Source organism: Frigoribacterium sp. VKM Ac-2859, from assembly GCF_013204925.1.
Taxonomy (GTDB): Bacteria; Actinomycetota; Actinomycetes; order Actinomycetales; family Microbacteriaceae; genus Frigoribacterium.
In genome coordinates this window covers 1-211,047 of record NZ_JABMLC010000002.1, presented here as the reverse complement: position 1 = coordinate 211,047, position 211,047 = coordinate 1, and the positions used below count along the sequence as shown (strand labels likewise).

The following is a 211,047-nucleotide window of genomic DNA, read 5'->3' as shown; positions in this document are numbered from 1 at the left end:
GCTGGCTGCCGGGGGCACCACGCGACACCCCCCCCACACGACGACGCGCCCCCGACCGAGGTCGGGGGCGCGTGGTCGTTCGTTCGCCGGGTCAGTCGTCCGCGCGTTCGGGTGTCGTCCGGCGTCGGACCTGGCTCGCACTGACCGGCTGCTCGAAACGCTCGTCGTCCATCGCATCGTCGCGGGTGTCGTCGTGGCTCGCGTCGCCCGGCGTGACCGCCGGTGCCTCGGGCGCGGACACCGGTGACGGTCCGGCCAGCGGGGCGGGAGCCGTCGGTGCCCGGTAGGCCTCGTCGCCACCGCGGACCGGGGCATCGTCGAGGGCCGCGGGGCGGAGCGCTGCCGAGGGTGCGGCACCCGAGGGCGCGGAGGCCTCGGTACGACGCTGCTCGGTCGCCGCCGCAGCCCGCTGCTCGGCCTCCCAGGCCTTCTGCTTCGCGGCCGTGTCTCGGTCGACGTCGGCTTCTTCGTACTTCCAGCGGGCGAGATCGTCGCGGAAGAGCTTCTTGGCCCGCCCGGGGCGGTTCTGCCACTCGACGAGGCGGTCGCGGAGTTCACCCAGCGTCTGCTCGGACTGGAAGCTGAAGGACGCCGAGTTGCGCTTGATCTCTGCCAGTTCGTGAGCCGCCCAGTCAGCGGCGAGGGTGCTGCCGGTCGCGGGCGACAGCCGCAGTCGGACGTCGGCTTCGTGGCCGAGGTGATCGGCATAGGCACGCTCCTCGACTCCGAGCGAGCTGTAGACGGCACCTTTGCGGGCCGCCGAGACGAGGGCCGCGACCGCCGCCGCTTTCGCCTCGTCCTCGTGCAACGACACGACCCGCCGCGTGCTCGCCCGGCCGATGAGGGCTGCGACGATGCCTGCCACGACGATGGCGACGAAGGGGATCACCGCATCGGTGACGACACGCCACCCGTTGTCCGAAGAGAGCCATTCGACGAGATCGTTCCACCACTGCATGGGGCGAACACTACAGCCGAGGTCGAAGGTTGCACGGCTGCGACATGCTGTCGAGCCCGCCGCCGGAGACGCCGTCACGGTGCTCCGGCGGAGGCGTCGGGATCAGGCGAACCGGAAGCAGTCGGTGGCGTCGTCGCGACTCCAGAACTCGCCGATCTCGACGAACCGACGCTGACGGGGCAGGAACCGCTTGGCGCGGTAGCGATCACCCTGCGGGTCGTCGAAGCGCTCGACGTAGCCCACGATCTCGCCACCGGGACGGGTCACCCGGGCGAGGTCGTCGTGCACCTGGACGAGCTGCAGGCCGCCGCGGGTCGAGCGCAGGGAGGGAAGGGGAACGCGTGCGTGAGCGTGCGGCGCAGGCGGGACGATCGCGTGGTCGAGGGTGCTGCTGGTCATGAGGTGCTCCTGAGGTCATCCGGCCGATGCTGTCGAGAACACCCCTGACGCTAGGGGTGACCACCGACATCGACGTCGGACCCCTCGGACACCTCGGACACGTCGGACGCGTCGGACGCCTGGAGGGCGCGGTGCCCCGTCGGCACCGCGCCGTCCGGTCAGCGGCCGGTGCCGTCGACCGCCAGCGGCTCGATCGCCGCGAGCTCGTCCTCGGTCAGCTCGGCACCGTCGAGTGCGTCGAGGCTGTCGTCCAGCTGGGCCACCGACGAGGCGCCGATGAGGGCGCTGGTCACGGCGGGTTGGCGCAGCACCCAGGTGAGCGAGAGCTGCGCGAGCGACTGGCCCCGCGCCTCCGCGATCTCGTTCAGGCCGCGGACGCGGGAGAGGTAGGTCTCGTCGAGGGCGTCCTCGGAGAACCACCGGCCCTCGGCCGCGCGCGAACCCGCGGGAGCACTGCCCGAGAGGTAGCGGTTCGTCAGGAGCCCCCCGGCCAGGGGCGAGAACACGATCGAACCGACGCCGCGGGTCAGGAGGGTGTCGAAGAGCCCTCGCTCGGGCCGGCGGTCGAACATGTTGTACCGCGGCTGGTGGATCAGCAGGGGCACGCCCTCGGCGGCCAGGGCGTCGATCGCGGCCTCGGTCTGCGCCGGGTCGTAGTTGGAGATGCCGGCGTAGAGCGCCTTGCCCTGCCGGACGGCCGTCGCGAGCGCCCCCATCGTCTCGTCGATCGGGGTCTCGGGGTCGGGGCGGTGCGAGTAGAAGATGTCGACGTGGTCCATGCCGAGCCGCCCGAGGCTGGCCTCGAGCGAGTTGAGCAGGTACTTGCGCGACCCCCCGTCGCCGTACGGCCCGGGGGTCATGTCGTAGCCCGCCTTCGACGAGACCACGATCTCGTCGCGGTAGGGGCGCAGGTTCGCCGCGGCGATGCGACCGAACTGCTCTTCGGCCGAGCCGTAGGGCGGGCCGTAGTTGTTCGCCAGGTCGAAGTGGGTGACCCCCCGGTCGAACGCGCGCAGCACGATGTCGCGCTGCGTCTCGAGGCCCCGGTCCGAGCCGAAGTTGTTCCAGAAGCCGAGGGAGATGCGGGGCAGCCGGAGTCCGCTGCGGCCGGTACGGACGTAGTCGAGTCGTGAGTACCGTGCGTCGTCGGCGACGTAGGGCGTGAAAGGTGATCTCATGCGGTCAGCCTAGGGCGGGCCCTCGGCTCGGGAGTAGGTTCACGGGCATGACGACGTTCGTTCTGGCCGGTGGGTGCTTCTGGTGCCTCGACGCGGTCTACCGCACCCTCGACGGCATCACCGAGGTGGTCTCGGGTTACACCGGCGGAGACACCGAGCGGCCGAGCTACGACGACGTGTGCACGGGCCGCACGGGTCACGCCGAGGCCGTCGCGGTCGGCTTCGACCCCGAGAAGCTCCCCGCCGACGTCGTCCTCGACGTCTTCTTCACCCTGCACGACCCGCGTCAGCTGAACCGGCAGGGCGCGGACGTCGGCACCCAGTACCGCTCGGCGATGTTCGCCGCCGACCACGACCAGGAGGCGCTCTTCAAGGCGGCCCGTGACCGCGCCTCCGACGCCTGGGGCGGCGGTGTCGTCACGACGATCGAGCCGCTGTCCACCTGGTACGACGCCGAGGAGCACCACCAGGACTTCTTCGCCAAGAACCCCGGCCAGGGCTACTGCACCGCCGTCGCGCTGCCGAAGGTCACCAAGATCCGCAAGTCGTACGCGAAGTACGTGCTCGCCTCGTAGACGGGTCACGCCGCCCGGTGTGACCGACCGAGAAAGAGGAAAGGGGCGCTCGACGATGAGTGACCAGAACACCTTGCACCGACAGACCTGGGTGGCCGTGGGCCCGGCAGGCGCGGTCGGGACCATCCTGCGGACAGACGGCGGCTTCACGGTGCGCCTGTCCGCGAAGGGAGCCGACGGCGGCGTCTACCCGAGCCTGGCCGTGGCCAAGAGCGCCCTGTTCGCGGCGCTGGGGCCCGGCGCCGACTACCCGGAGTTCCACGAACACTGAGGCCCGGTCGTCCCCGGACGACCTGTCGTCGTGTCGTCCCCCGGGCGGCCCCCGCGCCTCCTTCTCCACAAGGAGGCGCGGGTGCCGTCCCGGGGGTCCCTCGCCCCCGCGAGACTCCCGTCATGACAGACACCATCACCCTCACAGGGATCATCGCGACCGACCCCCGGGCCCTCGTCACGCAGACCGGCCTCTCCATCACGAGCTTCCGACTCGCCTCGACGCAGCGACGGTACGACCGCGTCAAGGGCGAGTGGGTCGACGGCGAGACCAACTGGTACACCGTGACGTGCTTCCGTCAGCTCGCCGACAACGTGCTGGCCAGCCTCCGCAAGGGGCAGCGGGTCGTGGTCACGGGGCGCGTCCGCATCCGCGCGTGGGAGTCGGGCGAGCGCAGCGGCATGACGGTGGAGGTCGACGCGGACGCGGTCGGTCACGACCTCGTCTGGGGCAGGTCGACCTTCGAACGGCGGGTGGCGTCCGCTTCGTCCGCCACGGCGGGCTCCTCCTCGGCCGCGGGCGGGGGCGATCCGACCGTCGCCTCCGACGAGAGCGGCTCGGCACCCGAGACGGAGGCGGACCACGGAACCGGTCACGGAGGCCCCTCGGACGGTGCGGCGACGGATGCGTCGTCGGACCCCGACCGGGTGGCGATCCCCGACGACGGCGCGGACTGGGGTGCTCCCGCGGCCGTCGGCGCGGACGAGGTGGCGGCCCCGTTCTGACCACCCCGGTGACGCCCGTGTCCCGGGCCCGTGGGTCGGCACGCCGTAGACTCCTCACGGCTCGCCGACCCGCGGCCGCCGCCAGCGACGAAGGGCCCCCGTGACCGGTTCGAGACCTCCACGCGGCCTGGCGCTCGCCGCGATCGTGCTGGCCGTGGCGATCCCCCTCGTGGGGTGCACCTCGTCGCCCGAGCCGTCACCGACGCCGTCGTCCGTCGCCCCGTCGACGGACGCCCCGCCGTTCTCGTCCACGTCCACGACGGCCGAGGCGCTGGCCCACTTCGACGAGGTGAACGCCGCGACCGTCGCGGCGAACGCCCGCCCGGGTGGGCGCGCCGTCGTCGACGCGCTGGTCGCCGCAGGCTTCGACAAGTCGACGATGCAGGTCACCGCCGACACGACCTCGATCGGCCGCGACGCCGACAGCGTGCAGTTCTCGGTGCTCTGGGGTCAGGACTGCCTGATCGGGCAGGTCTCGGGCGCGGGCTACAGCAGCCAGACGGCGCCGGTCCTCGGCACGGGCGCCTGCCTCGTCGGGTCGACCCGAGCCATCGACTGGTGACGTCGGGGGCGGGGCCCCGCCCGATAGACTCGCTGTCATGGCCGAATACATTTACTCGATGGTGCGCGCCCGCAAGGCGGTCGGCGACAAGCTGATCCTCGACGACGTCACCATGTCGTTCATCCCGGGGGCGAAGATCGGTGTCGTGGGGCCGAACGGCGCCGGCAAGTCGACGATCCTCAAGATCATGGCGGGGCTCGACACCCCCAGCAACGGCGAGGCGAAGCTCAGCCCCGGCTACTCGGTCGGCATCCTGATGCAAGAGCCCGAACTCGACGAGACCAAGACCGTCCTCGAGAACGTGCAAGAGGGCGTGGGGCCGATCAAGCAGAAGCTCGACCGCTTCAACGAGGTCTCGGCCGCCATGGCCGAGCCCGACGCCGACTTCGACGCGTTGCTCGCCGAGATGGGCACCCTCCAAGAAGAGATCGACGCCGCCGACGCCTGGGACCTCGACTCCCAGCTCGAGCAGGCCATGTCGGCCCTCCGCACGCCTCCGGGCGATGCCGAGGTCGCGAACCTCTCCGGTGGTGAGAAGCGTCGCGTCGCGCTGTGCAAGCTGCTGCTGCAGAAGCCCGACCTGCTGCTCCTCGACGAGCCCACCAACCACCTCGACGCCGAGAGCGTGCTCTGGCTCGAGCAGCACCTCAGCAAGTACCCCGGCGCCGTGCTCGCCGTGACCCACGACCGTTACTTCCTCGACCACGTCGCCGAGTGGATCGCCGAGGTCGACCGCGGCCGCCTCTACCCCTACGAGGGCAACTACTCGACCTACCTCGAGAAGAAGGGCGAGCGCCTCCAGGTCCAGGGCAAGAAGGACGCCAAGCTCGCCAAGCGCCTCGCGTCCGAGCTCGAGTGGGTCCGGAGCAACGCCAAGGGTCGTCAGGCGAAGTCGAAGGCGCGTCTGGCGCGCTACGAAGAGATGGCGAACGAGGCCGAGCGCACGCGCACCTTGGACTTCGAAGAGATCGTGATCCCCGTGGGCCCGCGTCTCGGCTCACAGGTCATCGACGCCAAGAAGCTCCACAAGTCGTTCGGCGAGCGTGTGCTCATCGACGACCTGTCGTTCACGCTGCCCCGCAACGGCATCGTCGGCGTCATCGGGCCGAACGGCGTCGGCAAGACCACCCTCTTCAAGACGGTCGTCGGGCTCGAGCCGCTCGACGGTGGCGAGCTCAAGGTCGGCGAGACGGTCGACATCTCGTACGTCGACCAGAGCCGTGGCGGCATCGACCCCAACAAGAACCTGTGGGAGGTCGTCTCCGAGGGGCACGACTACATCCAGGTCGGCAAGACCGAGATCCCGTCGCGGGCCTACGTGTCGCAGTTCGGCTTCAAGGGTCCCGACCAGCAGAAGAAGGCCGGCGTGCTGTCAGGTGGTGAGCGCAACCGCCTCAACCTGGCGCTGACGCTCAAGCAGGGCGGCAACCTCCTCCTGCTCGACGAGCCCACCAACGACCTCGACGTCGAGACGCTGGGCAGCCTCGAGAACGCGCTCCTCGAGTTCCCCGGCTGCGCCGTGGTCATCACTCACGACCGGTGGTTCCTCGACCGGATCGCCACGCACATCCTCTCGTGGGAGGGCCTGAACGACGACGGGACGCCCAACTGGTACTGGTTCGAGGGCAACTTCGAGGCGTACGAAGAGAACAAGGTCGAGCGCCTCGGCGCCGACGCGGCGAAGCCGAGTTCGGCCACGTACCGCAAGCTCACGCGCGACTGACCGGCACCGCACCGTCATGACCCGCCTGCACGTGCCGACCCGAGTCCGCTGGAGCGATCTCGACGGGTACCGTCACGTGAACAACGCGTCGATGCTGCGCCTCCTCGAGGAGGCGCGCATCGACGCGTTCTGGTCTGCCGACGGGGCGATCGACGAACGGTCCTCGGCCGCCGTCCTCGACGGCAGTCCGAACGCCGCAACGATGACGCTCATCGCCCGGCAGGAGCTCGAGTACCTCGTCCCCATCCCGTACCTGCGGGCCCCGCTCGACGTGCAGATCTGGGTCGGGCGACTCGGCGGGGCGAGCCTCGAGGTCTGCTACGAGGTCTGGTCGCCCGAGGGCGTCGAGCCCCGGACGCTGTTCACGAAGGCCGCCACCACCATCGTGCTGGTCGACTCGGCGACGAATCAGCCCCGGCGCATCTCCGACGTCGAGCGCGACGCCTGGTCGCCGTTCGTCGAAGAACCCCTGGCCTTCCGCCGGCGCTGACCAGGAACGTGGCGGGTCAGCCTCGCGGCACCCGCACCATGCCCTCTTGTGCGACGCTCGCCACGAGAGTGCCCGCGCGGTCGTAGATGCGCCCGAGCGAGAGGCCACGTCCGCCCACCGCATTGGGGCTCTCTTGCACGTAGAGAAGCCATTCGTCGACGCGGGCGGGACGGTGCCACCACATGGCGTGGTCGAGGCTCGCGGCCTTGAGCCCGGGGGTGACGAACGCGACGCCGTGACGGCGGTAGATCGGTTCGAGGAGGGTGTAGTCGCTCGCGTACAGCAGGGCGGCGCGGTGCAGGTCGGCGTCGTCGGGCAGTGGGCCGGTCGCCTTGAGCCAGACGGCCTGATGCGCGACGTGGTCGCCCTCGACGCTGAAGAAGACCGGCGACGGCACGTGGCGCATGTCGAACGGCCGCCGGGCCCACGACTGGGCGACGGGGTTGTCGACCGCGGACAGCAGCTCGGCGTCGCTCGGGACGTCCTCGGGATCGGGAAGACCGGAGGGCATGTCGACCTGGTGGTCGAGCCCCTCGTCGGGGGTCTGGAAGGACGCGATCATCGAGAAGATCGGCACGCCGTCCTGCGACGCCTGGGTGCGACGGGTCGCGAACGACCGGCCGTCGTGGATGCGGTCGACCGTGAACGTGATGGGGATGGTGAGGTCTCCGGGCCGCAGGAAGTACGAGTGCAGCGAGTGGACGTCGCGTCCGCCCCCGACGGTGCGCTGGGCGGCGACGAGGGCCTGCGCGGCGACCTGGCCGCCGAACACGCGACCGAGCGGCTCGGGCTGTGACCCACCCGTGAAGACGTCCTGACCACCGACGTTGCCCGCCGGCGAGAGGTCGAGGGTGGACAGCAGGCTCTGCAGCGGATCGTCGGTCACGCGATGTAGTTTAGGGGGCCGATGAACGACGCATTCACCCTCCCCGACTCCCTGTCCCTCAGCGATCTCGCGACCTATCTCGGGCGTGCGGGCCGGGTGGAGGACGGCTCGGTCCGGCTCATCGCCGGCTCCGGTGTCCTGGCCGTCTACGTCGCCGTGTTCTACCCGATGGGTCTGCTCGACTCGAGCCCCACCGTGCTGGGGCTCCGCACCTTCCAACTCGACGACCGCCCCGAGTTCGACGCCGTGGTCCCGGTCCGGTCGCTGAAGGAGCGCCTCGTACGCCTGCAGAACGACGTCGTCGACCCGACCGCTGCGGTCACCGTGTCCGTGCCCGCCACGGTCAACACCGTGACGTGGGCAGCGATCTCGCCGCCACGCGGGGGCTGGACGCGACTCGGCCCGATCGAGGCCGACCGCCTCCGATCGACCGCCGAGGCCGGAATCGCCCGCGTCGCCGAGGCGATCCCCACGGGCACCGGTGAGCAGATCGTGCACCGGGTGCGAGCCGACGTGTGGTCGGCCCCCGTCGAGGGTGCCGAGGGGGTTCCCGCCGGAGCCGGCTTCGGTGCCCTCAGCCTGGGATTCCTCGACGGCGAGGACGAGGTCGCGGTGTTCGAGACCGGCACGTGGACCCGCCTCACGACGCCCAAGGGCCACGTGCTCGTTAAGCGGCGCTCGTCCCTGCTCTGACGATCGGCCCGGCGGTGGGCGGTCCGAGGCGGGCGGCCCGGCGGTGGGCGGCCCGGCGGTGGGCGGTCAGCGCTCGAACGTGTTGACCATGGCCTGCGCAGCGCGATCCAGGTAGCCCCAGAGCATCGCGTCGTCGAGCGGGGCGAGTTCGAGTTCGTCGACGGCCACCCGCATGTGCTGCAGCCAGTGGTCACGTGCCTCGGGCGTCACCCGGAACGGCATGTGCCGCATGCGCAGGCGGGGGTGCCCGCGCTCCTGGCTGTAGGTGGTGGGGCCGCCCCAGTACTGCTCGAGGAACCCCGTCAAGCGTTGGATCGCGCCCTCGAGATCCGCTTCCGGGTACATCGGCCAGAGCACCTCGTCTGTCCGGACGCCCTCGTAGAAGCGGCGGACCAACTTCTCGAAGGTCGGCCGCCCACCGATCTGCTGCCAGAAGTTGCCCTGGGCGGCGTCGTCACCGAGGCCGCGCCGGACGGTGACCGGCACGGCCGACGGCGGGGGAGTCACGGGCTGAGCGGTGGACGGGCGCGGCGTCAGCGGGAGGTCGGTCATTTGCGCTTGCTCCGCGGCACGTGGGGCGTCGGCGCCGTGCGGGGCGCCCGGGCGCCCTGGACCGAGGAGGCGCTGTCGAAGCCGGTGAGGACGACGCTCGTCAGCGAGGGCAGCACGATGTCCATGGCGTCCAGGGTCTTCTTGAGACGGGACCGCAGCTCCCGGTCGACGTTGTCACGGTCGGCGGACCGCGTCTTGGCGACGATGCGGATGACCACGTGCTCCTCGGCGATCGACTGGATTCCCCAGACCTCGGGCTGGTCGATGATGGCGCGCCTCCACTTCGGGATCGCGGCGAGCTCGTTCGCGGTGTTCAACATGGCGTCCTGCACCTGGTCGACGTCGGCGGAGTAGGGCACGGCGAGGTCGATGACCACGCGCGTCCAGCCCTGCGACATGTTGCCCACGCGCAGGATCTCGCCGTTGCGGACGAACCACAGCACGCCGTTCACGTCGCGGATCTGCGTGACGCGGATGCCGACGGCCTCGACGACGCCGGCCGCGGGCCCGACGTCGACGACGTCGCCCACCCCCAGCTGGTCTTCGGCGACCATGAAGATGCCGTTGAGCATGTCCTTGACGATGTTCTGGGCGCCGAATGCGAGTCCGGCACCGACCACACCCGCCGCGCTGACGATGGCGACGGCGTTGAAGTTCAGTTCGCCGAGGATCAACACGAGCGCGATGCCCGCGACGACGACCGTCACCACGTTGTTCAGCACGCTGCCGAGCGTGCGGGTGCGCTGGACGACCCGGACGGCCTGCAGCGGCGAGGCCATGAGGGCCTGCGTGTCGTCGACGTTCTGCTTCCGCTTGATTCCGTTCACGACCTGGTCGACGACCCGCCGGATGGTGAAGTGCAGGGCGACGCGCAACAGCACCGCGACGAGCAGGATCGCCACGATGCGGATGGGAACGCGCCACATCGTCCAGAAGGCGTCCCAGTCGAAGGCGATCGGCGCGGCGGGGTCGGTGGCGGCAGCGAGGAGAAGGTCCATATGAGCGACAAGTCAAGCACGCCGCCGCAACCCCACCCGGGAGGTGCCTGGACGCCGGAACGGCGGGCCCTGTGAGAGGGCCCGCCGTCCGGGTCGGTCGTCGGGTCGTCGCGCGACCCGGGGCCCGACTACTGCTGGTCGACCGCCTGCACCCGCAGGGCCCGCTCGACGCCCGCGACGCTCTCGCTCACGATGCGGCGCAGGGCCGGCGTCTCGGGGTTCGCCTCGAGCCACGCGTACGACGCGTCGACGAGGGCCTGGTCGGCGAGGCCGGCCGGGTACAGCCCCGAGACGAGGGTGTCGGCGATGTGGTAGCTGCGCGACTCCCAGATGCCGGTGAGGGACGAGAAGTAGCGCTCGACGAGCGGCTGCAGGATCGCCGGGTCGTTCGTGTGCTGGAACCCGAGGGTCGTCGCCCGGACGATGGCGTTGGGCTGCTCGGCGCTGTCGACGACCGACGCGAAGGCGGCGAGCTTGCCCTCGGTGGTCGCGATCGTCGCGCGGGCCCGCGCGGCGGCCTGGGCGCCGTTCGCCGTGTTGTCCTCGGCGAGGGCGGCGTCGATCTCGGCCTCACCGGCACCGCCGACGAGCACGAGGCCCTCGAGCAGCTGCCAGCGCAGGTCGGTGTCGACGGTGAGGCCCTTGAGAGCGAGCGATCCGTCGAGCAGGCCGGCCAGCGCCTCCCGGTGGGTCTCGGTCGACGCGATCGCGGCGAAGAAGGTGACGAACTGGAACTGGGCGTCCGACCCGGCCTCGGCACCCTGGGCGAGGGCCCAGAGGCCGTCGCCGACCTCGGTGATCGTGGAGGTGCGGCGCGCGGGGGCGACGTAGCTGCGGGCGGTCTGCAGCAGCTGTGAGAGCGTGGTGCGGATCGTCGTCGACTCGGTCTCGGTCGCGATGTTGTCGAGCACGAGACGCACGTAGTCCGAGGCCGAGGTCTCGGCGTCGCGCGTCGCGTCCCAGACCGAGCCCCAGACGAGGGCGCGGGCCAGCGGGTTCGAGATCTTCGAGAGGTGGGCGATGGCCGTGGCGAGCGACACCTCGTCGAGTCGGATCTTCGCGTAGGCGAGGTCGTCGTCGTTGATCAGCACGAGGTCGCCGCGGTTCAGCCCGACCAGCTCGGGGACCTCGGTACGGGTGCCGTCCACGTCGATCTCGACGCGGTCGGTGCGGACCAGGGCGTCGCCCTGCAGGGCGTAGAGGCCGATGGCGAGGCGGTGCGGGCGGATGGTGGGGTGGTCGGCTGCCGCCTCCTGGATCACGGCGAACGAGGTGATCACGCCGTTCTCGTCGACCTCGAGCTCGGGACGCAACGTGTTGACGCCCGCGGTCTCGAGCCAGAGCTTCGACCAGCTGGTCAGCTCGCGGCCCGAGGTGGCCTCGAGTTCGACGAGCAGGTCGCTCAGCTCGGTGTTCGAGTGGTGGTGCTTCTTGAAGTACGCGGCGACGCCGGCGTAGAAGGCGTCGATGCCCACCCAGGCGACGAGCTGCTTGAGCACCGACCCGCCCTTGGCGTAGGTGATGCCGTCGAAGTTGACCTGGACGTCCTCGAGGTCGTTGATCGTGGCGACGACGGGGTGCGTCGACGGCAGCTGGTCCTGGCGGTAGGCCCAGCTCTTCTCCATCGCCTGGAAGGTGGTCCAGGCCTCGGTCCACTCGGTCGCCTCGGCGGTCGAGATGGTCGAGGCCCACTCGGCGAACGACTCGTTCAGCCAGAGGTCGTTCCACCACTTCATCGTGACGAGGTCGCCGAACCACATGTGCGCGAGCTCGTGGAGGATCGTGACGACGCGGCGTTCCTTGATGGCGTCGGTCACCTTGCTGCGGAAGACGTAGGTCTCGACGAAGGTGACGGCACCCGCGTTCTCCATGGCACCGGCGTTGAACTCGGGCACGAAGAGCTGGTCGTACTTGTCGAAGGGGTACGCGTAGTCGAACTTCTCTTCGTAGTAGGCGAAGCCCTGACGGGTCTTCTCGAAGATGTAGTCGGCGTCGAGGTACTCGGTGAGGGATCGGCGCGTGAAGATGCCGAGCGGGATCGTGCGGCCGTCGGAACTGGCGAGGTCGCTGCGGACCACGTCGTACGGGCCGGCGATGATCGCCGTGACGTAGCTCGAGAGCACGGGCGTGGGCGAGAAGGTCCAGGTGCCGGTCTCACCGTCGACGACGGGTTCGGGCGTGGGCTGGTTGCTGACGACCTGCCAGCGTGTGGGTGCGGTGACCGTGAACTGGAACGTCGCCTTGAGGTCGGGCTGCTCGAAGACCGCGAAGACGCGGCGGCTGTCGGGCACCTCGAACTGCGAGTAGAGGTAGACCTCGCCGTCGACCGGGTCGACGAACCGGTGCAGGCCCTCGCCGGTGTTGGTGTACTCGGCATCGGCGACGACCTCGAGCACGTTCTCGGCGGCCAGCTCGGCCAGCTGGATGCGCACGCCGTCGGAGACCGCGTCGACGTCGAGCGCGGTGCCGTTGAGGGTCACCGAGTGCACGGTGCGGGTGAGCGCGTCGATGAAGGTCGACGCTCCGGGGGTGGCGGTGAAGCGCACGGTGGTCGAGCTGCCGAACACCTCGTCGCCGCGGGTCAGGTCGAGGGCGATCTCGTACGACTGCACGTCGACGACGTTCTTGCGCTCTTGCGCCTCGACGCGGGTGAGGTTCTCTCCGGGCACTCTGGCTCCATCCGTCTGGGGGGGGTGAGGGGGGACTCGTGGTCCGCTGAAAGCCTAGACCGGCTGTACGACGCCGGGGTGTTGACTGAGGGCATGACCGACACCCCCGCTCCCGCGTCCCACACCGTCGTCGACTTCTGGTTCGACCCGTCGTGCCCCTGGGCCTGGATGACCAGCCGCTGGGTCGACGAGGTCGCGAAGCACCGTGACCTCGACGTCACCTTCCACGTGATGAGCCTCGCGGTCCTCAACGAGGACGCCGACGTCAGCGACGAGTACAAGGCGAACTTCGCCCGCATGCTGCGCTACACGCGGCTCGTCACGGCCGCAGGTGAACTCCACGGTCAGCAGATCGTCAAGCCGCTCTACGACGCCCTCGGCACCCGCATCCACCACGAGGGCGAGAAGGACGGCGACGTCGTCGTCGCCGGTGCCGTGGCCGAGGTCGGACTGCCCGCCGACTTCGCGCGGTACGCGGACGGCGACGAGTACGACGAGCAGATGCGTGCCAGCCACTTCGACGGCATCGGCCGGGTCGGCCAGGACGTCGGCACGCCCGTCATCGCGGTCGACGGCGTCGCCTTCTTCGGCCCCGTCATCTCTCCGGCCCCGAAGGGTGAGGAGGCGCTGCGGCTGTGGGACGGAGTCGTCGCCGTGGCCTCGTACCCCGGCTTCTTCGAGATCAAGCGCACGCGCACGGTCGGGCCGATCTTCGACTGAGCCGGTCGTAGGATCGTCTCCATGCGCATCCACGTGGCGACCGATCACGCCGGCCTCGACTTCAGCACGACCGTCATCCAGCACCTCACCGACGCGGGCCACGACGTGACCGACCACGGTCCGACGAGCTACGAGCCCCTCGACGACTACCCGTCGTTCTGCATCGCGGCGGCCCGGGCGACCGTGCGCGACCAGCGTGCCGGCCACGAGGCGCTGGGCGTCGTCTTCGGCGGCTCGGGCAACGGCGAGCAGATCGCCGCGAACAAGGTCGAGGGCGTCCGTGCCGCCCTGGTCTGGAACGACTCGACCGCCAAGCTCGCCCGCCAGCACAACGACGCGAACGTCATCGCGATCGGGGCGCGCCAGCACACCGAGGCCGAGGCCCTGGCGTTCATCGACGCCTTCGTCGCCGAGCCGTTCAGCCACGACGAACGCCACGTGCGCCGCATCGCGCAGGTCGGGGAGTACGAGACCACGGGCGCCATCGCCGGTCACCCGGTCGACTGACGACGTAACGTCGAGAGCGGCGGGACCCCGACCGGGGCCTCGCCGCTCCGTCGTCTCCGGCGACACGCCCGAGACCGTTCCATCGACCACCGAGAGAGGTGTCGCCGTGCCCGAGGGCCATTCCGTCCACCGCATCGCCAACCAGTTCGAGCAGAGCTTCGTCGGCCACCGAGTCCGGGTGAGTTCGCCCCAGGGTCGGTTCGCCGACGGGGCGACGAGGCTCGACGGCGCCACGATGGTCGACTCCAAGGCCGTCGGCAAGCAGATGTTCCTCGAGTTCGACAACGGCCTGTGGCTGCACGTGCACCTCGGGCTCTATGGCGCGTGGGACTTCGCGGGCGCCATCGCCACGGGCCATTCGATGGCCGAGTCCCGGACTCGCCGGGCGGCCACCCGCAAGGCCGAGAACGCCCCCGACGACGACGGCGAGGACTCGATGGCCAGCATCGGGGCGCCACGCCGGTCTCGCGTGCGCATGGCCGAGCAGGAGAAGACCGAGGACGACATCGACTCGTTCCCGCCCGAGCCCGTCGGGCAGGTGCGCGTGCGGCTGCTGACCGACACCGCGGTCGGCGACCTCCGTGGCCCGACGAAGTGCGAGGTGCTCGACGCGGCCGGGGTCGACCTGGCGATCGCCAAGCTCGGTCCCGACCCCCTCGTCGACTCGCCGAAGAAGGGCGCCGACCGATTCGTGTCGATCGCGGGCAAGAAGCGCACCCCTATCGGCCTCTTGCTGATGGACCAGAGCGTGGTCAGCGGCATCGGCAACATCTACCGGGCCGAGCTGCTGTTCCGGGCCCGGCTCGACCCGCACACTCCCGGCAACCAGGTCCCCGAAGAGGTGCTGCGAGCCCTCTACAAGGACTGGACGAAGCTGCTCAAGAGCGGCGTGGAGCTCGGCCAGATGATGACCATGGACGGTCTCACCAAGTCCCAGCACGCCAAGGCCCTGCGCAGCCGGGCCGACCGGCACTGGGTCTACCACCGCGAGGGTCTGCCCTGCCGGGTCTGCGGGACGAACGTCGTGATGGAGATGGCCGCGGGTCGCAAGCTGTACTGGTGCCCGACCGACCAGACTTGATCGCATGCGGCACACCCCCACGTTCGTCCTGTCCGACGTCGACGAGGTCAAGAGGCTGATCCACGAGAACCCGTGGGCGACGATCGTGTCGCACACGGCGGCTGGTCTCGTCGCGTCGCATTACCCCGTCGTGCTCGAGCAGGACGACGCGGACCCGGGGGCCATCGTGCTCGTCAGCCACGTCGGTCGTCCGGACGAGCGCTCGCACGAACTGGGCGAGCACGAGGTCATGGTGATCGTCCAGGGCCCGCACGGCTACGTCTCGCCCGGCTGGTACCCGGCCGAGCAGATCATCCCCACCTGGAACCACGTCACGGCGCACCTCTGGGGCACCCCCGAGATCCTCTCGGACGACGAGAACTTCCGCGTGCTGGGCGAGCTCGTCGACCACTTCGAGCGCGTCATGCCCGAGCCCTCGACCCTCACCCTCGACGACGAGGGCTCTCGCCGGGTCGCGAAGGGCACCGTCGGCATCCGGCTGCGCGTGACCCGGTTCGACGCCCGCGCCAAGCTCAGCCAGAACAAGGCACCCGAGGTCGTCGACCGCATCGTGGACGAGCTCGAGCACGGCGAGCACTACGCGCAGCCGGCGCTCGCCGCCGAGATGCGCCGGGTGCGCGACCGATGACGGTCGGCGCAGGAACCCGGGCCGAGGAGGCGCGGCGCACGCTCCTGACGGGCGCCCGCCTGGTCGGCGGCGGACCCGCTCCCGTGGACGTCCTGCTCGACGGCGGCCGGGTCGTCGCCCTCGCGTCCGGTCCCGCTCCCGACGGTGCCGAGGTGGTCGACCTCGACGGCCGCTGGCTCGCCCCGGGCCTCTGGGACTCCCACGTCCACATGGACCAGTGGGCGTTGGTGCGCCGACGACTCGACCTGTCGCGGGCACGGTCCGCCGCCGAGGCGGCCTCGATCGTGGGGGAGCGCCTGCGCGTCCAGCCGGTCGAGGCGGGCGGGACCCTCGTCGGCTACGGCTTCCAGGACGCCCTCTGGCCCGATGCTCCGAGCCGCGCGCTCCTCGACTCGGTGGCCGGTGACGTGGCGGTCGTCCTCGTGAGCAACGACCTGCACTCCGTCTGGCTCGACTCGTCCGCCCTGGCCCGTCACGGTCACGCCGACCACCCGACCGGCCTGCTGCGCGAGCAGCCGGCCTTCGACGTCAGCGCCGCGGTGAGCGTCGTACCGGACGACCAGCTCGACGGGTGGGTCGCCGAGGCCGTCGACGCGGCCGCCGCCCGGGGGGTCGTCGGGGTCGTCGACCTCGAGATGACGCTGTCGCTCGACCGCTGGACACGTCGGGTGGCCGAAGGCACGCGGGGCCTCCGCATCCGTCCCGGGGTCTACCCCCGCGACCTCGACGCCGTCGTCGCCCGCGGGCTGCGCACCGGCGACGTGGTCCCGGGCACCGAGGGCCTCGTCACCATGGGGCCGTTCAAGATAATCACCGACGGCTCCCTCGGCACCCGCACCGCGTACTGCCACGACCCGTACCCCGGGCTCGAGGGCGACCCGGCTGCTCGGGGGGTGCGCATCTACGAGACCGACGAACTCGTCGGGTGGCTGCGCCGCGCCTCCTCGGCGGGACTCGTGCCGGCCGTGCACGCGATCGGCGACGCCGCGAACGCCCAGGCGCTGGACGCCCTCGAGCTGATCGGCTGCGGCGGGAGCATCGAGCACGCCCAACTGCTCGACGCGCACGACGTCGACCGGTTCGCGCGCCTCGGCATCGTGGCCAGCGTGCAGCCCGAACACGCCATGGACGACCGCGACGTCGTCGACCGGCTCTGGGCGGGCCGCTCCGAGCGGGCCTACGTCTTCGAGAGCCTCGTCGCCGCCGGCGTCCGCCTGCAGCTCGGTTCGGATGCGCCGGTCGCCCCGCTCGATCCCTGGGTGGCGATGGCCGCGGCGATCTCGCGCTCGCGCGACGGACGCGAGGCGTGGCACCCCGAACAGCGACTGGTCGCCTCGGCGGCGCTCGCCGCCTCGACGGGCGGTCGAGCCACGGTCGAGGTCGGCTCCGTCGCCGATCTCGTGGTCACCGAGGTCGATCCGCTCGCCGCGTCGGACGACCAGCTGCGCCGGATGCCCGTCGTCGGCACGGTCCTGGCGGGTCGGTGGACGCACCGCACGCTCTGACGAGGCGGTGCCGACCCGACACGGCGAAGGCCGCCACCCCGTGCAGGGTGGCGGCCTTCGTCCGTCTGGCGAGGAGGTCAGCCGGCGACGTGCGCGGCGAGGAACCAGCGGTCCTTCTCGAGGCCCCGCGAGATCTCGATCGCGACGTCCTGGCTCGAGGCGTCGAGCTCGCCGAGCTCGTCGATGGCCTCGCGGACGGCGACCAGCGACGCGTCGATCTGGGCGACCAGCTCGGCGATGGTGACGTCGATCTGGTTGAAGCCGGGGGAGGTCGGGGGGATGACCGTCTTGGCGGCGACGGTCTCGATGCGACCGTCGACCGGCAGGCCGAGGGCGACGACGCGCTCGGCGGCGAGGTCGGCCCACTCGCGGGCGTGGTCGACGACCACGTCGATGAGTTCGTGGACGGCGACGAAGGCGATGCCGCGCACGTGCCAGTGGGCCTGCTTGCCGTTGACCGACAGGGCCGTCATGTCGGTGACGATCTGGCTGAGGAACTGGGCGACGCCGGCGGCGACGTCGGGGTCGACGGAACCCTGGGGGACGGTGCGGGTGATGTCGGTCATGACGTGGTCCTTTCCTAGACGATGGAGGCAACGCTAGACGTCTGGGAGAATTCCGCAAGCAAGCTGAGGCTCGGCTCACCTAGGCCAGCCTCACCTCACCACGGGTCGTGAGGGGGGATAACCCCACCGGCGGTCCGGGCGCTGGCACCATGGGGTGGACGCCCCGTCCGGACCAGGCTCGAAGGCATGATCCAGGAGACCACCATCACCGCCGCCAACCCCTACCTCTCGCCCCCGTCCCGCCCCGGTGGCTACCGACGCCGTTGGCGCGAACTGCCCCGTGAACTCGGCTACGTCGCCCTGTCGGCCGTCCTCGTCGTCATCGTGACGGTGGCCGCCTCGTTGTTCCTGCACACGGTCAGCGGGTCGAGCGACTCGCTGTTCACCCTCGTCTTCCTCGCGATCGTCGTCTTCGGCGCGCTCTGGATCGCCCGGTGGTTCGGCACCTTCGAGGTGCTCCGCCTGCGGTGGGCGAGCGACCGACCCATCCGCCCCGTCGACTGGACGCCGAGCACCGAGTGGGGCCGGTCGACGAACCGCTTCGCGCGGGCCGTCTCGGTCTTCGCCAACCCGCACCACTGGCTGTACCTGCTCTACGGCGTCGTGGTGTTCCCGATCGTGGCGGGCTTCACGTCCTTCGTCCTCGTGGGTCTCCTGGCCGGCCCGGTGCTCGCCGTCCTGGGGGTCGTGCTCGTCTTCCAGGCGTTGCCGCCGTTCGACACCTTCAACTGGGCGTCCGCGATCGGCAACGGCGGAGGCGCGGTGCTCGTCGTCCTCGCCCTCGCGCTCTTCGCGGGCGTCGTGCTCGTCTATCCCTACGTCGTGCACGGGTTCGTGGTCATGCACCAGGCGATCGCCGCCGTCATGCTCGGGGGGTTCCGCAGCGAGCAACTCGAGGTCGAGCTCGCCGACCGCGAGATCTCGCGCACCGCGGCCCTGTCGGCCGAGGGCACGGCCCTCCGCCGGCTCGAGCGCGACATCCACGACGGACCGCAACAGCGTCTGGTGCGTCTGCAGATGGACCTCGCCGCGGCGTCCCGCGCCGTCGACACCGACCCCGAGAAGAGCAAGACCCTCATCGAGGAGGCGCGGGTCCAGTCCCGCGAGGCCCTCGAGGAGCTGCGTGCCCTGTCCCGCGGTTTCGCGCCTCCGTTGTTGATGGACCGGGGCCTCGTGGCGGCGCTCGAGTCGCTCGTCGACCGCTCGGTGGTGCCCACCACGATGCTCGACCGGGTGCCCGCGCACGTCGTGATCCCGAGCGACATCGAGCGCAACGCGTACTTCATCGCGTCCGAACTGGTGACGAACACGGGCAAGCACGCCGGGGCGGCCAGCGCCGACCTCGTGCTGCGCACGAGGCAGGCTCCCGACGGCATCGGCACCCTGCTCGAGCTCGTCGTGACCGACGACGGGCGCGGCGGCGCCGGCCTGCGCGACGGCCACGGTCTCGCCGGGGTGCAGGAGCGCCTGGTGGGCCTCGGCGGCTTCCTCGACATCAGCAGCCCGCAGGGCGGGCCGACCATCGTCACGGTGAGCATCCCGATGACGATCGAGGTGCCGAGCAACCCGACGCTGCCGCTGCCGACCGAGCCGCTGCCGCCGTTCTCGTCGACGGCCGTGACCGAGCCGCTGCCCGACGCCGCGCTGCCCGACGGGCCGCTCGACCCGCCGGCGGGGCCGCCCGCGCGACCGTCGTCCGTGGGCCGCGCCCGTAGTCTGGACGCGTGAGTCTCGAGAGCCCCTCCCGTCAGCCCCTCCGCGTCGTCGTCGCCGACGACTCGGTGCTGCTGCGGGAGGGGCTCGTCCGACTCCTCGACGAGATCGGGGTCGACGTCGTGGGGGCGTACGGCGACGCCGACGCCTTGCTGGCCGACCTCGACGAGGTCCGTCCCGACATCGCCGTCCTCGACGTCCGCATGCCGCCCACGCACACCGACGAGGGCGTCCGGGCCGCGATCGAGGCGCGACGCCGTCGGCCCGACCTCGGCATCCTGCTGCTGTCGCAGTACGTCGAGGTGGCCTACGCCCGCGACCTGCTCGAAGCGGGCTCGGGCGGGGTCGGCTACCTGCTCAAGGACCGCATCGCCTCGTTCGACGAGTTCCGTGACGCGCTCGGGCGGGTGTCCGACGGCGGCACGGTCCTCGACCCGCAGGTCGTCTCGCAGTTGCTGGGCCGTCGCAGCGATCCGCTCGCCGCGCTCACGCCGCGGGAGCGGGAGGTCCTGACGCTGATGGCCGAGGGGCGCACGAACGCCGCCATCGCGGCCGAACTGGTCATCGGAACGGGTGCGGTGGAGAAGAACGTCACCTCGATCTTCCAGAAGCTCCTGCTGGAAGACAGCGGCACCGACCACCGCCGGGTGCTCGCCGTGCTGGCCTTCCTGCAGCACTGAGTCGACGCGTCCCCCGCGTCGGCATCGCGCCCCTGACCGGGCGGCCGAGGTCGAGGACGGGCGTCGTCAGCTGGTCGTGCCCGGAGGGGTGTCGGCCGGGTCGGCGGGGGAGTCCGCCTGGGGGGCGACGACCCGGGCGCCGGCGACGTCGAGGACGACGTCGCGCAAGGCGTGGCCGACGGCTTCGTACCCGGCCGTCGTGGGGTGGATGCCGTCGACGGTCGTGCCGGCGGCGAAGACGTCGCCCGCCCGCGCGAACCCCCAGGGGTCGGTGAAGGTCCAGCCCTTGTCGGCGACGTAGCGTTCGAGCTGTGCCTCGTACCGGGCCGCGGCCCGGGGTGCACGGTCGTAGGGCGGGATCGCGGCCACGACGACGTGCTCCGGCCGGATCGTGTCGACGATGGCGTCGTACGACGAGGCGGACTCGGCGAAGCTCGTGCCGAGGCGCACGTCGTTGGTGCCCGACATCAGCACCAGGACGTCGACGTCGGCGACGGGGCGCACCGCGGCGGCCTGTTCCTGCACGGTCGAGCCGCCCTTCGCGTAGCCGCCGACGTAGTCGACGCCGTCGCCCTGGGCGTAGGTCATCCAGGTGTCGGCGGTGAGCCCCTCGCTCAGCAGGCGACCTCCGCCGGCCGTGAGCGAGTCGCCGACGATCGCGACCCGCACCCCGCCCGAGGTGGGTGCCACGGCCACGCCGGGCCCGGCCGCGGCCTGCGCGATCGCGCCGGACCCGGACCCGGACCCGGACCCGGACCCGGAGGCGCTGGTCGCCTCGGTCGGTGGGGCGGCGCACCCGGCCGCCAGGGTGGCCACGACCGCACCGACCAGCGCGACCCGTGCGAACGTCGCGCGTCTCATGTGGCCATCTTGGGTCACGTCGCGCCGGGAAAAATCATCCGCCAGCACGACTTCCCCCCGAGCTGGCCGAGAGACCCCTGAAGAGCGCCGACGCCTGCGTGCAAGGCCCGGAGAACATTTCATCGAAGGCGCCTGCCGGCGTCGACCTGCGTGCAAGGCGCGGAGAAGATTTCATTCGAGGTGCCCCTGCGCCGGACGCCGGAGGCGTCGAACAAACACAGAGGGGATGACGGGAATCGAACCCGCGTGATCAGTTTGGAAGACTGAGGCTCTACCATTGAGCTACATCCCCGTGAGCGGCCGGGCCGCACGGGTGAGACCAGCATAAGGCATCCGACGAGGTCGCTCAGTCACGGCCCCTCGGTGTCGGCTAGACTCGACGCGGCCTTCACGTACCCGACCTCAACGGGGCTCACGCGTGCCGGCCGGTTCCAGGCTGATACACGGGGCGTAGCGTAGTGGCTAGCGCGTCCGTTTTGGGGGCGGAAGATCGCAGGTTCGAGTCCTGTCGCCCCGACGATCGTCTACCTGCTGTCTCGGATGTGAGTTCAGCGCCACCAACACAGGAGAAGCCCCACATTGGTCCAGACCACGGTTGAGAAGCTCAGCCCCACGCGCGTCAAGCTCAACATCGTCGTCACCCCCGACGAGCTCAAGCCCAGCGTCACGCACGCCTACGGTCACATCGCCGAGTCGGTCAACATCCCCGGGTTCCGCAAGGGCAAGGTGCCGCCGCCCATCATCGACCAGCGCGTCGGTCGTGAAGAGGTGTTGAACCACGCCGTCAGCGAGAGCCTCGACAAGTTCTACCGCGAGGCCGTGACCGAGACCGAGATCCGCGTCCTCGGCCGTCCCGAGGCCGACGTGGTCGAGTGGCCGAACGTCAAGGACTTCTCTGGCGACCTGAAGATCGCCGTCGAGGTCGACGTGCGTCCCGACTTCGACCTGCCCGAATACGACGGCCTCGAGCTGACGGTCGACACGGTCGACATCACCGACGACGAGATCGCCGAAGAGCTGACGAACCTGCGTACCCGTTTCGGTACGCTGGTCACCGTCGACCGCCCCGCGACCACGGGTGACTTCGCGCAGATCGACCTGACGGCCACCATCGGCGACGACGTCGTCGACACCGCCAAGGGCATCTCGTACGAGCTCGGCTCGGGCGAGCTGATCGAGGGCATCGACGAGGCCCTCGAGTCCCTCACCGCCGGTGAGAGCACCACCTTCGAGTCGAAGCTGCTCGGCGGGGACCGCGAGGGCGAGACCGCCCTCATCGCCGTCGACGTCACGGCCGTCAAGGAGCGCGAGCTGCCCGAGGCCGACGACGACTTCGCCCAGATCGCCAGCCAGTTCGACACGATCGACGAGCTCAAGGGCGACCTGAAAGAGCAGCTCGCCAAGTCGAAGACCTTCGGTCAGGGTGCCCAGGCACGCGACCAGGTCGTCGAGAAGCTGCTCGAGGCCGTCGAGATCCCCGTCCCCGAGAAGCTCGTCGAGGACGAGGTGCACCGTCACCTCGAGCAGGAGAACCGCCTCGAGGACGACGAGCACCGCGCCGAGGTGAAGGAGAGCAGCGAGAAGGCCTTCCGCAACCAGATCCTCCTCGACGCCATCGCCGAGAAAGAGGCGGTCAAGGTCGAGCAGGACGAACTGACGCAGTACCTCATCCAGGGTGCGGCGCAGTACGGCATGGAGCCCGGCGAGTTCATCAAGGTCCTCGACCAGAACGGCCAGATCCCCGCCATGGTCGGCGAGGTCGCCCGCAGCAAGGCCCTCGCGGTCGTGCTCAGCAAGGCCAAGGTCGTCGACGGCAAGGGCGACTCGGTCGACCTGTCCGCCTTCACGGCGACCGCCGGCGTCGGCGGCGACGACGACGACCACGCGGGTCACGACCACGCGTAAGCGAGAGCGGCGGGTCGGCTGACCCGTCACGTCCGAGAGGGCCGGGTGCGAGTGCGCACCCGGCCCTCCGTCGTTCCCGGCACCGCGCCTCCCGGGCTCGTGGACGGGCCCCCGACGGGGCCGGGGAGGCGCGGTATCTGCCGTGGGCGAACAGCCCGGAACCCGTGCGTTGGCTCCGATAGATTCGACGACAAGCGACAACGAATGGGAGCTCCACCATGGCCGACGTGACACTGCCCAACAGTGTTTTTGACCGACTGCTCAAAGACCGGATCATCTGGCTCGGCTCTGAGGTCCGCGACGAGAACGCCAACGAGATCGCCGCGAAACTGCTGCTGCTCGCTGCGGAAGACAGCGAGAAGGACATCTACCTCTACATCAACTCGCCCGGCGGGTCGATCACGGCGGGCATGGCGATCTACGACGCCATGGAGTTCGTGCCGAACGACATCGTCACCGTCGGCATCGGCATGGCCGCGTCGATGGGCCAGCTGCTCCTGACGGCGGGCACCAAGGGCAAGCGCTACATCACGCCGAACGCGCGCGTCCTGCTGCACCAGCCGCACGGCGGGTTCGGCGGCACCTCGTCGGACATCCAGACGCAGGCGCAGCTCATCCTCTCGATGAAGCGTCGACTGGCCGAGATCACGGCCGCACAGACGGGCAAGACCGTCGAGCAGATCAACGAAGACGGCGACCGCGACCGCTGGTTCACCGCCGAGGAGGCCCTCGAGTACGGCTTCGTCGACCACATCCGCGGCTCGGCCACCGACGTCGTCGGCGGCGCCGGCACCGACCAGGCCTAGGCCCTCCGCCCCTTCGTCAGAACGAGAAAGAGAAGAACTCATGGAACTCCCGATGATGGGTGGCGCGGGTCGAGTGCAGACCCCCAGCTCCCGGTACATTCTGCCCAGCTTCGAAGAGCGGACGGCCTACGGCTACAAGCGTCAGGACCCGTACGCGAAGCTGTTCGAAGACCGCATCGTCTTCCTCGGCGTGCAGGTCGACGACGCCTCGGCCGACGACATCATGGCCCAGCTGCTCGTGCTCGAGAGCATGGACCCCGACCGCGACATCACGCTGTACATCAACTCGCCCGGTGGCTCGTTCACGGCCATGACGGCCATCTACGACACGATGCAGTACATCCGTCCCGAGATCCAGACGGTCTGCCTCGGTCAGGCCGCCTCGGCCGCGGCCGTCCTGCTCGCCGCGGGTCAGCCCGGCAAGCGACTCGCCCTGCCCAACGCCCGCGTGCTGATCCACCAGCCCGCGACCGGTGGTAGTAGCGGCGGCCAGGCCTCGGACATCGAGATCCAGGCCGCCGAGGTGCTCCGCATGCGCACCTGGCTCGAAGAGACCCTGTCGAAGCACTCGAACAAGACGCCCGAGCAGGTGAACCGCGACATCGAGCGCGACAACATCCTCGGTGCGCAGGAGGCCCTCGACTACGGTCTCGTCGACCAGGTCCTCGGTTCGCGCAAGAACCAGCCGGCGGCGCTCACGCGCTGATCACGGCACGACGACGACGGCCCCGGGCACCCGCCCGGGGCCGTCGTCGTGTCGACGGGCGGACGGATGCCCCGGCGTCCGTCCGCCACCACCGCGGATGTGCTCGAACCCCCCGGGTCGGTCCGTGAGTGTCGGCGGATCGGGTTAGGCTCGTCCCACACGACGACCGGTCCCGGTCGATGACCTCAGCCAATCAGGGAGGCCGAGCATGGCGCGCATAGGTGAGAGTGCCGATCTGCTCAAATGCTCGTTCTGCGGCAAGAGCCAGAAGCAGGTCCAGCAGCTGATCGCCGGTCCCGGCGTCTACATCTGCGACGAATGCGTCGAGCTCTGCAACGAGATCATCGAAGAGCGCCTCGCCGAGGCCGGCGACGAACCCGCGAGCGAGTTCGACCTGCCCAAGCCCCGCGAGATCTACTCGTTCCTCGAAGAGTACGTGATCGGTCAGGACGCCGCGAAGCGTGCGCTGTCCGTGGCCGTCTACAACCACTACAAGCGGATCCGTGCCGCCTCCACCCTCACGGCCGCCGAGTCGCTGGCCGACGAGGTCGAGATCTCGAAGTCGAACATCCTCTTGATCGGCCCGACCGGCTGCGGCAAGACCTACCTGGCCCAGACCCTCGCCAAGCGACTCAACGTGCCGTTCGCCGTCGCCGACGCCACGGCCCTGACCGAGGCGGGTTACGTCGGCGAAGACGTCGAGAACATCCTGCTCAAGCTGATCCAGGCTGCCGACTACGACGTCAAGCGGGCCGAGACCGGCATCATCTACATCGACGAGATCGACAAGATCGCCCGCAAGGCCGAGAACCCGTCCATCACGCGAGACGTCTCGGGCGAGGGCGTGCAACAGGCACTGCTCAAGATTCTCGAGGGCACCGTGGCCTCGGTGCCGCCGCAGGGTGGCCGCAAGCACCCCCACCAAGAATTCATCCAGGTCGACACGACCAACGTGCTGTTCATCGTCGCCGGGGCGTTCGCCGGACTCGAGGACATCATCTCGAACCGCGCCGGCAAGCGCGGCATCGGCTTCGGCGCCCCGCTGCACAGCAAAGAGGACGAGGCGGCCCTCTTCAGCGAGGTCCTGCCCGAAGACCTGCACAAGTTCGGTCTGATCCCCGAGTTCATCGGCCGTCTGCCCGTGGTGACCACGGTGACGCAGCTCGACCAGCCGGCCTTGATGCAGATCCTCACCGAGCCCAAGAACGCCCTCGTGCGGCAGTACCAGCGCATGTTCGAGATCGACGGGGTCGAGCTCGAGTTCGATCGCGGCGCCCTCGAGGCGATCGCCGACCTGGCCGTCCTGCGCCAGACCGGTGCCCGTGGTCTCCGCGCCATCCTCGAAGAGGTCCTCGGGCCGATCATGTTCGACGTCCCGTCCGACGACACCGTCGGGCGCGTCGTCATCACGCGGGCGTCGGTGCTCGAGAACGCCGCGCCCACGATCGTGCCGCGCCTCGTCGAGCAGCGCACCGAGAAGTCCGCCTAGCAGCGACGTCAGAACGCCCCGGCCGGTTCGGCCGGGGCGTTCTCGTGTCAGGCGAGGCCGCGCCGCGCGAGCAGCGGCTCGACGCGGGCGTCCCGCCCACGGAAGTCGCGGTAGGCCTCGAGGGGGTCCTTCGCGCCGCCGACGCCCAGCAGGCGTGCGCGGAACCGGTCGCCGTTGTCGCGGGTCAGCCCGCCGTTCTGCTCGAACCACTCGACCGTGTCGGCGTCGAGCACCTCGCTCCAGATGTACGAGTAGTAGCCGGCGTCGTAGCCCCCCGAGAAGGTGTGCGCGAAGTACGTGCTCGAGTAGCGGGTGGGGACCGACGCGAGGTCGAGGCCGACCGCGGCCAGCGCCTCCTGCTCGAACGCCTCGACGTCGGTGACCGCCGCGGCCTCGGCCGACGAGAGGGCGTGCCAGGCCTGGTCGAGCAGGGCCGCCGCGAGGTACTCGCTCGTCTCGAAACCCTGGTTGAAGCCCTGGGAGGCGAGGAGGGCGTCCACCAGTCGTTGCGGCAGCCGGTCGCCGGTCTCGTGGTGAACGGCGTAGTTCGCGAGCACCTCCGGCCAGAGCATCCACATCTCGTTCACCTGGCTGGGGAACTCGACGAAGTCGCGGAAGACGTTGGTGCCCGAGAAGCTCGGGTAGGTCACCCGGGCGACGAGACCGTGCAGGGCATGCCCGAACTCGTGGAAGAACGTGGTCACCTCGTCGAGCGTGAGGAGGGTCGGCTGGTCGGCCGGCGGCTTCGGGACGTTGAGGTTGTTCACCACGACGGTGGGCAGCCCGGTGAGCGACGACTGCGAGACGAGCGGGTTCATCCAGGCGCCGCCGCGCTTGCTGTCGCGCGTGTAGAGGTCGAGGACGTAGAGGCCGACGTCGCCGCCGTCGGCGTCGGTCACCTCGAAGACCCGCGCGTCGGGGTGGTAGCCCGTCAGGTCGGCGCGTTCGGCGAACCGCAGGCCGTAGAGCAGCCCCGCGGCGAAGAAGACGCCGTCCTGCAGCACGCGCTCGGCCTCGAAGTACGGGCGCATCGCGGCCGTGTCGACGTCGTGCTCCTCGGCGCGCACCCGTTCGGTGTAGAAGGCCCAGTCCGAGGCCCGGATCGTCCGGCCGGCGACGCGCTCGAGTTCGGCCTGCTCGGCGCGGGCGTTCCGGGCGGCAGGAGGCGCCAGTCGCCCGAGCAGGTCGGCCACCGCCCCGGGGGTGCCCGCGGTCTCGCCCGCCGTGACGTAGGCGGCGTGCGACGCGAAGCCGAGCAGTTCGGCCCGCTCGGCGCGCAGCCGGGCGATCTCGAGGACGAGTTCGCGGTTGTCGTGGTCGCCTCCGCGCCGTCCACGCGAGAGCGACGCCTGCATGATCCGATCGCGGAGTCCCTCGTCGGTCAGGCTCGCCAGGTAGGGGTGCCCGCTGAAGAGGACGAGCGTGATGACGTAGCGGCCCTCGAGCCCTCGCTCTCGGGCCGCCTCGGCGGCGGCCGCGATCGCCCCGGCGTCGAGTCCGTCGAGTTCGGCGACGTCGTCGACCACGACGGCGAGGTCGTTCGTGTCGGCCAGCAGGTTCTTCTCGAACCTCGTGGACAGGGTGGAGAGCCGGCCGTTGAGGTCGCGGAGGCGGACCTTGTCGTCGTCGGCGAGGGCGGCTCCCGAGCGGGTGGCCTCGGCGACGAGCCGCTCGACGAGGTAGCGCTGCTCGGCGGTCAGGTCGAGGGCGTCGCGGCGCTCGTGCACGCTGCGGAGACGGGCGAAGAGCCGCGGGTCGAGTCGGATCGCGTCGGCGTGCGCCGCGAGCCGCGGGGCGAGTTCGAGTTCGAGGGCGTCGGTGGCCTCGGTCGAGTCCGACGAGGTCTTGTTGAAGAAGACGTGCTGGACACGGGCGAGGATGGCGCCGCTGCGTTCGAGGGCGGCGACCGTGTTCTCGAAGGTCGGCTCGGCCGGGTCGGTCGCGATCGCCTCGACCTCGGCCAGCTGTTCGGCGAACCCGGCGTCGAACGCGGGGCCGTAGTCGTCGTCGGTGATGCTCGCGAACGGCGGCAGGGAGTACGGCAGCGTGCTGGGGGAGAGGAACGGGTTCGTCATCAGCCCACACTAGGAGGCGCGCTAGGGTCGCCGCATGAGCGAACGCCCCGAGACGCCCGCCCGGTACACCCACGGCCACCACGAGAGCGTGCTACGGAGCCACGCGTGGCGGACGGTCGAGAACTCGGCCGCGTACCTCGAGCCGCACCTCGTGCCCGGGGTCAGCGTCCTCGACGTCGGGTCGGGGCCGGGGACCATCACCGTCGACATCGCCGGCCGCGTCGCGCCCGGTCGCGTGATCGGCATCGACGCCGCCGCCGGCATCGTCGAGCAGGCGACGTCGCTCGCGGTCGGGGCGGGGCTCCACAACGTCCACTTCGAGACCGCCGACCTGTTCGCCCTGCCGTTCGACGACGACGCCTTCGACGTGGTGCACGCGCACCAGGTCCTGCAGCACGTCGGCGACCCGGTCGCCGCCCTGCGCGAGATGCGCCGGGTGGCGCGGCCCGGGGGAGTCGTCGCCGTCCGCGACGTCGACTACCACGGCTGCGTCTGGGCACCCGAGAACCCGGGTCTCGACCGGTGGATGGACGTCTACCAGACCGTGCACCGGGGCAACGGCGGTGAACCCGACGCCGGGAGGCGCCTCAAGGGGTGGGCGCTCGAGGCGGGCTTCGTCGACGTGGCGAGCAGCGCCTCCGTGTGGTGCTTCGCGTCCGACGAGGACCGCACGTGGTGGGGCGACAGCTGGGCGGCCCGCGCGACGGAGTCGGCGTTCTACGCCGACGCGATCGAGAAGGACGCCGCCACGCACGACGAACTGCACGCGATCGCCGACGCCTGGCGCTCCTGGCGCGACGCCCCCGACGGCTGGTTGATCATGCCGCACGGCGAGCTGCTCGCCCGCGCCTGACGGCTCACGACGTCCCCGGTGGACACGACGTGGCGCGCACCACGAGAGGTGGGCGGCCCGTCGTGGCTCCGAGGACGGGCCGGTTCAGTCGTCGTCGCCCTCGGCGTCGACGGGCTCGTGGATGCGGGCCTCGCCGGTGACGGCGTCGACCCGGATGACCGTGCCGTCGTCGAGCTCGACGACGGGGCGACGCTCGAGCCAGGTCAGCGTCCAGCGCCACGACGTGGCGTCGACGCCCTGGTCGGACAGTTCCCGCTCGACCTGGGCGACCGCCCCGAGGACCGCGGCGGGCAGCTCGGCCGGAGCCGCGCCTCCGACGCTCCACCGCGTACCGAGCTGCATCAGGCACCCGCCGTCGGGGCCGGAGCGGCCGTAGTGCCGGCACCGGAGGCGGACGCGCCGGCGTCGGCCGGCACCTCGGCGAACACGATGTCGCCGACCGCCAACTCGTCACCCTCGGCGAAGGACAGCTCGGCGATCTTGCCGACCGCGGCGAGGTCGCCCGCCGCGAGCTTCACGAGGTCGAGCTGGGCCGAGGGGCCCGTGATGACGGCCGAGGCCACCGGGGTCTTCTGCGAGGCCTTGGCGTCCGACTTCGCCCGCCGGACGAAGATCAGTGCCTGCCCGACGAGCCCGACGAGGCCGGACGAGGTCTCGCCCTCGGAGAGTCCGAGCTCGTCGACCGTCGGCCACGCGGCCCGGTGCACCGAGTCGTCGTGCGTCCAGGACCAGACCTCTTCGGTCGCGAACGGCAGGTAGGGCGCGAGCAGACGCAGCAGGCCCTCGAGCACCGTGCGCAGCGCGAGCACGGCCGAGGCCTGCTCGGCCGGCGTGGTGGCGCCGTAGGCGCGCTCCTTCACGAGTTCGAGGTAGTCGTCGCAGAACGTCCAGAAGAACTTCTCGGTCGTCTCGAGCGCTCGGGCGTGGTCGTAGCCCTCGAGCGCCTCGGTCGCGGTCTCGATCACGGCGGCGAAGGACGCGAGGAGGTCGCGGTCGAGCGGCTGGGTGATCTCGAACTCACCCGACGGCAGCTCGAACGAGTACACGAACTTGGCGGCGTTGAGCACCTTGATCGCCAGACGGCGACCGATCTTGATCTGCTTGGGGTTCTGGGGGTCGAACGCCGCGTCGGTGCCCAGGCGGCTCGACGCCGCCCAGTAGCGCACCGAGTCCGAGCCGTGGTCGTCGAGCATGGCGGCCGGGGTCACCACGTTGCCCTTCGACTTCGACATCTTCTTGCGGTCGGGGTCGACGATGAAGCCCGAGATCGACGCGTTCTTCCACGGCACGGTGCCCGACTCGAGCTGCGACCGCAGCATCGTCGAGAAGAGCCAGGTGCGGATGATGTCCTGCCCCTGGGGGCGCACGTCGTACGGGAACACGAGGTCGAACAGCTCGGGGTCGCGCTCCCACCCGCCGGCCAGCTGCGGGGTGAGCGACGAGGTCGCCCAGGTGTCCATGACGTCGACCTCGCCGACGAATCCGCCGGGCACGCCCCGCTGCGACTCGTCGTATCCGGGGGCGGCCTGGGACGCCGGGTCGATGGGGAGCTGCGCCTCGGTGGGAACGATCACCTGGTCGAAGACGGGGTTGCCGTCGCCGTCGAGCGGGTACCAGACCGGGATGGGCACGCCGAAGAAGCGCTGGCGCGAGATCAGCCAGTCGCCGTTGAGGCCGTTGACCCAGTTGTCGTAGCGGACGCGCATGAAGTCGGGGTGGAAGGCCACCTCACCGCCGCGCTCGAGGAGCGAACCCTTCAGCTGCTCGTCTCGGGCGCCGTTGACGATGTACCACTGACGCGTCGACACGATCTCGAGCGGCTTGTCACCCTTCTCGAAGAACTTGACCGGGTGCGAGATCTTGCGGATCTCGCCCACGAGCTCACCCGACGCGGTCAACTGCTCGACCACGGACTGCTTGGCGCTGAAGACCGTCTTGCCGGCCAGCTGCGCATAGGAGGCGCGCCCCGCCTCGGACGTGATCGCCTCGGGGGCCTCGCTGACGAAGCGGCCGTCGAAGCCGATCACGGCACGGTTCGGCAGCTGCAGCTCGCGCCACCAGACCACGTCGTTGGTGTCGCCGAAGGTGCAGACCATGGCGATGCCCGATCCCTTGTCGGGCTGTGCGAGGTGGTGGGCCACCACCGGCACCTCGACGTCGAACAACGGCGACCGGACGGTCGTGCCGAACAGCGCCTGGTAGCGCTCGTCGTCGGGGTGCGCGACGAGGGCCACGCAGGCCGGCAGCAGCTCGGGCCGCGTGGTGTCGATCAGCACGTCGCCCTGACCGTCGGTGCGGTGGAACGCCAGCTTGTGGTAGGCCCCGGGCATCTCTTTGTCCTCGAGCTCGGCCTGCGCCACGGCCGTGCGGAACGTGACGTCCCAGAGCGTGGGGGCGTCGGCCTGGTAGGCCTCGCCGCGGGCCAGGTTGCGGAGGAACGCCTTCTGGGCGATGGCCTGCGAGTCGTCGTCGATGGTGCGGTAGCTCTGGGTCCAGTCGACCGAGAGGCCGAGCTTCCGCCAGACGTCCTCGAACTGCTTCTCGTCCTCGACGGTGAGTCGCTCGCACAGCTCGATGAAGTTGCGGCGCGAGATCGGCACCTGGTCGGCAGCCTTCGACGACTTGTTGTCGCCCCCCTCGAAGGGCGGGGTGAAGTCGGCGTCGTAGGGAAGCGACGGGTCGCAGCGCACACCGTAGAAGTTCTGCACGCGACGCTCGGTGGGCAGTCCGTTGTCGTCCCATCCCATCGGGTAGAACACGCGCTTGCCGCGCATGCGCTCGAACCGGGCCTTGACGTCGGTGTGCGTGTAGCTGAACACGTGACCGATGTGCAGGCTGCCCGAGGCGGTCGGCGGCGGGGTGTCGACCGAGAACACGGAGGCGCGGGTCGCGTCGGTGCGGTCGAAGCGGTAGGTGCCGTCGGCCTCCCAGACCTGACCCCAACGGGCCTCGAGTCCTTCGAGGGCGGGCTTCTCGGGCATCGCTGACGGCATGGTCTTCTCCGGTTCTGTGGACGGCACCGTGTCGGTGGGGAGGTGCCTGGTTGTGGGACTCCGACCAGTGTACGCACCCCCGCGAGGGCTCCTCGTGGACCGCCACCGCGCCTCCTGCGCGCTGCGGTGGCTGCACGCCTGCACGCCCTGCACTGGTACTGACATGGCGGTTCTGTTAGGCTCGACGGGTTTTTTGCCGACGCTGGGGTCGACTGCCACCGCCCGACGACCTGGAGGCCTCACCCGATGTCAGCCAAGAAGAACGACAGCAAGAAGCCCGCCCGCCGCAGCCTGACCACCGACGACGTCACCGTCGTCGAAGAGGGTCTGCTCAAGCGCGCGGTCAGCGCCGCAGCCCTCGGAAACGCCATGGAGTGGTTCGACTTCGGCGTCTACGCCTACATCACGACGACCATCGCCCAGGTGTTCTTCCCGCCGGGCAACGACGCGCTCAACATCCTGTTCACCTTCGGCACGTTCACCGCCGCGTTCATCGTGCGGCCGATCGGCGGCGCGTTCTTCGGCCCGCTCGGCGACCGCATCGGACGCCAGAAGGTGCTCGCCCTCACGATGATCCTGATGGCCGCGGGGACGCTCGCCATCGGCCTGATCCCGTCGTACGCGACCATCGGCCTCTGGGCGCCCGTCCTGCTGCTGTTGGCGCGCCTCCTGCAGGGCTTCTCGACCGGCGGCGAGTACGGAGGCGCGGCCACGTTCATCGCCGAGTACTCGCCCGACAAGCGCCGCGGCTTCATGGGCTCGTGGCTCGAGTTCGGCACGCTCGCCGGCTACGTGCTCGGCGCCTCGCTGGTCACCGGCCTCCAGCTCGGCATGAGCGAGGAGGCGCTGCTCGCCTGGGGCTGGCGCATCCCGTTCCTGATCGCCGGACCGCTCGGCCTGATCGGGCTCTACCTGCGCCTCAAGCTCGAAGAGACGCCGGCCTTCCAGAAGCAGCAGGAAGAAGCCGCCGGTCGCGAACACGTGAAGGTGCCGCTCGTGAAGCTCTTCGCCGAGAACTGGCGGGCGTTGATTGTCTGCATCGGTCTGGTGCTCGTCTTCAACGTGACCGACTACATGCTGCTGTCGTACATGCCGACCTACCTCACCAACACGCTGGGCCGCAGTGCGACCTCGGGGCTGTTGCTCGTCATCGTCGTGATGGTGCTGATGATGATCGTCATCACGTTCAGCGGACGCCTGAGCGACCGGTTCGGCCGTCGACCGGTGCTGTTCGCCGGCTGCATCGGATTCTTGGTGCTGTCGTGGCCGGCGCTCAAGCTCGTGCAGTCCGAGAGCACGCCGCTCGTCTTCGTCGGCCTGCTGGTGCTCGGCCTGGTGCTCGTCACGTTCACGTCGACCATGCCGTCGACGCTGCCCGCGCTGTTCCCGACGATCATCCGCTACGGCGCACTGGCCATCGCGTTCAACGTGTCCGTCTCGCTCTTCGGCGGCACCACGCCCTTGGCCACCGAGGCGCTGGTCGTCTGGGCCGAGGGCGAGGGCTTCTCCTGGGCCCACGACATCCCCGCCTTCTACCTCATGGCCGCGGCCGTGATCGGCCTCGTCGCCGTGTGGTTCACGAAGGAGACCGCCAACGAGCCGCTGCTCGGCTCGGGCCCCTCGGTCGCGACCGACGACGAGGCGCGCGAGCTGGTCGAGGCCTACGCCGACGAGTCGAGCGAGGTCGCGAAGTCGGACTGGGCGCTCGAGTGGGCGCAGTCCGGCCTCATCGACGTGGTCGACCCGAAGGCCGCCGAGGCCGACGCCGCCCGCCGCGGCTGAGGCGGCCGCTGGCCCCGGCGGGCGGGGCCGGGTCCGTCCCGGGGTAGGGCCCGGCTAGGGGTCGGGCCCGGCTAGGGGCGGGCGGCGAGCAGGGCGCGGGTGTGGGCGTGCTGCGGGGCGGAGAACACGTCGGCCGTGCGGCCCTGCTCGACGACCCGGCCCTCGTGCATCACGGCCACGCGATCGGACATGTGCTCGACGACGTCCAGGTCGTGCGAGATGAAGACGTAGGCGAGCCCGTCCTGTCGCTGCAACTCGTCGAGGAGGTCGAGCACCTGGGCCTGGACCGAGACGTCGAGGGCCGAGACCGGCTCGTCGCAGACGATCACGCGGGGCCGCGGGGCCAGGGCGCGGGCGATCGCCACCCGCTGCCGCTGTCCGCCCGACAGGGTGTCGGGCCGACGCGTCACCGTGTCGGCGTCGAGTCCGACCCGTGCCAGCAGGGCGACGACCTCGGGCTCGACGGGACCGAGGCGCGTGTTGCGGCCCGACGTCAGCGCGTCGGCCAGCAGACGGCCGACCGTGAACCGGGGGTCGAACGAGCTCGTGGGGTCCTGGTAGACGGCGCCGAGGTCGCCACGGCGGGGACGACGGTCGCGCTCGCGGGCCGGGGCCCAGGACGTGCCGAGCAGGTCGACCGTCCCGGCGTCGGGGTCGTCGAGGCCGAGCAGCAGGCGGGCCGTCGTCGTCTTGCCCGAACCCGACGCACCGACGAGGCCGAGCGTCTCGCCGGCCCCGAGCGAGAGCGAGACGTCGTCCACGGCGACCCGGTCGGGCCCCCGGCGCCCCGGGAAGACCCGGCGCAGGCCCGTCGCCACGAGGACGGGGCCGGACGGGGGAGTCGTCGCCGCGACCGGCGTCGACGGGCCGGGAGCGCCTCCTGGGCCGGGCGCGTCGGAGGCGACCGGCGTCGTCGACGCGGGCGCGCCTCCTGCGTCCGGGCCGTCGGAGGTCGTGGGGGCGGAGAGGCGGCGACCCCGCGGGGCCCCTCCCGGCAGGGCGGCGATGAGCATGCGCGTGTAGTCGGCCTGCGGCGAGTCGAGCACGGTCGCCGTGTCACCCTGCTCGACGACGTGCCCGTCGCGCATCACGACCACGCGGTCGGCCAGGCGCCGGACGACCCCGAGGTCGTGACTGATCGCGAGGACGGCCGTGCCCGTGTCGCGCAGGGCGGCGAGTCGGTCGACGACGAGACGCTGCACCTCGGCGTCGAGGGCGGTGGTGGGCTCGTCGGCGACGATCACGCCGGGTCGCAGGGCGAGGGCCGCGGCGATGAGCGCCCGCTGCCGCAGTCCGCCCGACAGCTCGCCCGACCGCAGCCCCCGGCGCACCTCGGGGTCGGGCATGCCGACCTCGGTGAGGGCCTCCCGCACGCGGGCTCGGCGGGCGGCCGGCGAGAGTCGCGTGTGCAGTCGTAGCGCGTCGTCGATCTCGCGGCCGACCGGGCGCAGGGGGTCGAGCGAGACCAGGGCGTCCTGCAGCACGAGTCCGATGCGCGGTCCCCGCAGCCGACGCCAGCCCCGTTCGGACAGGGTGAGCAGGTCGTCGTCACCGAGCCGCAGGGCGTCGGCCGTCACGGTGCCACCGGTCAGCCCGAGCAGGGCCCGCGCGGTCACGCTCTTGCCCGAGCCGGACTCGCCGACCAGGGCCACGCATTCGCCGCGACCCATCGAGAACGACACGTCGTCGACGGCCGTCGCCCCGCCGAAGGTGACGTGCAGGCTGTCGACGACGAGGTCGTCCGAGGAGGCGCGGTGCCGGTCGCGGGGAGCGGCACCGGTCGCCAGCGGGTCCGTGGTCATCGCCGTCCTCCTCGTCCGCGTCGTGCGAGACCTCGCCCCAGCACCGTGGCCGAGGCAGCGGTCACCACGACGGCGAGCCCCGGGAAGACGGTCATCCACCAGGCGACCGCGAGGTACGTGCGCCCGGCCGAGAGCATCGCGCCCCACTCGGGTGCCGGGGGCGGTGACCCCAGCCCGAGGTAGCTCAGCGACGAGGCCCAGACCACGGCCTGACCGAGACCCAAGGTGGCGAGCACGACCACGGGGGCGAGGGCGTTCGGCAGCACGTGACGCACGAGGACGAGCCCGGGGCGACGGCCGAGCACGGTCGCGGCCTCGACCATTGGCGACCGGCGGACGGCCGCCACCTGGCTGCGGACGATCCGCGCGTACCCCGGCGCGGTCGCGAGGCCGACGGCGATCGTCGCCGGCACGGCCCCCGGCCCGGTGAAGGCGATGACGACGAGCGCCAGCAGGAGGCCGGGCAGGGCGAAGAGCACCTCGAGGACGCGGCTCACGCCGGCGTCGGTCGCGCGGCCGACGAGGCCGCGACCGCCGAGGCCCGCCAGGACGCCGAGGACCACGCCGAGTCCCGTCCCGATCATCGTGGCGACCAGGCCGATCGTCAGCGAGGCACCGGCTCCGTGGACGACGCGGGTCCACACGCCTCGCCCCGACTCGTCGGTGCCGAACGGGTGCGTGAGCGACGGACCGGCGAACGCGTCGGTCGGCGACACGGCGAGCGGGTCGGCGGGGGCCAACAGGCCCGGTGCGACCGCCATCACGACCAGCAGCGAGAGCAGTGCGGCCGCCACGAGTTCGGTCGGGCCGAGCGGCAGGCGCCGCCGGGCGGTGCGGGACGAGGAGGCGCGGGCCGGGTCGGCACCCCGGGGCAGGTCGGGCAGCGCCGTCATGCCGCGCGTCCTCTCGGGTCGACCGCGCGTTCGGCCAGGTCGCCGAGCGCGACCACGACGACGTAGGCGAGCGCGGAGACCAGGGCGACGCCGGTCACGAGCGGGATGTCGCGCAGCGTGACCGCGCCGAGCAGGGTGCGACCGAGACCCGGGCGGGCGAAGACCGACTCGACCACGACCGCGCCGCTGAGCAACGAGCCGAAGGCCCAGCCCGACAGGGCGAGCCCGGGCAGCGCCGCGTGTCGGAGCAGGTGGCGGACGAAGAGTCCCGACGGGCCCTCGCCCCGGGCACGTGCCGAGAGGGCGAACGGGGTGGCCGCCGCGTCGAGCAGCGAGTCGCGGGTGACCTGCCCGAGGAACCCGGCGACGGGGATCGCCAGGGTGACGACCGGGAGGACGAGTCCCGCGGGGGTTCCCGTGCTCACCGGGGGCAGCAGCCCGAGCCGGGTGCTGAAGACGAGGATGAGCAGACTCGCCAGCCAGAAGTGCGGCACGGCCGAGGCGACGACCTCGAGACCCGACGACACCGCGGAGGCGATCCGGCCGCCGAGGGTCGCCCACCAGGCCGTCGCGATCGCGATCGACCAGGCCACCACCAGGGCGAGCAGCGCGAGACCGATCGTGCCCGGCAACTGGTCGAGCAGCAACCGGCCGACGTCGGTCCGCAGCGAGTACGACGTCCCGAGGTCGCCCGTGGCGAGCCGTCCGAGCTGCGCGAGGTACTGCACGAACAACGGCTGGTCCAGGCCGTACTGTCGACGGACGGAGTCGAGGGCCTCGGCCGAGGCCTGCGACCCCGGACCCCCGAGGATCGCCTCGGCCGGGTCGCCCGGGACGAGCCGGATGGCGAAGAAGATCAGCGTCGCGACGGCCCAGAGCACGAAGACCGCGCCGAGCAGGCGGCCGACGAGCCACCGACCCGCCCGTCGCCACCGCCCCGGACGCACTCGATCAGCTCGTCTTGTAGGCGTCGTACATCGTCGGTGCCTGGACCGTCGGCAGGGCCCGGACGCCCTGGACGGCCGAGCGCACCAGGTAGTGGTTCTGCTGGTCGTACAGCGGCAGGACGTGCCATCCCTCGAGGATGGTCTGCTGGGCCTGCTGGTAGAGGTCGGCGCGCTCGTCGGCGTCGCTCGTCCGGGAGGCGCGGGTCAACAGGTCGTCGAGGGCCGGGTCGCTCGTCTGCGAGAGGTTGGCGAAGTAGCCGCTCGGGGCGGGGGTGATGCCGTCGCTGTCGTAGAGGATGCGCAGCACGTCGGGGCCGACCTTCGTGTAGGGCGCGCTCACCAGGTCGTACTCGTTCGCCGCGAGGGCGCCGTACCAGCTCGAGAGGTCGAGGGGTTCGAGGGTGACGTCGAAGCCCAGGTCCTTCGCGCCGGCCTGGACCTGCTCGAACAGCGACTGCTCGGCGGGGATCGACTGGTTCGTGCTCACGGGGAAGGTCGCGGCGAGTCGCACGCCGTCCTTCGTGCGGTACCCGTCCGCGTCGCGGGTGCTCCACCCGGCCTCGTCGAGCAGGTCGTTCGCCGCGTCGGTGTCGACGTCGAAGAGCGACTCGTCGGAGAACGCCAGCGGCTCGACGCTCGACAGCGGACTGTACGACCGCTTCGCCGTGCCGAAGAACAGCGAGTCGATGCCCGAGTCGACGTCGACACCGCGGATGAACGCCTCGCGGACGCTCGCGTCGTCGAAGGGTGCCTTGCCGGCGTTGAGCTCGATGCGGTTGGAGGCGCCGGGGCGCGGGGCGTCGATCTCGTCGAGCGAGTCGTCCTTCGCCGCGGCGACGAGGGTGTCGGGCTGCGCGTTGTCGATCACGTCGACCTGGCCGGCCTGCAGCGCGGCGTAGCGGGACGCCGAGTCGGGGATGAAGCGCCAGACGATCTCGTCGAGGTGGGCGGGCCCCTGGTGCCCGGCATCGGCCGGCGGCGAGCTGTAGTCGTCGTTGCGGGTGAGCACGACCTGTTGCTGCTTGGTCCACGACTCGACCGCGAACGGGCCGGTGCCGACCGGTGATTCGCAGTTGACCTCCTGGCTCCGGGTCAGGGCCTCGGGTGACTCCATCGCGAGCCAGGGCTGTGAGAGGGACTCGAGCAGGGCGCTGTCGGGCTCGCTCAGGTCGAAGCGTGCCGTGCGCGCGTCGACCGCCTCGACGCCGGTGACCTTCCCGAGGGCGAGGTACCCGGTCGACGACAGCGTCGCGGGGTCCTGCAGATGGGCGACGTTGGCCGCCACGGCGGTGGCGTCGAAGGGGGTGCCGTCGGTGAACGAGACGCCGTCCTTGAGCGTGAAGGTCCAGCTGAGGCCGTCGGAGCCCTCCTGCCACGAGTCGGCCAGCCACGGGACGATGTCGCCGTTGGCGTCCTTCGAGACGAGCGACTCGAGGTACTGCGTCGACACGAGTGCCTGCGGGTAGTTGCCGCCGACGTGGGGGTCGAGGCAGGTCGGCTCGGCGTCGCCCGAGGCGTAGGTCAGCGTCCCCCCGGCGACCGGGGTGGACGAGGTGTCGGGGTCGCCCCCGCTCGTGCAGCCGGCGAGCACGAGGCTCGCGACGGCGGTGGCGGCGATCAGGACGGGCAGGCGGCTGCGCATGGGGCTCCGGGGGAGTGACGGGACGTCGGGTGGGATCCGACGACGCCGAGACGAGGCGGCATTCGTGGACCGGGTGCAACAAGTGCGCCGTCGAGTCTAGCGGCATGATGGTGGCCATGTCAGATGGACCAGACGCCACCCGCCCTCGGCGGCCGGTCGGTCGACCGCGCCGCTCGTCCGCCGAGATGCTGGCGGACGCCGCGGCCGAGTTGTTCCTCGAGAACGGCTACGCCGGGACGACCGTCGACGACATCGCCCGTCGGGCCGGCGTCAGCCGTGGCACGTTCTTCAACTACTTCGAGGCCAAGTCCGACCTCTTCTGGCTCGACCTCGACCAGAGCCTCGCCGATCTCGGCGACCTGCTGCGCGCCTCCTCCGAGCTGTCGCCGGTCCGCGCGGTCGAGGCCGCACTGGTCGCGCTCGCCGAGGCCCACGACCCCGAGCGCGTGCCCTGGGCCCTGACCCAGTCCGAGGCGATGGCCCTCGGCGACGACCTCGTCGCCTCGGCCGCGGTCCGGTTCGTGCGTCAGCAGGGGGCGGTCGCATCGTACGTGGCCGAGCGGTCGGGGCGGGATCGGTCGGATCTCGCGGCACAGGTGATCGGTTCGACGTTGATCGCGGCGGCGGCGGCCGCCATCGCGAACTGGGCGCGTGCCGGGGTGTCGCGCGGCCCCCTCGGGCCGGTGGTCGCGGCGGCCGTGGGCCCCGTCGCGGACGGACTCGACGCCCGGGAGGCGCGCTCGGCCTAGACCGTCGGCGTCGGTGACGTCGACGGGGACGTGGGCGAGAGGACGTCCACGAGCTCGGCGCGCTTCGGGAAGACCCACTTGTTCATCGCCCAGTACCGGAACACCATGGCGAGCATGGTGCCGATGATCGGCCCGCTGACGAAGTCGGCGATCTCTTGCGTGGTGCGCGAGACGTTCGGCACCTCGAGGCCGAATCCGTAGCGCGAGAGGTAGAGCGGCGCGGAGTTGAGGCCGACCCCGATGACGCTGACGATGACGAAGAGCAACATCTCGTGGGCGGTGTGACGCTCGCCCCGGTCGTCGAACGACCACTTCTTGTTCATCCAGTACGAGAAGACCGTCGCGACGATGATGCCCAGCGCGAGGGCGGTGACGGGGTGCTGAGGGATGACGAACAGCTTGAGCCCGTAGTTGATCACCATGGTGATCACGAAGCCGATGCCCCCGACGACGAGGAACCTCGCCGCGGAAGGGTGCTCTCTGATGAGCTTGATGACTGCTTGCACTGCATCACGGTAGCCGAGGGCGCGATGAAGCGGCTGAAAGCGACCACGGGATGCGTCACAAATCACCCCCCGAACGAGAGGGTGAGCCCGAGCAGCGCCGAAGGGTTGAGGGCGGCTCACTCTTGCGGATGACTTCTCGTCACGGCCTGGTCACGGCGTGAGGATCCGTCGCCCCCAGTGGCTAACGTCGTGCTCGTCGGACCGGATCACCGGGACGGCGACCGGTCGCCCCGGGGTGGGTCAGGGCGACCGGTCCACCCTGACTCACTGAAGAGGACACCACTCATGAAGAAGACCGTGTCGACCGCCACCGCGCTGTCGACGGCCATCGTCATCGCCCTGGGGGGCATCGCGCTGAGCGGACAGGCGGCGTCTGCGGCGTCGGTTCCCGGGAGCGTCGAGGCGCAAGTCGCGACCGCCTCGCCCCGATCGGTGGGGCAGCCCCAGGACGGACAGGGAAGCACGGAGCAGCCCGTTGCCACGGCCGGGCCATCGGCCGAGCCGGTCGACCAGGCCGCTCCGGTAGAGGGAGCCGCTCCGGTGGACGAGGTCGCTCCGGTGGACGAGGTCGCTCCGGTGGACGAGGTCGCTCCGGTGGACGAGGTCGCTCCGGTGGACGAGGCCGCTCCGGTGGATGACGGGGCGCCCCTTGCTGCGCAGGCCGAGGCGTTTTCGCTCGTGAGCCCGGTCGAAGGCGCGGTGTACCCGACGCTCGGCTACGAACTGGTCATCGACACGACGGAGGACTCGATCGCCGTCGTCGTGTACGACGGGGCCGGACAGCCGATCGTCAACGAGCCCACGGTCGCGGGACCGCGTATGACGCAGACGATCTACCTGCCCGACGAGGCGCCGGCCGATCAGGCGATCACGGTCGTGGTGTCGGACGCGCGAGGGGCCCTGCTCGGATACGAGACACGGAACTTCCGGATCGACGTCCCGACGTCCCCGGCCGTGACGGTGAGCACGCCCCGAACCGGTGCGATCGTGACGGCAGACTCCGAGTACCCGGGTCTGGGTGTGTTCGCGATCGCCGGAACGGGCGTCCCCGGATCGGCCATCGCCTTCACGGTCGAAGCCTTGAGCGGTCAAGAGGGGTGGGGTCACGACTACGACCCACCCCGCGTCGGCGCCGACGGTACCTACCGCTTCTTGGAGGTCCTGCCTCACGGGTCGTGGCGGCTGCTCGTGAGTCAGTACGTGCCTCGCGGTGACGGCCTGGCCGGTCTCGAGGGTCCGCCGTTCAGCCGCATGTCCGTACCCGTCGTGGTGGAATTCGCACTGGTCGCTCCGGCTGCGACGGCTCCGGAGGTGCCACCGGTCGCTCCCGCCGTCATCCCGGTCGTCTCGCGGCCCGTGAACCCGGTCGGCGTGGATGTCGTCCCCGTGGCGCACCGCTCCGACCTCGCCTACACGGGCTCCTCCGAGACGACTCCGTGGGCGGGTCTCGCCGGCATGGTCCTCGTGGGTCTGGGGGCGGCGACCGTCCTCGTCACGCGGCGCCGCGCCTCCCGGGGCTGAACCGCCGCGCGGCCGTCAGCGACGAGCCGGGTCGGACGCCCTCCGTGGCGTCAGGCTCGGCTCGTCCGGCGTCGAGAGTGTGAGCACGGCCTCCTCGACGGCGTCGTGGTCCTCGAGCTGCCGCTCGACGCGGCGCAGGGCGACGGCGACGTGCTCTTCGCGGTCGTCGCCCGTCATGTCGACGGCGGCGACCAGGTAGAGCCGACCCGGACCGACGAACTCGGTGTGCAGGTAGGTGACCCGCTCGATCTCGGGGCGCGCGAGCAGACGTTCGAGCACGGTCGACTCGAGCTCGTCCGAGGGGCTCTCGCCGACGAGGAACCGCCGGTTGCGGTCGATCAGCACCAACGCGACCACCCCCAGGAGCACGCCGACGGCGATGGACCCGATCGCGTCGAACACCGCCGAGCCGGTGACCTGGTGCAGGAAGATTCCGAGGAAGGCGATCAGCAGGCCGATCAGGGCCGCCGCGTCCTCGGCGAACACCGCCCGCAGGGTCGAGTTCGAACTGCGCAGCACGTGCCGCAGCGTCGGCACCTGCCGTTCGGCCGCCGATCCGCGGGCCTGACGGAAGGCCTGCAGGAAGGACGTGCCCTCGAGCACGAAGGCGATGGCCAGCACGACGTAGTTGATCAGGTAGTTCTCGGCCTCCTCGTCGGCGGTCAGCTGGGAGATGCCGTGCTGGATGGACACGACGGCGCCGACGGTGAACAGGCCGAACGCGGCGAACATCGACCAGACGTAGGTCTCCTTCCCGTAGCCGAGGGGGTGCGCGTCGTCCCGTCGCTTGACGCCCCGTTTGTCGGCGACGAAGAGGAAGATCTCGTTGCCCGTGTCCGCCCACGAGTGCGCGGACTCCGCCACCATCGACGCGGAACCGGTGAGGAAGGCGGCGACCGTCTTGGCGACGGCGATCAGCAGGTTGGCGACGAACGCCACGATCACGGTGACCGTGCTCTCGGGCTTGACCGGGGGGTCGGACGGGGTGGAGGACATGGCCTCGATCCTGCTCCTCGGGACGGCCTCGCGCCTCCTCGGCTCTGACGGTAGGATCGAGCACGCATCGATCCGGCCATCACCGGGGAGCACCCGGAAGAAAGCGAGCGGCGGGCCCAGGCCCGGTGGTCGCCGGTAGAACCGGGCGGGGCAGGCCCGTCACAGCCGCAGCAGAGCGGTCGCGGTCGCCGTCCGAGAGGACGACGACGGCGGCAAGCGGGGTGGTACCGCGCCACCCGGGTCAGGCACCCGGACGGCGTCCTCGTGGTCAGAAGGTCCCTCGGCCAGCGCAGCGGGGGCGACCCACCGCACGACCTGGAGAACCGATGACCTACCCCAAGGGTTCCGACGCCACCGGCGTCCCCGCCTCCCCGCGATTCCCCGAGATCGAGACCGGCGTCCTCGCCTTCTGGAAGCGCGACGACACCTTCGCCGAGTCGATCCGTGCACGCGAGGGTTGCGACGAGTGGGTCTTCTACGACGGGCCGCCGTTCGCCAACGGCCTGCCGCACTACGGACACCTCCTGACGGGTTACGCCAAGGACGTCTTCCCGCGGTACCAGACCATGCGCGGCAAGCAGGTGCACCGCCGCTTCGGCTGGGACACCCACGGCCTGCCCGCCGAGCTCGAGGCGATGCGTCAGCTCGGGCTGACCGAGAAGCACGAGATCGACGACATGGGCATCGACGTGTTCAACGCCGCCGCCCGCCGATCGGTGCTGCAGTACACCGACGAATGGCAGCGGTACGTCACCCGCCAGGCGCGCTGGGTCGACTTCGACCACGACTACAAGACCCTCGACGTCGACTACATGGAGAGCGTCGTCTGGGCCTTCAAGCAGCTGCACGACAAGGGACTCGCCTACGAGGGCTTCCGTGTGCTGCCCTATTGCTGGCACGACCAGACCCCCTTGTCCAACCACGAACTGCGCATGGACGACGACGTCTACAAGAACCGTCAGGACCAGACGGTCACCGTCGCCTTCCCCCTCGTCGGCGCCAAGGCCGAGGCGCTCGGCCTGACCGGCGTCGAGGCGCTGGCCTGGACGACCACCCCGTGGACCCTCCCGACCAACATGGCGCTGGCCGTGGGACCGGCCATCGACTACGTCACCGTGCCCCACGCCCTCCTGCCGGGCGAGCGCACCGGCGACCAAGAGCTGTTGACCGGCAGCGTGTTCCTCCTCGCGGCCGACACGCTCGGCGCCTACGCGCGCGACCTGGGCTACGAGTCCGCCGAGTCCGCCCAGGCCGCCGTCACCGCAACCTTCACCGGCGCCGAGCTCGAGGGCGTCGAGTACGACCGCATCTGGGACGTCTACGCCGACACCGAGGCCTGGGGCACCGAGAACGCCTGGCGCGTGCTGGTCGCCGACTACGTCGCCACCGGCGAGGGCACCGGCATCGTGCACCAGGCCCCGGCCTACGGCGAGGACGACCAGCTGGTCTGCGCCGCCGCCGGCATCCCCGTGATCGTCTCGGTCGACGACGGCGGGCGCTTCCTGCCGATGTTCGACGAGCTGGGCGTCGCCGGCCTCCAGGTCTTCGAGGCCAACAAGCCGTTGGTGCAGCGCCTCCGCGCCGACGGACGCCTGGTGCGCCTCGCCAGCTACGAGCACAGCTACCCGCACTGCTGGCGCTGCCGCAACCCCCTGATCTACAAGGCGGTGTCGAGCTGGTTCGTGCGCGTCACCGAGTTCCGCGACCGCATGGGCGAGCTGAACCAGCAGATCACCTGGGTGCCCGACAACGTCAAGGACGGCCAGTTCGGCAAGTGGGTCGGCAACGCCCGCGACTGGTCGATCTCGCGCAACCGCTACTGGGGTTCACCGATCCCGGTGTGGAAGAGCGACGACCCCGCCTACCCGCGCGTCGACGTCTACGGCTCGCTGGCCGAGATGGAGGCCGACTTCGGCCGCCTGCCGCTCAACGCCGACGGCGAGCCCGACCTGCACCGCCCCTACATCGACGAGCTCACCCGACCGAACCCCGACGATCCGACCGGGCAGAGCACGATGCGCCGCATCGAGGACGTCCTCGACGTCTGGTTCGACAGCGGCTCGATGCCGTTCGCACAGGTGCACTACCCGTTCGAGAACCAGCAGTGGTTCGACGAGCACAGCCCTGCCGACTTCATCGTCGAGTACATCGGCCAGACCCGTGGCTGGTTCTACACGCTGCACACGCTCTCCACCGCGTTGTTCGACCGCCCGGCCTTCTCGAACGTGGTCAGCCACGGCATCGTGCTCGGCTCCGACGGTCAGAAGATGTCGAAGAGCCTGCGCAACTACCCCGACGTCAGCGAGGTCTTCGACCGCGACGGGGCCGACGCCATGCGCTGGTTCCTCATGTCGAGTTCGGTGATCCGCGGCGGCAACCTCGTCGTCACCGAAGAGGGCATCCGCGAGGGCGTCCGGCAGTTCCTGCTGCCGCTCTGGAGCACCTGGTACTTCTTCTCGCTCTACGCCAACGCGGCGTCCGGAGGCGCGGGTCGTCACGCCGCCCCCGGTTACGACGCGCAGTGGCGAACCGACTCGAGCGACGTCCTCGACCGCTACCTGCTGGCGAAGACGCGCCTCCTGGTCACGGACGTCGAGGCGGCCCTCGACGCCCTCGACACGCCGCGGGCCACCGCGACGCTGCGCGACTTCGCCGACGTCCTGACCAACTGGTACGTCCGACGCTCGCGTGACCGGTTCTGGTCGGGCGACGACGTCGACGCCTTCGACACCCTCTTCACGGTGCTCGAGACCCTCACCCGGGTCGCGGCCCCGCTCGCGCCCCTCGTCGCGGACGAGATCTACAAGGGACTCACCGGGGGTCGCTCGGTGCACCTGACCGACTGGCCCGACGCCTCGGCGTTCCCGGCCGACGACGCCCTCGTGGCCGCGATGGACGCCGTTCGCGCGGTCGCGTCGAGCGGCCTGGCGCTGCGCAAGGCCCAGGGGCTGCGCGTCCGCCTGCCGTTGGCCCGTCTGACCGTCGTCACGCCCGACCCCGCGGGCCTCGAGGCGTTCGCCGACATCGTGCGCGACGAGCTCAACGTCAAGCAGGTCGTCGTGACCCGCCTGACCGAGGAGAGCCTCGGAGAATACGGCGTCACCCGCAAGCTCACCGTCAACGCCCGGGCGGCCGGTCCGCGCATCGGCAAGCAGGTGCAACAGGTCATCCCGGCGGCGAAGAGGGGCGACTGGCAGCCCGCGGGCGAGAACGTCGTCGTCGGCGGCGTCGAGTTGCTGCCCGGCGAGTTCACGCTCGAGCTGGCCGTCGCCGACGCGTCGAGCGCTCTCGCCTTCGTCGGCGACGGCGGCTTCGTGCTGCTCGACACCGCGACCACGCCCGAGCTCGAGGCCGAGGGCCTGGCCCGCGACGTCGTGCGTGCCGTGCAGCAGGCCCGGAAGACCGCCGACCTCGACGTGTCCGACCGCATCGTGACGACGCTCACGACCGACGCCGTCGCGGCGGCCGCCGTCGAGGCCCACCGTGAGCTGATCTCCCGCGAGACCCTGACCACCGAGCTGATCGTCGACGTCCAGGAGGGCGTCGGCGAGCGGCCCGAGAAGACCGTCGTCGGATCGGGCTCCGGCTCGGCCGTCGTCGTGGAGGTACGACGCGCATGACCCCGAAGAAGAACGACCGCCAGGGCGATCCCGCCGACGAGCAGGGAGGCGAGTTCGCGGCCGGCGCGCAGCGCGTCCACGACGAGCTGCTGGCACGCATCGGCGAGCAGGCCCCGCAGCCGCGGCTCGAGCCGACCCGGCGGGCCGTCGAGCTGTTGGGCGACCCGCAGCGGGCCTACCCGGTGATCCACCTCACCGGCACGAACGGCAAGACGTCGACCAGCCGGATGATCGAGAGCATCCTGCGGGCGCACGGCCTGCGCACCGGGCTCATGACGAGCCCGCACCTCGTGCACCTCAACGAGCGCATCGTGGTCGACGGCGAGCCGATCAGCGACGAGCGCCTGGTCGCCAACTGGGACGACATCCAGCCCTACCTGACCATGGTCGACACCGATCTCGAAGCGTCGGGGGAGCCCACCCTGACCTTCTTCGAGGCCCTGACGGTGCTCGCCTTCGCCTGCTTCGCCGACGCTCCCGCCGACGTGGTCGTGCTGGAGGTCGGCATGGGGGGCGAATGGGACAGCACGAACGTGGCCGACGGCCAGGTCGCCGTCTTCACCCCCATCGCCCTCGACCACCAGAACCGTCTCGGCTCGACCGTGGCCGAGATCGCCCGCACGAAGGCCGGGATCGTCAAGCCCACGGCCGCCGTGGTCTCGGCGTCGCAGACCTCCGAGGCCCTGGTCGAACTCGAACGCGCCGTCGAGTTGAGCGAGGGGTCGCTCGCGGTCGAGGGCACCGCCTTCGGCGTCGAGTCCACCACCGTCGCCGTCGGCGGCCAGGTCGTCACGATCCGCGGGCTCGCGGGCCGGTACGACGACCTGCTCCTGCCGCAGTTCGGTGACCACCAGGCCCAGAACGCCGCCGTCGCGGTCGCGGCCGTCGAGTCCTTCCTCGGCGGTGGGTCGCAGCCGCTCGACCACGAGGTGCTCGCCGAGGGACTCGCGAGTGCGACGTCGCCCGGCCGCCTGCAGATCGTCGCCAACGAGCCGACGATCCTGGTCGACGCGGCGCACAACCCGCACGGCGCCCGCGCCCTGGCCAAGGCCCTCGACGACTACTTCCAGTTCGGCGGCGTCGTCGCGGTGCTCAGCGTGTTGGCCGACAAGGACGCCGCGGGCATCGTCCGCGCCCTGGCGCCCACGGTCACCCAGTTCGTCGTGACGAGCTCAAAGTCCGACCGGGCGATCGACGCCGACGAGCTCGCCGCCATCGCGGTGGGCGTCGTGGGTGCCGACCGCGTCGTCGTCGAGACCGACCTCGTGGCGGCCCTGCGCACGGCGCGCGACCTGGCCGACGAGGTCGAGGGCGACGAGCCCGGCGGCGTCGTCGTGACGGGGTCGATCACGCTGGTCGGCGACGTCATCGCCCTCTCGCAGCAGCCCGAGGGGCTCTCGTGACGACGCCACCGCCTCCCGCCGGAGCCGGAGCCGGAGCCGGCGGGCGCGCGCCGCGCCCCCGTCGACGTCGTGGGGCGGCCGAGAGCCTGCTCTCGATCGTCCTCGTGCTCGAGGCCATGACGCTGTTCTTCGTCACCCTCGTGGTCTTCGGGCGGCAGTTGCTGCCGGCCGGCGTCGCCTGGGGCGGAGGCCTCGCCGCGATCGTCCTGACGCTGCTGATCTCGCAGACCCTGCGCTGGCGGTGGGGCGTCGCCCTCGGCTGGCTCGTCCAGCTGGGTCTCGTGGCCTGTGGGTTCCTCGATCCGGTCATGTTCGTCGTGGCCGCCCTGTTCGTGGCCATCTGGACCTACTGCCTCGTCAAGGGCACACAGCTCGACCGCATGAACGCCGCCCGGCTGCGCGACGCGCCCGGTGACGTGGCCTGAGCCGACACCCACCGACCCGTCCTCCGGGCGCCCGCCCGCGAGCCATCCGCCACCCACCGAGCCATCCGCCACCCACCGAAAGAGGAGCAATGTCCGATCTCGAAGAAACCCTCGTCCTCGTCAAGCCCGACGGCGTCGCCCGCGGCCTGACCGGCGAGATCCTGCGCCGCATCGAGGCCAAGGGGTACTCGCTCGTCGACGTCCGCCTCGTGCAGGCCGACCGCGACCTGCTCGCGAAGCACTACGAGGAGCACGTGGGCAAGCCGTTCTACGAGCCCCTCGTCGAGTTCATGCAGAGCGGCCCGACCGTCGCGCTGCGCATCGCGGGCGACGCCGTCATCGCGGGCTTCCGCTCGCTGGCCGGCACGACCGACCCGACGACCGCGGCCCCCGGAACGATCCGTGGCGACCTCGGCCGCGACTGGGGCCTGAAGGTCCAGCAGAACCTGGTGCACGGCAGCGACAGCCCCGAGAGCGCCACGCGCGAGCTGGCCCTCTGGTTCTGAGCCGCCGACCGGCGTGACGCCGGAGACCACCGAGCCCGCGCCTCCTGAGTCCATCAGGAGGCGCGGGCTCGGTCGTGTCGACGGGTCGCGTCGTCAGGGGGTCGGCGTCGCCGTCGAGCCCTCGGTGTCGCCCGTGCTCGTGTCACCGGTCGGGGCGCCGTTCTGCACCTCGGCGACGAACTGCGCGAAGGTGCTCGCGTCGGTCAACGAGCCCTGGTACTGCTGGCCGTTCACCAGGACGAGCGGGGTGCTCGCGAGCTTGTCGAGCGACGAGTTCGGGATCGGGTCGTTCAACGCCCGCTGGGTGGCCGAGGCGACCCAGTCCTCGAAGTCGCCTCCCGTGATGCACGACGGGATCTGGTCGTCGGTCGCCCCGGCACCCTGCACCAGGGTGACGAGCTCGTCGTTCGTCAGGCCCCGGGTGTTCTCCTCGGGTTGCTGCGCGAACAGGGCGGTGTTGACGTCGAGCGCCTTGTCGGGCTCGTGGTTCGCGACGCAGGCGAAGGCGTTGGCGGCCCGCGTCGAGTACCGGCTGCCCTGCGAGGCGTTGTCGAGGAACCCGATCGGGTGGATCGCCAGGGTCGCGGCACCGCTCGAGACGGCTTCCTCGAGCTGCTGGGCGTTCGTCGTGTCGAACTGGCCGCAGAACGGGCACATGTAGTCGAGGTAGACCACGATCGACGGCACGTCGCCCGAGGCGCTCGGGGCCGGGGTCGGGGTCGCGTCGGCGGCGAGGGCGCCGCTCGGCACGGCGGTGACCGCCCCGTTCGAGCCCTCGAGCACCAGACCGTCGCTCGCCATGTTCGCAGGGCCGGGACCGGCCGGCTTGATCGACTGCGTGATGACGAGCGCGACGATCGCGAGCACCGCCACGACGCCCACGACCAGGCCGCCCTGCAGGAGCCACTTGTTGCGTCGTCGACGTCGGGCCTCGGCCTCGCGCGTGACGCGGGCCTTCTCGCGGGCTGCTTCTCGGCGTTCTTTCTTGCTGGCGGGGGAGTCGGTGGGTGGCGTCATCAGTCCTCGTCGTGGCTCGGGGGTCGTCGGTCAAGACTGGCGAGGCCGACCCTGATTCGGCTGGGAGCGACCTGAGTGCGACTGACGGGGCGTGTGGGCCCGAGCCGGGGACGCGAGGAGGCGCGGCTCACCCGAACAGCGTCGGCAGCAGCAACGGGAACACGACGACGATGGTCGTGGCGACGACGATGTAGTTGAGCACCGGCAGCACCCACGAGTAGGGGAGGAAGCGTGCCGCCGCACGTCGGAGCGGCCCGTCGGGGACGGTGACGCCGCGAGCCGCGCCCCACACCGTGAAGACCCAGAACAGCGGGATGGTGAAGAGCCAGACGAGCATGCACCACGGGCAGAGCGCGCCGATGACGAACACGGTCTGGGTGAAGAGCCAGGTGATGAAGATCCAGGCGAGCAGCAGTCCGAGGTTGAAGGCCAGCCAGAACCACCGGGCGAAGCGCGCACCGGCGAGCAGGCCCAGGCCCACCGCCACGGGGGCCGCGAAGCCGATCAGGCCGAGGATCGGGTTGGGGAAGCCGAAGAGCGAGGCCTGCCAGCTGTTGATGACGGGTGAGCAGCCCACGAACGGGTTGACGTCGCAGCCGAGCGCCGCGCCCGGGTTCTCGAGCAGCCGGAACTTGTCGAGGGTCAGGGCGAAGGCCCCCACGAGTCCGCCGAGACCGGCGACGACGAGCAGCACGGCCGCGACGAACGGGGTGCGGCCGGTGGGCAGGGTCACGGCCCGAGGCGTCTCGACGGTCACGTCCAGCAGTATCGCACGGGCCGTCGGGGCGTCCGCTTTGACCCCGGACCGACGTGGGCGTGCGATAATCGAGCCAGTCGTGGGGCCCAGGCCCCGAGATCCAGGCTTACCGGGCAGTGCCGGCCGTCGTCGTCACGCGAGAGATCGCGTGGTCGACCAGGTCGAGCGGAATCCGGGCCAGAGCGCAGGCGCTCATCGTCGGATGGCCAGTTCCGAACCAGCAAGGCGACACGAAGAACAGCACGTCGACGAACGACATCGAGGGCGACGACCGCAGGTCGGTCGACACCCCCGGGTGACCGAACGTGACGTGTCCGACAAGGCGCGCCGTGAGAGGGCGCGGTGGTCAGGGGCAGGTGCCACGTCACCGCCCGGCCACGACACGAGAATTCCTGCCGACGGCATGGCCTCGGCGGGGCGAGGAGCGCACCGCAAGTGGTGAACGACAACACAGACAACGACGGACGTCCGAAGAAGAGAAGGGGATTGTTCGCAGGCCTCAGGGCTCGCCAGGCAGCGGTCGACGCCGCCCCGGCGACGGCCCCCGCCAGGCAGCAGGCAGCACTCCCTTCACCCGTCCGGACGACAGACGACGCCCAGGAGGCATCACCCGTGACCCACGAGACCGAGACCACCGACGAGCAGGTCGCGGCCCAGGCCCCGACCTCCCAGCAGGGCGAGACCGACGCCGTCGCCGAGGCGTTCGTCGCCGCGGCGACCCAGCCGTCACGGGCCGCCGACGCGACGGCCGACGACGAGACGACCGACGGGGCGTCGCCGATCCCGGCGAACCTCACGACGACGTCGTTGATCTTCCACGCACCCGAGATCACCGTCCTGCCGGCCCGCCCCGGTCGACGACAGCGCGACGACCGTGACGACCGGTACGACCGCGACGACTCGTGGGACGACGACCGTGAGGGCGACGACGACGACCGCGACGACCGTGACGAGCGCGACGACCGCGAGCAGCAGCCCGCCTCGCGTCGCCGCCAGCGCGGCCGCTCGCAGGACCGCGAGGAGCGCGACTCCGAGCCCCGTGGTCGCGACCGCGACCGTGCCCCGCGTCAGGCCGAGCTCATCACCGAGCCGCAGCGCATCAAGGGCTCCACGCGTCTCGAGGCGAAGAAGCAGCGTCGTCGCGACGGCCGGGACGCGGGACGCCGTCGCACCGTCATCACCGAGGCCGAGTTCCTCGCCCGTCGCGAGAGCGTCGACCGCAAGATGATCGTCCGCTCGTCGGGCGACCGCATCGAGATCGGCGTCATGGAGGACGGCACCCTGGCCGAGCACTACGTCGCCAAGGCGCAGAACGTGTCGTTGATCGGCAACGTCTACCTCGGTCGCGTCCAGAACGTGCTGCCCAGCATGGAGGCCGCCTTCGTCGACATCGGACGCGGTCGGAACGCCGTGCTCTACTCGGGCGAGGTCGACTGGGACTCCCTGTCGACGGGCAACCAGCCCCGTCGCATCGAGCTGGCCCTCAAGCCCGGTGACCGCGTGCTCGTCCAGGTCACAAAGGACCCCGTCGGCCACAAGGGCGCCCGTCTCACGAGCCAGATCTCACTGCCGGGCCGCTACCTCGTCTACGTGCCCAACGGCTCGATGAACGGCATCAGCCGGAAGCTGCCCGACACCGAGCGCGCGCGTCTGAAGAAGATCCTCAAAGAGGCCCTCCCGGAGAACACCGGCGTCATCGTGCGCACGGCGGCCGAGGGCGCGACCGAAGAGCAGCTGACCCTCGACGTCAAGCGCCTCACCAACCAGTGGGCCGACATCGAGAAGAAGGTCGCGGCGGGCAACGCCCCGAACCAGCTGCACTCCGAGCCCGACCTGCTGATCAAAATCGTGCGCGACGTCTTCAACGAGGACTTCCACGAGATGGTCATCGACGGCGACGAGGCGTTCGAGACGCTGCAGTCGTACCTCTCGGCGGTGGCGCCCGACCTCATGGACCGCGTCAAGCGCTACGAGGGTGACAAGGACGCGTTCGACGAGTACCGCCTCAACGAGCAGATCGAGAAGGCGCTCGACCGCAAGGTCTGGCTGCCCTCGGGCGGTTCCCTCGTCATCGACCGCACCGAGGCGATGACCGTCGTCGACGTCAACACCGGCAAGTTCGTCGGTTCCGGCGGAAACCTCGAAGAGACGGTCACGAAGAACAACCTCGAGGCCGCCGAGGAGATCGTCCGTCAGCTGCGCCTCCGCGACATCGGCGGCATCATCGTCGTCGACTTCATCGACATGGTGCTCGAGTCCAACCGTGACCTCGTGCTGCGTCGTCTGGTCGAGTGCCTCAGCCGCGACCGCACCAAGCACCAGGTGGCCGAGGTCACGTCGCTCGGGCTCGTCCAGATGACGCGCAAGAAGTTGGGCCTCGGCCTGGCCGAGTCGTTCTCCGAGGCCGGCAGCGCCGCGCGCGTCCAAGAACAGCAGCCCCGCAAGGGCGGCCAGCAGGGCGACCGCCGACGTGGCGGCCAGGCCGGCGGGTCCGGCAAGTCGGGCGGCAACGGCCACAACACGGGCGCCGGTGCCGGCACCGCGCCGCAGTCCGGTCGCGGCGGCCCCTCGGCGCCGACCGGTGGGGCTCACCCCACGACGGGTACGCACGCCATCACCGACGACGTGAAGAACGCTCTCTCGCGCATCGCGGCGAGCACCATCGCCCATGCCGAAGAAGGCGGCGCCAAGGACGACGACGCGGCCAGCCAGGCCGCCGCGGCGGTCGAGGCCGCCATCGACGCCGCCGCCGCGAGTGCCACGAAGGCCGAGCCGGCCGCCGAGGCAGCCGGTGACCAGGCCGACGAAGGCCGTCGCGGGCGTTCGGGCCGCAAAGGTCGCCGTGGATCGTCACGTGCCGCGCGCGAGACCGGCGAGGACGCCGCCGAGTCGGCTCCTGCCGTGTCGTCGCCCGCCGAGTCCGCTCCTGCCGACTCGAGCGCCGGTGTGATCGAGGTCCCCGCGGCCGCCCCGGCCGAGCGGTCGGCTCCGGCCGCCGCCGTGGCCGCACCCGTCGACGAGCCCACGGAGGCTCCGGTCGCCAAGGCCACGGAGCGTCGCCGGTCGTCGGCCACGGTCTCGACCCCGGACGCCACGGTCGCGATCCTCGACATCCCCGTCGCGACCACGCGTCGCGAGCCGCGTCGCATCAGCAGCCAGGACGCCGAGCAGCTGCTCGACTCGGTGCTGGGTGCGCTGCCCGAGCCGAAGCAGCCCGGGCAGGGGCGTTCGCGTTCGCGCCGCGCCTCCAGCCAGGGCACGACCGCAGCGGCTCCGGTCGAGCCGACGACGACCGGCGAGTCCGGTCCGTTCATCCTCGGCGTGGGGGTCAGCTCCGACGATCTGTAGGTCGTCTAGGGTGACTGCGTGCCTCTGACCCAGCCCGGAACCCCGACCGTCAGGTCGAGGCTCCGGGCTGCGTCCGTCTCGGCCTCCGGGCCGGAGGGACGCGAGCGCCTGCTCGTGGCGGCCACGGCCCTGGTCGTCGTGCTGGTGGCGCGTTTCGCCCTCGGCCTCGTCGCACTCGTCGGTTCGGCGGTCGGCTTCTCGGTGACGGCGTTCCCCAGCGGGTTCGTCGCGACGCCGGTCGGGCAGTTCCTCGGCAGCTTCGTGCTCTACCCGTTCCCGTTCTACGTCGCCTCGTTCGTCGTGCTCGCCACGATCAGGCCGCTGACGCCGCGGTCCGACCTCCGGACGGTCGTCCGCCACGCCGTGGTCGCGGGCGGCGCGGGAACCCTCGCGCTGGCCGTCGTCGGGATCGTGCCGGGCATCGTGCTCTCGATCGACGGCGGCACATGGGTGAACCTCGCGCTCTACCTGACGACCATCCCGCTGTCGGCGGGCATCGTCGACACCGCCCTGCTCGTGGCCGGGGCCGTGCTCGCCCGGCTGTGGCTGGGCGGCGGCCACGGCGACGAGGTCTGGGCGGTCGAGCCCGCGCCCCGGGTCGCCGAGGCCGGGGAGGGTGACGACGCGGGCGACGTCGAGGACGACGTCGCGCCTCCTGCCGTCCGGGGCGATCGCTCCACCCGCCTCCCGACGACCGTCGCCGCGGCGCCGTCGGCCCCCGTCGTCCCGCCCGAGCGCCCCGTCGTGCCGTCGCACCCGGCCCCCGCACCGGACGACTGGTCGCGCTTCGCGCCCCCGGCCGGTCCGAACGAGGACGACCGGTGAGCGCTCCCGTCCGGGAGCGCATCGACCACGCCGGGCACGGCGCCGGACGGCGTGCTCGTCGGGCACCGTCGCGCGTCCCGCTGCTCGTGGCCGGTGGGCTCGTGCTCGCCGTGCTCGTGGCGGTCCGCCTCGCCTCGCCCCTCCTCGGCCCGGGCCTGCTGCCGAACGCGCTGCAGGACTTCGTCACGCTGACCATCAGCGTCATCGTCGAGTCGATGCCGTTCGTCCTGCTCGGCATCGTCCTGTCGATCATCGTGCAGGAGTGGCTGCCGCAGGCGTTCTTCTCGTCGTGGCTGCCGAAGCGGGGGCTGCCCCGTCGCGCGGTCATCTCGTTCCTCGGCATGTTCCTGCCCGTCTGCGAGTGCGGCAACGTGCCCTTGGCGCGGGGGCTCGTGCTCAAGGGCTTCACGGTGTCCGAGTCGATGACCTTCCTGCTCGCGGCGCCGATCCTCAACCCGATCACCATCATCACCACGCACCAGGCGTTCGGGTGGGACGACGGCATCCTCGTGGCCCGGTTGATCGGTGGGTTCGTCATCGCGAACCTGATCGGCTGGCTGTTCAGCAAGCACCCGAACCAGCAGAGCCTGCTGACCTCCTCGTTCGCGGCCGAGTGCCGGGTCGACGACGGCCATGCGCACGGCCGGGGTCGCACGGCGAAGAGCGTCGACCTGTTCCGCCGCGAGATGTCGACCATGATGCCCGCGCTGTTCATCGGCGCGGCCATCGCGGGCGCGATCCAGACGATCGTTCCGCGGTCGGTGCTCGTCACGCTCGGCAGCAACCCGGTCTGGTCGGTGCTGGCGATGATGGTGCTGGCCTTCGTCATCTCGATCTGCTCGAACGTCGACGCGTTCTTCGTGCTGCCGTTCGCCTCGACGTTCATGCCCGGCGGCATCGCCGCCTTCCTCGTCTTCGGCCCCATCATCGACGTCAAGATGCTGGCCCTGCTGCGGACGACCTACACACCCAAGGTGCTCGGGCAGGTCACCCTCGTGGTGGCCCTGACCAGTGCCGCGATCGGACTGGTGGTCAACTATGTCGCCTAGCCCTGCTCCTCGCCCCTGGCGCCGACTGCTCGACCGGTGGCAAGGGGTGCTGCTGACGCTCGTCGTCGGCGTCGCCACCCTCTGGCTCGCCGCGACCGGGCAGCTCGTGCTGTACATCCACCCCCGGTACGACGTCTTCACGGTCGTGATGATCCTCATCGGCATGACGCTGTCGTTGGCCACGCTGGCGTTCTCACCGGTCCGGGGCGACGACGCGCACGACGGCCACGACCACGATCCCGGGACCGAGCACGGCCACGACGGCCGCCTCGACGCGGCCGAGGTGCCCGCGGTCGAGGACGGCCTCCGGCCGCGCCGGCGTCGGCCGGTCGCCACCGGCGCCCGACGTCTCGCCTTCTCGGCGGGCGTCGCCGTCACCGCCGCCATCGCGATCGCCGTCGTCGCCCTGCCCCCGGCCACCCTCACCAGCGCCACGGCCGGCCAGCGCGACGTCAACTCGTCCACCGCGGCGCTCGACCGCACGACCGTGGCCGACGCGACCAGCGCCTCCTCGGACGCCTACCGGTCGTTCAGCGTCCTCGACTGGGCCGGCCTGCTGCGGCAGACGACCGACCTCGCGTTCTACGAGGGCAAGACCGCCGACGTCGTCGGGTTCGTCACGCCGTCCGACACCGACCCCGACGACGTGTTCTACGTGTCGCGCTTCGTGATCACGTGCTGCGCGGTCGACGCCCAGCCCGTCGGCGTGCCCGTCTACCTGCCGGGGTGGCAGGACCAGGTCGCCGCCGACGACTGGGTCGAGGTCACGGGCGGCTTCGACACCAACCGCAGCAGCTCGAGCCAGGACCCCGTCGCCCTCGTGCCCGACGACGTCACCACCGTGGGACAGCCCAGTGACCCGTACCTCTACTGAGGGCGGACGGGGCCGGGGCACGACGGGAGGCGCGGCCACGCCCGATCCGTTCGCGTCCGACCCCGTGTTCCTCACCGAGCAGGACGCCCGTGAGGCCGGTGCCCGCTGGCGCACGCGATGGATCGCCGTCGTCACCGTCCTCGCGGTGGTCTGTGCCGCCTTCGTGGGGCTGACCTACTTCCAGGGTCCCAAGGCCGGCGAGACGCAGGTCGACACGACGGCCGTGGTCGAGCGTCCCGGCCAGCAGCTGCGGGTGTTCGCCAACCAGGCGCTCGCGCACGTCGACGCCTCGCAGGTGGTCGTGACGCCCGCGGCGGCCTTCACGGTGCAGACGTCGGGTGACGTGGTCGCCGTGACCTTCACGGGCCGGCTCGCGTACGACACCGACTACCACGTCCGCGTCGACGGGGTCTCGAGCGTCTACCAGCGACAGACCTCGTCCCTGGAGGCGCGATTCAGCACGCCCCCGGCGACGGCGTACCGGCTCGTGCGCGGCACGTCCGGGGCCGACGACCGCATCGAACGGGCCGGGCTCCGGGGCTCGGACAGGACGACCGTCTGGTCCGCGCCGCGCATCCAGGCCTACGAGGTGTTCGACTCGGCCGTCGCGGTCGTGACGGACGACGGGACGCAGAGCAGCCTCAGCCTCGTGTCGCTCGACGGGGCCGCCGTCGAGACCCTGCCCGTGCCCGAGGCCCCTGGCCTGATCACCCGCTTCGCGGCCGACCGTGCCACGACGACGCTGGCGTTCTCGTTCCGTCCGACCGGTTCGGACGTCGACACGTTGTACACGCTGCCACTGCAGGGGGAGCGGGCGGTGGCCCCGGTCCTCGGCCTGTCCGGGCAGCCCGTCGAACCCACCGACTGGGCCTTCGTGCCGGGTGAGGACGACGTCGTCGTCCAGGCCGTCGACGACTCGGTGAGCGTCATCGACCTCTCGGGAGTGGACCCCGTGCGGCCCGTGGGGACGTACTCGCTCTTGCAGGGGGTGTCGCTCGACGGCACCACGCTGATCGCCGCGTCGGCGATCGCCTCCATGGTCGTCGACCTCGCCACGGGGGACGAGCGCCCCCGTGCCCCCGCCCCGGTCGACGGCGTCCTCCCGTTCGCCGGGCCGCTGGTGGCCCTCGACTCCCGCCACGTCGTGCAGCAGGTGTCGGTCCCGTCCGACGACGGGCTCACGTACCGGACGCTCGTCGTCGCCGACGACGGTGCCACGTCACGGACGCTCTGGCAGCCCCCGAGCGCATCCGGTGTGATCGAGGGCTTCGACGTCTCCCCGAACGGGCAGTACCTGGCGGTCCAGTCGGTCGGGGACGCGACGACGCCGACCGACTACTCGTACACGATCGACCCCGTGGCCGACGGGGTCACGACCACCATCGTCGAGATCGCCTCGGGCGCGGTCGTGGCCAGCTACGAGGGCTTCGACACGAGTTGGTGACCGCGCCTGCGGGCCGGGGCGGACGGAACCGGTCAGGCCGTGAGGCCGCGTTTGACCCGCTGGGACACCCGCAGCCCGCTGCGTTCGAGACGGCGGGCGAGGTCGAGGCCGGTCACGGCGACGGCCCCACCGGCGATCAACTCGGCCCGTCGGGACTCGGGCACGTCGTAGTGATCGTGGTCGAACCCGCGGCGGGGGATGCCGTGACGGGCGGCGAAGGCGTGCAACTCGTCGTACGAGTCGTCGCTCACCAGGTGTGCCCACAGCGTGTCGTGGGCCGGCCACACGGCCTCGTCGATCAGGATCACGCCCTGGATGTTAGTCGTCGGTCCGCCTGCCGGTGCGGGGGTCGTGGACGGAGGAGGCGCGGCGCTCGTCGGAGGACGCGTTGACGGCCCCAGCGGCCCCCTGTACGATGGGCGGTTGGTGCGCGCTGGCTCGAGGCCGCGTCGTGCCGGACACCCCAACTCTTAAGGAACAGACATGGTCTACGCAGTCGTGCGCGCCGGTGGTCGGCAGGAGAAGGTCGAGGTCGGCACGATCTTCACCCTCGACCGCCTCAAGGCCGCCGAAGGCGACTCCATCACCCTCCCCGCCGTGCTGCACGTCGACGGTGACACCGTCACCTCCGCCGCCGACGCCCTGGCAGGGATCACCGTGACCGCCGAGGTGCTGAACGACCTGCGCGGCCCGAAGATCGTCATCCAGAACTACAAGAACAAGACCGGTTACAAGCGTCGCATGGGCTTCCGTGCCGACTTGACCCGCGTCAAGATCACCTCGATCAACTGAACCAGGGGCTGAGAACACATGGCACACAAAAAGGGCGCATCGTCCACCCGCAACGGTCGTGACTCGAACGCACAGCGCCTCGGCGTGAAGCGCTTCGGCGGCCAGGTCGTCCTCGCCGGCGAGATCATCGTCCGCCAGCGCGGCACCCACTTCCACCCCGGCGTCAACGTCGGCCGCGGCGGCGACGACACCCTCTTCGCCCTCGCCCCCGGTTCGGTCGAGTTCGGCGCCAAGGGCGGCCGCAAGGTCGTCAACATCGTCGCCTCCGCGACGGCGACGGTCTAGCACCACCACGCGGCGTCGGCACACGACCCGCATCGGCGGCCCTTCGCGGGTCGCACCGTCTGGGGCGAGCATCCTGCTCGCCCCAGACGTGTTTGACCCGGGCAGCTCGCACCGGCACGCACAGACAAAGAGATCAAGCACCTCATGGCCACATTCGTCGACCAAGTGACCCTCCACCTCCGCGCCGGCAACGGCGGCAACGGCTGCGTGTCCGTCAAGCGCGAGAAGTTCAAGCCGCTGGCCGGCCCCGACGGCGGCAACGGCGGTCACGGCGGCGACGTCGTCATCGTCAGCGACAGCGGCGTCACGACGCTGCTCGGGTTCCACCGTGCACCGCACCGCTCGAGCGACAACGGCGGCTTCGGCATGGGCGACCACCGGGCCGGCACCAACGGCGAGACCCTCGAGCTCGTCGTGCCGGTCGGCACCGTCGTCAAGTCCGCCGACGGCGTCGAATTGATCGACATGGTCGAACCGGGAATGCGCTACGTCGCCGCCGAGGGCGGCATCGGGGGCCTCGGCAACGCGGCCCTCTCGTCGACCAAGCGCAAGGCGCCCGGTTTCGCCCTGCTGGGCACCCCCGGCTGGGCCGGAGACGTCCTGCTCGAACTCAAGGTCGTCGCCGACATCGCGCTCGTGGGCTACCCGTCCGCCGGCAAGTCGAGCCTCGTCGCCGCGCTCTCGGCCGCCAAGCCGAAGATCGCCGACTACCCCTTCACGACGCTGCACCCCAACCTCGGCGTCGTCGAGTCGGGTGACACGCGCTACACGGTCGCCGACGTCCCCGGGCTGATCGAGGGGGCCAGCGAGGGCAAGGGCCTCGGGCTCGAGTTCCTCCGCCACGTCGAGCGCTGCTCGGCCCTGCTGCACGTGCTCGACTGCGCGACGCTCGACCCGGGCCGCGACCCGTTGACCGACCTCGACGTCATCCTCCGCGAGCTCGAGGCGTACCCCGTCCCCGACGGCCAGAAGCCGCTGCTCGACCGCCCGCAGCTGATCGCGCTCAACAAGGTCGACGTGCCCGACGGTCGCGAGCTGGCCGACTTCGTCACGCCCGAGCTCGAGGCCCGCGGCTACCGCGTCTTCGAGATCTCCGCCGTGAGCCACGAGGGCCTGCGCAACCTGTCCTTCGCCCTGGCCGAGGTCGTCGAGGCCAGCCGCGCCGAGATCGCGGCGCGACCCGCGCCTCCTCGCATCGTCATGCGCCCCCGCGCCGTCAACGAGAAGCCCTTCGTCATCAGGGTCGAGGGCGGCACCTACGGCAACGTCTACCGCATCCTGGGCCAGAAGCCCGAGCGGTGGGTCGTGCAGACCGACTTCAACAACGAGGAGGCCGTGGGCTACCTCGCCGACCGGCTCAACGCCATCGGCGTCGAGGACGCCCTGTTCAAGGCCGGTGCGCAGGCCGGTTCGACGGTCGTCATCGGCCCCGAGGGCGGCATCGTCTTCGACTGGGAGCCCACCCTCACCTCGACGGCCGAGCTGATGACCAGCGCCCGCGGCACCGACCCGCGCCTGATCCAGAACGACCGCCCGACCCGCAACCAGCGCCGCGAGGAGTACTTCGAGCGCATGGACGCCAAGGCCGAGGCCCGCGCCGAACTGCAGCGCGAACGCGCCGCCGGCCTGTGGACCGACGACGAAGGGTTCCTCGTGAAAGAGGGCGACGACGTCGAAGGCGACGAGCGGGCGTGACCGGGGGCGTCGTCGACCGCGCCGGCCTCGGCACGGCCCGCCGCATCGTGGTCAAGGTCGGCTCGTCGTCGATCAGCGGTGAGAACGCCGGACAGATCGAGCCGCTGGTCGACGCCCTCGCCGCGACCTACGGGCGGGGTGCCCAGGTCGTGCTCGTCTCGTCCGGGGCCATCGCCACGGGCCTGCCGCACCTGCGCGTCGACTCCCGCCCGACCGACCTCGCGACCCAGCAGGCGGCCGCCGCCGTCGGGCAGAACGTCCTGATCTACCGGTACCAGCAGAGCCTGCGCCGCTACGGCATCGTGGCGGGGCAGGTGTTGCTGACCGCCGGGGACATGCAGAACCCAACGCACCGCAGCAACGCCCAGCGCGCCATGGAGCGCCTGCTCGAGCTGCGCATCCTGCCGATCGTCAACGAGAACGACACGGTCGCCACCCACGAGATCCGCTTCGGCGACAACGACCGGCTCGCGGCGCTGGTGTCGCAGCTGGTCGGTGCCGACGCCCTCGTCCTGCTCAGCGACGTCGACGCCCTGTACACCCGCCCGCCGCACGAACCCGGCGCCGTCGCCCTCGTCGACGTGCCCTTCGGCGACGACCTCGCCGGGGTCACCTTCGGCGCGGCCGGTGCGGCCGGCGTCGGCACCGGAGGCGCGGGCACGAAGGTCGCGGCCGCCCGGTTCGCGGCCGAGGCCGGCACCCCCGTCCTCGTGACGAGCGCCGCCAACGTCGCCCGGGCCCTCGCGGGCGAGCAGGTCGGCACCTTCTTCGAGGCGGCGGGAGTCGCGGGGTCGGGACCTGCGGCGGGGGAGCCAGGGACCGCGGGCGGGCGACCCGACTGACCCGCGCCTCCCCGGGGGCGTCCGCGCCGCCGCGGTGACCGCCGGAGCGGTCTCGCGGGACGGGGGAGCGGCGCATAGGCTTCGTGCATGTCGCTCATCGATGCCCCGGCCCCGTCGCTCACCGACAAGCTGACCGCCGCGAAGGCCGCCTCCCGCGTGCTCGCCACCGCGACGGCCGACCGCAAGGACGCGGGTCTGCGCGCCGTCGCCGCCGCCCTGCTGGCCAACGTCGACCGGATCGTCGCGGCGAACGAGCTCGACCTGGCGAATGCGCGCGAGAACGGCGTCGGCGCATCGCTCCAGGACCGCCTGAGGCTCGACTCCGGACGACTGGCCGGGCTCGCGGCCGCCACCGAGCTGGTGGCCTCGCTGGTCGACCCGGTCGGCGAGTCGGTGCGGGGCAAGGTGCTGCCGAACGGGCTGCGCCTCGACCAGGTCCGCGTGCCGTTCGGCGTGGTGGGAGCCATCTACGAGGCCCGGCCCAACGTGACGGTCGACATCGCCGCGCTCGCCCTGAAGAGCGGCAACGCGGCCGTCCTGCGCGGCGGCAGCGCGGCGCAGCAGTCCAACCGCGTGCTGGTCGAGGTGATGCGCGAGGCCCTCGCCGAGGTGGGGCTGCCGGCCGACGCCGTCGTCACCATCGACGAGTTCGGCCGCGACGGGGCCGCCGACCTCATGCGGGCCCGCGGGCTGGTCGACGTCCTGATCCCCCGGGGCAGCGCCGAGCTGATCGACACCGTGGTCCGCGAGTCGACGGTCCCCGTCATCGAGACCGGTGCCGGGGTCGTGCACGTCTTCCTCGACGCGAGCGCCGACGAGGGCTGGGCCGTCGACATCGTCCAGAACGCCAAGGTGCAGCGTCCGAGCGTGTGCAACGCCCTCGAGACGTTGCTCGTCCACCGCGAGGCGGCGGAACGCCTGCTGCCGCCGGTGTTGGGTGCCCTGCGCGCCTCCGGGGTGACGATCCACGGCGACGAACGGACGCTCGAGGTCTTCCCCGACGGGGTCCCGGCGACCGAGGACGACTGGGCGACCGAGTACATGGGTCTCGACCTCGCCGTCCGGGTGGTGGCCGACGTCGACGAGGCCATGGCGCACATCGCCCGCTGGTCGACGCACCACACCGAGTCGATCGTGACCAACGACCTGGTGACCGCCGAGCGGTTCCTGGCCGAGGTGGACAGCGCCGTCGTCATGGTCAACGCCTCGACCCGCTTCACCGACGGCGGCGAGTTCGGCTTCGGGGCCGAGGTCGGCATCTCGACCCAGAAGCTCCACGCCCGCGGACCGATGGGGCTCGCCGAACTCACGAGCACCAAATGGGTCGTGCGGGGTCAGGGCCAGGTCCGCGGGTAGACTGGCCGACGATCGTCACCGCCTGAACGGGAGAACCCATGCTCGACGCCTCGCTGCTGCTCGCCGAAGCCCACGAAGAACTCGCACCGCTGATCGCGCCGGCACCCGTCATCGCCGGTGTCTTCGCCGTCGCGTTCCTCGTCCTCGGCTACGTGGTGTTCAGCTACCGCGACGTCGCCAACCGTTCGCTGCGCAAGGCGAACAAGCTCGACCACCACGACGGTCCGATCGACGAGTTCGGTCACCCCGAGAACCACTGACCGCCGAGGTCGGCGAGATGGTCGTGGCGGGCGCCACCGTGCCCGACGGCGAGGGCGTCAGGCGACCCCGCGTCGGCATCATGGGCGGCACGTTCGACCCGATCCACCACGGGCACCTGGTCGCGGCCAGCGAGGTCGCGCAGTCGTTCCACCTCGACGAGGTCGTCTTCGTGCCGACCGGTCAACCGTGGATGAAACCCGAGGTCAGCGAGGCGGAGCACCGCTACCTCATGACGGTCATCGCCACGGCGTCGAACCCGACCTTCACGGTCAGCCGCGTCGACGTCGACCGCGAGGGGCCGACCTACACGATCGACACCCTGCGCGACATCCGACGCCTCCGTCCGACGGCCGAGCTCTTCTTCATCACCGGCGCCGACGCCGTCGCCCAGATCCTAGACTGGAAAGACGTCCAAGAGCTCTGGGACCTCGCCCACTTCGTCGCCGTGTCCCGGCCGGGCCACGACCTCAGCGTTAGCGGTTTGCCCGAGAGCGACGTAAGCTTGCTCGAAGTCCCCGCACTGGCCATCTCGTCGACCGATTGCCGCGCCCGGGTGGGTCGAGACTTTCCGGTGTGGTACTTGGTCCCCGACGGCGTCGTCCAGTACATCTCCAAGCACCATCTGTATCGGAGCGTTTCATGAGCACGTCCGACGGTCAGCCGCCCCTCACCCGGCGACAGATCCGCGACCTCGAGCGAGCCCGCGAGGCCGGTCAGGCCATCACCGGTGCCGTGCCCGTGGTGCCGGCCTCGACGTCCGCTCCCGCCCCGCGGCCCGCGACCACCCCCACGGGTGACGTGCCGATGCCGACTCCCGTGCCGTCGGCTGCCGCCCTGCGCGACGTGCCGCCCCCCGCACCCGGCTCGGTCGTCGACCCCGGCACCGGCCTGACCCGCCGCCAGATGCGCGCCCTGCGCGACGCGAGCCAGAGCCGCGACGCCTCCCCGGTGCCTCTGCAGGCACCGGCTCCCGAACCCCGTCGTCCGTTGGCCGACGCGCTCAACACCGTCGACGAGATCGCCCCGGCCGCCGACCGACCGGCCTCTGCGCCCGGTGCGTCCGCGCCGGCCTCTGCGGCGCTCCGTCCCGCCTCGGCCCCCGTGCCGTCCGCCGTGTCGGACGTCGACCCGTCGGACGACGACGACTCGTCGGACGACGTCCCCGGGCCCCGACGCACGGGTGCGACCGGCGCGGCGACCCCGGTGTCCTCGACCCCCACCCCGACGTCGACGCCGACGGTGTTCCCGTTCGCCCTGTCCGACGAGCAGGACCGCAGCGGACAGGACTCGCCGAGTGCGCCTCCTGCCCCGTCCCGTCCCGTGTCGTCGGCGCCGCGACCGTCCGGCGTCGGTCCGTCACGCGACCAGCGCGACGACTCGTCCGACGCCGCGCCCGTCGTCCCGTCCGGCCACTGGTCCACCCAGTCCGACGAGCCCGACGCCGAGTCCGTCCCGGGCCGCCAGCTCGGCACCAGCACCGGTCAGCAGAACGCCTTGATCCTCACCGACGCGCAGGTCGCCGACGTGACCGGTGCGCTGAACGCGACCGGCGAGATCATCATCACGGGCTCGATCGACCTGCCGCGCAGCCTGGCGTCGACCGGCTCGCAGGCACGCATCGACAACTCCGACATGGACCGCATCCTCGAGCAGGGCGACGCCGAGCAGGCGTCGAGCGACGCCGAGCCCGTGCGCGCCAGCCGGGCCATCAGCACGCACACGTCCACCCGCGCCGTCGTGCTGGCCGCGTCGCAGCCCAAGGGCAACCACCTGCCGCTGATCCTCGGCATCTCGGGCGGCGTCGTGGGCCTCGGTATCATCGGCTTGATCATCGGTGGCTTCGCCACCGGGGTGCTGGGCTGAGGCCCGACCCACCCGAACCGACCCCGGTCGGCCCGCATCACCACCTACCCCCTAAGGAACACGTGACAGCCACCCCTCGTGCCATCGAGCTGCTGCAGATCGCCGCACGCGCGGCCGACGACAAGCAGGCCGACGACCTCGTCGCCCTCGACGTGTCCGGCCCCCTGCCCCTGACCGACGTGTTCCTGCTGGCCACCGGCCGCAGCGAACGCAACGTGGTCGCCATCGCCGGCGAGATCGAGGACAAGATGCTCGAGGCCGGCGTCAAGACCCTCCGCCGTGAGGGCCGTGCCGAGGGTCGCTGGGTCCTGCTCGACTTCGGTGACGTCGTCGCCCACGTCTTCCACGACGAGGACCGTCAGTACTACGCGCTCGAGCGCCTCTGGAGCGACTGCCCGACGATCCCGCTCGACGTGCTGGCCGAGTCGGCCACCTCACCGGCCGAGGCCACGGCCGACGCGCCGGCCGAGGCCTGACCGCCCCGCGCCTCCTCTGTTTCGCCGCATCGGCGGGACGTCGCGACATGCCGCTCACCCCCAAGGTGAGCGGCATGTCGCGTCTTCTCGGGGCTCGTGGCCGAGAGCCGCGCGCCGAGTGAGTCGGTGTCGGTGCTGGCTGGTGTCGGTGTTGGATGACAGGCTGAGGGTGTGATCGTCGAGCGCGTTCGAGTCCCCGAGGCACTCGTCCCCGACCGCGACCAGTGGCCCTTCACGGTGCCCGTCGTGCGGTCGCTGATCGGCGAGGGGCTCGCTCTCGATCGCGCGGTGACGTTCGTCGTGGGTGAGAACGGCAGCGGCAAGTCGACCGTCGTCGAGGCGCTGGCCGAGGCCTGGGGCGTCGACCTGCGGGGCGGTCGCAGCGATTCGCGGTGGTCGTCGCCGCTAGATAAATCCGCGCTCGGGCGCGTGATGAAGCTCGACCGGACGCCGATGGGTGCGCGGCTGACGGGCACGGCGGCCCGGGGGTACTTCCTGCGATCCGAAACGGCTCTCGACATGTTCCGGCGGTTCGAGCCCGGTGATCCGGCGTTCCGTGACGTCAGTCACGGCGAGAGCTTTCTCCAGGCCTTCGACAGCCACGTCGACGGTCGGGGGCTGTACCTTCTCGACGAGCCCGAAGCCGCGTTGTCCTTCAGCTCGTGCCTGCGCCTGATGGGCACGCTGGCCGACGTCGTCGAGACGGGCGGGCAGGTCGTCTGCGCCACTCACTCACCCGTCCTGACGGCCCTGCCCGGGGCTCGCATCCTCGAGGTGGGCGACCACGGGGTGCGGGCGGTCGAGTGGGCCGATCTCGACCTCGTGCGCCACTGGCGGGCGTTCCTTGAAGGACCCGAGGGGTACCTGCGTCACCTCTGACGTCGGGGTGAACTTGCGGCCGGAAAAAATGTAGTAATGTAGACGAGTTGCTTCCGGCGGGGTGAAAACCTCCGAAGGGCAACAGTTCTGGGTCTGTGGCGCAGCTGGTAGCGCACCTGCATGGCATGCAGGGGGTCAGGGGTTCGAGTCCCCTCAGATCCACCAGAACCACCGAAAGCCCCTCCTCGCGAGGGGCTTTCGTCGTTGTCGGGCCGTCTGTTCGAAGGCGTCGGCCGCTACGCCGCTACGAAGTAAACACTCCGCCACGAGATGTCGTGGCGGAGTGTTTACTTCGTGGCGGGTCGCGCGGGTCGGGCGGGTCGTGCCCTCACGCCGACGGGCGCGAGAGGCGCATGAGGCGCAAGAGGCGCAGGAGGCGCGGGTCGCGTCAGACGCGGGCGCGCAGCTCCGCCGACGCCCGGGCCGCGCCCTCGGCGAGCAGACCCTGGTCCGCGTGGACGAGCTCGCCGTCCGCCACGACCGCGTCGCCGCCGACCCAGAGCCGGGCCAGCGGCGGCATCGAGGCGAGCCCCAGGGCGGCCACCGGGTCGGCGATGCCCGCGAACTCGACCCCGTCGACGCGCCAGAGGGCGAGGTCGGCGAGCTTCCCGACCTCGATCGAGCCGAGGTCCGCGTCGCGTCCGAGCACGCGTGCACCGCCGATCGTCGCCAGGCGCAGGCCCTTCCGGACCGAGAACGCGTCCGCCCCGGAGTGCAGGCGCCCGAAGAGCACCGCCTGCCGGATCTCGGTGCCGAGTTGGCCGGACTCGTTCGACGCAGCACCGTCGACCCCGAGCCCGACGGGCGCCCCCGCGCGCAGCAACGACGCGATCGGGGCGATGCCCGCGGCGAGACGACCGTTCGACGAGGGGCAGTGCGCCACACCGGTCCCCGTCGCGGCGAACCGTCCGATCGCGTGGTCGTCGAGGTGGACGCAGTGGGCCATCCAGACGTCGTCGCCGAGCCAGCCGAGGTCCTCCAGGTACTGGGTCGGCGTGCGGCCGAACCGCTCGAGGCAGAACGCGTCCTCCTCCACGGTCTCGGAGCCGTGGGTGTGCAGCCGGACCCCGAGCTGCCGCCCGAGGACGGCGGCCTCGCGCAGCAGGTCGGGCGTCACCGAGAACGGCGAGCAGGGCGCGATCGCGATCTGGACCCGCGCGTCGCCGGACGGGTCGTGGAACCGCGCCACCGCCTCCTGGCTGGCGCGCAGCGCGGCGTCCGTCGTCTCGACGGCGAAGTCCGGCGGCAGGCCGCCCTGCGACCGACCGAGGTCCATCGAACCCCGGGTGGCGTGCAGGCGGACGCCGACGGTCGTGGCGGCCCGGACGATGCCGCCCAGCAGGTCGCCGGCCCCGGCCGGGAAGACGTAGTGGTGGTCGCCGACGGTCGTGCACCCCGACCGGGCGAGCACGGCGATCGCGGCGGCGGCCCCGGCCTCGACGAGCGGCTCGTCGAGGCGCGCCCACGTCGGGTAGAGCGCGACGAGCCAGTCGAACAGGATGGAGTCCTGCGCGATGCCACGGGTCAGCCACTGGTAGAGGTGGTGGTGCGTGTTGACCAGGCCGGGGGTCAGCAGGTGACCCCGACCGTCGACGCGCTCGACCGGGATCGGTGCGGCATTCGGCCCGGTTGTCTCAGAAGCAGGCCCGCCCGGCCCGGGAGCCGACCCGGCCGCCGGGCCGGGCGGGGTCAGCCCGGCGGTGCACCACGCGGGGGCGGGTCCCGGCCCGACTGCGACGATGCGCGATCCGTCGACGACGACGTGCCCGCCGGCGTGCTCGGTGTCGTGGGCGTCGACCGTCGCGACGTGGGCGCCCTCGACGACCAGGCGGCGGATGGGCGGGGTCACGCCGCCAGCCACGCCGCGATCTCGCCGGCCGCCCGCTCCTTGAGTCCGTCGCTCGCCCCCGAGCACTCGATCGAGCTCAGCGCGCACGCGGCGAGCTGCTCGTCGGACAGGCCGAGGGTCGTGCGGGCCAGCCCGTACTCGGCCAGGACGCCCGGCCCGAACAGGATGGGGTCGTCGGCGTTGATCGAGCACCGCACGCCGGCCTCGACGAGACGCTTCAGCGGGTGGTCCTCGATCGTCGGGATCACCGCGAGCAACACGTTCGAGGTGAGGCACACGTCGAGGCAGACGCCCTCGGCGGCCAGCCGGGCCATCAGCGGTGCGCTCCGCACGGCCGTCACGCCGTGCAGCACACGGTCGGCACCGAGGACGTCCAGCGCCTCCTCGATCTGGTCCGGGCCGGCGAGCTCGCCGGCGTGCGGCGTCGAGAGCAGGCCCGCGTGCTTGGCGATGCGGAACGCCTCCTCGTAGCGCGCCGCCGGGTTGCCGCGCTCGTCGTTGGCGAGGCCGAGCGAGACGACGCCGCGGTCGGCGTAGGCGGCGGCCAGGTGGGCCAGCTCGTTCGCGGCCTCGACGCTCTCGGTGCGGTCGACCGTGATCATCAGGCCGACCTCGACGCCCCACCGCTCGCCGCTCTCGGCGCAGGCCGCGAGCATCGCCCGCAGCGAGGCGTCGAGGGACCCGAAGGTGGCGACGTAGAACTGCGGGCTCGCCCCGAACTCGACGTAGGCGACGCCCTCGACGGCGCAGTCCTCGACCGCCTCGTCGATCAGGCGGAAGAGGTTCTCGCTCTCGGCCAGGACCACGAGCATGCCCTGGTACGTCGCACTGAACTCGCTGAAGTCGCCGAAGCTGGTCGGCATCGGCACGACGACGCCCGACGCCGCCGCCATGTCGGCCAGCGAGTCGGGGCGGATCGCCGCCTCCATGTGCAGGTGCAGGTGGCCCTTGGGCAGGGCGCGCAGGTCGCGCACGACGGCGCCGGCAGGTGAGGGGGCGGCAGCCGAGGAGGCGCGGGTCGCGTCGGCGGGGGAGGTGGTGGTCACGAGCGGGCTCCGTGGATCAGGGCGTCGACGAACGACGGGAGGAAGAGGTCGGTGTGGACGGCGGTGACCGCCGTCGTGGGGGTCGACGGGTCGCCGGTCGGTACGGGGCCGTCCGGGTGCCAGTCGACCTCGGCGCCGTCGGCCGTGCGCAGCACCCGGCCGCGGGTCGCGAAGCCGTCGTTCGTGATGCCGACGGGGCCGGTGACGCTGTCGGCGATCCACTCGGGGTGGACCATCAGCGCGGCGGCGAGTCCGTCGTGCACGGGGCTGACGCGGCGACCCCAGGCGTTCCGGTAGAAGTCCAGGTAGGTCGCCAGGACGTCGGCGGCGAACGTGCCGGTCGGCGTGCCCGAGCCCCGGAGCGCCGCGACGTGCGACTCGTCGGTGATCACCTGCGACGTCGCGTTCACGCCGACCATGAGGCGGGAGGTCGCCGGGGCGGCGAAGACCTCCCGCGCGGCCACGCCGTCGTTCTGCACGTTCGCGTCGACCATGTCCGTGCGGCCGAGGGGAGGGAACGGCCCGCTGCCGCCCATGATCGTCACCGACCGGAAGAGGGTCAGGAGGCGCGGATCGGCCCTCAGCGCCAGGGCCACGTTGGTGAGCGGCCCGAGGGTGAGCAGGTCGATCTCACCCGGGGACTCCCGGGCGACCTCGACGAGGCGTCCGGCCGCCGGGGTGTCGAGCAGCACGCGCGGGAGCGGCCGGTCGGCGACGACGTCACCGAGACCGTCGTGACCGTGGACGTAGTGCGCGATGTGCGCCTCCGCCTCGAGGGGGCCCTCCGCGCCGCGGGCGACCGGGACGTCCTCGAGCCCGACGAGCCGCAGCACGTGTCCGACGTTCCGCAGGGCGTCGTCGACGGCGCAGTTGCCGTAGACGGCGGTGATGCCGACGATCTCGACGTCGGGTTGTGCGGCGAGCCAGAGCAGCGCGAGGGCGTCGTCGATGCCGGTGTCGGTGTCGACCAGCACGCGGCGCGTCACGAGGCGGTCGCCTTACCGGCGTTGGGGCCCCACTTCGCGAGCACCGCCGTCTCGACGAACGTCGTGACCGTGTAGAGCACGATCGAGACGAGGGTGATCAGCACGACGATCGCCCAGATCTCGCCGTACTGCGACTGCGACTTGGCGGCCGTGATGGCGGCACCGAGGCCCTCGTAGGTGAACAGCCATTCGTAGAGCATCGCGCCGGTGATGGCTCCCGGCACGGCGATGCGCATCGAGGCGAAGAAGTACGGCAGGGCGGTGGGGAACGCGACCTTGCGCATGATCGTCCACCGGCTCCCGCCGTAGACCCGGATGAGGTCGACCGACTGGGCGCTGACCGAGCGGAAGCCGAGGGTCAGGTTCACCAACAACGGGAAGAACACGACCACTCCGCCGATGAAGCCGGCGGTGACGATGCCGTTGCCCAGCACGAGGTAGATCACGGGTGCCATCGCGAGCAGCGGGACGGTGCGCAGCAGCATGGCGATCGGCATGAACATGAACTCGACCGGGCGGATCAGGGTGAACACGACCGCCACGACGAGGGACCCGCCGACGCCGAAGACGAAGCCGATCGCGGCGTGCCACAGGGTCACGCCGAGCAGGCCGGCGATGTGCACGCGGTTCTCGGCGGCCGTGGTCCGACTGAGTTCGGAGTCGACGAAGAACCAACGGAACACGTCGGCCGGGGTCTTCGCGATGAACGCGTTGGCCTGCAGCACGACGATGGCGAGGTTCCACAGGATGCCGAGGATGACCGCCGAGATCGCGATCGTCAGCACGGTGCGGCCGATGCGCCGTAGGACGAACCGGGCGGTCGAGGAGGCGCTGGTCGAGACCGCGGGGGCGGTGACGCGGGTGCCGGTGCCCGTGGGCAGGGTCGTGGCCATCAGAACCCCTCTCCGGCGCGGCTGTCGCCCGCCGACCAGGGCGTGACCAGTCGGCTGATCCGCCCGATGACGAAGTAGGCGATCCCGGCGATGCCGCCCGAGATCAGGGCCAGCGCCCAGAGCTTGACCGACGCCGCCGTGGCCTGCGCCGCGAGCAGCAGGATGCCGAGGCCCTGGTCGACGCCGATGAGGAAGTACTCGCCGAGCACCGCCCCGAGGAACGCCGCGGGGGCCGCCAGCTTCAGCGCCGCGAGGATGCTGGGCAGGGCGGCGATCAGACGGACCTTGACCAGCTGCGTCCAGCGCGAGCCACCGTAGGCCGTGATCACGTCGAGCTGGGTCTCGCTCGCGGCCCGCAGGCCGAGCAGGGTGCCGATGACGGTGGTGAAGATCACGCTGAGCGCGGCCAGGAAGATCGACGTCGTCCGGCCGCCGGCGGGCGACATGAGCGTGACGATCGGCGCGATCGCCGTCAGCGGGATGCACGAGCAGACCACTGCGAGCTGGGTCGAGAGGCCCTCGAACCACGGCACGAGCAGCACGGCGAAGGCCAGCGCGAACGCGATGAGGTTGCCCCAGAGGAAGCCCCACGCCGCGCTGCCGGCGGTCGCGCCGATGGCACGCCAGTAGACGAGGTCGCTGAGGTCGGTGACGAGCTGGACGAGCACCTGGCCGGGTGGGGGCACCGAGCCCGTCACCGAGAAGAGCGTGACGGCCACGACCTGCCAGATCGCGACGATGAGCACGATGCCGACGAGGGCGCCGACCCACGGCGGGGCAGCGGCCATCGAGCCGAGCACCGACCGTCGCTCGCGACCCCGGACGGTCTCGGCCTGGAGCGCCACGCTCTGGCCCAGCTCCGCCTCGACCTCGCGCTCGGCCGTCTCGCGGGGCGACGTGTGCAGGTCAGTCATCGGCGGCCGCCCCGTGCGAGCCGAACAGGATCTCGGAGATGCGGTCGACGTACGCGTGGAACTCCGGCGTGCGGGTCAGCTCGGGCAGGCGCGGTCGGGGCAGGTCGATCTCGACCACCTCGGCGATGCGGCCGGGCCGGGCGCTCATCACGGCGACGACGTCGGACAGGAACACGGCCTCGGCGATGCCGTGCGTCACCATGAGCGTCGTGGCGGGCTTCTCGCCCCAGATGCGCAACAGCTCCACGTTCATGCGCTGCCGCGTCATGTCGTCGAGCGCGCCGAAGGGCTCGTCGAGCAGCATGATGGTCGGCTGCACGGCGAGGCAGCGGGCGATCGAGACGCGCTGGCGCATGCCGCCCGACAGCTGCGCCGGCTTGGCCTTCTCGAAGCCCTTCAGGCCGACGAGGTCGATCAGGTCGTCGATCAGGCCGACCGGGGGAGTCAGCCCGGCGACTTCGAGCGGCAAGCGGATGTTGTTCTCGACGCTGCGCCAGGGCAGCAGGGCCGAGTCCTGGAACGCGATTCCCGTCTCGTGCCCGCGCTGCACCTCGGCCGCGGTCTTGCCGTTGATCACGACGCTGCCCGAGGTGGGCGTCTCGAGCCCCGCCAGGATGCGCAGGATGGTCGACTTGCCGCAGCCCGAGGGGCCGAGCAGGCTGAGGAACGAGTCCTTCTTCGTGCCCAGGTCGATCTGCGTCAGGGCCTGCACGCTCTTCCGGCCGAGCTGGAACGACTTGGTCAGTCCCTGGATGTTGATGCCCGTGGCGAGTTCGGGTCGGCCGGCGGGGTCGCCCGTGGCCGTCGTGAGCGGCAGCGTGGTGCGCGCGGTCGTGGTGCCGTCCGTCATGGTCATGCCGTGGGGATCTCGAAGGTCGTGACGAGGTCGGGGTTCTCCTCGTAGACCTCCTTGATGATGCTCAGGTCGAAGAGGTCGTCGGCCGACACGTCGGTGCCCATGGCCTTGAGCGAGGCGATGTTCTCGGCGACCAGCTCGTCGGTCATCGTGAACAGGCCGTTGGCGTTGACGTCCTCGGTGAGGATCAGCGTGTTCTGCGCCTCGGCCTCGGCCGTCTGCTCCTCGACGTCGAGGTCCTGGTCCTTGCCGTACTTCTCGGCGGCGTACTTCGCGCTCTGCTCCGGGTCCTTCACCGCGTCGGTCCAGCCCTTGATCTCGGCGACCAGGAAGGCCTTGAGCATGTCGCGCTCGTTGTCGATGGTGTCCTGCGTGACGGTGAAGGTCTCGGCGACGAACGGAAGCCCGTTGTCGGCGAAGCCGAGCACGACCGGGGTGAAGCCGTCCATCTCGGCGAGGATCGGCTCGTTCGTGATGTACGACATGTGCGCGTCGTAGGCGTTCGTCTCGAGCGGGGCGATGTCGTACTGCGTGGCGACGAGTTCGACGTCGTCCAGCGTCATGTCGTTGGCCTTGAGGAAGCCCTCGAAGATCGTCTGGTTGCCGCCGGACTGCACGCCGATCTTCTTGCCCTTGAGGTCGGCCAAGGTGCGGATCGGCTCTCCCTCCTCGAGCGAGAGCAGGCAGAACGGGTTCTTCTGGAACGTCGTGCCGATGATCTTGAGGGCGGCGCCCTGGGCGACCGAGGGGCCGGTGAGCGAGGCCGACGACAACCCGACCTTGGCCTGCCCGGCGAGCAGCGCCTCCTCGGCTCCGGTCTGCCCGCCGCCCGCGAGCAGCGTGACCTCGCTGAAGCCGGCGTCGGTGTAGTAGCCCTTCTCCGTGGCGAAGTACTCGCCCGCGAACTCGATGTTCTTGATCCACGAGAGCTGGACGGCGATGGTGCCGAACGACCCGCCGGACGCGGCCCCGCCGGTCGCCGCGCCCGTCCCGGCCGACGAGTCGGTGCAGGCGGCGAGCAGGGCGGTCGTGCCGACGACGAGGGCGGCCGACCCGCCCAGGCGCAGGAACCCGCGGCGGTCGAGGGAGGTGGAGCGGAACGCGGGAGGAACGGAGAGAGGGCTCATGGGGGAACTCCTGAGGTTCGTTCGGGTGAGGTGTCGAAAAGCTAGACCCGGACTGTTTCATCGTCGTTTCGGTCGTGTTGCCGTCGTCGCCGACCTCGCGAGACGTTAGTTTCGGGGTCATGGCCACGCGTGAGTCGTCCGACAAGAGGGCCGAACTGCTCGAGCGCGTCGTCGACCACGTGCTCGAGAACGGCGTCGGCCAGCTCACCCTGCGCGCCCTCGCGACGGCGGTCGGCTCGAACAACCGCATGCTGCTGTACTACTTCGGCAGCCGCGAAGAACTGGTCGTCACGGCGCTGCACGGGGCCGAACGGCGGTTCCCGGGCATCGTCGGGGTCGTGGACCACCTGGCCGGGCCGGACCTGCCGCTCGACCAGCGCCTCCTCGCCGTCTGGCGGACGGTGTCCGATCCCGTCAACCAGCCCTTCAACCGGCTGTTCTTCGAGGTGTTCGGCCTCGCGAGCTTCGATCGCGAGCGCTACGCCTCGCTGCTCGGCGACATCGGCTCCGAGTGGGTGGGTCAGGTGGCGGCCGCGTACCGCGCCGAGGGCGTCGAGGAGGCGCGGGCCGAGTCGCTCGCGCACGAGACGGTCGCGCTCTGGCGCGGTCTCCAGGCGACGCTGCTCAGCGCCGGGGCGAGCGCGGCCGTCGACCGCGCGGCCGTCGACGCGATCGCGGCGCTCGTCGCCCGCGTCCGCGCCGCCGCCGTCCCCGCCTGAGGGGAGCCCCGTGTTAAGACCTTGTTTCGGGGCTGGACTCTGGGTGAACCATCCGGTTCACTGACGGCATGAAGCAGATCCGTCTCGGTGTGTTCGAAGTCGCCGGCCCCCAGGTCGGCGGCACCCTCAGCTGGTCCCACCCGCGCAGCGACTCGCTCGGCTACCACGGGCTCGACCTGTGGATCGGCATGGCGAAGCTGCTCGACGCGGCCGGCTTCGACTTCCTGTTCTTCGCCGACGGGTTCGGTTACCCGTCGGTCGACGGCGACCTGCCCGAGACCGCGGCGCGCGGCGGCATCAACTTCCCCGGCATGGACCCGGCCCTGCTGATCCCGACCCTGGCCCGCGAGACCGAACGCCTCGGCTTCGTCGTCACCTCGTCGACCGGCCTCGACCACCCCGTGCAGTCGGCCCGCCGCTTCGCCACGCTCGACCACCTGACGGGCGGCCGCATCGGCTGGAACATCGTCACGGGCGCCTCGCAGAACACCGTCGCCGAGCTGTTCGGCCACGACGAGATGCGCGGCCACGACGCCCGCTACGACCAGGCCGACGAGTACGTCGACCTGGCGATCACGCTCTGGGAGGGCTGCTGGGAGGACGGCGCGTTCCGCGGCGACGCCGAGGCGGGCGTCCTCGCCGACCGAGACCGGATACACCGGGTCGAGTTCGCCGGCGAGCACTTCCGGTCGTCCGGCTACTTCACGGTCGCCCCGTCGCCGCAGCGGACGCCCGTCCTGTTCCAGGCCGGCACGTCCGACCGAGGGCGCGCCTACGCCGCGCGCAACGCCGAGTGCGTCTTCGTGCAGGGCACGACGGTGCCGAAGACGGCCGCGAACGTCGCCGACATCCGGGCCAAGGCGGCCGCCCTCGGCCGCGACCCCGAGTCGGTCAAGATCATGGTCGGGCTGACCGTCACGGTGGCCCCGACCCACGACGAGGCCGTCGCGCTGCGGAAGGAGTTCGACGACCTCCAGACCGACGAGGTCGTCGCCGTCCTCTACGCGGGCAACACGGGCATCGACCTGCTCTCGCTCGACCCGTCCCGCGACCTGACGCAGCTGCAGGACGACGGCGGCCCCGTCGGGCAGATGGGTCAGAGCAACATCGACCGGTTCCTGCCGAAGGACGGTTCGCCGGCCCCGACCGTGCGTGAGATCCTCGACGACCTGCGAGGCAAGGGCACCCGGGGGCTCCAGCTGGTCGGCGACCCCGTCGAGGTCGCGGACGAGCTCGAGCGGCTCGTCGACGAGACCGACCTCGACGGATTCCTGATCGAGCCGATCTTCGGCACGGCCGACCTGGCCGACTTCGCCGACCTCGTCGTGCCCGAACTGCGTCGCCGCGGCCGGATGCCGGCCGAGCCGGCCACGGGCACGCTGCGGGAGCAGATGCTCGGCCGTCCCGGCGCACACCTCTCGGCCGACCACCCGGGTGCCCGCTTCGCGGTGGTGCCGGCGACGGTCTGACGCCGCCGCCGACGCCGACGGGTGGTGCGCCTCCCCGGGGACCGTGTCCCGGCGGCGCGGGCGGCTCAGGGCGTGCGGCTGGTCCGGGGAGGCGCGGCTCGGCTCAGGAGGCGCGTCCCGCCCAGGCGCGGATCGCCGGGTACAGCTCGGGCAGCGTCGCCGCGCGATGCGTCGGCCGGGCGTCCACGGAGGGGAACCGCTCGACCAACGCGGTCGGCGAACCCTGGGTGGCGGCCGGTTCGAGGTCGTTCGGCCAGATGTCGCCCACGCTGAGCAGACGGTCGGGGCGGCCGGCGAGACCCGCGTCGGCGCGGAGCCGGTCGAGCACGGCGGGCAGCCCGGACGGTTTGCGCGCGTCGGTGACGATCTCGTCGACGCGGTCGGCGAGGCCCAGTCGTTCGAGGGGCTGGACGACGCCGTGCTCGGGGGAGTTCGTCACGAGCACGACGTGCACGCCGTCGGGCAGCGAGTCGAGCAGCTCGGCGAGTCCGTCCGGCGCCTCGATCTCGAGGCGCCCGTCCGCGAGGGCCGCCCGGGCCCCCGCGTAGGCGGCCGAGCGGGCCGCGTCGGCGACGCCGAGGGCACGTGAGACCCGCTCGGCGACGACGTACCCGTCGGGCGACCCGTCGGCCTCGGCCAGGGCGGCGTCGACCCCGGCGGGTTCGTCGGCGAGCGGGCTGCCGACGAACCGGGCCAGCACCGCTTCGACCAGCCGGGGTGGATGCCGCTCGTCGGTCGCCGCGAGGGCCTCGTCCAGGAGGCGCGCGTAGGTCAGGACGGCGCCGTCGCCCAGGCAGACGGTCCCGTCGAAGTCGAGCACGAGGACGTGGGTGGTGGTCATCCGTCGATCCTGCCCCACGTGACCGACACCCGAGCATGGGAGGGGCCGTGGTGCGGCCGGTGGGACTGGGAGCGGGCCAAGGAATGCTGTGGGCCGTCTGTGCATTCCCTCCGCGTCGACGCGGGCGCGATAGAACGGGAGCATGAGCAACGAGCAGGACACCACGCCCACCCCCGACGACCGCCCCCGCCCCGCGTACGGCGAGTACGCACCGCAGTCCGCCGGACAGCAGCCGGCAGGCGACCAGGGTCAGCAGGCCGGGCAGGCCCCGGGCCCGTCGGGCACGGTGCCGGGTCAGGGCGATCAGTCGGGCGCGCCGTACGGCCAGCCCGGCTACGGCCAGCCCGGGCCGCAGGCCACGCCGACGACGGGCACCCCGGGCCCCGGCGGCATCGGCGCCTTCGCGGGTGCGGGCTACCCCCAGGTGCTCGCGTCGTTCACGAAGTACGAGGACGCCCAGTCGGCCGTCGACCTCTTGTCGGACGAGGGCTTCCCCGTCGAGAGCGTGTCGATCGTCGGGCACGACATCCGGACCGTCGAGAACGTGTCGGGTCGGTTGACCTCGGGCAAGGCCGCGGGACGCGGCGCCGGTGGCGGAGCGTGGTTCGGCCTGCTGCTCGGCTTGCTCTTCGGCATCTTCGCCCCGTCGGGTGCCTGGATCGGCGTGCTGCTCGTCGCCGTCGGCCTCGGTGCGCTGTGGGGGGCGCTGTGGGGCTTCGTCGGCCACAAGATGCTGCGTGGTCGTCGCGACTTCTCGTCGGTCCGCACCATGGAGGCCGGTCGGTACGAGGTGCTGGTCCGCGGCGAACTCGCCGCCCGGGCGCACCAGACGCTGGCGCAGGGTCGCAAGGTCGCCTGAGCGACGCCACCCGCGCCTCCTCGGTTCCGCCGTTCCGCGCCCGCCCCGTTCGTCGGGGCGGGCGCGGTCGCGTCTCCGTCCGCCGTGGCCCTGTCGTTGGGGCGCCAATCGTTGGTAGACTCACCATCATGACGAGACCCGAGCGGCAGCACGACCACGGCAGCAGGTTCGGCGACCTGGTCGAGCGCATGAACGCCCGACTGCGTCCCTACATCGGTGGCGCGCAGCTGGGGCTGAAGAACGAGGCGCCGGCGGTGGCCCCCCAGCACGGTGGCGCCTGCCCGCTCTGCGGCGCCCCGATGGACGAGCACGTCGTCGACCGCACGGGCGTCCGCACCATGGTGCACTGCCCGGCGCCGCGGGCATGAGCGCCGCCGGCGCCGCGGGCATGAGCGCCGCCGGCGCCGATCCGCTCGAACTCGAGAGCCAGATCTGCTTCGCGCTCTCGGTCGCCTCGCGGGGCGTCGTGGCGGCCTACCGTCCGGTGCTCGAGCCGCTGGGGCTGACGCACCCGCAGTACCTCGTCATGCTGGCCCTCTGGCAGCACGCACCGCTGTCGGGTCGTGAGCTCAGCCGTCTGCTGCGGCTCGACCCGGGCACGCTCAGTCCGCTGCTCAAGCGGCTCGAGGCCCAGGGCATGCTCACCCGAGCGCGCCGGGCCGACGACGAGCGCGCGCTGTCGATAGAGCTGACCCCGGCCGGTGCCGCGTCGAGGCGTGAGGCCGAGAGCATCCCCGCCCGCATGATGGCGCGGCTCGGGGTGACGCCCGACGAGCTCGTCGTGCTGCACCGCACGATGACGAAGCTGATCGCGGCCGCCGACGCCGAGGGCGACTGACCCCCTCGGCTCCGCCGTGCCTCAGCGCAGCGGCGCGGGGACGCTCGCCGAGCGCGACCACACGACGTCGACGGTGCGCCCGAGTACGCGGGTCGCGATCTCGCCCGCCAGCGCCTCGCGGAAGTGCGACGCGGCCCGCTCGTCCGAGACCACGACGTCGACCCGCAGACCCGCGAGCTCGTCGGTCACCAGGGCGGGACCGTCGGCGAAGCGCACGAGGTACTGGTGGTCCGTGACGGGGACGTTCTCGTAGTGGTCGCGGAGGCTCTTCTCGAGCAGGCGGACCGAGTGGATTCCGTCCTTCGGCTTGACGAGGGCGCTGAGCGAGATCATGCGTCGATGCTCCACCCCGGGGGCGACCGGTGCGTGAACGGGACGTGACGGGCACCTGTGCGTCCACCGCGCCTCCTCCGTGAGTCGGCCGTACGCGCCGATGGCGCGGCCGGGACCGGGCGGGAGGCTGTCGCCGAGCAACGGCCACGGCCGGGCGGGCGGGCGGTTGGGGCCGATCAGGCGGCGGGGGAGCCGCCCGACTCGGCCACGAACTCGTCGACTGTCGTGTCGATCAGCCGCCACGAGCGGGAGAAGGCCTCGTCGGCGTCGCCGGCCCGGATCGCGAGGGCGAGGTCGAGGTGCAGTCCGGCCGCCGCGGGCGTGTACTCGGTGATGGTGAAGCGGCGCTCTTCGGTCCGGGTGCGCAGCAGGGCCTCGACGGTGGACGCGAAGTGGCCGATGACGTCGTTGCCCGAGCCGCGCAGCACGGCGGTGTGGAACGCGACGTCGGCCTCGAGGTAGGCGCGGCCGTCACCGGACGCGGCGGCGGCGACCATGGTGCGGGCGGCGTCCTCGACGGCGGAGGCCTGATCGGGGGTGAAGGCGAGCGCGCTCAGTCGGGCCGCGACCGGCTCGAGCCCGAGCCGTAGCTCGAGCAGTTCGCGCATCTGGACGAAGTACTCGGGACTGCGACCGCGCCAGAGGATGATCTGCGGGTTCATGAGATCCCACGAGGTGCGGGGGAGCACCTGCGTGCCGATGCGCTGACGCGGCTCGACCATGCCGAGCGACTGCAGCACGCGCAGGGCCTCGCGCAGCACCGACCGGGACACCGTGAAGCGGACGGCCAGGTCGTCGAGGTTCAGGATGGAGCCCACGGCCAGTCGACCGTCGACGATCTCGCTTCCGAGGACGTCGACCACCCGGGCGTGCAGGCCGCGTTCTCGTGATGCTGCGAGGCCGGGGGTCATCGACGACTCCTTGATCGAGGGGGGTGGGCAGGCAGGTGGCGGGGTGGTGCCGACTGTGGCACACTCCATAAGTCTGATTATTCACACTAATCAGATTCGTTCGTGGAACAAGACTGCCAGACATCCGTCCGGCGCCGACGGACGACAACCCCCCGGGCTCCGGCCCACGACGAAGAGGTCGCAGTGAAGCGTCCTCGGAAGGACGCGACGGAATGCACCTCCTCGCAGCGGCCACGGCCGCCCCCACGCCCTCGGGCACCGACGCGCAGTTGATCATCGCGGCCCTCGTGGGCATCGTCGTGATCGTCGGCCTCATCACCTGGCTCAAGGTCCACCCCTTCCTGGCGCTGCTGCTCGGCGCCGTCGGGGTCGGCATCGGCGCCGGCCTCGCCCCGGGCGACGCCGTCACGAGCTTCGGCACGGGCTTCGGATCGACCATGACGAGCGTCGGCATCCTGATCGGGCTCGGCGCGATGTTCGGCAAGCTGCTCAGCGACTCGGGCGGAGCGGACCGCATCGTCGACACCCTCATCTCGCGCTCGTCGCAGAAGGCGCTGCCCTGGGTGATGGCCCTGATCGGCGCGCTGATCGGCCTGCCGATGTTCTTCGAGGTCGGCCTCGTGCTGCTGATCCCCGTGATCGTGCTCGTCGCCCGCCGGTCGGGCCTGCCGCTCATGCGCATCGCGATCCCGGCGCTCGCCGGCCTCTCGGCGATGCACGCCCTCGTGCCCCCGCACCCCGGCCCGCTGCTCGCCGTCTCGACCGTGGGCGCCGACCTCGGCCTGACGCTCGGCCTCGGCGTGCTCGTCGCGATCCCCACCGTGATCGTCGCCGGCCCGCTGTTCTCCAAGCTCGCCGCGAAGTGGGCGCCCGTGCCGGTCCCCGACCTCTTCGTCTCGAAGGAAGAGGACGGCGGCGAGGGCTCGGCCCGCAGGCGCCCGAGCTTCGTCAACGCCCTGATCGGCATCCTGTTGCCCGTCGTGCTCATGCTCGCGCGCTCGATCCGCGAGGCGGCGCTGCCCACGGCGACCGGCACCTGGGTCGACCTGCTCGAGTTCCTCGGGACGCCGATGGTCGCGTTGACCGTCGCCGTGCTCTACGCGATGGTCTTCTACGCCCGCGCCGGGGGCATGGACAAGGCCGCCGTGTCGAAGACGCTCGGTTCGTCGCTGCCCGACGTCGCCGGCATCCTGCTCATCGTCGGCGCCGGTGGCGGGTTCAAACAGGTCCTGATCGACACGGGCATCGGGACCGTGATCGGTGACGCGGTGTCGGAGTCGGGCGTGAGCGTCCTGCTCGTCGCCTGGGTGGTCGCGGCGCTCGTCCGCGTCGCCACCGGGTCGGCCACCGTCGCCACGGTCACGGCCGCCGGCATCATGGCCCCGCTCGCCGCCGACATGTCGACCCCCGAGGCGTCGTTGCTGGTGCTCGCCATCGGTGCGGGCTCGGTCTTCCTGTCGCACGTGAACGACGCCGGCTTCTGGCTGATCAAGGAGTACCTCGGCACCACGGTCGGCCAGAACTTCAGGACCTGGAGCCTGATGGAGTGCGTCCTCAGCCTCACGGCCCTCGCCGGGGTCATGCTCGCGAGCGTGTTCATCTGATGACCGTCCTCGACAATGCGGACCGCTCCTCCTCGGCTGCCGCGCCGGATGCGGGAGGCGTGGTGCCGGCGGGCGGTCCGTACGCCGCCGACCCCGTGCTCGTCGTCATGGGCGTGTCGGGTTCGGGCAAGTCGACCGTCGCGGCCCTGCTCGCCGAGCGGCTCGGCTGGGACTCGTACGAGGGCGACGACCTGCATCCCGACGAGAACGTCGAGAAGATGGCGGCCGGCACCCCGCTCGACGACGACGACCGGGCACCCTGGCTCGACACGGTCTCGTCCTGGATCGTCGAACACGCCCTGGCGGGTGTGCCCGGCGTGATCACCTGCTCGGCACTGAAACGGAAGTACCGCGACGTGCTGCGCGAGCACAACGTCGTCTTCGTCTACCTGCGCGGCAGCCGCGACCTGCTCGGCGACCGGATGGCCGCCCGCGAGGGCCACTTCATGCCGACCGCCCTGCTCGACTCGCAGGTCGCGACGCTCGAACCGCCCGAGGCCGACGAGCGGCACGTCGTGGTCGACGCCGGCCGGTCGCCCGAGGACGAGGCCGACGACGTCATCCGGGCGCTGGGGCTGACGCCGGTCGCCTGAGCCGGGCCGCGCCTCCGTCCCTCCTGCCGGTGCCGTGACCGGGGCTCGAGTGGGCAAGAGATGCTGGTCACGGGGTGGGTGACGGCATCTTCCGCCCACTCGACGGTGCGACGCGTTCACCGGGTGGACGCCCGCGGTTCGCCGGGCCGCCACCCGCCCTGCCTAGGGTCGTGGCGTGCACCGGAGGCCGGGCGCGAGGGGTGGGGGACGATGTCGAGGGCGACGCAGGCGGGGCGGCCGCGGGTCGACCCGATGCGTCCCGTGCTCGACGGCCACGACGTGTGCCTCGACCCGCCGGCGTCGGCACAGGTCTGGCTCGGCGCCGGGGTCGGAAGCGGACACGGCTTCAGCGAGATCGCCGTGCCCGGGGTGCGCCTCGCGCGCGGGGACGCCCTGGTCGCCGTCGAGCTCACGGCCGTCCGCCTCGACGTGGTGCGCTCCCTCGGCGATCGGGGGTCGGCGTGCCTGCCCGTGGTGCCGGGCGGCTCGGCGGTCGGGCAGGTCGTCGAGGCCGACGAGCACGCCCGCGCCCACGACGGCCGACGGCTGCGGCCCGGCATGCGCGTCGTCTGGTCCGGCACCGTGGCGTGCGGTCGGTGCGTCCCGTGTCATCGGGGTCTGACCTCGGCCTGCGTCTCGGGGGAGCGGTACGGCGAGGAGCGCACGCGGCGCAGCTGGCAGTTGTCCGGCACGGTCGCGAGCCACGTGCACCTGCGCCGGGGGACCACCGTGGTGGTCGTCGGCGACGACGTGCCCGCGTCCGTGCTCGCCCCGGTGGCGGGCGTGACCGCGACGGCCGCGGAGGTGCTGCACCGCGCCTCCTCGGTGCTCGGACTCTCGGGGGTGCCGTCACTCGCGGGCCAGGTCGTCGTCGTGTCGGGGGCGGGTGCCGTCGGACTGGTCGCGACGGCCATGGCCACGGACGCCGGGGCGCGCGTCGTGGTCGTCGACCCCGAGGAGGCGCGGCGCGAGAGGTCGCGCCTGTTCGGCGCCGTCGCCGTGGCCGACCCCGGGGCGGAGTCTGGGTCGCACGCCCCCTCTCGCGTGCTCGCGTCGGTCGACCGGTCGGGGCGTCACCGCACGGTGGGGCTCGCCTTCGACGGGGTCGCGGCGGCGTCGGCCCTGGTCGAGCGGGTGGCCGTCGGGGGAGTCGTGGTGCTGGCGGGGGCGGCAGCGTGCGGCGGGGAGGTCGGCGCAAGCGGTGCCCGGCTGGTCGAGGGGCTCGTCACGGTCGGCGGCGTGCGCGACGCGGAGCCGGAGCGGCTCGACTCGTCCGTGGCGTGGGCGACCGAGGCGTGGCGGCGGTGGCCGCTGGAGTCGCTCGTGGGCGGGACGATCCCGCTGGCGGAGGTGGGCACGGTGCTCGGCGCGGCGGACGCGGACGACCGCCTGGTCGGGGTCGAGCCCGGGTAGGCCACAGGGCGGGGCCCGTCGCGTCTCGCGTGCCCCCTGCCTCGGCGGTCCGTCGCCCGGAGCGGCGTCGCCGGTGGCGCGGCTCAGGAGGCGCGGGTCAGGAGGCGCGGCTCAGGCGGTACAGCACGTGCGGCCGGAGCGCGTGGCCCGGCGGGAGCGCGGGGTGCTCGAAGTCGTCGGCGGGGTCGTGCGTCATGCCGAGGCGGCGCATCACGCGGCGGGACGGGTCGTTGATCGCCGCCGTGAAGCTGACGAGGGCGGGCAGGTCGGCGCCGGACGGGTCGAACGCGAACCGGACGACCTCTCGGGCGGCCTCGGTGGCGACGCCCTGACCCCAGGCCTCACGGGCGAGTCGCCACCCGATCTCGACCTGCCCCACGAGCGCGGGGTCGAACGTGGGACGGGACAGCCCGACGAAGCCGACGAACGCGCCCGAGTCGCGACGCTCGACGGCCCACAGCCCGAAGCCGTCCGCCTCGATCGCGGCGTCGAGCCGGTCGACCAGGGCGTCGCTCTCGGCACGCGTGCGGGTCGAGGGGAAGTACCTCATCACCTCGGGGTCGGCGTTGAGGGCCGCGAACGGCGCCCGGTCGGACTCGTGCCAGCGGCGCAGCAGCAGGCGGTCGGTGGTGAGCACCCCGTGACGCTAGCAGCGGGTGCGCACGGGCGACGCAGCGCCGACGCGACGACGAGCCCCGTTCCGAACGATGCACCCGGAACAAGCGGGGTGCATCGTTCGAGACGGGGTTCGTGGGGGAGGCGCGGTGCGGCGGGGGCGCGTCAGCCGCGGTCGCGAGGCCGACGCAGCCGCAGGGCGACCCCGAGCGCCACGATGAGGAACGCCGCGAGGGCGATGCCGATCCACTCGCCCGAGCCGGTCCAGGCGAGCCCGACCGGCGACGCCACGACGGTGCCGCCCGAGCCCGAGCCCGTGCCCGTGCCCGAGCCCGTGCCCGACCCGCCGCCACCCGGCGTGCCCGTGCCCGGCGTCCCACCACCCGGCGTCCCCGGGTCGCCCGGCACCGCCGCGGCGAGCACCGTCAGGGTGGCCCGGGCGATCTGTCCCGTCCCCTCGAGCTCGACGACGTGCGTCCCGGGTTCGAGGTCGGCCGGCACGACGAACCGCAGCACGCCGACCCCGGCCGCCGTGGTCGTCGTGGCACCGATCGACTGCGGCTCCGAGAACACGGTGCCCGCGAGGTCCTCCCCGGCGACGAACCCGGTCGCCGTGATCGACACCGTGTCGCCCGGGCGGGCGGTCGCGGGGTCGAGCGTGCCGGGCACGACGACCTTCGTCGGCTCGACGACGTCGAGGTCGATGCCGAGCACCGTCGCGAACCCGGCCAGTGCCACGTCCGGCAGACCGCGCTGCAGCGCGTTCTCGGCGTCGGCCGTCAGGGCCGCCGACCCGTCGACCGCCGTGCCGTCCACCATCGCCTGCTGGGCGAGGTCGCGGGCGACCGACACGAGGGCGTCCGCCGTGGACATCGCACCGAGGTCGGTCCCGCCGACCGGGGCGACGGCGGCGAGCAGGAGGCGCAGCGCGGCGGCGGCGTCCGTCACGGCACCGTCGCCGTCCCACACGTCGGCGTCGAGCACGGCCTGCACCGCCGCTCGGGAGGCGCCCTCGGGCAGGGAGGCGACCAGCGCCTCCAGACGCTCGCGGGCACCGTCGGTGCGCAGGCCCCAGCCGTACGGGTAGAGCGGCTCGTAGTCGGCGTCGCCCACGTTGATCGGCACCTGGTCGGCACTGGCCGCCCAGGTCACGGGCAGGCGACCGGTGAACGGTCGGTCGCCGAACAGCACGTCGGCGACGCCGGCGCCCTCGGAGCCCGGCAGCGACGACGCGACGACCGCGTCCGCGACGCTCACGACGTCGCCGAGCAGTTGCGGTCGGCCCGAGACCACGAGCACCACGCACGATGCGGCAGCGGCGCAGACCTCGTCGACGATCGCCTGGTCGGAGGCCGTCAGCGACAGGCTCGAGCCGTTGTTCGGCACGTCGCCCTGGCCTTCGGCGTACGGACGTTCGCCGACCACGACGACGCCGGTCTGACCGGCGCCGATCGGTGCCGAGGCGTCGGGGCTGAGGATGACCGAGGCGCCGGGAGCGACCTCACGGATACCCTCGGCGATGCTCGTGCCCGTCGTCGTGTCGCCCGATCCGCCCTGCCAGCTGATCGTCCAGCCGCCCATCTGGCGGCCGAGGTCGTCCGCGCTGGAGCCGGCCACGTACAGGTCGGCGTCCGCGGCCAACGGCAGCGCGCCTCCGGCGTTCTTCAGCAGCACCTGCGACTCGCCGGCGGCCTGACGGGCGACGGCGCGGTTCTCGGCCGAGCCGACGCCGTCGACGTTGGTGCGGTCGGCGAACGGCTGCTCGAACAGGTTGAGGTCGAACTTCTGCGTGAGGATGCGACGCACGGCGTCGTCGACCCGCGACTCGGCCACGTCACCGGAGCGGACGGCCGCCACGATCGCGTCGATGAACGCGCCGTAGTTGTACGGCGCCATCGCCATGTCGAGCCCGGCGTTCACCGAGCGCACGGCCTTGTCGGCGTAGCTGCCGCCGGGCAGCTTGTCGATGCCCTCCCAGTCGCTGATCAGGAAGCCCTGGAACCCCAGGTCGCCCTTCAACAGGTCGTTGTTCAATGCCGCGTTCTCGTGCATGCGCACGGGCCCGTCGCCCAGGTCGACCGCCGAGTACGACGGCATGATCGTGCCCACGCCCGCCTCGAGTGCCGGCAGGTACGGGTCGACGTGCAGCCGGGTGAAGTCCTCGAGCGAGTCGGCGTGCGTGACGCCCTGGTCGATCGGGTACGCACCGGTGCCGGCCACGGACTCGTCGTAGCTCGTGCCGCCGTCTCCGGCCCAGTGCTTGGCCGTGGCCAGCACCTCGTCGGCGCCGCCGATGTCGGTCGGGTCCTCACCCTGCAGGCCGATCACCGACGGGGCGGCGAAGGTGCGAACCAGGTCGGGGTCCTCGCCGAACGACTCGTAGCTGCGGCCCCACCGCTCGTCGCGGGACACGCAGAGGCACGGGGCGAAGGTCCACGGCACGCCCGTCGCGCGCACCTCGGTCGCCGTGACCTCGGCGATCCGCTCGACGAGGGCCGGGTCGCGGGTCGCGCCGAGGCCGGTGTTGTGCGGGAAGATCGTCGCGCCCACCACGTTGCTGTGGCCGTGCACGGCGTCCACGCCGTAGACCATCGGGATCTGCAGGCGAGTCGACAGCGCCTCGCGCTGGTACGCGTCGACCATGTCGGCCCAGGCGACCGCGGTGTTGCCCTCGGGCACCGAGCCGCCACCGCTCAGCAGCGAGCCGAGAGCGCGCCCGCTGACGTCCTGCGGCGACGACAGGCCGAGCCGCTCGGCCTGCGCCATCTGGCCCACCTTCTCGTCGAGCGTCATGCGGCCGAGCAGGTCGGCGACGCGGTCGGCCGTCGGCAGCGACGGGTCGAGGTACGGCAGGTCGTGCGCGCCGATCACGACGCGCGGACCGTCACCGACCTTCGCCGTGGTCGAGGCCAGCGCGACCGCGAACTCCTTCGACTCGGCGGCCCCCGAGGAGGCGCGGGTCGACACGGTCACGGGTTGCGCCGTCCCCGAGGCGGTCCCCGCCGCGAAGGTCACGGTGCCCGAGGCCGCGTCGTAGTCGGTGCCCTCGACGGCCGTGCCGTCGGCGGTCGACCAGTCGACCGACACGTCCGACGCCAACGGCTCGTCGCCCGCCGTCGTCACGGTCAACGGGATCTCGACCGAGCCGCCGGCGTCCACCAGGTAGACGTCCTGCGACGGGTCGACCGTGACGGACGCGGCGCTCGCCGGGGTGCCGTAGAGCTGCGTGTCGTCGAGGGCGTAGCCGACCGGGGCGGGCGTGCCCGGGGTGAAGGTGAACGAGTAGCCGAATGCGCTCGTCAGGTCGAGGGTGCCGTTCGTCGTCGCGGCGTCACCCGGCTGGTAGCCGGACGGCGTGAACGCCGAGAAGGGCAGCTCGACGAGCTTCCAGCGGTTGGTGCTGCTGCCCCAGTTGTCCTTGAAGGTCGTCGCCCACAATTCGCTGGTCTCGGCGCTGTCGCCGCCGGCCGGGTCGCCGTCCTTGATCTCGACCTTGATGTCGGCGCCCGCCGTCGGGGAGGCCGGGTTGTTCGCCTGCGAGGCGTACCACCAGAAGCGCAGGCCCTGGTAGCTCGACCAGTCCTGGCTGTCGGCGAGGTTGTGGCTGAGGCCGCCGTAGCCGCCGGCCGGGATCGACGAGGTGCCGCTCAGCACGTGGTTGTCGGCGCGGCCGTCGCGCTCCTGCACGGTGACGTCGCGGCTGATGGTGGGCTCGAGCGGCGCGGGCGAACCCCAGGTGAAGAAGCCGAGCGGGTCGCCCGTCGTGCCGAGCGGGACGTCGCCCTCGAAGTCCTCGATCATCGTCGCGCGCTCGAAGAGGGCGACGTCGTCGACCTGCCAGGTGCCCACGCCGAGGCCGGTCAGGGTCACGGCGAAGCCGGTCGACGCCGACGGGTCGAAGCGCAGGTCGCTGGACGGCTGGCCCTTCTGACGGAGGTCGGCGAACAGCACGCTGACCTGCTTCCAGTCCGCGCTGTCGTCGACGACGGTCTGCTCGAAGAGGGCGCCGTCGCCGTTCTTCAGCTCGTAGCGCAGGGGCAGGCCCGAGGCGGCGCCCTTGAACCAGAACGAGAAGCCGTCGTGGTCGCTCCAGTCCGTGGCGGGGACGTCGTGCGAGAAGCCGAACCAGCTCTCGGCGGTGGTCGGGCCGGCGACGGTGACGCGCAGGGCCTGGACGCCGGTCGCTCCCTCGCGCTGCGCCTCCCCGGTCTCGAGGGTCGGGGTGACGGCGGGGCTCTGGCCCCAGCCGAAGTAGCCGCTCGGCACGCCGCCCTCGAAGTCGTCGAGCACCGTGGTCGCGCCGACGTTCGGCAGGGTGCCCGTCGGGGTGAGCGCCACGGTGAGCGTGGCCCGCGTGCCGACGACCGTCGGGTCGCTCGGCTCGGACGCGGTCAGCTCGATCGACCTGCGGGGCGTGAGGGCGCCCGTCGAGGTCGTGACGAGGTCCACGGAGGCGCTGGTCTCGCCGGGCGCGAAGGTGACGGTCTCGTCGAGCGCCGTGTAGTCGGTGCCCGCCACCGCCGTGCCGCCGGTGGAGCGCACCCGGACGGTGACCGGCTCGTCGCTCGGACCGGTCAGGCTGAGGCCCGCGGTCAGGGTCTGGCCGGCCGCCACGGTCGCGGTCGACCGGTCGAAGGTGACCGAGCGCGTCTCGGCCTCACCGAAGACCTGCAGGCCGAAGGCCGAGTAGCCGTAGAAGTGGGGGCGCGCCGGGTCCCAGGTCGCGGCCGACCGGTGCAGCATGCTGACGCGCACGTAGCGGGCCTCGGTGGGCGTCGACAGGGTCACGTCGTCGCGGCCGCCGTCGCTCGCGACGGTCTGCGCGGTGGTCCAGCTCGCGGGCAGCGTCGGGTCGCCCGACGTGACGTCGACCGTGTAGTCGGTCGCGTACGAGGCCTCCCAGTCGAGGCCGATCGCGTCGACGCGGGCGGTGCCGCCGAGGTCGACGATCACCGACGCGGTGAACTCGACGTCCTCATCGGGCCCGTTGCCGCTCGCCCAGCGGGTCGCCGGATCGCCGTCGATCAGGGCCTCGGCGGGGAACGTGCCGTCGCCGTCGGCCTGGCTCGCCGAGGCGGTCACCGTGCCGAAGCGGGCGAGGTCGACCGGTGCGGCCTGCGCGGCGATCGCGGGCAGGCCGCTGAGCAGCAGGGCCGCGGCGGCGGTGCCGGCGGCGAGCGCGAGACCGCGGCGCGGACGGCGCGGGGCTCGCGACCGAGGGGTCGAGGAGGAGCGGGCAGGGGCAGCGGACACGATTACTCCCTTGTAATCACGGCTGTCTCACGACAGAGCTGGAGCCACCCCCGAACGAGGGCGGCTCACGTCTGGCTCATCGTAGGGTCACAGGCGACTCGAGGGCAATGGGGCCCGTGGGGGCTTGACGCGACCGGCCGACAGCGCACCGCGTCCCGTGCACGGCACCTCGTCTCGACCGGGTGCGGTGCACGACACGCGGTGCGGTGACGGACGCGGCGCGGCGGGGCGGCACGCGGCGTCAGGCCGACGCGGCGCCGGGGGTCCGGCCGCTCGCGGCCCGGGCCCGCGCGGTGTCGCTGCGCGGACCGACCGGCACCGACCTGGTCGCCCGGGCCAGCCCCGACGGTGCCATGCCGACGTACATGCTCTCGGCGCGCTCGACCACGAAGGTCTCGTGCCAGATGCCGACGGCTCCCGGGGCCTTGCGTGCCCGACGGTTGAACGCCGTCCAGGCCGGCCGGTGCGCCTGCTGCGGCGAGCTGGCATAGGCGTAGAGCTTCTCGAGCGACGTCCAGTACTGCACGAGCACCGGCCCGCCACGTCCGAGCGTCAGCCTCATGCCCGCGAGCCCGCTCTCGGGATCGCGGAACAACTCGGTGAGCATCGGTCCCATCGCCGCGAACACCGGCCCCCACTGGTCGGGCCGCCACCAGCGGTTGACGGTCATGCCGATCAGGAAGACGACGAGTTCGCCGTCGTGCTCGTGCGTGGTGCGGCCCGGGTTGACTCTCGACATGATGTCTCCTTAGATGGATAGTGGCGCTCTCCAATATTGGAGAGTCGCGCTATCCAATGTCAAGGGGCAGTCCGTGCGCATCTCCCAGCTCGCCGAGACGACCGGGGTGCCGGTCGCCACGATCAAGTACTACCTGCGCGAGGGGCTGCTGCCCGAGGGCGAGCGCACCAGCGCCACCCAGGCCCGGTACGGCGACGACCACGTGCGCCGCCTGCGGCTCGTCCGGGCGTTGCTCGGCGCGGGCGGGCTCAGCGTCGCCGGCGCGCGCGCCGTCCTCGGGCAGCTCGACGGCGAGCACGAGACGGTCGCCGAGGTGCTCGGCGTCGCCCAGTCGGCCGTCACGACGACGGCCCCCGAGGGCGTCGACCTCTCGCGGGCCGAAGCGCTCGTGGCCGGGTGGGGGTGGACGATCGATCCGGGGTCGGCCGACGTGCTCGCCGCCCTCGAGGTCGCGGTCGACGGACTCGAGGCCGCGGGGTTCGAGCTACCCGACGGGACGCTCGACGGCTACGCGCGGTCGATGGCCGAGGTCGCCGAGGCCGAGATCGCGGGCATCCCGGTCGATTCGGTGGACGCCGCGGTGCAGTACGTCGTGCTCGGCACCGTGTTGGTCGAGCCGCTCCTGCTCGCGCTGCGCCGCCTGGCCCAGCAGGACGCGTCCTGGCGCCGCTTCGGGCCCTGACGCCGCGCCTCCGGCTGGTCGCGTCCGGCTGGTCGCGTCCGGCTGGTCGCCTCGCGCGGGCGCCCTCAGGAGGCGCGGGTGCGGTCGCGCAGACCGACGAACGACACCAGGGCGCTCACCCCGAGCAGCACGGCGACGACGATCACGACGCGATGGAACCCGCCCACCGTGAGCGCGCCTCCGGCGATGACTCCGAGGAACGCGACCGCGACGAGCCCGGCGACGCGCGAGATGGCGTTGTTGACGGCGGAGGCGATGCCCGACTGGCCGGCCGGGATCTGCGACAGCACCGTCGAGGTGAGCGGAGCCACGGTCACCGACAGGCCGAAGCCGAACAGGACCACGCCGGGCACGACCTGCCACCAGACGTCGATCGGATCGGCGACCAGCAGCATCCAGAGGAATCCGCTCGCCGTGATCAGCGGTCCGACCGTCATGAACGGGCGCGGGCCGTGGGTGGCGGCGAGCGTGCCGAACAGGGTCGAGAACAGCAGCGACACGATCGTCGTCGGCAGGGTGACGAGCCCGGCCAGGGTCGCCGTCAGACCCGCCAGCTCCTGCACCACCAGGGGGATGGTCAGGGTGCCGAGGCTGAGGGCCGCGTAGATGCCGACGGTGGCCAGGTTGCCGACGGTGAAGGTGCGGGTCCGGAACAGCGTCAGCGGCATCATCGGAGCGGGTGAGCGGCGCTCCCACCAGACGAAGGCGGCGAGCGCGGCGAGGCCGACCACGAGCGGCGTGACGACGAACCAGGTGCCGAACCCGACGCGCTGCCCCTCGATGAGCGCGAAGACCGGTCCGGCGAGGCCCACCGCGGCCAGCACGGCGCCCACGACGTCGACCCGCGGGGGAGCACCGTCGCGCCCCCGGTGGGCGTCGCCGGGCAACCGGGTCATCAGCACGAGGGTGAGGACGACGGGCACGACGACGACGGCGAAGACCCAGCGCCAGCCGAGCGTGTCGACGAGTGCGCCCCCGGTCAGCGGACCGATCAGGAACGCGACGCCGGTCCAGGCCGTCCAGCTGCCGATGGCCTTGCCCTGTGCTGGGCCGCTGAAGGTCGAGGTGATGAGGGCGAGGCTGCTCGGCACGAGGAGGGCCGCGGTCACGCCCTGCAGGGCCCGGGCGGCGATCAGCAGGCCCGGGTCGGGGGCGAGGGCGGCGAGCACGCTCGTCACGGCGAAGCCGATCAGGCCCGCGCGCAGCACCCGCACCCGGCCGAACGTGTCGCTGAGCGAGCCGGCCACCAGCATGAGCGACCCGAGCGTCAGCAGGTAGGCGTCGACCACCCACTGCTGCAGGGCGAGGCCCGCGCCGTCGTCGGCCGTCGCGCCGCCTCCCGTCCCGGTGCCGAGTTCGCGGGCGATCGCGGGCAGCGCCACGGTGACGATCGAGCCGTCGAGGAACGCCACGAACGAGGCCAGCACGGCGACCACGAGGACGACCCGCCTGCCGCGCAGGGTCGCGGCGTCGCTCGGGGCCGGGGGAGGTGTGCTCATGCTGCACTCAACACCCGACGGGCGCCGATCGATGCCCCGTCGTCCGACGGCCCGGCCTCACCCCTCGCGGACGACGTCGTCCGGCGACTTGTCGGGCCGCCACCCGCGCCAGCTCGGCTGCCGCAGCCGCCCGGTCGAGGTCCACTCGGCGATCGACACCTCGCCCACCCGCGACGGGGTGACCCAGTGGGCACCGCGGGCGTCCACGGCGGGCACGCCCACCAAGGGGCTGGTCTTCCGCTCGGCCGCGCGCAACGCCGGCAACAGCTCGTCGAGCTCGCGGTCGGTGAACCCCGTGCCGACCCGGCCGACGTAGTGCAGCCCGTCCTCGCCCGGCACGCCCATCAGGAGCGAGCCGACGCCGTCGGCCCTCCGGCCGGCACCGGGGCGCCAGCCCGCGATCACGACCTCCTGCGTCTGGTGGTGCTTCATCTTGATCCAGGCGCGGGACCGTCGACCGGCGCTGTAGGTCGCGTCGCGCCGCTTGGCGACCACGCCCTCGAGTCGCAGGCGCTTCGAGGTGGCGACCGCCGCCTCCAGGTCCCCGTCGAACGCCGGGGGCACGTCGACGGCCCCGCCGCTCTCGACGATCCGCTCGAGCACCTCACGCCGGTCGTCGTACTCGTCCTTCACGAGCGAGCGCCCCCCGGCCCGCATGACGTCGAACAGCAGCAGCTTCACCGGCGCGCCCGCGGCGGCTCGCGCCACGTCGCGCGACCGCGTCAACCCCATGCGCGTCTGGAGCAGGCCGAAGTCGGGGCGACCCTTCTCGTCGACGGCCACGATCTCGCCGTCGAGCACCGCGCCTCCTTCGCCGTCGACCCGCTCGGCCAGCACCTGCAGCTCGGGGTAGGCCGGGGTGAGGTCGTTGCCGTTGCGGCTGGTCAGCGTGACGGCGCCGTCGTGGACGACCGCCACGGCGCGGATGCCGTCCCACTTCATCTCGAACGCCCACCCGCCCTCGGACACGTCGTGCGCGTCGCCCGTCGTCGCCAGCATCGGCGCGACCGGGTCGGGTGCCGGGAACTCCTGCTTCCCGTCGCGTGCCGAGGAGGCGCGGCCCGACCCTCCGGGGGAGCCGCCGGTCGCGTGCGCCGCGCGTGAGGAGTTGCCGGCGTCGACTCGCCGATTCGCCCGCGCGGACGGCGGCAACTCAGGGGATCGCGCGTCTTCGGTGGTCTTCCGGGCTCGATGCGGTCGTCCTCCTGAGTTGCCGACGGAAGCGCCGTCGTGCGAGCCGACGTCGCCCGCGTCGTCCTTCATGCGGTGGATGAGCCAGTTCGATTCCGCCCGCCCACCGCCGTGGCCGGTGTGGATCAGTGCGACGCGTCGGGTGCCGCGCTGCTCGCCGTGCAGCACGACGATCACCTCCTTGCCCTCCCGCCACTTCTCGAGCTCGTACTCGCCGGAGTCCCAGATGGTCACCTCGCCGGCGCCGTACTCGCCCTTGGCGATCGTGCCCTCGAAGGTGCCGTACTCGAGCGGGTGGTCCTCGGTCTGGACGGCGAGGTGGTTCGTGCCCGGGTCGTCGGGCTCGCCCTTCGGCAACGCCCAGCTGACCAGCACGCCGTCGTGCTCGAGGCGGAAGTCCCAGTGCAGCGAGCTGGCGTGGTGCTCCTGGATGACGAAGCTCGTGCCGTCGGTCGAGGCAGGGGCCTCGGCGGGCACGGGCTCGGCGGTCTTCGACGCGTCGCGCTTCGAGCGGTAGACCTCGAGGCGGTCGCGCACCTTCTCGGAGGGGTCGTGGTCGGGGGCCTCGGTGTTGCGGAAGTCCTCGCCCAGCTCGCCCGAGGGCACCGGCACGTGCGCCGAGACGTCGGCCAGGGGGTCGCCGCGCCGCTTCAGGCGCGAGAGCACGTCGGTGTACTCGAGCTGCGCCAGGGTCTTCGACGCGAGTTCGCGCCAGGTGCGAGGCATCGCGACGGTCGGTCGGGACCGACCCCGCAGCGAGTACGGGGCGACCGTCGTCTTGTTGCCGTTGTTCTGCGACCAGTCGAGCAGCACCTTGCCCCGGCGGTCGGCCTTGCCCATGGTGCTGAGCACGAGGTCGGGGTGGTCGGCCTCCATCGCACGGGCCAGTTCGTGGGCGACCTCGCCGACCTGGGCACTGGTCTGCCTCCCGTCGAGCCGGGCGTAGAGGTGCACGCCCTTGCTGCCGCTCGTCACGGGCATCAGCTCGAGGCCCATGCCCTCGACGATGGGCTTGAGCAGCTGCGCCACGGCGACGCACTCGGCGAGGCCGACGCCTTCACCCGGGTCGAGGTCGAGCACCAGCCGGTCGGGGTTGCGCTGCGCCCCCTTCGGGCCGAACCGCCACTGCGGCACGTGCACCTCGAGCGCGGCGACCTGCGCCAGCCAGGTGAGCGTCGCGACGTCGTTCACCATCGGGTAGACGTTGGCGTGGTCCTTGTGCTCGAGGGTGTGCCGGGCGACCCAGTCGGGCGCGGAGTCGGGCAGGTTCTTCTCGAAGAACACCTCGCCGTCGACGCCGTTCACCCAGCGCTTGCGGGTGGCCGGCCGCCCCTCGACGTGCGGCAGCATCCACTCCGCGACGGCGGCGTAGTAGCCCAGGACGTCGGCCTTGGTGGTGCCGGCGTCCGGGTAGAGCACCTTGTCGAGGTTCGTCAGCTGCAACCGGTGCCCGCCGACCTCGACCGTCTCGCCGCGTCCCTTGCCCGCCATCGCGCGCCTCCCTGTCTCGTGTGTTCCTCGTTCTACCCGGCTGTGGTTCCGTGTCGTCGGGACGACGGAGCCGAGGAGGCGCGGATCAGACCGCGGGCATCGCTCCGGCGATCGTGATGGTCGCGCCCGAGGTGTAGCTCGACTCCGGGCTCACCAGGTGCACGTACGCGGCGGCGAGCTCGGCGGGCTGGCCGGGGCGACCGAACGGCGCCTGGCCGCCGAACTCCGACACCGTCTCGGCGTCGTCGGAGCCGGGCTGCAGGGGCGTCCAGACCGGGCCGGGGGAGACCTGGTTGACGCGGATGCCCTTGGGCGCGAGCTGCTGCGCGAGCCCCGAGGTGAAGACGCCGATCGCACCCTTGGTGAGCGCGTAGTCGATCTTGTCCGGGCTCGGCTGCGTGCCCTGCACCGAGCCGGTCGTCACGATCGACGAACCGGGCTCGAGGTGCGGGATGGCGGCCTGGGTCAGCCAGAACAGCGAGTAGACGTTGGTCTTGATGGTCGAGTCGATGTCCTCCGTGGTGAGCGTGAGGATGTCGTCGTTGCTCTTCATCCGACCGGCCACCATGACGAGGGTGTCGAGCCCGCCGAACTCGTCGACGGCCTTCTGCACGAGGTCCTTGCAGTACTGCTCGTCCGAGATGTCGCCGGGGACGAGGACGGCCTTGCGCCCCTCGCCCTCGAGCAGGTCGCGCACCTCCTCGGCGTCCTTCTGCTCGCTGGGAAGGTAGCTGAGCACGAGGTCGGCGCCCTCGCGGCTGAGCGCGATCGCGGCGGCGCGACCGATGCCCGAGTCCGCGCCGGTGACGACGCCGCGGAAGCCGGTGAGGCGCTCTTTGCCGACGTAGCTGGTCTCGCCGTGGTCGGGCTTGGGGTCCATCTTCCAGGCCTCGCCCGGCAGCGACTGCTCCTGCTTCGGGAACGGCGGCGCGGGGTAGAGGTCGACCGGGTTCTTCTTGTCGTATTGGCTCATGACGTCCACGGTGCCCTCGCCGCGCCTCCGCCGCTCGGGGGTCTGTACCCCACCGGCGGTCATTCGGAGCGCACGCGGAGAAAGATGAGCGTCATGCGATCGATCTGGAAGGGCGCGATCACGTTCGGGCTCGTCAACGTCCCCGTCAAGTTGTACAGCGCCACCGAGGACCACGACGTGTCCCTGCACCAGGTGCACGACGCCGACGGTGGCCGCATCCGGTACCAGCGGAAGTGCGAGATCTGCGGCAAGGTCGTCGACTACGAGCACATCGACAAGGCGTACGACGACGGCGACCGCACCGTGGTGATCACGGGTGACGACCTGAAGTCGTTGCCCGAGGAGCGCTCGCGCGAGATCGACGTGCTCGAGTTCGTCCCGAGCGACCAGGTCGACCCGATCATGCTGGACCGCAGTTACTTCCTCGAGCCGGACGGCACCTCGCCCAAGGCCTACGTGCTGCTGCGCCGGACCCTCGAGGAGACCGACCGCACGGCCATCGTCCACTTCTCGCTGCGGCAGAAGACCCGGCTCGCGGCCCTGCGCGTCCGCGGCGACGTGCTGATGCTTCAGACCCTGCTCTGGGACGACGAGGTGCGCGAGGCACGGTTCCCGGCGCTCGAGAAGCAGACGCGCGTCAGCGACAAGGAGCTCGACATGTCGTCGTCGCTCGTGGACTCGTTGAGCGACGACTTCGAGCCCGCGGATTTCAGCGACGACTACCAGGAACAGTTGCGGCAGCTGATCGACGCGAAGCTGGAGGAAGGCGAGTCGCTCGACACGGACGCCACCTTCGGCGAGAAGCCGGAGGACGACGACGAGGGCGGCGAGGTCATCGACCTGATGGAGGCGCTGCGTCGGTCGGTCGAGAAGAACCGGTCGGGCGGACACCCGAAGCCGACCAAGAAGGCCGCGTCGACGTCGACGACGAAACCCGCCGCGAAGAAGTCGCCTGCGAAGAAGGAGCCCTCGAAGAAGGAGTCCTCGCGGTCGACGTCCGGAGGGTCGGGTTCCGCGGCGAGGAAGGAGCCCGCCTCGTCCGCCTCCGACAAGAAGGCGGCCCCGAAGAAGAAGGCCGGCTGACCGCGACGGTCAGTGTTCGCGGAGCGCCTCGATCAGGTCGGCCTTCTTCAGGTCGGAGTAGCCGGTCACGCCGAGTTCCTTCGCGCGTGCCTTGAGTTCCTCCACCGTCCAGTCGTCGTACGAACCGGACTTCCCGCCCTTGGCGGCCACCTTCTTCTCGCTGTTGCCCTTCTGGGCGGCGGCGTTCGAGATGCGCGCGGCCTTCTCCTTCGACGCCCCCTCGTCGCGGAGTGCCTCGTACATGTCGGGGTTCTTCAGCTGCGGGGGAGTCTCGTCCTTCGGCGTCATGCGCCCGACCGTACGCCCGGCGCGGCGGCTTGTCGCACCCCTAGGCGCCGAACTGCCAGCCGGTGACGTCGGGGTGGTCCTCGCCGTGCTCGTAGGCGTACGCCCGGGCCGCCTCGCGCCGCGACTCGACGTCCGCCACCAGCTCGGGGTGCTCGTCGGCCAGGCCCGGTACGCGGTGCAGCACGTCGAGCACCAACCGGTAGCGGTCGATGTCGTTGAGCATGGCCATGTCGAACGGCGTCGTGGTGGTGCCCTTCTCCTGGAAGCCGCGCACGTGCAGGTTCGCGTGATTCGTGCGGCGGTAGGTGAGGCGGTGGACGAGCGACGGGTAGCCGTGGAAGTCGAAGACGATCGGCTTCGAGGTCGTGAAGAGTGCGTCGAAGTCGTCGTCCGTGAGGCCGTGCGAGTGCTCCCTCGCGTCCTGCAGCCGCATCAGGTCGACCACGTTGACGACGCGCGTGGTCAGGGACGGCAGCACCCGACGGAGCAGGTCGGCGGCCGCCACGGTCTCGAGGGTCGGCACGTCGCCCGCGCAGGCCAGCACCACGTCGGGGTCGACCCCGTCGACGGGCGTCCCCTCGGTGCCCGCCCACTCCCAGATGCCGACGCCGCGTCGGACGTGATCCTCGGCCTCGGGCAGCGACAGCCAGGCGGGGGATTCCTGTTTGCCGGCGACGATCACGTTGACCGTGTCGGTCGTGCGGAACGCGTGGTCGGCGACGGCGAGCAGCGTGTTGGCGTCGGGGGCCAGGTAGATGCGCACGAGGTGCGCCTGCTTGTTGACGACGACGTCGAGGAACCCGGGGTCCTGGTGCGAGAAGCCGTTGTGGTCCTGCCGCCAGACGTGCGACGACAACAGGTAGGTGAACGACGAGATCGGCGCGCGCCAGTCGATCTCGTCGGCACTCTCGAGCCACTTCGCGTGCTGGTTGAACATCGAGTCCACGATGTGCACGAAGGCCTCGTAGGTGTTGAGCAGACCGTGGCGCCCGGTCAGCAGGTAGCCCTCCATGAGTCCCTGCAGCAGGTGCTCGCTCAGCACCTCCATCACGCGGCCGCTGCGGGCCACGTGCTCGTCGTCGGGCCAGATGTCGGCCGCCCACACCCGCTCGGTCACGTCGAACACCGGGTCGAGTCGGTTGGACACCGTCTCGTCGGGTCCGAAGAGACGGAAGGTCGACGGGTTGTCGCGCACGATCTCGGCGAGCCACCGGCCGAGGACGCGTGTGGCCTCGGCCTGGGTGCGGCGATCGTCGGAGGTCTCGACCGCGTGCGCACGGTAGTCCGTGAGGTGCAGGTCACGACGCACGAGACCACCGTTGGACGCCGGGATCGCGCTCATGCGCTTCGCGCCCCGGGGGCGGAGCCCGTCGAGCCGGGCCACCGGCCGACCCGTCTCGTCGAAGAGCTCGTCGGCGCCGTACGACCGCATCCAGTCGTCGAGCTGCGCCCGGTGCTCGTCGTCCTCACGCACCCCGCTGAGCGGCACCTGGTGTGCGCGCCAGGTGCCCTCGACGCGCTCGCCGTCCACGACCTTCGGGCCCGTCCACCCCTTGGGGGTCCGCAGCACGATCATGGGCCACCGCGGGCGTGCGGTGCCGTCGCCGTCGCCGTCGCGGGCCTCCCGCTGCAGCTCGTCGATGCGGACGAAGGCGTGGTCGAGTGCGGCGGCCATGCGCTCGTGCACCCGCATCGGGTCCTCGCCGTCGAAACCGCCCGCGACGACGAGTGGCTCGTACCCGTAGCCCCGCATCAACTCGAGCAGTTCCCCCTCGGGGATGCGCGAGAGCACCGTCGGGTTGGCGATCTTGTAGCCGTTGAGGTTCAGGATGGGCAGCACGGCCCCGTCGTGACGGGCGTCGAGCAGCTTGTTCGCGTGCCAACTCGCCGCCAGCGGCCCGGTCTCGGCTTCTCCGTCGCCGATCACGCAGACGGCGACGAGGTCGGGATCGTCGAGCACCGCCCCGTAGGCGTGGCTCAGCGAGTACCCGAGCTCGCCGCCCTCGTTGATCGACCCCGGGGTCTCGGGGGCGGCGTGGGAGGGGATGCCGCCCGGGAACGAGAACTGCGTGAAGAGCTTCTGCAGCCCGGCGGCGTCCTGCGACACCTCGGGGAACAGTTCGCTGTAGGTGCCTTCGAGGTAGGTGTTGGCGACCATGGCGGGGCCGCCGTGACCCGGTCCGCACACGTAGAGCAGGTCGCGGTCGTCGCGCGTGATCACCCGGTTGAGGTGGGCGTAGACGAAACTCAGCGCCGGTGACGTGCCCCAGTGCCCGAGGAGGCGCGGCTTGACGTCGTCGCGCGCGATCGGCCGCGTGAGCTGTGCGTTGTCCATCAGGTAGATCTGCCCGACGGTCAGGTAGTTCGCCGCCCGCCACCACGCGTCGACGAGCGACAACTCGTCGGTCGAGGCCTGTCGTGTCGGGTCTGCGGGGTTCGTCATCACTGGTCCTCTCGATCGGTGGTCGTGCCCTCTCGGCTCATCTCGTCGATGGTGATGGCCGCGTTGACGAGGGCGAGGTGGCTGAGCCCCTGCGGCACGTTGCCGAGGAACTGCCCGTCGTCGGCGCTGATCATCTCGGTCAGCAGGCCGACGTCGTTGGGCTGCTGCACGAGCTGGTCCATCAGCTCGACCGCTTCGTCCTGGCGGCCCACGCAGGCCAGGGCGCTGGCGAGCCAGAAGGCGCAGGCCACGAACGTGCCTTCCTCCTCGGCGACGTCGCTGTAGCGGAAGACCAGGGGGCCCGCACCCAGCTCGCGCCGGATGGCGTCGATCGTCCGCGACATGCGCTCGCCGCGGTCGAAGCCGCTGGGGGCGTGCAGCAGCACCGAGGCGTCGAGCCTCGCGCTGCCGGGGTACATGACGTACGAGCCGACCTCTTCGTTCCAGCCGTGTTCGGCGATCCACTCCTTGATCAGGTCGCGGTTCTTCTTCCAGAAGACGACGTCCTCGGGGTCGGGGTGCATCTGCCCGACCTCGGTGAGGCGCAGGGCGGCGTCGATGGCCTGCCAGCAGCCCATCTTGCTGCTCACGTAGTGCTGCTCGTCCGGGAGCTCCCACATGCCCGAGTCCTTCTCCTGCCAACGACGGCAGGCGTCGTCGGCGAACCCGGCGAGCAGGTCGCCGGTGGACTCGTCGAGGATGTTGCCGTCCGCGGCGTACTGGCTCATGATCGCCAGGATGTCGGCGTAGGTGCCGAGTTGCAGCTGCTCGCCGGCAGGGTTGCCCTTGTAGACCGGGCCGATGCCTCGCCAGCCCTCGGAACCGGTCTCGTGCGTGCCGTCCGGCACCGAGCCGTCGAGGTTGAGGAAGATGTGCATCGTCCGGCCGTTGGCCTTGAGGGCCGACAGCAACCACGAGACGGCCGCCTGCGTCTCTTCCCGCAGGCCGAAGCGGACGAGCGCGTTCACCGTGTAGGCCAGGTCGCGCACCCAGGCGAAGCGGTAGTCCCAGTTCTTGTCGCCGGTGAAGTTCTCGGGCAGCGCCGCCGTGGCGGCGGCCGCGATCGCGCCGGTCGGGCTGAAGATCAGCAGCTTGAGCGCCAGGGCGCTGCGTTGCACGGCGTCGGACCACGGCCCGTCCCAGTTGAACTCGTCCGACCAGGTCTGCCAGTTGCGCACCGTGCGGTCGATGCCCTGGTCGACCACGTGGGGGTCGGGCAGGTGCAGGGGCTCGTCCTCGACGCCGCAGAGGCAGATCAGCGAGCGCGACCCCTCGTGCGTGGTGAACTCGCCCCAGAACCGGTGCGGGCCGCCGTGGGCCTCGCCGTCGCCCGGCTCCACCGGGTCGAGGCGGCCGTGGTCGAAGCCGACGAGCGCCAGGTTGATGTCGGCCGCCCGCAGGACCGGGCCGTGCAACGTGTCGACCCGGCGGATCGGGTGGGTGCCGAACGTGTTGCCCGGGACCACCGCCCAGCGCATGTCGACCGACCCCGTCACGCCCTCGATGCGACGGGCGAGCTCCGCCCACGGCAGCCGACCGGCGATGCCCGTGACGAGGGCGTCCGTGATCTCGACGACGCCCGTGGAGGTGCGGAAACGGGTGACGAGGACGTTCGTGTTCTCGACGTACTCGCGTTGCACCTCGAAGTCGTCGTCGACGGGACGCAGCTCGATGCGACCGCCCTTGCCGGCGTCGACGATGCCGGAGAACACCGGGTCGCTGTCCATGTCGGGCATCGGGAGCCAGTCGATCTGGCCGTCGCGGGCGATGAGGGCGACGGTCCGGCCGTCGCCGATGGCGCCGTAGGAGCGCAGCGGCACGTAGCCGTCGTCCCGGGGGTCGGGGCGGTGCCATTCGCCGGCGGCGGCCGTCGTCGCGCCGAAGTGGTCGGCCTGGATGTCGTCGGTGGTCTCGAGGGTGTCCGTCACCCGTCCTACGGTGGCCCGGCGCGCCTCCTCGTGACCGTTCCTCGCAGTGTTCTGTGTGCCGGGCGTGACCGTCGTACCCCTGGGGTCGAGCCGACGGGCAGGCGGCGCGGGTAGACCGGGACGATGGCATCTCCGACCGGAACCACGTCCGAACCCCGCCTCTTCTTCGACGCGAAGGCGACGCTCGGCGAGAGTCCCGTCTGGGACGTCGACGCCCACGAGCTGGTCTGGACCGACATCACGAACGGCCTCCTGCACCGCACCTCGGCCGACGGCACGAGGGACACGACCGTCGTCGTCGACCCGCCCCTGCCGAGCTTCCAGCGTCGACGGGGCGGTGGCCTGATCGCGGCCCTCGACGACACGGTCGTCGTCATGCGGGACGACGGGACCGAGCAGCGGACGATCGCGACCGTCGACCACGCCGACGAGCGCCTGCGCCTCAACGAGGGCAAGTGCGACCCGTTCGGCGCCTTCGTCGTCGGTGCGACCGACCCCGAGGGCAGCCCCGTGGCCGGTCTCTACCGCGTGGCCCCGGACGGCACGCTCACGCAGCTCCGCGACGACTTCGCCACGACCAACGGGTTCGAGTGGAACGACGACGGCAGCGAGATCTACCTCACCGACACCGGCGACGACACGATCTACCGAGCCACGTGGGATGCCGACGGCACCCTGGGCGAGCTCGTCCCGTTCTCGTCGCAGGGCGCCCACGACGGCCTGGCCCGCGACGAGCGCGGAGAGTTCTGGGGTGCCATCTACGGCGAGGGCAAGGTGGTGCACCTGGACGTCGACGGTGGTCTCGTCGACGAGATCACGCTCCCGGTGCCGAACGTCACCGGCATCGGCTTCGGTGGTGACGACCTGCGGACGCTGTTCGTGCTGTCGGCCCGCGAGGGGCTGAGCGACGAACAGCTCGAGGAGTTCCCGCTGAGCGGTGGCATCTTCGCGCTGGACCTCGACCGGGCGGCTCGCCCGCCGTTCCTGTTCGGCTGAGACCGCGGCCCGTGCGGGCCGGCCCCCCCGGGGACGCCCGGCCCGTCGCCCCTCCGACGACCCTCTGACGCGACGACGCCCGCCCGATCAGCCGATCGGGCGGGCGTCGTCGTGCCGACGGCGCGTCCTCAGATGCGCCCCACGAGCTCGTCGCGAGGCACGGTGCCCGCCGCGATGACGGCCCGGGCCGCGTCACGCGCCTCCTCGACGTTCCAGAGCAGCACGCCCTCGACCGCGCCGTCGTCGCCCAGGTAGTACGCCACGGCCTCGCCCTCGCCCTTGTCGTCGACGATCGTCTCGAGCGACGCGTCGAGCGTGCCGACGGCCTCGTACGAGAGGTCGAAGACCTTCGAGTAGTAGTACGGCGTGTGGTCGTAGACCTCGTCGGCGCCGGTCATGTTGCGACCGACGACGGGGCCCTGCGACTTCGCGTTGTCGACGTGCTCGACGCGGCGGCGCCCGAGGATCGCGTCCGGGTACGAGGCCACGTCGCCCGCGGCGAACACGTTCGGGTCGTTCGTCCGCAGGTGCTCGTCGACCACGATGCCGTCGTCCACGGCCAGACCCGCGTCGGCCGCGAGCTGGTCGTCGACCGAGATGCCGAGCCCCACGACGACCGCGTCGGCGTCGAGGGTCGAGCCGTCGTCGAGCCGGAGGTGGACGCCGGCGTCGTCGGCCGTGCCGCTCTCGACGCGACGTCCGCGGGCCAGCTCGACCCCCGCCTCCTCGAATGTCTTCTCGAACGACGAGGCGAGGGACGCGGGGAACACCGACCCACCGAGGACGTCGTCGGGGAAGACCAGCGTCACGCGGGTGTCGTTCTGCACGAGGGCCGCGGCGAGCTCGGTGCCGATGTAGCTGCCGCCCACGACGACGACGTGCCGGCCGCCGCCCGAGAGCGAGCGGAGTCGGCGGTAGTCCTCGGCGGTCCGGAAGTACACGACGCGGTCGTCGTCCGGCAGGTCGAGGGCGACGGGGCTGCCTCCGGTGGCGAGCAACAGGGCCCCGTAGCCGATCACGTCGCCGCGGTCGGTGGTCACGGTGCGGGCCTCGCGGTCGATCGACTCGACGAGCGTGCGCAGCCGGATCTCGGCACCCGAGTCGGCGACGGTGCCCAAAGCGTTGTCGGCCTCGGTGTAGTCGGGGTCGGTCCAGAGCTTCTTCGACAGCGCCGGGCGCGTGTACGGCGCGTCGACGTCGGCGCTGACGATCAGCACCGACGCGTCCGGGGTGGTGTCGTGGATGGCCTTCGCGGCGGCGTCGGCGGTCATGCCGCCGCCCACGATGACGTGGTCGAACGATTCGGTCATGGGGTCGTCCTCTCGACGAGAGAGGGCACCGCCCGGGAGGCGCGGGTCGCGCGCTCCCGGACGGTGCCCTCAGGGAGGTGGTCGGGTCAGTTGGCGACGGCGCCGACGCGGTCGAGGCCCTCGGCCGCGGCGTCCTCGTCACGCTGACGCGTGTCGTCCTGGCGGGCGTCCTTCTCGGGGTGGCGGTTCTCGGCACCGGTCATCCAGGCGAGCTGCTCGAGGCGCTCGAGGATGCTGTGCAGCACGTCGGCCGTCGTGGGGTCCTCGTCGTCGACGTCGTCGTGGACCGTGCGCATCGTGCCGGTGACGGCGTACATGCGGTCGACGATGAGGTCGACCACCGCGGTGGTCTCGACGGGGCCCGCGGGGAACTCGGGCAGGCTCGTGCCGCGGGTGACGGTCGAGGTGCGGCCGTCGGGGATCAGGTAGACGGCGCGCATGCGCTCGGCCACTTCGTCGCTGAACTCGCGGGCCGCGTCGACGATCTCGTCGAGCTGCAGGTGGAGGTCGCGGAAGTTCGAGCCGAGCAGGTTCCAGTGCGCCTGCTTGCCCTGGACGTGCAGCTCGATGAGGTCGACGAGGACCTTCTGCATGTTGTCGCGGAGTTGGTCGGATCCCTGGAACATGATGTCTCCCGTTCGTCGTGGGTTCGTGCGGAGTCGTCGCACCGGTGGGTGCGACGTGGACGGTAGACCGTGGGCCCGGGCGACGGCTCAGCCTTCGGGGGACAGCTCGACCGACGACGGGTGGGGACGCCGGGGCGCGTCGGCCCGAGGGGTCGACGGCGCATGCCGTCCCGAGCCGGTCCAGGGGGTCGCTCGCCGCCGTGATCCACTCGTGATCGAGGGTGCTGGAGCCCGGACCGTACTGGATGGTATGTTCGCCTGCATCGGCACCGAAGCCGACGCCCGGCCGTGGGTACCCGATCCGTGGCCATGCTCTGAGGGGGGCTGACATGGCACGAGCGGTACCCGGACGCGCCGACCGTCACGGTTTCGACGCGGTCGAGATCACGAGGCTGCGACGAGAGATCGAGAGCGCCTGGGGGGCGTTCGACGACATCGAGCAGATGGACTTCGCCCACCGGGTGAGGGTCGTCCACGGGCTGACCGACTCCCTGCCGGACGCGGCGAGCGCGGCCGCCCGCGCGGGGCTCGGGCGACTCGCCCTGGCGCTGCTCGACGACGCGTCGGAGTTCCCGCCGCCGTGGGCGTCGATCTGTGGCCGCTGGGACGTCACGCTCGAGATGGCCCGGGCCGCGGTCGAGTCGATCGCCTGGCCGGAGGGCGAGCCCTGGGGCGAACTGCCCCTGGTGGGCACCGCCGCCTGACGTCGCCTAGCGTGGCGGCATGAGCTCCACACCGTCGCGCGGCCACGGACGTCGCCGGGTCGGCCTCTGGCGCTTCGTCCGCACGGTCGTGCTCGACTACCGGTACGTCTGGTGGGTGCACCTCGTCCCGCGGTCGGGCCGGGTGGTGCCGGCCCGCTACCGGGACGGCGGCCGTGAGCCCGTCCTGCTGCTGCCCGGCGTCTACGAGACCTGGCGCTTCCTCCGTCCCGTGGCCGACCGGCTGAACGATCGGGGGCACCCGATCGTCGTGGTGCCCGGCATGGGCCACAACCGTCGTCCGATCGCGGCCACCGCCGAGGTGGCCCAACGCATCCTCGACGCCCACGACCTGCGGGACGTCGTCGTGTTGGCGCACAGCAAGGGCGGGCTCGTCGGCAAGACCATGATGGTCTCGACCGACGCCGAGCGACGCATCACCCGCATGGTGACGGTCAACAGTCCCTTCTCGGGGTCGCGCTGGGCGAGGGTGCTGCCGGTCAGGGCGCTGAGGCCCTTCTCGCCCCGGGACGCCGACCTGTTGCGGCTCGCCGGACAGCGAGAGGCGAACGGGACCATCACGTCGATGGCGTCGCGGTTCGACGCCCACGTCACCGAGGGCAGCGTCCTGCCGGGGGCCGTCAACCTCGAGTTCCCGGTCGACGGCCACTTCCGGCCGCTGGGCCACGCGCGGTGCGTCGCGATGATCGTGCGCGAGGTCGAGGCCGGGGCGGGCTCGGCGGCGTCGGCCGAGGCGTCCTAGCCCTCGACCCAGCCGAGGGCCCGCAAGGTCTCGTGGGGCCGTTCGACGTGGGCGAAGTGCCCGCAGTCGGCGAGCAGGGTCGTCCGGGCGTGCCGCACGACGCCGGCCAGGCGGTCGAGGTCGGACGACCGGGCGAAGACGTCGTCGGCTCCGCTGACGGCGGCGACGTCGCAGTCGATGCCTCGCCACCGGGTCGCGTCGTACCCCTGCCCCGACCTCGAGGCCGCCAGGAAGCCCCGGGGCCTGAGCTCGGCCACGAACGCCTCGAGCACCGAGCGCGGGACGCGGTCGACGTGGCGGAACACGGGCGACGACAGCGCTCGCAGCAGTCCGATGCGGGCCGCGCCGCCCAGGAGGGACGCGGAGGCGCGGGGCAGCACCCCGAACGCCGCCCGCAGCAGCGTGAAGGCCGGCAACCGCACGAGGCCCCGCACCGGGTGCGTCACGGCGTCGATCGCCGAGAAGGACGTGGCCGACACGACCGAGACGCTGAGCACCAGGTCGGGTCGGACGGCGGCCAGGTGCAGGGCGACGAACGCGCCCATCGAGTGACCGACGAGGTCGAACTCGGTGACGCCCAGCGCCTCGGCGACCTCGACCACCACGGCGGCGGCCGACTCGACGTCGAGGCCCGGGTCCGGCTCGGGCGAGGCGCCCCACCCCGGCAGGTCGATCAGCACCGGGCGGGAGACGACCGCGTCCACCTCGCGGGCGGCCTGCAGCAGGGGGGTCCACGTCGTCCACGAACCAGCCGCCCCGTGCAGCAGGACGGTCGCCCGGCGGCGCGAGGACCGGTCGGCCGACGCCGTCGCGTGGTGCACGACCGTCCGGCCGTGTGCCGTCTCGATCGTCGAGCGGGTGAGCCCGAGGGCACCGGGCTCGGTGACCAGCGCGAACGGGGCGTAGCGGTCGAGGGTCGGGTCGGCCACCCCTGTCGCCCGGCCCCGTCGCATCGTCGGATGCTACCCGATGATCTCCTCGCGCACGCGGCGCAGGTCCTCGAGCAGCGACCCGACCAGCACCCAGTTGTCCGGGTCGGGGCGCAGCACGCTCACCGGCGACGTGAGCGCCGGGCCGTCGTCGTGCCCGGTGCCCGTCGCGGGACCGCCGTTGGCGTCGGGGAGGCGGGAGGCGCGCCCGGCCGGCAGCGCCTCCTCGGTGGTCCGCGCCAGCAGGCGCACGTCGTGGGCGGCTCGTCGGAGGTCTTCGGCGATGCTCTGCACCACGGGGTCGTCGGACAGCCCGGGGTCGTAGTTGTCGTGGACCGACCGCACCATGCCCACCACTCGGTTGACGAGCACGGTGAGGCGCCGCAGCAGCGCCGCGTCGGCCTCGAGGACGCTGCGGTTGCGGCTCGCACGGGGGTTGAGCTGGAGGCTCTCCTCGCCCGCGGTGACCGCGTCGACCGCCCGGGCCTGGGCCACCCTGAGCTCGCGGGCCCTGGTCAGGCCCGTGGCGAGCCGCGACCCGTCGACCGGTTCGTCGAGCACGGCGGCGGTCTCGTCGAGCACGGACGCGATGTCGCGCGCGAGCCGTCCGACGGCGAGGTGCGCGGGGGCGAGGGCGACGGGAGGCACGATCAACGCGTTGATCGCGAGCGCGATGGCCGCACCGATGATCGTCTCGAGCACCCGGTCGAGCGCGTAGTCGGGGGTCTGGGCGCCGATCGCCAACACGAGCATCGCCGAGATCGGCACCTGGTTCGCCGAGCTCGGCGTGAGCCGGAAGGCCCAGGCCACGAGCAGGCTCACCACGACGATCGCCAGCACGATCCAGGTCGCGTCGCCGAACAGCTGGCCGGCCGCGAAGGCGATGAGCACGCCGGCGATGACGCCGACGCTGCGCTCGAGGCCGCGCACGAACGACTGGTTGACGCTCGGCAGCACCACGAGCAGGGCCGCGATCGCGGCGAAGATCGGCAGGGGCTGCTGCAACAGGGCCACCGAGGCGAACCAGGCCGCCATCACCGCGACGCTCGTCTTCACCACCTGGAGCAGGGGCGTGCGCTTCGTCTGCCGGATGCGCGAGACGACCTTCACGCCCTCCAGGGTAGACGGGGAGGCGCCGCCCGCGTCGCGACGTCGCGACAGGTCACGAAACGGTCACCCCGCCCGCGCCTCCCCACCGATCGGTCCGGCTGCTGGTTGACTGCCTCCTCGTGTGGCCCAACTCCGCCGAGGTGCTCCCCGCCGCGTTCGCGAACTCGGGGCTGACCGTCGTCGCCTTCCGACCCCACTCGGTCGAGCCCTCGGGCGCCGGGTTCCTCTACGGCTACGAGGTCGACACGGTCGACCCGGTCGGCGCGACCTCGACCGTGCTGACCTTCATCGACACCGACACCCGGGCCGCCGACGAGTCCTCGGTGCTCACCCGCGACCCGACCACCGGTCAGCCGCTCGCCGTCTGGGCCTACCCGGCCGACCCGATGCTGCCGGCGCTCGCCGGGGCCACGTATCCCGACCGGGTGGCCGACGCGCTCGCGGCGCTCGGCGTCGTCGTCACCGAACCGCGGCTGAGCGTCGCGGCGTACCGACCCGGCAAGCGCGCCGTCATCCGACTCGACGCCGCCGAGACCACCGTCTTCCTCAAGGTGGTCCGCCCCGACCGGGTGGCACCGATCGTCGCCCTGCACGAGGCGTTCCGGGCGCAGGGGCTGCCGGTGCCCGCCGTGCTCGCCTCGCGGGCGGACGGCCTGCTCGTCCTCGAACGCGTCCCGGGGGTGCCGGCCGGGCAGCGCGTCGTCGAGCTCGTCGACGACCCGCGGTTCGTCGAGCAGATGGTCGACCTCGGCACGCGCATCGCCCGCGTCGACGTGGTGGCGCGGGCGCAGTCCGACGCCCTCGACCACGGAGCCTGGCACCGCTCGACGCTGCGCGCCGCGCTGCCCGACCGGGCGACCGAGATCGACGGCCTCTACGACGAGATCGACCGGCGCCGCGCCTCCTCCGCCTCGGACGCCCTCGCCGTGATCCACGGCGACCTGCACCTCGAGCAGCTCTTCGTGCACCCGTCCGAGCCGTGGCGGGTCACCGGTCTGCTCGACGTCGACACCGCGGGGCTCGGGCACCCGGCGCGCGACGCGGCGGCCCTCGTCGCCCATCTGGTCGTGACGGGACAGTGGCACCGGGGCAACGGCGACGAGGCCGAGGCCCGGGCCTGCGAACGCCTCGCCGACGACGTGACGCGCGCCTGGGTCGAACGCCTGCCCGGCCTGGCCGACCGGCTCGCGCCGGGCGTCGCGTCGCAGCTGCTCGCCCACGCCGGCGGACAGGCCACGCTCGGCACCGACACGGGCCGCCGCAAGGCCGTCCAGCTGATCGGTGCCGCCGCGGGCACCCTCGCCCGCCCCGCCTGACCGCCGGTCCCTCCGCCGCCCACCCACGGACGGGTCCGCCGCGCACCCACGGACGGGCCGACGGGCCTACCGTGGCGCGCAGCACCCACCCGCGCACCCGGAGGCCCCCATGCCGTCACCCTGGCTCGACGCCGCTCCCGACGTCACCACCGACAGGATCGACCCCGAGACCGTCTACGACGACGTGATCGTCGGCGGGGGCCTGACCGGACTCGTCACCGCCTTGCTGTTCGCCCGTCGCGGTCACCGGGTCGCCGTCCTGGAGGCGCGCACGGTCGGCAGCGTCGCGAGCGGCAGCGGGTCCGCGTCGATGTCGCTGCTGCAGGGCAGGCAGCTCCAGCGCATCCGCACGAACACCTACCAGAGCGTCGTCGACGCCTACGTCGCGGCCAACCGGGCGGGCTTCGACTGGATGGTCGACTACCTCGACGAGGCCGGCGTCGAGGTCGAGCGCCGGGACGCCTTCAGCTACGCGACGACCCGGGCCGGGATCGCCACGGTCGACGACGAGTACCTCGTCGCGAGGAAGGCCGGCCTCCCCGTCGTCAAGGAGTTCGGCCTCGACCTCCCGTTCGGCACGACCGGCGGACTCCGGTTGCCCGACCAGGCGCAGTTCGACCCCGTGCAGGCGATCGTCGCGCTCGTGGCGGACGTCCGGGCGCTCGGTGGCGTCGTCGTCGAGGGGGTGCGCGTCACCGGCGTCGACGCGACGAACCCGACGGTGACCCACAGCGACGGTCCCGACGTCCGCGGCCGCCGCGTGCACGTCACGACGGGCAGCCCCGTGCTCGACCGCGGCCTCTACTTCGCCAAGCTCCGCAGCGAGCGCTCCTACGGCCTGGCCTTCGAGGGCGTCGACGACCTGCCGGACGGCATGTACCACGCGGTCGACGGTCCCACCCGGTCGTTCTCCGCGGTGGGCGACCGCCTCGTGACCGGCGGCAACCGGCACCCGGTGGGTCGCGCCTCGTCGACGATCGCGATGGTCGACGACCTCGCCGAGTGGACGACGCGCCACTGGCCGGGTGCGCGGCCGACCCACTCGTGGAGCGGTCAGGACTACGGCACGCCGCACCACGTGCCGTTCGTCGGCTGGCTGCCGCGGGGTCGGGGTCGGATCTACCTCGCGACCGGGTACGAGCACTGGGGGCTGACGAACGCGGTCCAGGCCGCGATGACCCTCGTGTCGGACGTGCTCGGCGACCCGCAGCCCTGGATGACCACGCTGCACGGGCGGGTCACGACGCCGATCGCCATCGCGTCGGGGATCGGCATCAACGCGGCCGACGCGTGGTGGGCGGCCAAGGGCTGGGCCGGGGCGATGACCCGCCGTCTGGTCGCCGTCGCACCCGCCGAGGGCCAGGGCGAGGTGGGCCGGTCGGGCGGCTTCGCCCCCGTCGCGCGCTCGACCGTCGACGGCGAGGTGTGCACCGTGTCGGCGATCTGCCCGCACCTCGTCGGGATCGTCACCTGGAACGACTCCGAACGGTCGTGGGACTGCCCGCTGCACGGGTCGCGGTTCGCCGCCGACGGCAGCGTGCTCGAGGGGCCGGCGACCCGCGGCCTGCGTCGTCGCGGCTGACGCGCCGCCGGCCCGTCGGGACCGGGCCCCGAGACACGAGGAGGCGCTGGTGGCGTACCGGCGCGCCGTACGCGTAAACTGTCCCCAGCTTCACCGCCCGGGTGTTCTCCGGTCCGCGCCTCCTCCGGTGCGAGTCGACACCTCGGCGTGACGGGGCTTCGGGGCACGTGCCGTCGTCGGACTGCCCGCCACGAAGGTCCGCCCGTCGCGAAGCCGGTACAGCTGTCCATCGCGCGGCACCCCGCCCCGCACGCATCCGGCGCGACCCTCTCGGTCGTCGTCCGTCCGGGTCGCCGAGCCTCTCGGCCTCCCGCGCAGCACCCTCCGCCGACACGGCGGCACAGCACCGTCGACGTCCCGCGTCGACCACGAGGAGGAGCCTTGGCTCGACCAGGCCAGCGTCAATCGGGTGGTACCCGCACCGCCCAGCGTCCGAACCGTCGCCGCGAGGTCGACAACGACGGGCTGATCCCCGTCCTCGCCCGTGCGGTGCGCGAGGTCGAGGCCGCCGCGCAACGCGGTCAGGTGAAGCCCTCGAGCCGCACCAAGTTCCAGGTCATCGCCCTGCTCATGCGCGAGGAACGCGCCCGGGTCAAGGTCGACAAGGCCATCAGCGAGTCCGAGCGCGCCGAGCAGATGAAGCGCCTCGACGGCGTCGCCCAGATCCTGGCCAAGACCGCCGCCCGCGACACGTCGCTGATCACCTTGCTGGGCGACGCGGCCACGGTCAGCGAGGCCGCCAAGACGCTCAAGCGCGACATGCAGATGTCGGCCGGGCTCGAGCTCGAGCCCGAGCAGCAGATCATCGTCACCGAGGCGGCGCCGGTCGCGCCGACCTCCGAGCGACAGGTCGTCCCGCAGTCGGTCATCTCGCGGCAGCTGGCGAACCCGTTCCTGCCGCCCGACTTCGCGCTCGCCGAGGTCGCCCGCGAGGCGCACCCGCGCCGGCTCGCGAACTGGGAGCTCTTCGGCCCCCTGTTCAAGTCCTTCGAGTACGGCGCCGGGGGAGGCTCGGCCTGCATGCCGCTGCCCGAGCCCACCACGGTCGACGCCCCCGCGGGCGCCACCCTGATGCACCACCAGGCGCAGCTCGTCGAGTCCGCCCGCCAGGGCCACCGCACCTACCTGCTCGCCGACGAGCCCGGCCTCGGCAAGACCGCCCAAGCCTTGCTCGCCGCCCAGGCGGCCGCGGCGTACCCGCTGCTCGTGGTCGTGCCGAACGTCGTCAAGACGAACTGGGCCCGCGAGGTCCAGCTGTGGACGCCGACGCGCACGGCGACCGTCATCCACGGCGACGGCGAGAAGCTTGACGCCTTCGCCGACGTGGTCATCGTCAACTACGAGGTGCTCGACCGTCACGTCGGCTGGCTCGGCGAGCTCGGCTTCAAGGGCATGATCGTCGACGAGGCCCACTTCATCAAGAACAAAGAATCGCAGCGGTCGCGGCACGTGCTGCAGCTCGCCCAGCGCATCCGGTCGCGCACCGCGCACCCGCTGCTCATGGCGCTGACCGGCACCCCGTTGATCAACGACATCGAGGACTTCCGCGCCATCTGGGAGTTCCTCGGCTGGATCGGCGACAAGAAGCCCGCCGCCGAGTTGATGGAGCGCCTCGAAGAGGTCGGCCTGACCCCCGCCGATCCCGGGTTCTTCTCGTCGGCACGCGAGATCGTGATCGACCTCGGCATCGTCCGTCGCAAGAAGGTCGACGTCGCCTCCGACATCCCCGCCCGTCGCATCGCCGACCTGCCGGTCGAGCTCGACGACGAGGTGGGCCGTTCCATCCGCGACGCCGAACGCGAGCTGGCCCGCCGCATGGTGCAGAAGTACCGCACCGCGCTCACCACCCGCACGTCCGGCGTCCGCGTCGAGGGCATCGACCACGACCTCGTCCGCCAGGTCGCCAAGTGGGAGCTCGAGGACGCCAGCGCGTCGAGCACGGGTGAGAACGTCTTCAGCATGGTGCGCCGCATCGGTCAGGCCAAGGCCGGCCTGGCCGCCGACTACACCGCCCAGCTCGCCCGCAACGTCGGCAAGGTGGTGTTCTTCGCCAAGCACATCGACGTCATGGACGTCGCCGAGGCCACCTTCGCCAAGCGGGGCATCAAGTACTCCTCGATCCGCGGCGATCAGACCCCGGCCGTCCGACAGCGCCAGATCGACGCCTTCGTGAACGACCCCGAGGTCGAGGTCGTCGTCTGTTCGCTGACCGCGGCCGGCGTCGGGCTCAACCTGCAGGTCGCCTCGAACGTCGTGCTGGCCGAGTTGTCGTGGACGGACGCCGAGCAGACGCAGGCCATCGACCGCGTGCACCGCATCGGCCAGGCCGAGCCGGTCACGGCGTGGCGCGTCATCGCGGCGCAGACGATCGACACGAAGATCGCCGAGCTGATCGACAGCAAGGCCGGCCTCGCCGCCCGGGCACTCGACGGCGACGACTCCGAGGTCGTCGACTCCGTCGACGTGCAGCTCTCGGCCCTCGTCGCCTTGCTCACCGAGGCCCTCGAAGCCTGACCCGCCCTCACCCCGCCGCACCTCGACGCACCGCCGCACCTCGACGCACCGCGTTTCGTGCACGGCACCCCGACTAGTCACGGTGCCGTGCACGATTCGCGGTGTGGACGCGCGGGAGGCCGGCTCGCTCGAGCCGTGTGACGATCCGCTGCGGACGCGCGAGATCGCGCCAGATGGTTCGTGTCACCCGATTCACGTAGGGCAGCCCCCTCAGCCGGTCTTCACGGACCTTCTCGAGGATCACGATCTCCTCCGCCGTCAGCCCGTGCCGCATCTCGCGGTCGAGGTACTTCACGAAGCCGTCGAACTCGTCGTACACGCCGTAGGCCTCCCACCCGAAATCGGTGAACCCGATGAGCCCTTCGTCGTCGACGTGCCGTTCCTGGAGACGGGGTGCCGGGAATCCGAGACCGTCCAGGGCGACCCGGTAGACCGATTCACTGGCGGAACCGGGCAGGGGGCTGGCGAACTCGGCGACCCAGGAGGCGCGGGTCGAGCCCCGGACACGGTCTCGTCCCAGCAGGCACGCCTGGTACTCGGCCAGCGTGCACAACCGACGTCGCAGGCAGTGGTCGAGGACGGCCACGGCCTGGCTGCGTGTCCCGCTCAGAGCGACGTCCACGGCCGTCCGGGCCGGCGTGGTCACGAGGAGACCCCGATGAGGGGTGATCTCGTCCGAGAGCAGAGGTGCCGCATGTCTGGTCACGTGCGCACCCGTGTGGGTCCGGGCGCGCGCCGGGTCGGTCGTCGAGACGCGGGTGAGCGGCGGGCCGAGCACCGGCATGCCCCACACCGCGGCCGCCGAGGTGTGGGAGACGACGACCGCGTCACGCATCCGGCCGACCGCGGCCGCCGTTCGGACGGCGTGGCGTTCCTCGCGGCGCAGGCCCCGCCAGGCCGCCGACTCGACGTAGCGTCCGGGCGCGACACGCACGAGTTCGCCACGCGCGTGGGCTCGGCGTTCCGACGGATCGTCGAACCGCGAGCGGATGAGGAGGGAACGAAGGTCTCGTTCGTGGGTGGTCACGCGTCGATCGTCTCGGGCGCGAGCGGACTCCGGGATCGGATCTCGCCACCCTGTGGAGGGAACGGGGGACGGCGGGGCGCGGGACGAGAGGCCGTTCTCAGTCGAGGCGAGTTCGGTGGGTCGGAGAACACCCGACCACCGAAGGAGCACCCCATGCCCGAACTCTCCGGCTACGCCCACGTCGCCATCACCGTCTCCGACCTCGACACGAGCCTCGCCTTCTACGAGAAGCTGCTCGGCGCCGGCCCCGTCGGCCGCATCGAACTCGACGGCCTCGACCGCCGCATCTTCTCCGTCGGCAACGGGCAGATCCTCGGGGTGACGGCTTACACCGGGGGATCGAGCGCGGCCTTCGACCCGACCGTTCCCGGGCTCGACCACATCGGCCTCGCCGTGACCGACCGCGACGGCGTCGTCGCCTGGCAGGAGCACGCCACGTCGGTCGGCATCGAGTCCGACCTGCAGGACGCGGACTTCGGCCACGCCCTGATGATCAAGGACCCCGACGGCAACCAGATCGAGTTCTTCGCCCCGCCCGCACAGAGCTGACGGGCCGCCGGCCGACATCGCACCACGATTCGTTCACCGCACCGCGATTCGTGCACCGCACCGCGACTAGACGGTGTGTGGCGCACGAAACGGGGTGCGGAGGCGCGGGGGCCTTTCACCCAGGACGCGCCGGACCGGGCCGCCTGCCGGCATCGCACCGCGATTCGTGCACCGCACCGCGACTAGAGGGGGCGTGCTGCACGGAACGCGGTGCGCTGCATGACGGCGGGCGGCGGCTGGCGGCGGGGTGGCGTGCGACGAGCGGGGCGCGGCATGCAGATACCGGCGGAGCGCGGGTCGGCCTCAGCGGTCGCGAGCGGCGGTGAGCAGCTCGCGTTCGTCGTCGGGCTCGAGCCCCGCGCCGTGGGGGCCCGCCGGGCCGGGACGCGAGAGTTCCCACGCGAGGGCGTCGCGCAGCGTCGCGTCCACGGGGCGCGGCACGAGCCCGGCGGCCCGGCCCGCGCCTCCTGACCGGGCGCCGAAGCCCGCGTGCGTGGCGACGGGCACCCAGAGGGGCATCGACCGGGGCCCCGCCCACGGCCCGACCCCGTGTGCGTCGAGCCAGGCCTCGTCGACCCGGACGACCTCGCCCGTGTGCCCGGCGACCCGACGCGCCACCGCGAGGTGGTCGGCCAGCGACTGCCGATCACCCACCGCGTCGAACGTCCCCGAGAGACCTCGCTCGACGGACGCGACGATCCAGCTCGCCAGGTCCCGGACGTCGACCGGCTGCACGTCGAGGCCGGGCACGTCGGGCACGAGCACGGGATCGGGCTCCGAGGACGCAGCGGCCAGGGCGAAGCGCAGCGGCCACCAGCCCGTGCGGCCCGTGTGGTCGCCCGGTCCGCCGATGAGGCCCGCCCGGACGAGCAGCGACCGGTCGGCGCCGAACGCCTCGACGACGGCGCGCTCGCCCGCGACCTTCGACCCGCCGTAGTCCGACTCGTCGGCGTCGACGAGGGCCGCCGTCTCGTCCGCCCCGGTGGTCGCGGTGTCGGCGTAGACGCTGACGCTCGAGACGAAGTCGAAGGAGGCGCTGGCGGGTTCGAGCACCGAGACGGCGTCACGCACGTGCGACGCGTCGCGGCTCAGGTCGACGACCGCGTCCCAGCGTCGTCCGCCCTCGAGCACGGCGTCGTACGCCCCGGGCGTGCGACGGTCGGCCCGGACGAACGCCGCGCCCTCGGGGACGTCGCCGGACGACCCGCGGGCGAGACACGTGACGTCGTGGCCGCCGGCGAGGGCGGCCTCGACGATCGTCCGACCGAGCCAGGCGGTGCCGCCGAGGATCAGCAGCCGCAGGGGGCGACGTGCCGAGGAGGTCGTGCCGGTCGGGCCCACGGCGGCGTCAGAGACCGAGCTTGGCCTGGACGTCGGCGAGCGAGGGGTTCGTGGCCGTCGAGCCGTCGGGGTAGACGATCGTCGGCACGGTCTGGTTGCCGCCGTTGGCCTTCTCGACGATCTCGGCCGTGCCGGGGACCTCTTCGATGTTGACCTCGGTGAAGGCGATGCCCTGCTTGCCGAGTTGCTGCTTGAGGCGGGCGCAGTAGCCGCACCACGAGGTGCTGAACATGGTGATGGTGCCGGACTCGGGGACGTACGTGCTCGCGATGTCGCTCATGACCCCAGGTTAAGCCCGGTCGGCGGTGAGCGCCGGGGGAGTTGTCTGGGAGGCGTACCAGCACGCACCACGAAGGGAACACCATGGCAGACACGGTCGCCGACCAGATCATCGCCCAGCTCGTCACCGCCGGCGTCCGCCGGATCTACGGCATCGTCGGCGACAGCCTGAACCCGATCGTCGACGCCGTGCGTCGCACGGGCGGCTCGGTGAAGGGCGGGATCGACTGGATCCACGTCCGCAACGAGGAGGCCGCGGCGTTCATGGCCTCGGGCGACGCGCAGATGAGCGGCGAGCTCGCCGTCTGCGCCGGGTCGTGCGGCCCGGGCAACCTGCACCTCATCAACGGGCTCTACGACGCCAACCGCAGCCGTGCCAAGGTCCTGGCCATCGCCAGCCACATCCCGAGCACGATGATCGGCTCGGACTACTTCCAGGAGACCCACCCCGACCGCCTCTTCGTCGAGTGCTCGGGCTACAGCGAGATGATCTCGACGGCCGAGCAGTCGCCGATGGTCGTCGCGAGCGCGATCCGGCACACCCTGGCGGGCGAGGGCGTCAGCGTGATCACGCTGCCGGGCGACATCGCCGAACTCGACGCGGGCGGCAAGGTGCCCGCCTACGTCAGCGTCCGCCCGCCCGAGCTCGTACCCGACCGGCACGACGTGCAGGCCCTGGCCGATGCCGTGAACCAGGCCGACACCGTCGCGTTCTTCGTCGGCGAGGGCGGTCGTGGGTCGCACGACGAGATCATCGCCCTGGCCGACCTCGTCGGTGCCCCGATCGGGCACAGCCTGCGGGGCAAGGACGTCATCCAGTACGACAACCCGTTCGACGTCGGCATGACCGGCCTGCTCGGCTACGGTGCCGCCCACGCGGGCATCCACGACGCCGACCTGCTCGTGCTGCTCGGCACCGACTTCCCGTACCCGCAGTTCCTGCCGGACGCCTCGACGGTCACCATCGCCCAGGTCGACGTCGACGCCGCCGTGATCGGTCGTCGCGCCGACGTGCAGGTGCCCGTCCACGGGGCGATCGCCCCGACGCTCCGGGCGCTCATGCCGCTCGTGAAGCGCAAGAAGAACCGCAGGTTCCTCGAGAAGACCCTCAAGAAGCACGAGAAGTTGATGACCGGTGCGGTCGGGGCCTACACGAAGAACGTCGAGAAGATGCGGCCGATCCACCCCGAGTACGCGGCCTCGCTGCTCGACGAGGTCGCGGCCGACAACGCCATCTTCACGGCCGACACGGGCATGGGCAACGTCTGGGCCGCGCGCTACGTCACCCCGACCCCGCGCCGGCGCATCTTCGGCTCGTACCTGCACGGCTCGATGGCCAACGCCCTGCCGCATGCCCTCGGTGCGCAGATGGCCTACCCCGATCGCCAGGTCGTCTCGATCTCGGGCGACGGCGGGCTGTCCATGTTGATGGGCGAACTCGTCACGGCGCAGATGTACCAACTGCCGGTGAAGATCGTCGTGTTCAACAACTCGACGCTCGGCCTCGTCAAGCTCGAGATGCTCGTCGACGGGTTCCCCGACTTCGGCGTCGACGTCCCCTACACGGACTACGCCGCGGTGGCGCGCGCCATCGGCATCCACGCCGTCCACGTCGACGACCCCCGCGACCTCCGGGCGGCCTACGAGGCAGCCTTCGAACACGACGGTCCGGCGCTCGTCGACATCGCGACCGACCCGAAGGCGCTCTCGCTGCCCCCGACGATCACGGGCGCCCAGGTGAAGGGCTTCTCGCTCGCCATGTCGAAGATCGTCATGAACGGCGGCGCAGGCGAGGCCGTGGCCATGGCGCGGTCGAACCTGCGCAACGTGCCGCGTCCCTGAGGTCGGCGCCGCGCCTCCTGCCCCCTCGCTGTCGAGGGCTCAGGAGGCGCGGCCCGTCACGCGGAGGACGCCTGGCGACCCTGCCCGCCCGGCTCAGCCGGCGGCGGGAGCGCTGCGTGCGGCGAGCCGGGCGACGGCCGCGAGCGGGATGTCGATCCAGTCCGGCCGGTTGCGGCTCTCGTAGATCGCCTCGTACACGGCCTTGTCGATCTCGAACGCGTCGAGCAGGGCCCGGGCGGCCCGGACGTCGACGCCGGACGAGGCGACGTACCCGTCGACGAACGCGCGGCGGGCGTCGTGCGCCCAGGCCGCGGCGTCCACCGGGACGGCCTCCTGCGCCAGCGAACCGGCCACGTAGTCGAACGACCGCAGCATGCCCGCGATGTCGCGGATCGGCAGGTCGGGGCGCGAGCGCTCGGGCATCGGCCGAAGGGGCTCGCCCTCGAAGTCGATGAGCATCCAGCCGCGCTCGGGCGAGAGCAGGGCCTGACCGAGGTGGAGGTCGCCGTGGATGCGCTGCAGGTCGGGCCAGTGCAGGTGCTCGGCCGCGTCGTAGACGGCTCCGATCGCGGCGGCGTGCTCGGCGATCTGCGGCACCTCGCGCGACGCGGTCGTGATGCGTCGACGCATGCTCGTCAGGGCCCCGGCGATCTCGTCGTCGCCCGCGGGGACCGTGCCCAGGTCGGCGGCGAGGGTCGCGTGCACCTCGGCGACGGCGACGCCGAGCGCGTGGGCCTCGGCGGTGAAGTCGGTACCGTCGGCCGCCGCCGTCAGGGCCACGCGCCAGGCGTCCTCGAGGCCGGGGAGGAACTCCTGCGAGAAGGCGAGGTGGCCGGTGGCCGTCCCGCCCTCGCGCCCGACGTCGGGCCAGGTCGCGCGCAACGAGCCGAACGACGAGGGGACGTGCGTCGACCCGCCACGGGTCAGGGCGGCCTGGGTGGTGACGTCCGGGTTGTCGCCGTGGTGCAGCACCCGGAAGACCTTCGCGATGACCTGGTCGACGGGGCCGCCCTCGACGTCGTAGACGATCGAGGTGTTCGACTGTTCGCCCGAGAGCACGCGCGAGCGACGCACCTGCCCGGGGTCGACGATTCGCGTGCCGTCGACCGTGACGTCGGCACCCACCACGTGCGCCTCGGCGGACATGGTGCGCAGCAACTCCCGGGCGTAGGCCGGGTCGTGGGGACCGTCGTAGAGGTAGCGTCCGTCGGCCGAGCCGATGAAGGCCGCGTCGCCGCCGGGCAGGGGGGTCGCGCGGCTGACGAGGGGCACCTGGTAGAGGACGGGGACGTCCGCCGCCTCGTCGATGATCAGCAGCGTCATGGTGAGGGCGTCGTCCACCTCGGCCTCGAACGATCCGATCACCCGCAGGGCGGGCGTTCGTCCCTTGGTCGCGTACCAGCGCTGACGCGCCATCCATCCGGCAAGAATCGGTGCCACATCGCTCATGCGACGACCCTACGCCGGGCCGCCCCGCGGGGTCCGGAGGGCCGGCCACCAGGCCTCCCGACTAGAACGGAGGCATGAGCCCCGCATCACCGCACCGCACCGAACAGACCGAGATCGAGCGCAAGTACGACGTCCACGAGAGCGCCGGGGTGCCCGATCTTGTCGGGGTGAGGGGCGACGCCGCCGAGGCGCTCGTCGTCGACGGCGTGGGGCACGACGACCCCGTCGAGCTCGCCGCGACCTACTGGGACACCGTCGACCACACGCTGCTCGGGGCCCGGACCACCCTGAGGAGGCGCGAGGGCGGTGGCGACGCCGGATGGCACCTCAAGCTGCCGCCGTCGGCCGGCACGACCGGGCGCCGCGAGGTCCACTGGCCGCTCGGCGACCCCGGCGAGCCCGTGCCGGACGCGCTGCGCCGGCTGGTCGAGGCGCGGCTGCGGGGCCGGCCGGTGCACCCCGTGCTCCGACTCGAGACGACGCGCACCGTGACCCGCCTGCTCGACGGCTCGGACCGCGAGCTGGCCGAACTCGCCGACGACGTGGTGCGGGCGTCGAACCCCGACACGGGCGTGCTGCGCACCTGGCGCGAGTGGGAGGTCGAGCTCGCGCCGGGCGTCGACGGCGACGAGGGCGAGCGGCTGCTCGACGCGGTCGCGGAGCGGCTGGAGGCGGCCGGCGCGTCGCTCTCGTCGTCGAAGTCGAAGCTGGCCCGAGGGCTGGGTTCGGAACTCGAGGTGCCGGCGGCGTCGGGCGACGGCGCCGGCGGGGCCGCCTCGACGGTCGTGCCTGCCCCGGCCACCCCGGCCCCGAAGAAGAAGTCGGCGGCGGCTTTCGTGGCGTCCGCTGCGTCGGGACTCCGTGACGAGCTGCTCGCGGTCGACGCCGCCGTGCGCGACGGCCGGCCGGATGCGGTCCATCGGCTGCGGACCACGACCCGGCGACTGCGCGCCCTGCTGACCGTGTGGGACGGCGTCCTCGACCCCGGGCTCGCCGCTGCCGTCGTGGCGGGTGCCCGCCACGTCGGCCACGTCTCGGGTGCCGCTCGGGACGTCGAGGTGGCGCGAGGCCGGGTGGCGACCCGCGCCTCCTCGGCTCCGGAGGGCTTCGTGGCCGCCCAGGTCACGGGGCGGATCGACGCCCGGCTCGGCGAACGACTCGACGAGGCCGTCGGTGACGTGCGTCGCCTGCTCGACTCGGGCGCCTGGTTCGACCTGCTGGACGCGGTCGACGCGCTCGTGGCGGCCCCGGCGACGGGGGACCACGCCACCGACCCGGCCGCCGACCTCTCGGCCGCGCGGCTGCGGGCCGAGCGGAAGCGGACGAGGCGGGCGGTCCGGGCAGGGCTGGCGGCCGTGGACGCGACGGACCGCGCAGGCGCCGTGGACGCGCTCCCGGTCCTGCACGACGTGCGGAAGGCCGCCCGACGACTGCGGTACGCCCTCGAGGCCGACCGTCCCCGCAGCGGATCGGGCCGCGGCCGGGCCCGCCGGGCCGAGGCCGTCCAGGACGCCCTCGGCGAGCACCGCGACGCCCTCGCGGCGGTGCGGACGATGCGCGAGGTCGCGACGCTCGCGAACCGGTCGGGCGAGGACGCCTTCGGCTACGGCGTGCTGGCCACCCTCGAGTCCGCCCGTGCCGACGACGCCCTCCGCCGCTTCCACCGCGCCGCCGCCGACCTCTGACGTCGGGACGCCGACCTCTGACGTGGGACCTCGGGCGCGGAAGGGGTCAGGCGGAGCGGCGGGCGAGCAGCTCCTCGAGCTTGCGCACGGTCGCGTCGTTCCGGGCCGTGACCGGAGTCGGCAGCCCCCGCCACCAGGCGGCCGGCACCCGCGAGGCGAGCACGCCTGCCGGCAGCCACTGGTGGACGGCGTCGGGCGAGACCACGATCTCTTCGTCGCCCAGGTCGACGTCGGGAGGCACCACCCCGTCGAGCGCGCCCGGCACCTCGGCGAACGCGACCGACAGCAGCTTCGGCTCGCGCTCCTCGCGTCGGAGGGGGTTCGCCACGGCCAGCCGCGTGAAGCGCTCGGCGTCGAGCAGCACCAGGTCGGCGTCGACGCCGGTGGCCCGGGCGATCGCCGCCCGGAGCCCGGCGGCGTCGTCGGCACCGAGCCGCGACGACGCCCCGAACACCAGGTTGCCGCTGTTGAGCAGCGTCTCGGGGTGTTCGAAGCCGAGGTCGGCGGCCACGCGCCGCAGGTCGGCCATGGCCACCCGCTTGGCCGTGCCGACGTTGACGCCCCGCAGCAGGGCGACGTGGTCCACGCTCGTCAGGCCCGCCCGAGGACGTCGAGGATCCACGCGATCTCGAACGCCCGCTCGCGCCAGGACTCGTACCGTCCGCTGACGCCGCCGTGCCCGGCCGACATCTCGGTCTTCAGCAGCACCGGGGCGTCGACCTCGCGCAGCCGCGCCACCCACTTGGCGGGTTCGACGTAGAGCACCCGGGTGTCGTTGATCGAGGTCACGGCGAGGATGCGCGGGTAGGTCACGTCGTCGCGCACGTTCTCGTACGGGCTGTAACCGCGCATGTACTCGTAGACCTCGGCGTCGTGCAGGGGGTCGCCCCACTCGTCCCACTCGATCACGGTGAGGGGCAGGTCGGGGTCGAGGATGCTCGTCAGGGCGTCGACGAACGGGACGGCCGCGACGATGCCGGCGAACCGGTCGGGGGCGATGTTCGCCACCGCGCCCATCAGCAGGCCGCCCGCGCTGCCGCCCTCGGCGACCATCAGCTCGGGGGTCGTGCGGCCCTCGGCGATCAGGTGGTCGGCGACGGCGACGAAGTCGGTGAAGGTGTTCTTCTTGGTGAGCGTCTTGCCGTCCTCGTACCAGGAGCGTCCCAGCTCGCCGCCGCCGCGGACGTGGGCGACCGCGAACACGACGCCGCGGTCGAGCAGCGACAGGCGGGCGACGCTGAAGCCCGGATCGATGCTGTGCTCGTACGAGCCGTAGCCGTAGAGGTGCACGGGCGAGGGCCCCTCGGCGGGGACGGCGTCACGGCGCCAGACGAGCGAGACGGGCACGCGGGTGCCGTCGGTCGCCGTGGCCCACTCGCGGGCCTGGTCGTAGTCGGCCGGGTCGTAGCCGCCGAGCACGTTCTGACGCTTGAGGAGGTGACGCTCGCCCGTGCGGACGTCCAGGTCGTAGACCGTCGACGGCGTGACGAACGAGGTGTACCCGAAGCGGACGGTCGGCTGGTGGAACTCCGGGTTGCCGCCCGCGCCGGCGGCGAACAGCGGCTCGTCGAAGCCGACCTCGGAGACCTCGCCGTAGCCGTCGGGACCGAGCGGCACGACCGCGAAGCGCGGCAGCGCGTCGCGGCGGTACTCGACCACGAGGTGGCCGGAGAACGCGTCGACGGACTCGAGCCGGACGGAGGCGCGGTGCTCGACGATCACGCGGCGGTCGGTCGTCGAGGTGGGGTCGTCGGCCGGCACGTCGACGAGCTCGAAGTTCTCGGCGCCGTCGTTGTGGACGATGAGCAGGCGGTCGCTGCCCGCGACGATCGCGTGCTCGACGTCGTACTCGACGCCCTCGCGGCGCGGCCAGACGACCCGGAACTCGCCGGTCGGGTCGGCCGCGTCGAGCAGCCAGGTCTCGCTCGTGATCTTCGACCCGACGTCGACGACGAGGTACTGGCGGCTGCGCGTGAGGCCCACCCCGATCCAGTAGCGGTCGTCGGTCTCGGTGAACACCGTGACGTCGTCGCCGGGCTGCCCGACCTCGTGACGCCAGATGGTGTCGGGGCGCCAGGACTCGTCGACGGTGGGGTAGAAGACGTAGCGACCGGTGGCGTCGAACAGGGCGCCGGCGGCCGTGCCGGTGACCACGTCGTCGAGGTCGCGGCCGGTCGCCAGGTCGCGGATGCGCAGCGTGTAGCGCTCGTCGCCCTCGACGTCGACCGCGTAGGCGAGCAGGGTGCCGTTGGGCGAGACGTCGAAGCTGCCGATCGAGAAGAAGTCGTGCCCCTCGGCCTCGGCGTTGCCGTCGAGCAGCACCTGCTCGCCCTCGGCGGCCTCGCCCGCCTCGATCGACGGGGGAGTCCAGTCGTCGGGCCCGGTGATCGGTGCACGGCAGTGGATGCCGTACTGCTGCCCCTCGGCCGTGCGCGAGTAGTACCACCACGAGCCCTCACGGACCGGGACGCCCAGGTCGGTCTCTTGCACCCGGCCCTTGATCTCGTCGAAGACCGTCTGCCGCAGACCGGCGAGGTGGGCCGTCTCGGCCTCGGTGTGCGCGTTCTCGGCCTCGAGGTGCGCCACGACCTCGGGGTCGTCCTTGGCACGGAGCCACTCGTAGTCGTCGACGAAGTCGTGGCCGTGGTGCGACCGGGTGACGGGCTTCTGGGGGGCACGGGGAGCGGGAACGGAGGCCATCACCCGAGCCTAACGGCGGCTCAGACGGAGCGGTCGCTGGCCGTGATGCCGTTGAAGGCCGGCACCTCGGGGTACTCGTCCGAGGCGACGTGGACGTCGGCCGGGTCGGGCGCCTCGCCCTCGCGGGCCTCGTCGATCGCCTGCTCGGGGGTGCCGGCCTTCTCGGCGGCCGACTCGGAGTGCGACCCGGGGACGGTGTACGTCGCGTCGACGTCGTGCCCGGCCGGGTCGACCGTCTCGCTCGCGCCGGACGCGTCGTCGCGGGGGGTGGTGTCGGGGGCCGGGGTCTGGTCGCGGTCGCTCATGCGGGGGACGGTACCCGCGCCTCCTCGGTGACGTCCGGCCAGGCCGTCGGTCGTCGGCCGGCCCTGACGCGGGTCGGCGTCCGACCCGGCGGCGGTCAGTCGTCGACGGGCAGGGCCGTGGTGGGCGCGGTCAACCCCTGGACGGTGGCGCCGAGGTGCGCCTCGCCGGGTTCGAGGTCGGAGATGGACCGGCGGTCGGACCTCAGTCGTCGGACCGAGGCGTTGAGGCGCGCGTGCAGCTGCATGAGGTGCAGTCGGTAGCGCTCGGGGGCGTCGTCGCTGTCGTCGAGGAAGGTGTTGCACGCCAGCGTCATCTCGTTGAGCACGGGCAGGGCCGACGAGCGAGGACGGAGCGCCCGTCGCGCCCGCCGGATCTCGCCCCGCAGGGCCGAGATCGAATGGCGCGCCTGCTCGTAGACGGGGTCGAGGGCGCGGGGGTTGGGGCTGAGCCTCGGTGCCACCCGGCGCAGCACGCGCCGGAAGTGGATCTCGGTGATCAGCTCGTTGAGGGCCGACGCCTCGCGCCGGCGCGACTCGATCAGCCGCACGAGCAGGTTCGACGCGAACGCCGCCCCGGCACCCACGAAGGCACCCACGGTCACGGTCACGACGTCCCACCAGCTCATGGGGCCACGCTACGGCGGACCACCGACAGCCGGGTCGGGCGAGGCGCGGTCAGCGAGAGGCGTCGTCGAGCCGCCCCATGAGCGACCAGACGGCCCGTGACAGCTCGGGGTGCCACAACGCGATGGTGCGCAGGTAGCCGAGCTCGTCGGCGAGACCGAGCCCCGTCGCGGTCGGCACGCCGTCGGTGCCCAGGGCGTCGGCCCGCAGCGAGATGACGACCTGCTCGTCGACGGTGGGGAGCCCGGGGATGACGTCCCAGGGGTCCTCGCCGTTGCGGCAGCGCAGTTCGATCAGGGCGGAGAGCTCGTCGTGGGCCTCGGCGCGCAGCACCTCGAGGCTCCGGCCGGCGCCGCGGAACTCGGGCCCGGGGCGTCGCCTCCCGCTCGATCGTGCTTCGGACATGCCGACGAGCCTACGCGCGAGCCGTCGAGCGGTTCCCGGGGACGCGGCCCGCGCCTCCTGCCGTCCGCCCTCCCGCCGTCCACCCTCCTGCCGGGCGCCCTGTGGGCGGGACGACAGCCGGTAGCCTTCCGGCATGCCGGTCTACCGCGTCTGCGTCGCCTACCTCTTGCGGGAGCACGAGGGGCGTCGGCAGGTCCTGCTGGGACGCAAGAAGCGCGGACTCGGCACGGGGCACTGGGTCGGCCTCGGGGGCAAGCTCGAGCCGGGGAGGGCGTGCAGGAGGCGGTGGTCCGCGAGATCGCGGAAGAGAGCGGCGTCGAGGTGCTCGCGTCGGACCTCGACCGGAGGGGCGACCTGCTCTACCTCTTCCCGCACCGTGAGAGCTGGAGCCAGCGGTCGACGGTCTTCGTCGTCACCGCGTGGCGCGGCGACCCCGCCGAGAGTGACGAGCTGGTCCCACGGTGGTTCGACCTCGACGAGCTGCCCCTGGACGAGATGTGGGACGACGCGTCGCACTGGCTGCCCGGTGTGCTCGCCGGGGGACGGGTCGCCCGGACGTTCGTCTTCGCGGCCGACCTCGCGACGGTGGCCTCCGACGCGCCCCTGCCGCCGGAACACGCCGGCCCCTGAGGCGTTCCGGCCGGGGCGCCTGGCCCTCGCAGAGGGGGGCGCGGTGGCGCCGTGCTCCGCTTAGGGTCGGTTCCGAGACGGATCACGGGGAGATCCCCGCCGTCGGACGGATCTCACGGGGAGCGACATGACCAGCTACGACGGCCTGACCACGACCACGCTCCGGAGCCCGGCCCGCACCGCCGTGGCGCCCCGCCAGCTGTCGTTGCCGCTCTGGCTGCCCGCGGTGGCCTGGGCCCTCGGCCTCGTCGTCGTCGTGGTGGGGGCCGCCTTCGGCGGCGTCCTGCTGGCGCTCTCGAGCCTCGGCGTGGTCGCCCTCGTCGCGGGCATGGCCGCCACGGCCGCGCGGTGGCAGCGCATCGAACGCCTCGCGGCGATCGAGCTGGCCGAGCGACGTGCCTCGACCGCCGAGGCACGACTCGTCTGAGCCCGACACCCCGTCCCGCGGGGTCAGCGTCCGCGTCGGGTCCCGGTGCGCGACAGACCCGCGCGTACGAAGAAGTCGACGACGCCGGTGAGCACGGCACCGACGACCGCGAACCAGGCGTAGCCGACGAAGCGCGCCGCCACGTCGGGACCGCCCTGTGGTGCCAGCGTCACCGAGAGGACGTAGAGGACCCCGGCCGCGACGAGCAGCAGGACGGCGAGGGCGACGAGCAGGCGGTGCAGGGTGGTCGTGGTCACGAGCGTCGAGGGTACCGCCTCAGCGCGCGACGCCGTCCTCGCGCCCGGGGTGCCCTGACCCCATGCGGTCGCTCGGGACGACGCGCACGGGTCGCGTCGCGAGCTCGTCGTTCTCGAGTCCGCCGGGTGCACCGAGGAACATGTCGCCCCGCTCGCCGGGGTCACCGAGGTCGTCGCGTTCGTCCGCCGGGATCGTGTTGATCGTGCCCGTGTCCGTCGCCACGAGGCCGTGGCGGGCGAGCACCTCGTCGCGCTCGGCGACGAGGAACTCGCGGTTCGCGTTCTGGGCGTCGGCGAACATCGTCGTGCGGCCGGACACGATGCGGGCGATGCGGCGGCCCTCCCACCAGCGCTTGCCGACGAGCATCAGCACGATGCCGAGAGCGGCGTAGCAGAGCATCATCGTCACGCCGCGGCCGTAGCCGGGGCCCACGCCGTAGAGCACGCGCTTGAGCATCTCGGTGATCCCGCTCCCGACCACGACGGCGTTGAGCCACGCGAACGGTTGGGGCATGAACCATGCGGGGTAGGCGGCGCCCGAGGACGGCATGGACAGGAAGACGAACACGATCATCGCGGGCAGGGCGACGAACCGTCCGACGAAGTAGCTGATGCCGTTGACCGCGAGGCCGATGGCGATGATCCAGGCCCAGGCGATGAAGAAGAGCGGCACGAAGTGCCCGTCGACGGCCCCGATCACCGGTCCGGCGAGGACGTTCGTGACGAGCGAGATCACGCCGCCGCCGACGCCGATCACCGTCATCCGGGTGCGGTGGCGGAGCGGGGCGCCCATCAGCCCGATGAACATCGCCACCATGTAGCCGCCGATGCACCACGAGAGCATGAGGTACATCGACACGGTGCCGTACTCGTCGTTCGCGGGCAACGGTGCCAGGTCGGTGACGGTGGGCGTGACCCCCTGGGCCTCGAGCACGGGGGTGATCGTCGCCGGGATGAGGGCGGCGACCTGGTACTGGTGGGCGCTCGCGGTGTAGATCGTGGTCTCGGCCGGGTCGTAGGCCACGGCGACGCGTCCGGCGAGCACCGCCTCCTCGGCCTCGTCGGCGGAGCCGTAGGCGCGGACGTCGATCACGCCGGGGCGGGCGTCGTCGAGGCCCGTCTGCAGGTCGGCGGCGGCCGACGAGGACCCGACGACCGCGACGGGGACGTCGTGCGGGTGGGGGGCGTGGAAGGCCGCGATGTAGCAGAGGCAGAAGCCGACGATGAAGAACAGCGGCAGCCAGAGCTGCAGGCCGATCAGCTGCAGCGACGGGTGGAGGGTCGAGTACCAGCGACGGTACCGTCCGAGCTCGGGCTTGGGCGGCCCTCCCGCGTCGTCCGTGGTCGTCTGGTTCGTCGTGGTCGCCACGGTGCCGCGCCCTCCTGCTCTCGGTCGTCTTCTCGTCTCGTCGCCGGTGCCGCTCACGATACGCCGCGGGCGCGTCACGACCTCGTGCTCGTGAAGGCCGAGGTGTCCATGGCGAGCTCCTCGGCGTCGAGCCCGAGCAGCACGCGCCTCATGACCTCCTCGTCGAGGGCCCCGGCGTCGCGCTCGCGCAGCACCACCTCGCGGCGTTTGGCGAGCAGCTCGCGTCGGATCGAGCCGAGCGCCTGGGGTGCCTCTCGACGGCGGGCGCGCTGGGCGGCCGTCGCCCCCGAGACGTCCCGTTCGTCGGCGTCGTCGACGGCCGTGCGCTGCAGCGCCTCGTTCTGCCGCAGCAGCCGAGTCGTCGCGAGCAGGACGGCGCGTTCGGTGAGCTCGGGCCCCCAGCGCTTCTCCCAGTCGGCACGCCGTTCCGCGACGTAGGCCATGGTCTCGTCCGTGCTCGTCGCGAAGACCGCCAGCTCGGCGGCGAGGTCACGGTCGCGCTGCGTGTCGTCCCGGACGCCGAGCACCCTGATGACGACCGGCAGCGTGAGCCCCTGCAGCAGCAGGGTGCCGACCGTGACGATGAACGCGATGAGGAACATGGTGTCGCGCGCCGGCACGGGGATGCTCGACTCGGTGACGGCCGGGATCGACACGGCGGCGGCGAGGGTCACCACGCCCCGCATGCCGGTCCACGAGATGACGCTCAGCTGTCGCCAGTCCATGCGGGGTTGCGGGTGGTAGCGCAGCGTCCGCAGAGCCGGCGCCCGCCGCAGCCGGCGGAGCGCGGGCACCCGGCGGAGCTTCCGCAGCACCGTCGAGAGGAAGAGGTACCGGCCGGCACGGGCCGCGTGGTAGGTGCCGAACACGAAGACCGGGCGCACGAGGACCACCACGGCGAGGACGGCGAGGGCGACGCCGACGCTCTGTCCGAGGCCGCGCTCGCTCTCGCTGACGTCGAGCACGACGGCACGCAGCTGGAGGCCGATCAGGGCGAACACGAACCCCTCGAGCAGGACGTCGGCGGCGGACCAGAACGGGCGCTCCTGCAGCCGGGTCGCGTAGCCCGTGCGGGGTGAGTTGAATCCGACGTAGAGGCCCGCGGCCACGACCGCCAGCACGCCGGAGCCGCTCAGCTCCTCGGCGGCGATGTACGCGATGAACGGCAGCAGCAGGCCGATGACGTTCTCGACCACGGGGTCGTCGATCCGCATGCGCACGCGGTGGGCGACGAAGCCGAGGACCAGACCGACCGCGACGCCGACGCCGATCGCGAGGCCGAAGATGCCGAGGTCGTCCCAGAGCGTGAGGCTGGCACCGCCCACGATCGCCAGGAACACCTTGACCAGGGTGAGCGACGCGGCGTCGTTGATCAGGCTCTCGCCCGACAGCACGGTCATCACCTTGCGCGGCAGACCGAGCTTCCGGCCGATGGCGGCCGCCGACACGGCGTCGGGAGGCGCGACCACCGCCCCGACGAGGAGGGCGGCCGGAAGGGTCATGTCGGGGATCATCACGTAGGCGACGCCCCCTACGGCGAAGGCCGTCACGATCACGGCACCGACCCCCAGTCGGGCGATCTGCACGCGGCTCTCCCGGAAGTTCAGCAGCGAGACGTCGAGGGCGGCCGAGTAGAGCAGCGGCGGCAGGACCACGGTCAGGATGACCTCGGAGTCGATCTCGATGTCGGGCACGCCGGGGATCAACGACACGAGCAGGGCGACGCCCACCGTCAGCAGGGGAGCGGGCAGGCCCCGCCAGCGGGCGAAGGCGGTCACGACGAGCGACCCTGTCAAGATGATCAGCAGCTCGCCGAGTTCCATGTGAGCCGGGCTCCGTCCAGTCGTCGGGGCAGCCGTGCGATGTGCATCGACTGCAAAGTCCCGACCATCCTCCCAGGCACCCCCTAGGAGAACGTCGGGTGAACGGCCCCGGTCGACAGTCCTGCCACCCGTAGCATCGCTCCGTGACCGCACAGCCCCGGGCGACCGTCCCGGCCCCCGACCTCGTCCGCACCACCCGCTCGGGCGAGGTCCGCGGCGTGCGGGAGCGCGGCGTGCTCGCCTGGCGCGGCATCCCCTTCGCCGCACCACCCGTGGGGCGCCTCCGTTTCCGGGCCCCCGAGGCGCCGGCGGCGTGGACGGGCGTCCGCGACGCCGGCCGGTTCGGACCCGCAGCCCCGCAGGACCGCGTGCAGTTCGTGGGCGTCGACGCCACCACCCCGCTCAGCGAGGACTGCCTGACGGTCAACGTGGTCGCACCGGAGGGCACGGCACCGGGCGACGGGCTGCCCGTCCTCGTGTTCGTCCACGGAGGCGCGTACAGCGTGGGGTCGTCGAGGGAGTTCCCGAGACAGGGCGAGACGCTCGTCCGTGAGGGCGGCATCGTCTACGTGAGCCTGAACTACCGGCTGGGCGCCTTCGGTTACCTGGACTTCAGCCACTGGGCGACCGAGGACCGCCCGTTCGACTCGAACCTCGGGCTGCGCGACCAGGTCGCCGCCCTCGAGTGGGTCCGCGACAACGTCGCCGCGTTCGGCGGCGACCCCGGCCGGGTCACCGTGTCGGGCGAGAGCTCCGGCGGCAACGCCGTGACCACCCTCATGACGGTGCCGCGCGCTCGCGGCCTCTTCCGGGGGGTCGTCGCCCAGAGCGCACCGCCGAACGCCATCTACCCGCCGGACGTGACGCGGCGCTGGGCGGGCGAGTTCCTCGAGCTGCTCGCCCACGACCTGCGCGACGACGACCTCGAGGCCACGAGCGTCGACGACGCGGCGACGATGCTCGCCGAGGCACCGACGACGGCGATCGTCCGGGCCGCGAGCCGGTTGCAGTTGCGCACCCCGGACGAGGATCCGGGGACGATCTGCTTCAGCCCCGTCATCGACGGCGACTTCCTGCCCGAACGCCCGCTCGACGCCTTCAAGGCGGGCCGGGCCCACCCGGTGCCTCTGATCATCGGCACGAACGACCGCGAGGGGTCGGTGTTCACCGGCCGCCGCGACATCCTCGCCACGACGAAGCCCCGCATCCGGGCCATCTTCGCCGCGACCGAGAAGAAGGCCCGGAAGACGATCAAGAAGCACTACCCGGGGCTGCCCGCCCGCCCGGCCGCCCTCGACTTCGGCGGTGACTACGCGTTCTGGTTCCCGAGCGTCAAGGTGGCCGAGCGGCACGCGGTCCACCAGCCGGTCCGGTTCTACCGTTTCGACGCCACGACGCGCATCCTCCGCACGGTCGGGGTCGACGCGTTCCACGGGCTCGAGCTCTGGGCGATCTACGACCGGATGGGCTCCGCCTTCGGGTGGGCGATGAGCCTCCTGGGCGGCCGTCGGGCGTTCCTGCGCACGGCGGCGCGGACGCGTTCCCGCTGGCTCGAGTTCGTCCGCACCGGGGCGGTCGCCGACTGGCCGACCTACGACCCGCACCGCCGACGCACCCTCATCATCGACGCCCGCGACCGCGTCGAGCACGATCCGCGGGGCGAACGGCGACGGGCCTGGCAGGACTTCGTCCCGCACGTGTGAGGCGCGCCCCGGCCGCGCGACGGTCCGCGTCACCCACCGTTCACCGGGATGTACCCCGCAGGTCACCACCGAGTTGACCCGCGTCCACCCACCTGTGACACTCAGGCCGGTGGACATCACACTCATCGTCGTCCTGGTCATCGCGCTGGCTCTCTTCTTCGACTTCACGAACGGGTTCCACGACACGGCCAACGCCATGGCGACCCCGATCGCGACCGGCGCGATGAAGCCCAAGGTCGCCGTCACGGTGGCCGCGATCCTCAACCTCGTCGGCGCCTTCCTCAGCACCGAGGTCGCGAAGACCGTCTCCGGCGGCATCATCCGCGAAGGGGACGGCGGGGTGCAGATCACCCCCGAGATGATCTTCGCGGGCCTCATCGGCGCCGTCGTCTGGAACATGTTCACGTGGTTGCGGGGGTTGCCCTCGAGCTCCTCGCACGCCTTGTTCGGCGGGTTGATCGGTGCGGCGATCGTCGGTGCCGGCATGGGGTCGGTGGACTTCGGCGTCGTGCTGTCGAAGGTCGTGCTGCCCGCCCTGCTCGCGCCGTTGATCGCCGGCGTCGTGGGGTACACCGCCACACGGCTCGCCTACACGATCACCCGACGCCGTGACGACAAGAGCGAGCGCGGCGGGTTCCGCTACGGCCAGATCTTCACGTCGTCGCTGGTCGCCCTCGCGCACGGCACGAACGACGCGCAGAAGACCATGGGCGTCATCACGCTCACGCTCATCGCGGGTGGGCTGCTCACGCCCGACTCCGGCCCGCCGTTCTGGGTGGTCGTCGTCTGCGCGTTCGCCATCGCCCTGGGCACCTACACCGGCGGCTGGCGCATCATCCAGACCATGGGCGGCGGTCTGACCGAGGTCAAGCCCACCCAGGGCTTCTCGGCCGAGGCGTCGACGACCGCGACCGTGCTGGCCTCCAGCCACCTGGGCTTCGCGCTGTCGACGACGCAGGTCGCGAGCGGCTCGATCATCGGTGCCGGGCTCGGACGCCGCGGCTCGAAGATCCAGTGGGGCACCGCCGGCAAGATCGTCGTCGCCTGGTTCATCACGTTGCCCGCCTCGGCGGCGGTCGGCGCCGTCGCGGCCCTGATCGCCACGCTCGGCGTCACGGGGCTCGTGATCGACGCCGCCGTCGGTGCCGTCGTCATCGCGGGCATCTTCGTCATCTCCCGCCGCCGGCCGCACGACCAGGGCTCGGCCATCGAGGTCGACGTCGCCGCCACCTCGGTGCTCTCGCGTCGCCGTGCCCGACGAGCCGTCCGCAAGGGCCGCGTCGACACGCCCGCGTCCGGGGTCGAGGCCCCGTTCGTCCGCATGGACGACCCACCCGAGCCCGTCCCCGCCCCCCGGGGTCCGGTCCCGACCGACGACGAGGTGCGCTGATGATCGACTGGTCCGCCTTCCTCGTGGTCGCGCTCGTGGCGCTCTTCTCCGCGGCCGCACTCGTCTCGCTCTACTCGCTGGGCCTGCGCCTCCTGACCGTCGAGGGCCGCACGCCCGTCCGCACCGCCGCGGGGTACGCCTGCTTCGTCGTCTGCGCCCTCGGCGTGCTGTACGGCATCTACCTCATCGTCCCGGGCTTCCACCGCTGACCCTCGGCCACCCCGGCTCGTCTCGTCCCCAGGTCGGGACCCTCTCGGACGGCCGCCCCGCGCCTCCGCGGGAACGGCCCGTCCGCGGTCCCGCCGGTAGGCTCGACGGAAGCGTCCGGTCGACGACGACCGGGCCCCGACTGACGACGGAGGCTCACCACACGTGACGACCGAGACAGCAGCACCGACCCGCACCGAGACCGATTCGTTGGGCAGCCGCGAGGTGCCCGCCGACGTCTACTGGGGCATCCACACCGCCCGGGCGCTCGAGAACTTCCCGATCTCGCAGCGGCCGATCTCGGTCTATCCCGACCTCGTCACGGCCCTCGCCCTCGTGAAGCAGGCGGCGGCCCGCGCCAACGTCGAGATCGGCGTGCTCGACCCGGTCAAGGCCGAGGCCATCGAACGCGCCTGCGAAGAGATCCGCGGGGGCGCGCTGCACGACCAGTTCGCCGTCGGGGTCATCCAGGGCGGCGCCGGCACGTCCACCAACATGAACAGCAACGAGGTCATCGCCAACCGCGCCCTCGAGCTGCTCGGCCACGCCAAGGGCGAGTACCGCCACCTGCACCCGATCGACGACGTCAACCGCAGCCAGAGCACCAACGACACCTACCCCACCTCGATCAAGATCGCGATGGTGCTCACCCTGCGCCGCCTCCTGGTCGAGCTCGACCTGCTCGCCGACTCGTTCGCCGCCAAGGGCGCCGAGTTCCACGACGTGCTCAAGGTCGGCCGCACCCAGCTGCAGGACGCCGTGCCCATGACCCTCGGGCAGGAGTTCACGGGCTTCGCGCACACCCTGGCCGAGGACGTCCAGCGTCTGCGCGACGTCGTGCCGCTGCTCGGTGAGATCAACCTCGGCGCCACGGCCATCGGCACGGGCATCACGGCGGACCCGCTCTACGCCGACGCCGTCCGGCGACACCTCAGCACGCTCTCGGGCATGGACCTCGTCACGGCCCCCGACCTCATCGAGGCGACGAGCGACACCGGCGTCTTCATGACGCTGAGCGGTGCCCTGAAGCGCAGCGCGATCAAGCTGTCGAAGATCTGCAACGACCTGCGGCTGCTCTCGTCCGGTCCGCAGGCCGGCATCAGCGAGATCACGTTGCCGCCGCGCCAGGCGGGGTCCTCGATCATGCCGGGCAAGGTGAACCCGGTGATCCCCGAGGTGGTCAACCAGGTCGCGTTCTCGGTGGCCGGGGCCGACGTGACGGTCACGATGGCCGCCGAGGCCGGCCAGCTCCAGCTCAACGCGTTCGAGCCCGTGATCACCCACTCGGTCATGCAGAGCCTGCAGTGGATGACCTACGCCTGCCAGACCCTGCGGATCAACTGCGTCGACGGGATCGAGGCGAACCGCGCCCGCCTGACCCAGCAGGTCGAGACGAACGTCGGCAGCGTCACGGCGCTCACGCCCTACATCGGCTACACGGCGGCGGCGGCCATCGCCCACACGGCGCTGACGACCAACGCGGCGATCGCGCCCCTCGTCGTCGCAGCGGGCCTCATGACCGACGAGCAGGTGCGCAAGGTGCTCTCGCCCGCCCGACTCTCGGGGCTCGCGCCGATCACGAGCGCCATCACCGTCATCGACGTCGAGGACCCCGCCGCGGCGGTGGCCCGGGCGGCCAACACGACGGGCGCCCGCAACCCGGGCGACGAGACCGCCGGCTGACGCGACCACGTCGAGGAGGCGCGGTGCCGGTCGACCGGCACCGCGCCTCCTCGAGGCGGCCTCTACGACGTCGAGGGGGCGTGGGTGGTCGGGTCGACCTGGTCGGCGCGCTGAGCGGCCTGCGGCCGTTCGTCGGCCGGCCGGTCTCGATCACCCCGGAGGTGGACGCGCCGGAGTTCGTCGGGTTCGAGCACGCCGCCGTTCTCGCGCAGGGCACGCTCGCGGATCGCCCGGCCCACCCGGACGTCCCAGGCGAGGTTGCGAGCCAGGATGTGGTTGCGCGCCGTGTCGCGGAGCGGCAGGGGGATGACCTCTTCGGCCTGCACCCCGCGACGGAGCTGGCGCATCCGCAGGATCTCGCTGTCGAGCTCACCGCCGATGACGAGCACGAAGTTGCTGATGTACGCGTAGAGCAACACGACCACGACGCCGCCCACCCAACCGTAGAAGCGGTCGTAGTTCGACACCGTCGCGACGTAGACCGCGAAGCCGACCGTGGCGAGCGCCCAGCCGCCGAGGGCGACCATGGCGCCGTACGACACCCAGCGCAGGCGCGGTGGCCGCACGTTGGGCGTGAAGAAGTAGAGCATCGCGACCGACAGCACGGCCAGGGCGACGAGCACCGGCCACTTGACGACGTCGTAGAGGTCGGTCCAGGGGCGGCCGATGCCGAACCGTGCGGCCACCGCGTCGCTCAACGTGGGCGTCACCAGCAGGATGACGGCGATGACGGCGAACGACACCATCAGGACGAGCGTGACGATCATCATGTGGCCGCGGAACTTCCAGATGCGGCGCCCCTCCTCGACCTCGTAGGCGGTGTTCATGGCCCGGCCGAACGCCGTCGTGTAGGCCGACAGCGACCACAGCGTGAGCCAGAGGCCGATGCCGAACGCGACGCCGGGGTTCGACAGGCTGAGCATCTGTTCGAGCGGCCAGCGCAGGGTGTCGATCGCGTCGGGGGTGAGGACGTACCGGGCCACCGAGAGGATCTCGTCCACGGCGTCACCGTCGTCGACGAACAGCGCGACCCCCGAGACGAGGGCGAGCGCGCCGGGCACCAGGGCGAGCATCGAGAAGAAGGTGAGCGACCCGGCCGCGTCGATGGTGCGATGGCGCAGGAAATCGTGCCAGACCCGCATCACCACGTACCGGACCAGCGACGGGTCCTCGGGCAGGGAACGCGTCGAGGCCATCCTGCGAGATTACCGGGCCGTCCGGCTCGTCGCGGCCCGCCCGCAGGCTGCGCCGACCCCGGCGTCAGCCCGTAGGGTCGGGGGATGACCTGGTCCGATCCCCGCGGCGTCGGACACGACGCGTACGGCCGCCCGCTGACGCCGTACGCCGACCCCTCGTCCGTCACCCCGGGGGCCGCTCCGGGCTGGTCGGTGCATGCTCCAGCGGTCAACCCCGAGCCGGTCTGGTACCCCGTGCAGCCGGTCTTCGTCCAGCCGACGCCTCGCCGCCGGGTGGCCAGTGCCGTGGCGCTCGCCGTCGGGTTCACCGTGATCGGCACCTTCGCCCTGGCCGTCGGCCTGTACTTCCTGGTCTTCGTCCAGCCCGGGGTGCTGTTCGCCGGCAGCCTGCTCGCCTTCGTCCCGTTGACGATCGTGCTGCTCGGCATCTGGTTGGTCGACCGCTGGGAGCCCGAGCCTCGCGTGGCGCTGCTGTTCGCGTTCCTCTGGGGCGCTGCGGTCGCGGTGGGGACCGCTCTGATCGTCGACTACGCCCTCGAGACGGCTCGGGCCGTGCTCGGCGTCAGGTCCGGCGAGCTGGGGGACGTGCTCGGGGCGGTGGTCCAGGCCCCGCTCGTCGAAGAGGGTGCGAAGGGACTCGGGGTGCTGCTCGTCCTGTGGATCTTCCGACGCCACTTCGACGGCCCGGTCGACGGCATCGTCTACGCGGCGACGGTCGCGGCGGGCTTCGCCTTCGTCGAGAACATCCAGTACTTCGCCCTGCAGGTCGGGGAAGACCTGGCCACGGGAAGCCAGGGCCTCGCCTACGTCTTCTTCGTGCGGGCCCTGATGTCGCCGTTCGCCCACGTGATGTACACGGCCTGCACGGGCTTCGCCCTCGGTCTCGCGGCACGGCGGACGGGCCCGTACGGCGCGATCGGCTGGTTCTTCGTCGGCCTCGTCCCCGCGGCGGGACTGCACGCGCTCTGGAACGGTGCCCTCTTCGTGGTCGGCGACGGCTTCTTCGTCTACTACCTGCTCGTGCAGGTGCCGATCTTCGTGGCCATGGTGTTGCTCGTGGTGTTCCTGCGACGCAACGAGCGGAGGGTCACCCACGACCGGCTCGCGGAGTACGCCGCGGTCGGCTGGTTCAGCGCCGACGAGGTCGGCATGCTCTCGTCGAGCGCCGGTCGCCGCCGCGCGCGGTCGTGGGCCGCGTCACGGGGCATCCGACCCGCCATGAAGGTCTTCATCTCGAATGCGACGCGCCTCGCCTTCACCCGCCAGCGGCTGGTGAAGGGCCGCCGCGCGCTCGACGAGGCCGTCCAACGCGACGAGGCCGAGCTGCTGCAGGCGCTGACCGCGAGTCGCGTCGCCCTGCAGGCTCCACCGACGGCCTTCGTCGGGTACCCGCAGCACCCGGGGTGGCCGTCGCAGGTGACCGGGCCGCCGCACTCGGGCCCCGGGTGGTGATGCGCTCGCGACGGCGACGGCGGTGACGGCGGCAGCGGCGACCGTGGCCGACGCCGCGGGTCAGGGCGTCGGCGCCTCCGCGTCGTAACGTCCGAACGCGGGCGTCAGCCGGGCCACGAGCGCGACGAGGGCGACGACCAACAGACCGCCGAGCAGCGGCGGCCACAAGACGGCGATGCCCGCGACGAGTCCGACGAACAGGTCGCCGACTCGCGGCCCGCCCGTGACCACCACGATGAAGATCCCCTGCAGGCGGCCCCGCATCGCGTCCGGTGCGGCCGACTGGAGGATGGTCGAGCGGAAGATCGAGCTGACGTTGTCGCTCGCACCCGCTCCGGCCAGGGCGAGGGCGGCCCCGCCGAGGGCGGCCAGGTTCGCCTGGTCGAGTCCGGCCGTGACGCCGCCGCCGTGGGCCGGCGTCACGAGCAGCACGACGCCGAACGCGGCGATGCAGAGACCGTAGGCGGAGATCGCCCACCGCACGGCGACACCCTGTCGGCGCACGTGGCCGAGGCGTCCCGAGAACACGCTGCTCAGCAGGGCGCCCACCGCGAACGAGGCGGAGAGGACGCCGACCGTCACCGCGCCTCCTCCGATCACGAGCGTGCCGACCACCGGGTAGAGGACGCGGGGCATCCCGAACGTCATCGCGACGACGTCCATGACGAAGGTCGTCCGGATGTTCGGCGACCGCTTCAGGAACGCCAGGCCGAAGCGCAGCGACTCGAGCCCCGGACGCTGGGTCTCGCCCTCGGGACGGATCGGGGGCAGCGTGACGATCCCGAGGAACGCCGTCGAGAACAACACGACGTCGACCGTGTAGGTCAGCGGGAACCCCACGCCCGCCACGAGCACGCCGGCCAGGGCGGGTCCGACGGTGAGCATCAGACCCATGCTGATGCCGCTCAGCGCGGAGGCGGCGGGCAGCAGCTCGCGGGGCAGGAGGCGCGGCACGATCGAGGCGCGGGAGGTCGCGATCATCGTGCCCGCCACGGCGTTGACTGTGGTCAACAGGTAGAGCAGCCACACCTCGTGCAGCCCGAGGTACGCGTGCAGCGCGATGGCCGCGGTCGAGAGCCAGGCGAAGACGGCGGCGACGAGCGCGACCTTCCGACGGTCGAAGGCGTCGGCGAGCATGCCGCCGTAGAGGCCGGCCAGGATCATCGGGACGAGCGAGACGACGCCGACGAGCGCGACGGCGAAGGTCGACCGGGTGATCTCGAAGATCTCGAGCCCGACGGCGACGAGCGTGAGCTGCGTCCCGATGCCACTGATCGCGCTGCCCGCGAAGAGGCGGGCGAAGGCCGGGCTCGTCCGCAGCGGGGTGACGTCGACGAACAGCGGGCGACGGGCGGGCGCGGCGGGGCCGGACGGCGGAGGCGGAGGCGGGGTGGCGGACAAGCTGCCATTCTTGCCGATCGTGCAGGTTTCCGCAGGCCGGCGGCGGCGGCGGCAGCCGGTGCGGCTCCCGGCGTCGCCCGGGCCCGTGCCCCGGCCCGCCCGGGCCCCCGCCCCCGGCCGCGGCGGAGCCCGATCGATTTGGCGTCCCGTCACCGTCGGAGTAGCGTCCATGTGTTCGCATCGATGACGTCATCTCGGTGCGGATGTCGGGTCGGCTCCTCGAGCCTCGCAGGGAGGACGCGAGTGGCCGACCCGCCCCCTCGGCCCGTCGGTGGTTGGATGGTCGGCATGACTCACGATCCCCAGACCAAGCCCGAGATCGACGCCCCGACCGGCCCCGCCCCCACCGAGCTGACGATCACCGACATCACCGTCGGCGACGGAGCCGAGGCACAGTCCGGCTCGACCGTCAACGTCCACTACCTCGGCGTCGAGCACGACTCCGGCGAGGAGTTCGACTCGTCCTGGAGTCGTGGCGAGGCCATCAACTTCCCGCTGCAGGCCCTGGTCCGCGGGTGGCAGGAGGGCATCCCCGGCATGAAGGTCGGCGGACGCCGCGAGCTCGTCGTGCCGCCCCACCTGGCCTACGGCCCCGCCGGCGGCGGGCACCCGCTCTCGGGCAAGACGCTGATCTTCGTCATCGACCTGCTCGGCGTCAGCTGATGACGGTCGCCCCCTCGGTCGGCCTCAACGACGGGCGCACGCTGCCCCAGCTCGGCCTCGGCACCTACGGGCTGAACGGCGACGAGGGCACGGCGCAGGTCGTCCAGGCGATCTCGTCGGGCTACCGTCTGCTCGACACGGCGCTGAACTACGGCAACGAGGCGGCCGTCGGGGCGGCGATCCGCGCGACCGACGTGGCCCGTGACGACCTGGTCGTCACGACGAAGCTGCCCGGCCGACACCACGGGTTCGACGAGGCCCTGGCGAGCTTCGACGAGAGCCGGGCGAACCTCGGCCTCGACTTCGTCGAACTCTACCTCATCCACTGGCCCCTCCCGCGCATCGACAAGTACGTCGAGGCGTTCAAGGCCTTCGTCCGGTTGCAGGAAGACGGCCTCGTCGGCTCGGTCGGCGTCTCGAACTTCACGGCCGAGCACCTGCAGCGCGTCGCCGACGAGACGGGCGTGGTGCCCGCGGTCAACCAGATCGAGCTGCACCCGTACTTCCCGCAGGCCGAGCTGCGTGCCGTGCACGAGAGCATGGGCATCGTCACCGAGAGCTGGAGCCCGCTCGCGAAGCAGAGCGAACTCCTCACGGAGGCGCGGGTCACCGACATCGCGCGGGCCCACGGCAAGACGCCCACGCAGGTCGTCCTGCGCTGGCACGTCCAGCTCGGCGCGGTCCCCGTCCCGAAGTCGGCCGACGCCGGTCGTCAGCGCGAGAACCTCGACGTCTTCGACTTCGAGCTCACGCCCGACGAGGTCGAGTCGATCAGCGGCCTCGAGCGGGGCCGGCTGTGGGACGGCGACCCGCTGACCCACGAGGAGTTCTAGGCCCGGCTCCACCGCGGCCACCCCAGGAGGCGCGCTCGTCCCCCGAGGACGAGCGCGCCTCCTGCGTCCCGGGTCGGATTCCCGGGCCTCGCCGTCGGTGGTCGGAAGCTAGACTGGCGTGCCGACTTTTCCCGAAGGGTATGAACACCTGTTGTCATCCGAGATCGACCGCGAACGCGCCTATGTGGGCACCCTCTACGAACGCCTCGACGAGCTGAAGGCCGACGCCCGCGTCCGTCTCGAACGGACCCGCCGCGAGACCGTCGGCGGCAACCACCAGAGCCGCAGCGAGCGCGACGCCTACGCGCGCCTGTACGAAGACACCATCGTCCAGCTCGGCTCGGTCGACGAACGGCTCGCGTTCGGTCGCCTCGAGCTCGAGACGCCCGACCTGCTCGGCCAGACCGGCGACGTCGACCGCCCGGCCGAACCGGGCGAGGGCGGGCGCTACCGCTACATCGGCCGCATCGGCCTGCGCGACGAGGCCCACCACCCGATCCTGCTCGACTGGCGCGTCCCCGGGGCCAGCGCGTTCTACCAGGCGACGGCCGCGACTCCCATGGGCGCCCGGGCCCGTCGTCACCTGACCCTCGACGGCCGCACGGTCACCCGCCTCGAGGACGAGGTCTTCGACCCCGACCTGCTCGATCGCGACGACGTGCAGCTGCAGGGCGAGGGGGCGCTCATGGCCGCCCTGACCGCCCAGCGCACCGGCCGCATGACCGACATCGTCGCCACCATCCAGGGCGAGCAGGACCGGATCATCCGCTCGCAGCTCGACGGCGTGCTCGTCGTCCAGGGCGGCCCCGGCACGGGCAAGACGGCCGTCGCGCTGCACCGGGCCGCGTACCTGCTCTACTCGCACCGCGACCGGCTCAAGGGTTCGGGCGTGCTCGTCGTCGGGCCGTCGCGGTCGTTCCTGCGCTACATCGAACAGGTGCTCCCGTCGCTCGGCGAGAGCGGCGTCGTCCTGTCGAGCCTCGGCGGCCTGTACCCGGGCGTCGAGGCCCAGACCGACGACGCGCCCGACGTCGCCGCCCTCAAGGGGTCGGCCGAGATGGCCGAGCTCATGCGTCGCGCCGTCCGGTCGCGGCAGGTCCGCCCGGCCGAGCCGACGACCATCGACATCAACGGCGAACGACTCGTGGTGCGACCGGAGCTCGTCGGCGAGGCCATGCGCAAGGCCCAGGAGCGCGGCAAGCCCCACAACGTGGCCCGGGTCACCTTCAACAAGGCGGCCCTCTCGGCCCTGACGCGCCAGCTGGTCGACCAGATGCGCGAGCACGGCACGACGGTCGACGAGTCCGACGAGGCCGTCCTCCGGGAAGACATCCGGCAGTCCTACGACGTGCGCGTGCTGCTCAACACGGCCTGGCTGCCGCTCAGTGCGGAGAAGCTCGTCGAGGACCTCTTCGCCCGGCCGAACTGGCTCGCGTCGATCACCCCGCGCTGGACGCCCGAGCAGCGCGCCCTGTTGCGCCGCGAACGCGGAGCGGGCTTCACGGTGTCCGACGTGCCGCTGCTCGACGAGGCCGCCGAGCTGCTCGGCGAGTTCCAGACCGGTGTCGACCCCGAGCGCCTGGCCCGCAAGGCCCAGCGCAAGCGCGACATCGAGAACGCCGAGCGGGCGATCGAGAACATGGGCGTCGAGGGCATGGTCAGCGCCGAACAGATCGCCGGCGGCTTCGCCGAGCGGGCGGCGTCGATGACCACGGCCGAGCGGGCCGCTGGCGACCGTACCTGGGCGTTCGGCCATGTGGTGGTCGACGAGGCGCAAGAACTCTCGCCCATGCAGTGGCGACTGCTCTCCCGGCGCTGCCCGCTGCGGTCGTTCACCGTCGTCGGCGACATCGCCCAGGCGTCGAGCCCGGCGTCGGCGACCTCGTGGGACCGCGCCCTCCAGGCCCTGCTCGGCCGTCGTCGCGGCGGAGGCGCCCAGGGCACGTCGGCTCCGTGGCGGCTCGAAGAACTGACCGTCAACTACCGCACGCCGGCGCAGATCGTCACCTACGCCGAGGGCGTCGCGACGGCGAGCGGTCTGCAGATCACCCCGAGCCGATCGGTGCGCTCCAGCGAATGGCCGGTGCGCGAGGTGACCGGCGCCTCCTCGAAGGACGACTTCGTCCGTGCCACCGTCGACGCCGTCCGGGCCGACCGCGCGATCGACTCCGAGGGCACGCTCGCGGTGATCGCCCCCGAGCAGGCCGTCTCGACCCTCGTCGAGGCCCTGTCGGCGGAGTTCGACGGTCTCGTGGCCGCCGGCACGGCGTCGTTGACCAAGCCGATCTCGGTCTTGAGCCCGGCGACGTCGAAGGGTCTCGAGTTCGACTCGGTCGTCGTGGTCGACCCCGAGCGCGTCCGACTGGCGAGCCGACGCGGCAACGCCAGTCTCTACGTGGCGATGACCCGGCCCACGCAACGCCTCACGGTCGTCTCGTAGGCCGGGCCGTCTCGCAGGCCGGGTCGGGGCGCCGGGGCCGGCCGGCTCGGCCTGTGCCGGCTCGGCCTGTGCCGGCTCGGCCTGTGCCGGCTCGGCCCCCGCGCCGGCTCGGCCCCTGACCCGGTCAGGCCCCGGCCACCCCGAACTCGTCGTCGAGGGCCGCCAACTCCCGGTCGACGCGTGCTCTCAGGGCGTCTTTCTCGACGGCGGGCAGCCAGCTGGCGTCGACGCCCGCGGAGGCCATCGAGCGCACCTGGTCGGCGGTGGCCCCGATCTGTTCGTGCACGATGCGGTACTCGGCGGCGAGGGTCGTCGGGAACATGCCCGGGTCGTCGGAGGCCGGCACGACGTTCAGGCCCGCCTCGAGCATGGCCTCGATGGAGGCGCGGCGCCAGGGACGCCACGACCGTCGCGAGGTCGTCGACACGACGGTGAACGTCACCTGCTCGTCGCGCACGCGTGCGACGACCTCGTCGTCCTCGAGCACGTAGTACCCGTGGTCGATGCGGTCGCAGCCGAGCTGGTCGAGGCACGTGATCGTGTTGACCGCCGTGGGGGAGTGCTCGGACGAGTGCGCCGTCCGGCCCAGCCCGGCCTCGCCCGCGAGTCGGTAGGCGTCGACGAACCGCTCGGGTGGCCCGCTCGTCTCGAGGTTGTCGAGACCGATCCCGGCCACGTACTCGTGCGGGTGGTCCACCACCTGACGGACGAGCTCGAGGGCGTGCTCGCCGCTCCTGCTGCGGTCGATGCCCTGGATCATGCGCCCGGTCATGCCGAAGTCGCGCTCGGCGAGCCGGATGCCCTCGGCGTAGGCCTCCACCGAGCCGGTGTAGCCGAGCGAGGCGAGGTGCGGCGGGACGGCGTCGAAGAACAGCTCGAGATGCCGCGTCGCACTCGCGTGGTGCGCGTCCTCGAAGGCCTCGTAGACGATCCGGGTGAGGTCGTCCGCGTCGCGGAGCACCTCGACGACCCAGTTCGAGGCCTGGAACAGCGAGTACGACACCTCCGGCTCGTCGACGCTGCGCCCCTGCGGCACGGGGATGCGCGTGTCGCGGTAGAGAGCCGGGTCGGGCGGGAGCGAGTTGATGTCGGCGAAGATCCGCTCGGGCTCGTCGGGCAGGCCGAGACCCTCGCGGCGGGCCAACTCGGCGAAGGTGCTCGCGCGGACCGTCCCGATCAGGTGGCAGTGCAGGTCGACCTTGGGCATGCGGTCCAGGTAGGCCGGGGGCAGGGTGGTGTCCGTCACCGCGAGGTCACCTCGCGGGCGAAGCGGTCGACCCAGTCCGAGCGGGTGGGGACGAGTTCGGTCGGGTCGAGGGTCGAGTAGCCCGCCGCGACCGGGTCGGCGGCGATGTCTCCGACGACGGCCTCGATCGTGTCGGGCACGGTGGCGCCCGGGGCGACCGGCAGGTCGCCGACGATCTCGGCGGACGAGGTCTGCGCCTCGACCGAGAGCAGGTAGTCGATGAACTGGTTCGCACCGTCGACGTTCTCGGCGCCGGTCGGGATCATCGCGCGGTTGGTGGCCATGTAGCGGCCGGTCGCGGGGGCCGTCCAGGCGATCGGTTCGCCGGACTCGACGAGGTCGGTCGCGAAGCCGCTCAGGGAGTCCGCGGCGACGATCTCGCCCTGCGTCAGCAGGTTGGTCACCTCGGTGGAGGAGCTGTAGAACTGCAGCACGCCGGGGGCCCAGTCGCCGAGCCGGTCGAGGGCCGCGTCGATGTCGTAGGGTCCGTCGCCGTACTCCTCCGCGACGCCCGAGACCATCAGCTGGCCGGCCGTCACCGAGATGTCCGGCAGGGCGACCTTGCCCGACAGGTCCTCCTCGCCGTACAGGCTCCACTGCGCGGCCTCGTCGGCGGTCAGCTCGTCGGTCGAGTACATCGTCCCGTTGAGCTGGTAGCTGTAGGCCGGGCCGAGGTACGAGTCCTCCTTCGCGAAGTCGGCGATCTCGTCGAGCGACGGCACGGCCGAGGCGTCCACCTGCTGGAAGAGGTCGTCCTCCTGGCCGAGTGCCGCGTAGTAGTCCGAGATCAGCATGACGTCCACGTCGGGCTGCCCGCCCGCGACCTGCAGCTGGGACAGGCGATCGGAGTTCGATCCGGTGTCGACGACCACCTCGATGCCGGTCTTCTCGGTGAACGGGTCGATGACGGCTTCCTGGAACTCCTCGACGCCGAACGGGAACGTGCTCACGGTGATCGTGTCGGCGTCGGGCTCGCCGCCGCCGTCGGCGGAGCAGCCGGCGAGCACGAGGGTCGTCGCGGCGACGCCGGCGACGATCGCCAGGCGGGTGCGGAGGGTGGAGGTCATGGTCGTGTCCTTTCGGGGCGGTCTCGGCGAGACCGGGCGGTGTGGAACGCGGGTGGGTGGGACGGTGGAGGGGAGACCCGAGGAGGCGCGCGCGGCTCCGCGCACCGGGCGGGTCAGTCGGCGAGGGCCACGAGTCGCGACGCCGGCGCCGAGACGGTCACCCGGTCGCCGATCGCGACCGTCTCGGAGCCCGTGCTGCGGACGTCCGACAGCAGGCGCACCTCGGTACCGGCGGCGTCGACGGCCTGCACGGTGACGAGCAGGTCGACCCCGCGGTACGCGACGTCGGTGACGACCCCGGCGAGCTGCAGGCCGTCGGGCACCGCGCCTCCTGCGGGGGTCCCGGGGACGACCCCGAGGTGCTCGGGGCGGATCGCGAGCAGCGTGCCGTCGGCCGCCGTGACGAAGTTCTCGTAGCCGAGGAAGTCGGCGACGAAGCGGTTCGCCGGGTTCGGGAACACGTGCTGGGGCGAGCCCTGCTGCATGATCCGGCCGGCCCGCATGAGGACCATGTCGTCGCTCATCTCGAGCGCTTCGTCCTGGTCGTGCGTGACCAACACGACGGTGAGGCCCGTCTCGCCCTGGATGCGGCGGATCTCGGCGCGCATCTGGACGCGAAGGCGCGCGTCGAGGTTCGACAGGGGTTCGTCGAGCAGCAACAGCTTCGGCCGGATGGCGATGGCGCGGGCCAGCGCGACGCGCTGTTGCTGGCCGCCCGAGAGCTTCTTCGGCTTGCTGCCGGCGAGGTGGGCCAGGCCGACCAGGTCGAGGGTCTCCATCACGCGACGGCGGCGCTCGGCGGTGTCGACGCCGCGCAGCTTCAGGCCGTAGCCGACGTTGTCGGCGACGCTCAGGTGCGGGAACAGCGCGTAGGACTGGAACACCATGCCCAGGTCGCGCTTCTCGGGTGGGGTGCGCGTGCTGTCGACGCCGGCGATGCGGATCGTCCCCGACGTCGGGGCGGCGTAGCCGGCGAGCATGCGCAGGCTCGTCGTCTTGCCACATCCGCTCGGGCCGAGCAGCGTCGTGAGCTTGCCCTCGGCGATCGACAGGTCGATCGAGTCGACGGCGGTGAAGTCGCCGAAGACCTGGCTGACGGCGACGAATTCTGCTGCGGTGCTCATCTGTTGATGCCTCCGAAGATCTTGGCGAAGCCGACGGTGCGTTCGGCGATGACGGCGATGACGACGGTGCCCGCGAGGATCAGCGTGGCCATCGCCGCGACCATGGGGTCGTAGCTCTGTTGCACGTAGTCGAGCATCGTGACGGGCAGGGTGCGGAAGTCGCGGCTCTGCAGCAGCAGCGACAGGGGCACGTTGTTGAACGAGGTGACGAAGCTGAGCAGCGCCGCCGAGAAGATGCCGGGCCGCAGCAGGGGCAGGGTCACCGTGACGAAGGCCCGCAGGGGAGACGCGCCGAGACCGCGGGCGGCCTCCTCGAGGGCGGGGTCGGCCAGTGCCAGGGAGGCGCCGGTCACGCGGACCGCGTAGGGCAGCATCAACACGGTGTGCCCGATCAACAGCACGGGGAAGGCGTCGAGGCGGAACCCGATGACGAGCTGCTGGTAGAGCGCGAGCCCCACCACGAGCTCGGGGACGATCAGGGGCGACAGGAACAGCGCCTCGACGAGGCCCTTGCCCGGCAGCCTGCCGCGATGGATCGCCAGGGTCGCGGGGATGCCGACGAGCAGGGCGAGCACGGTGGCGATCAGGGCCAGCTGGAGGCTCGAGACCAGGGCCTGGGTGAACGGGTCGTAGCCGAAGGCGGCCTCGAACCAGCGCAGCGAGAACCCCTGGGGCGGGAAGCGCAGGGTGCGTTCACTCGTGAACGCGGTGGCGACGACGAAGAGGATCGGGACGATCATCACGACGTAGCCCGCGACGGCGAGCGTGCCGGCGACCGGGCGGCGGGTGGTCACGAGGTGGCTCCCTTCCGGGCGACGAGCGACGACAGGCCGGAGACGACGAAGACCAACACGGTCATGATCAAGGCGGTGGCCGAGGCCCCGGCCCAGTCGATCGTCACGCTCGAGTACGAGAAGAGCTGGGTGGCGAGCATGCGTTGGCCCGAGCCGCCGAGCAGGTACGGGGTCGTGTAGGCGGTGACCGAGCCCGCGAAGACGAGGGTGGCCGCGACGACGACGCCGGGCAGAGAGAGGGGCACGACGATGCTCCAGAAGGTTCGGGTGCGGCTCGCGCCGAGTCCGCGGGCGGCGTCGTCGAGTCCCGGGTCGACCTGGGCCACGGCCGAGTAGCACGAGATGATCGCGAGCGGCAGGAACAACTGCGTCAGACCCAGGACGATCGCCAGCTCGGTGTAGAGCAGTTGCGGGGCCTCGTCGACCAGGCCGAGCGTCGTGAGCAACTGACCGATGGCGCCGTTCTTGCCGAGCACCACGAGCCACCCGAAGGTGCGGACGACGTTGCTGAGCAGCAGTGGGAAGATCGCCAGGGCGAGCAGGACGCCCGACCAGCGCGAGGTCGAGCGCGCCAGCAGGTAGGCGACGGGGAAGCCGAGGGCCACGCAGATGACCGTGACGACCAGGCCGAGCCCCACGGTCCGACCGATGATGCGCAGGTCGAACGGGTCGGTGAGCATCTGGCCGAGGCGGCCGACGATCTCGCCGGCGGTCACGCCGGGTGGGGCGAAGAGCATCGCGAGCGACGGCACCGCGAATCCGATCAGCAGGAAGGCGAGGCCCGGCAGCAGCAACAGCAGCGCGGGTTTGCGGGACGTCACGGGTTGTCCTCCGATCGGTGTGGCCTCTGGGGGGATGCCGACCCCACCTCGGGTGAAACCGGTTACATCGACCCTAAGGGCGCTGGTGGCCTGCGTCGGCCCCGCCGTGTAAACAGCTTGTTACAAGCGACGGACCGTCGCGCGGGACCGGTTTCACGAAGGCCCTAGGGTGGTGGGCATGACTGGGGCAGGGCGGCTCGCGACGCTGGCGGACGTGGCGACGCTGGCGGGCGTGTCGAAGGCCACCGCCTCTCGCGTCCTCAGCCGCCCCGAGCTGGTGTCGCCCGACACGGCCGGACGCGTGCTCGCCGCCGCCGAGAAGCTCGGCTTCGTGCCCAATCGGGCGGCCCGCCAACTCGCGAGGGGGCGCACGGGCGTGGTCGCGCTCGTCGTGCCGACCCTCGACAACGCGTTCTTCACGCCGATCATCGCCGGGGCCCAGGCCGCGGCGGGCGAGGCCGACCTCCAGCTGACGGTCGCCGTCCACCCGCTGGCCGAGGCGGGCGAGCTGGCGGCGTTCGAGCGGCTGTCGCACCAGGTCGACGGGTTCATCGTCGTCGCCCCGCGCGGGGCCGACGACGTCGTGCGGGCCGCGACCGGCCACAAGCCGACCGTGCTCGTCGACCGCGAGGTGGCCGGGGTGTCGTCGGTCGTCGCCGACACGGCGACCGCGTTCGGCTCGCTGGTCTCGCGCTTCGTCGCCGAGGGGCACGAGCGCGTCGTCTACCTCGGCGGGCCCGACGGCTCGTGGCAGAACACCCAGCGCACGGCCGCGGTGGTCGACGCGGCGGCCGGCCGGGCCGAGCTGACGGTGCTGGGTCCCTACCCGTCGACCTTCGAAGCCGGCGTCCGGGCGAGCGACCACGTCCTCGCCTCCGGGGCGACGGCCGTCGTGCCCTACGCGACGGCCATCGGACTCGGCCTGATGTTCGTCCTCCGGGCCGACGAGCACCGCGACCGCTCCGTGACGGTCAGCTCGGAACGCATGGTCGTCGACGCCCTCGGTCTGGTCGGGGTCCCGGCGATCGACGTCGACGGCGAGCACCTGGGGCGGGTCGCGGCCGGCCGCCTGCTCGAGCTGCTGGCACCGGGTGGGCCGTCCGAGCCGACCTCCACGCGCCTCCCGGTGCCGGTCCGCTGGCCCTGACCTCGACGACGGGCTCCGGACGGAGCCCGAGGCGGCTCGGCGGGAGGCGGCCGGGCCGGAGGAGGCTCGGCGGTGGGCGGTGGGCGGTGGGCGGTGGGCGCCTCAGCGGGAGGCGCCTCAGCGGTAGTCGGCGGGCCAGGCGAAGGCCGGAGGCGCGCTGACGGTCTCTCCGATCGGCGCGAGCACGAGGTCGATGCGTTCGAAGTCCCGCAGCGGGATGCCGGCCGGGTCGGACGTGTAGGGGCTGCCGCCGACGAAGGTGTGCAGTTCGAGCCCGTCGTCGTGCCCGAGCGACCCGACCCCGCGTCCGTCGAGGGCGACGTCCCACTCGCTGAACAGTTGGCCCAGTACGAAGGTCTCGCGGGTGGGGGACTCGACGTGCACGATGCCGCTCGTGTCGTGCGTGTGGATCTCGGCGGCGAACTTCGCGTCCGAGTCGTGCCCGATGTCGCCGGGCACGGTCACCGCCTGCCCGTCGACGGTGATCGAGAGGTGCGTGTGCACGTGCATGGCGAGGTCCTGGCCCCAGACGTTCTCGAGACCGGCGGCGGCGGCCCGGGTCTCGAGCCGGTCGGTGGCGGGTCGACCCCACGGAGGCGCGGTGACGGCCCCTCGGACGTTCAGCGGGTTGCCGCTCTGCACCACGGCCACCCCGACCCCGCCCGCCACGAGGACGACGAGGGCGAGCAGCCCCGCGAGCACCTCGCCCGAGAGACGCCGACGAGGTCGGCGCGTACGGTCGCTCATCGGGTCGGACCGGCCTCGGCCTCGGAGGTGCTGCGGACGCGGTCCACGAGCTCGCGCCACGGCCCCGTGACCTGCTGCTCGGGCAGTTTGGCCTTGCGGGTGGGCCGGGTCTCGGCCGTGATGACCCAGACGAAGCGATCGGGCTGCACGGCCTGCGCGGCGGCCGGGGCCTGCGACCAGGGCACCTGGTCGATGAGGACGAGCCACGACTCGGTGTCGGGCTCGGAGTCGACGTCGACCGTCCAACTGCGGGTGAGACCGGCGAAGCCACCGGAGCGCGACACGGTGACCTTCATGGGCGCGATGCTACTCCGGCCGTGTCCGGGGCAGCAGGGTCTCGTGCCGGTCGGCGTCAGCTGGCCGGGGTGACCCCGACGCCCTTCCACCCGGCCGACGTCGCGCGGGTCTCGTCGGAGTCCGCTCCGTACCGTGTGGTCGCAGCGTCCACGGTGGCCGCCGCGAACTGCGCGAAGGTCGCCTCGGTCGACAGCGTGCCGCCGGTCAGCGTGTCGTACCAGATCTGCCCGGCCCGCAACCAGGCCTCGCCACCGAGCGCCTCGGCGACGAGGTAGAAGGCCCGGTTGGGGATGCCCGAGTTGAGGTGCACCCCGCCGTTGTCGTCGGTGGTCTCGACGTAGTCGTCCAGGTGGGCGGGTTGGGGGTCCTTCCCGAGGACGTCGTCGTCGTACGCGGTGCCCGGGGCCTTCATCGACCGCAGCGCCCGCCCCTGCACCTCGGCGGTGAAGAGCCCTTCGCCGATGAGCCAGGTCGCGTCGTCGGCGGTCTGCCCGAACAGGTGCTGCTCGACGAGCGCCCCGAACACGTCGCTGACCGACTCGTTGAGCGCACCCGACTGCCCCTGGTAGGTGAGGTTCGCGGTGTACTGCGTGACGCCGTGGGTGAGCTCGTGCCCGATGACGCTGACCGAGGCCGTGAAGCGCCCGAAGACTTCGCCGTCGCCGTCGCCGAACACCATCCGCTCGCCGTTCCAGAAGGCGTTGTCGTAGTCCTGGCCGTAGTGGACGGTCGCGTCGAGCGGCAGCCCGGCGCCGTCGATCGACGAGCGCCCGTAGACCTCGTGGAACAGCGCGTAGGTCGCGCCGAGGGCGTCGTACGCCTCGGTGGCGGCGACGTCGTCGGTGGCGGGTTCACCCTCGCCGCGGACGCGGACGCCCGGCAGCTCTTCGGTGCCCTGCGCGTCGAACACCGTGCGCTCGAGCACGGACTCCACGCCGAGCGCCCCCCGGACGACCGGGGGAGTCGCGTTGCGGTCGACGGCCTCCATCGCGAGCAGCCCGTTCCGTGCGGCCTGCGGTGCCCGGTGCAGGCGGGGCGAATCGGCTTCGGCGAGGTGGGCGAGCAGGTACGGGGGGACGATGAACCGCGACATGCGTGCACTCTCGCACGCGCCTCCGACATCGGGCCCGACTGTTCACACGATCGTGACGTACCGGTCGGTCGCGCCTCGCGGGGACGGACGCAGCAGGGCTCGAGGGGCGGGGGGCGTCGTCCGCCCGACTACCGTTGAGGGCATGACCGTCACCGATGCCTCCTCGTTCGTCGACAGCAAGATCGCCGTCGTCCCCGACTTCCCGAAGCCCGGCATCCTCTTCCGCGACGTCACCCCGCTCTTCTCCGACGCCGACGCCTTCGCCACCGTGACGACGGCGCTCTCCGAGCCGTTCGACGGCGGGTTCGTCGCCGTCGCCGGCATCGAGGCGCGGGGTTTCGCGCTCGCCGGTGCCATCGCGATCGAGCAGGGCGTCGGCGTCCTCACGGTGCGCAAGGCGGGCAAGCTGCCCGGTGAGGTCCTCAGCGAGAGCTACGCCCTCGAGTACGGCGAGGCCACGCTCGAACTGCGTCCGAACCAGATCCCGGCGGGGTCGAGCGTCCTGATCGTCGACGACGTGCTGGCGACCGGCGGCACGGTCGAGGCGACCGTCACCCTGCTCGAACGAGCGGGCTACGTCGTGGCCGGCGTCGCCGTGCTGCTCGAGCTCGACGGTCTCGGTGGCCGGGCCCGCCTCGAGGGCCACGTCCCGGTGCACGCCCTGTCGTCCGCCCCCGCCTGACCTCTCGCGTCGGCCGCCGGGCGCCGGTGGCCGTCCGACCTCAGGCGAACGACCGGGCGGCCTCGAGCGCCCCGGGGAAGAGCAACCCCGCCCCGCCCAGCAGGCAGCCCAGGGCGACGAGCACGAAGAACCCGACCCAGACGACGCCCGGCACCCGGGTCAGCCCGGCGAGCTGGTCGGCGTCCGACGCGGTCGAGCGTGAGCGCCGCCGGCTGCGCTGCAGCTCGAGCGACGCCCGCAGCGCGCCGAAGCCGAGGACCGACGTCACGACGAGTCCGAACACCGCCTGCCAGGTCGGCGACGCGAAGAACGTCACGGCGACGACGAGGGCGGCGCCGAGCAGCACCACCCAGAGCCCGAACCAGTTGCGGATCTGCACGAGCATCAGCGCGAGCAACAGCAGCAGGGCCCAGAGCAGCCCGGCCGCGTAGCCGGCCGACAGCAGCCACGCGGCGCCCAGGGCGGCGATCGCGGGTGCGGTGTAGCCGGCGAGCAACGTGATGACCATGCCCGCCCCGGTCCGCGGCCCCTTCGACACGGTCAGGCCCGAGGTGTCCGAGTGCAGTCGGATGCCCGTCAGCCGACGACCGGTCAGCACCGCGGCGAGGCCGTGCCCGCCTTCGTGCACGACGGTGACGGCGTGCCGCACCGTGTGCCAGGTGCCCGGCAGCAGCACGAGCAGGAGGCCGGCGGCGACGCTGCCGAGCAGCCACGAGCCGGGCAGGGGGGCGGCGAGCTGGCTGATCCGGGCCCAGAGGTCGGTGAGTGCGTCCACCCGACGAGCCTAGGAGGCGCGGTGCGCGGGGTCGCGCACCGACGAGCCTAGGAGGCGCGGTGCGCGGGGTCGCGCACCGCGCCTCCTCGGCCCTGCCGCGGTCGCCCCCGGGGCGGGTCGTCCTCCAGGCTGATCTTCGGCCGTTCCGGGCGTCCTCCCACCGACCGGTGCCGCACCATGGACGGATGCGTCGCGCCGTCCTCCTCCTGCTCACCCTCGTCTACCTCGCCGGGGTCGCCTGGATGACCCTGCGACCGAGCGTCTACGACGCGGACACCGGGGCGTTGCTCTGGCGGGCGCTCGACGTCTTCGCCCGGCACGACGAGACCTCGTGGATCACCTTCGCCCGGGTCGAGGCCGCCGCGAACGTGGCGATGTTCGTGCCGATGGGCATGTTCCCGGCGCTGCTGCTGCCGAAGCGCTTCTGGTGGGTCGGCATCGTGGTCGGGTTCGCCGCGACGGTGGGCATCGAGACCGTCCAGGCGACGTACCTGTCGGCCACGCGCTTCTCCGACCCGCAGGACCTCGTCATGAACACCCTCGGGGCCGCGATCGGCGCGGCGTTCGTCGGACTCGTCCTGCCCCGGCGGCGTCGGGGTCGGGGACGGGGCCGATCGCGACAGGGGTCGGCGGCGCCCGTCTGGTAGGCTCCTCAGGTTGCCGTCTGAACGGCCGCGGAGAAAGAGAGCTCGCACATCCGGTGACGAGCACCGCGCAACGAATTGAAAGGGGATCCCTCCATGGCACTCGCACCTGACGTCAAGACCCGGATCATCGAAGAATACGCGACCCACCCCGGCGACACCGGATCCCCCGAGGTCCAGGTCGCCGTGATGACGCAGCGCATCCTCGACCTGACCGAGCACCTCAAAGAGCACAAGCACGACCACCACTCGCGTCGTGGCCTGCTGCTGCTCGTCGGCCAGCGCCGTCGCCTCCTGGGCTACCTGTCCAAGGTCGACATCGAGCGCTACCGTACGCTCATCGGTCGTCTCGGCCTGCGCCGCTAGTCTTCGCGCTCCGAACGTCTCGACGACGGCCCTCTCGGCACGCAGCTCCGGCTGCACGCCGAGGGGGCCGTTCTCTCGTTCCGGGGGAGGGGCGGTGCCCGTGCCCGAGGGCAGGTGCGGCGCTCAGTACCAGTTGTTCGCGACCGAGTGCGCCCACGCGGCGCACATCGTGCCGTAGCGGCCCTGGATGTACCCGATGCCCCAGTCCACCTGGGTGCGGTAGTTCGTCTGCCAGTCCAGTCCACTCGAGGCCATCTTGTTGCCGGGCAGGGCCTGGGGGATGCCGTAGGCACCGCCCGACGGGTTGGTCGCGTTGGTGCGCCAGCCCGATTCTTTGTTCCAGAGCTGGACGAGGCAGGTGTACTCGGCCCCGGACCCGACCTTCGTGGCCGCGTAGGCCTTGGCGCCCGCCGGGTCGTTCACCGCTCCGGTCGGGGGAGGCGTCGCTCCGCCGGGACGTCCCGTTCCGGGGACGGTCGCACCGCCCCCGGACGATCCGCCACCCCCGGACGATCCGCCACCTCCGGACGATCCGCCACGCGACGGCGCCTTCGCGGCGGCGGCGGCCTGGGCCTTCGCCGCGGCCTCCTGCGCCGCGTACGCCTGCTGCGCGGCGACCCCGGCCCGGTACTGCTGTTCGAGCTCCGCCGTCGAGTCCTTCAGGGCGGCGAGCTGGGCGTAGAGGTCGGTCGACCTCTGGGTGGCGCTGGCCACCTCGGCGTCCGCGGTCGCCTGCGCCGCGGCGGCCTGGTCGGCCGTGGCCCGGGCGTCGCGCGCGAGCGAGTCGCGCCGGTCGGCCGCGGTCGTCGCCTGCTCGCTGAGGGACGACACCGTGTTGCTCGCGGTCGTGGCGTCGGCGAGCACCGTCTGCCACCGGTCGCCGAGCTGCGTGAGCGAGCCCAACTGGTACAGCGCGGCCCCGGGGTCGGGCGACGTGAAGAGGTCGGTGCCCAGGGTCTGCGTGCCGCCGGTGCGGAACAGGCTGCCGGCGAGCTGGCCGGCCTCTCGCTCCGCCGTGTCGGCGGTGGCCCGCGCACGCTCGGCGTCGGCCGAGAGCTCGTCCGCTCGCTGCGACGCCGCCGCGAGGTCGGACTGCGCCGCCGCGTCGGCCTGGTCGGCGAGGACCGCCTCGTCGCTGCGGTCGGACGCGGCCTTCTCGAGGCTGTCGAGCGACGCGTCGATCAGGTCGACCTGCGCCTGGGTCGCCGCGGCGTTCCCCTTCGCGGCCTCGACCTGGGCCCAGGTCGGGTACCCCGCGGCGGACGCGGCGGACGGCGCCACGAGCGTCGTCAACACGAGAGCCAAGGAGGCGCCGGTCGCCACCGCGAGGCGGCTCGCGCGACGATCCCGGCCGGACCTGTCGTGAGCACGCATGGAGACGACCCTAACGCCGTCCCCCCGGCACCGCGCCTCCCCGTCCGGGCGACATCCGCGTCGCGGACCCCGGCCGGACGGGTCCGAGTGCTAGGATCGCGCTCGGAGCAGGCCGGTACGGCTGCTGGTCACCGGTGGTGACAGGCGGAATGCCCCGACCGACGCCGAGCGTCCGGGTCGGGTGCGGGGTCCGACCGTTTCTACTGTTGGCCAGACGTGCCACCGCCTCCGTCGCGTTGTCGCACGTGCATGTCGCCATGCCGTCTACGCCGCCCGCTCCGGTACACATCGATGCCCACACGGGGCCTCGATGCAAAACAAAGAGGAGTAGCCCCCACATGGAGGGTCCAGAGATCAAGTTCGGCGAAGCCGTCCTCGACAACGGCAAGTTCGGCAAGCGCACCATCCGATTCGAGACCGGTCGTCTCGCCCAGCAGGCTCAGGGAGCCGTCGCTGCCTACCTCGACGAAGACACCATGCTCCTGTCGGCCACGAGCGCCAGCAAGAAGCCGAAGGACAACTTCGACTTCTTCCCGCTCACCATCGACGTCGAAGAGCGTTCGTACGCCGCGGGCAAGATCCCCGGCTCGTTCTTCCGCCGCGAGGGTCGCCCCTCGACCGAGGCCATCCTGGTCTGCCGGCTCATCGACCGGCCGCTGCGTCCCTCGTTCGTCGAGGGTCTGCGCAACGAGGTCCAGGTCGTCATCACGGTGCTGAGCATCGCTCCCGACGAGTTCTACGACGCCCTCGCGATCAACGCGGCCAGCGCCTCCACCCAGATTTCGGGTCTGCCGTTCTCCGGCCCCATCGCCGGTGTGCGTCTCGCCCTGATCGGTGATCAGTGGGTCGCCTTCCCCAAGGCCAGCCAGCTCGCGGACGCCGTCTTCGACCTGACCGTCGCGGGCCGTGTCGTCACCGACGCCGCCGGCAACGAGGACGTCGCGATCATGATGGTCGAGGCCGAGGCCACCGAGCACGCCTGGGGTCTCATCCAGGGCGGCGCCACGAAGCCCGACGAGGCGATCGTGGCCCAGGGCCTCGAGGCCGCCAAGCCCTTCCTCAAGCAGCTCGTCGACGCCCAGGCGACGATGGCCGCCCAGGCCGCGAAGGAGATCGCCGACTACCCGGTGTTCCTCCCCTACACCGACGAGGTGCTCGAGGCCGTCACGGCCGCCGCCGGCACCGAGCTCGCCGAGGTCTACAAGATCGCCGGCAAGATCGAGCGCCAGGACGCCGACGACGCCCTCAAGTCGCGTGTCAAGGACGCGATCGCCGCCAAGGTCGACGCGGGCGAGCTGCCCGACACGGCCCTCGGCCAGGTCGGTGCCGCCTACAAGTCGGCCACGAAGAAGGTCGTCCGCGACCGCATCCTCACCGAGCAGATCCGCATGGACGGCCGCGGCCTCGCCGACATCCGTCCGCTCGACGCCGAGGTGCAGGTCATCCCGCGCGTCCACGGCTCCGCCATCTTCCAGCGCGGCGAGACCCAGATCATGGGCGTCACCACGCTGAACATGCTCAAGATGGAGCAGCAGATCGACTCGCTGAGCCCGGTCACCAAGAAGCGCTACCTGCACCACTACAACTTCCCGCCCTACTCGACCGGTGAGACCGGCCGCGTCGGGTCGCCGAAGCGTCGCGAGATCGGGCACGGCTTCCTCGCCGAGCGCGCCCTCGTGCCGGTGCTGCCCAGCCGCGAAGAGTTCCCCTACGCGATCCGTCAGGTGTCCGAGGCCCTCGGCTCCAACGGTTCGACGTCGATGGGTTCGGTCTGCGCGTCGACCCTGTCGCTGCTCAACGCCGGTGTGCCCCTCAAGGCCCCGGTCGCCGGCATCGCCATGGGACTCGTCTCCGACACCGTCGACGGTCAGACCCGCTACGCGGCCCTGACCGACATCCTCGGTGCCGAAGACGCTCTGGGCGACATGGACTTCAAGGTCGCCGGCACGAGCGAGTTCGTCACGGCGATCCAGCTCGACACCAAGCTCGACGGTCTGCCGACCGCCGTGCTCGACGCCGCCCTCAAGCAGGCGAAGGAGGCGCGCACCGCCATCCTCGGCGTGCTCAACTCGGCGATCGACGCCCCCGACGAGATGGCCCCGACCGCGCCCCGCGTGATCTCGGTCCAGATCCCGCAGGACAAGATCGGCGAGCTGATCGGCCCCAAGGGCAAGACGATCAACGCCATCCAGGACGAGACCGGCGCCGACATCAGCATCGAAGAAGACGGAACCGTCTACATCGGTGCCGTCGACGGTCCCTCGGCCGAGGCCGCTCGCGCCCAGGTCAACGCGATCGCCAACCCGACCAACCCCGAGATCGGTGAGCAGTTCCTCGGCACGGTCGTCAAGATCGCGTCCTTCGGTGCGTTCGTCTCGCTCCTCCCCGGCAAGGACGGCCTGCTGCACATCAGCGAGGTCCGCAAGCTCGCCGGCGGCAAGCGCGTCGAGAACGTCGAGGACGTCCTCGGCGTCGGCCAGAAGATCCTCGTCGAGATCACGAAGATCGACGACCGCGGCAAGCTCTCGCTCGCCCCGGTCGTGGCGGAAGACGCCGACACCGACTCGAGCGGAGCGACCGAGCAGTCGACCGACGAGTCCGTCGACGCGTAGTCACCGCACCACGAAGGGCCCGCCCCGACCTCGGTCGGGGCGGGCCCTTCGCCGTCCCGGCGGGGCTCCCTGGTCGCTGCCGGAGCAGGAGGCGCGTCCCCCGGATCGGGGCGGCGACACGGCGTAACGATTGGGTGCGGCGGCGGCGGAAACCGGGCGCGTGGCCGTATTCTTGATCGTGGAGGGCGAACCATACCCCATGCGATCGCACAGAGTCGCATCGGGAGTTCGCGACGAGGAAGGAACGGCGTGACCGAGACGACGGCCGAGCTCGCCCGTTCTGCCACGTCCGACTTCGCCGCCGCGGCCGCCATCGCGGCCGCCGCCGCCCGGGCCTCCGCCGCCCAGCCCACCGTTCCCGTCGATCTCGGCATCATCCAGCCGCGCCGCCGTCTGGGCCTCTCCGACCTCAAGGTCTTCCCCCTGGCCCTCGGCGGCAACGTGTTCGGATGGACGGCCGACCAGGCCGAGACGACCTCCGTGCTCGACGCCTACTTCGATCTCGGCGGCAACTTCGTCGACACGGCCGACTCCTACGCCGGGGGTCGCAGCGAGATCATGATCGGATCGTGGATGCGCTCCCGTCGATCACGCGACGACATGGTCGTGTCCACCAAGGTGGGCAAGAGCGCCGACAACCCCGGTCTGACCCCCCGCGCGATCGAGCGGGCCGTCGACGCGTCCCTCGAGCGGCTCGGAACCGACCGCATCGACCTGCTCTACTTGCACGTGGACGACACCGAGGTGGCGTTCGAGCGCACCCTGCTGGCCGTCGACCACCTCATCCGGGTGGGCAAGGTCCGATGGTTCGGCGGTTCCCACCACTCGGGCAACCGCCTCTACGAGGCCCGCATCGCGGCGGGGATGCTCGGAATCGCCCCGATGGTGGCCCTGCAGAACCAGTACAACCTCCTCGACCGGTCCGAGTACGAGAAGGGCCTGGCGCACGTCGCCGCGCAGCAGCGACTCGCCGTCATGCCGCGCTTCGCCCTCGCCAGTGGGTTCCTCACGGGCAAGTACCGTTCGCGCTCCGACTTCGCCCACAGCCCCCGACGCCGGGCGCTCGCGAAGTACTTGTCCAAGAGGGGCCTCAAGGTGGTGCACGAGCTGGACCGCATCGCGTCCGTCCACGAGGTCTCGAGTGCCGCGATCGCGCTGGCCTGGTTGCTCGCCAAGCCGAACGTCGTGGCACCGGTGGCCAGTGCGACGAACGCCAAGCAGGTCTACGAACTCGCCCAGGCCGCGCGGGTGCAGCTCACACGCAACCAGGTCCTCGACCTCGACCGCGCCTCGGCCTGACCGCCAGGCGACGTGGTCGGCCCGTACCTGGGGGCACCCGACGCCGACGTCCGCGGGGACGGCACCACGGTGACGCGTTGCGGGGACGGCGCCCATGGTGACGTCGACGTGCTGCGTCCTCGGCCGGTGACCTAGGCGGCGACGAGGAGCCGCTCCGCCGTGCGGCGCAGGGAGGCCGCCGCGGCGATGGCGTCGCCGGCGTAGGCGCCCACCTGGGCGCCGTCGAGGGCGAGGACGAGATCGTCCGCTGCGTCGCCCGGCAGGGGGTGACCCGCGACCTTGAAGAGGGAGACCATCTCGGCCGTCAGCCACTCGCGGTGCTCGGCGATGGCGAGACGGACGGGGTGGGTCGGATCGCTGAACTCGGACGCCGCGTTGGCGAAGGCCGAGCCTCGGAACGACACGGTCTGGAGTCGGGCGCCGACCGCCTCGAGGTACGCCTCGAGGGTCGCGCGGCCCCCGTCGTGGGCCTCGACCAGGGCGGACAGCTCGGCCGCCTCGAGGTCGTGGCGACCGGCGAGGTACTCGAGCACGAGGGTGTCCTTCGCGCCGAAGTGCTTGTAGAACGTCGCCTTGGTCACCGACGACTCGGCGATGAGGCGGTCGACGCCGACGACGCGGACGCCTTCGTCGTAGAACAGGCGGTCGGCGGTCGTCAGGACGCGGGATCGGGCACCGGGGACGGGGGAGTCGGCGCGAGGGCGACCAGGGAGACGCTGGACGGCCGGTTGGGGGGAATCGACCGTCACAGCGTGGCTCCTTGGGACGTCTCGGCTAGAAGCCGCGTGGGGGACGCGCGCTCCGGACCTTCTGACGACGTCCGACCAGCCGCCGACGACGACCATCAGGGGGGATGGGGTCGTCGTCGGTGGTCTGACTCTAACACCGATGAGGACAAACAGAGTTGTCTGTTTGTCCTCAGAATCGTCCCCCAGTTCGGGTGCCAGCCGTCCCGTGGGGCTCACGGACTACCGCAGGGAGGGTCGCCTAGGCTCGACATGATGAACGGCCCTGTCTCCTTCCCGCTCGACGAGGTCGAGATCTCCTTCCGCGCCACGGGCGACGCGCTGGTGAGGCGCACCGTGCTGCCTTCGGGCGTCCGGGTGCTCAGCGAGCGCATGCCCGGGGCGCGCAGCACGACCATCGGCCTCTGGGTCGCGGTCGGGTCCCGTGACGAGTCGGACGCCGAACGGGGGTCGACTCACTTCCTCGAGCACCTCCTCTTCAAGGGCACCCCGACCCGTTCCGCCCTCGACATCGCGGTGTCGTTCGAGTCGGTGGGTGGCGAGCACAACGCCGCGACGGCCAAGGAGTACACCTGCTACTACGCCCGGGTGCGCGACGTCGACCTCGACGACGCGATCGACGTGCTCACCGACATGGTGACCTCGTCGACCCTCGACCCGGCCGAATTCGAGACCGAACGAGGGGTGATCCTCGAAGAACTCGCCATGGCGGAGGACGATCCCGCCGACATGGCCGGTGAGCGGCTCTTCGAGTCGGTCTTCGGCGACCACCCGCTCGGTCGTCCGATCGGGGGTTCGCCCGAGAGCATCCGTGCTGCGGCCCGCGACGACGTGGACCGGCACTACCGAGCGAACTACCGTCCGCAGGATCTCGTCGTGTCCATCGCCGGGGCGGTCGACCACGACCGAGCACTCGAACGGTTGACGGCGGCGCTCGACCGGGCCGGGTGGCCCACCGAGGCGGCGTCGCCCGTGCCCCGTCGCGACGACGCGCCCGTCGGGCTCGTCGCGGGTGAACCGCTCCAGGTGATCCGGCGTCCCCTCGAGCAGGCCACCGTCCTGCTGGGGCTGCCGGGCATCTCCGTCGGGGACGACCGTCGACCCGCCCTGGCCGTGCTGAACTCGGTGCTCGGCGGGGGCATGTCGTCTCGACTGTTCCAAGAGATCCGTGAGCGCCGTGGACTCGCCTACTCGGTCTACTCGTTCGCCCCGAGCTACTCCGACGCCGGTCTCTTCGGGCTCTACGCCGGGTGCACGCCCGCCAACGCGGGTGAGGTCGCCCGGCTCATGCTCGGCGAGCTCGAAGGCCTCGCCACCGACGGCATCACCGACGACGAGCGCCGACGAGCCCTCGGCCAACTCGGAGGGGCGGCGGCCCTCGCCCTCGAGGACAGCGACACCCGGATGAACCGCCTCGGTCGAGCCGAGATCTCGACGGGTGAGTTCGTCGACCTCGACACCTCCCTCGCCCGGGTCGAGGCCGTGACGTCCGACGACGTCCGGACGTTGGCGGACCGCCTCCTCTCCGGCCCCTTGTCGACCGTGCTGGTGGGCGAGGTCGACGAGACGTCCTTCCCGATCCCGACGACGACGTCGGGAGCGACCCCTCGATGAACCAGGAGACGACGGTGTCCCATTACCTCTACCTCGTCCGGCACGGCGAACAGCAGGACGCCGAGCACGGACTGCCCGACGGTCCACTGAGCGAACGGGGCAAACGCCAGGTGCGCCTCCTCGCCGAGCGCCTCGGGGGAGTCCCCTTCGACGCAGCGTGGCACTCCCCGCTCGAGCGTGCCGAAGAGACGGCCGCGATCATGACCGAGCGCATGCCGGCACTCGAGTCACAGCCGTCGACCCTCCTCTTCGACTGCGTGCCGTCCGGTCCGACGGCCGACATGCCGTCGTCCTACAAGCCGTTCTTCGGCGGGGTCACGGACGAGCAGATCGAGGCCGGGCAGGCCCAGATGTCCGACGCGGTCGCCGAGTGGCTCACCCCGGCCCGAGAGGATCGCCACGATCTCCTCATCACGCACAACTTCGTGATCGGGTGGTTCGTCCGCGAGGTGTTCGGAGCACCCGACTGGCGGTGGATGGGCGTCAATCAGGCCAACGCCGGGTTGACGATCATCCGGGTGCGATCGGCGAAGCCGCCGGAGCTCGTGACGCACAACGACCTCGGGCACCTGCCCGTCGAGCTGCGCACCGGCCTTCCGGTCGAACAGCCCTTCTGACCTCTTCGTCCGCCGGTGCCACCCCCCTCAGGCGGTCCCGCGCGGGTCCTCTGCCCGGACGGCCTTGCCGTACCACGTCGTGGCGTTCGGGTTCGCGTTGTAGGGCTCGATCGTCGCGTATCCCGCGCTGCGGTAGAGCCCTCCGGCAGCCGCCAGGCTGTCGTTCGTGTCGAGCACGATCTCGTCGGCCCCGAATGCGGACGCCCGACGTTCGAGTTCGTCCAGCAAGGCCCGACCGAGACCCAGTCCCCGGCCCGCGGGACGCACGTAGAGGTGCTTGACCTCGTACCGCACGGCCCCCGAGGCCGAGGGGGCGATGAGTCGGATGCCGCCGCACGCGATCGGCTCGGAGGCCCGACCCGCGTCCGGGTCGGCCGCTTCTCCCTCGACGACGACGAACACGCCGCCCGGCGGCACGAAGGCCGTGGCGTCGGGCAGGGTCGTCGTGTACGTGCCCTGTGCCGAGGGGAAGGTGCTCTCGCGCTCGGTGAAGTACTCGGTCAGGAGGGCGGCGGCATCGGGGGAGGAGACGCTCGTCTCGCGGAACCTGGGCATGCCGTCCATGCTAGGTCGCGGCGCGGCCCGGTCCGTCGTGGTGCCCCCGGTAAGTTGGACGGCATGACTTCGCGCATCGCCGTGGTGGGAGCCACCGGCACCCTCGGTTCGTTCATCGTCGACCTCGTCGAGCGCACCCCGGGGCTCGAGCTCCACGCCGGTCTCTCGTCCCGCGACGATCTCGACGACGTCCTCGGGGCCGACCTCGTCGTCGACGTCACGCACCCTGCCGTCAGTCCGGGGATCGTCGAGCACGTCGTCCGCGCGGGCATCCCGGTGCTCGTCGGAACCTCGGGCTACAACGCCGAACGCCTGGCCCGTCTCTCGACGGTCGTCTCCGACGCGGACGGCCCCGGCGTCCTGGTGGTGCCGAACTTCTCGATCGGTTCGGTGCTCGCGACGCGGTTCGCCACCCTCGCGGCGCGCTTCTACGAATCCGTCGAGATCGTCGAGGCGCACCATCAGGGCAAGGTCGACTCGCCGTCGGGCACGGCCGTGCGCACGGCGGAACTCATCGCCGAGGCTCGTCGGGACCTCGGCCCGGTGTCGGCCCCGCACGCGGACCAACGGGCCAGGGGTCAGCAGGTGGCGAGTGTGCCGGTGCACAGCATGCGCCTCCGCGGCGTCGTCGCGAGGCAGGAGGTCGTCTTCGGCGGTGACGGCGAGACCCTCACGCTCACGCACGACACGCTCTCGCAGCGCGCGTACGAGAAGGGGCTCCTCGTCGCCATCGAGGCCACTCCGGGCGTGACCGGGGTCGTCGTGGGGCTCGACGCCGTCCTGCCCCTCGAATCGTGAAGGGGCGTGCGGCCGCGCTCCTGATGGCGCTGCTCCTGCTCCTCTACGTCGTGCTGGTCGGTCAGCGGGCCGTCCTCTTTTTGTCGACGGGCGAACCGGTCGCCATCGCGCTCGGCGTCGCCCTGCTCGTCCTCCCCCTCCTGGGACTGTTCGCCCTGGTGGTCGAGCTGCGCTTCGGTCTGCGTACGCAGCAGATCGTCGGGCAACTCGCGGCCGAGGGCGGATTGCCGGTCGACGACCTGCCACGGCGTACCTCCGGTCGGTACGAGCGCGAGGCGGCCGACGCGGCGTTCCCCGCCTACAAGACGGCCGTCGAGGCGGCACCCGACGACTGGCGCGCGTGGTTCCGCCTGGGCCTGGCCTACGACGCCTGCGGTGACCGCCGACGAGCTCGTCAGGCCCTGCGCTGGGCCATCAAGCTCCGGCGCGAGACGGCCGGCTGAACCCGCCCACCCGAGTCGTGCGCGTGCTCAGAGCGCGTCGACGAACGCGGTCAGCGCGTCCTCGACCGTGCGGTGCCTGAAGGTGAAGCCGTCCCGCTCGAGCACCTCGGGCACGACCTGCTGGCTCGGCAGCAGCATCTCCCGCCCGGCCTCCTGCATGGCGGTCGAGATGACGGCCTCGGGAACGCCCAGCAGGTAGGGACGGTGCAGGTCGGCCGCCAGGGTGCGCGTCACGAGGTCGCTCGTCGCCGGCGTGGGGCCGACCAGGTTCACGGGTCCCGAGACGGACGACGTGAGGAGGTGCACGATCGCGGCGGCCTCGTCGTGCAGGCTGATCCAGGGCCAGAACTGGTCGCCGGTGCCGAGTCGCGAGCCGAGCCCCAGCTTGGTGAGCGGCAGCAGGGGCTTGAGCGCGCCTCCTCCGGGGCCGATGACGATGCCGGTCCGCAGCATCACGACGCGCGTGGTTTCGGGGGCCTTCCGGGCGGCGGCCTCCCAGGCGACGACGACGTCGCTCAGGAACCCCTCACCCCGGCCGCTCGACTCGGTGAGTCGTTCGCCGGGCCGATCGCCGTAGACGCCGACGGCCGAGCCGCTGAGGAACGTCGCGGGCGCCGTCGACGCCGCCGCCATGCCGTCGACGAGCGTCGACGTCGCGGCCAGACGGGACTCGAGGATCTCGCGCTTGTACCCGGCCGTCCAGGGCAGACGACCCAAGGAGGCGCCGGCCAGGTTCACGACGGCGTCCGCGCGGGCGATCAGGTCGTGGTCGACGATGCCGGCGCTGGGCACCCAGGTGTACTCGTCGTCGGCCCGGGGTTCGCGACGCACCAGCGAGAGCGGACGGTGGCCTGCCTCGCGCAGCTGGCGGGTGAGTTCGGTGCCGATCATGCCGCTGGCGCCGGAGATCAGGACGGTGAGTGCGTCGGTCATGGGGACACCGTATTCCGGCCCGCTGGGGGAGCGTCCGCCGGTGGCGCGGGCGCTTCCCGTCGGGAGCGCCCTGCGAGGTAGAGTCGACGCCGTGCCCGAGACCGAAGCCACCCCCGCCGTGCCCTCCGACAAGACCCCCGAGTTCCGTTCAGACGTCACCGTCGAGCTGGTCCGCTCGAGTGCCCACGACTCCGACGTGCTCTTCGCGGCCCGGGTCTCCACCATGGGCGAGCTGACACTCGACGGCGCGCAGGCGTCGGCCGACGGGGCGCAGGCGACCAAGGGTGCCGGCCTGATCAACTACCTGATGCGCGACCGCCACGGCTCGCCGTTCGAGCACAACTCGATGACCTTCTACGTGCAGGCGCCGATCTTCGTCTTCCGCGAGTTCATGCGTCACCGCATGGCCAGCTACAACGAAGAGAGCGGTCGTTACCGCGAGCTCAACCCGGTCTTCTACGTCCCCGCTCCCACGCGCAACCTGCAGCAGGTCGGCAAGCCCGGCGCCTACGACTTCCTGCCCGGCACACCCGAGCAGTCCGCGCTGGTCGACGAGGCCACCCGCGCCGCGTCGGTGCAGGCGTTCGAGGCCTACCAGCGCATGCTCGACGCCGGCATCGCCCGCGAGGTCGCGCGGATCGTGTTGCCGTTGAACATCTACTCGTCGATGTACGTGACCGTGAACGCACGGTCCCTGATGAACTTCCTGAGCCTCCGGACGAAGCGCGAGGGCACCCACTTCCCGTCGTTCCCGCAGCGCGAGATCGAGATGTGCGCCGAGAAGATGGAAGACCTCTGGGCCGAGCTCATGCCCCTCACCTACGCGGCGTTCGGGGCGAACGGGCGCGTCGCCCCCTGACGGCCGTCCTCGCCGACGGGACCGGCGCCTCCTGACCGGGGCGTCGGACGCCTCACGAGGAGGTCGGGCCCGACGCGAGCCAGTACGCTGGAGGGCGTGTCGAACATCAGCAACCCCTTCGGTCAGGTCCTCGTCGCCCTCGTGACGCCGTTCACCGCTGACGGCGAGGTCGATTGGCCTGCTGTCGAGAAGCACATCGACGACTGCATCAGCGCCGGGGCCGACGGCATCGTCGTCACGGGCACGACGGGCGAGACCAGCACGCTGACCGACCCCGAGAAGCTCCGACTCGTCGAGGTGGGCAAGTCGGTCGCCGCAGGCCGGGCCAAGATCATCACGGGTGGCGGGTCGAACGAGACGGCGCACGCCATCCAGCTCTACAAGGCCAGCGAGAAGGCCGGCGCCGACGGCGTCATGATCGTCACGCCTTACTACAACAAACCCACGCAGGCCGGTGTGCTCACGCACTTCCGCATGATCGCCGACGCGACCGACCTGCCGGTCATCCTGTACGACATCCCGGGCCGCACCGGCATCCCGATCAAGTACGAGACCCTGCTCCGGGCCGCCAAGCACCCGAACATCGTCGCCGTGAAGGACGCCAAGGGCGACTTCGCCGAAGTCAGTCGGGTCCTCAACCAGACCGACCTCCTCTACTTCTCGGGCGACGACGCCAACGTGCTGCCCCACCTCGCCATCGGCGCCTCGGGCCTCATCGGCGTCACCGCGAACATCGCCGCGGCGCCGTACCGCACCATCGTCGACGCCGTGAACGCCGGCGACCTGCACACCGCGACCGAGGCGCACCAGATGCTCGAGCCGCTCGTGCGCGCCGTCATGACGCACGTGCCGGGCACCGTCGCGGCGAAGTACATCCTGCACGGCCTCGGTCGCATCTCGAGCCCCCGCGTGCGCCTCCCCCTGGTCGGCCCGGAAGACAGCGAGGCCGCCCTGATCGAGGACGAGCTGTCGCACGTGGGCTCGATCCCCGGCCTCGACCTCAGCCGCTTCCGGCCCGACCGCAACGCGGCGGCCGGCGGTGCGCTGCCCAAGGTGCACGGCACCACGCGCTGACCTCCTGAGCCCCGCCGACGACGACGTCGGCCGCAGACCTCCCGCACAGAGGGGCACGAGCCCCACGCCAACCGAAGGAACAGATGCCCACGACAATCCACGCCCCCCGAGAACTCGCCAAGGGCACGCTCCGCGTGATCCCGGTCGGCGGGCTCGGCGAGATCGGCCGCAACATGACGGTCTACGAGATCGACGGCAAGCTGCTCATCGTCGACTGCGGAGTGCTCTTCCCCGAAGAGCACCAGCCCGGCGTCGACCTGATCCTGCCCGACTTCTCGCCCATCCGTGATCGCCTCGACGACATCCTCGCCGTCGTGCTGACGCACGGCCACGAGGACCACATCGGCGCCGTGCCCTACCTCCTGCGTCTCCGCAAGGACATCCCGCTGATCGGTTCGCAGCTGACGCTCGCGCTGATCGAGGCGAAGCTCAAAGAGCACCGCATCACGCCATACACCCTGGCCGTCAAAGAGGGTGGGCGCGAGTCGCTCGGGCCGTACGACCTCGAGTTCATCGCGGTCAACCACTCGATCCCGGACGCTCTCGCCGTCGCCATCCGCACGTCGGCCGGCACCGTGCTGCACACCGGCGACTTCAAGATGGACCAACTGCCGCTCGACGACCGCATCACCGACCTCCGGGCGTTCGCCCGCCTCGGTGAAGAGGGCGTGGACCTCTTCCTGCCCGACTCGACGAACGCCGACGTGCCCGGGTTCACCGCGCTCGAGCGGGACATCGGGCCCGTGCTCGACGACGTGATCCGCCGGGCTCCGCGTCGCGTGGTCGTCGCGAGCTTCTCCAGCCACGTGCACCGCGTCCAGCAGGTGCTCGACGCGGCTCACGCCAACGGTCGCCGCGTGGCCTTCATGGGCCGCTCGATGGTCCGCAACATGGGCATCGCGGCCGACCTGGGGTACCTCAAGGTACCGGACGGCGTCCTGATCGACGCCAAGAAGGCCAAAGACCTTCCCGACGACCGCATCGTCTACATGAGCACCGGGTCACAGGGCGAGCCGATGGCCGTCCTCGCCCGCATGGCGAACCTCGAGCACCAGATCGAGATCGGCGCGGACGACACGATCATCCTCGCGTCGAGCCTGATCCCCGGCAACGAGAACGCGGTCTACCGCGTCATCGACGGCCTCACCAAACTCGGGGCCAAGGTCGTCCACAAGGGCAACGCCAAGGTCCACGTCTCGGGGCACGCCTCCGCCGGCGAGCTGTTGTACTGCTACAACATCCTGCGGCCGAAGAACGTCATGCCCGTCCACGGCGAGCACCGGCACCTGTACGCGAACGCGGCGTTGGCGGTCCGGACCGGCGTGCCGCAGAAGAACACCATCCTCGGCGAGGACGGCATCGTCGTCGACCTGCGCGACGGAGTCGCCGAGGTCGTCGGCCAGCTCGACATCGGTTACGTCTACGTCGACGGCTCGACCGTCGGCGAGATCACCGACGCCGATCTGAAGGACCGCCGCATCCTGAGCGAAGAGGGCTTCATCTCGGTCTTCATCGCGATGGACGCGTCCACGGGCCGTGTCGTGGTCGGACCCGAGATCCAGTCGCGTGGCTTCGCAGAAGACGAGCGGGTCTTCGACGACGTCAAGCCCAAGATCATCGCGGCCCTCACCGAGGCGGCGGAGAACGGCACGCGTGACACGCATGCCTTCAGCCAGGTCGTGCGGCGCACGGTCGGTCGCTGGGTGAACACGCAGCACCGTCGTCGTCCGATGATCGTGCCGGTGGTCATCAGCGCCTGACGCGCAGGCACACGACGACGGCCCACGGGAGACCCCGTGGGCCGTCGTCGTACCCCGGGCGCGAGGCCGGCACTCTGATGGTCCTCGAGGAGGGCATCGCGGGCCCGCAGTCATCCTCGGGGGTGAGGCGGCGACACCCGGCGCGTCGATACGGTGACGTCTGACACGTCAGTACATCGACCGGGGGTAGCCGTGCGCATCGCCAAAGTCTGGGTCTTCCCGATCCTGCGCATCCTGATCTTCGTCGCCATCGCGGCGGCACTCGTCAAGCTCGCGTTCTTCGCGGCGCCGGCCGTCGGCGACGACACCGTCGCCGTGCCGACCGGCGAGCTCGTCGAACCACAGGTCGCCGTGGCCGTCGGCACCATCACGAACGACGTGGTGGTGGACGCGAGCGTCGTCGCCGACCCCGCGACTCCCGTGCCCGCGACGCTGGCGGGCACGGTCACCGGCGTCGACGTCGTCAAGGGACAGGCGGTCGCTGCGGGGGACCGACTCGCGACGCTCCGGTCCGAGACGCCGCAGGAGCCCCTGGTGGCCGCCGACGGCACCGTGACCGAGCGCAAGCCGATCGTCAAGACGGCCGTCATCACGGCACCCGTGGCCGGGACGATCTCGGCCGTCGCGGTGATCAAGGACCAGACGGTCGTCGTGGGTGACGCGGTCGCGCAGGTCGCGCCTCCCACCTTCCACGTGACGGGGTCGCTCGCCGCGGACCAGCTGTACCGTCTCGTCAGCCGCCCGACCGAGGGTTCCGTCGCGATCACCGGGGGACCGGCACCGTTCCCGTGCACGGCGCTCACCGTCGGGGGGAGCACCTCGTCGTCCACCGGGCCGGACGACGGCGGCGACGCCGGGGCGCCGACGGGGGACTCGTCGGGCCAGAGCGTCTCCTGCGTCGTGCCGGGCGACGTCACCGTGTTCAGCGGACTCGCCGCCAGGCTGACCATCCCTGCCGGTGTCGCCACCGACGTCCTGACCGTGCCCCTCACGGCCGTGGAGGGCGCGGCGGGCAAGGGCGTCGTCTCGGTCGTCGGAGCGGACGGTTCCACCGAGGAGCGCGACATCACGCTCGGCATCAACGACGGCACGATCGTCGAGGTCACGGGTGGCCTCGCCGAGGGCGACCAGGTGCTCGAGTTCGTCCCGGGTGCCGCCGCCGCACCACAGGGCGACTGCGTCGACCCGGCCACGGGCGCGGACCTCTGCGGCTGATGGCGCTGATCAGGCTGGAGGCGGTCACCAAGACGGTGCCCCTCTCCGACGACCGGACGCTGGACATCCTCACGGGCGTCGACCTCGAGGTCGACGCCGGCGAGCACGTGAGCATCGTGGGTCGTTCGGGGTCGGGCAAGTCCACGCTGCTCAACATCCTCGGGCTCATCGACGAGCCCACCACGGGGACGCACTGGTTCGACGACGTCGACGTACGCTCGATCCGGCGCGGTCGGCGCGACCGGCTGAGGGGTGCCCAGGTCGGGTTCATCTTCCAGCAGTTCAACCTGCTCCAGGGGCGCTCGGCCCTCGAGAACGTCATGACCCCCCTGCTCTACTCGTCGGGTTCCGAGTTCTGGCGTCGCCGGTCCATCGCGGGCGACATGCTCGAGCGCGTGGGTCTCGGTCACCGGGCCGACTCCATGCCCCATCGCCTGTCGGGTGGCGAACAACAGCGCGTCGCGATCGCCCGGTCGCTCGTGCGGCGGCCGCGCGTCATCCTCGCCGACGAACCCACCGGTGCCCTCGACGTCGAGACGGGCGCCGGGGTGATGACGCTGCTGGACGGCATCGCGACCGAGAACGAGGCCGCCCTGGTCACCATCACCCACGACCTGGCCGTCGCCGCCCGGGCCTCGAGGCACTACCAGCTCGACACCGGTGTCCTCTCGGCGTCGGTCGACGGAGCTCTCGGAACACCGACGCCTACGTCGTCGTCTGCCGCGTCGACGTCGTCCTTGCGTGACGAGGTCGACGCGTGAAGCGTGTGGTGGCCGACGTGGTGGGGGCTTTCGCCGAGGCCTGGGCCGAACTGCGCGTCAACAAGCTCCGCGTGCTGCTCAGCCTGATCGGGGTCGCAGTCGCCGTCGCGGCCCTGACCGGCGTGGTCGCCCTCGGCGGGCTCGCCGAGCAGTCCTCCCGCGAGAACGCGGAGCGGTTCGGTGGCCGTCCCGCGAACTACTACGTCAACGCCTACTCCAACGGTGCCACGTCGCCGAGCACCGAGGCGATCGCGGACGCCTTCGCCACGACGACGGCACGCTACGGGATCGAGCAGACCAGCCGCGTCGTGTACGGCAATCGAGCCGTCCAGCTGCCGGACGGGGTGACCGAGGTCGGGGCCGTCACGGTCGACGTCCCCTACGGCGAGATGCACCGGGTCGTCATGACGGAGGGGTCGTGGTTCACCGACGGGGACGCGTCACGTCTCGCGCCGCCCGTCATCGTCAACGAGGTGCTCTGGCGGCAGCTCGGCTCCCCACCGTTGTCGTCGCATCCGACCCTGCTGGTCCGAGGGGCGGACTCGGCGACGCTCGTCGTCACCGGAGTCTCGGCCGCGACCGAGTACGACGGTCCGCAGATGTACCTTCTGCCGATCACCGACCACGACCTCGCGCTGGCGAGCTACGGCGCCGAGACCCCGCAGTACGAGATGTGGCTGCCGCCCGAGACCAGCGATGCCCTGAGCGCTCAGGTGGCGTCCGACATGGGGGCCAGCCTCGGCGACGACGTGCAGGTCGACGTGTCCCGACAGGACTACGCCGCAGGCGGCGACGCCGACCCCTTCGGTCCCATCAAGCTGATCATCACCGGGGTCGGTGTGCTGGTGTTGTTGCTGGGCGGTCTCGGACTCGTCAACATCGCGCTCGTGACCGTCCGTCAGCGCATCCGCGAGATCGGCGTGCGCCGGTCCTTCGGGGCCACGGCTCCTCGGGTCTTCTTCTCGGTCATGCTCGAGAGCGTCGTCGGCACGGTCGTCGCGGGAGCCGTCGGCGTGGTGGTGGCCGTCCTGGTCGTCGAGAACCCGACGGTCCAGGGCTTCATCGCGCAGGGCGCCGTCAGCGATCTCCCGCCGTTCCCGGTCGAGGCGGCCCTGATCGGTCTGGCGTCGGCCACAGCGATCGGAGCGGTGGCCGGTCTCCTGCCTGCTCTCGTGGCGATCCGCGTCAAGGTGATCGACGCCATCCGCTACTGACACACACCGGAGCACCTCCGGCCGCTGTCGGTGCCGAGAGGTACCTTGGAGCCCATGGCCACGCCCACCAAGTCGACCGCGCGCGCTCGCTCGTCGTCGCGAGCGTCGCAGACCTCCGGCGTCACGAAGGCGACCAAGAAGCTGCCCGCGTCCCGTCAGCCCGACCCGGTCCCGGACGGCCCAGGGCCGTTCGTGACGGCGTGGATGGGGCTCGCGCACCTGACCGGGGGCGCGTTCCGGCTCCTGGGCAAAGAGTCCCTGGCGAAAGACGAGCGGCGAGACGGCGTGCCGTTCCTACTCGTGCTGCTCGCGATCGCCGGGGCCGTCGTCGAGTGGCTCAACCCGACCAGCCCCCTCGCGGTCGGCTTCGACGCCTACACCTTCGGCGGGCTCGTGGGGCGGGTGGCCTACGCCCTGCCGGTCATCATGATCCTCTTCGCGGGCTGGCTCTTCCGGCACCCGGCGTCCGTCCACGACAACACCCGCATCGGCATCGGACTGGGCCTGTCCATCGTCTCGATCAGCGCTCTGTGCCACATATTCGGAGGTCAACCCGAGGCCGCCGCCGGGCTCCGGGCCCTCGCCACCGGTGGCGGCGTGCTGGGTTGGGTCGTGGCGTCCTGGCTCGTCGCTCTCGCCACCGAGTGGGTCGCGGTCCCTCTCGTCGTGATCCTCCTGGCGTTCTCGCTGCTCATCATCACCAAGACGCCGCCGAACCGCATCCACCGCCGTCTGGGCGAGCTCTACTCCTACCTCTTCGGCGAGACGACCTCGGCTGCGGACGGGGCCGACGCCGATCCCGACCTCGTCGACCTGGCCGAGTCCGAGTCGTTGCCCTGGTGGCGGCGGAACAAGGACCAGCGCGAGGACGACCCTGCATACGACACCCCACTCGTGAAGGCGGACGAGTCGTCCGCCACCGAGACGTCCGGACGACGTCGACGGAAGAAGCCCGTCTTCGAGCCGAGCGTGGACGACGCGGGCAACGCCGCCGCGGCGGGTGCGGCAGGCTCCGCCGCGCCGACGACGGCTCCGACCGACGTCTTCTCCGCCGACCTCCTCGGCGACCTCGATCGGGCAGAGGACGCCGTCCGTGCCCAGGGGTTCGACGTCCCGTCCGTTCAGCCCACCGCGTCGACCACGGTGCTCCCGGTCGTCCCGGCCGAGCCCGTCGGCGAGAGCGACGCAGCGGCCGACTTCCTGGCGGTCGACCCCGACGAGGCGGCACCGCCCTCTCTCGACGAGGTCGACGACGGTGCCGAGAGCGCCCCGTATCGCCTCCCCGCCGCCTCGAGCCTGTCGGTCGGCGAGCCCGCGAAGGCCCGCAGCGAGGCGAACGACGCGATCGTGGCCGCCATCAGCCAGGTGCTCGACCAGTTCAACGTCGACGCCAAGGTGACCGGCCTCAAGCGCGGTCCGACCGTCACGCGGTACGAGATCGAACTCGGTCCCGGCGTCAAGGTCGAGCGGGTCACCGCCCTGACCAAGAACCTCGCCTACGCGGTGGCCTCCAACGAGGTCCGCATCCTGTCGCCGATCCCCGGCAAGAGTGCGATCGGCGTCGAGATCCCCAACACCGACAAAGAGATCGTCGCGCTCGGCGACGTCCTGCGGTCCTCAGCGGCGAGCAAGAGCGTCCACCCGCTCACGATCGGCGTCGGCAAGGACGTCGAGGGCGGCTACGTCGTGGCCAACCTGGCCAAGATGCCGCACCTGCTCGTGGCCGGCGCCACCGGGTCGGGCAAGTCCAGCTTCATCAACTCGATGATCACCTCGTTGTTGATGCGCGCCAAGCCGACCGACGTCCGCATGGTGCTGATCGACCCCAAGCGGGTCGAGCTCTCGATCTACGCCGGCGTGCCGCACCTGATCACGCCCATCATCACGAACCCCAAGAAGGCCGCCGAGGCCTTGCAATGGGTCGTCAAAGAGATGGACATGAGGTACGACGACCTCGCCAGCTTCGGCTTCCGGCACATCGACGACTTCAACCGCGCCGTCGTCGGTGGCGAGATCGTCCTCCCCGTCGGCAGTCAGCGCAAGCTCAAGCCGTACCCCTACCTCCTCGTGGTCGTCGACGAGTTGGCCGACCTCATGATGGTGGCTCCGCGCGACGTCGAGGACAGCATCGTCCGCATCACCCAGCTGGCCCGTGCGTCCGGAATCCACCTCGTTCTCGCGACGCAACGCCCCTCGGTCGACGTCGTGACCGGACTCATCAAGGCGAACGTCCCCTCGCGCTTCGCGTTCGCCGTCTCGAGCGTCACCGACTCGCGGGTGATCCTCGACCAGCCCGGGGCCGACAAGCTCATCGGTCAGGGCGACGGGCTGTTCCTCCCCATGGGTGCTTCCAAGGCCATGCGCGTCCAGGGCGCCTGGGTGCAAGAGAACGAGATCGCCCAGGTCGTGGCCCACGTCACCCGCCAGGCGCGACCCGACTACCGCCCCGACGTCGCCGCGGTGGTCGAGAAGCGCGAGATCGACGGTGACATCGGCGACGACCTCGAGTTGCTCCTCGCGGCTGCCGAGCTCGTGGTCAGCACGCAGTTCGGTTCGACGTCGATGCTCCAGCGCAAGCTGCGCGTCGGGTTCGCCAAGGCCGGCCGCCTGATGGACCTCATGGAGTCGCGAGACATCGTCGGTCCGTCCGAAGGGTCGAAGGCTCGCGACGTGCTCGTCACCACCGAGCAGCTCCCGGGCGTGCTCGCGAAGCTGCGCGGGGGCGACGCGGCCTCCGACGCCGGCGCCGGCCGCGCCTCTTCCGGGTCCTCTTCCGCCGCGCGCGCCGACGCCGGTGACTACGACGGCGATCCGGTCGAGGCCATGACCCGTGGGTACGCCGAGGACGACGACGCCGGCAGCGAAGACGCCTGGCACCTGACCGGCAGGGAGTAGACCATGAGCCACGACGACGCCTCCCGCCCGACGGCACCACGCTCGGCCTTCTCGTTCCGAGGGCGGGTGGCCTCGAGAGGGCCCGGGCCCGCCAGCACCGGCAACATCGCGAACGTGATCACCGTCGTGCGCATACTCATGGCGCCGCTGTTCATCGCCTGGTTGCTGATCGACGACGGGGCCGACGGCTCACTCCGCGTCTGGGCCGCTGCCCTGTTCGTCGTCGCGATCCTCACCGACAGCCTCGACGGCATGCTGGCCCGTGGCCTCGACCTCGTGACCGACTTCGGCAAGATCGTCGATCCGATCGCCGACAAGGTGTTGATCGGTGGCGCACTCGTCTCGCTCACCATCCTCGGTGAGCTGCCGTGGTGTGTCACCGCCCTCATCCTCGTCCGCGAGGTCGGCATCACCGTCTACCGCTTCGCCGTCCTGCGGGACCGGGTGATCCCGGCCTCCCGCGGCGGCAAGGTCAAGACCGTGCTGCAAGCCGTCGCGGTGACGCTGGCGCTCTTCCCCCTCTGGAACGTCGTCGGAGAAGGCATGCACTGGGTCAACGGCGTGCTCATGACGGCGGCCACGGTCGCCACCCTCGTCTCCGGGGCGGACTACCTGCGTGTGGCGATGAAGCACGGACGAACCTCCGCATGACCGTGGCTGCCGACCTCGTGGCCGAGTTGACGAGCAGGGGGCTGACGGTCGCCGTCGCCGAGTCCCTCACCGGCGGTGCCCTGGTCGCCGAACTCGTGTCCGTGCCCGGAGCCTCGGCCGTCGTCCTGGGCGGGGTGGTCGCCTACCAGACAGAGCTCAAGCACACGCTCCTCGGGGTCGATCCAGGACTGCTCGCGCGACACGGACCCGTGCATCCCGACGTCGCCGCGTCCATGGCCGTCGGGGTTCGGGATCGGTTGGCCGCAGGCGGTCACCCGGCCGACATCGGTCTCGCGACCACCGGCGTCGCCGGTCCCGACCCCCAGGGCGGTCACGCACCCGGAACGGTCTTCGTCGGTCTGGCGGTGCCCGGTGACGTCCGCGTCGCCGAGCTCTCGCTCGCGGGCGACCGGCAGGCCATCCGAAACGCCACCGTCTCCGAATCCCTCGCAGCACTCGATCGATGGCTGGTCGAGACGAGGGAATAGCCGGCGTTTCGGTCTCGTTACATCTCTCGAGTTCACAACAGGTGCACAGTCCCCGATGGCTACAGTCGTGGTCAGTCGGTCCGAGCACCACCCGCCGTCCCCCATCTGCAACCATCCCGGCAGATGGGTCGTCCCCGAAGGAGGGTCCCATGGTCCTGGTACGTCAAGAAATCGGCGACGTCCTTCGCGACTTCCGCCTGCAGAAGGGTCGCACGCTCCGTCAGGTCGCGAGCAAGGCCAGCGTCGCCCTCGGCTACCTCAGCGAGGTCGAGCGGGGTCAGAAAGAAGCGAGTTCCGAGATCCTCGCGTCCGTCGCGGACGCCCTCGAGACGCCCATCTCGGTCATCATGCGCGAGGTCGGTGACCGCATGGCCGTCATCGAGGGGCTGAACCCGATCCCCGACACGCTTCCGGACGACCTCGTCGCCGAGTTCGACTCCGACCTCGCGGTCCGCTGACCGTCCTTCGTCGCCACGAACGCCCCCGGCTCCCGCCGGGGGCGTTCGTCGTCCGGGGTACCCTCGTCTGATGCGCAAGAGCGAGTTCGCCCGGGCCGTCGAGGACGAGTTCGGAGAAGCCTACGGTCGGGTGGTCACCCGGGATCTCGTGATCCAGTCGCTCGGTGACAGGACCGCCGACCAGGCGATCGCGCAAGGCGAGTCACCCCGCGACGTGTGGCTCGCCCTCTGCGACGCCGAGGGCGTCCCCGTGGGCCGTCGCCACGGTGTGGGGTTGCCCGAACCGACGGACTGAGGCGCAGCCCGGTCGGGCGTGTGTTCGACACGCCGAGGCCGATGGGTCGAACACCTGTTCGGACGGGTGGTAGCGTCCTCCACAAGGACGTGGACGAGCGAGTTCTACACGTCGGGCCCCCACCGCCACTGCGATGTCGGAGGTGGCCCGTAGCGTTTCTCGCATCGACGTCCCGCGTCACCGGCACTTGCCGGCGACACCAGCCTTGTCGTAGCGACGACGACCTTGCACCACCGGTCGGCGTCGACGCGACAGCCTACAGGCGCACGGACGACCACCACGAAGGAGAACGACATGCCCTCAGTTGAAAACCGCGAGAAAGCACTCGAGACGGCTCTCGCCCAGATCGACCGCCAGTTCGGCAAGGGCGCCGTCATGCGCCTCGGCAGCGACGAGCGTGCTCCCGTGGCGGTGATCCCCACCGGCTCGATCGCCCTCGACGTCGCTCTCGGCATCGGTGGCATCCCTCGTGGCCGCATCGTCGAGATCTACGGTCCCGAGTCGTCCGGTAAGACGACCCTGACCCTGCACGCCATCGCGAATGCCCAACGCAACGGCGGCATCGCTGCGTTCATCGACGCCGAGCACGCTCTCGACCCCGAGTACGCCAAGAAGCTCGGCGTCGACATCGACGCGCTGCTGGTCTCGCAGCCCGACACGGGTGAGCAGGCTCTCGAGATCGCCGACATGCTCGTCCGTTCGGGGTCGATCGACCTCGTCGTCATCGACTCGGTCGCCGCGCTCGTGCCGCGTGCCGAGATCGAGGGTGAGATGGGCGACTCGCACGTCGGTCTGCAGGCTCGACTCATGTCACAGGCATTGCGCAAGTTGACCGGTGGGCTCAGCCAGACCGGCACCACGATGATCTTCATCAACCAGCTGCGCGAGAAGATCGGTGTCTTCTTCGGCAGCCCCGAGACGACGGCCGGCGGAAAGGCGCTCAAGTTCTACGCGTCCGTGCGTCTCGACATCCGCCGCATCGAGACGTTGAAGGACGGTACCGACGCGGTCGGCAACCGCACCCGCGTCAAGGTCGTCAAGAACAAGATGGCTCCGCCCTTCAAGCAGGCCGAGTTCGACATCCTCTACGGTGTGGGCATCTCGCGCGAGGGCAGCCTCATCGACTTCGGTGTCGAGCACGGCATCGTCCGCAAGTCGGGTGCCTGGTACACGTACGAAGGCGACCAGCTCGGTCAGGGCAAAGAGAACTCGCGCAACTTCCTCATCAAGAACGCCGCCATCGCTCAAGAGATCGAGCAGAAGATCCTCGCCAAGCTCGGAGTCGGTGGTGCCAAGCCCGTCGAAGCGCCCGTCGAGTCGATCGAGGCCAAGATCGCCGCTCGCAAGGGCGCATGACCACGCGCGACGACGACGCCACGGGGGCGGGTCCCGCTGTCGACGGCGTCGACAGCGGGCGGCTCGCGCCGGTCACGCCCCTCTTCGGTGTTGCGACCGGATCGTCGACGTCCGGCGAGAGGGTCGCTCCAGCGGCTTCGGACGCTCCGTCCCACGATTCCGAAGCCGTCCTGACGGCCATCAGCGCCCACTGGGTCGGCGACGCGTCCCCGCTGGCCTCGGAGGCCGACCACCCGTCCGCGCGAGGTTCTCGAGCGGGCGCGGCCGGTCGGCCCAAGGCCACCGGGTTCGACGATCAGCCCGACGACGGGCCGGAGGACCTCGAAGCGCAGAAGCGACGGGCGGAGAACGTCAGCCTGCACGCCCTCTCGCGCCGTGGTGTGTCTTCTCACGAGATGGAGAAGCTGCTTCTCTCGCGTGACCTCGATGAATCGGTCGTCGCCGACGAGATCGCTCGGCTCGAGCGGGTGGGCCTGCTCGACGACAGCGAACTGGCCGCGACCCTGGTCCGGTCGAAGCAAGAGCGCAAGGGGCTGGGCCGCGGGGCCGTCACGTCCGAACTACGCGCCCGTGGAATCGATCCGTCGATCATCGACGAGGCGCTGTCCGACACGGACGACGACGAAGAGCAAGAACGTGCCGACGAATGGGCTCGCAAACGGGCCGGTTCGTTGCGCGGGCTCGACCGCGAGACGGCGGAGCGTCGTCTCAACGGGTACCTGATGCGCCGCGGGTACCGCTCCGAGGTCGTGCGTCGTGCCATCGAGAAGGCCCTGCCTCGGGGTGGCAGCGGTCGGGGCGGCGTCCGCTTCGAGTGATCCGCTCGGGGGTGGCGGCGATCTACACTGAGTCACCATGACGACGGTCGCCACCACCAGCATCCCCTCGCCCGTCGACGGCCCGGCCCGCACGTACGAGGTCCGTACCTTCGGGTGCCAGATGAACGTGCACGATTCGGAGCGGTTGAGTGGTTCACTCGAGGCGGCCGGCTACGTGGCCGCCGACGGAGCCGAGGCCGACATCGTCGTCATCAACACCTGCGCAGTACGCGAGAACGCCGACAAGAAGCTCTACGGGACCCTGGGGACCCTCGCCGGCCTGAAGAAGAAGCACGAAGGCATGCAGATCGCCGTCGGCGGGTGCCTGGCCCAGAAAGACAAGGACGTCATCCTCGACAGGGCGCCGTGGGTCGACGTCGTCTTCGGTACGCACAACATGGGTGCCCTGCCCACGCTGCTCGAACGCGCGCGGCACAACGACGAGGCCCAGCTCGAGATCCTCGAAGCGCTCGACGTCTTCCCTTCGACCTTGCCGACCAAGCGCGAGTCCACGCACAGCGGCTGGGTCTCGATCTCGGTCGGCTGCAACAACACCTGCACCTTCTGCATCGTCCCTTCGCTCCGAGGCAAGGAGAAGGACCGCCGCCCCGGCGACATCCTCGCCGAGGTCGGGGCGCTCGTCGACGACGGGGCCGTCGAGGTGACGCTGCTCGGGCAGAACGTGAACTCGTACGGTGTCGAGTTCGGCGATCGACTCGCCTTCGGCAAGTTGCTGCGGGCCGTCGGCGCGATCCCCGGGCTCGAGCGGGTGCGCTTCACCAGCCCGCACCCGGCGTCCTTCACCGACGACGTCATCGCCGCCATGGCCGAGACGCCCGCTGTGATGCCCCAGTTGCACATGCCCCTGCAATCGGGGTCCGACCGGGTGTTGCGGGCCATGCGACGCAGCTACCGCAGCGAGAAGTTCCTCGGCATCATCGATCGTGTGCGCGCGGCCATGCCCGACGCCGCGATCAGCACCGACATCATCGTCGGGTTCCCCGGCGAGACCGAGGACGACTTCGCCGAGACCCTCCGGGTCGTCGAGCGATCCCGGTTCGCCTCGGCGTTCACGTTCCAGTACTCGGTGCGCCCCGGGACGCCCGCGGGCGAGATGGCCGACCAGATCCCGAAGGCCGTCGTCCAAGAACGGTTCGAGCGGTTGACGGCGGTTCAGGATCGCATCTCCGCCGAAGAGAACCGTCGCCAGGTCGGGCGTCCCGTCGAGGTCCTCGTGGCCACCGGCGAGGGGCGGAAGGACGCCTCCACCCACCGTCTCTCGGGTCGCGCCGAAGACAGCCGTCTCGTCCACTTCGAGGTGCCGACGGGTGCTGCCGTTCCGCGACCCGGCGACGTCGTCAGCGTGAGGATCACCGACGCCGCGCCGTTCTACCTGCTCGCCGATGCGGTCGAGGGGCCCGAATCCCTCTACGAGGTCCGTCGCACGCGGGCGGGCGATGCCTGGGACGCCGCGCAGGCCGCCTCGTGCGGGGTGCCGTCCGGGGGTGACGCGACCCGCCCCTCCTCGGCTCGGCCGGCGAGGGTGAGCCTCGGTCTGCCCACGCTGCGGGTGGCGACGACGCCGATCTACAGCACGACCGACGACCTCCGCTGACGTGCTGGTCGCGATCGTCGGGGCGACCGGCACGGGGAAGTCCGCCTTCTCGCTGGACCTCGCCGAGGCACTGTCCGCCCGGGGCGAGACGGTCGAGATCGTCAACGCGGACGCCATGCAGCTCTACCGGGGCATGGACGTCGGCACGGCCAAACTGCCGGTCGCCGAACGGCGAGGCTTCGCGCATCATCTCCTCGACGTCCTCGACGTCACCGACGAGGCGAGCGTCGAGTGGTATCAACGCGAAGCCAGGGACCTCATCGACGGCATCGTCGCGCGAGGGGCGGTGCCGGTCCTCGTCGGCGGGTCCGGGCTCTACGTCTCGAGCGTGTTGTTCGACTTCCGGTTCCCCGGCACCGATCCTGCGATCCGGAGTCGCTACGAAGCGATCGCCGACGAGCGGGGAGCAGGGGCGCTGTACGACTTGTTGAGAGAGCGCGATCCGGCGTCCGCCACGTCGATCGGGCCATCCAACGCCAGGCGTCTCGTCCGGGCGCTCGAGGTCGGGGACCTCACCGGACGTCCCCTCTCGGGAACGCTGCCCGAGAAGTCGTCACCGTGGCGGCCGTCGAGCGTCTTCGGCGTGGCCGAGGAGCGCCCCGTGCTCGTCGAACGTCTCGACCGACGCGTCGACCAGATGTGGCGAGACGGTCTCGTCGACGAGGTACGGGGTCTGCTTCCCCTCGGGCTCGAGCGAGGGGTCACGGCGAGCCGGGCGATCGGTTACGCGCAGGCCGTCGCCCAGATCCGGGGTGAGCTCGGCGAGGGGGACGCCATCGATGCCACGGCGGCCCTCACCCGTCGCTACGCCCGCCGCCAGGCGAGCTGGTTCCGCCGGTACGACGACGTCGAGTGGTCCCGCTCGGGCGACGCCCAGGCGGTCGACCGGGCCGTGGCTAGAATCCTGGGGTGACCACCACGCTGCAGTTCACCAAGGGGCACGGCACGGGCAACGACTTCGTCTTGTTCACCGATCCCGATGCGGGCACCGACCTGAGCCCCGTCATGATCCGGGCCCTGGCGGACCGGAGGTTCGGGGTGGGCGGGGACGGGGTCATCCGTGCGGTCCGCACGGCGGCTTTGTCCACCGAGGCGGGCCTGCTCGAGACCGAGCCGCGCGCCGAGTGGTTCATGGACTACCACAACGCCGACGGCAGCCCGGCCGAGATGTGCGGCAACGGCATCCGTGTCTTCGCGCGCTACCTCCTCGAGCGGGGGCTGGTCCAGCTGGGCGAGGACGACGTGCTCGTCGTCGGCACGCGGGCCGGCGCGCGTGAGGTGCGTCGTGACGGCACGGGCTTCCGCGTCGACCTGGGGCCGTGGAGGCTCGGCGACGACGATCCGGTCGTGCGGGCGCGCGAGCTGCACGCGGCGCGTCCCGGCCTGCCGATCTCGGTGGGCAACCCCCACGTGGTGGTGGCACTCGCCGGCGACGACGAACTGGACGGTCTCGACCTGACCTACGTGCCGATCGTCGACCCGGCCCCGGCCGACGGGGCGAACGTCGAGTTCGTGGTCCCGGCGGACCCGCTCGTGGTCGACGGGCTGGGTCGCATCCGCATGCGTGTCCACGAGCGCGGCAGCGGCGAGACCCTGTCGTGCGGCACCGGTGCGGCAGCGGCCGCCCTGGCGACGCGGTACTGGGCAGGAGCCTCGGCACCCGAGGCCTGGTTGGTCGAGGTTCCCGGCGGCGTCGTGGGCGTGTCGGTGAGTCATCACGCCGATGGTGAGCACGTCTCACTCAGCGGGCCGGCCGAACTGGTCTTCACCGGCGCGCTCGAACTCTGAGCCGCGCCGGGGGCGGCGTCCAGATCTCGGCGAGAAGTCCGATCAGTCGGCGTCGCTGAGTCGCTCGGCACGCAAGATCCGGTATCCCTTGCTGGTGGAGGCGCGGGTCACGTCCACGACGCCGGTCATGGTCTCGTTCATCCAGCGCTGCAGGGAGTCGGCTCCCAGGTTCTTCTGCACGACCAGCCACGCGTCCGACCCCGCGTCGAGGCGGGGGAGCCACCGTTCGAGCAGGGAGTGCAGTTCGGCCTTGCCGACCCGGATCGGCGGATTCGACCAGATCGTCGCGAAGCGGAGATCGTCGGGAACACCGTCGGGGGTCACGGCGTTGACGTTCTCGAGGCCGACCGACCGCGCGTTCTCGCGCACGAGGTCGAGCACTCTCTCGTTCACGTCGACGGCCCAGACCGTCGCGTCGGGTGACGACAACGCGAGGCTCAGTGTGATGGGGCCCCACCCGCACCCGACGTCCAACAGATGGCCCGCCCTCGGCGGCGTCGGCGTGCCCGCCAGCAGGACCGAGGTGCCCGGGTCGACGCGGCCGGGGCTGAAGACGCCGGCAGCCGTGGTCAGGGTCAGCTCCCGGCCTGCGAGGACGACCTCGATCGTCCGGGGCTTGGCCTCGCTGCCGGGCTGGGGGGAGAAGTAGTGCTCGCTGGCCATGGTCGCCAACCTACCGAACATCCGGCAGGGCCTCGCTCCCTGCTCTCCGCACACCGAAAGGGTTAGTATCACCCCGATGACAGACCACACCACGACCCCGCTCGATCCGGAGCGGAACGACCAGCCCGACGACGTCGTCGCGCGCGTGCTCGATCGTGCAGCCCAGAGGGCATCCGGCTACACCGTGTTCTCGCCGGCTCAGGCCATCCAGACCCGCTCGTTGCACCACGACGGCGACTCCGACGGCGATCAGTCCGAGCGCGACGACCGCCAGGCGCTCCGCCGCGTGGCGGGCCTGTCGACCGAACTGCAGGACGTCACCGAGGTCGAGTACCGACAGTTGCGCCTCGAGAACGTCGTCCTGATCGGCGTCTACTCTCAGGGGTCGATGGCGGACGCCGAGAACTCCCTTCGCGAGCTCGCTGCCCTGGCCGAGACGGCGGGGGCGGTCGTGCTCGACGGACTGCTGCAGCGACGGCCGAACCCGGACCCGAGCACCTACCTGGGCAAGGGCAAGGCCGAAGAACTGCGGGGAACGGTCGCGGCCCTCGGCGCGGACACCGTCATCGCCGACACCGAACTGGCCCCCAGCCAGCGACGCGCCCTCGAGGACGTCGTCAAGGTCAAGGTGATCGACCGCACGGCCGTCATCCTCGACATCTTCAGCCAGCACGCCAAGAGCCGGGAGGGCAAGGCGCAGGTCGAACTGGCCCAACTCGAGTACCTCCTGCCCCGTCTCCGCGGTTGGGGCGAGTCGATGTCCCGCCAGGCCGGTGGACAAGTCGGAGGCGCGGGTGCCGGAATGGGCAGCCGCGGGCCCGGTGAGACCAAGATCGAGCTCGACCGGCGCCGCATCCACACCCGCATGGCCCGGCTCCGCAAGCAGATCAAAGAGATGAAGCCTGCCCGCGACGCCAAGCGAGCCAACCGTGACCGCAACGAGGTGCCCACCGTCGCCATCGCCGGGTACACGAACGCCGGGAAGTCCAGCCTCCTGAACCGGTTGACGAGCGCGGGCGTCCTCGTCGAGAACGCGCTGTTCGCGACCCTGGACGCGACGGTCCGCAAGAGCGTGACGGCTGATGGTCGTCCCTTCACGTACGCCGACACCGTCGGATTCGTCCGGAACCTCCCTCACCAGCTGGTCGAGGCATTCCGATCGACGCTCGAGGAGGTCGAGGCGTCCGACGTCATCGTGCACGTCGTCGACGGGTCGCACCCCGACCCCGCCGCCCAGCTCGCCACCGTCCGAGACGTCATCGCCGAGGTCGACGGTCGCGACATCGCCGAGATCGTCGTCTACAACAAGAGCGACCTCGTCGACGACGACCAGCGTCTCGTCCTGCTCGGACTCGAGCCGACGGCGGTCTTCGTCTCGGCACGGACAGGTGAGGGCATCGACGAGCTGCTGGCCCGCATCGCAGCCGTCCTGCCCGAACCCGAGATCGAGCTCGACCTGTTGGTGCCGTACGACCGCGGCGACGTCGTCTCCCACCTCCACGACTCGGGCCGCATCGTCAGCACGGACTACGAGGAAGAGGGCACCCGGGTCCACGCCCGGGTCTACCCGAGTGACGTCGCCGGGCTCACGCCCTACGTGGCTCCCGTGGGCGTGGGGCGCTGACGCCGAGCCCCACGTCCTCGAACGACGAAGCGCCGACCACCTGTGGTGGTCGGCGCTTCGTCGTGCGCGGGGCGGGTCGCGACCGCCGAGAGACGATCAGACGGAGCGCAACACGGCGACGACCTTGCCGAGGATCTGCGCATGGTCGCCGACGATGGGTTCGAACGCGCTGTTCCGGGGAAGCAGCCAGGTGTGGCCGTCTCTCTGGCGGAACACCTTGACGGTCGCTTCGTCGTCGAGCATGGCCGCGACGATGTCGCCGTTCTCGGCGTCCTGCTGCTGCCTCACGACGACCCAGTCCCCGTCGCAGATCGCCGCGTCGATCATCGAGTCGCCGACCACCCGCAACATGAACAGTTCGCCCTTGCCGACGAGTTGACGCGGCAGGGGCATCACGTCCTCGATCTGCTGCTCGGCCGTGATGGGGATGCCGGCGGCGATCCGTCCGACCATGGGGACGTGAGCCGTGTCGCCGTCGTCACTCGTCGTGAAGACGGTGGCCGGGGCCGCCGCCGGCGCCGTCGCGTCCATGAGGACCTCGAGGGCTCGGGGTCGGTTCGGGTCGCGGCGGATCTTGCCGGCGAGTTCGAGCTGGTTCAGCTGGTGCGTGACGCTCGACAGGGACTTGAGGCCGACGGCGTCGCCGATCTCGCGCATGCTCGGGGGATACCCGCGGTGTCCGATGCTCTCGGTGATCGCGGCGAGTATCGACTCCTGCTTCGCCGTCAACTCCTTGCGGTGGAGGACAGCCGGATCGAGCTGACGGGGGGCGTCGGTGGCCGCCTGCGGGGTGCGCTTCGGGTCGCTCATGGGTCTCCTGCCGTCGATGTCGGTGGTCCCTGTTTGACTCTTACCACCGATCGAAACCGTATCCGATCGGGCGGTGTCGACAAAACACATGTTCGAGTGTGTCGCGTTATCGCCTCCCGATCCACAGCGATTCCGTCCGGTGATACCTGTCGCGGGGGTTGAAAGCCTCGGCAATCGAATGTATGTTCGGAACACGTCTTCGTGCCCGGCATTCCCGGCCGAGTGCCGGGCACGAACTCGTCCCCTGTCTTCCACGGTGAAAGGACCACCTCATGAGCGTCACCTCAGCATCAGCAGTTGCGTCCCCCGTCGACTCGACCCGAGTCGTGCGCACGCGTCTGCGCATCACCCGGCGGGGCCGCGCGGTCGTCGCCGCGCTCGTCGCGGTCCCGCTCGTCGTCGTGGCGGGTGCGCTCGTTCTCAACGGTGGCGGCGCCGTCGCGTCCGACACGACGGGTCGCGCGGACTTCCAGCACGTGACCGTCGACGGTGGCGAGACGCTCTGGCAGGTCGCGTCCGAGATCGACCCCGACGCCGATCCTCGCGACGTCATCGCCGACCTCGTCTCGCTCAACAACCTGCCGAGCGCCGAGGTCTCCGCCGGGCAGAGCCTCGCCGTCCCCGCTCAGTACACTCGCTGAACTGCCGCCGCCGACGAGGTGGGTGGTCCGGCCCACTGACATCGTGTTCGTTCGGTGGCGACCGACCCGACACACCGTCGGCCCGCCCGTACGATGGTGGGGTGTCCTTCAGTCTCGACGACCTGCCCATCCGTGACGACCTCCGGGGGCTGACGCCCTACGGCGCTCCCCAGAAGAAGGTCCCGGTCGCTCTCAACGTCAACGAGAACACGCATCCCATCCCCGAGGACGTCGCTCGCGACATCGTCGAGTCGGTGGCCCGGGCGGTCCTCGACGTCAACAGGTACCCCGATCGTGAGTTCACGACGCTGCGCGACTCGCTGGCGGCCTACCTCGGGCACGATCTGACCCGCGACAACATCTGGGCGGCGAACGGCTCCAACGAGGTCATCCAGCAGCTCCTCCAGGCCTTCGGAGGCCCAGGCCGCTCCGTCCTGGGGTTCCCCCCCACGTATTCGATGCACTCGATCATCGCCACGGGCACCGGCAGCCGCTGGATCGAGGGTCGTCGTGACGAGGGGTTCCGCATCTCGCCCGAGACCGCGATCTCCGAGATCGAGCGCACCCGTCCCGACATCGTCTTCTTCTGCGGACCGAACAACCCCACGGGCACCCCTCTCGATCTCGCCACGATCGAGGCTGCCTACGACGCGACGGACGGCATCGTCTTTGTCGACGAGGCCTACGCCGAGTTCATGCCGGCCGACCAGCCGACGGCACTGACCCTCCTGGCCGGCCGCGAACGTCTGGTCGTGTCCCGCACGATGAGCAAGGCGTTCGCGTTCGCCGGTGCCCGGGTCGGCTACCTGGCCGCGCACCCGGCCGTGGCCGACGCGCTGCGTCTGGTGCGCCTCCCGTACCACCTCTCGTCCCTGACGCAGGCGGCGGCCGTCGCAGCGCTCTCGCACGCGAGCGAGATGCTCGCCATGGTCGACGACATTAAGGCACAGCGTGATCGCATCGTGCACGAGTTGACCGAGCTCGGGTACGAGCCGTGGCCCACCTGGTCGAACTTCGTCCTCTTCGGCGGGGTCGATGATCCGACCGACGTCTTCGAGCGCCTGCTCGAGCGGGGCGTCATCGTCCGCAACCTGGGCATCCCGAACCACCTGAGGGTCAGTGCAGGCACCGAGGCCGAGACCACCGCGTTCCTCGAGGCGCTCCGCGACATTAGGCTCTCTTCGTGACCGAGACGACCCGCGCCGCCCGTACCGCTTCCCTCTCGCGCGAGACGAGCGAGTCCAGCATCGCCCTCGCCCTCGACCTCGACGGTTCGGGCCGATCGACGATCGACTCGTCGGTGCCGTTCTTCGACCACCTCCTGACGGCGTTGTCGAAGCACTCCCTGATCGACCTCGAGGTCACCGCGAAGGGCGACACGCACATCGACGTCCACCACACCGTCGAAGACATCGGCATCACGTTCGGCACCGCGCTGAAGCAGGCGCTCGGCGACAAGTCGGGCATCTCGCGCTACGGTGACGCGCTCGTCCCGCTCGACGAGGCCCTCGTGCAGGCGGTCGTCGACGTGTCGGGGCGTCCGTACCTCGTCCACACGGGCGAGCCGGAGGGGTTCGAGTACCACCTCATCGGCGGGCACTTCACCGGCTCGATGGTCCGCCACGTCTTCGAGGCGATCACCTTCCACGCCGGCATCACCGTCCACGTCCGTGTGCTGGGCGGGCGTGATCCGCACCACATCGCCGAGGCCGAGTTCAAGGCGTTCGCCCGGGCGCTCCGCCAGGCGGTCCAGCCCGACCCGCGCGTCAGTGGCATCCCGTCGACGAAGGGCGCCCTGTGAGCGGCGCGCGTCCCTCCGTCGTCGTCCTCGACTACGGCAGCGGCAACGTCCACTCGGCCGTCAAGGCGCTCGAGTTGGCGGGTGCCGACGTCGAGTTGACGTCCGATCGCGCCCGGGTGCAGGCGGCCGACGGCCTCTTCGTCCCCGGTGTCGGCGCGTTCGCAGCCGTCATGAGCCAGCTCGAGTCCGTGCGAGGTGGCGAGCTGATCGACCGACGGCTGGCCGGCGGGCGTCCGGTCATGGGCATCTGCGTGGGCATGCAGGTCTTCTTCGAGGGCGGCGTCGAACGCGGCAACAGCACCGGTGGCCTCGGGGCGTGGCCCGGGGTGGTCGACGAACTGAAGGCTGACGTCCTGCCGCACATGGGCTGGAACACCGTCGACGTGCCCGAGGGCAGCGTGCTCTTCGACGGGGTGGCCGACGAGCGGTTCTACTTCGTCCACTCGTTCGCCGCACAAGAGTGGTCCCTCGACGTGATCCGACCCTTCACCGAACCGCACGTCACCTGGGCCGATCACGGCGGCCGTTTCGTCGCCGCCGTCGAGAACGGCCCGCTCTGGGCGACGCAGTTCCACCCCGAGAAGTCGGGCCGGCCGGGCATCCGGCTGCTCTCGAACTGGCTCGGCACCCTCTGACCCCGGCGCGACCGACCCGATCGCGCCTCCTGACCCTGCGGTGCCCGGCGCCGTGAGAGAGACGACATGAGCGAGTTCTGCACCACCCCCGCCCTGACCCTGTTCCCCGCCGTCGACGTGGCGGGCGGTCAGGCCGTGCGCCTGACCCAGGGTGAGGCCGGCAGCGAGACGAACTACGGCGACCCGGTCTCGGCAGCCGACGACTGGGCGAGCCAGGGCGCTGAATGGCTGCACCTGGTCGACCTCGACGCCGCCTTCGGGCGCGGAGACAACCGCGCCGTCATCAAGAGGGTCATCAAGCAGGTCAAGGGCGTCAACGTCGAGCTCAGCGGTGGCATCCGCGACGACAAGTCCCTCGAGGACGCGTTGAGCACCGGCGTGAAGCGCATCAACCTCGGCACCGCGGCCCTCGAGAACCCCGAGTGGGCCGCCCACGTCATCGCCGAGTACGGCGAGGCGGTGGCCGTCGGGCTCGACGTCCGGGGCACCACGCTGGCGGCGCGGGGTTGGACCGAAGAGGGCGGCGATCTCTGGGCCGTCCTCGCGCGGCTCGAAGAGGCCGGCTGTGCGCGCTACGTCGTGACCGACGTGACGAAGGACGGCACGCTCCAGGGTCCCAACGTCGACCTGTTGCGTCAGGTGATGGAGCACACCGATCGTCCGGTGATCGCCTCGGGGGGCATCTCGAGCCTCGACGACCTCGTGGCTCTCCGTGAGCTCGTGCCGCAGGGGCTCGAGGGCGCCATCGTCGGCAAGGCGCTCTACTCGGGAGCCTTCACCCTCGGCGCAGCCCTCGACGTCGCGTCGAACTGATGACGACCGCGCCGGGCGGACCGGGGCACGCACACGACGATCCCGGTCCCGGCGGAGACAGCGCCGGGCGGCCGTGGGCCGGGCGAACCTTCGACCATCACGACACGGCGCACGCCGGAGACGACGGGTGCGCCGACCCGGACCTGCTCGACGCCCTCCTCGGGTTCCGCGAGGGGCGGCTCGGAGAGAGCGACGTCGTCGACGCCCTCCGTCCGGCGCGCCTGCTCGTGCCTCTGGTCGCCGTGGCGGGGGACGAAGGTCTCGACGACCACGGTCGCCGCGTCGACAAGACGCAGGAGCTCTCCATCGTCACGGTCTCCGGTCCGGACGGCCGGGACGTGTTGCCGGCATTCACCTCGGTAGAGACCTTGACGCGGTGGCGTCCCGCTGCCCGACCGGTGCCGGTGGAGGCTCGGCGCGTGGCCCTCGCGGCCGCCTCGGAGTCGACCGACCGCATCGTGGTCGACCCTGGATCGATCACCGAGTTCGGTCTGCGTCGTCCGGCCGTCTGGGCCGTCGCGCAAGACCTCCCGTGGGTGCCGAGCCACCACGACGAAGACGTCCTGCGCGCGTTCCTCGACGCGTCACGTGACGAGGAGGCGCTGGTCAGCCTGGTCGTCGCGCCCGGCTATCGAGACGCCCGGCTCGGTGCCCCCGAGATCGTCGTCCAGCTGGGCGTGGCGCCGGGTCTGGACCGCGACGCCCTTCACGCGCTGCTACAGCGACTGCAGGCGGCCTGGGCCGCCGATCCGGTGATCGCCGACCGGGTCGACAGCATGTCGGTGAAGGTCGTCCCGGGCTGAGGACGAGCCGTCCGTCAGGGTGCGGGAGCCGGACGCGCGGTTCGGTGGACGCGCGGTTCAGTTGACGGGGCCGGTGTACTTCTCGCCGGGGCCCTGGCCGATCGCGTCGGGGATGGCCGACGCTTCCCGGAAGGCGAGTTGCAGCGATCGCAGGCCGTCGCGGAGCGCCCGGGCGTGCTGGTCGCCGATCTCGGGTGCGCTGGCGGTCACGAGTCCGGCGAGGGAGGTGATGAGCTTGCGGGCCTCGTCGAGGTCGGTCTGTCGCTGCGGATCGTCGGCCAGGCCGACCTTCACCGCGGCGGCGCTCATCAGGTGGACGCAGACGGTGTTGATGACCTCGACCGCGTTGACGTCGGCGATGTCACGGGCGGCGTCGTCACCGAAGTGCAGATCGTCCTCGAACCGCGCCGTCGCGGGGGAGGTGTCGGGCGACGTGGCCGGTGCCGGATCGCCGAAGCGGGCGTCGGGAATGGGTGCGTCGTCGGGGGAGTGGCTCACGAACTGATCCTCTGCTAAACTCGTCCAGGCTCGGAGCGTCTGCTCCGTGCGAAAGTGGAGATTCTCCCACCCGCGCTTGACCGTTAGACAAGGTTACCGGGTTGTTGGCACCCCGTTCGATCAGCACCACCGTTCCACCTCGGTCCTCGTCAGAGGCCTCGGGCAGACGGCGACCGAGCAGCCAGGGTGCGGTGTGATGCGTCGTCAGACGGTGCCCGCACGAAACTCCTCTTTCTCTGGTGAGGCCGTCCGGCCCCGCCAGATGCAGAAATGACGACAGAGGAGTTCCGCATCAGCGATCCCCGTACGAACGACCGTATCCGCGTCCCCGAGGTCCGCCTCGTCGGGCCCGCAGGTGAGCAGATCGGCGTCGTTCCCATCGCCATGGCCCTGCGTCTCGCCGCAGAGGCCGAGCTCGACCTGGTCGAGGTGGCCCCCAACTCGAAGCCTCCCGTGGCCAAGATCATGGATCACGGAAAGTTCAAGTACGAGGCTGCGCAGAAGGCGAAAGAAGCCCGTCGCAACCAGGCGAACACGATCCTCAAAGAGGTCCGTTTCCGCCTGAAGATCGACAAGCACGACTACGAGACGAAGCGCAAGCGCGCCGAGGGCTTCCTCCAGGGCGGCGACAAGGTCAAGGCCATGATCCTGTTCCGTGGTCGCGAGCAGTCGCGTCCCGACCAGGGCGTCCGCCTCCTCCAGCGCTTCGCCGAAGACGTCTCCGAGTGGGGCAGCGTCGAGTCGACGCCCACCATCGACGGTCGCAACATGGTGATGGTCATCGGCCCGCACAAGAACAAGTCCGAGGCCAAGGCCGAGGCAGAAGCTCGCAAGGCGGCCAACAAGCCGCCGAAGCACCCGACGTCCGACGAGGTCCCGGCCGATGCACCGGCCGAGCGACCGACAGAAGAAAGTAAGTAAGACATGCCCAAGCAGAAGACCCACTCCGGCGCCAAGAAGCGCTTCAAGGTCACCGGTTCCGGCAAGATCATGAAGCAGCAGGCTGGCATGCGCCACAACCTCGAGGTGAAGAGCGCCAAGCGCAAGGCTCGCCTGAACCAGGACCAGGTGCTCGCTCCCGCCGACGCCAAGGTCGCCAAGAAGCTTCTCGGTCACTGACCGCTGACACGAACGTAGAGGAACAAGAAAATGGCAAGAGTCAAGAGAGCGGTCAACGCCGCCAAGAAGCGTCGCGTCATCCTCGAGCGTGCCGAGGGTTACCGCGGTCAGCGTTCGCGCCTGTACCGCAAGGCCAAAGAGCAGGTCACGCACTCGCTCGTCTACTCGTACCGTGACCGTCGTGCGCGCAAGGGCGAGTTCCGTCGTCTGTGGATCCAGCGCATCAACGCCGCGTCGCGTGCGAACGGCCTGACCTACAACCGCCTCATCCAGGGTCTGTCCCTGGCCGGCGTCGAGGTCGACCGTCGCATCCTGGCCGAGCTGGCCGTCAACGAGCCCGCCACGTTCGCGTCGCTCGTCGCCACCGCCAAGGCCGCGCTGCCCGCCGACACCTCGGCCCCCAAGGTCGCCGCGTAGTCGCACCCGCACCACCCTCGAGGCCCGACGGCCCGACACCCACCCCGGTGTCGCCGTCGGGTCTCGTGCGTCCGCGGCACGTGGTGGTCCTCGTGCGGCATCATGGACGGGTGCCCCACGACTCCCTGCTCGACAATCCCCGTTCACCCCGAGTCCGGGCGGTGGCCAAGCTCTCGAAGCGCGACGCTCGCACCGAGACCCGCACGTTCCTGCTCGAAGGGCCGCAGTCGGTCGGTGAGGCCCTGGCCTTCCGGCCCGAGCTGATCGTCGAACTCTTCGGCACCCCGACTGCTCTCGAGCGTTACCCCGAGGTGGCGGTCGCCGCCGGGGCGGAGGGCATCGACGTCCAGTTCGTCACCGAGCCGGTGCTCGAGGCCATGGCCGACACGGTCACGCCACAGGGCATCGTCGCCGTCTGTCGGCAGTTCCCCACATCGGTCAAGGACGTCTTCGCCGCCGAGCCCAAGCTCGTCGTGATCCTCGAGGAAGTCCGCGACCCCGGCAACGCGGGCACCATCATCCGGGCCGCGGACGCCGCGGGTGCCGACGCCGTCATCATGACCGGTCGCAGCGTCGACCTCTACAACCCCAAGGTCGTCCGGTCCACGACGGGTTCGCTGTTCCACGTGCCGGTCGCCGTGGGCGTCGAGTTGCCGGCGATCGTCGACCGGTGTCGTGAGGTCGGCCTCCAGGTGCTCGCCGCCGACGTCAAGGGAGACGACCTGCTCGCCGCCCGCACCGAGGGCGTGCTCGCCGAACCGACCGCCTGGCTCTTCGGCAACGAGGCCCGAGGTCTCACCGACGCCGACCTCGCGCGTGCCGACCGCGCCCTGGTCGTGCCCATCTACGGTCACGCCGAATCGATGAACCTCGCGACGGCGGCCTCGGTGTGCCTCTACGAGAGCGCCTTCGCCCACCGCAGCTAGCGCCTCCTCGTCCCGCAGGAGGCGCGGGTCGGGCCGTGCGCTCTCGTCGCGGTGGGACGCGTCGTTTCGTTTTCATTAAGAATCCACTGTGAATTTGACCCCGACCTGGGGGTCTGTTTGTGTGGGCGCATGGAACCCCTCGTCGTGGTCGACCACGTCAACAAGCACTTCGGTGACCTCCACGTCCTGAAGGACATCACCACGACGGTGGGCAAGGGTGAGGTGGTCGTCGTGATCGGCCCGAGCGGTTCGGGCAAGTCGACCCTCTGCCGGGCGATCAACCGCCTCGAGACCATCGACGACGGCGTCATCACGATCGACGGCACGCGGCTGCCCGAAGAAGGTGCGGCTCTCGCCCGCCTGCGCGCCGACGTCGGCATGGTGTTCCAGAGCTTCAACCTCTTCTCGCACAAGACCATCCTCGAGAACGTCATGCTGGGCCAGCTCAAGGTGCGGAAGCGCACCAAGGCCGAGGCGCGCGAGCGGGCGATGCAGTTGCTCGAGCGGGTCGGCGTCGCGAACCAGGCCGACAAGATGCCGTCCCAGCTCTCGGGCGGGCAGCAGCAGCGTGTCGCGATCGCCCGGGCACTGGCGATGGACCCCAAGGTGATGCTCCTGGACGAGCCCACCAGCGCACTCGACCCCGAGATGATCACCGAGGTGCTCGACGTCATGGTGCAGCTCGCGAAGGACGGCATGACGATGATCGTCGTCACCCACGAGATGGGGTTCGCGCGCAAGGCCGCCGATCGCGTCGTCTTCATGGCCGACGGTCAGATCGTCGAAGAGGCGACGCCCGAGAAGTTCTTCACCGACCCCCAGTCGACCCGCGCCCAGGACTTCCTCGCGAAGATCCTCACGCACTGAGCGGGCGCGGCCGAGTCCGCGACCCGTTGCCCGGCACCCGAACAGCCGGCCCACGACACCCGATCGCCGCCCGGCGTCCGGGTCACCCAGCAAGGAGATCAGAATGCGACTCAGCAAGGGATTCGTCGCCGTAGCCGCAGCAGCCGCCGTGGTCCTCGGCCTCTCGGCCTGCACCGACTCGTCGGCCCCGGCCGTCGACGTCGAGACGCCGGCCGACTTCGCCGACGGCAGCACCATGGCCCGCCTCGCCGACGCCGGTGAGATCACCATCGGCACCAAGTTCGACCAGCCGCTGTTCGGCCTGGCCAACCCCGACGGCGTGCCCGAGGGCTTCGACGCCGAGATCGGCAAGCTCGTCGCCGCGAAGCTCGGCATCGAAGCCGACAAGATCACGTGGGTCGAGACCGTCTCGGCCAACCGCGAGCCGTTCATCCAGAACGGCCAGGTCGACCTCGTCATCGCGACCTACACGATCAACGACGATCGCAAGAAGGTCGTCTCGTTCGCCGGCCCGTACTACACGGCCGGTCAAGACCTGCTGGTGCTCGACGGCAACCCCGAGGGGATCGAGTCCGCCGACGACCTGGCCGGCAAGAAGGTCTGCACCGTCAGCGGCTCGACCAGCGAGAAGAACGTGGCCGAGTACACCACCGACATCCTCGCCACCGACACGTACTCGAACTGCCTCGAGCCCCTCCGCACCGGTGCGGTGTCGGCCGTGACGACCGACAACGTCATCCTGGCCGGCCTCGCCGACCAGAACGAGGGCGAGTTCGAGGTCGTGGGGGAGACCTTCACCGAAGAGCCCTACGGCATCGGTCTGGCCCTCGACGACACCGACTTCCGCATGTTCGTCAACGACACGCTCCAGGACGCCGAGGACGACGGCACCTGGGACGAGTTGTGGGAGAAGACCGCGGGCAAGGTGCTCGACACCCCGACGCCCCCCACGATCGACCGCTACTGACACCGCGCGGGCACCCGGGGCGACCAGCCCCCGGGTGCCCGCGTCCTGCCCCGACCGAAGGACCCTGTTGAACCCCTTGGACGTCATCCCCGGCTTCGACGCCGTGACCGACAACTGGCCCCGCTTCTGGGACGGCTTCGTCACGACGCTCCAGCTGCTCGTTCTGTCGGGCCTCGGGGCCCTCGTGATCGGTTTCTTCGTCGCGGCACTGCGCATCTCGCCCGTGGCGTCCTTCCGCACGTTCGCGACGGTCTACACCGAGGCGCTGCGCAACATCCCGCTCACGCTCGTGCTCTTCTTCTGCGCCTTCGTCCTGCCGTACCTCGGAGTCGACTTCGGCACGTACTTCCCGTTGGCCGTCATCGGCTTGACCGCGTACACCTCGCCGTTCGTCGCGGAGGCCATCCGGTCGGGCATCAACGGCGTCCCCGTCGGGCAGGCCGAGGCGGCCCGCAGCATCGGCCTCGGCTTCGGCCAGACGCTCGGCCACGTGATCCTCCCGCAGGCCATGCGCATGGTCGTGCCCCCGCTGATCAACGTCTTCATCGCCCTCACCAAGAACACCTCGGTGGCCGGTGGTTTCTTCGTGGCCGAACTCTTCGCCGCGGGGCGCTACATCGCGAACGATCGTGGTGACGCCGTCATCACGACGCTGCTCGCCGTGGCGTTCTTCTACCTGCTCGTCACCATCACGCTCGGCCGTCTCGCCGCCGTGGTCGAGAAGAAGGTCGCAGTCCTCCGATGAGCACCTCCGTCCTCTACGACGCCCCGGGGCCGAGGGCCCGCCGCACCTCGCGGATCATCTCGGTGGTCGGCGTCGTGCTCGTCCTGGCCCTGGTCGCCTACCTCGTCTACCTCCTCGGCCGCCCCCGCATCAGCGCGAACGGTGCCGAGAGTCCCGGCGTGCTCGACGCGTCGCGGTGGGACATCCTCGGTGACCTCGCGCTCTGGCGGGCGATCGGTCGGGGCTGGTTGGCGACCATCCAGGCCGCGGCCGTCGCGTCGGTCCTCGCGGTGGTCATCGGCGTCCTCTTCTCGTTCCTCCGGACGGCGCGGTCCGCCTGGGTGCGCGTTCCCACGACGGTGCTGCTCGAGTTCTTCCGCGGCATGCCCGTCCTGCTGATGATGCTGTTCATCCTGTTGGTCTTCTCGACCGGCGCCTTCTGGGCCGTGGTCGCGGCGCTGGCGGTCTACAACGGGGCGCTCATCGGCGAGGCGCTGCGCGCGGGCATCGCCTCGCTGCCGAGGGGACAACGCGAGGCCGGCCTCGCGATCGGGCTCACCCCGATCCGTACGCGCTTCGCCATCGAGTTCCCGCAGGCCTTCCGTCAGATGCTGCCGATCATCCTGGCCCAGCTCGTCGTCCTGTTGAAGGACACCTCGCTCGGCTACATCGTCGGCTACGTCGAACTGACCCGGAGCGGTCTCACGCGTCTGGGCACCTATTACGGCAGCACGTACACGTTCACCCTCTTCGCGGTCGTCCTCGTCGTCTACCTCGCCACGAACCTCCTGCTCTCGTGGGTCGTCCGCGTCGTCGACCGACGGACGGGGCGGCGCGCGGTCGTCGCCAAGCGGCCGGCCACGCCGAAGGACCCGGGCATGTTGGGACGCGGGGGCCGCTACGAGTCCGACCACGTGTCGGGCCGCGCGACCTGACCCGGTCCGTCCACCCGATCCCAGCCCGCGCCTCCTCGTCCGTCACGACCAGGAGGCGCGGGTCGCCTCCCAACGATCGCTAAGCTTGGTTCTCGTGTCAGACTCCGTCCCCCTCTCCGAAGACGCCGTCGCGTCGGCGGTCGACGCCGCCCTCGCGGCGATCGCCACGGCGGCCACCGTCGCCGAGCTCAAGACCGCCCGTGCCCAGCACGTCGGCGAGGCCTCGGTGCTGGCCCGCCTGAACGCCGGTCTGCGCGACCTGCCGAACGACCAGAAGGCCGCGGCGGGCAAGCTCGTCGGTCAGGCCCGGGGCCGGGTCGGTCAGGCCGTCGCCACGCGCGAGGCCGAGCTGGCCGTGATCGAGGAGTCCGCGCGGCTCGAGGCCGAGGCCGTCGACGTCACGGCTCTGCCGTCGCGCCGTCGCGCCGGGGCCCGCCACCCCCTGACCTTGCTGCAAGAGCGCATGGCCGACCTGTTCGTCGGCATGGGGTGGGAGGTCAACGAGGGCCCCGAACTCGAGCACGAGTGGTTCAACTTCGACGCCCTGAACTTCGACGCCGACCACCCGGCCCGGGCCATGCAGGACACGTTCTTCGTCGACCCCGTCGACCGTCACCTGGTGTTGCGCACGCACACGTCGCCGGTGCAGATCCGCACGCTCCTCTCGAAAGAGCTGCCGGTCTACAACGTCGCGCTGGGCCGGGTGTTCCGCACCGACGAGCTCGATGCGACGCACACGCCCGTCTTCACCCAGCTCGAGGGCATCGCCGTCGACGAGGGCCTCACCATGGCGCACCTGCGCGGAACCCTCGAGCACCTCGCCCGCTCGATGTTCGGCGCCGAGGCGCAGATCCGGCTGCGCCCCAACTACTTCCCCTTCACCGAGCCCAGCGCCGAGATGGACGTCTGGCAGCCGAACGCCAAGGGCGGCGCACGGTGGGTCGAGTGGGGCGGTTGCGGGATGGTCAACCCGAACGTGCTGCGGGCGGCCGGCATCGACCCCGAGCGCTACCAGGGTTTCGCCTTCGGCATGGGCATCGAGCGCACCCTCCAGTTCCGCAACGACCTCAACGACATGCGCGACATGGTCGAGGGTGACGTCAGGTTCAGCGAGCAGTTCGGGATGGTGGTCTGATGCGGGTTCCGCTGAGTTGGCTCGGTGAGTTCGTCGAGCTGCCGGGCGACGTGTCGCTCGAGAGCGTCCACGCCGCCCTCGTGTCGGTCGGGTTCGAAGAAGAAGACGTCCACGTCGGCGACGTGACCGGGCCCCTCGTGGTCGGTCAGGTGCTCGAGTTCACGCCCGAGCCGCAGAAGAACGGCAAGACGATCAACTGGTGCCAGGTCGCCGTGGGGCCGAACGCCCCGACCGACCCCGATGACGTCCGCGGCATCGTCTGCGGTGCCCACAACTTCGTCGTCGGCGACAAGGTCGTCGTGTCGTTGCCCGGTGCGGTGCTGCCCGGTCCGTTCCCGATCGCCGCGCGCAAGACCTACGGGCACGTCTCCGACGGCATGATCGCCTCGTCCCGCGAGCTCGGCCTCGGCGACGAGCACGACGGCATCCTCGTCCTCTCGTCGCTCGGTCTCGATCCCGAGGTCGGCACGGACGCGATCGCGCTGCTCGGCCTCGACGAGGCCGCGGTCGAGATCAACGTGACGCCCGACCGGGGCTACGCCTTCAGCATCCGGGGGGTGGCCCGCGAGTACTCGCACGCCACCGGGGCGACCTTCCGCGACCCCGCGTCGCTCGTCTCTCCGACCCCGTCGTCCGGCTTCCCGGTGGTCGTGGACGACCAGGCCCCCGTGCGCGACCGGGTCGGCGTGCAGACCTTCACCACCAAGGTGGTCCGCGGCATCGACGCGACCCGTCCGACCCCTCCGTGGCTCGCGTCGCGCTTGCGGTTGGCGGGGGTCCGCAGCATCTCGCTGCCGGTCGACGTCACGAACTACGTCATGTTCGAGCTCGGCCAGCCGATCCACGGCTACGACCTCGACAAGGTCAGCGGTGGCCTCTCGGTCCGCCGGGCCGCACCGGGCGAGCGCCTCGAGACCCTCGACGGCCAGGTACGCGACCTGCACGCCGAGGACCTCGTGATCGCCGACGAGTCGGGTGCCGTCGGCCTGGCCGGCGTCATGGGCGGCGCCTCGACCGAGATCGGCGCGACCACGACCGACGTCCTCGTCGAGGCCGCGACCTTCGACCCCACGTCGATCGCCCGTACCGCCCGCCGCCACAAGCTGCCGAGCGAGGCGTCCAAGCGCTTCGAGCGCGGTGTCGACCCGCAGGTGGCCGAGGCAGCCGCCCAGCGCGTGGTCGACCTGCTCGTCGAGCTCGCCGGCGGCACGTCCGACGCGCTCGGGTCACGATGGGACGCCTCCACCCCTCCCGACACGATCACCCTGCCGGTCGATCGAGCCGCCCGCCTCATGGGCGTCGACTACACCGACGACGAGGTCTCCGGTGCCCTCACGGCCATCGGGGCGAGCGTCGAGCGAGCTGGTGACGACTGGCTCGTGACCCCGCCGACCTGGCGCAGCGACCTGGTCGACTCCGCGTCGCTCGTCGAAGAAGTCGCTCGCATCACGGGTTACGACCGCATCCCCTCCGTCCTGCCCGTCGCCCCGGCCGGTCGTGGGTTGTCGCGCGAGCAGCAGCTGCGTCGGCAGGTGTCGAACGGGCTCGCCGCGGCCGGCTCGACCGAGGTCGCCGCGTACCCGTTCGTCTCCTCGGCCCAGAACCTCGCCTTCGGCTCGGCCGACGGCACCGGGCTGCCCGCCGTCCGACTCGCCAACCCCCTCGACTCGGCGGCGCCCGAACTCCGTCGGTCACTGGTGCCGGGGCTGCTCGAGGTCGCCCGTCGCAACCTCGGTCGCGGTCTCGTCGACCTCTCGGTGTTCGAGGTGGGCACGGTCTTCCTGCCTGACGAGGGCGTCGTCTACGGCAGCGACGAGGTCCCGTTCGGGGCCGCCCGCCCCGACGACGCCACGCTGGGCGCCCTCGCCGACGCCCTGCCGCGCCAGCCGCGACACCTCGGCCTCCTGACGGTCGGCACGGTCGTCGATCGCGCCCCTGGGCAATCCGCCGTCCCGGCGTCCCTCGCCGACGTGCTCGACGCCGTGCGCGTCGCGGCGTCGGCCGTGGCCGCCGAGGTCACCTTCCGACAGGCCCGGCACGTCTCGCTGCACCCGGGCCGCACGGCCGAGGTGCTCGTCGGCGACGAGGTCGTGGGCATCGCGGGCGAGCTGCTGCCCAGCGTGGCAGCCGAGCTCGACCTGCCCCGGGTGGTCGCCGTGGCCGAGCTCGACCTCGACCGCCTGATCGACCTCGCCGTCGCCGAGCCGGCCACCTCGGCCCTCTCGTCCTACCCCGCGGCGACCCAAGACCTCTCCCTCGTGGTGGGCGTCGACGTCCCCGCGGGCGACGTGCTCGCGACCGTGCGCGAGGGTGCGGGCCCCCTGCTCGAGACGGTCCGGCTGGTCGACGACTACCGAGGTGCCGGGTTGCCCGACGCGTCGAAGTCGCTCACCTTCGCCCTGCGCTTCCGGGCCGGAGACCGCACCCTCACCGCCGCCGAGGCCTCCGAGGCCAAGTCCGGCTCCGTCCGCCTGGCCGGCGAGCGATTCGGGGCGGCGCTCCGCGACTGACACTCGCCCGGCGCCGCCGCCCCTGATCCCAGGCCGAATTCGAACATTAGGGTGGACGCATGCCTTTCTCCGTTGCCGTGGCCGGCGCGAGTGGTTACGCCGGTGGTGAGCTCCTGCGCTTGCTGGCCGAGCATCCCGACTTCGAGGTGCAGACCGTCACCGCGTTCCAGAACGCCGGTCAGCCACTCCTCGCGGTCCAGCCGCACCTGCGCTCGTTGGCGCACCTGACCCTGGTCGACACGACGCCCGAAGCCCTCTCGGGGCACGACGTCGTGTTCCTCGCCCTGCCCCACGGCAAGTCGGGGGCGATCACCGCCCAGTTGCCCGACGACACGCTCGTCGTCGACTGTGGTGCCGACCACCGGTTGACCGACGAGTCCGCCTGGCAGGCGTTCTACGGTGGCGAGTTCTACGGAGCCTGGTCGTACGGCCTGCCCGAACTCGTCCTCGGTGACACCCCGGGTCGCCAGCGCGACGTCCTGGTCGGGGCCAAGCGCATCGCGGTGCCCGGCTGCAACGTCACCGCGGTGACCCTGGGGCTGGCCCCCGGCGTCCAGGCGGGCGTCGTCGAGACCGCCGACATCGTGACCGTGCTGGCCGTCGGTCCGTCCGGGGCGGGCAAGGCGCTCAAGACCCACCTGTTGGCCAGCGAGTTGATGGGGTCGGCGTCGGCCTACGGGGTGGGCGGCAGCCACCGGCACATCCCCGAGATCCAGCAGAACCTCCGGGTGGCCGGCGCGACGGAGGTGAACGTCTCGTTCACCCCGGTGCTCGTGCCGATGGCGCGGGGCATCCTCGCCACGACGACGGCGCGTCTCGCCCCGGGCGTCACCGCCCACGACGTGCGATCCGCCTGGCAGCAGGCCTACGCGAACGAGCCCTTCGTGCACCTGCTGCCGGACGGCGAGTTCCCGCGGACGGCCGACACGATCGGTGCCAACACCGCCCTGATCGGACTCGCCGTCGACGAGGCCGCCGACCGCGTGGTCGTGGTCACCGCCCTCGACAACCTCGTGAAGGGCACGGCCGGTGCCGCCGTCCAGTCCGCCAACATCGCGCTCGGCCTGGCCGAGACCACCGGCCTCGGCCAGAACGGAGTCGCCCCGTGAGCGTCACCGCAGCAGCCGGTTTCGAGGCCTCCGGCGTCGTCGCCGGCCTCAAGAGTTCGGGCGCGCCGGACGTCGCCCTGGTCGTCAACCGAGGTCGCAGCACGGCCGCAGCGGCCGTCTTCACCAGCAACAGGGCCAAGGCGAACCCCGTCCTGTGGTCCCAGCAGGTCGTCGCCGACGGTCGCGTCGACGCCGTCGTCCTCAATTCCGGAGGCGCGAACTGCTTCACGGGAGCCTTCGGCTTCCAGACGACGCACTCCACGGCCGAGACCGTGGCCGGCGCCCTCGGCCTGTCGGCGACGGACGTCCTCGTCTGCTCGACGGGCCTCATCGGCGTCGGCGACCAGACCTTCCGCGACAAGGTGCTGAGCGGCTCCACGGCCGCGGCCGACGCCCTGTCGGTCGACGGCGGCCTCGATGCCGCCACGGCGATCATGACGACCGACACCAAGCCCAAGCAGGCCGTCGTCTCGGGTGACGGCTGGGTCGTCGGCGGAATGGCCAAGGGTGCGGGCATGCTCGCCCCCGGACTCGCCACGATGCTCGTCGTGCTCACGACGGACGCCGACGTCGACGCGTCCGGTCTCGATTCCGCACTCCGCGAGGCGACCCGGGTCACCTTCGACCGTCTCGACTCGGACGGCTGCATGTCGACGAACGACACCGTCGTGTTGTTGGCCAGCGCCGAGTCCGGTGTCGCGCCTCCTGCCGGCGACTTCGCGGCGGCGGTCACGGCGCTCTGTGCCGACCTCGCCGAGCAGTTGCAGGCCGACGCCGAGGGTGCCTCGCACGACATCCGCATCGAGATCGTGGGGGCGGCATCCGACGACGACGCCGTCGAGGTGGGCCGTTCGATCGCTCGCAACAACCTCTTCAAGGCAGCCGTCTTCGGCAACGACCCCAACTGGGGCCGCGTGCTCGCCGCCATCGGCACCACGTCGGCCGAGTTCGACCCGTACGACGTCGACGTGACCATCAACGGCGTCCGCGTCTGCCACGCCGGGGCACCCGATCGGCCGAGCGACGACGTCGACCTGACGCCCCGGGCGGTCCACGTGCTCGTCGACCTGAAGACGGGGCCGGTCGAGGCGACCATCCTGACGAACGATCTCACGCACGACTACGTGCACGAGAACAGCGCGTACTCCAGCTGATGGGCGTCCACACGAGCACCGGTGCGACGGCGGCCGACGAGCAGGAGCTCGCGGCGGTCAAGGCCTCGACCCTGATCGAGTCCCTGCCCTGGCTGAAGCGCTTCTCTGGCAAGGTCGTCGTCGTGAAGTTCGGCGGCAACGCCATGGTCGACGACGCCCTCAAGCAGGCGTTCGCCGAGGACATGGTCTACCTGCGGTACGCCGGGTTGCACCCGGTGGTCGTCCACGGCGGGGGGCCACAGATCTCGGCCGCCCTCGACGCCGCCGGCATCGAGAGCGAGTTCCGGGGCGGTTACCGCTACACGTCGACCGAAGCGATCTCGGTCGTGCGCGACGTCCTGGCCGGCGAGGTCAACCGCGAGATCGTCGACCTGATCAACGAGCACGGCGACCTGGCCCGCGGTGTCTCCGGCGAGGGCTCGACCTTGTTCGAGGGTCGCAAGCGCGGTGTCGTGGTCGACGGCGAGACCTTCGACCTGGGACACGTGGGCGACGTGACACACGTCGACCCGTCGTCGGTGCTGGTCGAGATCGAGGCGGGGCGCATCCCCGTGGTGTCGTCGATCGCGACGAACACGATCGATCCCGAGCACGCCCTCAACGTCAACGCCGACGCGGCGGCGGGGGCCCTGGCCATCGCCCTCGGTGCGGCCAAGCTCGTCGTCCTGACCGACGTCGCCGGGCTCTACGCCGACTGGCCGAACCGCGACTCGCTCGTCGAGGCCATCACGGTGTCGGCCCTCACCGACATGCTCCCGACCCTCGAGTCGGGCATGATCCCCAAGATGCGCGCCTGCCTCGACTCGGTCGTCGGTGGCGTCGGAGGAGCGACCATCATCGACGGTCGCATCCCGCACTCGATCCTCCTCGAGGTGTTCACCCAACGCGGGTCGGGCACCGAGGTGGTCCCCGACGACCGGGCGGCGTCGACCGGCGCCCCCGTCGTCACCTCGTTCGGCACCCCCGCCGGCGAGATCGTCACCACCGGGGGCACCGCCCCGGGTGGCCCTGCCGCCAGCGGCACCGACACGAAAGGACAGTCGTGACCATGATCCAGACCCAAGGCGGTACCTGGCAGCGCCGATTCGGCGACTCGATGATGCGTTCGCTGTCCACTCCGAAGGTGATGCTCGACCGCGGCGAGGGCTGCCAGGTCTGGGACGTCGACGGCAAGCGTTACCTCGACTTCCTGGCGGGCATCGCCGTGAACGCCCTCGGACACGCCCACCCGGTGCTCGTCGAGGCGCTCACCGAGCAGGCGAGCAAGCTGATCCACGTCTCCAACTACTTCGCGACGGCTCCGCAGGTCGAGCTCGCCGAACGGCTGACCCGCATCAGCGGTGCCGGCGAGCGTGGGCGCGTCTACTTCGGCAACAGCGGAGCCGAGGCCAACGAGGCCGCGGTCAAACTGGCCCGCCTCAACCGCGGTGACGGCTCGCGCACCCGCATCCTCGCCCTGCAGAACTCGTTCCACGGGCGCACCATGGGCTCGCTCGCGCTGACCGGCAAGCCGGCGCTGCGCGAACCGTTCGAGCCGATGATGCCCGGGGTCGAGCACATCGACACGACCGTCGAGGCACTCGAGGCGGCCCTCGACGGTACGGTGGCCGCCCTGTTCGTCGAGCCGATCAAGGGCGAGGCCGGCGTCGTCGACCTGCCCGAGGGCTACCTCGAGCGTGCCCGCGAACTCACCACGAAGCACGGTGCCCTGCTGATCCTCGACGAGATCCAGACCGGCATCGGCCGGACCGGCTCGTGGTTCGCATTCCAGCAGCACGACATCGTCCCCGACGCCATCACCGTCGCCAAGGGCATCGCCGGGGGAGTCCCCATCGGCGCGCTCATCACCTTCGGCGACACGTCCGACCTGTTCGAGGCCGGTCAGCACGGCAGCACCTTCGGCGGCAACCCGCTCGCCACCGCCGCGGCCAACGCCGTGCTCGGCGAGATCGAGTCGAGCCAGCTCGTGCTCAACGCGATCGTCCGGGGCGACCAGCTCCGCGCGGCCGTCGAGTCGATCGGTTCGCCGCTCGTCCGCGAGATCCGCGGCAACGGCCTCCTGATCGGCCTGGGACTGGCGCAGCCCGTCGCGGCGCAGGTCGCCGCCGACGCCCTCGAGGCCGGCCTCATCGTCAACGCCCCCAACGACTCGAGCATCCGTCTCGCGCCTCCCCTGATCGTCGGTGACGACGAGATCGCCGAGTTCACCCAGATCATGACCACCGTCCTGAAAGGCCTCGAATGACCCGCCACTTCCTCCGGGACGACGACCTGACCACCGCCGAGCAGCTCGAGGTGCTCGATCTCGCCGACGAACTCAAGCGCGACCGTTGGTCCCAGCGCCCGCTGGCCGGTCCGCAGACCGTCGCCGTGATCTTCGACAAGTCGTCGACCCGTACCCGGGTCTCCTTCGCGGTCGGCATCGCCGACCTCGGCGGCAGCCCGCTGATCATCGCCACCGCGAACAGCCAGCTCGGCGGCAAGGAGACCCCGTCCGACACGGCGCGCGTGCTCGAGCGCATGGTGTCCGCCATCGTCTGGCGCACCTACGCGCAGTCCGGCCTCGAAGAGATGGCGGCGGGGACGACCGTGCCCGTCGTCAACGCGTTGAGCGACGACTTCCACCCATGTCAGCTGCTCGCCGACCTGCAGACCATCCGCGAGAAGAAGGGCACGCTCGCCGGCCTCTCGGTGGCCTTCGTCGGTGACGGGCGCTGCAACATGGGCCAGTCGTACCTGCTGGCCTGCGCGACCGCGGGCATGCACGTCCGCATCGGTGCCCCCGAGGGCTTCCTGCCCGACCCGACCGTCGTGGCCGACGCCGAGGCGATCGCCGCGCGGACGGGCGGCTCCGTGCTCGTCACGACCGACGCGGCCGAGGCCGTCGCCGGGGTGGACGTCGTCGTGACCGACACCTGGGTCTCGATGGGCAAGGAGGACGAGAAGGACGAGCGGGTCGCCGTCTTCGGATCGTTCAAGGTCGACCAGGCCTTGATGGCCCAGGCCGACCCCGACGCGATCTTCCTGCACTGTCTCCCCGCCGACCGCGGGTACGAGGTCACGGCCGACGTCATCGACGGCCCGACCAGCGTCATCTGGGACGAGGCCGAGAACCGGCTGCACGCCCAGAAGGCTCTGCTCACCTGGCTGTTGGCCCGCTGAGCACCCCCACCACCTCACACACACGTAGCCACACCCACACCACTCAAGGAGAACCATGGCGGAACGCGTCGTCCTCGCATACTCAGGAGGCCTCGACACCTCGGTCGGCATCGGCTGGTTGGCCGATGCCACCGGAAAAGAGGTGGTCGCCCTCGCCGTCGACGTCGGACAGGGCGGAGAGGACATGGAAGACATCCGACAGCGTGCCCTCGACTGCGGTGCGGTCGAATCGGTCGTCGTCGACGCCAAAGAAGAGTTCGGCACCGACTACCTGATGCCGGCCCTCAAGGCAAACGCGCTGTACCAGAAGACCTACCCGCTGGTGTCCGCCCTCAGCCGTCCGCTGATCGCCCGCCACCTGGCGTCGGTCGCGAAGGAACTGGGTGCGAACAGCGTGGCCCACGGGTGCACCGGCAAGGGCAACGACCAGGTCCGCTTCGAGGCGGCCGTCGCGGCCCTCGCCCCCGACCTGACGAGCATCGCCCCGGTCCGTGACCTGGCCCTCACCCGCGACAAGGCGATCGTCTACGCGGAAGAGCACGCCCTTCCCATCCGCCAGAGCGCCAAGAACCCCTACTCGATCGACAAGAACGTCTGGGGCCGCGCGGTCGAGACCGGGTTCCTCGAGGACCCCTGGAACGCTCCCATCGAGGACCTGTACGAGTACACGCAAGACCCGGCCGTCGTCAAGGACGCCGACGAGGTCGTCATCACCTTCGAGGCCGGAGTCCCGACGGCGATCGACGGCGTGGCGTTCACCCCGCTGGGCATCGTCGAGCGCATGAACGAGCTCGCCGGCAAGCACGGCGTCGGCCGCATCGACGTCGTCGAGGACCGGCTCGTCGGCATCAAGAGCCGCGAGGTCTACGAGGCCCCCGGCGCGATGGCGCTGATCGCCGCGCACGAGGCGTTGGAGGCCCTGACCATCGAGCGCGACCTCGGCCGGTACAAGCGTGGAGTCGAGGCCGAGTGGTCCAACCTCGTCTACGACGGCCTGTGGTTCTCGGGTCTCAAGCGGTCGCTCGACGTCTTCATCGACGACACGCAGAAGTACGTGTCGGGCGAGATCCGTCTCAAGCTGCAGGGCGGGCGCGCGGTCGTCACCGGTCAGAAGAGCGACGCGAGCCTCTACGACTTCGACCTCGCGACCTACGACACGGGAGACACCTTCGACCAGTCCCTGTCGAAGGGTTTCATCGAGATCTGGTCGCTGCCCAGCAAGATCTCGGCTCGTCGCGACCTGGCCCACGGGGCGTGACCGACGCGAGCGGGCTCGGCGAAGGGTCGGGCAAGAACGAGCGAGCAGGCGAGGCGGGCGCCCTCTGGGGCGGCCGCTTCGCCTCCGGGCCGTCCGCCGAGCTCGCCGCGCTCAGCAAGTCCACGCAGTTCGACTGGCAGCTGGCCTCGTACGACATCGCCGGGTCGCGGGCACACGCCAGGGCTCTGGCGGCGGCGGGATACCTCGACGCGTCCGAGCTCGAGGCCATGCTGTCGGCGCTCGACCGGCTCGAGTCGGACGTGCTCGACGGCACGTTCACCGCGGCCGAGACCGACGAGGACGTGCACTCCGCCCTCGAGCGGGGCCTCATCGGCATCGCCGGCGCCGAGCTCGGCGGCAAGCTCCGGGCGGGGCGTAGCCGCAACGACCAGATCGCGACGCTGGTGCGCTTGTACCTGCGCGACCACGCCCGCGTCATCGGTCGGCAGGTCGTCGACCTGGTCGACGCGATCGCCGGTCAGGCGACGGCCCACCCGTCGGCCGTGATGCCCGGCCGGACGCACCTCCAGCACGCGCAGCCGGTGCTGTTGGCGCACCACCTCCTCGCCCACGCCTGGCCTCTGGTCCGCGACCTCGAGCGCCTGCGCGACTGGTCGCGTCGGGCCGGTGCTTCGCCGTACGGAGCGGGTGCCCTCGCGGGTAGCTCGCTGGGGCTCGACCCGCTCCTCGTGGCGACCGATCTGGGTTTCGACCGCACGACCGAGAACTCGATCGACGCGACGGCCAGTCGTGACGTCGTATCGGAGTTCGCGTTCGTCGCGGCGTCCATCGGCATCGACCTCTCGCGGCTGGCCGAAGAGATCATCCTCTGGAACACCCGCGAATTCGGCTTCGTCCGTCTGCACGACGCGTTCTCGACCGGGTCGAGCATCATGCCGCAGAAGAAGAACCCCGACATCGCCGAGCTCGCGCGCGGCAAGTCGGGGCGGCTCATCGGCAACCTGACGGGTCTGCTCGCGACGCTCAAAGGGCTGCCGCTGGCCTACAACCGAGATCTCCAGGAAGACAAGGAGCCGGTGTTCGACTCGGTCAGCCAGCTCGAGGTGTTGCTCCCGGCGTTCACGGGCATGGTGGCGACCCTCGATTTCGACGAGGTCCGCATGGCCGAGCTCGCGCCGCAGGGATTCTCACTCGCGACCGACGTCGCTGAGTGGCTCGTCCGTGAGGGGGTCACGTTCCGCGACGCACACGAGATCAGCGGCGAGCTGGTGCGGTTCTGTGAACAGCACGACCTCGAGCTGCACGAGCCCACCGACGAGCAGTACCGGTCCGTCTCGGCGCATCTCACGCCCGAGATCCGCCCCGTCCTGACGGTCGAGGGCTCGATCGCCAGCCGTCGAGGGGCCGGGGGCACGGCTCCCGAGCGGGTCACCGAGCAGCTCGCGCAGCTGACCGAGCAGATGCGCCACCTGGTCCGGTCCCTCGCCCCGGCGGCAGCGTGACCCGTCCACGACCGGGCGCTCGCGACGACCGGCCGGCCCGTGCCTGGGTGGTCCCCGTCGTCGTCGCGATCGCCGTGGCGGTGCTCGTCGCCGTCGCGGTGATCGCGGTCGCCAGTGGTCAGCGCTTCTTCTGAACGAGATGATCGCGGTGAGCACGGGGGAGTGGTGACGACGACACCCGACGACGACGTGCTCGCGGCACTGCTGGCCGAACCGGCGCTGGCCGTCGCGCCGCGCCTCCTGGGCTCGGTCTTCTGGTCGGGCGGCGTCGGCATCCGCCTGACCGAGGTCGAGGCGTACCACGGTCAGGGGCAGGACCCCGGCTCGCATGCGCACCGGGGCCGGTCGGCGCGCAACGACAGCATGTTCGAACGCGGCGGAACGCTCTACGTGTACCTGTCCTACGGCATCCACCGCTGCGTCAACATCGTGTGCGGGCCCGAGGGCTTCGCGTCCGGTGTCCTCTTGCGTTCGGGCGAAGTGGTGGCCGGCGTCGACGAGGTCCGGGCGCGTCGGACGACGTCGCGGACGTCGGCCGATCTCGCCCGAGGTCCCGGCCGTCTCGGCTCCGCACTCGGCATGGAGCTCGGCGACGACGGCTCACGCCTCGTCGCCGACACCCCCGGTCAGGAGGCGCGGTTCCGTCTTCGCCTCCCGTCCGCACCGGTCGGCCCGATCGCCGCCGGCCCGCGTGTCGGTGTGTCGGGTCACGCCGGTGGCGACGCGTTCCCGTGGCGGTTCTCGCTCGAGGGTGATCCCTCGGTCTCCCCGTACCGCGCCGCCGTCTCGCGACGACGCGGTGGGGCGTGAAGACGGTGACGGAGGCCGCTGGTACCGTTTCCGACGTGACCAGTGAAACGACTGCAGACGTCCTGGCCGCCCAGAGCAACGACCCCTCGTTCGACGACGTGTGGGACGAGATGCAGTGGCGCGGCCTGGTGCACGTGTCGACCGATGCCGACGCCCTCAAGACCCTTCTCGCCGGTGCGCCGATCACGTACTACTGCGGTTTCGACCCGACGGCCCCCAGCCTCCACCTCGGCAACCTCGTGCAGTTGCTCACCATGCGCCGCCTGCAGCTCGCCGGTCACCGGCCCCTGGGACTCGTGGGCGGGTCCACCGGCCTCATCGGCGATCCACGCCCCACCGCCGAGCGGGTGCTCAAGACGCCCGAGCAGACGGCCGAGTGGGTCGACCGCATCCGCGTCCACGTCGAGAAGTTCCTCTCGCCCGACGGTGACAACGGTCTCCGAGTGGTGAACAACCTCGACTGGACGTCTCCGCTCAGCGCCATCGAGTTCCTGCGCGACATCGGCAAGAACTTCCGCGTCAACACCATGCTCAAGAAAGACGCCGTGGCCGCGCGTCTCAACTCCGACGCCGGCATCAGCTACACCGAGTTCAGCTACCAGATCCTCCAGGGCCTCGACTTCCGCGAGCTCTACCGCAGCTACGACTGCGTCCTGCAGACCGGCGGCAGCGACCAGTGGGGCAACCTCACCAGTGGCACCGAACTCATCCGCCGCACCGAAGGCGTCTCGGTCCACGCGATCGGCACGCCGCTGATCACCAACACCGACGGCACCAAGTTCGGCAAGAGCGAGGGCAACGCGGTCTGGCTCGACGCCGAGTTGACCAGCCCGTACGCGATGTACCAGTTCTGGCTCAACACCGACGACGCCGACGTCGTCCCTCGGCTCAAGGTCTTCACGTTCCTCTCGCGTTCCGAGATCGAGCGGCTCGAGACCGCCGTCGCCGACGAGCCCTTCCGTCGGGAGGCGCAGCGAGCGTTGGCCTGGAACGTCACGTCCCTGGTCCACGGCACCTCGGCCACGCAGTCGGCCATCGACGCAGCCGCCGCCCTCTTCGGGCAAGGCGACCTCACGGTCCTCGACCCGCGGACTCTCGCCAGTGCCATCGCCGAGTTGCCGGCGGCCGAGGCCGATGCGTCGACCACGATCGCTCAGGCGTTGGTCGACACCGGACTCGTCGCGTCGTTGGGTGCCGCCCGCCGGGCCACGGCGGAGGGTGGTGTCTACGTGAACAACACCCGGGTCGAGAACGGTGATGCTCTGGTCGCCGACTCGAGACTCGACGGGGGAGTCGTCGTGCTCCGACGCGGTAAGAAGACGCTCGCCGGCGTCACCGTCAAGGTCTGACCCCGGATCGACCTCCGGACGACGGAAGCCCGTTCCCTCGTCGAGGGGGCGGGCTTGACGTCATCCCACGGCAAGGAATGCACGCGGCTGGCCATGCTTTCAGGGCTTCAGTCACGCGACACGCCCGGGATGCCCAGACATTTGGAGGTGCGACCGGTGAGCTGTGTAAAGTAATCCGAGTCAGCCCAAAGGTGCGGCGGAACGGTTAGGACAGCGACCAGCAATGGTTCTGCTCCGGAGTTCCCCGGCCTCAAGTGGTGACATCCTCCCCGAAGCCACGTCCTTTACGGCTTGCGATTCGTGTGGTAGGATTTCAAACCCATCCTCTGGTCATTACCAGGTGCTGGTCCTCAACTTTGGGGTCCGGAAATCGAGTCGTTCCGACTTGGTCCATCAGGATGGTACGGTTCCACAGCAGCTTCGAGCGAGGGTCTTTCCGACCGGGCCTCGAGTGCGTTTGGTCCTTGAGAACTCAACAGCGTGCACATTGTCAAATGCCAAATTATACCCTGGCATTGCTTGTGGCTT

At 71.4% G+C, this 211,047-nt stretch carries 198 protein-coding genes and 3 tRNA genes; 125 read left to right on the top strand and 76 right to left on the bottom strand.

Going from position 1 to position 211,047, the window contains the following annotated elements:
• Positions 1 to 91: 91 nt before the first annotated feature.
• The 3 genes from HQQ78_RS08875 to HQQ78_RS08865 all read right to left on the bottom strand — a co-directional run bounded on the left by HQQ78_RS08875 (position 92) and on the right by HQQ78_RS08865 (position 2,535).
• Positions 92 to 958, bottom strand: coding sequence for a hypothetical protein (locus tag HQQ78_RS08875; RefSeq protein WP_173152571.1), 867 nt, complete (start codon positions 956 to 958; stop codon positions 92 to 94).
• A 102-nt stretch (positions 959 to 1,060) separates the two neighbouring features.
• A complete protein-coding gene (locus HQQ78_RS08870) occupies positions 1,061 to 1,357 on the bottom strand; it encodes a hypothetical protein (protein WP_233568527.1) in 297 nt (98 codons plus the stop codon).
• Positions 1,358 to 1,515: 158 nt separating this feature from the next.
• Positions 1,516 to 2,535, bottom strand: coding sequence for an aldo/keto reductase (locus tag HQQ78_RS08865; protein ID WP_173152568.1), 1,020 nt, complete (start codon positions 2,533 to 2,535; stop codon positions 1,516 to 1,518).
• A gap of 47 nt (positions 2,536 to 2,582) precedes the next feature.
• Here HQQ78_RS08865 and msrA point away from each other — a divergent pair, with 47 nt between their 5' ends.
• The 6 genes from msrA (at position 2,583) to HQQ78_RS08835 (ending at position 6,881) form a co-directional block, all read left to right on the top strand.
• The gene (msrA, locus tag HQQ78_RS08860; RefSeq protein WP_173152565.1) at positions 2,583 to 3,110 is read left to right on the top strand and encodes a peptide-methionine (S)-S-oxide reductase MsrA; all 528 of its coding nucleotides are present in this window, start codon (positions 2,583 to 2,585) and stop codon (positions 3,108 to 3,110) included.
• Between the two features lie 55 nt (positions 3,111 to 3,165).
• A complete protein-coding gene (locus HQQ78_RS08855) occupies positions 3,166 to 3,381 on the top strand; it encodes a hypothetical protein (protein WP_056048425.1) in 216 nt (71 codons plus the stop codon).
• Between the two features lie 122 nt (positions 3,382 to 3,503).
• Positions 3,504 to 4,106: a single-stranded DNA-binding protein gene (gene ssb, locus HQQ78_RS08850; protein ID WP_173152563.1), complete on the top strand. Its 603-nt coding sequence runs from the start codon at positions 3,504 to 3,506 to the stop codon at positions 4,104 to 4,106.
• 100 nt (positions 4,107 to 4,206) lie between these two features.
• Positions 4,207 to 4,668 (top strand): hypothetical protein, encoded by a 462-nt coding sequence (locus tag HQQ78_RS08845; RefSeq protein WP_173152553.1) that lies wholly within the window; start codon positions 4,207 to 4,209, stop codon positions 4,666 to 4,668.
• 37 nt (positions 4,669 to 4,705) lie between these two features.
• The gene (gene ettA / locus HQQ78_RS08840) at positions 4,706 to 6,391 is read left to right on the top strand and encodes an energy-dependent translational throttle protein EttA (protein WP_056048420.1); all 1,686 of its coding nucleotides are present in this window, start codon (positions 4,706 to 4,708) and stop codon (positions 6,389 to 6,391) included.
• Positions 6,392 to 6,407: 16 nt separating this feature from the next.
• Positions 6,408 to 6,881: a thioesterase family protein gene (locus HQQ78_RS08835; protein WP_056048417.1), complete on the top strand. Its 474-nt coding sequence runs from the start codon at positions 6,408 to 6,410 to the stop codon at positions 6,879 to 6,881.
• A gap of 16 nt (positions 6,882 to 6,897) precedes the next feature.
• On the opposite strand, the gene HQQ78_RS08830 is transcribed toward HQQ78_RS08835, so the two are convergent.
• Entirely contained in the window at positions 6,898 to 7,767 is an 870-nt protein-coding gene (locus tag HQQ78_RS08830) for an acyl-CoA thioesterase II (protein ID WP_236557022.1), read from the bottom strand.
• A 21-nt stretch (positions 7,768 to 7,788) separates the two neighbouring features.
• Here HQQ78_RS08830 and HQQ78_RS08825 point away from each other — a divergent pair, with 21 nt between their 5' ends.
• Positions 7,789 to 8,460 carry a hypothetical protein gene (locus HQQ78_RS08825; protein WP_056048412.1) on the top strand — a complete coding sequence of 224 codons (672 nt, stop codon included), beginning with the start codon at positions 7,789 to 7,791 and terminating at the stop codon, positions 8,458 to 8,460.
• A gap of 66 nt (positions 8,461 to 8,526) precedes the next feature.
• On the opposite strand, the gene HQQ78_RS08820 is transcribed toward HQQ78_RS08825, so the two are convergent.
• The 3 genes from HQQ78_RS08820 to pepN form a co-directional block, all read right to left on the bottom strand.
• Positions 8,527 to 9,012, bottom strand: a complete 486-nt coding sequence (locus HQQ78_RS08820; RefSeq protein ID WP_173152551.1) for a globin — start codon at positions 9,010 to 9,012, stop codon at positions 8,527 to 8,529.
• The gene (locus tag HQQ78_RS08815) at positions 9,009 to 10,010 is read right to left on the bottom strand and encodes a mechanosensitive ion channel family protein (protein ID WP_056048409.1); all 1,002 of its coding nucleotides are present in this window, start codon (positions 10,008 to 10,010) and stop codon (positions 9,009 to 9,011) included. Before HQQ78_RS08815 ends, HQQ78_RS08820 begins: the two co-directional genes overlap by 4 nt.
• A gap of 128 nt (positions 10,011 to 10,138) precedes the next feature.
• A complete protein-coding gene (gene pepN / locus HQQ78_RS08810; RefSeq protein WP_173152549.1) occupies positions 10,139 to 12,679 on the bottom strand; it encodes an aminopeptidase N in 2,541 nt (846 codons plus the stop codon).
• Between the two features lie 93 nt (positions 12,680 to 12,772).
• Between pepN and HQQ78_RS08805 the strand changes: the two genes are divergently transcribed.
• The 5 genes from HQQ78_RS08805 (at position 12,773) to HQQ78_RS08785 (ending at position 17,120) form a co-directional block, all read left to right on the top strand.
• Complete coding sequence (locus tag HQQ78_RS08805; RefSeq protein ID WP_173152547.1) at positions 12,773 to 13,399, top strand: DsbA family protein; 627 nt, start codon at positions 12,773 to 12,775, stop codon at positions 13,397 to 13,399.
• Between the two features lie 21 nt (positions 13,400 to 13,420).
• Complete coding sequence (locus HQQ78_RS08800; protein ID WP_043597130.1) at positions 13,421 to 13,906, top strand: ribose-5-phosphate isomerase; 486 nt, start codon at positions 13,421 to 13,423, stop codon at positions 13,904 to 13,906.
• Positions 13,907 to 14,012: 106 nt separating this feature from the next.
• Entirely contained in the window at positions 14,013 to 14,987 is a 975-nt protein-coding gene (locus HQQ78_RS08795) for a DNA-formamidopyrimidine glycosylase family protein (RefSeq protein ID WP_173152533.1), read from the top strand.
• A 4-nt stretch (positions 14,988 to 14,991) separates the two neighbouring features.
• On the top strand, positions 14,992 to 15,615 hold the full coding sequence (locus HQQ78_RS08790; protein ID WP_123571864.1) for an FMN-binding negative transcriptional regulator: 624 nt from the start codon (positions 14,992 to 14,994) through the stop codon (positions 15,613 to 15,615).
• The gene (locus tag HQQ78_RS08785; protein WP_173152529.1) at positions 15,612 to 17,120 is read left to right on the top strand and encodes an amidohydrolase; all 1,509 of its coding nucleotides are present in this window, start codon (positions 15,612 to 15,614) and stop codon (positions 17,118 to 17,120) included. The genes HQQ78_RS08790 and HQQ78_RS08785 overlap by 4 nt, the downstream gene beginning before the upstream one ends.
• Positions 17,121 to 17,197: 77 nt before the next feature.
• On the opposite strand, the gene HQQ78_RS08780 is transcribed toward HQQ78_RS08785, so the two are convergent.
• The gene (locus HQQ78_RS08780) at positions 17,198 to 17,686 is read right to left on the bottom strand and encodes a Dps family protein (RefSeq protein WP_043597026.1); all 489 of its coding nucleotides are present in this window, start codon (positions 17,684 to 17,686) and stop codon (positions 17,198 to 17,200) included.
• Between the two features lie 186 nt (positions 17,687 to 17,872).
• Here HQQ78_RS08780 and HQQ78_RS08775 point away from each other — a divergent pair, with 186 nt between their 5' ends.
• On the top strand, positions 17,873 to 19,414 hold the full coding sequence (locus tag HQQ78_RS08775) for a sensor histidine kinase (RefSeq protein WP_173152526.1): 1,542 nt from the start codon (positions 17,873 to 17,875) through the stop codon (positions 19,412 to 19,414).
• Positions 19,411 to 20,079 (top strand): response regulator transcription factor, encoded by a 669-nt coding sequence (locus HQQ78_RS08770; protein WP_056048385.1) that lies wholly within the window; start codon positions 19,411 to 19,413, stop codon positions 20,077 to 20,079. Before HQQ78_RS08775 ends, HQQ78_RS08770 begins: the two co-directional genes overlap by 4 nt.
• Before the next feature lie 66 nt (positions 20,080 to 20,145).
• On the opposite strand, the gene HQQ78_RS08765 is transcribed toward HQQ78_RS08770, so the two are convergent.
• Together HQQ78_RS08765 and HQQ78_RS08760 are read right to left on the bottom strand one after the other, a co-directional pair.
• Positions 20,146 to 20,940 carry an SGNH/GDSL hydrolase family protein gene (locus HQQ78_RS08765; RefSeq protein WP_173152522.1) on the bottom strand — a complete coding sequence of 265 codons (795 nt, stop codon included), beginning with the start codon at positions 20,938 to 20,940 and terminating at the stop codon, positions 20,146 to 20,148.
• Between the two features lie 221 nt (positions 20,941 to 21,161).
• Positions 21,162 to 21,232: transfer RNA gene (locus HQQ78_RS08760), tRNA-Gly, on the bottom strand.
• 152 nt (positions 21,233 to 21,384) lie between these two features.
• Here HQQ78_RS08760 and HQQ78_RS08755 point away from each other — a divergent pair.
• The 5 genes from HQQ78_RS08755 (at position 21,385) to clpX (ending at position 25,846) form a co-directional block, all read left to right on the top strand.
• Positions 21,385 to 21,457: transfer RNA gene (locus HQQ78_RS08755), tRNA-Pro, on the top strand.
• A gap of 62 nt (positions 21,458 to 21,519) precedes the next feature.
• Entirely contained in the window at positions 21,520 to 22,845 is a 1,326-nt protein-coding gene (gene tig / locus HQQ78_RS08750; RefSeq protein WP_056048379.1) for a trigger factor, read from the top strand.
• 218 nt (positions 22,846 to 23,063) lie between these two features.
• On the top strand, positions 23,064 to 23,651 hold the full coding sequence (locus tag HQQ78_RS08745; protein ID WP_043597035.1) for an ATP-dependent Clp protease proteolytic subunit: 588 nt from the start codon (positions 23,064 to 23,066) through the stop codon (positions 23,649 to 23,651).
• 40 nt (positions 23,652 to 23,691) lie between these two features.
• Positions 23,692 to 24,357: an ATP-dependent Clp protease proteolytic subunit gene (locus tag HQQ78_RS08740; RefSeq protein WP_056048376.1), complete on the top strand. Its 666-nt coding sequence runs from the start codon at positions 23,692 to 23,694 to the stop codon at positions 24,355 to 24,357.
• Between the two features lie 208 nt (positions 24,358 to 24,565).
• Positions 24,566 to 25,846: an ATP-dependent Clp protease ATP-binding subunit ClpX gene (clpX, locus tag HQQ78_RS08735; RefSeq protein ID WP_043597039.1), complete on the top strand. Its 1,281-nt coding sequence runs from the start codon at positions 24,566 to 24,568 to the stop codon at positions 25,844 to 25,846.
• A gap of 47 nt (positions 25,847 to 25,893) precedes the next feature.
• On the opposite strand, the gene HQQ78_RS08730 is transcribed toward clpX, so the two are convergent.
• Positions 25,894 to 27,921: a M3 family metallopeptidase gene (locus tag HQQ78_RS08730; protein ID WP_173152518.1), complete on the bottom strand. Its 2,028-nt coding sequence runs from the start codon at positions 27,919 to 27,921 to the stop codon at positions 25,894 to 25,896.
• A gap of 34 nt (positions 27,922 to 27,955) precedes the next feature.
• On the opposite strand from HQQ78_RS08730, the gene HQQ78_RS08725 reads away from it, so the two are divergent.
• Positions 27,956 to 28,774 (top strand): methyltransferase domain-containing protein, encoded by an 819-nt coding sequence (locus tag HQQ78_RS08725; protein ID WP_159826923.1) that lies wholly within the window; start codon positions 27,956 to 27,958, stop codon positions 28,772 to 28,774.
• An 84-nt stretch (positions 28,775 to 28,858) separates the two neighbouring features.
• On the opposite strand, the gene HQQ78_RS08720 is transcribed toward HQQ78_RS08725, so the two are convergent.
• On the bottom strand, positions 28,859 to 29,116 hold the full coding sequence (locus HQQ78_RS08720; RefSeq protein ID WP_123571857.1) for a hypothetical protein: 258 nt from the start codon (positions 29,114 to 29,116) through the stop codon (positions 28,859 to 28,861).
• Positions 29,116 to 31,755 carry a valine--tRNA ligase gene (gene valS, locus HQQ78_RS08715; RefSeq protein WP_173152515.1) on the bottom strand — a complete coding sequence of 880 codons (2,640 nt, stop codon included), beginning with the start codon at positions 31,753 to 31,755 and terminating at the stop codon, positions 29,116 to 29,118. Before valS ends, HQQ78_RS08720 begins: the two co-directional genes overlap by 1 nt.
• Positions 31,756 to 32,013: 258 nt before the next feature.
• Here valS and proP point away from each other — a divergent pair, with 258 nt between their 5' ends.
• Positions 32,014 to 33,549: a glycine betaine/L-proline transporter ProP gene (gene proP, locus HQQ78_RS08710; protein WP_123571855.1), complete on the top strand. Its 1,536-nt coding sequence runs from the start codon at positions 32,014 to 32,016 to the stop codon at positions 33,547 to 33,549.
• Positions 33,550 to 33,620: 71 nt separating this feature from the next.
• Here proP and HQQ78_RS08705 read toward each other — a convergent pair whose 3' ends face one another.
• Genes HQQ78_RS08705 through HQQ78_RS08690 form a run of 4 tightly spaced genes read right to left on the bottom strand, consistent with a single transcriptional unit; the run spans position 33,621 to position 38,833 of the window.
• Entirely contained in the window at positions 33,621 to 35,351 is a 1,731-nt protein-coding gene (locus tag HQQ78_RS08705) for an ABC transporter ATP-binding protein (RefSeq protein WP_173152512.1), read from the bottom strand.
• The gene (locus HQQ78_RS08700; protein WP_173152509.1) at positions 35,348 to 36,244 is read right to left on the bottom strand and encodes an ABC transporter permease; all 897 of its coding nucleotides are present in this window, start codon (positions 36,242 to 36,244) and stop codon (positions 35,348 to 35,350) included. The genes HQQ78_RS08705 and HQQ78_RS08700 overlap by 4 nt, the downstream gene beginning before the upstream one ends.
• Positions 36,241 to 37,191, bottom strand: a complete 951-nt coding sequence (locus HQQ78_RS08695; protein WP_173152506.1) for an ABC transporter permease — start codon at positions 37,189 to 37,191, stop codon at positions 36,241 to 36,243. Before HQQ78_RS08695 ends, HQQ78_RS08700 begins: the two co-directional genes overlap by 4 nt.
• 4 nt (positions 37,192 to 37,195) lie before the next feature.
• Positions 37,196 to 38,833: an ABC transporter substrate-binding protein gene (locus HQQ78_RS08690; protein WP_056048356.1), complete on the bottom strand. Its 1,638-nt coding sequence runs from the start codon at positions 38,831 to 38,833 to the stop codon at positions 37,196 to 37,198.
• Between the two features lie 116 nt (positions 38,834 to 38,949).
• On the opposite strand from HQQ78_RS08690, the gene HQQ78_RS08685 reads away from it, so the two are divergent.
• Positions 38,950 to 39,582 (top strand): TetR/AcrR family transcriptional regulator, encoded by a 633-nt coding sequence (locus HQQ78_RS08685; protein ID WP_173152503.1) that lies wholly within the window; start codon positions 38,950 to 38,952, stop codon positions 39,580 to 39,582.
• On the opposite strand, the gene HQQ78_RS08680 is transcribed toward HQQ78_RS08685, so the two are convergent.
• On the bottom strand, positions 39,579 to 40,088 hold the full coding sequence (locus tag HQQ78_RS08680; protein ID WP_056048350.1) for a GtrA family protein: 510 nt from the start codon (positions 40,086 to 40,088) through the stop codon (positions 39,579 to 39,581). The two genes, HQQ78_RS08685 and HQQ78_RS08680, sit on opposite strands and share 4 nt — an antisense overlap.
• Before the next feature lie 285 nt (positions 40,089 to 40,373).
• Here HQQ78_RS08680 and HQQ78_RS08675 point away from each other — a divergent pair, with 285 nt between their 5' ends.
• Positions 40,374 to 41,609 carry an LAETG motif-containing sortase-dependent surface protein gene (locus HQQ78_RS08675; protein WP_173152500.1) on the top strand — a complete coding sequence of 412 codons (1,236 nt, stop codon included), beginning with the start codon at positions 40,374 to 40,376 and terminating at the stop codon, positions 41,607 to 41,609.
• 15 nt (positions 41,610 to 41,624) lie between these two features.
• Here HQQ78_RS08675 and HQQ78_RS08670 read toward each other — a convergent pair whose 3' ends face one another.
• Positions 41,625 to 42,605 (bottom strand): cation diffusion facilitator family transporter, encoded by a 981-nt coding sequence (locus HQQ78_RS08670; RefSeq protein WP_123571849.1) that lies wholly within the window; start codon positions 42,603 to 42,605, stop codon positions 41,625 to 41,627.
• Between the two features lie 326 nt (positions 42,606 to 42,931).
• Between HQQ78_RS08670 and ileS the strand changes: the two genes are divergently transcribed.
• From ileS to ndk, 4 genes are all read left to right on the top strand, one after another.
• Entirely contained in the window at positions 42,932 to 46,225 is a 3,294-nt protein-coding gene (gene ileS / locus HQQ78_RS08665; protein WP_173152497.1) for an isoleucine--tRNA ligase, read from the top strand.
• Positions 46,222 to 47,628 carry a folylpolyglutamate synthase/dihydrofolate synthase family protein gene (locus tag HQQ78_RS08660; RefSeq protein ID WP_173152494.1) on the top strand — a complete coding sequence of 469 codons (1,407 nt, stop codon included), beginning with the start codon at positions 46,222 to 46,224 and terminating at the stop codon, positions 47,626 to 47,628. The genes ileS and HQQ78_RS08660 overlap by 4 nt, the downstream gene beginning before the upstream one ends.
• Entirely contained in the window at positions 47,625 to 48,053 is a 429-nt protein-coding gene (locus HQQ78_RS08655) for a DUF4233 domain-containing protein (RefSeq protein WP_056048336.1), read from the top strand. The genes HQQ78_RS08660 and HQQ78_RS08655 overlap by 4 nt, the downstream gene beginning before the upstream one ends.
• 89 nt (positions 48,054 to 48,142) lie before the next feature.
• On the top strand, positions 48,143 to 48,559 hold the full coding sequence (gene ndk / locus HQQ78_RS08650; protein WP_056048334.1) for a nucleoside-diphosphate kinase: 417 nt from the start codon (positions 48,143 to 48,145) through the stop codon (positions 48,557 to 48,559).
• Positions 48,560 to 48,652: 93 nt separating this feature from the next.
• Here ndk and HQQ78_RS08645 read toward each other — a convergent pair whose 3' ends face one another.
• The 3 genes from HQQ78_RS08645 to HQQ78_RS08635 all read right to left on the bottom strand — a co-directional run bounded on the left by HQQ78_RS08645 (position 48,653) and on the right by HQQ78_RS08635 (position 50,622).
• Positions 48,653 to 49,576 carry a thioredoxin domain-containing protein gene (locus HQQ78_RS08645; RefSeq protein WP_173152491.1) on the bottom strand — a complete coding sequence of 308 codons (924 nt, stop codon included), beginning with the start codon at positions 49,574 to 49,576 and terminating at the stop codon, positions 48,653 to 48,655.
• Positions 49,577 to 49,703: 127 nt separating this feature from the next.
• Entirely contained in the window at positions 49,704 to 50,333 is a 630-nt protein-coding gene (locus tag HQQ78_RS08640; protein ID WP_233568524.1) for a vitamin K epoxide reductase family protein, read from the bottom strand.
• 106 nt (positions 50,334 to 50,439) lie between these two features.
• The gene (locus HQQ78_RS08635) at positions 50,440 to 50,622 is read right to left on the bottom strand and encodes a hypothetical protein (protein ID WP_056048330.1); all 183 of its coding nucleotides are present in this window, start codon (positions 50,620 to 50,622) and stop codon (positions 50,440 to 50,442) included.
• Positions 50,623 to 50,768: 146 nt separating this feature from the next.
• Here HQQ78_RS08635 and HQQ78_RS08630 point away from each other — a divergent pair, with 146 nt between their 5' ends.
• Genes HQQ78_RS08630 through HQQ78_RS08610 form a run of 5 tightly spaced genes read left to right on the top strand, consistent with a single transcriptional unit; the run spans position 50,769 to position 57,873 of the window.
• Entirely contained in the window at positions 50,769 to 53,681 is a 2,913-nt protein-coding gene (locus HQQ78_RS08630) for an Rne/Rng family ribonuclease (protein ID WP_173152488.1), read from the top strand.
• 18 nt (positions 53,682 to 53,699) lie between these two features.
• Entirely contained in the window at positions 53,700 to 54,506 is an 807-nt protein-coding gene (locus HQQ78_RS08625; protein ID WP_159826907.1) for a hypothetical protein, read from the top strand.
• Positions 54,503 to 55,555: a permease gene (locus HQQ78_RS08620; RefSeq protein ID WP_233568523.1), complete on the top strand. Its 1,053-nt coding sequence runs from the start codon at positions 54,503 to 54,505 to the stop codon at positions 55,553 to 55,555. Before HQQ78_RS08625 ends, HQQ78_RS08620 begins: the two co-directional genes overlap by 4 nt.
• Positions 55,545 to 56,429, top strand: coding sequence for a TIGR03943 family protein (locus tag HQQ78_RS08615; RefSeq protein ID WP_173152484.1), 885 nt, complete (start codon positions 55,545 to 55,547; stop codon positions 56,427 to 56,429). Before HQQ78_RS08620 ends, HQQ78_RS08615 begins: the two co-directional genes overlap by 11 nt.
• Positions 56,410 to 57,873 carry a hypothetical protein gene (locus HQQ78_RS08610; RefSeq protein ID WP_173152481.1) on the top strand — a complete coding sequence of 488 codons (1,464 nt, stop codon included), beginning with the start codon at positions 56,410 to 56,412 and terminating at the stop codon, positions 57,871 to 57,873. The genes HQQ78_RS08615 and HQQ78_RS08610 overlap by 20 nt, the downstream gene beginning before the upstream one ends.
• 32 nt (positions 57,874 to 57,905) lie before the next feature.
• Here HQQ78_RS08610 and HQQ78_RS08605 read toward each other — a convergent pair whose 3' ends face one another.
• Positions 57,906 to 58,181 (bottom strand): DUF4031 domain-containing protein, encoded by a 276-nt coding sequence (locus HQQ78_RS08605; RefSeq protein WP_369794401.1) that lies wholly within the window; start codon positions 58,179 to 58,181, stop codon positions 57,906 to 57,908.
• Positions 58,182 to 58,356: 175 nt separating this feature from the next.
• Between HQQ78_RS08605 and rplU the strand changes: the two genes are divergently transcribed.
• The 11 genes from rplU to HQQ78_RS08550 all read left to right on the top strand — a co-directional run bounded on the left by rplU (position 58,357) and on the right by HQQ78_RS08550 (position 66,487).
• A complete protein-coding gene (rplU, locus tag HQQ78_RS08600) occupies positions 58,357 to 58,665 on the top strand; it encodes a 50S ribosomal protein L21 (RefSeq protein ID WP_173152478.1) in 309 nt (102 codons plus the stop codon).
• A gap of 18 nt (positions 58,666 to 58,683) precedes the next feature.
• Positions 58,684 to 58,950 carry a 50S ribosomal protein L27 gene (rpmA, locus tag HQQ78_RS08595; protein WP_123571842.1) on the top strand — a complete coding sequence of 89 codons (267 nt, stop codon included), beginning with the start codon at positions 58,684 to 58,686 and terminating at the stop codon, positions 58,948 to 58,950.
• A 144-nt stretch (positions 58,951 to 59,094) separates the two neighbouring features.
• Positions 59,095 to 60,645: a GTPase ObgE gene (gene obgE, locus HQQ78_RS08590; protein WP_123571841.1), complete on the top strand. Its 1,551-nt coding sequence runs from the start codon at positions 59,095 to 59,097 to the stop codon at positions 60,643 to 60,645.
• The gene (proB, locus tag HQQ78_RS08585) at positions 60,642 to 61,487 is read left to right on the top strand and encodes a glutamate 5-kinase (protein ID WP_173152475.1); all 846 of its coding nucleotides are present in this window, start codon (positions 60,642 to 60,644) and stop codon (positions 61,485 to 61,487) included. The genes obgE and proB overlap by 4 nt, the downstream gene beginning before the upstream one ends.
• 87 nt (positions 61,488 to 61,574) lie before the next feature.
• Positions 61,575 to 62,843, top strand: coding sequence for a glutamate-5-semialdehyde dehydrogenase (locus tag HQQ78_RS08580; protein WP_173152472.1), 1,269 nt, complete (start codon positions 61,575 to 61,577; stop codon positions 62,841 to 62,843).
• Positions 62,844 to 62,881: 38 nt separating this feature from the next.
• Positions 62,882 to 63,103, top strand: coding sequence for a hypothetical protein (locus tag HQQ78_RS08575; protein ID WP_056048301.1), 222 nt, complete (start codon positions 62,882 to 62,884; stop codon positions 63,101 to 63,103).
• Between the two features lie 17 nt (positions 63,104 to 63,120).
• A complete protein-coding gene (gene nadD, locus HQQ78_RS08570) occupies positions 63,121 to 63,747 on the top strand; it encodes a nicotinate-nucleotide adenylyltransferase (RefSeq protein WP_082060195.1) in 627 nt (208 codons plus the stop codon).
• Positions 63,744 to 64,967, top strand: coding sequence for a hypothetical protein (locus HQQ78_RS08565; protein ID WP_056048298.1), 1,224 nt, complete (start codon positions 63,744 to 63,746; stop codon positions 64,965 to 64,967). The genes nadD and HQQ78_RS08565 overlap by 4 nt, the downstream gene beginning before the upstream one ends.
• Positions 64,968 to 65,029: 62 nt before the next feature.
• Positions 65,030 to 65,443, top strand: a complete 414-nt coding sequence (rsfS, locus tag HQQ78_RS08560; RefSeq protein WP_043597095.1) for a ribosome silencing factor — start codon at positions 65,030 to 65,032, stop codon at positions 65,441 to 65,443.
• A gap of 171 nt (positions 65,444 to 65,614) precedes the next feature.
• Positions 65,615 to 66,322, top strand: coding sequence for an AAA family ATPase (locus tag HQQ78_RS16380; protein ID WP_173152469.1), 708 nt, complete (start codon positions 65,615 to 65,617; stop codon positions 66,320 to 66,322).
• A gap of 89 nt (positions 66,323 to 66,411) precedes the next feature.
• Positions 66,412 to 66,487, top strand: a tRNA-Ala gene (locus tag HQQ78_RS08550).
• Positions 66,488 to 66,710: 223 nt separating this feature from the next.
• Here the strand turns inward: HQQ78_RS08550 and HQQ78_RS08545 are convergent.
• Genes HQQ78_RS08545 through HQQ78_RS08515 form a run of 7 tightly spaced genes read right to left on the bottom strand, consistent with a single transcriptional unit; the run spans position 66,711 to position 73,993 of the window.
• Entirely contained in the window at positions 66,711 to 68,171 is a 1,461-nt protein-coding gene (locus HQQ78_RS08545) for an 8-oxoguanine deaminase (RefSeq protein WP_173152466.1), read from the bottom strand.
• Positions 68,168 to 69,217 (bottom strand): adenosine deaminase, encoded by a 1,050-nt coding sequence (gene add / locus HQQ78_RS08540; protein ID WP_216844319.1) that lies wholly within the window; start codon positions 69,215 to 69,217, stop codon positions 68,168 to 68,170. Before add ends, HQQ78_RS08545 begins: the two co-directional genes overlap by 4 nt.
• Positions 69,214 to 70,203, bottom strand: coding sequence for a nucleoside hydrolase (locus HQQ78_RS08535; RefSeq protein WP_173152464.1), 990 nt, complete (start codon positions 70,201 to 70,203; stop codon positions 69,214 to 69,216). The genes add and HQQ78_RS08535 overlap by 4 nt, the downstream gene beginning before the upstream one ends.
• The gene (locus HQQ78_RS08530; RefSeq protein WP_173152462.1) at positions 70,200 to 71,096 is read right to left on the bottom strand and encodes an ABC transporter permease; all 897 of its coding nucleotides are present in this window, start codon (positions 71,094 to 71,096) and stop codon (positions 70,200 to 70,202) included. Before HQQ78_RS08530 ends, HQQ78_RS08535 begins: the two co-directional genes overlap by 4 nt.
• The gene (locus HQQ78_RS08525) at positions 71,096 to 72,010 is read right to left on the bottom strand and encodes an ABC transporter permease (protein ID WP_056048290.1); all 915 of its coding nucleotides are present in this window, start codon (positions 72,008 to 72,010) and stop codon (positions 71,096 to 71,098) included. Before HQQ78_RS08525 ends, HQQ78_RS08530 begins: the two co-directional genes overlap by 1 nt.
• Positions 72,003 to 72,866 carry an ABC transporter ATP-binding protein gene (locus tag HQQ78_RS08520; protein WP_173152460.1) on the bottom strand — a complete coding sequence of 288 codons (864 nt, stop codon included), beginning with the start codon at positions 72,864 to 72,866 and terminating at the stop codon, positions 72,003 to 72,005. Before HQQ78_RS08520 ends, HQQ78_RS08525 begins: the two co-directional genes overlap by 8 nt.
• Positions 72,863 to 73,993, bottom strand: a complete 1,131-nt coding sequence (locus tag HQQ78_RS08515) for an ABC transporter substrate-binding protein (protein WP_056048287.1) — start codon at positions 73,991 to 73,993, stop codon at positions 72,863 to 72,865. The genes HQQ78_RS08520 and HQQ78_RS08515 overlap by 4 nt, the downstream gene beginning before the upstream one ends.
• Positions 73,994 to 74,112: 119 nt before the next feature.
• Between HQQ78_RS08515 and HQQ78_RS08510 the strand changes: the two genes are divergently transcribed.
• Positions 74,113 to 74,712, top strand: coding sequence for a TetR/AcrR family transcriptional regulator (locus tag HQQ78_RS08510; protein ID WP_173152458.1), 600 nt, complete (start codon positions 74,113 to 74,115; stop codon positions 74,710 to 74,712).
• A 68-nt stretch (positions 74,713 to 74,780) separates the two neighbouring features.
• Entirely contained in the window at positions 74,781 to 76,181 is a 1,401-nt protein-coding gene (locus tag HQQ78_RS08505) for an NtaA/DmoA family FMN-dependent monooxygenase (RefSeq protein ID WP_173152456.1), read from the top strand.
• 103 nt (positions 76,182 to 76,284) lie between these two features.
• Here the strand turns inward: HQQ78_RS08505 and HQQ78_RS08500 are convergent, their stop codons facing one another.
• Complete coding sequence (locus HQQ78_RS08500; protein ID WP_173152454.1) at positions 76,285 to 77,022, bottom strand: HAD family hydrolase; 738 nt, start codon at positions 77,020 to 77,022, stop codon at positions 76,285 to 76,287.
• 142 nt (positions 77,023 to 77,164) lie between these two features.
• On the opposite strand from HQQ78_RS08500, the gene HQQ78_RS15870 reads away from it, so the two are divergent.
• The 3 genes from HQQ78_RS15870 (at position 77,165) to HQQ78_RS08485 (ending at position 78,719) form a co-directional block, all read left to right on the top strand.
• A complete protein-coding gene (locus HQQ78_RS15870; protein WP_254065153.1) occupies positions 77,165 to 77,881 on the top strand; it encodes a general stress protein in 717 nt (238 codons plus the stop codon).
• Between the two features lie 128 nt (positions 77,882 to 78,009).
• On the top strand, positions 78,010 to 78,249 hold the full coding sequence (locus HQQ78_RS08490; protein ID WP_173152451.1) for a hypothetical protein: 240 nt from the start codon (positions 78,010 to 78,012) through the stop codon (positions 78,247 to 78,249).
• Positions 78,246 to 78,719, top strand: a complete 474-nt coding sequence (locus HQQ78_RS08485) for a MarR family winged helix-turn-helix transcriptional regulator (protein WP_173152449.1) — start codon at positions 78,246 to 78,248, stop codon at positions 78,717 to 78,719. Before HQQ78_RS08490 ends, HQQ78_RS08485 begins: the two co-directional genes overlap by 4 nt.
• Positions 78,720 to 78,740: 21 nt before the next feature.
• Here the strand turns inward: HQQ78_RS08485 and HQQ78_RS08480 are convergent, their stop codons facing one another.
• Together HQQ78_RS08480 and HQQ78_RS08475 are read right to left on the bottom strand one after the other, a co-directional pair.
• The gene (locus HQQ78_RS08480) at positions 78,741 to 79,052 is read right to left on the bottom strand and encodes a hypothetical protein (protein ID WP_056048270.1); all 312 of its coding nucleotides are present in this window, start codon (positions 79,050 to 79,052) and stop codon (positions 78,741 to 78,743) included.
• Positions 79,053 to 79,228: 176 nt separating this feature from the next.
• Positions 79,229 to 79,963 carry a FadR/GntR family transcriptional regulator gene (locus tag HQQ78_RS08475; protein WP_162234613.1) on the bottom strand — a complete coding sequence of 245 codons (735 nt, stop codon included), beginning with the start codon at positions 79,961 to 79,963 and terminating at the stop codon, positions 79,229 to 79,231.
• Positions 79,964 to 80,175: 212 nt separating this feature from the next.
• Between HQQ78_RS08475 and HQQ78_RS08470 the strand changes: the two genes are divergently transcribed.
• From HQQ78_RS08470 to HQQ78_RS08460, 3 genes are all read left to right on the top strand, one after another.
• The gene (locus tag HQQ78_RS08470) at positions 80,176 to 81,567 is read left to right on the top strand and encodes a GntP family permease (protein WP_159826884.1); all 1,392 of its coding nucleotides are present in this window, start codon (positions 80,176 to 80,178) and stop codon (positions 81,565 to 81,567) included.
• A complete protein-coding gene (locus HQQ78_RS08465) occupies positions 81,567 to 82,160 on the top strand; it encodes a gluconokinase (protein WP_173152447.1) in 594 nt (197 codons plus the stop codon). The genes HQQ78_RS08470 and HQQ78_RS08465 overlap by 1 nt, the downstream gene beginning before the upstream one ends.
• A gap of 210 nt (positions 82,161 to 82,370) precedes the next feature.
• Positions 82,371 to 83,573, top strand: a complete 1,203-nt coding sequence (locus HQQ78_RS08460; RefSeq protein ID WP_173152444.1) for an alcohol dehydrogenase catalytic domain-containing protein — start codon at positions 82,371 to 82,373, stop codon at positions 83,571 to 83,573.
• A gap of 97 nt (positions 83,574 to 83,670) precedes the next feature.
• Here the strand turns inward: HQQ78_RS08460 and HQQ78_RS08455 are convergent, their stop codons facing one another.
• The 3 genes from HQQ78_RS08455 to HQQ78_RS08445 all read right to left on the bottom strand — a co-directional run bounded on the left by HQQ78_RS08455 (position 83,671) and on the right by HQQ78_RS08445 (position 90,180).
• Positions 83,671 to 84,210: a GNAT family N-acetyltransferase gene (locus tag HQQ78_RS08455; RefSeq protein WP_173152442.1), complete on the bottom strand. Its 540-nt coding sequence runs from the start codon at positions 84,208 to 84,210 to the stop codon at positions 83,671 to 83,673.
• Between the two features lie 143 nt (positions 84,211 to 84,353).
• Positions 84,354 to 89,441, bottom strand: a complete 5,088-nt coding sequence (locus tag HQQ78_RS08450; RefSeq protein ID WP_173152440.1) for a glycoside hydrolase family 3 N-terminal domain-containing protein — start codon at positions 89,439 to 89,441, stop codon at positions 84,354 to 84,356.
• A gap of 241 nt (positions 89,442 to 89,682) precedes the next feature.
• Positions 89,683 to 90,180 carry a DUF4188 domain-containing protein gene (locus tag HQQ78_RS08445; protein ID WP_173152438.1) on the bottom strand — a complete coding sequence of 166 codons (498 nt, stop codon included), beginning with the start codon at positions 90,178 to 90,180 and terminating at the stop codon, positions 89,683 to 89,685.
• A 73-nt stretch (positions 90,181 to 90,253) separates the two neighbouring features.
• On the opposite strand from HQQ78_RS08445, the gene HQQ78_RS08440 reads away from it, so the two are divergent.
• On the top strand, positions 90,254 to 90,862 hold the full coding sequence (locus HQQ78_RS08440) for a MerR family transcriptional regulator (protein ID WP_173152436.1): 609 nt from the start codon (positions 90,254 to 90,256) through the stop codon (positions 90,860 to 90,862).
• A gap of 65 nt (positions 90,863 to 90,927) precedes the next feature.
• Here the strand turns inward: HQQ78_RS08440 and HQQ78_RS08435 are convergent, their stop codons facing one another.
• From HQQ78_RS08435 to HQQ78_RS08425, 3 genes are all read right to left on the bottom strand, one after another.
• On the bottom strand, positions 90,928 to 92,361 hold the full coding sequence (locus tag HQQ78_RS08435; RefSeq protein WP_173152434.1) for an MFS transporter: 1,434 nt from the start codon (positions 92,359 to 92,361) through the stop codon (positions 90,928 to 90,930).
• Between the two features lie 57 nt (positions 92,362 to 92,418).
• Positions 92,419 to 95,043, bottom strand: coding sequence for an ATP-dependent DNA ligase (locus HQQ78_RS08430; protein WP_173152432.1), 2,625 nt, complete (start codon positions 95,041 to 95,043; stop codon positions 92,419 to 92,421).
• An 85-nt stretch (positions 95,044 to 95,128) separates the two neighbouring features.
• Positions 95,129 to 96,016 (bottom strand): SDR family oxidoreductase, encoded by an 888-nt coding sequence (locus HQQ78_RS08425; RefSeq protein ID WP_056049091.1) that lies wholly within the window; start codon positions 96,014 to 96,016, stop codon positions 95,129 to 95,131.
• A 93-nt stretch (positions 96,017 to 96,109) separates the two neighbouring features.
• Between HQQ78_RS08425 and HQQ78_RS08420 the strand changes: the two genes are divergently transcribed.
• Complete coding sequence (locus HQQ78_RS08420; RefSeq protein ID WP_173152429.1) at positions 96,110 to 97,099, top strand: Ku protein; 990 nt, start codon at positions 96,110 to 96,112, stop codon at positions 97,097 to 97,099.
• A gap of 9 nt (positions 97,100 to 97,108) precedes the next feature.
• On the opposite strand, the gene HQQ78_RS08415 is transcribed toward HQQ78_RS08420, so the two are convergent.
• From HQQ78_RS08415 to HQQ78_RS08405, 3 genes are read right to left on the bottom strand one after another with little or no spacing between them, the layout of a single operon-like run.
• Entirely contained in the window at positions 97,109 to 97,387 is a 279-nt protein-coding gene (locus HQQ78_RS08415) for a Rho termination factor N-terminal domain-containing protein (protein WP_056048240.1), read from the bottom strand.
• A 40-nt stretch (positions 97,388 to 97,427) separates the two neighbouring features.
• Complete coding sequence (locus tag HQQ78_RS08410) at positions 97,428 to 99,830, bottom strand: phosphoketolase (RefSeq protein WP_173152426.1); 2,403 nt, start codon at positions 99,828 to 99,830, stop codon at positions 97,428 to 97,430.
• Positions 99,830 to 101,650 (bottom strand): glycoside hydrolase family 15 protein, encoded by a 1,821-nt coding sequence (locus HQQ78_RS08405; RefSeq protein ID WP_371740501.1) that lies wholly within the window; start codon positions 101,648 to 101,650, stop codon positions 99,830 to 99,832. The genes HQQ78_RS08410 and HQQ78_RS08405 overlap by 1 nt, the downstream gene beginning before the upstream one ends.
• Positions 101,651 to 101,881: 231 nt before the next feature.
• On the opposite strand from HQQ78_RS08405, the gene HQQ78_RS08400 reads away from it, so the two are divergent.
• Positions 101,882 to 102,754, top strand: coding sequence for an SMP-30/gluconolactonase/LRE family protein (locus HQQ78_RS08400; protein WP_173152424.1), 873 nt, complete (start codon positions 101,882 to 101,884; stop codon positions 102,752 to 102,754).
• 128 nt (positions 102,755 to 102,882) lie between these two features.
• Here HQQ78_RS08400 and HQQ78_RS08395 read toward each other — a convergent pair whose 3' ends face one another.
• Entirely contained in the window at positions 102,883 to 104,064 is a 1,182-nt protein-coding gene (locus HQQ78_RS08395) for an NAD(P)/FAD-dependent oxidoreductase (RefSeq protein ID WP_173152423.1), read from the bottom strand.
• A gap of 86 nt (positions 104,065 to 104,150) precedes the next feature.
• Complete coding sequence (locus tag HQQ78_RS08390; RefSeq protein ID WP_082460542.1) at positions 104,151 to 104,690, bottom strand: Dps family protein; 540 nt, start codon at positions 104,688 to 104,690, stop codon at positions 104,151 to 104,153.
• A 329-nt stretch (positions 104,691 to 105,019) separates the two neighbouring features.
• On the opposite strand from HQQ78_RS08390, the gene HQQ78_RS08385 reads away from it, so the two are divergent.
• A complete protein-coding gene (locus HQQ78_RS08385; RefSeq protein WP_056048233.1) occupies positions 105,020 to 105,394 on the top strand; it encodes a hypothetical protein in 375 nt (124 codons plus the stop codon).
• Between the two features lie 19 nt (positions 105,395 to 105,413).
• Entirely contained in the window at positions 105,414 to 106,154 is a 741-nt protein-coding gene (locus tag HQQ78_RS08380; RefSeq protein WP_173152421.1) for a triacylglycerol lipase, read from the top strand.
• On the opposite strand, the gene HQQ78_RS08375 is transcribed toward HQQ78_RS08380, so the two are convergent.
• Both HQQ78_RS08375 and HQQ78_RS08370 read right to left on the bottom strand, forming a co-directional pair.
• A complete protein-coding gene (locus HQQ78_RS08375) occupies positions 106,151 to 107,107 on the bottom strand; it encodes an alpha/beta fold hydrolase (protein ID WP_173152419.1) in 957 nt (318 codons plus the stop codon). The two genes, HQQ78_RS08380 and HQQ78_RS08375, sit on opposite strands and share 4 nt — an antisense overlap.
• Positions 107,108 to 107,116: 9 nt before the next feature.
• Entirely contained in the window at positions 107,117 to 108,193 is a 1,077-nt protein-coding gene (locus tag HQQ78_RS08370; protein WP_173152417.1) for an FUSC family protein, read from the bottom strand.
• A gap of 119 nt (positions 108,194 to 108,312) precedes the next feature.
• On the opposite strand from HQQ78_RS08370, the gene HQQ78_RS08365 reads away from it, so the two are divergent.
• From HQQ78_RS08365 to HQQ78_RS08355, 3 genes are all read left to right on the top strand, one after another.
• Positions 108,313 to 109,509, top strand: coding sequence for a phosphotransferase family protein (locus tag HQQ78_RS08365; RefSeq protein WP_123571814.1), 1,197 nt, complete (start codon positions 108,313 to 108,315; stop codon positions 109,507 to 109,509).
• Between the two features lie 109 nt (positions 109,510 to 109,618).
• Positions 109,619 to 111,091 carry an FAD-dependent oxidoreductase gene (locus tag HQQ78_RS08360; protein ID WP_173152415.1) on the top strand — a complete coding sequence of 491 codons (1,473 nt, stop codon included), beginning with the start codon at positions 109,619 to 109,621 and terminating at the stop codon, positions 111,089 to 111,091.
• Positions 111,092 to 111,472: 381 nt separating this feature from the next.
• Positions 111,473 to 113,605, top strand: a complete 2,133-nt coding sequence (locus HQQ78_RS08355) for a DEAD/DEAH box helicase (RefSeq protein ID WP_056048208.1) — start codon at positions 111,473 to 111,475, stop codon at positions 113,603 to 113,605.
• A gap of 73 nt (positions 113,606 to 113,678) precedes the next feature.
• On the opposite strand, the gene HQQ78_RS08350 is transcribed toward HQQ78_RS08355, so the two are convergent.
• Positions 113,679 to 114,632: a hypothetical protein gene (locus HQQ78_RS08350; protein WP_173152413.1), complete on the bottom strand. Its 954-nt coding sequence runs from the start codon at positions 114,630 to 114,632 to the stop codon at positions 113,679 to 113,681.
• A 153-nt stretch (positions 114,633 to 114,785) separates the two neighbouring features.
• Between HQQ78_RS08350 and HQQ78_RS08345 the strand changes: the two genes are divergently transcribed.
• Positions 114,786 to 115,181, top strand: coding sequence for a VOC family protein (locus tag HQQ78_RS08345; RefSeq protein ID WP_056048202.1), 396 nt, complete (start codon positions 114,786 to 114,788; stop codon positions 115,179 to 115,181).
• A gap of 303 nt (positions 115,182 to 115,484) precedes the next feature.
• On the opposite strand, the gene HQQ78_RS08340 is transcribed toward HQQ78_RS08345, so the two are convergent.
• Both HQQ78_RS08340 and HQQ78_RS08335 read right to left on the bottom strand, forming a co-directional pair.
• A complete protein-coding gene (locus HQQ78_RS08340; protein WP_371740484.1) occupies positions 115,485 to 116,522 on the bottom strand; it encodes an NAD-dependent epimerase/dehydratase family protein in 1,038 nt (345 codons plus the stop codon).
• A 7-nt stretch (positions 116,523 to 116,529) separates the two neighbouring features.
• Positions 116,530 to 116,802, bottom strand: a complete 273-nt coding sequence (locus tag HQQ78_RS08335; RefSeq protein ID WP_056048200.1) for a mycoredoxin — start codon at positions 116,800 to 116,802, stop codon at positions 116,530 to 116,532.
• Between the two features lie 83 nt (positions 116,803 to 116,885).
• On the opposite strand from HQQ78_RS08335, the gene HQQ78_RS08330 reads away from it, so the two are divergent.
• Entirely contained in the window at positions 116,886 to 118,643 is a 1,758-nt protein-coding gene (locus HQQ78_RS08330; RefSeq protein ID WP_173152411.1) for a pyruvate dehydrogenase, read from the top strand.
• A gap of 93 nt (positions 118,644 to 118,736) precedes the next feature.
• On the opposite strand, the gene HQQ78_RS08325 is transcribed toward HQQ78_RS08330, so the two are convergent.
• Positions 118,737 to 120,092 (bottom strand): hypothetical protein, encoded by a 1,356-nt coding sequence (locus HQQ78_RS08325; protein WP_159826859.1) that lies wholly within the window; start codon positions 120,090 to 120,092, stop codon positions 118,737 to 118,739.
• A gap of 74 nt (positions 120,093 to 120,166) precedes the next feature.
• Here HQQ78_RS08325 and HQQ78_RS08320 point away from each other — a divergent pair, with 74 nt between their 5' ends.
• Positions 120,167 to 121,777 carry a CYTH and CHAD domain-containing protein gene (locus tag HQQ78_RS08320; protein WP_173152409.1) on the top strand — a complete coding sequence of 537 codons (1,611 nt, stop codon included), beginning with the start codon at positions 120,167 to 120,169 and terminating at the stop codon, positions 121,775 to 121,777.
• A 46-nt stretch (positions 121,778 to 121,823) separates the two neighbouring features.
• On the opposite strand, the gene HQQ78_RS08315 is transcribed toward HQQ78_RS08320, so the two are convergent.
• The 5 genes from HQQ78_RS08315 to HQQ78_RS08295 all read right to left on the bottom strand — a co-directional run bounded on the left by HQQ78_RS08315 (position 121,824) and on the right by HQQ78_RS08295 (position 125,811).
• The gene (locus tag HQQ78_RS08315; protein WP_173152406.1) at positions 121,824 to 122,363 is read right to left on the bottom strand and encodes a DUF1697 domain-containing protein; all 540 of its coding nucleotides are present in this window, start codon (positions 122,361 to 122,363) and stop codon (positions 121,824 to 121,826) included.
• Positions 122,364 to 122,368: 5 nt separating this feature from the next.
• Complete coding sequence (locus tag HQQ78_RS08310) at positions 122,369 to 124,477, bottom strand: S9 family peptidase (protein WP_173152404.1); 2,109 nt, start codon at positions 124,475 to 124,477, stop codon at positions 122,369 to 122,371.
• A 20-nt stretch (positions 124,478 to 124,497) separates the two neighbouring features.
• A complete protein-coding gene (locus tag HQQ78_RS08305) occupies positions 124,498 to 124,782 on the bottom strand; it encodes a hypothetical protein (RefSeq protein WP_173152402.1) in 285 nt (94 codons plus the stop codon).
• Positions 124,783 to 124,877: 95 nt separating this feature from the next.
• Entirely contained in the window at positions 124,878 to 125,408 is a 531-nt protein-coding gene (locus HQQ78_RS08300; RefSeq protein WP_043596432.1) for a hypothetical protein, read from the bottom strand.
• Between the two features lie 49 nt (positions 125,409 to 125,457).
• The gene (locus HQQ78_RS08295) at positions 125,458 to 125,811 is read right to left on the bottom strand and encodes a hypothetical protein (protein WP_043596433.1); all 354 of its coding nucleotides are present in this window, start codon (positions 125,809 to 125,811) and stop codon (positions 125,458 to 125,460) included.
• Here HQQ78_RS08295 and HQQ78_RS15865 point away from each other — a divergent pair.
• Positions 125,719 to 126,441 carry an NUDIX domain-containing protein gene (locus tag HQQ78_RS15865; RefSeq protein WP_173152400.1) on the top strand — a complete coding sequence of 241 codons (723 nt, stop codon included), beginning with the start codon at positions 125,719 to 125,721 and terminating at the stop codon, positions 126,439 to 126,441. The genes HQQ78_RS08295 and HQQ78_RS15865 overlap by 93 nt on opposite strands.
• A 127-nt stretch (positions 126,442 to 126,568) precedes the next feature.
• Complete coding sequence (locus HQQ78_RS08285) at positions 126,569 to 126,868, top strand: hypothetical protein (protein ID WP_056048172.1); 300 nt, start codon at positions 126,569 to 126,571, stop codon at positions 126,866 to 126,868.
• 23 nt (positions 126,869 to 126,891) lie between these two features.
• Here the strand turns inward: HQQ78_RS08285 and HQQ78_RS08280 are convergent, their stop codons facing one another.
• From HQQ78_RS08280 to HQQ78_RS08270, 3 genes are all read right to left on the bottom strand, one after another.
• The gene (locus tag HQQ78_RS08280) at positions 126,892 to 127,125 is read right to left on the bottom strand and encodes a hypothetical protein (RefSeq protein ID WP_173152398.1); all 234 of its coding nucleotides are present in this window, start codon (positions 127,123 to 127,125) and stop codon (positions 126,892 to 126,894) included.
• A 19-nt stretch (positions 127,126 to 127,144) separates the two neighbouring features.
• Positions 127,145 to 128,494 carry an ABC transporter permease gene (locus HQQ78_RS08275; RefSeq protein ID WP_173152396.1) on the bottom strand — a complete coding sequence of 450 codons (1,350 nt, stop codon included), beginning with the start codon at positions 128,492 to 128,494 and terminating at the stop codon, positions 127,145 to 127,147.
• A gap of 74 nt (positions 128,495 to 128,568) precedes the next feature.
• Complete coding sequence (locus HQQ78_RS08270; protein ID WP_173152394.1) at positions 128,569 to 130,317, bottom strand: sodium:proton antiporter; 1,749 nt, start codon at positions 130,315 to 130,317, stop codon at positions 128,569 to 128,571.
• A 143-nt stretch (positions 130,318 to 130,460) separates the two neighbouring features.
• Between HQQ78_RS08270 and HQQ78_RS08265 the strand changes: the two genes are divergently transcribed.
• From HQQ78_RS08265 to HQQ78_RS08250, 4 genes are all read left to right on the top strand, one after another.
• Complete coding sequence (locus HQQ78_RS08265) at positions 130,461 to 132,020, top strand: carboxylesterase/lipase family protein (protein WP_173152392.1); 1,560 nt, start codon at positions 130,461 to 130,463, stop codon at positions 132,018 to 132,020.
• A 109-nt stretch (positions 132,021 to 132,129) separates the two neighbouring features.
• Positions 132,130 to 133,410, top strand: a complete 1,281-nt coding sequence (locus tag HQQ78_RS08260) for an inorganic phosphate transporter (protein WP_173152389.1) — start codon at positions 132,130 to 132,132, stop codon at positions 133,408 to 133,410.
• Positions 133,410 to 133,619 carry a hypothetical protein gene (locus HQQ78_RS08255; RefSeq protein WP_056048161.1) on the top strand — a complete coding sequence of 70 codons (210 nt, stop codon included), beginning with the start codon at positions 133,410 to 133,412 and terminating at the stop codon, positions 133,617 to 133,619. The genes HQQ78_RS08260 and HQQ78_RS08255 overlap by 1 nt, the downstream gene beginning before the upstream one ends.
• 163 nt (positions 133,620 to 133,782) lie before the next feature.
• On the top strand, positions 133,783 to 135,300 hold the full coding sequence (locus tag HQQ78_RS08250) for an aspartate ammonia-lyase (RefSeq protein WP_056048158.1): 1,518 nt from the start codon (positions 133,783 to 133,785) through the stop codon (positions 135,298 to 135,300).
• A 62-nt stretch (positions 135,301 to 135,362) separates the two neighbouring features.
• Here the strand turns inward: HQQ78_RS08250 and HQQ78_RS08245 are convergent, their stop codons facing one another.
• Positions 135,363 to 136,496: a YihY/virulence factor BrkB family protein gene (locus HQQ78_RS08245; RefSeq protein ID WP_123571803.1), complete on the bottom strand. Its 1,134-nt coding sequence runs from the start codon at positions 136,494 to 136,496 to the stop codon at positions 135,363 to 135,365.
• A gap of 84 nt (positions 136,497 to 136,580) precedes the next feature.
• Here HQQ78_RS08245 and HQQ78_RS08240 point away from each other — a divergent pair, with 84 nt between their 5' ends.
• Positions 136,581 to 137,948, top strand: a complete 1,368-nt coding sequence (locus HQQ78_RS08240) for a PrsW family intramembrane metalloprotease (protein ID WP_173152386.1) — start codon at positions 136,581 to 136,583, stop codon at positions 137,946 to 137,948.
• A 60-nt stretch (positions 137,949 to 138,008) separates the two neighbouring features.
• On the opposite strand, the gene HQQ78_RS08235 is transcribed toward HQQ78_RS08240, so the two are convergent.
• Positions 138,009 to 139,349 carry an MFS transporter gene (locus HQQ78_RS08235; RefSeq protein WP_173152383.1) on the bottom strand — a complete coding sequence of 447 codons (1,341 nt, stop codon included), beginning with the start codon at positions 139,347 to 139,349 and terminating at the stop codon, positions 138,009 to 138,011.
• A gap of 288 nt (positions 139,350 to 139,637) precedes the next feature.
• On the opposite strand from HQQ78_RS08235, the gene HQQ78_RS08230 reads away from it, so the two are divergent.
• The 3 genes from HQQ78_RS08230 to HQQ78_RS08220 all read left to right on the top strand — a co-directional run bounded on the left by HQQ78_RS08230 (position 139,638) and on the right by HQQ78_RS08220 (position 143,285).
• A complete protein-coding gene (locus HQQ78_RS08230; protein WP_043596717.1) occupies positions 139,638 to 140,012 on the top strand; it encodes an FKBP-type peptidyl-prolyl cis-trans isomerase in 375 nt (124 codons plus the stop codon).
• A complete protein-coding gene (locus tag HQQ78_RS08225; RefSeq protein ID WP_173152380.1) occupies positions 140,012 to 140,845 on the top strand; it encodes an aldo/keto reductase in 834 nt (277 codons plus the stop codon). The genes HQQ78_RS08230 and HQQ78_RS08225 overlap by 1 nt, the downstream gene beginning before the upstream one ends.
• A gap of 148 nt (positions 140,846 to 140,993) precedes the next feature.
• Positions 140,994 to 143,285 (top strand): UvrD-helicase domain-containing protein, encoded by a 2,292-nt coding sequence (locus HQQ78_RS08220; protein ID WP_159828635.1) that lies wholly within the window; start codon positions 140,994 to 140,996, stop codon positions 143,283 to 143,285.
• Positions 143,286 to 143,409: 124 nt separating this feature from the next.
• Here HQQ78_RS08220 and HQQ78_RS08215 read toward each other — a convergent pair whose 3' ends face one another.
• The 5 genes from HQQ78_RS08215 to HQQ78_RS08195 all read right to left on the bottom strand — a co-directional run bounded on the left by HQQ78_RS08215 (position 143,410) and on the right by HQQ78_RS08195 (position 148,337).
• Entirely contained in the window at positions 143,410 to 144,531 is a 1,122-nt protein-coding gene (locus HQQ78_RS08215; protein WP_371740487.1) for an adenosine deaminase, read from the bottom strand.
• A complete protein-coding gene (locus HQQ78_RS08210; RefSeq protein WP_173152377.1) occupies positions 144,528 to 145,598 on the bottom strand; it encodes an extracellular solute-binding protein in 1,071 nt (356 codons plus the stop codon). The genes HQQ78_RS08215 and HQQ78_RS08210 overlap by 4 nt, the downstream gene beginning before the upstream one ends.
• A gap of 113 nt (positions 145,599 to 145,711) precedes the next feature.
• The gene (locus HQQ78_RS08205; RefSeq protein WP_173152374.1) at positions 145,712 to 146,722 is read right to left on the bottom strand and encodes an ABC transporter ATP-binding protein; all 1,011 of its coding nucleotides are present in this window, start codon (positions 146,720 to 146,722) and stop codon (positions 145,712 to 145,714) included.
• Complete coding sequence (locus HQQ78_RS08200) at positions 146,719 to 147,516, bottom strand: ABC transporter permease (RefSeq protein WP_233568518.1); 798 nt, start codon at positions 147,514 to 147,516, stop codon at positions 146,719 to 146,721. The genes HQQ78_RS08205 and HQQ78_RS08200 overlap by 4 nt, the downstream gene beginning before the upstream one ends.
• Positions 147,513 to 148,337 carry an ABC transporter permease gene (locus tag HQQ78_RS08195; protein WP_235472234.1) on the bottom strand — a complete coding sequence of 275 codons (825 nt, stop codon included), beginning with the start codon at positions 148,335 to 148,337 and terminating at the stop codon, positions 147,513 to 147,515. Before HQQ78_RS08195 ends, HQQ78_RS08200 begins: the two co-directional genes overlap by 4 nt.
• Before the next feature lie 178 nt (positions 148,338 to 148,515).
• On the opposite strand from HQQ78_RS08195, the gene HQQ78_RS08190 reads away from it, so the two are divergent.
• Positions 148,516 to 149,484 carry a LacI family DNA-binding transcriptional regulator gene (locus HQQ78_RS08190; RefSeq protein ID WP_173152371.1) on the top strand — a complete coding sequence of 323 codons (969 nt, stop codon included), beginning with the start codon at positions 148,516 to 148,518 and terminating at the stop codon, positions 149,482 to 149,484.
• A 117-nt stretch (positions 149,485 to 149,601) separates the two neighbouring features.
• On the opposite strand, the gene HQQ78_RS08185 is transcribed toward HQQ78_RS08190, so the two are convergent.
• From HQQ78_RS08185 to HQQ78_RS08175, 3 genes are read right to left on the bottom strand one after another with little or no spacing between them, the layout of a single operon-like run.
• Positions 149,602 to 150,231 (bottom strand): hypothetical protein, encoded by a 630-nt coding sequence (locus tag HQQ78_RS08185; protein ID WP_173152369.1) that lies wholly within the window; start codon positions 150,229 to 150,231, stop codon positions 149,602 to 149,604.
• A complete protein-coding gene (locus tag HQQ78_RS08180; RefSeq protein WP_056048144.1) occupies positions 150,228 to 150,527 on the bottom strand; it encodes a protealysin inhibitor emfourin in 300 nt (99 codons plus the stop codon). Before HQQ78_RS08180 ends, HQQ78_RS08185 begins: the two co-directional genes overlap by 4 nt.
• A 56-nt stretch (positions 150,528 to 150,583) precedes the next feature.
• Positions 150,584 to 151,621 carry a M4 family metallopeptidase gene (locus HQQ78_RS08175; protein ID WP_173152366.1) on the bottom strand — a complete coding sequence of 346 codons (1,038 nt, stop codon included), beginning with the start codon at positions 151,619 to 151,621 and terminating at the stop codon, positions 150,584 to 150,586.
• Positions 151,622 to 151,763: 142 nt separating this feature from the next.
• Here HQQ78_RS08175 and HQQ78_RS08170 point away from each other — a divergent pair, with 142 nt between their 5' ends.
• Complete coding sequence (locus tag HQQ78_RS08170) at positions 151,764 to 152,303, top strand: adenine phosphoribosyltransferase (RefSeq protein ID WP_054147222.1); 540 nt, start codon at positions 151,764 to 151,766, stop codon at positions 152,301 to 152,303.
• Between the two features lie 40 nt (positions 152,304 to 152,343).
• Here HQQ78_RS08170 and HQQ78_RS08165 read toward each other — a convergent pair whose 3' ends face one another.
• Positions 152,344 to 153,078 carry a M50 family metallopeptidase gene (locus tag HQQ78_RS08165; RefSeq protein ID WP_173152362.1) on the bottom strand — a complete coding sequence of 245 codons (735 nt, stop codon included), beginning with the start codon at positions 153,076 to 153,078 and terminating at the stop codon, positions 152,344 to 152,346.
• Positions 153,079 to 153,263: 185 nt separating this feature from the next.
• Between HQQ78_RS08165 and HQQ78_RS08160 the strand changes: the two genes are divergently transcribed.
• Together HQQ78_RS08160 and rpsO are read left to right on the top strand one after the other, a co-directional pair.
• Complete coding sequence (locus HQQ78_RS08160) at positions 153,264 to 153,725, top strand: VanZ family protein (protein WP_056048134.1); 462 nt, start codon at positions 153,264 to 153,266, stop codon at positions 153,723 to 153,725.
• 93 nt (positions 153,726 to 153,818) lie between these two features.
• Positions 153,819 to 154,088, top strand: a complete 270-nt coding sequence (rpsO, locus tag HQQ78_RS08155) for a 30S ribosomal protein S15 (RefSeq protein ID WP_043596660.1) — start codon at positions 153,819 to 153,821, stop codon at positions 154,086 to 154,088.
• 123 nt (positions 154,089 to 154,211) lie between these two features.
• On the opposite strand, the gene HQQ78_RS08150 is transcribed toward rpsO, so the two are convergent.
• Positions 154,212 to 155,462, bottom strand: coding sequence for a hypothetical protein (locus HQQ78_RS08150; RefSeq protein ID WP_173152359.1), 1,251 nt, complete (start codon positions 155,460 to 155,462; stop codon positions 154,212 to 154,214).
• A gap of 338 nt (positions 155,463 to 155,800) precedes the next feature.
• Between HQQ78_RS08150 and HQQ78_RS08145 the strand changes: the two genes are divergently transcribed.
• Together HQQ78_RS08145 and HQQ78_RS08140 are read left to right on the top strand one after the other, a co-directional pair.
• Positions 155,801 to 158,074: a polyribonucleotide nucleotidyltransferase gene (locus HQQ78_RS08145; RefSeq protein ID WP_173152356.1), complete on the top strand. Its 2,274-nt coding sequence runs from the start codon at positions 155,801 to 155,803 to the stop codon at positions 158,072 to 158,074.
• 249 nt (positions 158,075 to 158,323) lie between these two features.
• Positions 158,324 to 159,373, top strand: a complete 1,050-nt coding sequence (locus HQQ78_RS08140) for an aldo/keto reductase (RefSeq protein ID WP_173152353.1) — start codon at positions 158,324 to 158,326, stop codon at positions 159,371 to 159,373.
• A 131-nt stretch (positions 159,374 to 159,504) separates the two neighbouring features.
• Here HQQ78_RS08140 and HQQ78_RS08135 read toward each other — a convergent pair whose 3' ends face one another.
• A complete protein-coding gene (locus tag HQQ78_RS08135) occupies positions 159,505 to 160,122 on the bottom strand; it encodes a TetR/AcrR family transcriptional regulator (RefSeq protein ID WP_056048127.1) in 618 nt (205 codons plus the stop codon).
• Positions 160,123 to 160,374: 252 nt separating this feature from the next.
• On the opposite strand from HQQ78_RS08135, the gene HQQ78_RS08130 reads away from it, so the two are divergent.
• The gene (locus HQQ78_RS08130; RefSeq protein WP_173154709.1) at positions 160,375 to 161,733 is read left to right on the top strand and encodes a pitrilysin family protein; all 1,359 of its coding nucleotides are present in this window, start codon (positions 160,375 to 160,377) and stop codon (positions 161,731 to 161,733) included.
• Positions 161,734 to 161,747: 14 nt separating this feature from the next.
• The gene (locus tag HQQ78_RS08125) at positions 161,748 to 162,350 is read left to right on the top strand and encodes a histidine phosphatase family protein (RefSeq protein WP_056049062.1); all 603 of its coding nucleotides are present in this window, start codon (positions 161,748 to 161,750) and stop codon (positions 162,348 to 162,350) included.
• 27 nt (positions 162,351 to 162,377) lie between these two features.
• Here the strand turns inward: HQQ78_RS08125 and HQQ78_RS08120 are convergent, their stop codons facing one another.
• Entirely contained in the window at positions 162,378 to 162,905 is a 528-nt protein-coding gene (locus HQQ78_RS08120; protein WP_173152350.1) for a GNAT family N-acetyltransferase, read from the bottom strand.
• A gap of 63 nt (positions 162,906 to 162,968) precedes the next feature.
• Here HQQ78_RS08120 and dapB point away from each other — a divergent pair, with 63 nt between their 5' ends.
• Both dapB and HQQ78_RS08110 read left to right on the top strand, forming a co-directional pair.
• Positions 162,969 to 163,703 (top strand): 4-hydroxy-tetrahydrodipicolinate reductase, encoded by a 735-nt coding sequence (dapB, locus tag HQQ78_RS08115; RefSeq protein ID WP_056048121.1) that lies wholly within the window; start codon positions 162,969 to 162,971, stop codon positions 163,701 to 163,703.
• Positions 163,704 to 163,726: 23 nt separating this feature from the next.
• Positions 163,727 to 164,146 carry a tetratricopeptide repeat protein gene (locus HQQ78_RS08110; protein WP_123571887.1) on the top strand — a complete coding sequence of 140 codons (420 nt, stop codon included), beginning with the start codon at positions 163,727 to 163,729 and terminating at the stop codon, positions 164,144 to 164,146.
• 27 nt (positions 164,147 to 164,173) lie between these two features.
• On the opposite strand, the gene HQQ78_RS08105 is transcribed toward HQQ78_RS08110, so the two are convergent.
• On the bottom strand, positions 164,174 to 165,079 hold the full coding sequence (locus tag HQQ78_RS08105; protein WP_173152347.1) for a TIGR01777 family oxidoreductase: 906 nt from the start codon (positions 165,077 to 165,079) through the stop codon (positions 164,174 to 164,176).
• 91 nt (positions 165,080 to 165,170) lie between these two features.
• Here HQQ78_RS08105 and thyX point away from each other — a divergent pair, with 91 nt between their 5' ends.
• The 16 genes from thyX (at position 165,171) to dapF (ending at position 182,326) form a co-directional block, all read left to right on the top strand.
• A complete protein-coding gene (gene thyX / locus HQQ78_RS08100) occupies positions 165,171 to 165,938 on the top strand; it encodes an FAD-dependent thymidylate synthase (protein WP_277960301.1) in 768 nt (255 codons plus the stop codon).
• Positions 165,939 to 166,034: 96 nt separating this feature from the next.
• A complete protein-coding gene (dapA, locus tag HQQ78_RS08095; protein WP_173152341.1) occupies positions 166,035 to 167,012 on the top strand; it encodes a 4-hydroxy-tetrahydrodipicolinate synthase in 978 nt (325 codons plus the stop codon).
• An 83-nt stretch (positions 167,013 to 167,095) separates the two neighbouring features.
• Positions 167,096 to 168,772 (top strand): ribonuclease J, encoded by a 1,677-nt coding sequence (locus HQQ78_RS08090; protein ID WP_043596674.1) that lies wholly within the window; start codon positions 167,096 to 167,098, stop codon positions 168,770 to 168,772.
• Between the two features lie 192 nt (positions 168,773 to 168,964).
• Complete coding sequence (locus HQQ78_RS08085; RefSeq protein ID WP_173152338.1) at positions 168,965 to 169,987, top strand: hypothetical protein; 1,023 nt, start codon at positions 168,965 to 168,967, stop codon at positions 169,985 to 169,987.
• Positions 169,987 to 170,748: an ABC transporter ATP-binding protein gene (locus HQQ78_RS08080; RefSeq protein WP_173152335.1), complete on the top strand. Its 762-nt coding sequence runs from the start codon at positions 169,987 to 169,989 to the stop codon at positions 170,746 to 170,748. The genes HQQ78_RS08085 and HQQ78_RS08080 overlap by 1 nt, the downstream gene beginning before the upstream one ends.
• Positions 170,745 to 171,962, top strand: coding sequence for an ABC transporter permease (locus tag HQQ78_RS08075; RefSeq protein ID WP_371740491.1), 1,218 nt, complete (start codon positions 170,745 to 170,747; stop codon positions 171,960 to 171,962). Before HQQ78_RS08080 ends, HQQ78_RS08075 begins: the two co-directional genes overlap by 4 nt.
• A gap of 54 nt (positions 171,963 to 172,016) precedes the next feature.
• The gene (locus HQQ78_RS08070; RefSeq protein WP_173152332.1) at positions 172,017 to 174,857 is read left to right on the top strand and encodes a DNA translocase FtsK; all 2,841 of its coding nucleotides are present in this window, start codon (positions 172,017 to 172,019) and stop codon (positions 174,855 to 174,857) included.
• A 3-nt stretch (positions 174,858 to 174,860) separates the two neighbouring features.
• A complete protein-coding gene (gene pgsA / locus HQQ78_RS08065) occupies positions 174,861 to 175,508 on the top strand; it encodes a CDP-diacylglycerol--glycerol-3-phosphate 3-phosphatidyltransferase (RefSeq protein ID WP_173152328.1) in 648 nt (215 codons plus the stop codon).
• Positions 175,505 to 175,996, top strand: a complete 492-nt coding sequence (locus HQQ78_RS08060; protein WP_056048098.1) for a CinA family protein — start codon at positions 175,505 to 175,507, stop codon at positions 175,994 to 175,996. Before pgsA ends, HQQ78_RS08060 begins: the two co-directional genes overlap by 4 nt.
• Before the next feature lie 149 nt (positions 175,997 to 176,145).
• Positions 176,146 to 176,454: a helix-turn-helix domain-containing protein gene (locus HQQ78_RS08055; protein WP_043596680.1), complete on the top strand. Its 309-nt coding sequence runs from the start codon at positions 176,146 to 176,148 to the stop codon at positions 176,452 to 176,454.
• 70 nt (positions 176,455 to 176,524) lie between these two features.
• Positions 176,525 to 176,749, top strand: a complete 225-nt coding sequence (locus HQQ78_RS08050; protein WP_159826807.1) for a DUF3046 domain-containing protein — start codon at positions 176,525 to 176,527, stop codon at positions 176,747 to 176,749.
• 294 nt (positions 176,750 to 177,043) lie between these two features.
• Positions 177,044 to 178,105 carry a recombinase RecA gene (gene recA, locus HQQ78_RS08045; RefSeq protein ID WP_056048091.1) on the top strand — a complete coding sequence of 354 codons (1,062 nt, stop codon included), beginning with the start codon at positions 177,044 to 177,046 and terminating at the stop codon, positions 178,103 to 178,105.
• Positions 178,102 to 178,923 (top strand): regulatory protein RecX, encoded by an 822-nt coding sequence (locus tag HQQ78_RS08040; RefSeq protein ID WP_173152325.1) that lies wholly within the window; start codon positions 178,102 to 178,104, stop codon positions 178,921 to 178,923. Before recA ends, HQQ78_RS08040 begins: the two co-directional genes overlap by 4 nt.
• Positions 178,924 to 178,960: 37 nt before the next feature.
• Positions 178,961 to 180,538 carry a tRNA (N6-isopentenyl adenosine(37)-C2)-methylthiotransferase MiaB gene (miaB, locus tag HQQ78_RS08035; protein WP_173152322.1) on the top strand — a complete coding sequence of 526 codons (1,578 nt, stop codon included), beginning with the start codon at positions 178,961 to 178,963 and terminating at the stop codon, positions 180,536 to 180,538.
• A 1-nt stretch (position 180,539) separates the two neighbouring features.
• Positions 180,540 to 181,451, top strand: coding sequence for a tRNA (adenosine(37)-N6)-dimethylallyltransferase MiaA (gene miaA / locus HQQ78_RS08030; protein ID WP_173152319.1), 912 nt, complete (start codon positions 180,540 to 180,542; stop codon positions 181,449 to 181,451).
• Positions 181,448 to 182,326, top strand: coding sequence for a diaminopimelate epimerase (gene dapF, locus HQQ78_RS08025; RefSeq protein ID WP_173152316.1), 879 nt, complete (start codon positions 181,448 to 181,450; stop codon positions 182,324 to 182,326). The genes miaA and dapF overlap by 4 nt, the downstream gene beginning before the upstream one ends.
• Positions 182,327 to 182,368: 42 nt before the next feature.
• Here dapF and HQQ78_RS08020 read toward each other — a convergent pair whose 3' ends face one another.
• The gene (locus HQQ78_RS08020; protein ID WP_173152313.1) at positions 182,369 to 182,989 is read right to left on the bottom strand and encodes a class I SAM-dependent methyltransferase; all 621 of its coding nucleotides are present in this window, start codon (positions 182,987 to 182,989) and stop codon (positions 182,369 to 182,371) included.
• A gap of 76 nt (positions 182,990 to 183,065) precedes the next feature.
• Between HQQ78_RS08020 and hflX the strand changes: the two genes are divergently transcribed.
• Positions 183,066 to 184,613, top strand: a complete 1,548-nt coding sequence (gene hflX / locus HQQ78_RS08015) for a GTPase HflX (protein WP_123571780.1) — start codon at positions 183,066 to 183,068, stop codon at positions 184,611 to 184,613.
• Between the two features lie 96 nt (positions 184,614 to 184,709).
• Here hflX and lexA read toward each other — a convergent pair whose 3' ends face one another.
• Positions 184,710 to 185,423 (bottom strand): transcriptional repressor LexA, encoded by a 714-nt coding sequence (gene lexA, locus HQQ78_RS08010; protein ID WP_173152310.1) that lies wholly within the window; start codon positions 185,421 to 185,423, stop codon positions 184,710 to 184,712.
• Positions 185,424 to 185,695: 272 nt separating this feature from the next.
• On the opposite strand from lexA, the gene HQQ78_RS08005 reads away from it, so the two are divergent.
• The 6 genes from HQQ78_RS08005 (at position 185,696) to HQQ78_RS07980 (ending at position 190,116) form a co-directional block, all read left to right on the top strand.
• Positions 185,696 to 186,064 (top strand): hypothetical protein, encoded by a 369-nt coding sequence (locus HQQ78_RS08005; protein ID WP_173152307.1) that lies wholly within the window; start codon positions 185,696 to 185,698, stop codon positions 186,062 to 186,064.
• A 101-nt stretch (positions 186,065 to 186,165) separates the two neighbouring features.
• The gene (locus HQQ78_RS08000; RefSeq protein WP_173152304.1) at positions 186,166 to 187,251 is read left to right on the top strand and encodes a histidinol-phosphate transaminase; all 1,086 of its coding nucleotides are present in this window, start codon (positions 186,166 to 186,168) and stop codon (positions 187,249 to 187,251) included.
• Positions 187,248 to 187,865, top strand: coding sequence for an imidazoleglycerol-phosphate dehydratase HisB (gene hisB, locus HQQ78_RS07995; protein ID WP_056048065.1), 618 nt, complete (start codon positions 187,248 to 187,250; stop codon positions 187,863 to 187,865). Before HQQ78_RS08000 ends, hisB begins: the two co-directional genes overlap by 4 nt.
• The gene (gene hisH, locus HQQ78_RS07990) at positions 187,862 to 188,500 is read left to right on the top strand and encodes an imidazole glycerol phosphate synthase subunit HisH (RefSeq protein WP_056048061.1); all 639 of its coding nucleotides are present in this window, start codon (positions 187,862 to 187,864) and stop codon (positions 188,498 to 188,500) included. The genes hisB and hisH overlap by 4 nt, the downstream gene beginning before the upstream one ends.
• Before the next feature lie 66 nt (positions 188,501 to 188,566).
• Complete coding sequence (priA, locus tag HQQ78_RS07985) at positions 188,567 to 189,313, top strand: bifunctional 1-(5-phosphoribosyl)-5-((5-phosphoribosylamino)methylideneamino)imidazole-4-carboxamide isomerase/phosphoribosylanthranilate isomerase PriA (RefSeq protein ID WP_173152301.1); 747 nt, start codon at positions 188,567 to 188,569, stop codon at positions 189,311 to 189,313.
• Positions 189,313 to 190,116 carry an SseB family protein gene (locus tag HQQ78_RS07980; RefSeq protein WP_173152299.1) on the top strand — a complete coding sequence of 268 codons (804 nt, stop codon included), beginning with the start codon at positions 189,313 to 189,315 and terminating at the stop codon, positions 190,114 to 190,116. Before priA ends, HQQ78_RS07980 begins: the two co-directional genes overlap by 1 nt.
• A 57-nt stretch (positions 190,117 to 190,173) precedes the next feature.
• Here HQQ78_RS07980 and HQQ78_RS07975 read toward each other — a convergent pair whose 3' ends face one another.
• Complete coding sequence (locus HQQ78_RS07975) at positions 190,174 to 190,506, bottom strand: DUF1844 domain-containing protein (protein ID WP_043596743.1); 333 nt, start codon at positions 190,504 to 190,506, stop codon at positions 190,174 to 190,176.
• 378 nt (positions 190,507 to 190,884) lie between these two features.
• Here HQQ78_RS07975 and infC point away from each other — a divergent pair, with 378 nt between their 5' ends.
• The 20 genes from infC to tyrS all read left to right on the top strand — a co-directional run bounded on the left by infC (position 190,885) and on the right by tyrS (position 210,519).
• Positions 190,885 to 191,535, top strand: coding sequence for a translation initiation factor IF-3 (gene infC, locus HQQ78_RS07970; RefSeq protein ID WP_082060163.1), 651 nt, complete (start codon positions 190,885 to 190,887; stop codon positions 191,533 to 191,535).
• 3 nt (positions 191,536 to 191,538) lie between these two features.
• Entirely contained in the window at positions 191,539 to 191,733 is a 195-nt protein-coding gene (gene rpmI / locus HQQ78_RS07965) for a 50S ribosomal protein L35 (RefSeq protein ID WP_043596704.1), read from the top strand.
• A gap of 30 nt (positions 191,734 to 191,763) precedes the next feature.
• The gene (gene rplT, locus HQQ78_RS07960) at positions 191,764 to 192,150 is read left to right on the top strand and encodes a 50S ribosomal protein L20 (RefSeq protein ID WP_043596706.1); all 387 of its coding nucleotides are present in this window, start codon (positions 191,764 to 191,766) and stop codon (positions 192,148 to 192,150) included.
• A gap of 125 nt (positions 192,151 to 192,275) precedes the next feature.
• On the top strand, positions 192,276 to 193,076 hold the full coding sequence (locus HQQ78_RS07955; protein WP_173154702.1) for an RNA methyltransferase: 801 nt from the start codon (positions 192,276 to 192,278) through the stop codon (positions 193,074 to 193,076).
• 129 nt (positions 193,077 to 193,205) lie between these two features.
• A complete protein-coding gene (locus HQQ78_RS07950) occupies positions 193,206 to 193,943 on the top strand; it encodes an amino acid ABC transporter ATP-binding protein (RefSeq protein ID WP_043596708.1) in 738 nt (245 codons plus the stop codon).
• A gap of 103 nt (positions 193,944 to 194,046) precedes the next feature.
• Positions 194,047 to 194,910 (top strand): glutamate ABC transporter substrate-binding protein, encoded by an 864-nt coding sequence (locus HQQ78_RS07945; RefSeq protein WP_173152296.1) that lies wholly within the window; start codon positions 194,047 to 194,049, stop codon positions 194,908 to 194,910.
• Between the two features lie 76 nt (positions 194,911 to 194,986).
• The gene (locus HQQ78_RS07940; RefSeq protein WP_043596711.1) at positions 194,987 to 195,655 is read left to right on the top strand and encodes an amino acid ABC transporter permease; all 669 of its coding nucleotides are present in this window, start codon (positions 194,987 to 194,989) and stop codon (positions 195,653 to 195,655) included.
• The gene (locus HQQ78_RS07935) at positions 195,652 to 196,569 is read left to right on the top strand and encodes an amino acid ABC transporter permease (protein ID WP_173152293.1); all 918 of its coding nucleotides are present in this window, start codon (positions 195,652 to 195,654) and stop codon (positions 196,567 to 196,569) included. Before HQQ78_RS07940 ends, HQQ78_RS07935 begins: the two co-directional genes overlap by 4 nt.
• Positions 196,570 to 196,663: 94 nt before the next feature.
• The gene (gene pheS / locus HQQ78_RS07930; protein WP_056048045.1) at positions 196,664 to 197,704 is read left to right on the top strand and encodes a phenylalanine--tRNA ligase subunit alpha; all 1,041 of its coding nucleotides are present in this window, start codon (positions 196,664 to 196,666) and stop codon (positions 197,702 to 197,704) included.
• The gene (gene pheT, locus HQQ78_RS07925; RefSeq protein ID WP_173152291.1) at positions 197,704 to 200,214 is read left to right on the top strand and encodes a phenylalanine--tRNA ligase subunit beta; all 2,511 of its coding nucleotides are present in this window, start codon (positions 197,704 to 197,706) and stop codon (positions 200,212 to 200,214) included. Before pheS ends, pheT begins: the two co-directional genes overlap by 1 nt.
• A 59-nt stretch (positions 200,215 to 200,273) precedes the next feature.
• Positions 200,274 to 201,323 (top strand): N-acetyl-gamma-glutamyl-phosphate reductase, encoded by a 1,050-nt coding sequence (gene argC, locus HQQ78_RS07920; protein WP_173152288.1) that lies wholly within the window; start codon positions 200,274 to 200,276, stop codon positions 201,321 to 201,323.
• Positions 201,320 to 202,477 (top strand): bifunctional glutamate N-acetyltransferase/amino-acid acetyltransferase ArgJ, encoded by a 1,158-nt coding sequence (gene argJ, locus HQQ78_RS07915; protein WP_056048035.1) that lies wholly within the window; start codon positions 201,320 to 201,322, stop codon positions 202,475 to 202,477. The genes argC and argJ overlap by 4 nt, the downstream gene beginning before the upstream one ends.
• Entirely contained in the window at positions 202,477 to 203,523 is a 1,047-nt protein-coding gene (argB, locus tag HQQ78_RS07910) for an acetylglutamate kinase (protein WP_082460493.1), read from the top strand. Before argJ ends, argB begins: the two co-directional genes overlap by 1 nt.
• 2 nt (positions 203,524 to 203,525) lie before the next feature.
• Positions 203,526 to 204,722, top strand: a complete 1,197-nt coding sequence (locus HQQ78_RS07905; protein ID WP_123571770.1) for an acetylornithine transaminase — start codon at positions 203,526 to 203,528, stop codon at positions 204,720 to 204,722.
• On the top strand, positions 204,719 to 205,639 hold the full coding sequence (gene argF, locus HQQ78_RS07900; protein WP_173152285.1) for an ornithine carbamoyltransferase: 921 nt from the start codon (positions 204,719 to 204,721) through the stop codon (positions 205,637 to 205,639). The genes HQQ78_RS07905 and argF overlap by 4 nt, the downstream gene beginning before the upstream one ends.
• A 55-nt stretch (positions 205,640 to 205,694) precedes the next feature.
• The gene (locus HQQ78_RS07895) at positions 205,695 to 206,897 is read left to right on the top strand and encodes an argininosuccinate synthase (RefSeq protein ID WP_056048027.1); all 1,203 of its coding nucleotides are present in this window, start codon (positions 205,695 to 205,697) and stop codon (positions 206,895 to 206,897) included.
• Positions 206,894 to 208,360 (top strand): argininosuccinate lyase, encoded by a 1,467-nt coding sequence (gene argH / locus HQQ78_RS07890; RefSeq protein ID WP_173152282.1) that lies wholly within the window; start codon positions 206,894 to 206,896, stop codon positions 208,358 to 208,360. The genes HQQ78_RS07895 and argH overlap by 4 nt, the downstream gene beginning before the upstream one ends.
• Complete coding sequence (locus tag HQQ78_RS07885; RefSeq protein ID WP_173152279.1) at positions 208,357 to 208,494, top strand: hypothetical protein; 138 nt, start codon at positions 208,357 to 208,359, stop codon at positions 208,492 to 208,494. The genes argH and HQQ78_RS07885 overlap by 4 nt, the downstream gene beginning before the upstream one ends.
• A gap of 31 nt (positions 208,495 to 208,525) precedes the next feature.
• Positions 208,526 to 209,170, top strand: a complete 645-nt coding sequence (locus tag HQQ78_RS07880) for a DNA-3-methyladenine glycosylase (protein ID WP_201298930.1) — start codon at positions 208,526 to 208,528, stop codon at positions 209,168 to 209,170.
• A gap of 110 nt (positions 209,171 to 209,280) precedes the next feature.
• Positions 209,281 to 210,519 carry a tyrosine--tRNA ligase gene (gene tyrS, locus HQQ78_RS07875; protein ID WP_173154700.1) on the top strand — a complete coding sequence of 413 codons (1,239 nt, stop codon included), beginning with the start codon at positions 209,281 to 209,283 and terminating at the stop codon, positions 210,517 to 210,519.
• Positions 210,520 to 211,047 lie beyond the last annotated feature (528 nt).

Coding starts and splice junctions, on each gene's coding strand:
- HQQ78_RS08875 (WP_173152571.1), bottom strand. CDS start 958: ATGCAGTGGTGGAACGATCTCGTCGAATGGCTCTCTTCGGACAACGGG.
- HQQ78_RS08870 (WP_233568527.1), bottom strand. CDS start 1,357: ATGACCAGCAGCACCCTCGACCACGCGATCGTCCCGCCTGCGCCGCAC.
- HQQ78_RS08865 (WP_173152568.1), bottom strand. CDS start 2,535: ATGAGATCACCTTTCACGCCCTACGTCGCCGACGACGCACGGTACTCA.
- msrA (WP_173152565.1), top strand. CDS start 2,583: ATGACGACGTTCGTTCTGGCCGGTGGGTGCTTCTGGTGCCTCGACGCG.
- HQQ78_RS08855 (WP_056048425.1), top strand. CDS start 3,166: ATGAGTGACCAGAACACCTTGCACCGACAGACCTGGGTGGCCGTGGGC.
- ssb (WP_173152563.1), top strand. CDS start 3,504: ATGACAGACACCATCACCCTCACAGGGATCATCGCGACCGACCCCCGG.
- ettA (WP_056048420.1), top strand. CDS start 4,706: ATGGCCGAATACATTTACTCGATGGTGCGCGCCCGCAAGGCGGTCGGC.
- HQQ78_RS08835 (WP_056048417.1), top strand. CDS start 6,408: ATGACCCGCCTGCACGTGCCGACCCGAGTCCGCTGGAGCGATCTCGAC.
- HQQ78_RS08825 (WP_056048412.1), top strand. CDS start 7,789: ATGAACGACGCATTCACCCTCCCCGACTCCCTGTCCCTCAGCGATCTC.
- HQQ78_RS08820 (WP_173152551.1), bottom strand. CDS start 9,012: ATGACCGACCTCCCGCTGACGCCGCGCCCGTCCACCGCTCAGCCCGTG.
- HQQ78_RS08815 (WP_056048409.1), bottom strand. CDS start 10,010: ATGGACCTTCTCCTCGCTGCCGCCACCGACCCCGCCGCGCCGATCGCC.
- HQQ78_RS08805 (WP_173152547.1), top strand. CDS start 12,773: ATGACCGACACCCCCGCTCCCGCGTCCCACACCGTCGTCGACTTCTGG.
- HQQ78_RS08800 (WP_043597130.1), top strand. CDS start 13,421: ATGCGCATCCACGTGGCGACCGATCACGCCGGCCTCGACTTCAGCACG.
- HQQ78_RS08790 (WP_123571864.1), top strand. CDS start 14,992: ATGCGGCACACCCCCACGTTCGTCCTGTCCGACGTCGACGAGGTCAAG.
- HQQ78_RS08785 (WP_173152529.1), top strand. CDS start 15,612: ATGACGGTCGGCGCAGGAACCCGGGCCGAGGAGGCGCGGCGCACGCTC.
- HQQ78_RS08780 (WP_043597026.1), bottom strand. CDS start 17,686: ATGACCGACATCACCCGCACCGTCCCCCAGGGTTCCGTCGACCCCGAC.
- HQQ78_RS08775 (WP_173152526.1), top strand. CDS start 17,873: ATGATCCAGGAGACCACCATCACCGCCGCCAACCCCTACCTCTCGCCC.
- HQQ78_RS08765 (WP_173152522.1), bottom strand. CDS start 20,940: ATGAGACGCGCGACGTTCGCACGGGTCGCGCTGGTCGGTGCGGTCGTG.
- HQQ78_RS08745 (WP_043597035.1), top strand. CDS start 23,064: ATGGCCGACGTGACACTGCCCAACAGTGTTTTTGACCGACTGCTCAAA.
- HQQ78_RS08740 (WP_056048376.1), top strand. CDS start 23,692: ATGGAACTCCCGATGATGGGTGGCGCGGGTCGAGTGCAGACCCCCAGC.
- clpX (WP_043597039.1), top strand. CDS start 24,566: ATGGCGCGCATAGGTGAGAGTGCCGATCTGCTCAAATGCTCGTTCTGC.
- HQQ78_RS08730 (WP_173152518.1), bottom strand. CDS start 27,921: ATGACGAACCCGTTCCTCTCCCCCAGCACGCTGCCGTACTCCCTGCCG.
- HQQ78_RS08725 (WP_159826923.1), top strand. CDS start 27,956: ATGAGCGAACGCCCCGAGACGCCCGCCCGGTACACCCACGGCCACCAC.
- HQQ78_RS08720 (WP_123571857.1), bottom strand. CDS start 29,116: ATGCAGCTCGGTACGCGGTGGAGCGTCGGAGGCGCGGCTCCGGCCGAG.
- valS (WP_173152515.1), bottom strand. CDS start 31,755: ATGCCCGAGAAGCCCGCCCTCGAAGGACTCGAGGCCCGTTGGGGTCAG.
- proP (WP_123571855.1), top strand. CDS start 32,014: ATGTCAGCCAAGAAGAACGACAGCAAGAAGCCCGCCCGCCGCAGCCTG.
- HQQ78_RS08705 (WP_173152512.1), bottom strand. CDS start 35,351: ATGACCACGGACCCGCTGGCGACCGGTGCCGCTCCCCGCGACCGGCAC.
- HQQ78_RS08700 (WP_173152509.1), bottom strand. CDS start 36,244: ATGACGGCGCTGCCCGACCTGCCCCGGGGTGCCGACCCGGCCCGCGCC.
- HQQ78_RS08690 (WP_056048356.1), bottom strand. CDS start 38,833: ATGCGCAGCCGCCTGCCCGTCCTGATCGCCGCCACCGCCGTCGCGAGC.
- HQQ78_RS08685 (WP_173152503.1), top strand. CDS start 38,950: ATGTCAGATGGACCAGACGCCACCCGCCCTCGGCGGCCGGTCGGTCGA.
- HQQ78_RS08675 (WP_173152500.1), top strand. CDS start 40,374: ATGAAGAAGACCGTGTCGACCGCCACCGCGCTGTCGACGGCCATCGTC.
- HQQ78_RS08670 (WP_123571849.1), bottom strand. CDS start 42,605: ATGTCCTCCACCCCGTCCGACCCCCCGGTCAAGCCCGAGAGCACGGTC.
- ileS (WP_173152497.1), top strand. CDS start 42,932: ATGACCTACCCCAAGGGTTCCGACGCCACCGGCGTCCCCGCCTCCCCG.
- HQQ78_RS08660 (WP_173152494.1), top strand. CDS start 46,222: ATGACCCCGAAGAAGAACGACCGCCAGGGCGATCCCGCCGACGAGCAG.
- ndk (WP_056048334.1), top strand. CDS start 48,143: ATGTCCGATCTCGAAGAAACCCTCGTCCTCGTCAAGCCCGACGGCGTC.
- HQQ78_RS08645 (WP_173152491.1), bottom strand. CDS start 49,576: ATGACGCCACCCACCGACTCCCCCGCCAGCAAGAAAGAACGCCGAGAA.
- HQQ78_RS08615 (WP_173152484.1), top strand. CDS start 55,545: ATGTCGCCTAGCCCTGCTCCTCGCCCCTGGCGCCGACTGCTCGACCGG.
- rplU (WP_173152478.1), top strand. CDS start 58,357: ATGGTCTACGCAGTCGTGCGCGCCGGTGGTCGGCAGGAGAAGGTCGAG.
- rpmA (WP_123571842.1), top strand. CDS start 58,684: ATGGCACACAAAAAGGGCGCATCGTCCACCCGCAACGGTCGTGACTCG.
- obgE (WP_123571841.1), top strand. CDS start 59,095: ATGGCCACATTCGTCGACCAAGTGACCCTCCACCTCCGCGCCGGCAAC.
- HQQ78_RS08580 (WP_173152472.1), top strand. CDS start 61,575: ATGTCGCTCATCGATGCCCCGGCCCCGTCGCTCACCGACAAGCTGACC.
- HQQ78_RS08575 (WP_056048301.1), top strand. CDS start 62,882: ATGCTCGACGCCTCGCTGCTGCTCGCCGAAGCCCACGAAGAACTCGCA.
- nadD (WP_082060195.1), top strand. CDS start 63,121: ATGGTCGTGGCGGGCGCCACCGTGCCCGACGGCGAGGGCGTCAGGCGA.
- HQQ78_RS08565 (WP_056048298.1), top strand. CDS start 63,744: ATGAGCACGTCCGACGGTCAGCCGCCCCTCACCCGGCGACAGATCCGC.
- HQQ78_RS08530 (WP_173152462.1), bottom strand. CDS start 71,096: ATGGCCACGACCCTGCCCACGGGCACCGGCACCCGCGTCACCGCCCCC.
- HQQ78_RS08525 (WP_056048290.1), bottom strand. CDS start 72,010: ATGACTGACCTGCACACGTCGCCCCGCGAGACGGCCGAGCGCGAGGTC.
- HQQ78_RS08520 (WP_173152460.1), bottom strand. CDS start 72,866: ATGACCATGACGGACGGCACCACGACCGCGCGCACCACGCTGCCGCTC.
- HQQ78_RS08515 (WP_056048287.1), bottom strand. CDS start 73,993: ATGAGCCCTCTCTCCGTTCCTCCCGCGTTCCGCTCCACCTCCCTCGAC.
- HQQ78_RS08510 (WP_173152458.1), top strand. CDS start 74,113: ATGGCCACGCGTGAGTCGTCCGACAAGAGGGCCGAACTGCTCGAGCGC.
- HQQ78_RS08505 (WP_173152456.1), top strand. CDS start 74,781: ATGAAGCAGATCCGTCTCGGTGTGTTCGAAGTCGCCGGCCCCCAGGTC.
- HQQ78_RS08500 (WP_173152454.1), bottom strand. CDS start 77,022: ATGACCACCACCCACGTCCTCGTGCTCGACTTCGACGGGACCGTCTGC.
- HQQ78_RS15870 (WP_254065153.1), top strand. CDS start 77,165: ATGAGCAACGAGCAGGACACCACGCCCACCCCCGACGACCGCCCCCGC.
- HQQ78_RS08490 (WP_173152451.1), top strand. CDS start 78,010: ATGACGAGACCCGAGCGGCAGCACGACCACGGCAGCAGGTTCGGCGAC.
- HQQ78_RS08485 (WP_173152449.1), top strand. CDS start 78,246: ATGAGCGCCGCCGGCGCCGCGGGCATGAGCGCCGCCGGCGCCGATCCG.
- HQQ78_RS08480 (WP_056048270.1), bottom strand. CDS start 79,052: ATGATCTCGCTCAGCGCCCTCGTCAAGCCGAAGGACGGAATCCACTCG.
- HQQ78_RS08475 (WP_162234613.1), bottom strand. CDS start 79,963: ATGACCCCCGGCCTCGCAGCATCACGAGAACGCGGCCTGCACGCCCGG.
- HQQ78_RS08470 (WP_159826884.1), top strand. CDS start 80,176: ATGCACCTCCTCGCAGCGGCCACGGCCGCCCCCACGCCCTCGGGCACC.
- HQQ78_RS08465 (WP_173152447.1), top strand. CDS start 81,567: ATGACCGTCCTCGACAATGCGGACCGCTCCTCCTCGGCTGCCGCGCCG.
- HQQ78_RS08460 (WP_173152444.1), top strand. CDS start 82,371: ATGTCGAGGGCGACGCAGGCGGGGCGGCCGCGGGTCGACCCGATGCGT.
- HQQ78_RS08445 (WP_173152438.1), bottom strand. CDS start 90,180: ATGTCGAGAGTCAACCCGGGCCGCACCACGCACGAGCACGACGGCGAA.
- HQQ78_RS08435 (WP_173152434.1), bottom strand. CDS start 92,361: ATGAGCACACCTCCCCCGGCCCCGAGCGACGCCGCGACCCTGCGCGGC.
- HQQ78_RS08430 (WP_173152432.1), bottom strand. CDS start 95,043: ATGGCGGGCAAGGGACGCGGCGAGACGGTCGAGGTCGGCGGGCACCGG.
- HQQ78_RS08425 (WP_056049091.1), bottom strand. CDS start 96,016: ATGAGCCAATACGACAAGAAGAACCCGGTCGACCTCTACCCCGCGCCG.
- HQQ78_RS08420 (WP_173152429.1), top strand. CDS start 96,110: ATGCGATCGATCTGGAAGGGCGCGATCACGTTCGGGCTCGTCAACGTC.
- HQQ78_RS08415 (WP_056048240.1), bottom strand. CDS start 97,387: ATGACGCCGAAGGACGAGACTCCCCCGCAGCTGAAGAACCCCGACATG.
- HQQ78_RS08410 (WP_173152426.1), bottom strand. CDS start 99,830: ATGACGAACCCCGCAGACCCGACACGACAGGCCTCGACCGACGAGTTG.
- HQQ78_RS08400 (WP_173152424.1), top strand. CDS start 101,882: ATGGCATCTCCGACCGGAACCACGTCCGAACCCCGCCTCTTCTTCGAC.
- HQQ78_RS08395 (WP_173152423.1), bottom strand. CDS start 104,064: ATGACCGAATCGTTCGACCACGTCATCGTGGGCGGCGGCATGACCGCC.
- HQQ78_RS08390 (WP_082460542.1), bottom strand. CDS start 104,690: ATGTTCCAGGGATCCGACCAACTCCGCGACAACATGCAGAAGGTCCTC.
- HQQ78_RS08385 (WP_056048233.1), top strand. CDS start 105,020: ATGGCACGAGCGGTACCCGGACGCGCCGACCGTCACGGTTTCGACGCG.
- HQQ78_RS08380 (WP_173152421.1), top strand. CDS start 105,414: ATGAGCTCCACACCGTCGCGCGGCCACGGACGTCGCCGGGTCGGCCTC.
- HQQ78_RS08375 (WP_173152419.1), bottom strand. CDS start 107,107: ATGCGACGGGGCCGGGCGACAGGGGTGGCCGACCCGACCCTCGACCGC.
- HQQ78_RS08360 (WP_173152415.1), top strand. CDS start 109,619: ATGCCGTCACCCTGGCTCGACGCCGCTCCCGACGTCACCACCGACAGG.
- HQQ78_RS08345 (WP_056048202.1), top strand. CDS start 114,786: ATGCCCGAACTCTCCGGCTACGCCCACGTCGCCATCACCGTCTCCGAC.
- HQQ78_RS08335 (WP_056048200.1), bottom strand. CDS start 116,802: ATGAGCGACATCGCGAGCACGTACGTCCCCGAGTCCGGCACCATCACC.
- HQQ78_RS08330 (WP_173152411.1), top strand. CDS start 116,886: ATGGCAGACACGGTCGCCGACCAGATCATCGCCCAGCTCGTCACCGCC.
- HQQ78_RS08325 (WP_159826859.1), bottom strand. CDS start 120,092: ATGAGCGATGTGGCACCGATTCTTGCCGGATGGATGGCGCGTCAGCGC.
- HQQ78_RS08320 (WP_173152409.1), top strand. CDS start 120,167: ATGAGCCCCGCATCACCGCACCGCACCGAACAGACCGAGATCGAGCGC.
- HQQ78_RS08310 (WP_173152404.1), bottom strand. CDS start 124,477: ATGGCCTCCGTTCCCGCTCCCCGTGCCCCCCAGAAGCCCGTCACCCGG.
- HQQ78_RS08305 (WP_173152402.1), bottom strand. CDS start 124,782: ATGAGCGACCGCGACCAGACCCCGGCCCCCGACACCACCCCCCGCGAC.
- HQQ78_RS08300 (WP_043596432.1), bottom strand. CDS start 125,408: ATGAGCTGGTGGGACGTCGTGACCGTGACCGTGGGTGCCTTCGTGGGT.
- HQQ78_RS08295 (WP_043596433.1), bottom strand. CDS start 125,811: ATGTCCGAAGCACGATCGAGCGGGAGGCGACGCCCCGGGCCCGAGTTC.
- HQQ78_RS08285 (WP_056048172.1), top strand. CDS start 126,569: ATGACCAGCTACGACGGCCTGACCACGACCACGCTCCGGAGCCCGGCC.
- HQQ78_RS08270 (WP_173152394.1), bottom strand. CDS start 130,317: ATGGAACTCGGCGAGCTGCTGATCATCTTGACAGGGTCGCTCGTCGTG.
- HQQ78_RS08255 (WP_056048161.1), top strand. CDS start 133,410: ATGATCGACTGGTCCGCCTTCCTCGTGGTCGCGCTCGTGGCGCTCTTC.
- HQQ78_RS08245 (WP_123571803.1), bottom strand. CDS start 136,496: ATGGCCTCGACGCGTTCCCTGCCCGAGGACCCGTCGCTGGTCCGGTAC.
- HQQ78_RS08240 (WP_173152386.1), top strand. CDS start 136,581: ATGACCTGGTCCGATCCCCGCGGCGTCGGACACGACGCGTACGGCCGC.
- HQQ78_RS08230 (WP_043596717.1), top strand. CDS start 139,638: ATGACTCACGATCCCCAGACCAAGCCCGAGATCGACGCCCCGACCGGC.
- HQQ78_RS08225 (WP_173152380.1), top strand. CDS start 140,012: ATGACGGTCGCCCCCTCGGTCGGCCTCAACGACGGGCGCACGCTGCCC.
- HQQ78_RS08210 (WP_173152377.1), bottom strand. CDS start 145,598: ATGACCTCCACCCTCCGCACCCGCCTGGCGATCGTCGCCGGCGTCGCC.
- HQQ78_RS08205 (WP_173152374.1), bottom strand. CDS start 146,722: ATGAGCACCGCAGCAGAATTCGTCGCCGTCAGCCAGGTCTTCGGCGAC.
- HQQ78_RS08190 (WP_173152371.1), top strand. CDS start 148,516: ATGACTGGGGCAGGGCGGCTCGCGACGCTGGCGGACGTGGCGACGCTG.
- HQQ78_RS08185 (WP_173152369.1), bottom strand. CDS start 150,231: ATGAGCGACCGTACGCGCCGACCTCGTCGGCGTCTCTCGGGCGAGGTG.
- HQQ78_RS08180 (WP_056048144.1), bottom strand. CDS start 150,527: ATGAAGGTCACCGTGTCGCGCTCCGGTGGCTTCGCCGGTCTCACCCGC.
- HQQ78_RS08175 (WP_173152366.1), bottom strand. CDS start 151,621: ATGTCGCGGTTCATCGTCCCCCCGTACCTGCTCGCCCACCTCGCCGAA.
- HQQ78_RS08170 (WP_054147222.1), top strand. CDS start 151,764: ATGACCGTCACCGATGCCTCCTCGTTCGTCGACAGCAAGATCGCCGTC.
- HQQ78_RS08160 (WP_056048134.1), top strand. CDS start 153,264: ATGCGTCGCGCCGTCCTCCTCCTGCTCACCCTCGTCTACCTCGCCGGG.
- rpsO (WP_043596660.1), top strand. CDS start 153,819: ATGGCACTCGCACCTGACGTCAAGACCCGGATCATCGAAGAATACGCG.
- HQQ78_RS08150 (WP_173152359.1), bottom strand. CDS start 155,462: ATGCGTGCTCACGACAGGTCCGGCCGGGATCGTCGCGCGAGCCGCCTC.
- HQQ78_RS08145 (WP_173152356.1), top strand. CDS start 155,801: ATGGAGGGTCCAGAGATCAAGTTCGGCGAAGCCGTCCTCGACAACGGC.
- HQQ78_RS08130 (WP_173154709.1), top strand. CDS start 160,375: ATGAACGGCCCTGTCTCCTTCCCGCTCGACGAGGTCGAGATCTCCTTC.
- HQQ78_RS08120 (WP_173152350.1), bottom strand. CDS start 162,905: ATGCCCAGGTTCCGCGAGACGAGCGTCTCCTCCCCCGATGCCGCCGCC.
- dapB (WP_056048121.1), top strand. CDS start 162,969: ATGACTTCGCGCATCGCCGTGGTGGGAGCCACCGGCACCCTCGGTTCG.
- HQQ78_RS08110 (WP_123571887.1), top strand. CDS start 163,727: ATGGCGCTGCTCCTGCTCCTCTACGTCGTGCTGGTCGGTCAGCGGGCC.
- HQQ78_RS08105 (WP_173152347.1), bottom strand. CDS start 165,079: ATGACCGACGCACTCACCGTCCTGATCTCCGGCGCCAGCGGCATGATC.
- HQQ78_RS08090 (WP_043596674.1), top strand. CDS start 167,096: ATGCCCACGACAATCCACGCCCCCCGAGAACTCGCCAAGGGCACGCTC.
- HQQ78_RS08080 (WP_173152335.1), top strand. CDS start 169,987: ATGGCGCTGATCAGGCTGGAGGCGGTCACCAAGACGGTGCCCCTCTCC.
- HQQ78_RS08070 (WP_173152332.1), top strand. CDS start 172,017: ATGGCCACGCCCACCAAGTCGACCGCGCGCGCTCGCTCGTCGTCGCGA.
- pgsA (WP_173152328.1), top strand. CDS start 174,861: ATGAGCCACGACGACGCCTCCCGCCCGACGGCACCACGCTCGGCCTTC.
- HQQ78_RS08060 (WP_056048098.1), top strand. CDS start 175,505: ATGACCGTGGCTGCCGACCTCGTGGCCGAGTTGACGAGCAGGGGGCTG.
- HQQ78_RS08055 (WP_043596680.1), top strand. CDS start 176,146: ATGGTCCTGGTACGTCAAGAAATCGGCGACGTCCTTCGCGACTTCCGC.
- HQQ78_RS08050 (WP_159826807.1), top strand. CDS start 176,525: ATGCGCAAGAGCGAGTTCGCCCGGGCCGTCGAGGACGAGTTCGGAGAA.
- recA (WP_056048091.1), top strand. CDS start 177,044: ATGCCCTCAGTTGAAAACCGCGAGAAAGCACTCGAGACGGCTCTCGCC.
- HQQ78_RS08040 (WP_173152325.1), top strand. CDS start 178,102: ATGACCACGCGCGACGACGACGCCACGGGGGCGGGTCCCGCTGTCGAC.
- miaB (WP_173152322.1), top strand. CDS start 178,961: ATGACGACGGTCGCCACCACCAGCATCCCCTCGCCCGTCGACGGCCCG.
- HQQ78_RS08020 (WP_173152313.1), bottom strand. CDS start 182,989: ATGGCCAGCGAGCACTACTTCTCCCCCCAGCCCGGCAGCGAGGCCAAG.
- hflX (WP_123571780.1), top strand. CDS start 183,066: ATGACAGACCACACCACGACCCCGCTCGATCCGGAGCGGAACGACCAG.
- lexA (WP_173152310.1), bottom strand. CDS start 185,423: ATGAGCGACCCGAAGCGCACCCCGCAGGCGGCCACCGACGCCCCCCGT.
- HQQ78_RS08005 (WP_173152307.1), top strand. CDS start 185,696: ATGAGCGTCACCTCAGCATCAGCAGTTGCGTCCCCCGTCGACTCGACC.
- priA (WP_173152301.1), top strand. CDS start 188,567: ATGAGCGAGTTCTGCACCACCCCCGCCCTGACCCTGTTCCCCGCCGTC.
- HQQ78_RS07980 (WP_173152299.1), top strand. CDS start 189,313: ATGACGACCGCGCCGGGCGGACCGGGGCACGCACACGACGATCCCGGT.
- infC (WP_082060163.1), top strand. CDS start 190,885: ATGACGACAGAGGAGTTCCGCATCAGCGATCCCCGTACGAACGACCGT.
- rpmI (WP_043596704.1), top strand. CDS start 191,539: ATGCCCAAGCAGAAGACCCACTCCGGCGCCAAGAAGCGCTTCAAGGTC.
- rplT (WP_043596706.1), top strand. CDS start 191,764: ATGGCAAGAGTCAAGAGAGCGGTCAACGCCGCCAAGAAGCGTCGCGTC.
- HQQ78_RS07950 (WP_043596708.1), top strand. CDS start 193,206: ATGGAACCCCTCGTCGTGGTCGACCACGTCAACAAGCACTTCGGTGAC.
- HQQ78_RS07945 (WP_173152296.1), top strand. CDS start 194,047: ATGCGACTCAGCAAGGGATTCGTCGCCGTAGCCGCAGCAGCCGCCGTG.
- HQQ78_RS07935 (WP_173152293.1), top strand. CDS start 195,652: ATGAGCACCTCCGTCCTCTACGACGCCCCGGGGCCGAGGGCCCGCCGC.
- pheT (WP_173152291.1), top strand. CDS start 197,704: ATGCGGGTTCCGCTGAGTTGGCTCGGTGAGTTCGTCGAGCTGCCGGGC.
- argC (WP_173152288.1), top strand. CDS start 200,274: ATGCCTTTCTCCGTTGCCGTGGCCGGCGCGAGTGGTTACGCCGGTGGT.
- argB (WP_082460493.1), top strand. CDS start 202,477: ATGGGCGTCCACACGAGCACCGGTGCGACGGCGGCCGACGAGCAGGAG.
- HQQ78_RS07905 (WP_123571770.1), top strand. CDS start 203,526: ATGATCCAGACCCAAGGCGGTACCTGGCAGCGCCGATTCGGCGACTCG.
- argF (WP_173152285.1), top strand. CDS start 204,719: ATGACCCGCCACTTCCTCCGGGACGACGACCTGACCACCGCCGAGCAG.
- HQQ78_RS07895 (WP_056048027.1), top strand. CDS start 205,695: ATGGCGGAACGCGTCGTCCTCGCATACTCAGGAGGCCTCGACACCTCG.
- tyrS (WP_173154700.1), top strand. CDS start 209,281: ATGCAGTGGCGCGGCCTGGTGCACGTGTCGACCGATGCCGACGCCCTC.